We start from the raw sequence: 225,105 nt of genomic DNA on the forward strand, positions 1-225,105 counted from the left end.
AACGTCTCGATTCTGGGCCTGAGTTACGGCGCCTTCGCGCTCGGCTTCGGAATCTCCTTCTGGCAGGCGCTGATCGCCGGCGTGATCGGCATCGTCTTCTCCTTCCTGCTGTGCGGCTTCATCGCCGTGGCCGGAAAGCGCGGCTCCGCACCGACGATGGTGCTCAGCCGGGCCGCCTACGGGGTGCGCGGCAACAAGCTGCCCTCGGTGATCTCCTGGGTGCTCACCGTCGGCTGGGAGACCGTGCTGTGCGCGCTCGCCACCATGGCCACCGCCACCGTCTTCGGGCGGCTCGGCTGGGGCGGCGGCACCGGCACCAAGGTGGTCGCCCTGGTCCTCGTCGGTGCGCTGACCGTGGTCGGCGGAGTGATGGGCTTCGACCTGATCATGCGCCTGCAGACCCTGATCACCCTCGTCACCGGTGTGCTCACCGTCGTCTACGTCGCGCTGGTCGCCGACCACATCCACTGGAACACCGTCAGCGGCATCCCGGCGGGTTCCGCGCAGGAGTTCATCGGCGCGCTGGTGTTCATGATGACCGGCTTCGGACTGGGCTGGGTCAACGCGGCCGCCGACTACTCCCGCTATCTGCCACGCCGTTCCGCCGGCCGGGGCGTGATCGGCTGGACCACCTTCGGGGCGTCCCTGGCGCCGCTGCTCCTGCTGGTCTTCGGCCTGCTGCTGGCCGGCTCGTCCACCAAGCTGAACACGGCCGTCGCCGCCGACCCCATCGGCGCGCTCACCACCATCCTGCCCACCTGGTTCCTGGTCCCCTTCGCCGTGGTCGCCGTGCTCGGACTGGTCGGCGGCGCGGTCCTCGACATCTACTCCTCCGGCCTCGCCCTGCTCTCGGCGGGCATCCGGATCCCCCGCCATCTCGCCGCCTTCGTCGACGGCGTCCTGATGATCGCGGGCTCCGTCTACATCGTCTTCCTCGCCGACGACTTCCTCGGCCAGTTCATGGGCTTCCTCACCACACTGGGCGTCCCCATCGCCGCCTGGTGCGGCATCATGCTCGCCGACCTGCTGCTGCGCCGGCGCGACTACGACGAGGGCGACCTCTACCGGCCCACCGGCCGCTACGGCGACGTACCCCCCGTACCGCTGCTGCTGACCGTCGTCGCCACGGCCCTCGGCTGGGGCCTGGTCACCAACGCGGCCGCAAGCTGGCTCACCTGGCAGGGCTATCTGCTCGACCCCTTCGGTCTCGGCGGCAAGTCCGGCGCCTGGGCCTACGCCAACCTCGGCGTCCTCGCCGCGCTCGCCCTCGGCTTCCTCGGCACACTCGCCCTCGGCCGCGCCCGCGTCCACGCCCAGGAGGAACAGGAACCGAGCCCCACGGACGCGGGGGCCGCCGTATGACCGGCGGTCTGCTCGCCGTCATCGACATGCAACGCGTCTTCGCCGAACCGGGCAGCCCGTGGGCCGCGCCGCGCTACGCCGAGGCCGCGGCGGGAGTACGACGCCTGCTGCCGGCCTTCGGCGACCGGGTCACCTTCACCCGCTTCCTGGCCCCGGCGAAGCCCGAGGGCGCCTGGCGGGCCTATTACGACCGCTGGCCGTTCGCCCTCCAGCCACCGGACGCCCAACTCTGGTCCCTGACGGAGGACTTCGCCCCGCACGCCCACCACACCCTGGACGCCACGACCTTCGGCAAGTGGGGCCCGGACCTCGCCCGCCGCCTCGGCCCGGACAACCGCCTCGTCCTGGCCGGCGTCAGCACCGACTGCTGCGTCCTGTCCACCGCCCTCGCCGCGGCCGACGCGGGAGTCGAGGTCGTGGTGGTCACGGACGCGTGCGCCGGAGCGGACGACGCCGCACACGCGCGGGCACTGCAACTCATGGACTCCTACGGGCCGTTGATCCGACTGACCGCGGTCACCGAACTGCTCGCGGAGGCGGTGTGAGCCGCATGCCGACCGCCCCTGACCACCGCCGCATCGCCCTCCTCGGCGGAGGCTTCGGAACCGGGGCTCCGCTGGACGGCTGGGTCCTGGGCCACGCGCGTACCTCCCGGCCGCGCATCTGCTTCCTGCCCACCGCCAGCGGCGACGCCCCGGCGTACGTGGAGTGGTTCCTCGACGCGTTCGGCACGCGCCGGGACTGCGAGCTGTCCGTACTGCCCTTGTTCCAGCGGCAGTTGGACGACGACGCGCTGCGCACGCAGGTGCTCGCGCAGGACATCGTGTACGTCGGCGGGGGCAACACCGCGAACATGCTGGCCGTCTGGCGCGTGCACGGCGTGGACCGCCTGCTGCGGGAGGCCTACGAGCGGGGCACGCTCCTGCGCGGCACCAGTGCCGGTGCCACTGCTGGGCGGAGGCCTCCCACACCGACTCCTTCGGTCCCCTGACCCACCTCCGGGACGGACTGGGGCTGCTGTCCGGCTCGGTCTGCCCTCACTACGACAGCGAACCGGGCCGGCGCCCCTCCTACCGGGCGGCCGTGGCGGACGGCTCGCTGCCGGGCGGATGGGCGCTGGACGACGGGGTCGGGGCGCTGTTCCTGGACGGGGAACTGGCGGAAACGGTGTCGGTGACGCCCGGTGCTCATCTGTACCGGGTGGAGCAGGACGGGCGCGGAGGCGTGCACGAGCGGGTCGTCGGCGGGCGTTCGCTGGTGTGAGGGTTGACCGGAGCGGTCGGTGGATTCCCCGGTCGGCGGGGGAATGGCCCGCTCCGGATCGGGTACGCGACCCGGAGCCGTGCCCGGAGGCGATCTTGTTCCGGCCGTGCGGTACGACCGTCGCTACCAGGGGATCTGCCATGGAGACACCTGCCCACGAGAACAACCCCACACCGGCACGGCAGGCGCTCGACGCGCTGGCCGTGAACACCGACGACACGGCGGCGCTGGACACGCTGGCCGGCAGCGAGGTCCTCGTCCCGGTGCCGGACGACGCGAACCAGGACGACGCCACCGACCCCTCGGCCGTGGCGCTGCCCGTCCTGGAGCAGCCGGACGGCGACCCGGTGGTGCCCGTGTTCACCTCGGAGGTGGAGATGGCCGAGCTGCTGCCCTTCGTCTCCCGATACCGCCTGGTCCCGCTGGGCGCCCTCGCCTCCCAGTGGCCGGCCGACGAACTGTCCCTGACCATCGACGCGGGCTCCGAGCACCCGCTGACCCTCACCTCGGAAGGCGTACGCACCCTGCTCGCCCGGCCCTGAGCCCCGAGCCGCGAGAGCTCCCGCGCTCGCGCGCGGCCGGAGCGCGAACGGCACCGACCCCGTTCAGCCCGGACGCGTGCGGCCGCCGGGGCCGACGATACGGCTGGTGCGGCGTCGCCCAACGCTGGGCGACCGGCCGCAGAAGTGAGCGGATTGCGGCATGTGGCGGCCCACGCCCAAGGCCGCGTCGCCCGGTCGCGCTTGTGCGCCGCCGAAACTGATCGCCGGTCGCGGCAGCGGGCCACAATGGCCGCATGGAATGGATCTCCGGCGTGGCCGGCGGGCTGCTGCTGGCGGTCCTGGCCGGCAGCGTCCTGCGCACCCTCGTGGTGCCGCGCGGCCTGTACTCGATGCTGGTGTACCGGCTGTGGTGGCTGCTGCGCCGCCTGCTGCGGCTCGCCGCGCCCGGCGGGGGATACGACGCCATCGACCGCGCCCAGACCTGGCTCGCGCCCCTGATCCTGATCGGCATGCTCACCACCTGGCTGGGCGGTGCACTGCTCGCCTTCGGCCTGCTGCTGCACGCCCTGTCCGGGCTGTCCTGGGGCAGTTCCTTCCGTGAGGCCGGCTCCAGCCTGCTCACCCTCGGATTCGCCAGCGGCGACCGCCTGCGACTGTCCGCGCTCGACTTCGTCGCCGCGGCCACCGGACCCGTCCTGATCGCCCTGCAGATCGCCTACCTCCCGACGCTGTACGCCGCCTACAACCGCCGCGAGCTGGAGGTGACCCTCCTCCAGTCACGGGCCGGCGAGCCCGCCTGGGGTCCGGAGATCCTGGCCCGGCAGTGGCTGGTCGACACCGAGACCGCGCTGCCGGAGCTGTACCGGTCCTGGGAACGGCTGGCCTCCGACATCGGCGAGAGCCATTCCGCGTACCCGGTCCTGATGGCGTTCCGCTCGCCCCGCCCCTACCGGCACTGGCTGGTCGGCCTGATCGCCGTCATAGACGCGGCGGCCGTCCAGCTCGCGCTCACCCCGCGCACCGCCCCGCCGGCCGCCCGCCTCGTGCTGCGCGCCGGTTTCACCGCGCTGCGCGACATGGCCCGCGCCCAGCGCATCCCGTTCGACCCCGACCCCGCCCCGGACGCCCCCGTCCGGCTGACCTACGTGGAGTTCGAGGCCGCGGCGGCCATGCTGGAGGCGGCGGGTTTCCGCGCCGAACGCCCCATCGAGGAGGCCTGGCCGCACTTCCACGGCTGGCGCGTCAACTACGAGGCCATCGCCTACGAACTGTGCCGCCGCTGCGACGCCGTACCCGCGCTGTGGACCGGGCCGCGCGACTTCGACTCGACGCCCGTTCCGCCGCGCCGGCCCGCGGACCGCAGACCCGGCGAGGGACGTCCCGAGCTGCCTCCGGCGGGCTGAGCCGGGTGACGGCGTCAGAGGGCGACCGCTGCGCGGACGGGGCCTGAGGGCGGCCGGGGCTCAGCCCAGCGTGCGCTGAAGCGCCGCCCGTTGCAGCGGCAGAACCTCGGCGTGCAGGTCGCGGCCCTTGCGGGTGAGGGTGACGTACACGCCGCGCCGGTCCTCGACGCACACGGAGCGCTCCAGCAGGCCGTCCTTCTCCAGCCGGCCGATGAGCCGGGACAGCGCGCTCTGGCTGAGATGGACCCGGCCGACCAGGTTCTGCACCCGGCACTGGTCGCCCTCCCGGGGCGCCTCGGACGCGAGGAGGTCGAGCACCTCGAAATCGCTCGCGCCCAGACCGTGCGGGTGCAGCACCCGGTCGATCTCGCACATCGTGCGCGCGTGCACGGACAGGATGTCCCGCCACTTCTCCTCGAGCCCGGCCCCGGCCGTCTTCACTGCCATACCCGCACGGTAACACCGAATGAGCCATTCGTTGAGCGTGCAACCAATGCGGGTGCATGCGGCGCGGCGGTTCTCAGGCGGCCGGGTCCTCGAGCAGCCCGACCAGGTTGCCGTCCGTGTCCTTGAGCGAGGCGATCAGCCGGCCGTTGCCGACGTCCCGGACGTCCTGCACGATCTCCGCACCGGCGTCCACCAGGGCGGCCAGCCGGCCACGGATGTCGGTCACGTGCCAGTACGGCACCGGCCCGGTCAGGCCCTGAGCGTGACCGTTGGGGTCCAGGCCGACGTCCTGTCCGGCGTCCTTGAAACCGACGTAGTACGGCTCGTCCGCGTACGGCTCGACCTCCAGCAGGGCGCTGAAGAGGGCCTTCGCCCGGTTGATGTCCTTGACGGGGTAGATGATGGTCTTCAGGCCGGCAGTCATGACAGGCTCCTCCGTGTCCGGTTCTCCGACGGGATTTCGTCGGTGGTCTCACGCTAGGGCGGGGGAGCGGGACGTGGCTTCTCGGATCCTGACCGGTTGCGCCGACGGGTGCTCAGCGCTCCGCCACCAGCAGCCGGTAACCGACGTCGAGACTGTCCCTGGCGAGCAGATCCGCATGCCGGTCGTGCCAGCGACCGGAGGCCAGATCAGCGGCGAGTCGCGCCAGCCCGGGCGCCAGGACGTCCTCCCCGGTCTGGGCGAGCAGGGAGATGCCGGCCCGCACCCGCGGATCGAGGTAGGCGTGCGGACGACGCCAGAAGGCGGCGCCGAAACCGTCCGTGCAGTCGTACGGAACCGGCACGGGCTCCTGACGCGCCCCGCCCAGCCAGGCGGCCAGCCGGTCGACGGGAAGGGCCCGGGCGTCGTCGAGGACCGCGACCTCGGGAAGGTACTCGCGCACCAGCCAGAACCGCTCCCGGAAGACCTCCTGATCCCAGGTCAGCACCACGATCCGACGCCGGGCGACCCGGCACAGCTCGGCGACCCCGGCCGCCGGATCACTCCAGTGGTGGACGGTCAGCAGCGCCATCACCGCGTCAGCGGCACCGTCCCGCAACGGCAGACGCTCGGCGACCGCGCGCACGGCCGGCGCGGAACCGGGCGGCCGCCGGCCGGTCATCACCCGGCTCGGCTCCACCGCGAGCACCGTGCACGCCGGCTCGTAGGAGCCGGTACCGGCCCCCACGTTGACCACGTCCGTGGCGTCCCCGAGCGCGGCGTGGATCAGCGCGGCGATCCGCGGATCCGGCCGCCGGGTCAGGTGGTACGTCGTACCGAGCGAGTCGTAGAGGGCCATGGCCCTCAGTATGCGAAGCGACCGCACACCGAGGGCCCGCATGACGCGCTACGTCGAGTCCCGCTTCACCAACTCCGTCGGCAGGATCACCGCCGCCGGGTCCTCGCCGCCTATCTGGGCCAGCAGTACCCGCACCATCTCGTTGCTGATCCGGTCCCACGGCTGGCGGATCGTGGTGAGCGCGGGGCTGACCGCCGTCGCCGCGGGGGAGTCGTCGAAGCCGCCCACCGCCACGTCCTCGGGGACCCGGCGGCCCGCCCGCTGGAGCGCGGTGAGCACGCCCTGCGCCATCAGGTCGGAGGCCACGAAGACCGCGTCGATGTCCGCTGCCTGTGCCAGGAGCCGCTCCGCGCCCGCCTCACCGCTGGCCCGGCTGTAGTCCCCGGGCACGACGAGCTTCTCGTCGATCTCGATGCCCGCTTCGGAGAGGACCTCCTTGTAGCCCGCGAGGCGTTCCACACCGCCCGGTGTGTCCAGCGGACCGGTGACCACGCCGATACGGCGCCGCCCCTGCGACAGCAGATGGCGGACCATGTCCTTGGCGCCGTCCCGGTCGTCCGCCGCCACATAGCTCACCTTGGCGCCCAGACCCATGGGCTTGCCGCACGCGACCAGCGGTACGCCCGCCTCGCGCAGCTCCTCGGCGACCGGGTCGCCGGAGTGGCTGGAGACCAGCAGCACCCCGTCCACGTGACCCGCGGTGATGTACCGGGTGATGCGCCGGCGCTCGTCCTCGGTCCCCGCGAGCATCAGCAGCAGCGGGACGTCGTGCGAGGCCAGCGCCTGCGTACAGCCTCGCAGCAGGACGTTGAAGTTCGGGTCCTCGAAGAACCGCTCCTGCGGCTCGGTCAGCAGGAAGCCGATCGAGTCGGAGCGTCCGGTGATCAGGGAGCGGGCGTGCCGGTTGACGACGTAACCCGTCTTGCGGATGGCGGCGTTGACCGCCTCCTGCGCGGCGGGGCTGACGTAGTGCCCGCCGTTGAGCACGCGCGAGACCGTGCCGCGGGAGACCCCGGCCTCGCGTGCCACGTCGTGGATCGTCGGTGGTCTGCGCCGGCCCCCCGTGTTGCTCATGGTCATGACTTTACGGCCCCGGAGAGCAGATCGAGGCTCCAGAATCTCTGGATGACCAGGAAGAGCGCGATCAGCGGGATCACCGCCAGGAAGGCGCCCGTGATCACGAGCGTGTACAGCGCCGGCTGGTTGTTGCCCTGTTGGAGCAGCGTGAACAGGCCCAGTGTGATCGGGAACTTCTCGTCGTCGCTCAGCATGATGTACGGCAGCAGGAAGTTGTTCCACACGGCCACGAACTGGAACAGGAACACCGTCACCAGGCCGGGGATCATCATCGGCACAGCGATCCGTGTGAAGATCCGCCACTCGCTCGCCCCGTCCATCCGCCCGGCCTCGACCACGTCGGAGGGCACGGCCGCGGTCGCGTAGACGCGCGAGAGGTAGACGCCGTACGGGGAGAGGATCTGCGGCAGCAGCACGGACAGGTAGGAGTCCGTGATGTCGGCCTTGGCCATCAGCAGGTACTGCGGGATGGCGAGGATGATCGGGGGCATCAGCACGCCCGCGAGCAGCACGTTGAAGATCGCCTCGCGGCCCTTGAAACGGTAGGTCGCCAGGGCGTAGCCGCTGAAGGCCGAGACGCCCGTCGAGAGCAGGGCACCGAGACCGGCGTACAGGGCGGAGTTGCCCATCCACTTCCAGTAGACGCCGTCGCGGTAGGCGCTGAGGTCCTTGAGGTTCTCGGCGAAGCCGGAGCCGGGCAGGAAGGTGAACGTGGAGAACAGTTCGCTGCCTGACTTGGTGGACGCGATCACCACCCAGGCGACCGGCAGCAGGGTGTAGATCGCGCCGAGCAGCAGCGTGAGGGTCGGGATCAGGGCGATACGGCGGCGCAGCGGCGGGCCCTGGGCCGTACCTGGGGTGGTACCTGCGGCCGGGGCGGCCTTGCGGACGGCAAGAGAACTCACGGTGCTGCCTCCTGCTTGTTGCGGCGGTTCGCGGCCCGTAGGAACCCGAAGGACAGGACCAGCGTGGCGATGGCGATGAGTGTCGCCTCGGCCGCCGCCGAGTAGATGTCCCCCTTGCCGAAGGCGTCGACGTACACCTTCATCAGCGGACTCCAGGTCGTACTGACCGAGTTGGTGAGGGGCTTGAGGGTGGTCGGCTCGTTGAAGACCTGCAGCGTCGCGATGATCGAGAAGAAGAAGGTCAGCACCAGCGACGGCGCGACCATCGGGATCTTGATCTTCAGGGCGATCTGCAGCGGGCCGGCGCCGTCCAGCTTCGCCGCCTCGTAGACCTCGGCCGGGATGGACCTGAGCGAGGTGTAGATGACGATCATGTTGAAGCCGGTGCCGCCCCAGACCGCGATGTTGGACAGGGCCAGATACAGCGCCCCGCCGTTCAGCAGGTCGGGCTGCGGCAGGTTCAGCTTGTCGAGTATGTAGTAGAAGGGGCTGACGGACGGCAGGTACAGAAAGCCCCACAGCAGCGCGGCCACCACGCCGGGGATGGCGTACGGCAGGAAGATCGCGAGCCGGGTGAACGGGGCGAGGCGGACCCGCTCGGTGTCGAGCATCAGGGCGAACAGGAGGGCGAGGCCGAGCATCACCGGGACGACGATGCAGCCGTAGCCGAGGACGCGCAGCGCACCGTGGTAGAACTCGTTGTCGGTGAGGGCGTCCTTGTAGTTCTCCAGTCCGGCCCAGACCTCCTTGCGGGCGCCCACGCCCAGGCCGAGGCCTGAGACGTGCACCTTGCGGAAGCTGAGCCAGATCGCGTACCCGATGGGCAGCACGAAGAACAGGGCGAAGAGGGTGGCGGCGGGGAGGAGGAAGGCGTACGGGGCCCCCTTGACCCCGTACGACTTCCGGTGTGCGGGGCTGGTCACTGAGAAACCCCGAAGCCCTGCTTCTTCATGTCGGCGAGCGTGGTGCCCTGCACGGTGTTCAGGGCGGTCACGAAGTCCGACTTGTTCTTGGCGGCGGTGCCGAACGCGTCGTTGAAGGACGTGTAGGCGACGTTCACGTTCGGGCCCCAGGCGGAGGCCGCCGTGGCCTTCGCGATCTTGGCGGCCTGGGTGTAGAAGTCCGCCTGGTTGGGGAAGTAGGCCGGCGGGCTGGAGAAGGCGCCGCTGGTCTGGGCGGAGGTGGAGGCGGGGTAGATCCCGCCCACCTTGGCCATCGTGTCGACCGCGTCAGCGTTCGTGTTCAGCCAGGCCGCGAACTTCGCGGCCGCCGCCTGGTGCTTGGAGTCGGTGGTGACAGCCGTCGAGGAGCCGCCCCAGCTGCCGGTGACATCGTCGCCCTTGTTCCACTGGGGGAGCGGGGCCATGGCCCACTTGCCCTTGGTGTCCGGAGCGGCCGTGGTCAGCACGCCCGGCGCCCACACGGCGGAGACCCAGGCGATCTGCTTGCCGGTGTCGAGTGCCTTGTTCCAGGCCGGGGTGTACATCGGCTGGTTGTCGATGGCGCCCTCCTTGACCAGGCCGCCCCAGAACTTGGCGACCTTCTGGGTGGCCGCGTCGTTGATGCCGACCTTCCACATGTTGCCGGAGGCGGTCCACCACTTGGCGCCGGCCTGCTGGGCCAGGCCCGCGAAGAGGCCGGCGTCGTTGGCGGAGAACGTGGTCAGGTCGAGGTTCGGCGCCTTCTTCTTCAGCGCGCGGGCGGTCTGGGCGAACTCGTCCCAGGTGGTGGGGACCGTCAGGCCGTACTTCTTGAAGAGGTCCGCGCGGTAGTAGAACATCAGCGGGCCGATGTCCTGCGGCACCGCGTACACCGCGTCCGTGCCCAGCGTGACCTGCCCCCAGACGCCGTCGGCGAACTTGCTCTTGGTGTCGCCGATCTCCTTCGATATGTCGGCGACGGCGCCGTTGCTGACCAGCGTCGGCAGCGCCTGGTACTCGGCCTGCACCAGGTCGGGCCCGGTCTTCGCCTTGTGCGCGGTGAGGATCTTGGTCACCAGCGTGTCGCCGGACGCCTGCTTCTTGAAGGTGACCGTGATCTGGTCCTTCTTGCCCGGACCCTTGTTCCACAGGTCGACGACCTTGTCCATGCCGGGCGCCCAGCTCCAGAACGTCAGGTTGACCGGACCGGACTCGGCCTTGCTGTCGTTCGACGAGCCGCAGGCGGCGAGGGCGGTGGCGCCGAGGGCGACGGCGATGGTGGATGCCACGAGGCGAGTGCGCTTCGTGTTTGGCATGGATCTCTCCCCTGACCTGGGTCCCCGCCCGTCGCGGGGACCTGCCATGCAGAGACCGGCCGACAAGGTCCTCGTCCTGATGAGGCTCTGTCCCGGCGTCTGTGAGCGTTCACAGTAGAGAAACATCCCGGACACTTGTCAATGGTTGTTGCCGTGCGGTTATCTTGGGCTCACACCGACACCATCGTGTGTGCACGTTCCCAGGCGATCGATCAAACGGAGAGAACCCATGCCGGAGACCACCCCCACGGGCCTCACCAGGCTCGCCTTCGGTGGGGACTACAACCCCGAGCAGTGGCCGGAGAGCGTCTGGCGGGAGGACGTCCGGCTGATGCGGGAGGCCGGCGTCACCATGGTGAGCGTCGGGATCTTCTCCTGGGTGCTGCTCGAGCCCGCACCCGGGGAGTACGACTTCGGCTGGCTGGACCGGCTCCTGGACCTGCTCCACGAGAGCGGCATCCGCGTCGACCTGGGAACGCCCACCGTCTGCCCGCCCGCCTGGTTCTACCGGGCACACCCCGAGGCGCTGCCGGTGACGGCCGAGGGGGTGCGCTACGAGTTCGGCTCCCGCGCCGCGATCTGCCACAGCAACGCCGACTACCGGGCGGCGGCGAAGGGCATCACCACCAAACTCGCCGAGCGCTACGGCGCTCACCCCGCCCTCGCGATGTGGCACGTGCACAACGAGTACGGCGTCCCCGTCTCCGCCTGCTACTGCGACTCCTGCGCCGCCCACTTCCGCCGCTGGCTGGCGGCGACGTACCAGACCGCCGAGGCGGTCAACGAGGCCTGGGGCACGGCCTTCTGGGGCCAGAGGTACGCGGACTTCGACCAGATCAACCCGCCGCGGGCCACCCCGACGGCCGTCAACCCGACCCAGGCGCTGGACTACAAGCGTTTCGCCGACGCCACCATGCGCGAGAACTTCGTGATGGAGCGGGACGTCCTGCACCGCCTCTCGCCGGGCGTCCCGGTCACGACCAACTTCATGACGGCCCTGAGCCAGTGCGACTCGGTCGACTACTGGGCCTGGGGCCGTGAGGTCGACATCGTCACCAACGACCACTACCTGATCACCGACGGCCGCCGCACCCACGTCAACCTCGCGATGGCCGCCGACCTCACACGCTCGGTCGGGGGCGGCGCGCCCTGGCTGCTGCTGGAGCACTCCCCCTCGGGCATCAACTGGCAGCCCCGCAACCCCGCGAAGGCACCGGGGCAGATGGCCCGCAACTCCCTCGCCCACGTGGCGCGGGGCTCCGACGGCGCCATGTTCTTCCAGTGGCGGCAGTCCCGGCGCGGCGCCGAGAAGTTCCACTCGGCGATGCTGCCGCACGGCGGCACGGACACGCGGGTATGGCGCGAGGTGGTCGAACTCGGCGCGGCGGTCGACTCGCTGAGCACCCTCCGCGGCACCCGCACCGAGGCCGACGTGGCGATGGTCTGGGACTGGCAGTCCTGGTGGGCGCAGAACCTCGCCTGGCGGCCCAGCGAGGACCACGACCCGCGCGAGCGCGCCGACGCCTTCTACGAGGTGCTCTACGACCGCCACCTCACCGTCGACTTCGCCCACCCGGAAGCCGACTTGTCGAGTTATCCCCTTGTCGTCGTGCCCGCCCTGTACCTGATGACCCAAGCGGCCGGGAACAACCTCAGGGAGTACGTCGAGAACGGCGGCACCCTCGTCGTGTCGTACTTCTCCGGCATCGTCGACGAGCACGACGCCGTCCACGAGGGTGCCTACCCGGGCCCGCTGCGGGACGTCCTCGGGCTGACCGTCGAGGAGTTCTCGCCCCTGCTCCAGGGCGAGCGGGTGCACGTCACCGGCCCCGACGGCTCGGAACTCGCCGGCGACGTGTGGACGGAGTTCGTGGTGCCGCGCGGCGCCGACACCGTCTGGACGTACGCCGACGGGCTCGCCGCCGGCCACCCCGCCATCACCCGGCACCGGCTCGGCGAGGGCACCGCCTGGTACGTCTCCACCCGCCTCGGCGCCGAGGGCCTGGACGCGCTGCTCGGCTGGGCAGCCGAGGACGCGCGCATCGCCCCGCGCGCCGACCTGCCCCGCGACGTCGAAGTCGTGCGCCGCACCGGCGAGTCGGGCACCTACCTGTTCGCGATCAACCACACCGGCTCGGACGCCAAGGTGCCGTTGGACGGGCACGGCACCGAGCTGCTGACCGGTGAGCGCGCCGCGGGCCGCCTGGAGGTGCCCGCGGGGGCCGTTCGGGTCGTCCGACTCGACGGCTGAGTCGACTCCCCTCCGCCCGCGAGTGCCACGAGAGCCGTGGGCGGAGGGGCTCTCCCTCCGGGTGCCACCGGAAGGAACCCCATCGGGGAAACCCCCACTGGAGGGGACGCCCCATCCCCATCACGTCGAAGGGACGACGGACGACGATGTTCCATCCCAGACGCACACTACGGGCCCTGCTGCTGCCGCTCGTGGCCGGGCTCGCCCTCATCGCCCTGCCCGCCACCGCCGCGCACGCCGCGAGCACGCTGACCAACGGCGGCTTCGAGTCCGACGGCGCGGGCGTGGCCACCCCGGCCGGCTGGTCCGAGTACGGGGACACCGGCGCCTCGTACACCGAGTCCGGAGGCCACAGCGGCGGTTACCGCCTGTCCCACTACTCGTCCTCCGCCTACAAGGTGGAGACGTACCAGTACCTGTCGGGGCTGACCAACGGCAGCTACACGCTGACCGCCTGGGTCCGCTCCAGCGGCGGGCAGAACGCCGCCTACATAGCGCTGAAGAACTGCGGCAGTGCGGAGCAGCGCACGGACCTGCCGGTGTCCACCAGCAGCTGGGTCCGCATCGTCACGTCGGTCAAGGTGACCAACAACCAGTGCACCGTCAGCATCAACAGTGACGCGAACGCGGGCAACTGGATCAATGTTGACGACCTGACCTTCGCATCCGGATCGACCGGCCTGTCGATCAAGGGCGCCGACATCTCCTCCCTCGCCAAGAGCGAGGCCCTCGGCGGCGTCTACAGGACCAGCTCCGGCACCGCCGGCGACGCGGTCACCATCCTGAAGAACGCCGGCATGAACTACGCCCGCCTGAAGGTGTGGGTCAACCCGGCCGACGGATACAACAACAAGACCCGCGTCCTGGCCATGGCCAAGCGCGTCAAGGCCGCCGGCATGAAGCTGCTGATCGACTTCCACTACTCGGACACCTGGGCCGACCCCGGCAAGCAGACCAAGCCCGCCGCCTGGTCCGGCCACAGCTACAGCCAGCTGAAGACCGACGTCTACAACCACACCTACGACGTGCTGAACGCGCTCAAGGCGCAGGGCACCACGGCCGACATGGTGCAGATCGGCAACGAGATCAACGGCGGCATGCTGTGGTCCGAGGGCTCCACCGACAACTGGTCGCAGCTCGCCGGCCTGATCAACTCCGGCTACCGCGCGGTCAAGGCGGTCTCCACCGGCACGCAGGTCGCGCTGCACCTGGCCAACGCCGGTGACGACGCCACGGTCCGCTGGTGGTTCGACAACGCCAGGACCTACGGCATCAACTACGACGTGATCGGCCTGTCCTACTACGGCTACTGGCACGGCTCGCTCGCCGCCGCGCAGACCACCCTCGACGACGTGGTCTCCCGCTACGGCAAGCCGGTCTTCGTCGCCGAGACCGCCTACCCCTTCACCCTGGCCCAGGACGACTCGCTGGAGAACCAGATCGACACCAGCGGTGAACTGGTCACCGGCTACCCGGCCACCCAGGCGGGCCAGCTGGCGTGGATGAACGCGGTCGCCAACATCGTGGAGGCGGTCCCGAACAACAAGGGACTCGGCGTCTTCTACTGGGAGGCGACCTGGACGGCGGTCACCGGCAACGGCTGGGACCCGACCGACCCCACCTCCGGCAACGGCTGGGAGAACCAGGCGCTCTTCGACTACAACGACAGGGCCACATCGGCCATGAGCTGGTTCAGCCACCGCTGAACCGACGAGCCGAGGGCCCGGTCGCAGGGGAGCGGCCGGGCCCTCACCCTGTCCCGCTCAGTTCCTGCGGGGCAGGTACTCACCGTGCTCCTCCTCCTCGTCCTCCTCCTCGGGCTCGTCCGTGTACCCGAACCGCTCGCACACCAGCCGCCCCACCAGTGCGCCGCCGTACACGACGAAGCCGACCCCGACCAGCCAGGACTCCACGACCAGGATGGCGCCCATCGGGCCGTAGCTGACCGCGTTGGTGACCAGCAGCGGGGTGAACACCAGGTAGGAGAACCACCGCAGGCCCACCAGGCCCGCCATCGTGGCGACGGCGCCGGGAAGCAGATGGCGCCAGCGCACCTGGCGGTGGAGCAGGAAGTGCGGGCTCCACCAGAAGAACAGCAACCCGATGGCCACGCTGAGCACGATGCGCGGCGGTCCCTGCAGCACGTTCCGGGTCCGCACCTGCGCGTACACGTACATCATCAGCACGACCAGCCAGACCACCTGCTGCCAGAGCCGGTGCCAGGGGCCGGCGTACGGCTTCCAGATCCGCTCGTAGCCGCTCTGCACGCTGGAGGCGAAGGACAGGCCGAACAGCGCCAGCAGCGCCACGCTCCAGGCGCTGGTCGTGCTGATGACCCGCTTGGGCGGGCCGAAGACGCTGGTCAGCGCGTGGGCTGAGCGGCCGGACAGGTCCATGCCGTCCACCAGCCACAGCGCGAACCCGCCGTGCCCCAGTGGGTCGGCCGCCGCGACCACGATCAGCAGCGGAGCGAGCGTGACCAGGGCCAGGGTCGCGAACCCCATGGCCCGGTGCAGCAACTCCAGCTCCTTGCCCCGCCGGTGCAGTTCGGCAAGCCCCAGCTGATGCCACCAGGCGGCCGACCGTGACATGGGGACCACCCCTTCTGGTTTGCGGTACACCGTTAGGCGCATGGTCCGGTGGGGACACTGGGGGCGATGTCCAGAGTGGCCCCGAAACCCCGGAGGTAAACCTGAACGGGTGACGCGGTACCCGGTGTGCCGTCGTCCGCATGGCAGCGTGAACCGTCCGACCTCCTCGAGGAGCTTTCCATGGAGCGTGCCACCGAACTCGTCCCGCTGCGGTACGTCGCCATCGGCGGCCGGGGCCCCGAGGACGTCGTCGCCGACGCCCGCGGCCGGGTGCTGACCGGAGTGGAGGACGGCCGCATCCTGCGCGTCGACGGTCTCACCGGGCCCGGGCCGGCCCGCGTGGAGGTGCTCGCCGAGACCGGGGGCCGCCCTCTCGGCCTCGAACTCCTCCCCGACGACGTCCTGTTGGTGTGCGACGCCGAGCTGGGGCTGCTGCGGGTCGATCTGCGCGAGGGCATCGTCCGTATCCTCGCCGACTCGGTGGCGGGGGAGCGGCTGCGGTTCTGCAGCAACGTGGTGGCCCTGTCCGACGGCAGCGTCTGCTTCACCGTCTCCAGCCGCCGCTACCCGCTGCAGCAGTGGATCGGCGACATCGTCGAACACACCGGCACCGGCCGCCTGCTGCGCCTGGCGCCCGGCAGCGAGAGCCCCGAAGTGCTGCTGGAGGGGCTGCAGTTCGCCAACGGGCTGGCGCTGAGCGCCGACGAGTCCTTCCTGGTCGTCGCCGAGACCGGCGCCCGCCGCCTCACCCGCTACTGGCTCACCGGTGCGCGGGCCGGACACGGCGAGCCCTTCACCGAGAACCTGCCCGGCATGCCCGACAACATCTGGCGCGCCGCTCCCGACGGACCGATCTGGGTCTCCCTGGCCGGTCCCCGCGTCCCCCCGCTCGACCTGCTGCACCGCGCCGCCCCGGCCGTGCGCGGCGCCGCCGCCCGCGTCGCGGTGCACGCGCCCTACCGGCCCACCGGCGCCGTCGGCGTCCTCGCGGTCGACGACGAGGGCGGGATCGTGCACCATCTCGCCCGCCGCCGCTCCGGCTACCGCTTCGTCACCAGCGTCTGCGAGGCCGGCGGGCACCTCGTCCTGGGCAGCCTGTGGGAGCGGGGCCTGGCGGTGTGCGAGCGACCGGCCCCGAAATGACCTCGGCGCGGCCCGGGCGCTACCCTGTAGCCCGGCCGCGACCCCTCGCGGCGCGGCGGTGGGGCCCGCCGTACCCGAACCGCGGCTGGTGCCGCCAACGGTCCCTACTTGCGAAGGAGCGGCGCCCGCACGCCCGGGCCCCGGCGAGTAGGAGACGTACGACATGACAGCCCCGGAAGCCGAGAGCCTGCGCGCCCGCCCCCGCACCCAGCGACCGGCCGCCTGGCGTGCCCAGGTGCCCGTCGTCGCGGTGGTCGCGCTGGGCGGCGCGATCGGCGCCACCGGCCGGTACGCGCTGTCCCTGTGGTGGCCGACCCGGCCCGGCGGCTTCCCGTGGGCGACCTTCGTGACCAACGTCGTCGGCTGCGCCGTGATCGGTGTGTTCATGGTCGTCATCACCGACGTGTGGGCGGCGCACCGCCTGGTGCGCCCCTTCTTCGGCACCGGCGTGCTCGGCGGCTTCACCACCTTCTCGACCTACGCCGTCGACATCCAGAAACTGGTCGACGCCGGCCATCCCCGCACCGGACTGGCCTATCTCGCCGCGACCCTGCTCGCGGCCCTCACGGCGGTGTGGCTCGCGGTGGCCGCGGCCCGCCGCGTCCTGAAGTGGAGGCAGCCATGACGAGGCTGACCGGCAACGCCCTGCGCGTGACCGTCTTCATCGGCGAGAACGACACCTGGCACCACAAGCCCCTCTACTCCGAGATCGTGCACCGCGCCCACGCGGCCGGCCTCGCCGGAGCCAGCGTCTTCCGCGGCATCGAGGGCTTCGGCGCCTCCTCGCTGATCCACACCTCGCGGCTGCTGTCGATGAGCGAGGACCTGCCGGTCGCGATCGTCGTCGTGGACACCGAGGAGCGGATCCGCGCCTTCCTGCCACAGCTCGACGAACTCGTCGACGAGGGCCTGGTGATCCTCGACGACTGCGAGGTCATCCGGTACGTCGGCCGTGGGGATGATCCCGGCAAAACGGTCACGAAGGGTAAGAAGTAGTTGTGAACTGGCTGTTGGTCGTCGCGGGCGCCATGATCGGCGCCCCGCTGCGGTATCTGACCGACCGGGCGGTCCAGTCGCGGCACGACTCCGTCTTCCCCTGGGGCACCTTCCTGGTGAACGTCTCCGGTTGCCTGATCCTGGGCCTGCTGACGGGCGCGGTGGCCGAGGGGGCCGCCGGCGGCCATCTGCAGCTGCTGCTGGGAACGGGCCTGTGCGGGGCCCTGACGACGTACTCGACCTTCTCGTACGAGACCCTGCGGCTGACCGAGACCGGTGCGGAGCTCTACGCTGCCGCCAACGTCGTCGGCAGCGTGACGGCGGGCCTCGGCGCGGCATTTGCCGGGGTGGCGCTCGCCCGTGCCCTGTGGGGCGGGTGATGTGACCCCACGCGCGCGTAGTAAGACTGTCTACAGCACTGTCGACCAACCTCCTCAGAACTGGATTCCATGAGCGTCATCAACGTCGGTCAGGCCGCCGTCCTCGGAGTCGTGGAAGGGCTGACCGAGTTCCTTCCCGTCTCCTCCACCGGACATCTGAAGATCGCCGAGGGGCTCATGAGCATCCCCGTCGACGATGACGCCGTCGTCGGCTTCTCGGCCGTCATCCAGGTCGGCGCCATCGCGGCTGTGCTCCTGTACTTCTTCAAGGACATCGTGCGGATCTGCGCCGCCTGGGGTCGCGGGCTGGTCCACAAGGAGGAGCGCTACCACCACGACTACAAGTTCGCCTGGTGGGTCATCTACGCGACCATCCCGATCGTGATCGTGGGCCTGGCCGCCAAGCCGCTCATCGAGGGTCCGCTCGCCTCCCTGTGGGTGGTGGCCGCCTCGCTGATCGTCGGCAGCGGTGTGATGTGGGCGGCGGACCAGATGGGCCGGCACAAGCGCGGTGAGGACGACACCACCTTCAAGGACGCGATGCTGGTGGGCGGCTCGCAGATCCTCGCCCTGCTCTTCCCCGGCTTCTCCCGCTCCGGCGCCACCATGTCCACGGCCCTGATCCTGGACCTGGACCGGGTCGCCGCCACCCGGCTCTCCTTCTTCCTCGGCATCCCCGCCCTCACCGGCGCCGGCCTGTACGAACTCAAGGACGCTCTCGGCACGGGCGTGGGCGCGGCTCCTCTCGCCGTCGGCACGGGCGTCTCCTTCGTCGTCGCCTACGCCTCGATCGCCTGGCTGCTGAAGTACGTCGCCAAGCACTCCTTCAACGCCTTCGTGGTCTACCGGATCATCGTCGGCGTGCTGCTGCTCGGACTGCTGGCCACCGGCGGCCTGAGCAGCTGACCGGCGCGGGGCGCGGGGCCGTATTCAGGCCCCGCACCCCGTGAATCTCTCCTTTCACAGCACTTGACATCTCCCGTACGTCACCCGGAGGATCCCTCCCGTGAACCTGTCAGACAGCAAGACAGCCAGTCAGGGTCCGCGGCGCGTCAGCGCCATGGAAGCGGTCCTCGGGCATCTGCGTGCCGCCATCGAGAACGGCGACTACGCGGTGGGGGACAAGCTGCCCTCCGAGGCCGAGCTGTGCCGCACCCTCGAGGTGAGCCGGCCCGTGCTGCGCGAGGCCCTCAGGGCGCTGCAGACGATGGGCCTGACCGTCTCCAAGACCGGCAAGGGCACCTTCGTCGTCGCCGGCACCGTCGAGGACCCCACCTTCGGCGACTACGCGGCCAGCGACCTGCTGGAGGTGCGCCGGCACGTGGAGATCCCGGTGGCGGGCTACGCGGCCCAGCGCCGCACGCCCGAGGACCTGGACCATCTGACGCATCTGCTGGAGCGCATGGAGCGGGAGACCGACACCACCTCCTGGGTCGCCCTCGACACGCTGTTCCACCTCGCCGTCGCCCAGGCCGCCCAGAACCCGGTCTTCCGCCGGGTCATCGAGGAGATCCGCGACGCACTGGCGCGTCAGTCGGCCTTCCTCAACGAACTGGGCGGACGCCGCGAGCAGTCCAACCGCGAGCACCGGGCGATCGTCGAGGCGCTGATGGACGGTTCCGAACTCGACGCGGTGGACGCCATGGCGCACCACCTCGACCGCGTCGAGACGACCCTCACCGACATCGTGCGCCCCACGCGCACGGACCCATCCACGGAAGGCGGACCCGAGGCGTGAGCGAGCACCTCACAGAAGAGACGCGCACAGCGGCCGCACATGTCGACGCCGGAGACGCCGGCTACAGCAAGTCCCTGAAGTCCCGGCACGTCAACATGATCGCCATCGGCGGAGCCATCGGCACCGGTCTCTTCCTCGGCGCGGGCGGCCGCCTCGCCGACGCCGGCCCCTCCCTGTTCATCGCCTACGCGGTCTGCGGAGTCTTCGCCTTCCTCGTCGTACGCGCCCTCGGCGAACTCGTCCTGTACCGGCCCTCCTCCGGCGCCTTCGTCTCCTACGCCCGTGAGTTCCTCGGCGAGAAGGGCGCCTACACCGCGGGCTGGATGTACTTCCTGAACTGGGCGACCACCGGCATCGCCGACATCACCGCCGTGGCCACCTACACGCACTACTGGGGCATGTTCTCCGACATCCCCCAATGGTTGATCGCATTGATCGCCCTCGCCGTCGTGCTGACCGTCAACCTGATCTCGGTCAAGATCTTCGGTGAGCTGGAGTTCTGGTTCGCGATCGTCAAGGTCAGCGCGCTCGTGGTCTTCATGTGCATCGGCATCTTCCTGCTGGTAACCCAGCATCCCGTCGACGGCGCGCACCCCGGCCCGGCCCTGATCACCGACAACGGCGGTGTCTTCCCCAACGGCCTGCTGCCCATGCTGCTGATCATCCAGGGCGTCGTCTTCGCCTACGCCTCCGTCGAGCTGGTCGGCGTCGCGGCCGGTGAGACCGAGAACCCCGAGAAGATCATGCCGAAGGCGATCAACTCGATCATGTGGCGCGTCGGCCTGTTCTACGTCGGCTCGGTCGTCCTGCTGTCGATGCTGCTGCCCTGGAACAAGTACAGCGCCGCCGAGAGCCCCTTCGTGACCGTGCTCTCCCACATCGGCATCCCCGCGGCCGGCGGCGTGATGAACCTCGTCGTCCTCACCGCGGCCATGTCCTCGCTCAACTCCGGCCTGTACTCCACCGGCCGCATCCTGCGCTCCATGGCCATGTCCGGCTCCGCGCCGAAGTTCACCCGCGTGATGAGCCGCAGCCAGGTCCCGTACGGCGGCATCCTGCTCACCAGCGGTGTCTGTGTCCTGGGTGTCGGCCTCAACTTCGTCGTCCCGGCGGACGCCTTCGAGATCGTCCTGAACTTCGCGGCGATCGGCATCCTCTCCACCTGGGGCATGATCATGGTCTGTCACCTGCTCTTCTGGCGGAAGACCCAGAGGGGCGAGCTGACCCGCCCCGGCTACCGGCTGCCGGGCTCCCCCTGGACCGAGCTCGTGACGCTGGCCTTCCTCGCCTCCGTCCTGGTCCTCATGTACGCCGACGGAGGCGCCGGCCGCACCACCGTGCTGTGTCTGCCGCTGATCGTCGGAACGCTGGTCGGCGGATGGTTCGGCATCCGCGGCCGCGTCGGACGCACCTCCACCCGGAACACATCGACCGGAGCGGGCGCGTGACCCACGCGCCGCTCCCTGACAAGAGGCAGTGATGTTCAGCAGTTCCGTCGCGGACGCACCCCAGATCCGTGAGCCCCTCCACGCCCCCGTCGCCCACCTGATCCGCGGCGGGGTCGTCGAGGGCGTCCACTACGGTTCCGTCGTCGTCCTCGACGCCGACGGGAAGGTCGCCCTCCAACTCGGTGACATCGAGGCCGCCTTCTACCCCCGCTCGGCCCTCAAGCCCGTCCAGGCCGTCGCCATGGTCCGGGCCGGGCTGCCGCTCGACGGCGAACTGCTCTCCCTCACGGCGGCCAGCCACTCCGGCGAGGAACGCCACCTCGCCGGGACCCGGCGGATCCTCGAACTCGCCGGGCTCACCGAGGACCATCTGCGCAACGTCCCGGACATGCCGTTCGACCCGGCCGTGCGGGACGCCTGGGTCCGGGAGGGGCGTCAGCCCTCCCGGCTCGTCCAGAACTGCTCCGGCAAGCACGCGGCGATGCTCTACACGTGCGTGCTCAACGACTGGCCGCTCGAGGGGTACCTCGACCCGGCGCATCCGTTGCAGCAGGCGATCGCCGAGATCGTCGAGGACCTCACCGGGCAGCGGATCGCGCGGGTGACGGTCGACGGGTGCGGGGCTCCGCTCTTCTCCGTCTCCCTGCACGGGCTCGCGCGGGCCGCCGCGCGGATCACCACGGCGGCTCCCGGCACGCCGGAGGCGCGCGTCGCCGACGCGATGCGTTCTCATCCCGAGATGGCGTCGGGTGCCGGGCGGGATGTCGCCGCGCTGATGGCCGCCGTGCCGGGGCTGCTCGCCAAGGACGGCTTCGAGGGCGTTCAGGTCGCCGCGCTGCCGGACGGGCGGGCCGTGGCCGTGAAGATCGCGGACGGGGCGAACCGGGCGCGGGTGCCGGTGGCTGCCGCCGCGTTGGCGTGGGGCGGGGTTGATCCCGGGCTGCTCGTTCAGTTCCGTGGGGAGGAGCTTCTTGGTGGCGGCAAGGCGGTCGGGTGCGTGCGGCCCGTTCGTTCGCTGGAGCCGGTTGTCGTGCCGGCTTGCGCCTAAGGCTCTGCCAGGTTTCCAGAATCGCGGCTGCGGGCCGGGTGTGGCTGGTCGCGCCCGCGCGGCGGTAGCCGCACCTTGATACAGCCCCGCGCCCCTGAAAGGGGAGCTTCACCTCCGCACCTCAGAAAGAGGAACCGTACCCTCATGACCACCGTCGTCACCCGTAGCGAACACGATCTGCTCGGCGACCGTGACGTCCCGGCCGATGCCTACTGGGGCGTGCACACCCTGCGCGCCACCGAGAACTTCCCCATCACCGGGACTCCGATCTCCGCCTACCCGCATCTGATCGACGCGCTGGCCGCCGTCAAGGAAGCGGCCGCGCTCGCCAACGAGGAACTCGGGCTGCTCGCGCCGGAGAAGGCCGCCGCCATCGTGGAGGCCTGTCGGGAGATCCGGGACGGGAAGCTGCACGAGCAGTTCGTCGTCGACGTGATCCAGGGGGGTGCGGGGACCTCGACCAACATGAACGCCAACGAGGTCGTCGCCAACCGGGCGTTGGAGTTGCTGGGGCACGAGAGGGGGCAGTACCGGTACCTGCACCCCAACGAGGACGTCAACCTGGGGCAGTCGACCAATGACGTCTACCCGACCGCCGTCAAGATAGCGACGGTGTTCGCGGTACATGGACTGCTCAAGGCGATGGCTGTACTGCAGGACTCGTTGGCCCGCAAGGCCGTCGAGTTCCGCGATGTGCTCAAGATGGGCCGTACACAGTTGCAGGACGCGGTCCCGATGACGCTCGGTCAAGAGTTCTCCGCGTATGCCGTCATGATGGACGAGGACCGCCACCGTCTTGACGAGGCCGTCCAGTTGATCCATGAGATCAACCTCGGGGCCACGGCCATCGGCACCGGGCTCAACGCCCCGGCCGGGTACGCGGAGGCGGCCCGCCGTCACCTCGCGGCGATCACGGGGCTGCCGCTGGTCACGGCCGCCAACCTGGTCGAGGCGACCCAGGACTGCGGGGCGTTCGTCCAGATGTCCGGCGTGCTGAAGCGGATCGCCGTCAAGCTGTCGAAGAGCTGCAACGACCTGCGACTCCTGTCGTCGGGGCCGCGCGCGGGACTCGGGGAGATCAACCTGCCGCCGGTGCAGGCGGGTTCGAGCATCATGCCGGGCAAGGTCAACCCGGTGATCCCCGAGGTCGTCAACCAGGTCGCCTTCGAGGTGATCGGCAACGACGTCACCATCACCATGGCCGCCGAGGCCGGTCAGCTGCAGCTGAACGCCTTCGAGCCGGTCATCCTGCACTCCCTGTCGGAGTCCGTCACGCACCTGCAGAGCGCGTGCCTCACCCTCGCCGAGCGGTGCGTCGACGGCATCACCGCCAACACCGAGGCGCTGCGGGCGACCGTGGAGAACTCCATCGGGCTGGTGACCGCCCTGAACCCGCACATCGGGTACACGGCCGCCACCGACATCGCCAAGGAAGCCCTCGTCACCGGGCGCGGGGTGGCCGAACTCGTCCTGGAGAAGGGCCTGTTGCCGGCCGAGACGCTCGCCGGCCTGCTGCGGCCCGAGGTCGTCGCCGGCAGCGGCTCCCTCTCGGTCTGACCAACTCCCGACCAGCGGCGACGCGCCGGGACCGGCGCGGAGGCACAATAGTGATCATGACAACGACGTCGTCCTTCGCCTTCCAGCCGGTCCTGGAGCGCATCGCCGAGGAGATCGAACGCACTCCGGGCCGCGGCCGGCCCGCCGACTACATCCCGGCGCTCGCCGCCTGCGACCCGCGTCGCTTCGGCATGGCCGTCGCGGAGCTGGACGGGACGGTCTACGGCGTGGGGGACTGGCGCGAGCCGTTCTCCACGCAGTCCATCACCAAGGTCTTCACCCTCGCCCTCGACCTGGCCCGCGAGGGCGACGAACTGTGGGAGCACGTCGGCCGCGAGCCCTCCGGCAACCCCTTCAACTCCCTGGTCCAGCTGGAGTACGAGAACGGCATCCCGCGCAATCCCTTCATCAACGCGGGCGCGCTCGTCGTCACCGACCGCCTGCAGAGCCGTACCGGGGACGCGGCCGGCGAACTGCTCGGGTTCCTGCGCTCCGAGAGCGGCAACCCGACCCTCGACTTCGACAAGGACGTCGCCGCCTCCGAGGCCGCGCACGGCGACCGCAACGCCGCGCTCGCCCACTTCATGGCGTCCTACGGCAACATCGACAACCCGGTGCCGGTCCTGCTCGACCAGTACTTCCGGCAGTGCTCGATCAGGGCCTCGTGTGCCGACCTCGCCCTGGCCACCACCTTCCTGGCCCGCCACGGCGTCCGCGCCGACGGCACCCGGCTGCTCACCCGCAGCCAGGCCAAGCAGGTCAACGCCGTGATGCTGACCTGCGGGACGTACGACGCGGCCGGCGACTTCGCCTACCGCGTCGGCCTGCCCGGCAAGAGCGGTGTCGGCGGCGGCGTCATCGCGGTCGTCCCCGGCCGGTGCACGCTGTGCGTATGGAGCCCCGGCCTCGACGCGCGCGGCAACTCCGTGGCCGGTGTCGCCGCCCTCGACCGCTTCACCACCCTGACCGGCCTGTCGGTGTTCTGACCGCGCGCCCCACGTCCCCGGTCACCCAGGAACCCCGTCAGCAACGGCACCAGCACGGACGCACGCAGCGGGGCGTGATCATCGGTCTCGGGCGCCATCACACGCCGGTCACACACAGGTTCCCGGACCGCACACGGCGCGTCAGGTTCCGGCCACCCGGCGTTGACACGCTGACCGAGTGTTGGCCATGGCATTCCCCGTCGATCTTCGCCGCTGTCAGGTGCTGGGCCTGGCCGGCACCGCCTTCCTCGCGCTGGGCGGTGAGACGGCCGGCGCCCTTCCCGTCCAGGAACTGCTGGCCCCCGCCAACGTCCGCGCGGCGCTGGGGCTGGTCGGTGTCTACTTCGGTGTCGTCATCCTCATAGCGGCCTGGGTGCTGCTCGGCCGGCTGGTGCGCGGCGCCGAGCCGCCCGGCCCGCGCTCACTGCTGCTGGTGCTCGCCACCTGGTCGGCACCGCTGCTGATCGCGCCACCCCTGTTCAGCAGGGACGTCTACAGCTATCTCGCCCAGGGCGCCATGGTCGACGCCCACATCGACGTGTACGCCAACGGACCCGCCCAGCTCGGCGGCCCGCTGGCCGACCAGGTCGCGCCGCTGTGGCAGCACACCGGAGCGCCGTACGGCCCGGTGTTCCTCGCCGTCGCCTCCCACCTGTCCGACCTGACCCGGGGCCAGTTGCCCGCCGGTCTCGTCGGGATGCGGCTGGTGGCGCTGCTCGGGGTGGCGCTCATGGCCGCGGCGCTGCCCCGGCTCGCGCGGCACAGCGGAGCCGACCCGGCCGCCGCGCTCTGGCTCGGCGCCCTCAACCCGCTGGTCCTGCTCCATCTGGTCGCCGGCGCCCACAACGACGCGATCATGCTCGGACTGCTCGGCGTGGGCCTGGTGGCGGCGCTGGGACGGTGGCCGATCCTGGGAGCCGTACTCGTGACGCTCGCCGCGCTGGTCAAGGCGCCCGCGGCACTCGGTCTGGCCGCGGTGGTGGTCCTTCAGGTGCGCGCGGGGCGACGACCCGCGAAGGCCGTGCTGACGACCGGTGTCGCCGCCGCGGCCACCACGGTCGCGGCCACGGCCGTCGCCGGCACGGGGTACGGCTGGATAGGCGCCCTGGACACCCCCGTCTCCGCGCACAACTGGGCGCTGACCAGCCTCCTCGGCCGCGCCACCGGCGCCCTGCTGGAACACCTCGGCAGCGACCTCGCGCCGCTCGCCCTGCCCGCCTGGCACGTCCTCGGTCTCGCCGTCACCGTGCTGGCGACAGCGGCCATATGGTGGCGGCTGCGGCCCCGCCCGCTCTACGCGCTGGGCCTGAGCCTCGCCACGGTCGCCGCCTTCGGCCCGGCCATCCGACCCTGGTACGCCCTGTGGGGCCTGTTCCTGATAGCCGCCGCCGCGCCCACCACCTCGGTACGGCACCGGGTGGCGGCCGTCACGGGCGTACTGGCGCTCGCCACGCTGCCCAGCGGCGGCCCCGTGGACACCGGGCAACTGGTGCTGGCGGTCTCCGGGGGCGCGCTGGCCGTGGTGGTCCTCTGGCAGGCCCATCAGGCGGCCCAGGCACCCGTGCTGGGACACGCCGCATGACCCCGCCCCGCACCGACCGCGGCCGGCTGCTGCTGGTGCTCGCCGTAGCCGCCTCCGTCACGGCCTTCACCGCGACCGTGCCCCTGCTGCGCGACTGGTTCGACCTGCGGGTCTACTACGGCGCCGTCAACACCTGGATCCACCACGGCGGTCGGCTCTACGACTACCAGGTCCCCGGGACCACGTACGGCTTCACCTATCCGCCGTTCGCCGCCGTCGCCATGCTGCCCATGTCCCTCATCGGCCCGCACACGGCGATCGCCCTCGCCCTGCTGCTCAATCTGGCGGCCCTCGCGCTCATCGTGCACCTGCTGACCGAGGGGGCGTGGCGGCGCCACGGCTGGTACGGCTGCGCCCTGGGCGCCTGTGTTCTCGCGCTGTTCGAGCCCCTGCGCGACACCTTCAGCTTCGGGCAGGTCAATCTGCTGCTGCTGGCCCTCGTCCTCGTCGACGCCTGGCTGCTGCGCACCGGCCGGGACCGCTGCGCGGGCGTCGGGATCGGGCTGGCGGCCGCGATCAAACTGACCCCGGCCGTCTTCATCGGCCTGCTCCTGCTGGCCCGCCGCTGGCGCGCCGCCGCCCTCGCCACCGCCGTGACCTGCGCGGCGACCGGCCTCGCCGCCCTGGTGGCGCCGGACGCCTCGCGCTTCTACTGGACCGACGCCCTGTGGGACACCAACCGGGTGGGCCGTCTCGACTACGTCTCCAACCAGTCCCTGCAAGGCATCCTCGCCCGCCTCGGGGTGACCGACCGCCCCGTCTGGGCGGCGGCGGTGCTGCTGGTCCTCGGCGTCTGGGCGCTGCGCACCCGCCGCGCCCTCGCCGACGGCGACTGGGCGGCCGCGTTCGCCCTCACCGGCCTGACCGCCTGTCTGGTCAGCCCGATCACGTGGGTGCACCACCTGGTGTGGCTGCTGCCGTCCTTCGCCGTCCTGGTCCGCGCCGGGCACCCGCGGATCGCGGGCGCCCTTTACGCCGTGCTGTGCACCAGCGTGGTGTGGCTGTGGTTCCACGACGCGTCCGGCCTCGACGGTTTCCTCGGCAGCAACACCTACGCCTGGATCACCCTCGGCCTGCTGTTGTGGCTGCCGGTCGGTCAACTCGCGTCCACGGGAACCCCTTTGACGCGCAGCACCAACGCCACCGCTCCCGCGCCGAGCGCCGCAGCACCGGAGATGGCCCCCGTCTCGGCCCACCCCCGCCCGCGTTCCACGGGAGAGGCCGCGGGAACCGGGACGGGCCCGGGACGCGGCTTGACCCGCAGCCCGTCCAGCGACCCGACCGGCGCCACCCGCCCGGCCGCCCCGAACCCCCAGTCGAGCAGCTCCCGCGCCTCCTCGTAGACGGTGAACCCACCGCCCTTCTGCGGGTTCATCACCGTCACGACCAGCGCGCGCCCGCCCCGGCGGGCCGCGGCGACCAGGGTGTTGCCGGCATGCGTCGTGTATCCGTTCTTGATGCCGATCAGCCCGGGATAGCGCGCCACGCCGTCCGCGCCGCTCAGCAGCCGATTGGTGTTCCGGATCCCGTACGACGATCCGTCCCCGGCGGGGAAGAGCGCCTCGGCCGTGCCGCAGTACCGCGCGAAGTCCGCGTTGCGCAGCCCGGCCCGCCCGAACACCGCCAGGTCGTACGCCGACGACACCTGCCCCGGTGTGTCGTAGCCGTCCGGCGAGCGCACCTGGGTGTCCAGGGCGCCCAGGGCGCGTGCCTTGGCCTGCATCCGCTGGGCGGTCACCTGCCAGCCGCCGTTGAGCGCGGCCAGGACGTGCACGGCGTCGTTGCCGGAGTTCAGGAAGACGCCGCGCCACAGGTCGGCGACCTCGTAGGTGCGTCCCGGGGCGACACCGACCATGCTGCTGCCCGGCCCGATGCCCGCCAGGTCCTCCTCGCTCACCGTGTGCCGGACGCCGGCGGGCAGGGTCGGCAGCACGGTGAGGGCGAACAGGGTCTTCAGTGTGCTGGCGGGCGGCAGTCCGCGGTGCGCGTCGTGGGCGGCCAGCACCTCACCGGTGCCCGCGTCGGCCACCAGCCATGACAGCGCGGAGACGTCCGGGAGGCGGGGTACCCCGCGCGGGGCCCGGACCTGTGTGCCGGCCCGGTAGAGGAGCGAGGGCTGTGGCATCGCCGCCCGGGTTGCGCCGTTCGGCGTGGGCTGCGCGCCGGCGGCCACCGCGACGGGGCCGAACGCCAGGACACTCGCCGCGCAGAGCGCGCAGGCCGTGACGCCGGCCCGGGAAGAGAATCCGATGGTCATACTTATCAACGTAGGAATCGATCGTCCGGACGCGCCGATGACCGGGCCGGACGGGCTGCTTCAGCACCCGGATGCCGCAGCGGGTGTCCGTCTGCGGCTCGGCCTCGCGGCCGTCACGGATCACTCCGCGGGCAGCGTCGGCTGGACGCGGCGCAGGAAGGTGGCGTTGTCGGGGGTGGCCCGCAGGTGCTCCAGGAGGGTTTCCAGACCGCCCTGGGCGTCGCGGGTCTGCAAGGCGCGCCGCAGACCGCGGACGGTGGTCAACTCGGCCGGCGAGAGCAGGAGTTCCTCACGGCGGGTGCCCGAGGGGGTGATGTCGACGGCCGGGAAGACGCGGCGCGAGGCGAGTTCGCGGCTGAGGCGGACCTCCATGTTGCCGGTGCTCTTGAGCTCCTCGAAGAAGTAGTCGTCGGCCCGCGACCCGGTCTCCACCAGGGCGGTGGCCAGGATCGTGAGCGAGCCGCCCTCCTCGGCCAGCCGCGCGGCGCCGAAGAACCGCTTCGGCCCGAGCAGCGCGCCCGCGTCGACACCGCCGCTGAGGGTACGGCCGCCGGAGGAGGCCGCGTTGTTGTGCGCCCGGCACAGCCGGGTCAGGGAGTCGAGCAGGATGACGACGTCCTCGCCCGCCTCCACCAGCCGCTTGGCCCGCTCGATGACGAGTTCGGCGAGGGCGATGTGTTGCTTGGCCGCCCGGTCGAAGGTGGAGGCGTACACCTCGCCGTGCACCGAGCGGCGCATCTCGGTGACCTCCTCGGGGCGTTCGTCGAGCAGGACCACCATCAGGCGGCACTCGGGGTGGTTGCCGGCGACGGCGGCCGCGATCTGCTGGAGCAGCACGGTCTTGCCGGTCTTGGGCGGTGCCACGATCAGCCCGCGCTGGCCCTTGCCGACGGGCGTGAGCAGGTCGGTGATCCGGCCCGTGAGCCCGGACGCCGGGTGTTCCAGGCGCAGGCGCCGGTTGGGGTGGAGCGGGGTGAGGTCACGGAAGTGACGGCGGCCGCGCAGGTCGTCGGGCGTGCGCCCGTCGACCCGTACGACCTCGGTCAGGGCGCGCCGGCCGTCCCGTACGCCTTCGACGAGGTCGCCCTTGCGCAGGCCGTGACGGCGGATCAGCGCGGGGGAGACGGGCAGGTCGGAGGGCGAGGCGAGCAGCGTCTCGGCGCGCAGGTGCCCCTTGCCGCCCGCGTCGATGTCGAGGACACCGGTGACGATCTGGGCCTGGGGCTCCTGCCGGACCGGGGGGTGTTCGAGAGTGGTGGTCATGGTGGGGGTCCTTTCGAGGACGGATGGCATGAGACATGCGGAAGGAAGGGGTGGAAGCCGCGACGGGAAGGCGGACAGCGCCTTCGGCGGCGGGAACAGCGCCTCGGGTACGGCACGGCCGTACCGGTCACGAGGTGGTGCTGGAGAGCCGGTGCGCCGGCCGGGAGACGGCGGGCGGAGCGGCGAACTGAGAGGGAACCCGCACCGGCGCCCACGACAGGGGCGAACTCAGGTGCTGGCAGGAAAGTACCACAGGGGGTGCGGCCGTAAACCGGTCAGCGGGCGGCGAGCAGACCGTACAGGAGCGGAATCCGCGGCTCCGGCAGGCGCCACCAGCCGGACGCCGTACGGACCATCTGCGGCCAGCGGGGCCAGGGAAGCTCCTCGCTCTCCCTGAGGCGCCGGATGGTCAGTCCTGCCCCGGTCAACGCGTTCATGACCTCGCCTATTCCGTGCATCCACTCGTAACTGTCCGTGGCCTCCTCGACCGCCGGGCCGTCGGTGTAGGTGTGCGTCGCGTCCCGGTGCACGGCGCCCCCGCCGCCCAGGTAGTCGTGGCGCAGCAGCAGCTCGGGACCCTCGCCGGGGGCGGGCTTGGGGCCCAGCGCGTTGAGCAGGGGGTGGAACTCCACGACGTACAAGTGGCCGCCGGGGCGCAGGAGTCGGGCGACGACCCCGGCCCACCGCTCCAGGTCCGGGAGGTAGCACAGGGCGCCCTTGCCGGTGTACACGATGTCGAACTGCCGTCCGTCCAGGGCCTGTTCGGCGTCGTACACATTGGCCTGCACGTAGTCCACGGCCACGCTCGCCCGCGCCGCGACGCCCCGTGCGGCGGCCACCGACGCCGCCGAGAAGTCGAGGCCGACGGCGCGGGCGCCGCGCTGGGCGAAGGCGAGCGTCTCGGTGCCGAGGTGGCACTGGAGGTGCAGTACGTCGCGGCCGGACAGTTCGCCGAGATCGTCCCACTCGAAGGGGGCGAACCAGCGCGCCGGGTCGAGGTCCTGGTCGAGGCCGTAGAACCGGCTGGCGAGGTGGACGGGGGTGCGGGCGTCCCAGTTGGCCTGGTTGGCCCGCATGAACCGCGCGTGCTCGTCGGTGGTCATGCCGACATCCAACCGCAGCCGGGTCCCGGACGGCGGCCGACGCCCGCATACCAGCCATACGAACGCCCGATTGACCGGTTTCTTGTTCCGGTCAGTACCCCTCCCTACGCTGCCACCACCGCACTTCGGCGGGCACGGGACAAGGGACTTGGGAAATCATGGGGCGACTCGCCGGGAAAATCGCTTTCATCAGTGGAACGGGAGCCGGAATAGGCAGGGCGGCGGCTCTGGTATTCGCCGCTGAAGGCGCCAGTGTATTCGGCTGTGACATCGACGAGGACAGCGACGGGGAAACCGTGGAACTCGTCGAGAAGGCCGGCGGGGTCATGCGGTCCCTCGCGCCCGTGGACCTGTCCACCAAGGACGGCGCGAGGGAGTGGATCGACGCCGGGATCGAGGCCTTCGGCGCGATCGACATCCTCTACAACAACGCGTCCGCCCTGCGCAACGGCCCGTTCGAGACGATGCCGGCCGACGACTGGTACTTCACCATCAGGAACGAGCTGGACATCCCCTACTTCTGCACCCAGGCCGCCTGGCCGCACCTCGTCGCGCGCGGCGGCGGGGCGGTCCTCAACGTCGCCTCCGTGGCCGCCGTACGCGGCGCGCCGTTCCTGCCGATGGTGCCGCACGGGGCCGCCAAGGGCGGGGTGCTGGCAATGAGCAGGCACCTGTGCGCGGCCGGCGCCGCGCACCGCATCCGCGTCAACACCATCGCCCCCGGCATGACGCGCACCTCCGCCACCGCCCCCTTCCTCGACGACCCGAACGGGCCGAAGGCCCACTTGGAGGCGCGCATCCCGGTCGGGCGGGTCGGCGAACCGGAGGACATCGCGCGCGCCGCGGCCTTCCTCTGCTCCGACGAGGCCGCGTTCGTCAACGGCGCCAACCTCATGGTCGACGGCGGCGACAGCGCGATGGCGGGCTGAGCGGCCGTGCACGCCCGACTCGACCACGTCGGCGTCAACGTGCGCGACCTGGCCGCCCAGACCGCCTGGTACCGGAACGCCTTCGCACTGGAGGTCGTCTTCGAGTTCCATCTGGACGGCCCCGGCCTGAGCGGCGTCGTCCTGGCCCATCCGCACGGCTGGCGCATCGAACTGCTGGCCCGAGAGGGATCCGCGCCCGGCCTGCGGGCGCCGGACCCGATGACCGCCGCCCTCACCCAGGGGTACGGGCACTTCGCGGTCACCACCCCCGAACTCGACCCCGTCTACGCGGCCCTGGTGGCCGGCGGGGCGGGCGAGGTCATGAAACCCGGGCCCTCTCCCGAGCCCGGAATCCGCATGGCCTGGGTCAGCGACCCCGAGGGAAATCTCATCGAACTCATAGAGAAGAACGCAGAGTGAGGGCACGCGCGATGACCGAATCGATTTCGTTGAAAAAGCTCGACACGGGGACGCTGATAGCGTGCTGTCTCGCCGTGGCCGCGGCGCAGCTGTGCATCACCGTGCCCTCGCCGATCAACGGCAATATTCAGTCCGCATTCGGCGCCTCCGGCTCCCAGGTGGCCTGGGTGACGTCCGCCTTCATTCTCCCCACCGCCATTCTCGAGCTGAATTTCGGTGTGGTGGGCGATCTGTTCGGCCGTAAGCGGCTGCTGGTGCTCGGCGGGTTCGTCCTCGCTCTCGGTGAACTCCTCAACGCCACCTCCCAGAACATCACCATGCTCTGGATCGGCCAGGCCCTCGCCGGTGTGGGTGCCGCCGCGCTCTTCCCGAGCTCCCTCGCCGTGATCGCCGCCGCCACCCCGGGCGAGAAGGACCGCGCGAAGGCCGTCTCGACCTGGGCGCTGAGCATCTCCCTCGCCTCGGCGATCGGCCCGCTGTCCTCCGGTGTCCTGGCGACGGTCGCCGACTTCCGCTGGGCGTTCGTGCCGCCGGTCGTGCTCGGCCTGGCCGTCGGTGTCACCTGCTGGGTGCTGGTCACCGACTCCAGGGCGCCCGAGGGCCGCAGCCTGGACTGGCCGGGGCAGGTCTCCATCGCCATTGGCCTGACCGCACTGCTGTGGGGCATCATCGAGGGCGGCGACCGGGGCTGGGGGAGCGCGGCCATCGTCGGCTCCCTGTCGCTGGCCGCCGTCGCGCTCGTCGGCTTCGTCCTGGCGGAGAAGCGGTCCGCCTCCCCGATGTTCAACCTGGACCTGCTGCGGATCCCGTCCTTCGCCGCCGCGGCCGTCGTCGCCCTGGCGGGCATGTTCGGGTTCATCGGCACCGCCTACTGCGTCTCCATCCGGCTCGGCGCCGTGATGCACCTGAGTGCACTGCGGGCGGGCATGCCGTTCGTGATCCTCCAGTTGATCCCGCTGCTGCTCGCCCCCGTGCTGAGCAGGATGCTCACCCGCGTGGAGCCGCGCTGGCTGCTGATGGGCGGTCTGCTGCCGATGGCCGCGGGCCAGTTCTGGATCGCAGCCCTGCCCGTCACCACCACCTCCCTCGCCGCCTTCATCGGCCCGGTGCTGCTGCTGGGCGTCGGCTTCATCTGCGTGGTCTCCTCGCTCACCTCCGCCGCCGTCAACGCCGTGCCGATCACCATGACCGGCATGGCCAGCGGCGCCACCAGCCTGGTGCGCGAGTTCGGCCAGGCGCTCGGCCCCGCGGTGATCAGCACGGTCGCGATGAGTGCCGCGTCCTCGGTGCTGGTGGGCAAGCTCAGTGGCGCGGACGCCGGTATGGAGGCGGCCGCGGGTCCGCTGGCCGTCGTCAACGCAGGCAGCGACAGCGCCCGGGCCGCCGCGCAGAGCGCCCTCGGGCACGGCATGGCGGTCGGCGTGGTGATCTGCGGCTGCGCCTCCCTGCTGGGCGCACTGGTCACCCTGCTGCTGGTCCGCAAGAACACCGCCCGCTCGGCGGTGGGCGCGGCCGAACCGACGGCGCAGCCGGCGTCGGCGTAGGAAACGGAAGAGCGAGAGGCCGGGGCTCGGTGCCCCGGCCTCTTCGTGTGCGTGCGCGGACCGGTCAGGCGTTGGGGTCGAAGGGGATACCGGCGGGCATGGAGTGGGCCAGGGCGTACTGGAAGTCGCCGTCCTTGATCTTGATCGTGGCGGCGCCGAAGTCCGCGCTCAGCAGCTTGTCGCGCAAGCCTGCCGGATAGCCGTTCCAGCCGACCAGACGGGGGTAGAACCAGCCGCCGGTGGCGTTCTCCGGCGGTTCGTCGCCTGCGTTGGCGAAGCGGAAGCAGTGCGTGGAGACGCCGTCCTTGTGGTAGACGACCTTCGGGTGGGTGCCGTCGAAGCGCACCGCCGAGCGGGCCGCGATCTGGTAGCCGCTGTGCTGCGACACCGACAGGTACTGGACCTGGTTGTCGCTGATCCACACCACGACGTGCTCCCAGTCGTGCCGGTGGCCGATGGCCGCGGGACCGAGGGTGGCCTGGTCCTTCTCGAAGTAGCTGGCGTACACCACCGCGCACCAGCCGTGGTCGCACTTCTCGCGTGAGTAGGTGTTGGCGTTGGCCAGTTGGGCGTAGTCGTGGCAGTGGCCGTTGACGTCACCGCCGAGTTTCAGGCCGGGGTTGACGGTGCCGTCGGCGCCGATGGCGGCGGTGGCGTAGCAGCCGTCCTTGTCGTAGTCGTAGGCCGGGGAGAAGCTCTGTTCGAGGCCGTCGGCGTTCTGCGGCAGCAGCTGCAGGACGTCGGCCCGGGCGCCGGCCGGGATCGCGAGGAGGAGTGTCAGGGCGCCGAGGGCGCTGAGGAGGACCTTGGTGGGGGACACAGGTCCAGACCATGACAGTATGGCGTGTGCGCGTCAACACTTGAGGAAAGTCGTAAAGTTGGACTTCGACTGCGGGAGGTCGGCCTGGCATGAGGTGGACGGGCGCGCGCTACACGGACAAGCCGACGGTCGAGGTGCGGACCTGGATCGCCGCCCGGCCCGAGCGGGTGTGGGCGCTGGTCCGTGACATCGGGCTGATGCCGGGCATGAGCGACGAACTCCAGTCCGTGGAGTGGCTCGACGGCGCCGAGGAGCCCGCGGTCGGCGCCCGGATCCTCGGCCGCAACCGGCACGAGGCGCTCGGCGACTGGACCACCACCTCGTACGTCATCGAGTGCGAACCCTGCCGCGTCCTCGCCTGGGCGGTGCAGAACCCCGACCGTCCGTCGGCGGTCTGGCGCTTTCGTCTGCACCCCGGCGACGGCGGCACCGAGGTGTCGCAGTGGATGCAGATGGGGCCCGGCCGCTCCGGAGTGTCCGCGGCGATCGACCGCATGCCGGAGAAGGAACAGAAGATCGTGTTCGTACGGCTGCGGGAGCTGGAGCACGCCATGACCACCACCCTGCGCCACCTCAAGAACCGTGCGGAGAACGGCTGATGCGCACCGTGACCACGATCGAGGCCTCCGGCGGTCAACACTGGTCGGAACAGGCCGACTTCGTCGTGGAGGCGGAGAAACTCGGCCTGACGTCTGCTGGGTGGCCGAGGCCTGGGGCTCCGACGCGCCCTCCGCGCTCGGCTACTACGCCGCGCTGACCAAGCGGATGCTGCTGGGCTCCGGCGTCCTGCAACTCGCCACCCGCACCCCGGTGGCCGTCGCCCAGACCGCGATCACCCTGTCCAACCTCTCCGGCGGACGCTTCCTGCTCGGGCTCGGCGTCTCCGGCCCGCAGGTGATCGAGGGGCTGCACGGGGTGCCGTTCGCCCGTCCGCCGGCGCGTATGCGGGAGACCGTCGAGATCGTGCGCCGGGTCTTCGACGGCGGCAAACTCTCCTACAGGGGAAGCCTGTTCAGCATCCCGCTGCCCGGTGGCGAGGCCGTCCCGATGCGTCTGTCGACCCGGCCCGAACACCCCGTCCCCGTCTACCTCGCCGCCCTGTCGCCCGCCATGTTGCGGCTGACGGGTGAGGTCGCCGACGGCTGGCTCGGCATCAGCTTCGTGCCCGAGGGCGCGGCAGGGGCGTACTTCGCCCACCTCGACGAGGGACTGGCCCGCGCCGGGCGCACCCACGCCGACCTCGACATCTGCCAGGGCGCCGAGGCGGTTCGGTCGCCGCCCTCACCGGTGTGGGGGAGCGGGAGTCGGGGGTGGCCTCCGGCATCAACACCGCGGCCTTCCAGATCGGCGGGGCCTTCGGCGTCGCGGTGGTCACCTCCGTCGCCCTGTCCCATACGGGGGGATCCGGACTCGCGGGCTTGACAGCGGGCTACCGCGCCGGGTTCACGGCCTGTGCGCTGCTGGCGACGGCGGGCCTGGCCTGCGCCGCCGCCCTGCTCGGCGCGTCCCCTCGCCGGGAGTCCGTCCGGGCCGCGCCCGTCACGCGCCGTCGAGTGCGTTCGTGATCGCCTTCACGCCGCCGTGCGCCGTGTAGCCGCCGTCGACCGTGATCTCGGCGCCGTTGACGTAGGACGCCTCGTCGGACAGCAGGTAGACGACCAGCGGGGCCACCTCGTCGACCGTGCCGCCGCGCCCCTGGGGGGTCATCGAGACATGGGCGCGGACGAACACCGGGTTCGCGGACGTCATCAGCGGGGTCTCGATGTAGCCGGGGTGGACGACGTTGGTCCGGATGCCGCGCGGCGCCAGCTCCAGTGCCGCCACCTTCGACAGGCCCCGCAGCGCCCACTTGCTGGCGGTGTAGGCGACCGCGTGGTGGGCCGTGAGTGCGGCCACCGAGCCGACGTTGACGATGGAGGAACCGGCCGGCATCAGCGGGGACAGGGCCTGGATGCCGAGCAGGGCACCGGTGGTATTCACCGCGAACGCCCGGTTCCAGTCGGCGAGTTCGACCTCGCCGAGGCGCGCCCGCATGGGGATGCCCGCGTTGTTGACCAGGCCGTGCACGGTATCCGGACAGGCCGCGAGCGCCGCCCAGTCCTCGGGGGAGGAGACGTCCAGATGCCGGTAGGTCACGTCGAGGCCGTCGGCGCGCAGGGACGCGGCCAGCTTCTCGCCCGTCTCGTCCAGGACATCGGTCGCGATCACCGTCGCGCCCTCCCGGGCGGCGGCCGCCACCTCCGCGGCTCCCTGGCCCTGTGCGGCTCCGGTGACGACGACGGTACGGCCCGCCAGACGCGTACGGCTCACGGCTCCTCCATGGGTGCGGGGGTCTCGCCCCCACGCTAGGAAGCCGCGCTCAGCCCCGGAAACGCTGATTCGTCATGGCTGGCATCGGCCGCGGCGATCTCCTGCCCGAGCGACGCGCCGACCGTGCGCACCATCTCCCGCAGCCACCGGTGGGCCGGGTCGGTGTGGCGGTTGTGGTGCCAGTACATGGCCTCCACCAGCGGCACGTCGGGGAACGGCGTCGGTACGACGGCGCAGCGCGCGAAGCCCTCGTAGCGCCGGGCGAGCCGCTCGGGGACCAGGGCGACGAGGTCGGTGCCGCTGACGAGGAACGGCAGCACGCTGAAGCCGGGCGTGCTGACCTGCACCCTCGGTGTGATGCCGAGGGTCTCCAGCTGACGGCCCACCGGCGTGTGGCTCTTGCCGATCGCGCACGCGGCGTGCGGCATCTCCGCCAGGTCGCGCAGCGTGAGCCGCCCGTCCGCCACTCGCGGATTGTCCGGGTCGACGAGACACACGAACCGGTCGTGCATCACGGCTTCGCTCACCCCCGGCAGCTGGTAGCCGAGCGGCACGATCATCAGGTCGTGGCAGCGCAGGTGCGTCTCGTTCTCCAGCTGCCCGTCCACGATGGGGTGGAAGTCGAGCCGGACGCCGGGCGCCTCCTCGGCGATCACCCGCAGCAGCGGCTCCACGAGCACGGTCATCACGTAGTCGGACATCACCACCGAGAAGCGCTGCCGGCTGCGCCCCGGGTCGAAGTGCCGGGTGAGCGACAGGGCCTCCTCCGCCTTGTGCAGCGAGGCCTGGACGACCGGCAGCAGCCGCTCGGCCAGCGGTGTCAGCTCGTACTCCCGGCCGACCCTGATCAGCAGCTCGTCGTTGAAGTGCCGGCGCAGCCGGGCCAGCGAGCCGCTCATCGCGGACTGGCTGGTGGACAGGCGTACGCCGGCGTGGGTGACGTTCTTCTCCTCCAGGAGGGCTTCCAGCGCCACCAGAAGGTTCAGGTCGATCGCTCCGAGACCCATGTGTGTCTCCTTCCGGCCGCGTCGTTGAAGCTCGGTGACATCGGAGCGTAACGACGGGTTTCGCGCCGAGGAAGGGGCTCGGGGACAACTCACAGCGGTCCGATAGCAACCATCGGCTCCCCGGATGTCCGCAGGTCAGAGGAGGACGACGGATTCACGGGCGAGGGGTGCGGCCCCGTTTGCGGGCTCGGGGCAGATACACGTCCGTACGCCCCGGCACGATCCGGTTGGAGAGGCTGCCGAGCCGTTCCACGGCGAGCGTGACCTCGTCGCCCGGCGCGAGTGGTGGCGGGGTCCGCTCCCCGAGGCGGCCCCAGAACTCCGCCAGCGCGCCCCAGCCGCAGGTGCCCGAGCCCAGGACGTCCCCGGGGCGCACCCAGGCGTCCCGGCTGGCGTAGGCGACCATCTCCTCGAAGGTCCACGAGCAGTTGGCGAGCGTGTCGCGGCCGATCAGCTCGCCGTTGAGGGTGACCGTCATCTCCAGTTCGAGGAAACCGTCCGCGTCCCGCCGGTCCGCCACCTCGTCGGCGGTGACCAGGTAGGGGCCGAGCGTGTTGGCGAAGTCCTTGCCCTTGGAGAAGCCCAGGCCGAGGTTCTTCTCCGGTTTCTGCAGATCGCGCGCCGACCAGTCGTTGAAGACCAGGTAGCCGACGATGTGCTCACCCGCCTGCTCCGGAGTCAGGTCACGCCCGGCACGCCCGATCACCGCCCCCACCTCCAGCTCGAAGTCCAGCACCGAGCAGCCCGCCGGGACCGGTACGTCGTCGTGGGCCCCGTAGGCGGCGTGCGGGTTGGTGAAGTAGAAGTTGGGTGCCCGGTACCACTCCTCGGGGACGTGCTCCAGCCCGTCCAGGGATTTCGACACGCCCTCGATGTGCGCCTCGAAGCCGACGAAGTCCCGGATCGACGGCGGCTTCAGCGGCGGCAGCAGCCGCACCTGCTCGACCGTCACCTCGGAGCGCTCCTGGAGGGCTTCGACGCCGGCCGCGAGGAGCACGTCCTGTTCGATGAGCGTGAGCAGCGTGACGCCCTCGGGCAGCGGATGGATCGTCCCCTCCCGGACCACCCCGGCGCGTTCCTCGCCCCGGTACTCGTATGTCGCGAACCGCATGCCTCAGTGCTCCCAGTCGTTGGTGTTGGTGACGGCGTCCGTGCTCAGATAGCCCGCGAACAGACCCTTCGGATCGCGGGCGGCACGGATCTGACGCAGCCGCGCCCACTGTTCGTCGCCCATGAACCTCAGCTGACGCACGGTGAAGTCGGAGTCGCCCAGGTACTGCCCGGCGGTCACCGGCCGCATCGCCGCCATCGCCTCGTCCAGCCAGGCGCGCAGTTCCGCGTCCCGTTCCGGCCGGTCGTGGACGACGTAGGCGGCGCAGTAGATCTCGGACTGCAACGAGAAGGCCATGTCGGGGAGTTGGCGCAGGGGGGCCATGGAGAACCAGATGGTGAAGGTCTGCCGGGTGGGGTGCTCGGTGAACGCCTTGCGGATCGCCGGCACCACCTCCTCGGCCGGTCCGGTCAGCCAGGCGTTGTCGACGAGGTAGCGGTGGCCCTCGGGGTTGGCGGTGCGCTGTCCCGCCAACTGCTCGGCGATGGTGGTGGGTTGGGCCTCGATCCGGAACAGGGCCCGATCGGCGTAGGGGTTGGCGTGCAGCGGGGCCAGGGCCTCGGCGGCTTCCTCGGGGGTGTCGGTCATGGAGACGCCGGTGACCAGCAGGACCGGCTCGTCCCGGTCGGGCGGTGTCTGCGTCAGCGCGACGATCTCCACCAGGTCCGAGACGGTGTGGTGGATGCCGTGCAGCCAGGTCATGACCTCGTCGAAGAGGTCGAGGGGGTAGGCGTGCACGGTGTGCCCGATATGCCTCGGCAGCGGCCGGGTGCGCAGGTGGAAGCGGGTGACGACGCCGAAGAAGCCGGGTCCCGCGCCGCGTGCCGCCCAGAACAGGTCACTGTTCTGGCTCTCGTCCGCCCGCACCAGCTCGCCCTCGGCGGTGACGACGTCGATCGCCACGACGTTCTCCGCCGCCCAGCCCCACCCGCGCGCGTTCCAGCCCTGCCCGCCCTGGAGGAGGAAGCCGCCGATCCCGACCGAGGGACAGTGCCCGCCGTTGAAGAACCGGCCGAACTCACCGAGACAGGGGTTGAGTTCGTCGCCGCCCTTGACGCTGGGGGTCGCGGTGACGATTCCGGTCCGCGGGTCGTAGGCCATCTCCCGGAAGTCCCCGAGGTCGATCAGCAGGGCGTCGTGACGCACCGACCAGGCGGCCCAGCTGTGCCCGCCGGACCGGACCGCGACCTGCCAGCCGCGTTCCAGGGCGAGCCGTACACCCTCGACGACGTCCTGCTCGGTGCGTGCGTTGAGTACGGCGGCCGGTGAACGGTCCGCGGGGCGGCGGGCGTTGAAGACCCGACCGAAGCAGGCCTCCTCGAAGTCCGCGTCGCCGGGGAGGTGCAGAGTGCCGGAGAACCTGTTCACGCCGGCCTCACTTGACCGCGATGGGGTTGACCGGCGCGCCGACCGCGCCGGTGACCGGGAGGGGAGCGGCGACCAGCAGGAACTCGTAGACGCCGTCGGCCGCGCAGTCCTCGGCCAGCGGCTCCAGGTCCCACATCTCGCCCAGCGGCAGGCCCATGTTGGGGATGGCGATCTGGTGCAGCGGGGACATCGCCGGCTCGGCGAACTCGTAGGGCCGCACCTCGAGGCCCCAGGTGTCGGAGGCGATCGCCGCGATCTCCGTGCGGTGCAGCCAGTCCAGCGTGGTGAAGGACAGTCCGGGCGCGTCCCCGGCCGCGTAGGCGCCCCACTCGCCGAGCCGTCGCACCCGGCCGATCTGGCCGGTGCGCACCAGCACGAGGTCGCCGCGCCGGACGGTGGAGGTCGCGCCCTGCGTCTCGATGGTGACGCGCAGATGTTCTTCCAGGACGGGGAAGCCGTCGGGGAGTTCGCCGTGATCGTCGCCCACCGCCCGGCCCACGTCGAGGAGCACGCCCCGGCCGGTGAAGGCGTCCCGCATGTGCTCGATGCCGGTGACCGAGTCGCCGTCGCCGCTGACGATCGTGCACGGACGGCCGTTCCACGCCTGCTTGTTGTCGTAGATGTGGCCCAGCCCGTCCCACTGGGTGGAGGCCTGCAACGGCATCACGACGTGGTCGTCGGCGCCGCCGAAGCCGTGCGGGAAGCCCTGGGTGCCGGCCGCCGCGTCCGAGCCGGTGTCCTTCATGTAGTGGACGGGGTTGATCCGCCCGCGGAACCCGCGCTGCGGTCCGTCCTCGTTGAACTCCAGCGCGAGCGAGAAGGAACGCCCCCGCCGGACCAGGCCGGCCGCGTGGGCCCGGATCGCGTCGTCGATGAAGTTGAGCGTGCCCAGCACGTCGTCCTCGCCCCAGCGGCCCCAGTTGCGGTAGGCGGCACGGGCCTTGGCGAGTTCCTCCTCGATCGGGCCGAGGCGGATGCGAGAGGTCATCGCATGCGTCCTTTCAACAGCAGGTCGAGGGCGTTGCCCCCGGCGACGGCGGCACGGTCGGCCGGGGCCAGTCCGGCCGCGTCCAGGCGGTCCAGCGGGTCGGTGATGCCCATGTCGAAGGGGTGGTCGGTGCCGAGGACGACCCGGTCTGCGCCCACTTCCTCGACCAGGTGGCGCAGGGCCCGGGGGGTGTAGACGAGGGCGTCGAACCACATGCGCCGCAGATACGCGCTCGGCGGCTCGGCGCACCCGCGCGCGTCCGGCCGTACCCGCCAGGCGTGGTCGGAGCGGCCGATGTAGGTCGGCAGGTAGCCGCCGCCGTGCGCGGCGACCAGCTTCAGGCGCGGGTAGCGGTCCAGCACCCCGGTGAAGATCAGACGTGAGAGGGCGACCGTCGTCTCGACCGGCTGGCCCACCGTGTTGCCCAGGTAGTGCGTCGCGAGCCGTTCGCCGAGCGAGCAGCCCCAGGGATGGACGAAGACCACGGCACCCAACTCCTCGGCCTTTCGCCAGACTTCGTCGTGCGCCGGGTCGGCCAGCTCGCGCCCCTCGACGGTCGTGGAGACGCTGATGCCGTACAGGCCGTACTCGGTGACCGCCCGGTCCAACAGGGCCACCGCGAGATCGGGGTGCTGGAGCGGAACGGTTCCCAGTCCGTACAGCCGCTCGGGTGCGTGCGCGCAGTGCGCGGCCACGGCCTGGTTGACCGTACGGGTCAGACGTACGGCCAGGTCCGGGTCGGCCCAGTAGTGGTGCATCGGCATCGGGCCGACCACCTGGATGTCGACGCCCATCGCGTCGAGGTCGGTGAGGCGCTCGGCGACGTCGGTCAACTTGCCTGCCAGTCCGTGGAGTTGGGTACGGTTGACGGCCAGGGACGCGGGGGAGTGGGCACGCCGTTCCGCCGCCAGTTCGGCGGCGAGGCCCGGGGTGTTTGCGATCAGGGCGTCGGCGGCCGGGACGGCCAGATGGCCGTGGAAGTCGACGACCGGGGTGCTCATGCGGCCGCCGTCAGCGACTCGAGGGTCTCGGACATGATGCGGGCGGGATCGGCGCCGGGGGTGCCGGGGTGGATCTCCCACTCGGCGAGCTGGAGCGAGTTGCGCAGCACCATCCCGACCCGGGGCAGCCGACGGCACATGAAGTGGTCGAGGGCCCTCTCCAACGGTTCGTCCCCGGTGACCAGTTCGGCCAGCAGGACCGCGTCCTCCATGCACATCGCGGCGCCCTGGGCGATCAGCGGCGGACAGGCGTGCGCCGCGTCGCCGACGACCATCGCGCGGCCGCGGTGCCAGGGCTCGTCGACCAGCACCGCCTCGATCCAGCGGTAGTCGACCGCCGTGTCGTCGGGCAGCGCGGCGGTGACCTCGCCCCAGGTGCCGCCGTACCCCGCGCCGCGCTCGCGCAGCAGGGTGAGGGGGGCGCGCGGTCCGACCAGCGAGGTGTCGAGGTTCTCGTCGAGCAGGTAGGCGTAGCAGCGGTCGGCGGAGATCGGGCTGTAGCCGGCCTTGAAGCGGGGGCCGCCGTAGTAGACCTCGGCGCAGTCCATCTCGGCGGGGCGTTCGGCGACCACCCGGAAGATCGACATGCCGACCGGGCGCGGGCGGGCGGAGAGCCCGATCAGCCGACGCATCGCCGAGTTGATGCCGTCGGCGCCCACCATCAGGTCGTAGCGGCCCCTCGTGCCGTCGGTGAACGTGACGTCCACCCACCCGGCCGACTGGTCGAACCGCTCGACGCTCACCCCGAGCCGGACCTGGACCCCGTGCGCGTACACCGCGTCGCACAGCGCGTCCTGCAGGTCGGAGCGCAGGGCGCCCGCGGTGGAGGGCAGGTCGGGGCCGCCGGTGTGCGGGGTAAGCAGCTCCGTGATCAGCCCGCCGTCCGCGCGCCGCAGCCGCATCCGGTCGAACGGCACGGCCCGCTCCAGCACCCGCTCCAGCACGCCCACCGCGCGCAGTGCCTTGAGGGCGTTGCCCTGGAGGGTGATGCCGTGGCCCACGCCGAACCACTGGGGCGAGATCTCGACGAGGTCCACGTCGACCCCGCGCCGGGCCAACGCGAGGGACAGCACGCTTCCGGTGATGCCGCCGCCGACGACGAGCACCTTCTGTACGGGCATGGGCGATCCTTGCGAACGTAGAGGAAAGAGGGGGTCAGCCGGAGAAGCGCGCACCCAGCTCATGGAAGTGCCGCACGGCCGGCGGCTCGGTGAAGAACGGACCCACGAGAGCCCGCCAGCGCCGGAAGCGCTCGGACTCGCGGAAGCCGGCCGTGTGCGCCTCGACGGACTCCCAGCCGACCAGGAGCAGGCAGACCTCGGACTGTTCCGCGCACCGCAGCAGCTCCGCCCAGCGGAACCCGTCGGCCTCCGCCAGCACCTCGCGGGCCTTGCCGAAGACCTCCTGGAACCCCTCTTCCCGGCCGGCCTCGACGGTCAGCAGGGCATGCTCGACTACCACGGGTCTCTCCTTGGATGGTGGGTGCTTTGAGCCTGCGTGGACGGCCGACGCGGGGTCAACGGATCGAGGCATCGGCATGGGGGACGTCATGCATCCCGTACGGCGATGGCGGGGCCGGGGGCGGGCGCGGCCCGTGATGGCACGCATCGCCAACGGCGATTTCCGCCCCCTGCCCCCGGTGCCTAGCGTCGAAAGCGACCCCACCCGTACGAGGAGAGCCGCCCGTGCCCGATCCCCTGCCCCCTCACGCCGGACCGTTCGCGCTCGGCACCTTCCGCAGCAGTGCCGGCGCCTTTCCCGGCCTGGTCACCGGCGCCCGTGTGCGCGACCTGTCCGACCGGGCCGCGTCCGTGCGCGACCTGATCGACGACTGGGACACCTGGCTGCCCCGCCTGCACGACCTCGCCAGGTCGCCGGACGGCACCTGGCACGACCTCACCGGCCTGCGCGTCCATCCCCCTCTGGAGCCGGGCCAGATCCTGCAGAGCGGCGCCAACTACCGCAAGCACGTGGTGGATCTGGTCGCCGCCGAGAAGGAGAGCATGCACGGCGCCACCCCCGCCGAGGCCCGCGCGGACGCCGAGCGGATGATGGACGAGCGGATCAGCAACGGCGAGCCGTACGTCTTCCTCGGCTCGCCGCGCGCGATGTGCGGCGCCTACGACGACATCGTCCTGCCCGAGCAGGGCGAGCAGCACGACTGGGAGCTCGAACTCGCCCTCGTCATCGGCCGGACCGGCAAGAACATCCAGGTCGAGGAAGCGCTCCGGTACGTGGCGGCGTACACCGTCTGCAACGATCTCACCACCCGTGACCGCCTCTACCGGCCAGATCTGAAGGCCATCGGCACCGACTGGTTCACCGCCAAGAACGCCGACACGTTCCTGCCGACCGGCCCCTTCCTGGTTCCTGCGGACTTCGTCGGCGACCCGAACGACCTGCGGATCACCCTGCGCCACAACGGCGTCGTCCGGCAGGACGAGTCCACCAAGGACATGATTTTCGACATCCCGCGGCTCATCGCGTACGCCTCCACGACCAGCACGCTGCGCCCCGGCGACCTGCTGCTCACCGGCTCCCCGGCCGGCAACGGCGCGCACTGGGGCGTCTTCCTGAGGCCCGGCGACGTCGTGGAGGCCGAGATCACCGGCCTGGGCCACCAGCGCAACACCGTCAGGAGCCACGCATGAGCTTCCAGCCGATCACCCATCTGCGCCATGTCGACCTGGCCGTACCGGACTTCGAGCGACAGCGCGCCTTCTACTCCACCACCTGGGGTCTGACGGAGATCGCGAACGACAGCGGTGTGGCCTTCTTCGCCGCCGAGGGCAGCCCAGAGCAGTACGTCGTCCGCATCCGCGCCGACGAGCGCAAGCGGATGGACCTGGTGGCCTTCGGCGCCGTCTCCCCGGCGGCCGTCGACGAACTGGCGGTACGGATCGGCCGGGCGGGCGTCCGGCTCGTCCACGAACCCAGGGCGCTGGACACACCCGGCGGCGGCTACGGGCTGCGCTTCTTCGATCCGGACGGCCGGGTCGTCGAGGTCTCCGCGGACGTCGCCACCCGCGTCCACCGCAGGATCGAGGAGCGCGAGGCGATCCCCGTACGGCTCTCGCACTGCGTGGTCAACTCCCAGGACCCGGAAGGCCTTCGGGACTTCTACGTCGAGCAGCTCGGCTTCCGGCTCACCGACACCCTGTACTCCACGCACATGGGCGACCTCATGTACTTCCTGCGGTGCAGCCCGCTGCACCACTCCTTCGCCATCGCCCGCGGACCCCATGTCTCCCTGCACCACGCCTCGTTCGAGATGCGCGGAGTGGAGGAGTACATGCGCGGCACCGGCAGGGCACTGCGCGCCGGGACGCGGCTCACCTGGGGGCCGGGGCGGCATCTGGCCGGCGACAACACCTTCTCCTACTTCCACGACCCGCACGGCAACACCGTGGAGTACACCACCGAACTCGCCGTCCTCGAAGAGGACGTGTGGCACCCGGGCCGGCACGACGTCGACGACCCCGTCACCCAGGACCAGTGGGGCACCGCCGACCCGATGAGCGAGTCGGTCGCCAAGGAGCAGTTCAACGACCCCGACGTGCTCTTCGAAGCACCCCCCGTCTGACCGACCACCCGCAGAAAGGCCGCCGCCATGGCAGAGATCCTGAAACACGCCGTGCCCAGGGCCGAGGTGACCGCCTCCCTCGACCAGGTACGCACGACCGTCGCCGGCGTCATCGCGGACGTCCGCGAGCGCGGCGACGCGGCCGTGCGCGCGTACTCCGAGAAGTTCGACGACTGGAGCCCGGCCTCCTTCCGGCTGAGCGAGGAGGAGGTCGAGAAGATCGTCGCATCGGTGCCGCAGCAGGTCATCGACGACATCCGTTTCGTCCAGGAGCAGGTGCGCGCCTTCGCCCGCCACCAGCTGGACTCGCTGCGGGAGTTCGAGGTGGAGACCCTGCCGGGCGTGCGGCTCGGACAGAAGCACCTCCCCGTCCAGGCGGCCGGCGCCTACATCCCCGGCGGACGCTACCCGCTCACCGCCTCCGCCCACATGACCGTCGTCACCGCCAAGGTCGCGGGCGTGCCACGCGTGGTCGCCTGCACACCGCCCATCCACGGCGAGATCCCTGCCGCCACCGTCGCCGCCATGCACCTGGCCGGCGCCGACGAGATCTGGCTGCTCGGCGGCGTCCAGGCCGTGACCGCGATGGCCGTCGGCACCGACACCATGAAGCCGGTCAACCTGATCGCCGGGCCCGGCAACGCCTACGTCGCCGAGGCCAAGCGGCAGCTGTTCGGCGAGATCGGCATCGACCTGTTCGCAGGCCCAACCGAGATCCTCGTCCTGGCCGACGAGCACACCGACCCCTTCGTCTGCGCCGTCGACCTGCTCTCCCAGGCCGAACACGGCCCCGACTCACCCGCCGTCCTCGTCACCACCTCCCGAGAGGTGGCCGAGAGGACCGTCGCCGAGGTCGAGCGGCTTCTGCCGACCATGCCCACCCGCGACTTCGCCGAGCCCGCCTGGCGCGACCACGGCCAGGTCCACGTCGTCGACACGATCGACGAACTGTACGCGCTGGCCGACGAGTTCGCCTTCGAGCACGTCGAGGTGCTCACGGCAGAGCCGCGCGAAGCGCTGTCGCGCATGACCCAGTACGGAGCCCTGTTCCTCGGCGAGGGCACCTGCGTGTCCTTCGGCGACAAGGTCATCGGCACCAACCACGTCCTGCCGACCCGGGGCGCCGCCCGCTACACCGGCGGCCTGTGGGTGGGCAAGTACCTGAAGACCGTCACCTACCAGGAGGTCACCGACACCGACTCCCAGGCCCTGCTGGGCCGGCTGTGCGGACGCGCGGCCCGCGTCGAGCTGTTCGAGGGCCACGCCCGCTCCGGCGACGTACGCGCCGCGAACGCCGCCGGCGACGAGCTGCCGTGGAACACCGCGTGAGCCTGGCGGGGCGCACGGCGTTGGTCACCGGCGGGGGAGGCCCGCTGGGCCGGGCGTTCGCCCGGGCGCTCGCCGCTGAGGGAGCCCGGGTGATCCTCGTCGGACGCAATGAGCAGGCCCTCGCGGACGCGGCCGCCCTTGTCGTCAAGGAGGGCGGGGAGGCGCGTACGGCCGTGTGCGACGTCTCCGAGCCGGACCCGGTACGGCGGCTCGCCGCCGAACTCGCCGACGAGGACGTGTCGTTGCTCGTCAACAACGCCGGCATCGCCGGACCGGTGCGCCCGCTCGTCGACGTCGAACCGGACGAGTGGGACGAGGTGTTCGCCGTCAACGTGCGGGGCGTGTATCTGATGTGCCAGGCCTTCCTGCCCCCGATGACCGCCGCCGGGCGGGGCGACGTCGTCAACGTCGCCTCCGTCAGCGGCAAACGCCCCCTGCTCAACCGCACCCCCTACACCGCTTCCAAGATGGCCCTGCTCGGCCTCACCCGGACCCTGGCGGGCGAGGTCGGCCCGCACGGCGTCTCGGTCAACTCGCTTTCCCCCGGCCCGGTCCGGGGCCCCCGCATGGACCGCAACTTCCGCCTCACCGCAGAACTGACCGGCTGCACGGTCGAGGAGGCCGAACACGACTTCGCCTCCCGCGCGGCTCTCGGCCGGCTGGTCGAGGAGGACGAGGTGGCCCGGGCGCTCGTGGCGATGCTCGCGATGCCAGGACTGTGCGGCGCCGACATCGACCTGTCGGCGGGGATGATCGCCCCGGCGTAGACAACCGCACCGGCAGGGCGAGGCGGACGGCGTGACGGCCGCCCGCCTCGCCGTCGTGCGCGCCCGGCCCGCTCCCCTGTGGCAACTCTGTGTGATCGCCATGAAGTGCGCGGCCCGATCCGAGGCATCGGCTTCCGGCATGTGTGCGTGAAGCGCCTATTCCCTGTTCCGCAGGGCTGCTTCACTCCCTCGTGCGCACCTCCGGTGCCCTCGTCCGAGCCGTCGCCGCCGGGCGAGGAGACGACCTGTTGGTCACGTTGCGCAACGGCGCACCCTCACTCTGGGAAGGCAAGCAATGACGCTGATGACCCGACGCTCCCTCCTGATCGCCGGTACGGCCACGGCAGGAGCCCTGCTCGTCCCGACCACCTCCGCCACGGCCGCACCGCAGGCGACCGGCTCACGGATCACGGTCGGCCCGGGGGAGACGTACACGCTCTCCGCCACCACCCGGGTGAGCCGGCTGACCATCGCCGACGGCGGGAAGATCGTCGCACCCGACGGCCACAGCCTCTCCCTCACCGTCGACGGCGTCGAGACCGGCCAGCTCCTGACCGCCACCGGAGGCACCACGACCCTGATCCAGGCCGGCACCTACCAGGGCGATGTCGTCCTCACCGTCGCCGCCGCGAACGACGTGACGTACCAGACGCTCACCTTCCCCTTCCGCCAGGCCCTGTACGTCGACGCCGACGGTGTCGTGCGCGACAAGTCCGTGCTCGCGGCCGTGCGGGGCGGCAGGCTCACCGACGCCCTCGCCCGTGACATCTCGATCACCTCGACCGGAGAGTGCTTCGACGGCGTGTACGTCCAGGACGGCACCTACACCCTGGACCGCCCCGTCATCTCCCTCACCGGCAACGGCCGTTGCGACTTCGCCGGGTACGGCGCGGCGGTCGTCGGCGACGGCTCCGCCACCAAACTCGTCGTGGACGGGGCCCGCATCAGCAACAAGGGTGTCGTGCGCACCGGCGTGATCTCCGACGACGGCGCCAACGTCATCGTGAAGAACTCCTCCGTCCGCTGCCGCAACGGCGTCCTGCCCTCCGACTACCAGGCCACCGTCGAGACCCCGTACATGGAGTCGGTGCCGTGGATGCTCGGGCTCGACGGCAACGTCCGCGCCACCAACCTGATCGGCAGGAACAGCACCTCCACGTACATCAACTCGACCGTGTTCTCGGAGACGTGGGGAGCGCTGTCGGTCGAGGGCGGCAGCGGGCTCAAGCTGACGGCCGTCAACAGCCATGTCGGCAACACCGGCGCGTACGGCTACGGCACCTACGCCATCGGCGACGCCACCGTCCGTGTCCTGGGCTCCCGCTTCGACGTCGGCAGCTACGCCACGATCATCGCGGGACCGGCCGCGGTCGTGCACTACGGCGACAGCACCGCGGAGGCCGTCGCCGCGCTCAACACCGAGCTCGAACTCGGGCTCACCGCACGAGAGTTGGCGGACATCCCCGCCCGCAGCACGGTCGTGAACTCCGGCCACTTCGGCTACATGTTCTTCGGCGCCGGCACGCTCACCCTCGACGGCGGTACGGTCGTCAACTCCGAGCGGGCCACCTTCCTCAACAAGGGCCAGCAGACCACGATCAGCGTCGACGGCTCGAAGGGCGCCCGGCTCAACCCGCGCGACGGTGTCATCCTGCAGATGATCGAGCTGGACGACCCGGGCCCGGTCAACGTGAACGGCAAGATGATGAACGTCGGCGTCTACACCGAGCCCACCGGCGACCCCGTGAAGGACTCCTCGTTCGACACCACCGCCGTCCACTCCACCGACGGGGCGGCCACCTTCACCTCCATCGCGCTGAAGGGCGACTTCTACAACGGCATGCGCACGGGCAGGAACATGGTCCTGACCTTCGAGGACGCGACGGTGGAGGGCGTGATCTCCGCGACGAGGGCCAGGCACCGCGTCTCCAGCATCGACGCGTCCACCTTCTACGAGCTGGGCATCGTCACCAACACCCCGCAGGCGGCCGTCAACAACGGCGCCGTCGTCCGGCTCGAGGGCGGCTCCACCTGGACGGTCACCGGCACCTCGTACCTGACCGCGCTCACCATCGCCTCCGACGCGGCCGTGCGGGCGCCGCGCGGCAGGACGGTGACCCTGACCGTCGACGGGACGCGGAAGGCGCTCAATGCCGGCACGTCCTACACCGGCGCGCTCGTCCTGACCGTGGCGTGAGGTCAGGAGGCGGAGGCGGACCGCGCCTCCGCCTCCTTCACGATCTCCTCGAACCGGGCGCCCATCGCCGCCGCCAGCGCCTGGGCACCCGACAACGGCCGCACCATCACGGTGAGTTCGTCGATCAGGCCGTTGTCGTCCACGTGGATGAAGTCGCAGCCCGTCAGCTCCCGGTCGCCCACGCGCGCGGCGAAGACCAGGGCGTGGTCGCGGCCGTCGGTTCCGCCGATCTCGCGCTCGTAGCGGAAGTCCTCGAAGACCTGGGAGACCGCGCGCAGGATCGCCGCGGTGATCGCCTTGCCCGGGTACGGCTTGAACACCACCGGGCTGGTGAACACGACGTCCTCCGCCAGCAGCGCCTCGACGGCATCGAGATCGCCGGCCTCGACCGCCTCGCGGAACGCGCGCATCGGATCACCTCATAGTCAATTAGTTGAGTAGGTGAGAATGAGGGTAATCAGCTGCCGCGACCCTGTCCACTAGGCTGACGTGGGTGTTCAGCCCTGAAGGCCCCAGCCTGCGAGAACTCGCCGTCCAGGCCCTGTCCTCCGTGGAGCGGGGATACGACCTGCTCGCGCCGAAGTTCGACCACACCCCCTTCCGGACGCCCGACTCCGTCCTGGAGGCCGTCGCCTCGGCGCTGGCGCGGACGGGTCCCTTCGACGACGGGCTCGACCTGTGCTGCGGCACGGGCGCGGGCATCGACGTGCTGGCGCGGGCGTGCCGGCGCAGTGTCACGGGGGTCGACTTCAGCGCGGGGATGCTGGCGGTGGCGCGGGAGCGGATCCGGCCGGCCGGTTCGCGGGTGGGCTGGGTGCGTGCGGACGCCCGCGCGCTGCCGTTCCGGTCCGCCTTCGATCTCGTGGTCAGCTTCGGGGCGTTCGGGCACTTCCTGCCCGAGGAGGTGCCGGGGCTGTTCGCCGAGGTCCACTCGGTGCTGCGGCCGGGCGGGTGCTTCGCGTTCCCCGTCCTGGCCCCGCCCCGGCCCTCGTCGCCCGCGTACTGGATGCTGCTGGGTTTCGACGCGGTGATGCGGGTGCGCAACGCCGTGTGGCGTCCGCAGTTCGTCATGTACTACCGGGCTTTCCGACTGGCGGATGTACGGCGGGAGTTGGAGCACGCCGGATTCGTCGTCGAGTCGCAGGCGCTGGAGGAGTTCGGGCGGCGGGGTGACGGCGGTCCCCGGGTGCGGATGATCGTGGCCCGGCGTCCGCTGTCCTCGCTCAGCCCGCGGCCGGAAGCATGAACTCGTAGACCAGGGCGTCCTGTCGGGCGTCCACCAGCAGGTCCGTGATCTCCAGCGGCCGTGCGTACTGGTCGTGCACCCGCCGGGTCACCCGCACCGAGGGGGTGTCCGGCAGCGGGGTGATGGCGTCCCGGTGGTGCAGGGTCAGGCCGGCTTTGCGCATCCACTCGTAGGCGCGGTGCAGCTGGGCCGAGGCGGCGCCGCCGGCGCGGTCGCGGTAGCGGGCCAGTTCCTCGACCTCCGCCAGGGCGACCGCGGAGAACGACGTCACGGCCGTACGCCGGCCACGGCCGGCGGCGCCCGTGGACTCGTAGCGGTGCATCAGGGTCGGGTGGTGCGGGGCGAGGCCGAGGGCCTCGGCGTGCTCGGGCGGGGGCGCCTCCCAGGTGACCGTGGCCCGGTCCACGGCGCGCGGGTCCGCGGCCCGGGCGCCGACCGGGAAGGCGGGCGTTGACGGCGTCTCGACCGGCAGGCCCGGCAGTGTGGCGTGGCTGCCGCGCCGGTCGGTGCAGACCAGCCCGTCGCGGCGCAGCACCTCCAGCGCCTGCCGGACGGTCTCCCTGCTGACCTCGAAATGTACGGCCAACCGCCGTTCGCTCGGTAGCCGCTCGCCGGGTGGGATCGTGCCGTCGCGCAACTCCCCGAGCAGTCGGGTCGCTACGCGCCAGTACAGCGGCTGCTGATCGGTGACCGGATGGTCGGTGCGGGCCATGCCGCGCCTCCTGTTGGTGACTTGCCGTAGCCGTGCGGGCTCAGTGCGCCACCAGATCCAGCATTGGTCTAAACCGGCAGGGAAGGGTGGGCGGCCGGTTCGGCCGAAAGCGGCCCGCCCGCACCGGCGTTCACAAGGCGCCGTACAGGGCCTCGATCAGCGCCATCTTCCGTGGGTCGTCGGCGATCCGAGGCCCCATCCGGTTCATCACATAGCCGAGCGACACCCCCGCCTCGGGGTCCGCGAGTCCGCAGGAGCCGCCGAACCCGTCGTGTCCGAAAGCGCGCGGGTTGGGGCCGTAGGAGCCGTTGTCGCCGCTCAGCCACAGGCCGAGCCCGATCTCCGTCTCGGCGTCGAGACCGGCCCCCAGTACCAGGTCGCGGCAGCTGCCCTGCCCCTCGCGCACCCGCTCGGCCGCCTCGGGGGACAGGACGCGACGGCCGGCGTACGTCCCCCTGCCCGCGAAGATCCCGTACAGCGCGGCGACGGCCCGCGCCGTGCCGTGCCCGTTCGCGGCCGGGATCTCCGCGGCCCGCCACGCGGGCGAATTGGCCTCGTCCGCACCCACCACCGGGTTGGCCAGCGCCGCCAGTGCCGCGGGCGTCAACTGACTGAAGATCGCTGCCTGTTCGCTGCTCGACGCGGCCGGCGGATGCACCAGCTCGGCCGCCCTGCCCGCCTCCCGCTCCGGCAGCCCGATGGTGAAGTCGATGCCGAGCGGCCCGGTCACCTCGCGGGCGAGGAAGGCGCCGGGCAACTGCCCCGAGATCCGCCGGACCACCTCGCCGACCAGGAAGCCGTACGTGAACGCGTGGTACCCGGACACGGTCCCCGGCTCCCACCAGGGTTCCGTCGCCGCGAGCCGCGCGGCCGTGAACTCCCAGTCGTAGAGCTGCTCGACCGAGTGCGGCTCACGCAGCCCCGACAGTCCGGCCCGGTGCGAGAGCAGATGCCGTACGAGCACCTCCTCCTTGCCGGCCGCGGCGAACTCGGGCCAGTACTTGGCCACGGGTGCGTCCAGGTCGAGCAGGCCCCGGTCGGCGAGGATGTGCGCGCACAGCGCCGTCGGGCCCTTGGTGGTCGACCACACGTTGACCAGGGTGTCCCGCTCCCAGGGCCGGGTGCGGTCCGCGTCCGCCCAGCCACCCCACAGGTCCACCACGACCTCGCCGCCGACGCTCACGGCGACGGCGGCGCCCAGTTCGGCCCGTTCCCGGAAGTTCTCCTCGAACGCCGTCCGCACCGCCGCGAACCGCTCGTCGCAGTAACCGACCACACCTGGCTCACGCTCCGCCATGGGGTCCTCCGTCGTCCGCCGGAACCCCGGGCCGCACCGTCGCGACCCGGGCGTCCTGAACGTACCGACTGGTCGGACTGGAGGGAAGGTCACAGGAGGAACAGCTTGTCCTCCGGTTCCCGGTGACCGTCCGCGTCGTGCCAGTAGTCCCGGGTCTCGACCGCGAGGCCGTCGGCGTCGAACCGTACGAAAACGCAGCCCGCGAGGGTGGACGGCGCCCCGTCCTCCTCGCTCAGCACCCGGAATTCGGCCACCGCGATCCCGTCCTGGCCGACCACGGGCGGCGAGAACCGTACGTCCGTCACCCGCTCCCGCTCGAACGACCGGCGCAGATAGGCGGCCAGCTCGGCCCGCCCCCGGTGCGGCTCGCGGAACGGCATCGAGCGGTGGACGCAGTCCCCGGCGTACAGGTCGAGGAGCGCGTCCACGTCGTGCGCGGTCCAGCCGCGCTCCCAGACCCGTACGAACCGCTCGGCGGCCTCACGCGTGTCCATGGCCGGCTTCCTCAGGCATACGACCGCAGCCAGCGCAGCTTCGTCGCCTCCTGGTAAGGCCCGCCGCCCTCATGGTCGTTGAAGTCGTACACCTCGATCGCCTTGTCCTCGTGGCCCCAGGCGTTGAAGGCCGCGAAGACGGTCGAGGGCGGGCAGGTCTGGTCCTCCAGGGCCGCCGAGAACAGCGCCGGCGCGCGACCGCGGGCGGCGAAGTGGACGCCGTCGAAGTAGGACAGGGTGCGCAGAGCGTCCTCGGAGCGGCCGCGGTGCGTCTTGAGGAACAGGCCGATCTCCCGGTAGGGGTGACGGTCCGTCAGCGTCGCGGCACGCGGGTAGTCGCACAGGAACGGGACGTCCGGCGCCGCAGCCACCAGGTCGGGGACCAGACCGGCGACGGCGATGGTGATGCCGCCGCCCTGGCTCGCGCCGGTCACGACCGTGCGGGAGGCGTCGGTCAGCGGGTGGGAGCGGGCCGCCTCGACGGCACGGACCGCGTCGGTGAACACCCGGCGGTAGTAGTAGTTCTCCGGCGCGTCGATGCCGCGGGTCATGAAGCCCGGGTAGGCGGGCGCGCCGCCCACCGGGTCCGCGGTGCCGCCCCCGCCGCCCCAGGCGCTGCCCTGTCCGCGGGTGTCCATCACGAAGTGCGCCCGGCCGGTGGACGCCCACAGCAGATGCTCGTGCGGCAGGCCGCGTCCGCCGCCGTACCCGATGAACTCCACCACCAGCGGAACGGGTTCGGCCGCCCCGGCGGGCAGCGTCAGCCAGCCCTTCACCGGGTGCCCGCCGAACCCGGCGAACGTCACGTCATACACCTCGACCGTCGTCAGCCCGGTGTCGACCGGCTCGAAGCGGGCGTCCAGATCGTGCTCGCGGGCCTCCTGCAGGGTCTTGGACCAGAACGCGTCGAAGTCCTCGGGCTCGACGGACGCGCCGCGGTACTCGTGGAGTTCGTCGAGGGGGAGGTCGAACAGGGCCATGTAGGACCGCCTTCGCATAGGGACCGTGCGGATGATCAACACCGTACGTGGGCGATCGGACGGCTGGCCAGACCTTTCCCGGACTGCGCCCGCGCGATCACATCCGCACGGCGGCCGTCAGGGTCCGCCCGCCTGGCGGTGGGTCCACTGCGGCTCCGTGCGGGCCCATTCCCGCTCCCACTCGGTCAGCCGGTGCCCGATGGCCACACGCCGGACGACGGCGTTGCCGAGGACGATCACAGCGGCCGCGCCCCCCGCGGCGCAGACGCCCATGGTGACGGTGTGCTGCCAGATCTGCGTCCGCCCCGGCGGCGGACCCACCGGCCTGCCCAGGGCGTCGAACCACACGTCCACCGTGTCCCCGTGCCGGGTGCCCGCGGGAACGAGCGCCTCGGTGGTGTGCGGCCCGGTGACGGGGTCCGTCCAGCGCACCTTCACCGGGACCGAGTGCTCCCGGCCGCCCTGCACCGCGGGCGGCCGCTCGGGCGTCGCGCCGACGACCACCACACGCGTGCGATGCCGGTCGGCGCGCTCCGCCGATGCCGCCGCGGAGGCCTGGTCGTGCGCCCACCAGCCCGTGACGGCCCCCGCGAGCGGCGCGCCGACGAACAGCAGGAGCGCGACGACCAGCGTCGTCCACGCCTCCACCACGTCCGACCGGCGCCGCAGCGGATTGCGCCGCCAGCGCCAGCCACGCACCCGGGTCCGCATGTCGACCTCCTCGCCGTCACCGCAACCGGAGGGGCCATACATTCAGCCGTACCTGCTTGGTCCGTATTGTCCCTCCGGACCGAGTACGCGCGCGAGTGCCCATGGAAATCGGGTACCCAGCGCCTCGAAGATCGCTCACCGTGAACGGCTGTGACGACCTCGGTGTCCGGCCGTCAGCCGAAGCGTTCGATGCGGATCCGGTCCACGGGCTGGCCGGCCTCGACCAGCAGCCGCGAGGCGTGCTCGGCGAAGGCGTTCGAGCCGCACACATAGGCCTCCCACCCACCCTCGGGCGGCTCGGCCAGGAGCGGCGCCACATGTGCGGCGGCCATACGTCCCACCGCCACGCCCTCTGGCGCCTTGCGCGTGAACACGGGCGTCGTCTCGGCGCCCAACTCCCGCGCGTAAATGAGCTCCTCGGGGCTGCGCGCGGACACCAGCAGGCGCAGCGGCACATCGAGATCGCGCGCCCGGTGGTGCCGGACCATCGACATCAGCGGTACGACCCCGGAGCCCGCGCCGACCAGCAGGGCGGGCCGGTCGCCGGGCCAGGCGAAGAACCCGCTCACCGGACCGCGCACCTCCACCTCGTCGCCCGGCTCGGCCACCGTGTGGAACCAGCCGGAGACCTCGCCGCCCTCCACGTGGTCCAGGGTCAGCTCGATGTGCCCGCTGTCGTCCGGCGCGGAGGCGATCGAGTAGTGGCGCTGGGCCACATAGCCGTCCTCGGCGGTCAGCCGCAGCATCAGGTGCTGGCCCGGAAGGTGCCCCGGCCAGTGGGGCACCGCGAACCGGAACGTCGAGGCGTACGGCGTCTCACGGCGGACCTCGGTCAGGGTGGCCGTCTGCCAGACAGCGGCGGCCTGGTCGCCCACGGCGATACGGCCGGGCACGGCGAAGCGCGTCGGGGGAGTGAAGGAGGGAGAGGGGGCCGTCGCCGGAGACGGGGTCGCTGCGGGGGAAGGCGTCGCCGCCGTCATCTGCTCAGTCACCGGAGTACCGCTGCTCCTGCCACGGGTTGCCGCGCTCGTGGTAGCCGTTCCGCTCCCAGAAACCCGGCTCGTCGTGGTCGAGGAGCCGGATGCCCGCGATCCACTTGGCGCTCTTCCAGAAGTACAGATGCGGCACCAGCAGCCGCGCCGGCCCGCCGTGCTCGGGAGCCAGCGGCTCGCCCTCGTAGGTGAACGCGATCCAGGCCCGCCCGCCGGTCAGGTCCGCCAACGGCAGGTTCGCGGTGTACCCGGTGTGCGAGTAGGCGACGGCATGCGTGGCGGACGCCCGGGGCCGCACCACGTCGAGGAAGGCGTCCAGCGACACGCCCCCGAACCGGACCCCGAACTTCGACCAGCTCGTCACACAGTGGATGTCGCCCTCGTAGGCCGACGCCGGCAGCGCGTGCGCCGCGTCCCAGTCCCAGGTGCACGGCCGCTCGACCAGCCCGTCGACGCGGAACGTCCAGTCGGCCGGCGCCAGCTCGGGGGTGACCTCCGCGGACAGGACGGGCCAGGCGTCGCCCGTGTCGTACTGGCCGGGCGGGAGGCCCGGACGGTGGGCGCGGGCGCGCCCGGTGAAACCTCGGGTGACGTTCATACGGATCCAGCGGGACGGAGGTGATGGCCTACCCGGTCAACCGTACGTGCCGCCCGGACCCGCCCCGGCCCCGGGCCGCCCGTCGATCATTAAAGACGTATGAACACTCCCCCGCCCCGGGAATAGCGCCCCCCGCCCGCGCCTTGCCGCCTGATGCCGGAACCGGTGTCCCGTGCGACCGGTGACCACGCGGCAGCGAAGGAGAGTGGAACATGCCCAAGGCGTACGTCTACACGCGCTTCGGCGGACCGGAGACCGAGGCCCTCGTCGACCTGGACCGGCCGAGCCCCGGCCCCGGGCAGGTGCTTGTCGCGGTGCGTGCCGCGGGTGTGAACCCCGTCGACTGGAAACTGCGCACCGGCTACCGCCGCCCCGGGGAGAGCGGTGAGCCGGTGTTTCCGGTGGTGCTGGGCAACGAGGTCTCCGGTGTCGTCGTCGAGACCGGTGCCGACGTGACCGGGTTCGCAGTCGGGGACGAGGTGTTCGGGAACACCGCGACCGGCGGTTATGCCGAGTACACGCTGCTGCCCGCCGACGTCACGGCGCACCAGCCGGCCGGCCTCTCCTTCCGGGACGCGGCCACCCTCCCGGTCGCGGCGGCGACCGCGTACGACGGCGTCCACCAGCTCGGCCTGCCCGCCGGCGCGACCCTCCTGGTCACCGGCGCGGGCGGCGGGGTCGGCAGCGCGGCCGTGCAGATCGCCCGCGCCCTCGGCCTGCGGGTGGTGGGCGTCGCGAGCGAGACCAAGAAGGACTTCGTGGAGGCGCTGGGCGCGGTGCACGTCCCCTCGGGACCGGACCTTGCGGCGCGGGTGCGCGCGGCGGCGCCCGACGGTGTGGACGGCGTCTACGACCTGGTCGGCGAGGAGGTGCTCACCGAGGCGGCGACCCTGCTCGACGACCGGACGAAGCTGATCACCGCCGCCGCGCCACCCGCGACCGTCGAGGAACTCGGCGGCGCCCGGGTAGCCCGGGCCCGCAACGCGGCCGTCCTGGACGCGGTCGCCCAGCTGGTGCTCGACGGCGACCTGGACCCGCACGTGACCGGCGCCTACCCGCTGGAGCGGGCCGGCGAGGCGCTGCGCGCGGTCGAGGACGGCCACGCGCGCGGCAAGATCGTGATCGAGGTCGCCGCGTGAGCCACGTCCTGGACAACCCCGCCCTCGCCTCCCTGACCGGCCCGCACGCCCACTTCGCCGAGTGGCACGGGCGGGTGGTGCGCTACCCGGTCGACGTGACGCCCTGGCTGGCGCTGCCCGACGAGCCCGGCGCCGCTGACTGGGCCGACCTCGCGGCCCTCGCGGGCCCCGGCGCCGAGGTGCCGCTGCTCGGCTTCAGCGGCGCGGTGCCGGTGGGCTGGGAGGTCACCTTCCACATCGAGGGTGTGCAGCTGGTCGACGACGGCCTCGACGCCGCGCCCGAGCCGGAAGCCGTCCGCCTCGGTCCCGCCGATGTCCCCGAGATGCTCGACCTGGTCGAACGCACCCGGCCCGGTCCGTTCCTGCCCCGCACCGTCGAAATGGGCACCTACCTGGGCATACGGCGGGACGGCGCGCTGATAGCGATGGCGGGGGAGCGGCTGCACCCGCCGGGCTGGACCGAGATCAGCGCGGTCTGCACGGACCCCGCCTTCCGTGGCGAGGGCCTCGCGACCCGGCTGATCCGCGCCGTCGCCCACGGCATACGGGAACGCGGCGAGACGCCGTTCCTGCACACCGGCGCCGGCAACACGAACGCCCTCCGCCTCTACGAGTCCCTCGGCTTCCGACTGCGCCGCACCACCACGTTCGGCGCGGCCCGCGTACCCGAACACCTGGCGGACGCACAGGCCGTCACGGTCGCTTAGCGCCCGCCGGGACGGCGCGGCCGATCGCGCCGTCCCGGACGCGAACACCGGGGTCAGTCCGACGAGTTGGCGCCGTCCGGACGCACCCACGCGTTGTAGCGCACCAGACAGCTGGCGAACCGCTCCAGATCCTCCGCCGGCCAGTCCTCCAGCCGCTCGCGGAAGGCGGCCCGGCGGCTGTCGGTGACCTGCGCGAGGATCTCGCGGCCCGCGTGGGTCAGATGCAGCACCTGGACGCGGTGGTCGTCCGCGTCCAGGCGCCGCTCGATCAGCCGGGCCCGCTCCAGCGCGGCCACCTGGCGGCTGACCGTCGACTTGTCCAGGGCGTAGTGGGCCGCCAGATCCGTGGCCCGGCAACCGCCGCTCTCCTCCAGATGTCCCAGCAGCGTGTACGACACCAGGGACAGCTCGGGGTGCATCCGTCCCGCCGACGCCCGGGCGCGGCGGGCGAAGACCGTCATCTCGCGCTGAATCGTCTCCACGGCCTCGTCCGCGTCCACTCGGCTCCTCCTCCGTCGCGACCCCTCTAGTTGTACAGTACAACTCGAAGGGAGAGTTGTATAAGCCAACCATGTGGGGCTGTGCTCAAGTCCGGTAGTGTTTCCGTCCGGCCGCGGAACTTCCCGCCGCCGGAACGAGGAGGTGAGACCCATTAGCGCTGTGGCAGCCCGGGTGCTCCCTCCTCTGGTCGAAGCGGATCGCCGCCGATAGGTGACCGCGAGAGCGCCCTTCGTCCCACCGAAAGGCTCTCGGCTTCCATGCCCTCATCTCCCTCGTCGGTCGAATCCGTCGCCGCCGTCCTGCGCTCGGCGGGCTGCGTGTTCGCCGAGGACGAGGCCCGGTTGATCGTCTCCCAGGCCCGCAGTCCGCGGGAACTCACCGCCCTGGTCGACCGCCGCGCGGCCGGTCTCCCCCTCGAACTCGTCCTGGGCTGGGCGGAGTTCCGCGGCCTGCGCATCTTCGTCGAACCCGGCGTCTTCGTGCCCCGCCGCCGTACCGAGTTCCTCGTAGAGCAGGCCCTCGCCCAGGCGCCCGGGGCGTCCGTCGTGGTGGACCTGTGCTGCGGCTCGGGCGCCGTCGGCACCGCTCTGGCCACCGCGCTCGGCGACGCCGAACTGCACGCGGCCGACATCGACCCGGCCGCGGTGCGCTGCGCCCGCCGCAATGTCGCCGGCGTCGGCGGACACGTCCACGCGGGCGATCTGTTCGCCGCGCTGCCGGCCGGCCTGCGGGGCCGCGTCGACATCCTCGCGGCCAACGTGCCGTACGTCCCCACCGGCGAAGTGGGCCTGCTGCCCGCCGAGGCCCGCGACCACGAACCACTGGTGGCCCTCGACGGCGGCACGGACGGGCTCGACGTCCTGCGCCGGGTCGCGGCCGAGGCGCCGCACTGGCTGGCGCCGGGCGGCTGTCTGCTGGTCGAGACGAGCGAGGCGCAGGCGCCCGCGGCCGTCGAGGCGTTCACCGCGGCCGGACTGACGGCCCGTCTGGCGGTCTCGGAGGAGTGGTACGCCCAGGTGGTGATCGGCACCAGGCGGTAGCTGCCCGGCGGACGCCGAACTCGTCGAACCGAACTCGTCGAACCGAACTCTCAGCAGATATACACTCGGAGTATATCCCTGGTGTATGGTCCCCTCATGAGTGTTCCTCTCACCCTGTTGGGGCTGTTGGAGCGAGAGCCGAGCCACGGCTACGACCTCAAGCGCGACTACGACACCTTCTTCAACCGCGGCAAGCCGCTGCCCTACGGGCAGGTCTACACAACGCTCGGCCGGTTGGCGCGGGACGGGAAGGTCATCGCCGGCGAGGCGGAGCCCGGGGTCGGCCCCGAGCGCAAGCGTTACGTGATCACCGAGGCGGGGGCCACCGAGTTCGAGACCTGGCTCACCGAGCCGGTGGCCCCCGAGCCCAGTCTGCAGACCACGCTGTTCACCAAGGTCGTCCTGGCCCTGATGCTCGGCCGCGACGCCCAGCAGTACCTCGACACGCAGCGGGCCGCCCACCTGGAGCGGATGCACGAGCTGACGAAGCTGCGCCGCAACGGCCCGATCGTCGACGCCCTGCTCGCCGACCACGGCCTGTTCCATCTGGAGGCCGACCTGCGCTGGATCGAGCTGACCGCGGCCCGGATGGACACGCTGGCAGCGGCGGTGCGCGCATGAGCGCCCTGATCGAGGCCCGCGACCTCACCCTCTCCTTCGGCGAGACCCCCGCCCTGCGCGGCGCCAGTCTGGCCATCGAGGCCGGCGAGGTGTTCGCCGTGATGGGCCCGAGCGGCTCGGGCAAGTCCACCCTGCTGCACTGCCTGGCCGGCATCCTCACCCCCGACTCGGGCGAGGTGCACTTCGACGGACGCCGCATCGACACCCTGAACGAGGCCGAGCGCAGCGCCCTGCGCCTGAACAGCTTCGGCTTCGTCTTCCAGTTCGGCCAGCTCGTCCCCGAGTTGACCGCCGAGGAGAACGTCGCCCTGCCGCTGCTGTTCTCCGGCGTCCGCAGGGCGGCCGCGCTCGCCGAGGCACGGCCCTGGTTCGCCCGGCTGGGACTGGACGGCCTGGAGCGGCGCCGTTCCGGGGAGTTGTCGGGCGGTCAGGCGCAGCGCGTGGCGCTGGCCCGTGGCATGGTGACCCGGCCCAAGGTGCTCTTCGCCGACGAGCCGACCGGGGCGCTGGACTCGCTGACCGGCGAGCAGGTGATGGACCTGATGATGGACGCGGCCCACGAGGCGGGCACCACCGTCGTCCTGGTGACCCACGAGCCCCGGGTCGCCGCGCACGCCGACCGGGAGGCCATCGTGCGGGACGGCAGGGCCACCCTGCTCACGAGCGGACGGATCGCCTCGTGATCGCCTTCGCGCTCCGCCTCGCGGTCAGCGGCGGCCGGGAGGCCCTCGCCCGGCTGGCCATGATCGCCGCCGCGGTCGCCATCGGCGTCGGGCTGCTGCTGTCCACCTTCGCCAGCATGAACGCCGTCGAGCGGACGAACCAGCGGCAGGTGTGGCTCGACACCGGCGCCCCCGGCCGCACCGAGAGGGCGTCGGCGGACCCGCTGTGGTGGTGGCCGCACGGCGACCACTACGACGGCAAGTCCCTCACCGAGGTCGACGTCGCCGCGACCGGCCCGGACTCGCCGGTCCCGCCCGGCCTGACGCGCCTGCCGGTGCCGGGCGAGTACTACGCCTCACCCGCGCTGGCCAAGCTGATCCGCGACACTCCCGCCGACCAGTTGGGCGACCGTTTCCCCGGGCGGCTCATCGGCACGGTCGGCGACGCCGCCCTGGCCTCCCCGGACGCACGGATCGCCGTCATCGGCCGTACCCCCGCCCAGATCAAGGGCGCACCAGGGGCGAGGACGGTCACCAGCATCGCCGAGACCCGGCCGGTCACCTGTGACAACGAGTGCTGGGACAACGCCGTGCGCGGCGACGCGCTGACGCTCATCTCCTCCGTCGTGGCGGGGGCGCTGATCTTCCCGGTGCTGATCTTCATCGCCACCGCGACCCGGCTGTCCGCCGCCACACGTGAACAGCGCTACGCCGCGATGCGCCTGGTCGGCGCCACTCCCCGGCAGGTGTCACTGATATCGGCGGTGGAGTCCGCGCTGGCGGCGGCCGTAGGAACAGTGTTCGGCTTCGGGCTCTACGCCGCGCTGCGCCCGCTGGTCGCCACCATTCCGCTCACCGGGCAGCAGCGGTTCTTCCTCTCGGACCTGACCCTCCACGCACCCCAGGCCCTCGGCGTCGCCGTCGGCGTGCCGGTGGCGGCGGCGATCGCGGCGCTCCTGGCACTGCGCCGGGTCACCGTCTCCCCGCTCGGCGTGAGCCGCCGGGTGACCCCGCGCCCGCCGAGCGCCTGGCGGCTGGTCCCGCTGCTCGCGGGCCTGGCCGAACTGGCGTACTTCGTCTTCGTCGGTCGCCGCCCGGCGACCGGGAACGGCCAGACGGCGGCCTACCTCCCGGGCTTCCTGATCGTGATGCTGGGCCTGGTCATCGCCGGGCCGTGGCTGACCATGATCGTCGCCCGGGCGGCCGCCCGGCGCACCCGACGTCCGGCAGCGCTGATCGCGGTACGGCGGCTCGCCGACGACCCGAAGGCAGGCTTCCGCGCCGTCAGCGGCCTCGTCCTGGCCCTGTTCGTGACCACCGCGACCGTCAGCATCATCGGCACCATCAACGACTACCGCGGCACGCTGGGCGGCGACCGGCAGACCCGCACGGTGGTGGAGGTCGGCAGCGACGGCCAGCCGCCGCTGGGCGGGACCATGCCGGCCCGGCTGCTCACCGAGATGCGGGCGATGCCCGGCGTGCGGGGCGTGGCGGTCGTCCACGCCAACCCCGACGGCGTCGGCAAGGTGGTGCACCGCAGACTCCACCCGGGCGAGCCGCCCCCGCAGGCACCGGCGCTGGTGACCTGCTCGGACCTGGCGCAGACCCCCATGGTGGGCCGCTGCCCGACCGGTGCGAAGGTCACGGCCGTCGACTTCTTCGCGTTCGTCAGCCTGCAGTCGCAGTCGAACCTGCGGTGGCCCGCCGCCGGGATCAGCCCAGCGGCCGTCGCCAAGCTGCCCGTACAACTCGTCTACGTGGCCACCGACGGGTCGAAGGCCGCCATGGAACGGGTACGGACCGTGCTCACCACCGCCTACCCGCACCAACAGGCCCGCACGGTGGGCGACTGGGGCACCGACCTGCAGCAGGAACTGGCCGGTTGGCGGCAGCTGGCCGACGTGGTGCTGATGACCACCCTGCCGATCGCGGGCTGCAGCCTGGCGGTGAGCGTGGTCGCGGGTCTGTCGGACCGCCGCCGCCCCTTCGCGCTGCTGCGGCTCACCGGCGCCCCGCTGCGGTTGCTGCAGCGGGTGATCGGACTGGAGAGCACCCTGCCGCTGCTGGCCGTGGCCGCGATCTCCATCGGTGCGGCCTTCGCCGCCTCGGCCCTGTTCCTGAAATCGCAGATGCGCTACGACCTGGTGTCGCCGGGCGTGGCGTACTACGCGGTGGTCGCGGGCGGACTGGCCGTCGCCCTCGGGATCATCGCCTCCACCCTGCCCCTGCTCAGACGCATCACCGGCCCCGAAGCCGCCCGCAACGGCTGACGTGCCTCCGCCGCACCCACACGGCACGGGACCGGCCCGGTCCTGTCCGGCGACCGCTCCCTCAGGTCGTGGCCCCGTTGCCCGACGGGCTCGTCGACGGGGACGGCATCCGCCAGTCGCGGGGGCCGTGGCCGCCGAAGCCGCCGCGCCAGCCGCCCGGGTTCCGGTCGCCGGGGCCCTTGTCGACGAAGGTCCCCGACAGGACGCGGGTGGCGGTGCGGGTGCCGTCGTCCGCGCGGGTGCCGACCAGGACCGCGGTCTCGCCCTGCTTGAGGCCGTCGGTCCCGGAGCCCTTGGTGCCGTCGTGCAGGGTCGTGGTGTCCGAGTTCAGGGTCCATGTCCAGGAGGCGCCGTCCTCGCTCTTGACGGTGACCTGGTCGCCGGAGATCTTCTCGACGGTGCCGCGCTGCCAGACCCGGACCACCCACTTGCCGGTGTCCTGGTCCTTCACGGTGGCCTCGCCGTGCACGCCCATGCCGCCGAAGTCGAACCACCGGCCGCCGTGCCGCCCCTCGGGCCCGCTCGGGGACGGCGACGCGGAGCCGGACGCGGACGGGGTGGCGCCGCCGCCCGAGCTGCCGGAGGTCGTCGCGTAGGCGACGGTGCCGCCGAGGGCCAGCACGGCGACCGTGGCCGCCGCGATCACCGCGCGGGACCGGGCGGAGCGCCGCCGCCAGACCCTGTCCCAGGCCTCGCCCGACGCGGGCTCGGCCCCGCCCGGGCCCGTCATCACTTCCCAGTCCGGTGTCGTCTCGCCATGCCGGTCCGGCGGTCCTCCGGCAGTGGGTTCCTGATCCGTCACGGCTCGCTCCCATCGGCCACGGCACCGGGCATCCGTATGCCACACCTACCTGTGATTGTGCGATGGGCACGATAAGGATCAGGTAATCAACAGCTGTGAGAACGGGCGTACGGGTCAGCGCGGCTGCTGGACCCGGGCGATGAGCAGGGCCACGTCGTCGGAGTTGTCCGGCTGGTGCAGGGTGCGCAGCAGCATGTCGCAGACCTCCTCCAGCGGGCGGTCGGGGCCGTCGAGCAGTTCCAGGAGCGCGTCCAGGCGTTCGTCGAGGGGGTGCTGGCGGGTCTCGACGAGGCCGTCGGTGTAGAAGACCAGCCGGTCGCCGGGATCCAGGTCGACCGTGGTGGTGGAGAAGGCGACCCCGCCGACGCCCAGCGGCGCCCCGGTGGGCAGTTCCAGCAGCTCCGGGGGGTGCCCCGCACGCAGCCGGGCCGGCGGCAGGTGCCCGGCGTTGGCGATGCGGCACTGCCGCAGCTCGGGGTCGTGGACGGCGTACACGCAGGTGGCGATGGAGTGGTCCAGGCCCTCGGTGATCCGGTCGAGGTGCTCCAGGAGCCGGGCCGGGTCGAGGTCGAGGGAGGCGAGGGTGTTGGTCGCGGTGCGCAGCCGGCCCATGGTGGCCGCCGCGTTGATGCCGCTGCCGATCACGTCGCCGACGACGAGCGCGGTCTTGCCGCCCTCCAGCGGGATCACGTCGAACCAGTCGCCGCCGACCTCGCTGGTGGCGCCCGCGGGCTGGTAGCGGGAGGCGACCTCCAGGCCGCCGGTGACCGGCGGATGGCTGGGCAGCAGGCTGCGCTGCAGGGTGAGGGCGGTGTCACGGGCGTTCTGGTACCAGCGGGCGTTGTCGATCTGCACCGCCGCCCGCGCGGCCAGCTCACGGGCGAGCAGCAGGTCGTCCTCGCTGAACGGCAGCGGATTGCGGGTCCGCTTGAGGTCCAGGGCGCCGAGCACCTCGCCGCGCGCGATCAGCGGTACCGCCAGATAGGAGTGCACACCCGCCTCGGCGAGCTGCCGTGCCGCCTCCTCGGAGCAGGCGATGCGCGGCAGGTCGGCCTCCTCGACCTCGGCCACCATGACGGGCCGGGCCGTGCGCACGCACTCGGTGACCAGCCGGTCGGGGCCGTAGCGGGCCACCTGGCCCGGCGGGTCGGCGGCCGCCAGCGCCTCGGGGGTGTCGTACGCCCGCACGGCCAGGGCCCGTATCTCGGCCGGCTCCGTGGGACCCAGGGTGCTGCGTCTGCCCTGGGCCACCGCCTCCAGCAGGTCCACGGCCGCCACGTCGGCCAGCTCCGGCATCGCCACGTCCGCCAACTCCCAGGCGGTGCGGTCCAGTTCCAGCGTGGTGCCGATCCGGGCCGAGGCGTCCGCGATGAGTGTCAGGCGCCGCCGCGCGGCCTCCGCCTCCACCCGCGCCCGGTGCTCCTCGGTGGTGTCGAGGATCGACCCGGCCACTCCCAGGACGTGCCCGAACGCGTCCTCCAGCCGGTACAGCGAGATCGACCAGGCGCGCTCCTCGTCCGGCTCGGCCGGGGTACGGCCCACGGTCCGCTGGTCCACCAGCGGCTGCCCGGTCTCCAGCACCCGGCGCACCGCCGCCTCCAGCGCCTCGACCTCCAGGTTGGGCACGACCTCGCCGATACGGCGGCCGATGTGGTCCTCGGCGGGCACCCCGTTCAGCCGCTCCAGGGCCGGGTTGACGGAGACGTACCGCAGCTCGGTGTCCAGGACGGCCAGTCCGATGGGGGACTGCGCGATCATCCGCGTGGACAGCGCCACGTCCCGCTCCAGCTGCCGTACCGTCGACCGGTCGGCGCACAGGCCCAGCGCGAAGACGTCGCCCCCGTCGTCCAGCAGCCGCATGTTGCGGAACTCCACCAGACGGGTGCTGCCGTCCCTGCGCCGGACGGGGAAGGCGCCGGCCCAGCTCTGGCCGGTCACCATCACGTCGGCGAACAGCTTCACGACCAGGTCGAGGTGCTGCTCGTGGACCATGATCCGGGCCGCGTACTGGCCGAGGGCCTCCTTGGCCGGATAGCCGAACAGCTCCTCGGCCTGCGGGCTCCACAGCACGATGCGTCCTTCGGCGTTCAGGACCACCGAGGCCACGCCCAGGACGTCGAGCAGACTGCTCGGGCGTACCGACTCGTCGCCGTCGGTCACCGGAAACCCAGGTGCACTCATTCCACGCACCGCCCTCGTTCCTTGACGCGGCACGCCGTTCCCCCGTGCCGACTCCCCTGTTCTACCGCGCTCAACCGTGCCTGTGACGCCTGCGTCGCCCACCTCCACCATCCCTCGACACCGGCGGCGGCGTCCTCGCGGTGGTGACGACAGTACCGGCCACGGACCGTCGCCGGAGCGACGGCCCCCGTTACCGATCTGGTCTGTACATGACCATCTGGCGCCGCCAGACTGTCCGCCGAGCAGGCCCGCCCCCACCTCCACCGAGGAGCCCTCCCATGCCTCTGCGCGCCCGGCGACGTCGTCACGCGGCCCTGACCGCGGCCCTCGCCCTCGCCACCGCCGCCCTGCTGTCCGCCGCCCCGCCCGCCTCCGCCGCCGACACCTGGACCGAGGTCGGCTCCGACCGCGCCGACCCGCTGACCGAGAGCCAGGGCCTCACCTCCGTCGAGGTCCCGGTCGGCAGCCCCAACCGCTACACCGGCATCGGCACCATCCCCCTCGGCGTCTCCAGCCGGGGCTGGAACCACGTCGGCGACCCCGACGCCTCCTCCAACGGCTACTACGTCGAGCCCTACCAGGCCGACTCCGGCACCGCGAAGATGTACCGCGTCCAGGCGCCGGACGGCAGCTGGTCCGAGTACGTCCACACGCTGAGCCCCGGGGAGGCGCTGAACAACTCCTGGGACGCGATCTCCCCCGACGGTCAGTGGATGCTGTCGGGGGAGTACGGCACCATGACCCGCTTCCTGGTCTTCCCGACACCCGGCGTCAACGCGAGCACCTCGCCCACGGCGAACCTCCCGCAGGTCGCCACCGTCAACCTCGACCACGCCGTCCGTGACGTGCAGGGCTGCGACTTCTCCGGGCCCACGACCCTGCTGTGCTCCTCCGACGACCCCGCGGGCACGCTCTTCGGCATCACCAAGCCGCTGCTCCAGGTCGACCTGTCCGCCGCGCCGAACGGCACATCGGACGTCTCCGGCCATGTCACCGCCCTGCGCCGGCTGCCCCTGCGCAGCGGCTGCTCGGGCACCTTCGAGGCGGAGGGCATCGACTACGACCGCCGGGACGGCACCCTGCGCGTGATCGTCGTCTCGCCGGGCTTCTGCGTGCTGACGGACAGCAAGACCTACCGCTTCAGGAAGAGCTGAGCCGCTCGCTGGTACGGCCCGGGCAGTGGTGCTTTTCTGGGGATGTGACGCGGTTCGCCGGGGACCCGCCGGGCCGCGTCGCAGCCCATGAGAGGAGCGATCACGATGGACCGTGAGCGACTGCACGAGGAGCCGGTCTCCCTCGAGATCAGCGGATGCAGCAAGGAGGACGCGCGGATCGTCTTCGACACGCTGTGCGCGTGCTTCGAGTCCGACCGGGGCGCCGACGAGGTGCCGCAGCAGCTGCACGAGACACGGCCGATGGTGTGGCTCGGCACGTTCGAGGTGACGGACGCGCACGAGTGTCCCCTGCCGACTCGTCTGTCGTCCTCCGTCGAGCTGGACGCGCAGGGGGGTTACTGGGCGATCGAGCGGCTGCGGAGCACCTTGGAGCCGTTGTTCACGGTGCGGGACCTGTCGTCGGCCTCCGGGGACCAGGAGCGGGAGCTGCATGTGATCTTGGAGAGCCGCTGAGGTCCGGCCCCCCTCCTCGTTTGTGCAACTAGTTGCACAAACCCGGTGCGGTCCTCTACAACTGAGGGACCACACCGCGACGGAGGGGCGCCATGAGCCGTTACCCGCATCTGCTGAACCCGCTCGACCTGGGCTTCACCACGCTGCCCAACCGCGTCCTCATGGGCTCCATGCACGTCGGCCTGGAGGAGGCCGAGCGCGGCTTCGAGCGGATGGCGGAGTTCTACGCCGCCCGGGCACGCGGCGGCGTGGGCCTGATCGTCACCGGCGGTATCGCGCCCAACGAGGCCGGACGGCCGTACGCGGGCGGGGCGAAGCTGACCACCGACGCGGAGGCCGAGCAGCACGCGGTGATCACCGAGGCCGTGCACCGCGAGGGCGGCCGGATCGCGATGCAGATCCTTCACTTCGGGCGGTACGCCTACCACGATGACCTGGTGGCGCCGAGCCCGCTGCAGGCGCCGATCAGCCCCTTCGTGCCCCGGGAGCTGACCGACGCCGAGGTCGAGCAGACCGTCGAGGACTACGCCCGAGCCGCCCGGCTGGCCCGGCGGGCCGGGTACGACGGCGTCGAGATCATGGGCTCCGAGGGTTACCTCATCAACGAGTTCATCGCCGCACAGACCAACCACCGCACCGACCGCTGGGGCGGCTCCTGTGACAACCGCATGCGTTTCCCGGTCGAGATCGTCCGGCGGGTGCGCGAGGCCGTCGGCGAGGACTTCATCATCGTCTACCGGCTGTCCATGCTGGACCTGGTCCCCGGCGGCTCCACGCTCGACGAGGTGATCACGCTCGCCCAGGCCGTCGAGGCGGCCGGTGCGACGATCATCAACACCGGCATCGGCTGGCACGAGGCCCGTATCCCCACCATCGCCACCTCCGTGCCGCGCGGCGCCTACACCTGGGTCACCAAGCGGCTCATGGGCCGGGTGTCGATCCCGCTCGTCACCACCAACCGCATCAACACCCCGGAACTCGCCGAGGAGTTGCTCGCCGAGGGGTACGCGGACATGGTGTCGATGGCCCGACCGATGCTCGCCGACCCGGACTTCGTCGCCAAGGCCGCGGCCGGGACGCCCGAGGCCGTCAACACCTGCATCGGCTGCAACCAGGCCTGTCTCGACCACACCTTCAGCGGGAAGATCACCTCCTGCCTGGTCAACCCGCGCGCCTGCCACGAGACCGAGCTCGTGCTCTCGCCGACCCGTCTGACCAAGCGCGTCGCCGTCGTCGGGGCCGGCCCCGCCGGGCTCGCCTGCGCCGTGTCCGCGGCCGAACGCGGCCACACCATCACGCTGTTCGACGCCGCGAGCGAGATCGGCGGCCAGCTCAACGTGGCCCGCAAGGTCCCCGGCAAGCAGGAGTTCGACGAGACCCTGCGCTACTTCCGCCACCAGCTCGCCGCCCACGGTGTGGACGTACGCCTGAACACCCCTGTCGAAGCAGCTGACTTGGCGGACTACGACGAGGTGGTCGTCGCCACCGGCGTCACCCCGCGCACCCCGGACATCCCGGGTGTCGACCACCCGAGTGTCGTCGGCTACCTCGACGTCCTGCGCGGCGAGGCGCCCGTCGGCGAGCGTGTCGCCATCCTCGGCGCCGGCGGCATCGGCTTCGACGTCGCCGAGTTCCTGACCGACGGCGGCGACGCGGCGGGCGAGGACCCGGAGACGTACTTCCGTCAGTGGGGCGTCGACATGGACTACCGGGCGCCCGGTGGGCTCGCCGCACCGAAGCGCACCGCCCCGCCGCGGACCGTGCACCTGCTGCAGCGCAAGCCGTCGAAGGTCGGCGCGGGCCTCGGCAAGACCACCGGCTGGATCCACCGCACCGAGCTCAAGCACCGCGGAGTCACCATGGTCCCGGGCGTGCGCTACGACCGCATCGACGACGCCGGACTGCACATCACCGTCGGCGAGGAGTCCACCGTCCTGCCCGTCGACACCGTCGTGCTGTGCACCGGCCAGGAGCCGCGCCGCGACCTGTACGAGGAACTGGCCGCCGCCGGGCACGCCGCGCACCTGATCGGCGGCGCGGACGTGGCCGCTGAGCTGGACGCCAAGCGCGCGATCAAGCAGGGCACCGAGGTCGCGGCCGCCCTGTAGGGCGTCCCTAGGATGTGCCCATGTCCCTTCCGCACGCGATCCTCACCGCCCTGCTCGAGAAGCCGTCCTCGGGACTGGAGCTGACCCGCCGCTTCGACCGGTCGATCGGCTACTTCTGGTCGGCGACGCATCAGCAGATCTACCGCGAGCTGGGGAAGCTGGAGGCCGACGGTCACATCCGGGCGCTGCCCACCGAGCAGCCGGCCCGCGGGCAGAAGAAGAGCTACGAGGTCCTGCCCGCGGGCCGCGCCGAACTGGCCCGCTGGACCGCCGCCTCCCAGGACCCCCGGCCCCACCGCGACACGCTGCTGCTGCGGCTGCGCGCGTCGGCGGTGGTGGGGACCGAGGGCATCGAGGCCGACCTGCGCCGCCATCTCGACCTGCACCGGCGGCAGTTGGCGGAGTACGAGGAGATCGAGAAGCGCGACTTCCCGCCCGGCCGGGACCAACCCGAGGACAGGCTGCGCCACCTCGTCCTGCGGGCGGGCATCGAACTGGAGACCTTCTGGACCCGGTGGCTCACCGATGCGCTGGAGGAGTTCGGCGAACTGCCCGACTCCGGCCCGGCGTGAGCCCGCCCGCCGTCACAGCCGGTACGGCTTCGAGCGGCGGCGCAGGCACCAGCCGGTCGCGATGACGCCCGCCCCGACCAGCGCGCCGCCCACGCCCAGCGTGACCGGACCGTAGTCCCGGACGGCGCCGCCGAGACCGCCCATGACACCGCGGGACGGCGAGGAGGTGGCGGAGATGGTCGGCGTCGAGGGGGCCGTGACGATGATGGACTGCGTCCCCGCGGTGGTGTTGTCGAAGGAGCAGATCACGATGACGGTGTAGGTGCCGGGGCTCACGCCCTGCCACGCCGCCGACTGCCGGCTGGTCGTCCCGGCGAGCGCCACCTGGCGCCCCTGGGCGAAGCTCGACTGCCTGCTGTTGAGCAGCGAGGCCGTGCCCCACATGCCGCTGCTGCTGGTCTGGTTGCACACGGTGGTCGTCACCGAGACGGTCGAGCCGCTGGTGCTCACCGAGATGCCCGTCCCCACCGCCGAGGCGGACGGGGCGGCCAGGGCCAGGGGCAGCGCGGCGGCGGCTGCCACCGCCAGGCCGGAGCGGATCGGAAGCTGGGAGTTGCGCATCAGGACTGCCCTCCGGCGGCACGGTCGGCGGTACATCCCTGGTGCCGCCGAGGGTCGGGGAACACCCGTGCTGCCTCAGGGGCAGCCAATGCGCCCACGGCCCGCCGCGCATGCGGACGGCCCCCGCTCCGGTGACGGATTCCTTCGTCCGGCCCATCAGCCGGTCGTCACGGTCCGCTCCGGGGAGAACCCGCCCCAGGTGCCGTCGGGCAGCCGGGCCCTGATCCGCACCCGATGGCTCACCCCCGCCTGCCGGCCCACGTAGAAGGAGTACGACGCCCGTTCGCGCGGCGCGTTCCCGCCGTACACGAGTGAGGTCGCCGTCCGCCCGTCCAGCAGGATCCGGTACTCGCCGACCACGCCGTCCGTGCGCGGCGGGACCAGGAGAGGTCCAGGAAGTACGCCCCGTCGGCACGGTGGCCGGTCACACGGAAGCCGGCGGGCGCGGTGCCGCGGCCGTCGTCGCTGCCGGGGGTGGTGAGCCGGACGGCGGGGCCGGGCGGGGAGAGGTTGTCGGCCGCGTCGCGGGCGCGGACGGTGAAGACGTACCGGGCGCCCGGCCGCAGCCCGGTGACCACGGTCGCCGTCTGGTCCCCGCCGACACTGTGGATCTTCGCGGTCCCCTGATAGATGTCGTACGACAGCACGGCCGTGTCGTCCCTGGACGCGGACCAGGCCAGCTGCACCTCCCGGCCGCCGACCGCCCGGCCGCTGGTCCGGCCCGGGCGGGTCGGCGGAGTGTCGTCGGCCGGGACGGCGGCCGGAGTCGTCGCGCGGACCTCCCCGCTGGGCGGCCCGAGGCGGCCCTGTGTGTCGCGCGCCCGCACGGTGAAGACGTACATGGTGGACGGCCTGAGCCTGGTGACGTCCACCATGTGCTCGGCAGCGGGCACCTCCGCGGCCTTTGTGGTGCCGCGATACACCTCGTAGCCGCGCACCCGGGGCTGGGCGGACACCGCGTCCCACATCACGTGCACACTCCTGGAGCTGCCCGCCGCCGCGGTGACGCCCCCGGGAGCGCCCGGCGCCCGACCTTCGGCCCCGTCTCCGTCGCCGCCCCAGCCGCAGGAACAGACCAGGACCAGGCCCGCGACGGGCGCGAGGAGCCGGCGGGGGAGTACGGCGGCACGGGGCACGGCTTCGCCTCCCGAGGGACGTGACGGAATGGTCCGTACCAATATGGCGCTGTTGTTGCAGGTACATCAAGAGGGCGTCACAGCGCCACGGGTGGTGACCTGGGCCCGTGGCCGTTACGTATGCTGAAGGTCCTCGCGGCTGAACTCTCCTTGGGGGACGGTCAGTTCATGCCGGTGGCGCGGACCGCTGTCGTCGCTGATCCCGCGCCGGACGCGGGTGGCCGGGCGGCCGAAGCCGACGCGGGCTCAGCTGCCCGGCCCCTGCCCGGACTCCGGGGGCGTGCACCGGACGGCCCCTCAGCGGTAGCCGCACGAGCAAACGGGCAACACATTGGGCTGAGTGTTCGTCAGTGTTCCCCAGGAGAGGGTCCCCCATCGTGCGTGTCCAGTCGCTGACGCTGGCCGCGGCCTGCGCCGCCCTGCTCGCCCCGGCCGCGCTGCCCGCGGCCCAGCACCGCATCGCCGGGGAGCCGGTGGCCTGGCGGGAGGGCGAGGTCGGGGCCGCCGACCTGCTGGCCAAGGTGCGTGACTGCGCCCAGGTCTCGCGCGGCCGCTACCGCAGCGACGAGGGCGCCCGGGCCACCGTCCCGGTCTGCGCCACGCGCGACGCCGTCTTCTGGAAGGCCGACCTGGACATCGACTGCGACGGCCGGCCCGGGCCGCGCTGCAACCGCCGCACCGACCCGTTCTTCTCCGCCGCCACCGCCTTCCAGCAGTCCGACGGCCGCCAGCTGAGCGCGGAGAGCCTGCCGTACATCGTCGTGCCGGCCGTGAGCCGCGTCTGGAACCACGGGAGTCACGGGGTGCGCGGCGGTTCGGTCGCCGCCGTCGTCTACCGGGACCGGGTGCAGTACGCGGTCGTCGGCGACATCGGCCCCCGGGGGATCATCGGCGAGGCCTCCTACGCCACCGCCCGGGGGCTCGGCATCACCCCCGACCCGCGCGGCGGTGGCGCGGCCTCCGGCGTCACCTACATCGTCTTCAAGGACTCCCAGGTCAAGCCGATCGAGGACCACGCCGCCGCCGTCGCCACCGGACAGCGGCTGGCGCGGCTGTTCGTGCGGGGGAAGTGACCGGGCGTCAGACCGCCGACCAGCCGTCGTCCACGGGCAGCACCACACCGTTGATGTTGCTCGCCGCGTCCGAGGCGAGGAACACGATGGCGGCGGCCTGCTCCTCGGGCCGGGCGACGCGGCCGAGGTTGACGAAGTGCGGGCCGAGCGCGGCCGGGCCGTGCGCGGCCTGGTCGGCGTCCACCGCGATGTTGGTCGCGGTACCGCCCGGGGCGATGGCGTTCGCCCGGATGCCCTGCTTGCGGTACATCACCGCGAGCGACTTGGTGAGCCCCACCACCCCGTGCTTCGAGGCGGTGTAGGCCGCGCCTGCCGCGCTGCCGCGCAGGCCCGCCTCCGAGGCCGTGTTGACGACGGCGCCCCGGCCCGCCGCCAGCATGTGCGGCAGCACCGCCCGCGTCAGCAGGAACGGCGCGGTCAGGTTGATCCGGATCACCCGCTCCCACTCGGCGTCGCTCACGTCCGCCAGCGCCGACATACGGTCCATGATCCCGGCGTTGTTCACCAGGACGTCCACCCCGCCGAACCGCTCCACCGCCGTCTCCGCCACCCGGTCGACCACGGCCTGCTCGCTCAGGTCGCCCACCACGGCTACCGCGGTGCCGCCCGCCTGCACGATCTCCTTGACGGTGGCCCGCGCGCCCTCCTCGTTGAGGTCCGCGACCAGGACCCGGGACCCTTCCGCCGCGAAGGCCAGGGCGGTGGCGCGCCCGATGCCCGAGCCCGCACCGGTGACGATGACGCTTCTTCCGTCGAGTCCGCTGGCCATGGTGCTGCTCCTGTTCGTCGTGCGGGACGGGTCTCCCGGCGCTTCGAGGCTCACCATACGACTTAATGTCTGCGAGTGACATAAATTCGTGGTGGAGAATTCCCGAGGACCGATCACGGAGCCGGAGGAGCACATGACCGCAGCCCGCGGGCGTACGGGACGACCGCCCCTCACCGAGGAGCGCAAGGCGGAGATCCGGCTGGAGATCGCGCGGGCCGCGGTGGACCTGTTCGTCATCCAGGGCGTCACGGCCACCACCGGCGAGCAGATCGCCCGGGCCGTGGGTGTCTCCGCACGGACCGTGTGGCGCTATTTCCCCAGCAAGGAGGCCTGCGTACGGCCCCTGTTCACGGCCGGCATCGACCTGCTCGCCGCCCGTCTGCGGGAATGGCGGCCCGGCCGGCCGCTGGAGGAGATCTTCGCGCCCGAGAACACGACGGACCTCCAGCTCGTCGCGGGCCCGGACCGGGCCACCGTGGGGGCGCTGGTACGGCTGACCCGCACCGAGCCGGGACTGCGCGCGGTCTGGCTGCAGACGTACGACGAGGCCGAGCCGGTGTTCGCCGCCGCCCTCGCCGAGCGCGCCGGACTGCCGGCCGGTGATCTGCGGCCGGTCATCCAGGCGGCGATGTTCAACGCGGCCCTGCGGGCGGCGGTCGAGCACTACGCCTGGCACACCGCGGACACGGAGCCCGACCTCGCGACGGCGGAGGCCGAGCTCCTGGCCACGCTGCGCACGGCCCTCAAGACGGCGGCCGACGGCCTTACTTGAGACCCCGCCGGGCCAGGTCCAGGCGCATCCGCACGTAGTCGGCGCCCCCGGGCCCGGGCCGGTGATGCCCGTCCGGCCGCCAGCCATGCCGCGCGTAGAAGCCCTGGGCCCGGCCGTTGCGCTCCCAGGCCTCCAACACGCCGGTCGTCAGCGAGGCCTCACGCAGCAGGCGCACGAACTCGGCGTGCAGCAGGCCGCCGACGCCCTGTCCCCAGGAGCCCGGACGGACATGGATCTGGTAGAGCTGGCCCGCGGTCGCCGCGTCCACATCGGGTTCGTACGGAGGCCCGATCATCAGGATCCCCGCGAGCCCGCCCGCCCGTTCGGCGCAGACCACGGTCATGTCGTCGGACCGCACGGCCCGCAGCCAGCCTTCCCGCCGACGGGCGTACGCCTCGGGGGAGTCGAGCTCCGCCGTCGGCACTCCGCCCGCCGCGTAGTAGGCGGTACGGGCCTGGGTGTGCAGGTCGGTGATCGCCTCCACGTCGTCGGGGTTCGCGGTCCGTAAGAGAGTTGTGGAACTGGTCATGATCGGCTGTCGCTCAGGCCTTCCGGTAGGTGTACGCCTCCGCTGCCGCCGCCTCGACCGCGGCGAGGTCGGCCCCGGCCGCCGCCGTGACGACCGCGGCCACCGCGCCCTCCACGAACGGGGCGTCCACGAGGCGGGTGTTGGCGGGAAGTTCGTCGCCCTCGGCGAGCAGCGCCTTCACCGTGAGCACGGCACTGCCGAGATCGGTGAGCACGGCCACCCCGGCGCCCCGGTCCACGGAGGCGGCCGCCGCGGCGATCAGCTCCGCGCTCGTGCCGAGCCCGCCGCCCTCGGTGCCGCCCGCGGGGGCGACGGGCACCGACGTCCCGCCGCCCGCCAGCCCCTTCGCCAACTCGGCGACGGACGCGGCGACTTCCGCGCTGTGCGACACCAGCACGATGCCGACCGTCCTGTCGTCACTCACCGGCCGCCTCCGCGAGCCCCGCGATCAGCAGCGCCGACGAGGTGGCGCCGGGGTCCTGGTGGCCGACGCTGCGCTCGCCCAGATAGCTGGCCCGGCCCTTGCGGGCCTGCAGCGGCGTCGTCGCCAGCGCACCCTGCTCGGCCGCCGTCCGGGCCGCCGGGAAGCCGTCGCCGAGCGCGTCCACGGCCGGCACCAACGCGTCGATCATGGTCTTGTCGCCCGGTGCGGCACCCCCGAGCGTCATCACCGCGTCCACCCCGGCCCGCAGCGCCTCGGCCAGCTGCGCCTCGTCTACCTCGGCCGCATCGCCCAGCGCCTTGCCGGTGCGGCGCAGCAGCGTGCCGTACAGCGGCCCCGAGGCACCGCCGACGGTCGAGATCAACTGCCGTCCGGAGAGCGTCAGGACCGCACCGGGGGTCTGCGGTGCCTCCTTCTCCAGCGCCGCGATGACGGCCTTGAAGCCGCGCTGCAGATTGCTGCCGTGGTCGGCGTCCCCGATGGGCGAGTCGAGAGCCGTGAGCCGCTCCGCCTCGCGGTCGACGGACGCGGCGGTCGCCGTCATCCAACGGCGGAAGAACTCGGCGTCGAGCACTGGATCTCCTTGCGTGGTAGGTACGTTGACACCCGGCCCGCCGTGCTACATCCCCCAGCGCAGCCCGGGCGTCCTCACCGGCGCGTCCCAGAGGCGGAGCAGCTCCTCGTCGACCTGGCACAGGGTGACCGAGGCGCCCGCCATGTCGAGGGAGGTGACGTAGTTGCCGACCAGGGTGCGGGCGACGGCCACACCGCGTTGGGTGAGCACCCGCTGGACCTCGGCGTTGAACCCGTACAGCTCCAGCAGCGGGGTCGCGCCCATGCCGTTGACCAGGACGAGCACCGGATTGCGGGGGGTCATGTCGTCCAGGATCGCGCCCACCGCGAAGTCGGCGATCTCGCCGGACGTCATCATCGCGCGCCGCTCCCGGCCGGGCTCGCCGTGGATGCCGATGCCCAACTCCAGCTCGCCGGGCGGCAGATCGAAGGTGGGGCTGCCCTTGGCGGGGGTGGTGCAGGCGCTGAGGGCGACGCCGAAGCTGCGGGAGTTCTCGTTGACCTGCCGGCCGATCGCCTCCACCCGCTCCAGCGGCTGCCCCTCGTCCGCCGCGGCGCCGGCGATCTTCTCCACGAAGAGCGTCGCGCCGGTGCCGCGCCGGCCCGCCGTGTAGAGGCTGTCGGTGACCGCCACGTCGTCGTTGACCAGCACCTTGGCGACCTGGATGCCCTCGTCCTCGGCGAGTTCGGCCGCCATGTCGAAGTTCAGGACGTCACCGGTGTAGTTCTTCACGATGAACAGCACACCGGAGCCGCTGTCCACGGCCGCCGCGGCCCGCACCATCTGGTCCGGCACCGGGGAGGTGAACACCTCGCCCGGGCAGGCGGCCGACAGCATGCCGGGGCCCACGAAACCGCCGTGCAGCGGCTCGTGCCCCGAGCCGCCGCCGGAGATCAGGGCGACCTTTCCGGCCACGGGGGCGTCCCGCCGTACGATCACCCGGTTCTCCACGTCGACCGTCAGCTCGGGATGGGCCGCGGCCATGCCCCGCAACGCGTCGGCTACCACGGTTTCCGGAACATTGATCAACATCTTCATGGGTTCCTCCTGGTGAGACGCGCGTCCGGCTCCTGGGCCCGTACTTGCGGCCACTCTCGGAAGTATCCGCGTTCGGAGGGCGAAGGTCACGTGGACGGCGGGATCCCGCCGCGTCCCGAAGGCCCGGGCGGGGGTCTCGGTGGGGCGCGAGCCGGTCCCCACTGGTGGGAGCCGGGCGGGCCTTTCAGGGACCGTCGGTTTCGCCGGCTGAGGGCTCGGCGTCCTCCTCGGCCAGCGCCTTGATCGACCGCAGACGGCCCTCCCACTGCTCCGCCAGGGTGTCCAGCCAGCGGGTGGTGCGCCGCAGCGGCTGGAGGTCCGCGGTGTAACGGACCTCGCGTCCGGCCCGCCGCCCACGCACCAGTCCCGCGCGCTCCAGGACGGCCAGATGCTTGGCCACCGCCTGCCGTGTGACCGGGAGGGGCGCGGCGAGGGACGTGGAGGTCGCGTCGCCGTCGCGGACGAGGGCGGCGATGATCTGGCGGCGGACGGGGTCGGCCAGCGCCAGCAGGACGTCCTCGGGCGCGTGCACGCCGCCGTACGCTCCCGTCATGCCGCAGGTTGCTCGCACTGCTCGCGCAGCTGGTCGAGCTTGCCGGGCCAGTTCCGGCTGTTGGCGCGGTGGCGATCGGCGGCCTCGTCGGCGGGCAGGCCGAGCCGGGCGAATCCGCTCTCGACCATGGTCAGCCGGGTGGCTCCCGCACTCTCGTCCCAGGTGAGCGTGAAGGTGACGAGGGTGGCGTTGGCATCGGTCGGTTCCTCGCCCGCGGCGCCCTGGGACCAGCGCCAGGAGAAGGTGTGCGGCGGATCGACCGTCTGGATGCGGGCCGGGATCGTGCCGTGGACGCCGTGGTCGAAGAGCAGGAGGCCGTCGGGGCGCAGCTCGACCTTGACCGGGTCGCCGTTGCCGAACCAGCGGCCCAGGAAGGCGGGTTCGGTGAGAACCGTCCAGACCCGTTCCACGGGCGCGTCGATCAGGATGTCGCGTTCGATGACGTCGGGAAGCATCGCGACCTCGTCTCGTAGGGATGCGCTACCACCAGGTTGCACGTCGAGCGCGGTATGCGCAACCACTTGGTTGCGCATACGGGGAGACCGGTGGGACTGCGGAGCCGAGGGGGCGACAGCTCAGTCGGTCACGGCACGACGTCCTCCGGTCGGCCCCGTAACCAGGGCCGACCGGCCCAAGTGCGGACATACCCACCCGGACACCATGGGGTAGAGGGCCACCCGTGCGTCGTACGCGTTCGTCCGCACACGGGCGGCCGATCCGACGAGAGGGAGTGGCGGGCCATGACGGAAAAGGCATCTTCCCCGGCCGTCGAGGCACACGCGCCGGGTGATCTCGGGCGTCGGCTCGTCGCACGGCGTACGGAACTCGGCCTGAGCCGCGAGCAGGCCGCCGACCGGGCCGGTATGGCGCCGGGCTATCTGCGGTACGTCGAGGAGCACCCCGGTGCCGCGCCCGGCCCGGGCGTCCTGCTGCGGCTCGCGGAGGCGTTGGAGACCACCGTGCGGGACCTCACCGGCGGTGACACCGAGATGCCTCCGGGGTCCGGGCGGGCCGTTCGCGAACCCGAGTTCGTCGAGCTGAGCGCCACGGAGTGCCGGGCCCTGCTCGACACGCACGGTGTGGGACGGATCGCGGTGCCCACCGCATCCGGGCCCCTGGTCGTGCCGGTCAACTACAGCGTCGTCGACGGCGCGATCGTCTTCCGTACCGCACCGGGCACCACGCCCGCGCGGGCCTCCGGGCACCGGGTCGCCTTCGAGGTCGACCGGATCGACGACGCCTTCAGCAGCGGCTGGAGCGTGCTGGTGCGGGGGTACGCGGAGATCGTGACGGACCCCGCCGAGGCGGGCCGGCTCGCCGAGCTGGCCCACAGCACGCCCTGGGCGGGCGGACGGCGCGACCAGTGGGTGCGGGTGGACCCCCTCGCCGTCACCGGGCGCCGTATCGCGGTGTGATCCGGGACGTTCCGCGGCGGGACGGGGACCGATGGTCCCTCACCCCGAGGGCTCGCCCGGCGCAGGATGGACGGAACGCTCCAGCGATGTACCCAGGTGAGAGACGGACTGGCCCATGTATCCGAACGACGGTTTCCGCGAACTCGAACGGCCGGAGTGCCTGCGTCTGCTGGCGAAGGTGCCCGTCGGGCGCATCGTCCACACGCGGCAGGCCCTGCCGGCCGTGCTGCCCGTCAACTTCACCCTGGACGGCGACGGCGCGGTGCTGCTGCGCACCTCGGCGGCCTCGGAGCTGGCCCGCGCGGTCGACGGCGTGGTCGTGGCCTTCGAGGTCGACGAGGTCGACGCGGCCACCCACTCCGGCTGGAGCGTGGTCGTCACCGGTTCGGCGACGGTGGTGAAGGACCCCGCGGAGCACGAGCGCCTGACCCGGACCGGACCGCGATCCTGGGTGCCCTCACCCCGCGAGGTCTTCGTACGCATCGAGCCGGAACTCGTCACCGGCCGCGAACTGGTCGGCGGCCGCAGCCTGTACGGGGTACGACTGGCCCCCTGAGCGTTCCCGGACCCCGGCCGACCGTCCCGGGTCACGGCCGGCCGAACAGCCTGGTGGCACCGTCCCTTTCGGACGGTGCCACCAGGCTGTCGTGTGTCAGGCCGTGCCGTGTGTCAGGCCGTGGGGTCCGGCAGCCAGAGGTCGGGGCCGAAGACCTCGTACCGGATGCGCCGTGCCGGGACGCCGGCGCCGAGCAGCTGGGCGCGTGCGTCGCGCATGAAGGGCAGCGGACCGCGCAGGAACACCGTGGCGTCGTGGGGGAGTTCGATGTCGCTCAGGTCCATGAGCCCGGTACGGGAGCCGGGTTCCTCCGGCCCCGGCCGTTCGTACCAGAACTCGGCCCGTGCGCCCGGCAGTTGCGCGACCAGGTCACGGGTCTCGGTGCGCAGGGGGTGGTCGGCGGGGGAGCGGTCGGCGTGCAGGACGAGCACCGGGCGGGTGGCGCCGACGGATTCGAGGTGGGCCAGGATGCCCGCCATCGGGGTGCAGCCGATGTCTCGGCGGTACCGGGTTGTCCCGTCAGGCCTCTCCTCGCCGCGGACGTTCACAACTTGAGCGTGAACCAGGTGGTCTTGCCCTCGTCGGTGGGCCGTACCCCCCAGTCGTCGGCGAGCGCCCGGACCAGCAGCAGGCCCCGTCCGGACTCCTCGTCGTCGGCGGCCAGCCGGGGCTGGGGCAGGTGCGGACTGTGGTCGCTGACCTCGACGGTGAGGTCGGTGTCGGTGCGGCGCAGGTGCAGGCCGATGGGGCCGACGGCGTGCTGGACCGCGTTCGTGAGGGTCTCCGACAGCAACAGGACCGCGTCGTCCGTGGCCGTGGCGCAGTCCCAGGCCTCGAGGGCCTGGTGCAGGAAGGCACGCGCTTCGGGCACCGACGACGGTACGGCGGGCAGGTCGGCGCTGATGGAGGCCAGCGGGGCGGCGGGCAACTGGGCCAGCAGCAGGGTGACGTCGTCGTTGTGGCTGTCGGCGTCGGGCAGGAGGCTCGCCAGCACCCGGTCGGCCACGGCCTCCAGACCGGGGGCCTCGGCGAAGGACCGGCCCAGAACCGCGGTGAGTTCCTCGATCCGGCCCTCGATGTCGCTGCCAGGAGTCTCGATCAGTCCGTCGGTGTAGAGGACGAGGGTCGCGCCGGGCGGGATCGCCGTACTGGACTGCTGGTAGAGGACGCCGCCGACGCCGAGCGGGGCGTTGACGGGCGAGTCGAGGTTGCTGACACCCTCGCCGGGCAGGGCGACCAGGGTGGGCAGATGGCCGGCCGAGCACACGGTCACCGTCCCAGCGTCCGGGGCGATCACCAGATAGCAGCAGGTGACCAGTTGGTCGGGTACGTCGAGGTCGGCCACGCAGGTGTCCAGGGCCTGCATCAGCTGGCGCGGCTGCATGCCGGTCTTGGCGAGGGCGTGTGCGGCCGAGCGCAACTGGCCCATCACGGCGGCCGCTTCCAGGCCGCGGCCCATCACGTCGCCCATGAGCACACCCACCCGGTCGGCGCCCAGCGGGATCAGGTCGAACCAGTCGCCACCCACACCGGCGCCCTGGGTGGCGGGCCGGTAACGGCTCGCCGTGGCCAGGCCCGGGATGGCGGACGGGGCGCCCATGAGGCTGCGCTGCAGGGTCAGGGCGATGTGCCGCTGCTGCTCGTACAGCGCGGTGAGTTCGGCCTCCGCGCGCTTGCGGTCGCTGATGTCCCGCACGATGGCGCAGGCGCCCACGACCGTGCCGTCGGTGTCGCGGGTGGGCCACAGTGTGACGTCGACGTCCAGCAGGTCGCTGGTGTTGGTCATCCGCAGCGTTTCGAAGTGCTCGACCTTCTCGCCGTGCCGCAGCCGCTTCAGCAACGCGCTGACCTCGTCCCGCAGTTCCGGCGGGGCGAGCAGCGACACGTGGCGGCCGATGGCCTCCTCGGCGGTGTAGCCGTACAGACTCTGGGCGGCGGCGTTCCAGTAGGTGATGTATCCGTCGAGGGTCTTGGCCAGGATCGCGTCCTGCGAGGACTCGACGAGCGCGGCCAGTTCGTTGATGCGGGCCTCGGCGGCCTTGCGGTCGCTGACGTCCCGGACGGCCGCCGACACCAGAAGTCCGTCGGTCGTCTCCAGCGGACTGAGGCTGATCTCGACCGGGAACTCGGTGCCGTCCTTGCGCAGGCCGTGCAGGTCCAGTCCGGCGCCCATCGGGCGGACCTGGCGGTTGGCGGTGTAGCCGTGGCGGTGCCCGGTGTGCTGCTCGTGGAAGCGGTGCGGCATCAGCAACTCGACGGGACGGCCGAGCAGTTCCTCGCGCCGGTAGCCGAACAGGGCCTCGGTCTGGGCGTTGACCAGCCGGATGGTCCCGGTGTCGTCGACGATCACCATGGCGTCCGGGGCCGCCTCCAGAAGCCCCCTGAACCGCTCCTCGGCCGCCCCCGTCCCGCTCTCCCGGAGCTCCGCACCGCAGCGGCAGCCGTCCCATTCGGCCACTCCGGCGGCCGTGGCCGTACCGACTCCTGCGAACTCACTCATGCCAACCCCCAGTTCACCGCGCGCGGTGGGTCGGGCCATCCCAGCGCACCCGCCCCCGCCCCGCCACCGGATGTCGCCTACTGTCCGCGCGCTGACCGAAGCTGTCCGTCACCGCCTTCGGAAAACGCCGACACCGCCGCCTGCCGCCCGAACCTGCTGCGCAGGCAAGCCGCCGTGCGCGGGCGGCGGACGTGCGGGGGCCGGTGGCCCGTACGAGGGCCGGTCGGGCGTTGCCGGGGTCTGGTCGGCCCCGTGCGGTGTGCGGGCCGCCGCTCGACGCTGGGGACCGTCACGCAGATCCGGATGAGGGAGGGGTGTCATGAACGGTCACGGTCCGGTCGTGGTGGGAGTCGACGGTACGGCGGCGGGTCTGGCCGCCGTGGAGGCCGCGGCGTGGGAGGCCGACCGGCGCGGTGCGGCGCTTCAGCTCGCGCATGCGCTGACGTGGGCCTCGCCGCACGTCCCGGCCGGTGTGGCGCCCTGGGATCCGGACGGTGCCCGAGCCCGGGACCGGGTCAACCGGGCCTTCTCGGACGCCGAGGGCCGGGCCCGCCGGGTCGCGCCGCACCTCGTGATCACGCGTGAGGTCCTGGTCGGCGCGCCGGACACGGTTCTGGAGTCCGAGTCGCGCGCCGCGTCCCTCGCCGTGGTGGGGGCCCACCGGATCGAGGGCGCGCGCGGCCGTCTGCACGGCTCGGTCGTCGGCCGGCTGACCGCAAGGGCCGGGTGCCCGGTGCTGGTCGTCGGCGGCAGGCACACGCGGACCGGTCCCGTCGTCCTGGCGGCGGACGAGTCGGCCGCGGCCCGGGAAGCCGCGGAGTTCGCCTTCGCCGAGGCCTCCGAGCGCGGCACCGACCTGGTGGTGCTGCACGCGCGGCGCAGCGGTCGTACGACGGCCGACGCGCTGTCCGGACTGCGCGAGAGGTATCCGCACGTCACCGTGCGTACTCCTTCGGCCCGCGGCCGCCGTCACCGTGCCCTCGTCGAGGCGAGCGTCGACGCCCAGCTCGTCGTGGTCGGCGTGCGGCGCGGCGGTACGACGGCCGTACTGCGGGGCTCCGAAGGCCGGTCCGTCCTGCGCGACGCCCACTGTCCTGTCGCCCTGGTGCCCGCCGCCGACCGGTGACCGACGCGCGGACCGCGCGGCCCTCCCCTCCGCCGCGATGGAGTGAGACCGTTTAGGTGGGTCCCTTTAGGTGGGTCCGTCCCATTGCGCCCGTAAGGGGGTGTGACCGATGCGGAAGCTCCGCCGGGGGAAGGTCCTGGGATGGCGCTGGCGCCGAAACCCCCTGCGCCGGCCCAGCGACGTGGTCGAGGCGTGGATCGTGCTGGTCGCCTGGACCGTCGCGATCGCGGGGGCGGTCGTCGCGGGGGTGATCGGCTCGCAGATCGCGCATCGAGCGGTGGAGCACGACCGGGCGGGACGCCTGCCCGTGTCCGCCGTGCTGGTGAAGGCCGTGCCCGGCGGCCGGGACCTGGTCACCGGGTTCAAGTACGACCGGGTCCGGGCCACGGTCCGCTGGACCGACGCGAAGGGAATCACGCGCACGGGCGTGACGGACGTGAGGACCACCGTGAAACCGGGCAGCGCGTTGACCGCGTGGACGGACGGCCGCGGCCGGCTGGTGGCCGCGCCCATGAACACCGCCGAGGCGACGACCCGCGTGATCCTGGCCGGCACCGGAGCCGCCCTGACCGCCGGGCTGACGGTGCTGGGCGCCGGGTGCCTGGTACGGCTGCGGGTGCAGCGGCGTGCCACCGAGCAGTGGGGTGCCGAGTGGGAGCGGGTCGGCGGCCGGTGGGGACACACCACCGGCTGAATCCGCTGAGCCGGTGCACACCACCGGCTGAATCTGCTGAACCGGCTGAACGTCACGGGGGTCGCTTTCCGTACGGGCGGGACCGATGGCCCCTGACCGCCCCCGGCGCCCCGGCCCACGATGACACCGTCAGACCGCACCCACGGGAGGAGCAGTGTCATGACCGCCCAGCACGTGGCCGTCGGAGTCGACGGCTCACTCATCGCCGTACGAGCGCTCGATCTGGCCGCCGAGGAGGCGGTCCGGCGCGGTGCGACCCTGCGCGTCGTGTACGCCGTGTCCGACCGCGACGAAGCCGCGCCGATCCTCGCCGCGGCCGCCGAACGGATCCGCGACCGTCACCCCGGGCTGCCCTTCGAGACCGAGGCCGCCGAGGACGACCCGGTCCGCGCCCTGGCCCGCGAGAGCGCCGGAGCGGCCCTCACCGTCGTCGGCACCCGGGGTCTCGGCACGGTCGGCGGCACCCTGTTCGGCTCCGTCAGCCTGCGGCTGGCCGCGCACACGCACGGACCGCTGATGATCGTCCGCGGCGACCACCCCTGCGGCGACGACCGCGCGGTGCTGCTCGGGCTGGAGAGCGACGCCGACGCCGAAGCGGCCGCCCACGCCTTCGAGGCGGCGGAGCGGCGCGCGGTGCGGCTGCGTGTCCTGCACACCCCGGCGCACCGGCACACCGCCCCCGAACTGCCCTCGCCGATCCCCGCGACCAGCCCCGGCCAGCGCCGGCAGGCCCAGGAGGAGCGGGCGGAGGAGGCCGTGTCGCGGTTCGGCATCGCCCGGCTGCGGCAGGCACACCCGTCGGTCACCGTCGACACGGGGACGGTGCGCACCGGCCCGGCCCACGCCCTGCTGGACGCCACCCGCGAGTGCGCGGTCGTCGTCATCGGCCGCCATCGGCACCTCGGCCCCGTCGCGCACACCCTGCTGCACCGCTCGCACTGCCCCGTGGTGCTGGTCCCGGCCACCGATTGACCCTATTTCCTAGCCCGGATGGGTCGGTCGGCCCTGTCGGGTACCCGTCGGCCGGTGGAGGGTGAGGAAGTGCGGACCGGCATGCACCTCCGATCCGAATTCCGATCCGGAAGGAACCCCCAGATGTCCGTCGACACGCAGCAGGCGTCCGCTCGGCTCACCGACGACGAGCTGAGGACGCTGGACGCCCACTGGCGCGCCGCGAACTACCTGTCCGTCGGCCAGATCTATCTCATGGCCAATCCGCTGCTGACCGAACCGCTGCGCCCCGAGCACGTCAAGCCGCGGCTGCTGGGCCACTGGGGCACGTCCCCGGGCCTGAACCTGGTGCACACCCACCTCAACCGCGTCATCAAGGCCCGCGACCTGAACGCCCTGTGCATCTGGGGCCCCGGCCACGGCGGGCCCGCCGTACTGGCCAACGCCTGGCTGGAGGGCTCGTACTCCGAGACCTATCCGGACGTCTCGCGGGACGCGCGGGGCATGGGGCGGCTGTTCAAGCAGTTCTCGTTCCCGGGCGGGGTGCCCAGCCATGTCGCGCCCGAGACGCCGGGCTCGATCCACGAGGGCGGCGAGCTCGGCTACTCGCTCTCCCACGCCTACGGCGCCGCACTCGACAACCCCGACCTGGTCGTCGCCTGCGTCATCGGCGACGGCGAGGCGGAGACCGGTCCGCTGGCCGCCTCCTGGCACTCCGACAAGTTCCTCGACCCGGTCCACGACGGCGCCGTCCTGCCGATCCTGCACCTCAACGGCTACAAGATCGCCAACCCGACGGTGCTCGCCCGTCTCCCCGAGGCGGAACTCGACGAACTGCTGCGCGGCTACGGGCACGACCCGATCCACGTCACCGGCGACGACCCGGCCGCCGTGCACCAGGCCATGGCCGAGGCCATGGACACCGCGCTGGACCGCATCGCCGCCTTCCAGCGCGCCGCCCGCGAGGACGGCGAGACCGAGCGGCCCCGCTGGCCCGTGATCGTCCTGCGCACGCCGAAGGGCTGGACCGGCCCGGCGGAGGTCGACGGGCTGCCCGTGGAGGGCACCTGGCGTGCCCATCAGGTCCCGATGGCCGCCGTACGCGACAACGCCGACCACCTGCGGCAGTTGGAGCAGTGGCTGCGCTCCTACCGCCCGGAGGAACTCTTCGACGAGCACGGGGCGCCCGGCCCCGAGGTCCTGGCCTGCGTCCCCGACGGCCCCCGCCGCCTCGGGGCCACCCCGCACGCCAACGGCGGACTGCTGCTGCGCGAACTCCCGCTGCCCGAGCTGGAGAAGTACGCCGTGTCCGTCGACAAGCCGGGCGCGAGCATGCACGAACCCACCCGGGTGCTGGGCGAGTTGCTCGAAGACGTGATGCGATCCACTGCCGACCGCCGGGACTTCCGTCTCGTCGGCCCGGACGAGACCGCCTCCAACCGGCTCCAGGCCGTCTACGAGGCCAGCGGCAAGGCCTGGCAGGCCGGGACCCTGCCGGTCGACGAACACCTCGACCGGCACGGCCGGGTGATGGAGATCCTCTCCGAACATACCTGCCAGGGCTGGCTGGAGGGCTATCTGCTGACCGGCCGGCACGGGCTGTTCTCCTGCTACGAGGCGTTCGTGCACATCGTCGACTCCATGGTCAACCAGCACATCAAGTGGCTGCGCACCACCCGCCGGCTGCCCTGGCGCGCGCCCATCGCCTCCCTCAACTACCTGCTGACCTCGCACGTGTGGCGCCAGGACCACAACGGCTTCTCCCACCAGGACCCCGGCTTCGTCGACCACATCCTCAACAAGAGCCCCGAGGTCGTACGGGTCTATCTGCCGCCGGACGCCAACACCCTGCTCTCGGTGGCCGATCACGCGCTGCGCAGCAAGGACTACGTCAACGTGATCGTGGCCGGCAAGCAGCCCTGCTTCGACTGGCTGAGCATGGAGCAGGCCCGCGTCCACTGCGCCCGCGGCGCCGGGATCTGGGACTGGGCCGGCACCGAGAACGGCACCCGGGAGCCGGACGTGGTGCTCGCGTGCGCCGGTGACGTACCGACCCAGGAGGTACTGGCCGCCGCCCAGTTGCTTCGCCGACATCTGCCGGAGCTGGCGGTGCGCGTGGTCAACGTCGTCGACATCGCGCGGCTGCTGCCCACCGAGGAACACCCGCACGGGATGAGCGACTTCGAGTACGACGGCCTGTTCACCGCCGACAAGCCGGTCATCTTCGCGTACCACGGCTACCCGTGGCTGATCCACCGGCTCGCCTATCGCCGCACGGGTCACCGCAATCTGCATGTGCGCGGCTACAAGGAGATCGGCACCACGACCACCCCGTTCGACATGGTGGTCCGCAACGACCTCGACCGCTACCGCCTCGTCATGGACGTCATCGACCGCGTACCCGGCCTGGCGGTGCGCGCCGCGACGGTACGGCAGCGCATGGAGGACGCCCGACTGCGCCACCACGACTGGATCCGCGTCCACGGCACCGACCTGCCGGAGGTGGCGGACTGGGCCTGGGACGGCTGAGCCGCATCGCCCCGAGCCAGGTGCCCTGCCCGATGGGGGAGGGGCGCCTGGCTCAACTCTTCTGCGAAGCAGGGGAGTTCACCTGCGAGGGGCCGCGAGCGTCGGCAGCGTGCGTACAAGGCCGGACCGCGGCATGACGACGTAGGCGCTCATCAGCCGGCCTTGGTGACCAGTTCGATGACGGCGTCGGCCGCGGGGGCCGAAGAGGCCGGGTTCTGTCCGGTGATGAGCAGACCGTCCGTGAGGACGTAGGGGTGCCAGTCGTCGGTCTTGGAGTACAGGCCGCCGAGTTTGGTGAGTTCGTCCTCGACCAGGAAGGGGACGATGTCGGTGAGCTGGACGGCCTCCTCCTCGGAGTTGGCGAATCCGGTGACCTTCCTGCCCGCGACCAGCGGGGTGCCGTCCTCGTTCACGGTGTGCCGCAGCACGCCGGGTGCGTGGCACACCAGTCCCACGGGCTTGCCGGAACGCAACGTCGTTTCGATCAGCCGCGCGGAGACGGTGTCCTCGGCGAGGTCCCACAGCGGTCCGTGCCCGCCGGGGTAGAAGACCGTGTCGAAGTCGCCCGCCGAGACGGAGTCGAGGCGCACGGTGTTCGCCAGTGCCTCGGTCGCCTCCGCATCGGCCTCGAAGCGCCGGGTGTCGTCGGTCTGGAAGCCGGGCTCATTGCTCTTGGGGTCGAGCGGCGGCCGACCGCCCTTCGGTGAGGCGAGTGTGATCTCCCAGCCGGCCTCCTTGAAGCGGTAGTACGGCGCCGCCAGCTCTTCCAGCCAGAACCCGGTCTTGACGCCGGTGTCCCCCAGCTCGTCGTGCGAGGTGAGAACGATCAGAACCTTCATGACACACTCCTTGAACAGTAAATAGACCAGTCTACTAGTACGTGGAAAGCCGTGCCCCCATGGCCGGGGCGGCCATGGGACGCGGGTCTTCTACACGTGCAGAAGTCCCCGAGTCACCGTCGTGACGGTGTCGAGCGGGGCCAGGCTGCGATGGATCTTGGCCATGACGCTGGCGCCGAGCCACATGTCGTACAGGGCCTGTGCGACCTCGCGGGCCTCGCCGTCGACCGAGAGGGAGCCGTCCTCCAGGCCTTCGGTGATGGTCCGCTCGATGCGGTCGACAACGGCGCTCGTGCCTTCCTTGAGAGCCAGGCGCATCGACTCGGACAGGTCCGCCACCTCGGCGCCGAGTTTCACCGCCAGGCACTTGCCCTGGCACTCATCGAGGCTCTGCGTCTGACGCCACTGCTGCCAGTAGGTCATCAGCCGTTCGGCCGCCGACTGGCCGGAGCGGGCGAGGACGCGGTCCATGTCCGTGAGGTAGTCCGCGAAATAGCTCTTCAGGAGGGCTTCGCCGAAGGTGTCCTTCGAGGCGAAGTAGTGGTAGAAGGAGCCCTTCGGTACGCCGGCCTCCGCGAGCACCTCGTTGATGCCGACGGCCGAGTAGCCCTTGTGGGCCATGATCCGCTGGGCGGTGTCGAGGATGACCCGACGGGTGTCCTTGGCGCGCGTGGTGACCGGCATGAGGTGAACCGTAACACCCGAGTAGACCAGTCGTCTAGAGATCGCTCAGGAGGCTTCGGCGGTGATCAGGCGGATGCCGGTCACGAGGTCGGGGCGGATGCGGACCGCGTAGTCCATGGTCTGCTTCACCCAGGGGCGCAGCAGGGACTGGTAGCGGGCCAGCTCGTCGGGGTCGGTGACCAGATGGGCGTAACCGGTGGCCACCACGCTCCAGCCGAGATGCGTGGCCGGGTCGATGACGTCCGCCTCGTAGGCGACGACGACTCCCGGGTCGCCGGCGTGCCGGGTCTGCCGGGTCAGGGCGGCTCCCTCGTGTGTGCGGATGACGATGTCGCCGTCGACCAGGATGTGGTTGACGGGCCGGATCGTGGGCAGCGCGTGCTGGGTGAAGACGATCCTCCCGAAGGAGACGCCGCCCAGAAGGCGCATGGCTTCGGCGCTGTCGAGCTCGACGCTCTGACGGGGCCCGCCCGGGGGCGCCTCGGAGTGGTCAAGGGTCATGGCGGGTTCCGTACGTCCTGGGTGCGCGGCTGTGTTCGATCAGATCATTCGAGCCGAACCGGGGCCGTGCCGCTAGGGCCGGTCGGCCCTCATACGGTGCCCGCCGGACCCTTCGCCTCGACGGCGCCGAGGCCGGCGACGGGGTCCAGGTCGCCGACGGCGCCGAACCCGTCGTCGACACGGAGGGCGTTGACGACACCGACGACCCCGTCCACCTGCCAGGCCGCCCACACCGCGGATCCGATGTCGGTGCCGTCTGCCACCCGGCCCGCGAGGGTGACCATGCCGTCCCGGACGAGGACGCCGACCGCGTCCGGCGGCAGACCGAGGAGGCCGACGACGACCTCGTCGATCACCTCACGGCGGATCGTGCCGTCCGGACGCAGGAAGATCCGCAGCAGGTCACGGCGTGTGGCGATGCCGATCAGCCGGTCCTCCTCGTCCACCACGGGCAGCCGGTCGACACCGTGGCGCTCCATCGTCCGGGCCGCGTCCGGCACGGGCTGTTCGGGGTGCGCGGTGATCGCCGGGCTCGACATCAGCTCTCCGGCGGTGCCGGCCCGTACGGTGGTCCGCGCGCGCACGAGGTCGGTGCCGGAGACCACGCCGATCACCTTGTCGTCGTGGTCGACGACCGGCAGCCCGCTGATGCGGTGCCGGTCCAGCAGTCTGATCAGTTCCTTGAACGGTGTCGCCCGTCGGGCGTGGACGACCTCGTTGGTCATCACCTCACCGATGGTGCGTGGTCCCACGGCACCCACCTCCTCGCCGCGTGGGGCGACGGCCCCTCGCCGAGCGGCGAGGGACCGTGGTCCTCCTAGTCCTGCCGGTCCTGCCGGTCCTCCGCCGGGCCGCCGCGCCACGGCGGCGGTGCGGCCGTCCTGCGTGCCGTGCTGCCGCGGTGCGTGAGGCGCTCCACCTGGCCGCGCAGCCGGTCCTGGACCCGGTCGGCGAGTTCGTGGGCGCTCGCCTCGCGGGCGTGCACGACCACCACGACGCCGCCCACCCGAATCTCCCCGCCCGCGGACCACGGCCGTTCGTCGTGGTGCGCGCCGGCCCGGGAGATCCGCACCTCGCCGTCGACGGCCGGCAGTCCCGGCCGTTCGAGGGCCGCCCGCACCTTGGTCCGGACGTAGGCGAGGGCCTCCTCGCCCACGTCCCCCTCGGCGCGCACCCGCAACGACGTGACGGCGCCGCCGGCCCCGGTGTCCCTGGGAGTCATGTGCTCCACTCCTTTGATCGCTTGTCGACGCCTTCAGCCTCACCCGGGCGCCCCACCGGTCCCAGGGGCCGCCCGGCCCCCGACGCGGCCCGGGGGTCCCTCTCCGGCCGGGTGCGTGACGCGCCGGCATGGGGCCGACGAAGCGGGGGAGCCGCCCAATGAGGGCCGACCGGCCCTGGCCCCAGGGCCCTGAAAGGCGTTGGATCACGGACAGGAACCCTTCCCCGACGCGGGACACACGACGAGGAGCGTCTGATGGCGGACAGCCAGCGGCCCGGCCCCGAAGGGCCGATCCGGGTCTTCCTGCTGGACGACCACGAGGTGGTACGGCGCGGAGTGCACGACCTGCTGGACGACGAGCCGGACATCAGCGTCGTCGGCGAGGCCGCCACCGCCGAACAGGCCCTGGTGCGCGTCCCCGCCCTGCGTCCGCAGGTCGCCGTCCTCGACGTACGCCTGCCGGACGGCGACGGGGTGAGCGTGTGCCGGGAGCTGCGCTCAAGGCTGCCGGAGCTGGCCTGTCTGATGCTGACCTCGTTCGACGACGAGGAGGCGCTGCTGGACTCGATCATGGCCGGTGCCGCCGGTTATGTGCTCAAGCAGATCCAGGGCTCGGACCTGGTGTCCGCCGTGCGCACGGTGGCCTCCGGCCAGTCCCTGCTCGACCCCAGCGCCACGACCCGCCTGATGGCCCGGTTGCGCCAGGACCAGCAGAAGGAGGAGGAACCGGACACGCTGCCAGGGCTCACCGACCGGGAACGGCAGATCCTCGCCCTCATCGGCGAGGGCCTGACGAACCGTCAGATCGGCCGGCGCCTGTTCCTCGCGGAGAAGACGGTGAAGAACCACATCTCGCGGCTGCTGGCCAAACTCGGTGTGGAACGCCGTATCCAGGCCGCGGTGATCGCCACCCAGGCCCAGGACCGGCTCAGGCAGCAGGACCACTGACCGGTACGTCTCCCTGACGCCCCGGCGGGTACTCCGGGTGGATCCGGTGCGTCCCGGTGCCGTCGCGGTCGGCGAGGTCGGCCTGGGCCAGCAGCAGGCGGGCCAGGCGACGGGCCTCGCCGACGGTCAGCGCGGCCCACGTGCCCGGCTCGCCGCCCCCGACCGTGCCGACGTCCAGGGCGACCCGGGTGATGGGCCGGTCGGCCGGGGCGAGCGTCAGGCGGCGCACGGCGATCCGGCGGCCGCACGCGGTCACAAGAGGAGGATCCCCGGCTGCGCGCTGAGGGTCTCGTCCTGTCGTCGTCATCGGTCTCACGCCCTTCCTCGGCGGCTGAGGCATTCATACCCGGCGGGGTATAGGTGTCAGCGTTCGTCGAACCCGGATTGTTCCCCGCCCGGTTGGGCCGGTCGTCCCCCGGCTCGCCCCCGCCCGGCCCAAGCCGCCCCGCCCCTTCGGCGGGAGGCTGACAGCGAGACAGGACAGCGAGGACACATCGACCCGGGAGGGCGACGGGCATGAGCGTGCGCGTGGGCATCAACGGATTCGGCCGCATCGGACGCAACTACCTGCGGTGCGTGCTGCAACGCGCCGAGAGCGCCGCCGGCACCCCCGTCGAGGTCGTGGCGGTCAACGACATCACCTCGCCGGCGGCGCTGGCCCATCTGCTGGCGTACGACTCGACGTACGGCCGGCTGGGCCGCACCGTCGACCACGACGACCAGTCCCTGACCGTGCACGGGCACCGCGTCGCGGTGACCGCCGAGCGCGACCCGGCCGCCCTGGCCTGGGGCGACCTCGGCGTGGACGTCGTCATCGAGTCCACCGGCCGCTTCCGCACCCGCGAACAGGCCGGACTGCACCTGAAGGCGGGGGCCCGCAAGGTCCTGCTGTCCGTGCCGGGCAGGGACGTCGACGCCACCGTCGTGATGGGCGTCAACGAGGGCACCTACGACCCCGACAAGGACCACGTCGTCTCCAACGCCTCCTGCACCACCAACTGCGTGGCGCCGATGGTCAAGGTGCTCGACGAGCACTTCGGCATCGTCAAGGGCCTGATGACCACCATCCACGGCTACACCAACGACCAGGTGGTCCTCGACGGGCCGCACAAGGACCTGCGCCGCGGCCGCAGCGCCGCCGTCAACATCATCCCCACCAGCACCGGCGCCGCCCGCGCCGTGGGACTGGTCCTGCCCGAGCTGGCCGGGACACTGGACGGCATCGCCGTCCGGGTGCCCGTGGAGGACGGCTCGCTGACCGACCTGAGCGTCGTCCTGGACCGGCCGGTGACGGCCGACGAGATCAACGCCGCCTACCGGGAGGCCGCCGACGGACCGCTCAAGGGCGTCCTGCGGGTCTCCGACGCGCCGATCGTCTCCCGCGACGTGGTGGGCGACCCCGCCTCCTGCGTGCTCGACGCCCCGCTGACCCAGGCGCACGGCGAGCTGGTGAAGGTCTTCGGCTGGTACGACAACGAGTGGGGCTACACCAACCGGCTGCTGGACCTCACCGAGTACGTGGCCGCCCGGCTGCCGCGCGAGTGAGGCACGGCCGACGGCCGCCGCTGCGGGATCAACCTGCCCTGATCCCATGTCCCACGTCGCTCAGGACCGTTACCGTGGCACGTGACGGTATGTGGCCGACCGGTCGAGGGAATGTGGAGGATCACGGGTGGCAGGCTCGGAACACCCCGGGGAAGCCCGTGTGCGGCTGCCGCAGCTCAGGCTCGACGAGCTGCTGGAGGAGCTGCAGGCACGCCTCGACTCGGCCCGCGGCACCCGCGACCGGGTGCACAGCCTGCTGGAGGCGGTGCTCTCGGTCGGCCGGGAGCTGGACCTGGAGCAGGCGCTGCGCGGCATCGTGGAGGCGGCGGCCGCGCTGGTCGACGCCGAGTACGCGGCCCTCGGCGTGATCGGCCCGGACGGCAAGCGGCTGTCGGCCTTCCACACGGTCGGCGTCACCACAAAGCAGATCACCCGGATCGGCCCCTACCCGGAGGGCCACGGCATCCTCGGTGAACTCATCAAGCACCCCGAGCCGCTGCGCCTGTCGAAGATCTCCCAGCATCCGGCCTCGTACGGCTTCCCGCCGCACCACCCGCCGATGAACACCTTCGTCGGCGTCCCGATCCGGGTGCGCGACCAGGTCTTCGGCAATCTGTACCTCACAGAGAAGCGCGGCGGGGCGCAGTTCGACGAGGAGGACGAGTCGGTCCTGTCCACGCTCGCCGTCGCCGCGGGTGTCGCCATCGACAACGCCCGCTTGTACGAGGAGAGCCGGCTGCGCGAGCGCTGGCTGCGGGCGAACGCCGAGATCACCCACAGTCTGATGTCGGACGGTGAGGGCCCGGAGGTGCTGGGCCTGATCGCAGAGCGGGCCGGTGAGATCACCGGGTCGGCCCTGGCGGCCGTCGGCCTGCCCATGGAGGGCACCGACTCCCTCACCGTGGAGATCGCCGTCGGTCTGGAGGCCGACGCCCACCGGGGCCTCGTGCTGCCCATGGGCCGGAGCCTGATGGGTCTGGCCTTCTCCTGCGCCGCCCCGGTGACCAGCGAGGACGCCTCCCACGACGGGCGGATATCCCTGGATCCTCCCCGCTTCAAGGGACTCGGCCCCGCCGTGGCCGTACCCATCGGCACCGGCGCCGAGGGCCCCCGGGGTGTGCTCCTGCTGGCCCGCCAGACCGGTCGGCCGGTGTTCTCCGAGACGGAGATCGAGCCCCTGCGGGCCTTCGCCGCCCAGGCCGCCATCGCGATGGAGCTGGCCGAACACCGCCGGGACGCCGAGCAGATCGCGGTGCTCCAGGACCGCGACCGCATCGCCCGCGATCTGCACGACCTCGCCATCCAGCGGCTGTTCGCCACGGGTATGACCCTGCAGAGCGCGGGCCGCTTCATCGAGCACCCGGAGGCCGCGGAACGCGTCGTGCGCGCCGTGGACGACCTGGACGAGACCATCAAGATCATCAGGTCGACGATCTTCGGCCTGCGGGCCCGTGAGGGCGGCGCCGGGTCCGGGCTGCGCGCCCGCACCGTGCGGGTGGTCGGCGAGGCCGCGCCCGTACTGGGCTTCGCCCCCAGCGTCCGGATGGAGGGCCTGGTCGACACCGACGTGCCGCGGGAGATCGCCGACCATCTGATCGCCGTCCTCTCCGAGGCCCTGACCAACACCGCCCGGCACTCCGGTGCCGACCGCGTCGACGTCGTCCTGCAGACCGACGGGCGCGAGGTGCGTCTCACCGTGTCGGACAACGGCGGGGGCATTCCGGAAGAGGGCCGTCGCAGCGGCCTGAAGAACATGGCCGAGCGCGCCGAGCAGTTCGGCGGCCGGTTGGAGCTCAACCGTCCCGAGGGCGGCGGCGCCGAACTGGTGTGGCGGGTGCCGCTGGAAGGCTGATCCCCCGCATCCGGGCCATCGTGGTCCGGGCCCAGCGGCCGCCCGTTGTGACCGGGCGCCCCATCCCCGAGGGCCTGCCTCGCCGACGAGCCCAGGGCAACTCCGGATGCTCCGTGGACCGTTGCCGCACCGAGTTGCGCGGGCGCGGCCGTCCTGTCGGCCACCGAGCCCAAGGCGTTCGAGCAGGTTTTCCGTTCGGTCAACCGCGCGGCGGAACACGCCGACGGCTGGTCATGGTCGCGCTGCCCGCGGACAATGCTGCCATCGACGTCCCGATCTTCGAGACCGTGCTCGGCGGGATCTCCGTCATCGGCTCGATCGTCGGGACGCGGCAGGACCTGGCCGAGGTGTTCGCGCTGCACGCCGCGGGGCGCACCCAGGTCATCGCCGAGCCACGGCGCCTCGACCAGGTGAACGACTCCTTCGACGAGGTACTCGGCGGACGAGCCGAGGCGCGTCTCGTCTTCGAGTTCTGAGGCCCGGGCAACCCCCGGACCCCGGTAGAGAGGCAGCAGATCATGGCAAACGTCACCGTAGCTGCCATACGGGAGCGGGCACCCGGCGAACGCCGGGTGGCCCTCGTCCCCGAGGCCGTCACCCTTCTGCACCGCGCCGGGATCGACGTCCTGGTCGAGACCGGCGCCGGCTCCGGCGCCTGGTTCGCCGACGCCGACTACACCGATGCCGGCGCGACCGTCGTAGCGCCGGAAGAGCTGTATCTGCGCGCGGACGTCGTGCTGTGCGTCGGGCCGCCCGACCAGGAGACCGCCGGCGCTCTGCGTGCCGGGCAGACACTGATCGGTCTGCTGGAGCCGCTGCGGCAGCCCGCCCTGGTGCAGGACCTGTACCGGCGCGGGGTGCACACGGTCAGCCTCGACCTGTTGCCGCGTACCCTCAGCCGCGCCCAGTCCATGGACGCGCTGACCTCACAGGCGAACGTCGCCGGTTACAAGGCGGCGCTGCTCGCCGCCGACTCCTACGACCGCTTCTTCCCGATGCTGACCACCGCCGCGGGCACCATGCGCCCGGCGCAGGTCCTCGTCCTCGGTGCCGGAGTCGCGGGACTGCAGGCCATCGCCACGGCCCGCCGTCTCGGCGCCGTCGTCTCGGCGTACGACGTACGCCCCGCGTCACGAGGTGAGGTGGAGTCGCTGGGCGCCCGCTTCCTGGACGTCCAGGGTCCGCGAGGAGACAGCGGACAGGGCGGCTACGCAAGGGAGTTGACGGCGGAGGAGCAGGAGGCCCAGCGTGCGGCGCTGGACGCGCACATCGCCCGCTCCGACGTCGTCATCACCACCGCCCAGGTACCGGGCCGCCGGCCGCCGCTGCTGGTGAGCGCGGCCGTTCTGGAGCGGATGCAGTCCGGCGCGGTCGTCGTCGACCTCGGGGCGAGCGACCTGGGCGGCAACGTCGAGGGCTCCGAGCCCGACAAGACGCAGGTCCTGGACAACGGTGTCACCGTCATCGGCGCCGGACGGCTGCCGTCCGCGATGGCCACCGCCGCGTCCACCGCCTACGCCCGCAACCTCGTCGCCCTCCTGCGCCACCTGGTGCGGGACGGCGAACTCGTCCTCGATCCGGCGGACGAGATCACCGGCGCCCTGATGGGAGGCGGCCCGTCATGAACGGCCTCGATCTGCTCACCGCGATCACCGTGTTCGTGCTCAGCGTCCTCGTCGGCGTCGAGGTCATCAGCAAGGTGCCCGCCACCCTGCACACCCCGCTGATGTCCGGCTCCAACGCGGTCCACGGCATCGTCGTCATCGGCGCCATGCTGATCGCCGCCGAGTCGCACACCTGGCTCGGCTATGTCCTGTCCTTCGTGGCGATGGTGTTCGGCGCGATGAACGTCGTCGGCGGTTACGTCGTCACCGACCGGATGCTGGAGATGTTCAAGGCCAGGCCGGCCGCCGAGAAGACGGACCGGAACGAGAAGGCGGAGGTGTGAGCGTCATGGACACCGACTCCAACGCCGTCCATTACGTCTTCCTGGGCACGGCCGCCTGCTTCGTGCTCGGCCTGCACCTGATGAACCACCCGCGCACCGCCCGCCGGGGCAACACCATCTCCGCGAGCGCGATGGCCGTCGCGATCGCCGCCACCGTCTGGCTGGTGATCCACCAGAGCACGATCACCACCACCGGCTGGCTCGTCCTGGCCTCCGGCGGCCTGGTCGGCGCCGCTCTCGGGCTGTACGCGGCCCGCGAGGTCAAGATGACCGCCATGCCCCAACTGGTCAGCCTCTTCAACGCCGTCGGCGGTGGGGCGGCCGCGCTCATCGCGGTCAACGACCTGCTGCAGGCCGAGAACCCGGCCGGGCTCGGCGCACGCGTCTCCCTGCCGGGCGCCCTGGACATCGTCATCGGCGCGGTCACCTTCTCCGGCTCGCTGATCGCGGCCGCGAAGCTGCAGGGCGTCGTCTCCGGGGCGCCGGTCGTCTTTCCCGGGGCCCGGCTGCTGAACGTGCTGCTGCCGGCCGCCTTCGTGGCCGGCGCGGTCTGGCTGGTGCTGTCACCGGACTCCCGTACGGCGCTGTACGGGCTGGTGGCCGTGGCGCTGCTGTTCGGCGTGACCATGGTGCTGCCGATCGGCGGGGCCGACATGCCGGTCGTCATCGCCCTGCTGAACGCCTTCACCGGGTCCGCGGTCGCGATGGCCGGCTTCGTCCTGAACGAGACCGCGCTGATCATCGCGGGCATGCTCGTCAGCTCCTCGGGCGGCATCCTGACCAAGCTGATGGCCGACGCCATGAACCGCTCCATCGCCAACATCGTCGTCGGCGGCTTCGGCACCGGCGACGCCGCCCCGGCGGTGACGGCGGGCGGGGCGGCCCAGGTGCGGCCCGTCTCCGGCGACGACGTGGCGATCCAACTGGCCTACGCCAGGAAGGTCGTCTTCGTCCCCGGCTACGGCCTCGCCGCCGCCCAGGCCCAGCACGAACTCGGCGACCTGGCCAAGCTGCTGGCCGATCACGGCATCGACGTCAGCTACGCCGTCCACCCGGTCGCGGGCCGGATGCCGGGGCACATGAACGTGCTGCTGGCCGAGGCCAACGTGCCCTACACCCAGCTGAAGGAGATGGACGACGTCAACCCCGAGTTCCCGCAGGCCGACGTCGCCCTCGTGATCGGTGCCAACGACGTCACCAACCCGATCGCCCGCCGCCCCGGCAACGCGATCTCGGGCATGCCGATCCTGGACGTCGACAAGGCCAAGAGCGTGGTCGTCATCAAGCGCTCGATGGGCCACGGCTACGCGGGCATCGACAACGAGCTCTACACCGACCCCAAGACGGGGATGTTCTTCACCGACGCGAAGAAGGGACTGGCCGAACTGAAGGCGGCCGTGGGGGAGTTCGTCAGCTGACGCCCGGCACATGAGTGGGCCTCCGCCGATCTTGGGTTCTAACGGTCCTCGCAACACCCGCGATCTGTGGGAGTTGCGAGGACCGTGGGCGTTGAGCGTGATGATCTTGCCGGGGCCCAGCTTGGTGATCGCGTTGTCGGGGCAGACGCCGTAGCAGTTGTCGCACTCGAAGCAGTCGCCGCAGGACATGCAGCGGCGGGCCCCGAATGGCGGTGTTGCCGCCGCCGTACACCGCGACCCGCCGCCCGAGCGCCCCGCCCGACGGTGACGGAGGAACCCGTACCCCGGTGGGCTCCCTGACGGGGACCGATCGGCCCATGCGATCTCTCCGTCCTTGACCGAGCCTGGTAGGAGGCGGCGTCGCCCCGTGGCGACCGCCGCACCGGCCCGGCGCAGGAGGAGGCGCAGCCATGCCACCGCGACCACACCCCGCTCCGCCCGGAAACTCCCCGCCGTGTACCGGGGCGGACTGATGAGCCTGGCGCACGAGGTGCGCTACCCGGCGGACACCCGTCTGTTCGGTGAGGGCGGGCGCGCGGACCACTTCTGGATCATCGATACCGGCACCGTGGCCCTCGACATGCGGCTGCCCGGACGCCAGGCCGCCGTGGTCGAGACCCTGGGCGCCGGGGAACTCCTCGGCTGCTCCTGGCTGTACCGGCCGTACACCTGGCGGTTCGGCGCCCGGACGACCGGGCCCGTGTGCGCGCACGAGTCCGACGCCGAGCCTCCGGCGGATGTGCGAGGCCGATCCGGGCATGGGGCTCTCGATCGCCCTGTGGGTCGGCGAGTCGGTGGTGCGCCGGCTCGGTGCGGCCCGCACCCGCCTGCTCGACCTGTACGCCCCCTACGGCAGCGCAGCCCGGGGCTGAGCCGTGCGGTCCCGGGACATGACCACTCGGCCCGCGACGCTGCCTGGTCGGCCCCTGCTGACCGCGCCCCGGCCGTGAGACGTTCGAGTTGAGAGGCAAGGGGGTGTCGGCAGATGGCGCGCACGCGTTCCACCCGGGTGAAGAAGGTGCGGTTCTGGCGCTGGCGGCACAATCCGCTGCGCCGCCCCAGCGACACCGCCGAAGCATGGATCGTCCTGACCACGTGGATCCTCGCGATCGCCGGTGGCGTGTTCGCCGGCCAGGCCGCCGACGCGGCCATGCAGGACAGTCTCGCGGCGCGACGAGCGAGCCTGTCCAGCGTGTCGGCGGTGCTCACCGCGGACGCCGACAGGACGCCCCCCGTGACGACCGGAGACAGCAGTGACGGGGCGGTCTGGGCGAAGGTGCGCTGGACGGCCGCCGATGGCTCCACCCACACGGGCCTGACCAGGGTCGAGCCGAGCAGCAAGGCGGGATCCACGGTCAGCGTGTGGATCGACCACCGGGGCGAGCTGGTCTCCAGCCCGCCCGGCGCCACGGAGGCGCGTCTGCAGTCCGAACTGGCCGGTGTCCTCGTGGCGTTCGGCGCCGGTGGCACGGTCGTGGGCTGCGGCTGGGTGGTACGGCTCCGGCTCGACCGGCGCCGGCTGCGCGACTGGGAGACCGAGTGGGCCCAGGTCGACCCCCAGTGGCGCAAGAAGATGAACGGCTGACACCGCCGGCAGAGCCGCCTCTCACTGGAAGACGGCGTGGACCTCGCCCTCGGTGGCGGTGTGGGACAGCACGAGGATCTCGTCCCCCTCCCGCAGCTCCAGGTCCGGCGCGGGAGTCATCGGATCCCCGCCCCGGACCACGGCCGCCACCACGATGCCCGGCGGGACGGCCAGTTCCCCGAGGACGCTTCCGGCGGCGCGGGAGCGCGGACCGATCGTCGTCTCGATCACGTTCACCCCCGCCTTGCTCAGCCGCAGCAGCGCCACCGTGTCGCTGGCGCTGGTGGCCTCCTCGACGAGAGAGACCAGGGGCGCGGCGGCCGGTACGGCCGTGTCGACGCCCCAGTGCTGGGTGAAGAGCCAGGCGTTGTCGTCGTCGTTGACGCGGGCGATGACCCGGGGCACCTTGAACTGGCGCTTGGCGAGCAGGCTGACCACCAGATTGTCCTCGTCCTCGCCGGTGGTGGCGACGACCAGGTCGGCCGCGTGCGCGCCCGCGTCCTCCAGCACGCGCGGTTCGCACGCGTCACCGGTGCGCACCTCGGCGGGGAGCCCGTCCTGGAGCGCGGCGACCCGGTCGTCGTCCTGGTCCAGGAGCGTGACCTGGTTCCCGGTGCCGCCCAGCACCTGGGCGATCTGGGTGCCGAGGCGTCCGGCCCCGGCGATGATGACCTTCATGTGCCGAGCTCCTTGTCGAGGAAGCCGCGCAGCCGGCCCAGGGCGTCGGCCGCGACGGCGAACGTGACCAGGTCGTCCGCCTCCGCCGGGGTGTGCGGGGCGGGCAGGAACGACCGTCCGCCACGGGTCACCTCGACGACCCTGATCTCGCCGTCGACCTCCAGGTCGCCCATGGCGCGGCCGGTGAGGTAGGCGGGCAGCCGGGACCGCAGCAGCATGGTCTCCCCGTTGCCGAAGTCCAGCTCCGGGGTGAGATGGCGGTGCAGCAGCATCTGATGGAGCTGGTGCACGGTCCAGCGCACGCTGGCGATCGTCGGGATACCCAGGTCGCGGTAGATGTCCGCGCGCCGCGGATCGTAGATGCGGGCCAGCACGATCGGCACCTGGTACGTCTCCTTCGCCGTGCGGGCGCTGACGATGTTGGTGTTGTCGCCGGAGGTGACGGCGACGAACGCGTCGGCCAGTTCGATGCCGGCCGACTCCAGCAGCGCGCGGTTGAAGCCGTTGCCGTGCAGGACCCGGCCGGTGAAGCCCGCGGGCAGCAGCCGCCGGGTTCGCGGGTCGCGGTCGATGACGCGCACGTCGTGGCCCTCGTTGACCAGTTGGACGGCGAGCGCGGAACCGACCCGGCCGCAACCCACCACGATGACCCTCATCGCGCGGTCTCCTTTCCTGTCGGGGCTTGTGCCGGGACGCCTTTCGGGGCGGGGACGGCCCTGCGGCGCACCCACCACTTGCGGGCCTCCTCCGCGCCCAGCAGCAGCAAGCCGAAGGCGACGAGGACGGCCCAGTCGGCGGCGGCCAGGGGCGCCGTGTGGAACACGTCCTGCAGCAGGGGCACGTAACTGATCGCGGCCATCAGGCCGATGCCGAAGCAGCCGGCCGCGATCAGCCGTGGGTTGGAGAACAGCCCCACGCTGAAGACGCTCTGCCGGTCCGTCCGCACGGCCAGGGCGTTGAAGAACTGGCTCACCACGATCGCGGCCTGGGTGAGGGTGATCGCCTTGCGGTAGGCGGGGTCGGCACTGGTGAAGTCCGCGTAGGGGATGCCCGAGGCGTGGATCTGCCAGAAGAAGACCGTGCACACGCCGACGGACTGCACCGCGCCCAGGAACAGGAACCGGCGCACCAGTTCGGCGGAGAACAGCCGCTCGCGGCGGGAGCGGGGCGGACGGTCCATGGTGTCGGGTTCGGGCGGTTCCGCGCCCAGGGCAAGCGCGGGCAGCACGTCCGAGCCCAGGTCGATGGCGAGGATCTGCACGGCGGTGAGCGGGACCAGCGGGAAGCCGGCGAAGGCCGCGGCGAGGATCGGGGCCAGCTCGGCGATGTTGTGGCTGAAGAGATAGGCGAGGAACTTGCGGATGTTGCGGTAGACCGACCGCCCCAGTTCCACTGCCGCCGTGATCGAGGCGAACGAGTCGTCCAGCAGCACCATCTCGGAGGCCTCGCGGGCGACGTCGGTGCCGGTGGCACCCATGGAGACGCCGATGTCGGCGTGCTTGAGCGCGGGGGCGTCGTTGGCTCCGTCCCCGGTGACGGCCACCACCTCGCCGCGCGCCTGCAGCGCCGCCACCACGCGCATCTTGTGCTCGGGGCTGACCCGGCACAGCAGCAGCTGGCCCTCCTGAGCGAGCAGCGCGTCCAGCGCTGCCCCGTCCATGCTGTCCAGTCGGGCGCCGGTCACCACGGTGGGAGAGGGGTCGGTGACGATGCCGACGCGGCGGGCGATCGCCTCGGCGGTCAGCGGATGGTCCCCGGTCACCATGACGATCCGGATGCCGGCCCGACGGCAGGCCCGCACCGCCTCGGCGACCTCGGGCCTGGGCGGGTCGAGCATGCCGATCAGCCCCAGGAAGGTCAGACCGGTTTCGGCCTCCTCCGCAGTGCGCGGCGCCTCGCCGACCGGGCGGACGGCCACGCCCAGAACGCGCAGTCCTTTCCCGGCCATGGTGTCGTTGGCGCCGCCGACGGTGTCCCGCAGCTCCACGGTGAGGTCCCGTTCCGACCCGTCCACCCGCATCCGGGTGCACCGGGCGAGCAGCTCCTGCGGTGCGCCCTTGACGCACAGGACGTCACCCTCGGGGGGCCGGTGGACGGTGCTCATCAGCTTGCGGACCGGGTCGAAGGGGAACTCGCCGATCCGTGGTGCCGCATCCTTCTCCGCGCCAGGGTGCAGGCCGGCCTTGGCCGCCGCGACGAGGATCGCGCCCTCGGTGGTGTCGCCGAGCACCCGCCAGCCCTCGGAACCCGACGGCGGCACGAGCCGGGCGTCCGTGCACAGCACGGCACCGCGCAGCAGCTCGCTCAGCTCCTTCGCGCCGGACACCTCGCCCACCGGGGCGTACCCCACGCCGGACACCTCGTGCCACGCCCCACCGCTCCAGATCCGGGTGACCGTCATCTCGGCCTGGGTGAGGGTGCCGGTCTTGTCGGTGCACACGACGGTGGTCGAACCCAGCGCCTCCACCGCCAGCAGGCGCTTGACCAGCGCCTGGCGGCGGGCCATCCGCCGTACACCGATGGCCAGCGACACCGACAGGGTCGCGGGGAGCCCCTCGGGCACCATCGCGACCATCACCCCGAGCGCGAACACGAAGGCCGACACCAGCGGCTGGCCCGTCTGCAGACGCAGCGCGAACATGCCGGCGCCGATCACCACGGCCAGCGCCGCCACCCGCCGCGCCATGACGGCGACCTCGCGCTGCAGGGGGGTCTTCTGCCGCGGGGCCTGGTCGGTGAGCCGGAAGATCCTGCCGAACTCGGTGCGCGCGCCGGTGGCGTACACGACGGCCTTGCCGGAGCCGGAGACCACCGTGGTGCCCATGAAGACACAGTTGCGTGAATCCAGCGCGGTCTCCGAGGCGGTCGGTTCGCCGACCCGGGCGACGGCCGCGCTCTCCCCGGTCAGCGGCGCGTTGTTCACGGACAGGCCGTGGGCCTCAACCACCCGGCTGTCCGCCGACACCGCGTCCCCCGCCTCAAGGACGACGACGTCTCCGGGCACGAGCGCGCCGGACGGCAGCTCCAGACGCTCCCCGTCCCGCAGCACCCGGCAGGTGTGCGGCACCATGGCCTGCAAGGTCTCGGCGGTGCGCTCGGCCGAGTACTCCTGCACGAACCCGATCACCGCGTTGAGCACGACGACGCCCAGGATCGCGAAGGCCAGCTGCAGGTTCCCGACATCGCGCGGGTCCTGCAGGGCGTAGGCGAGGAACGTCAGCGCGGACGCCGCGATCAGGACGAGCGCGAACAGGTCGGTGAACTGCGCCAGGAAGCGCCGCCACACGCCTTTGCGGCGCGGACGCGGCAGCTCGTTGGGCCCGTAGCGCTCGCGCAGCCCGCTCGCCCCACCGTCGGACAGTCCGCGCGGTGAGGTGGCGAAGGCGGTGAACACCTCGTCGGGGCGCAGCCGTTGCACGGGCGGCGTCGGCTCGGCGGACGGCGTGATCGCCGGCCCCGCGGCGCGGTCGGCCGGAGCATGCGCGGCGAGATGACTCGGCACCGGACCCCCAGAAGGTGGGACGACTCTGCCCTCCACCCTTTGCCCCGGCAGCCGCAGCCGCCATGGGCCACCCGGACCCCATCACCGGGCGAACCCGCCCCTGTCCGGTCGACGTGGGGCATGACGAAACCCGCGAGGTGGGCTCCCTTCGCCTGCATGGTCAGGATCACGCGGTGGAGGTCGCCGTCTGGACCCTTCGCCCCTTCGGCCTCTCAGCCCGTCCGCCGACGGCGCCTGCCGACAGGGGCGGTGACTCCCTTGTCGGACGACCGCCGCGGACGCGCTCCCTCGCTCGCCCCGCAGGCTGCCTTCAGGTTATGAGGCCCTCGGCCTCCAACTCGATGCCGACCGAGGGCGGCCGGCGCAGGGTGTTGTGCACCGTACAGTGCGAGGCGACCGCCAGCAGGGCCGCGTGGCGCTGGGCGGAGAGCGCCGGTGGGGGAGTGATGACGACGCGCAGCGCATCGACGCGCGCGGGCGGATCGGCGGCCGTAGTGAACTCCGCGCGCACCCGCAGTCCGGCGCGGGGCAGCCCGTGCCGGAGAAGGTACCGGCCGGCGTAGAAGGCCACGCAGGTGGCCAGGGAGGCGGCGAACAACTCGACGGGGGTGGGGGCGACATCCGTGCCGCCGGCCGCGACGGGCTGGTCGACCAGCAGCCTGTGACCGCGCACGTCCACGTCGTACGCGTCGCCGTGGACGTGGGTGACCTCGAGCACGTGCACGTCAGGGGACGGCGTCTCCGGCGCCGTACCGGTGTCCGCTGCCGTGTGGGTCATGGCCTGGCCTCCTGGTCGGGGTCGACTTCTGTCGATGTGCGGTGCCGGACGGCGATTCAGACGGCGGTGAGGTGGTCCGCCACGTCGAGCACGTCCGGGATGTCCGCCACCGCATCGGTCAGCCGGGGGATGAGGTCGGTGGGCACCGGACCGGAGAGCGTGACGACGCCGTCGTGCACCTTTACGTCCACGCGCGTGGGGTCGATCCCCGACTGGTCCCGCAGGATGTGGGAGACGACCTCCTCACGGATCGCGGCGTCGTCCCGGACCAGGGCGTGCAGCAGTTCCCCACGGCTGACGACACCCACGAGCCGGCCCTTGTGGTCGGTCACGAACACCTGCCGGACGCGGGAACGGGCGGCGTCACGCGCGGCCTCGACGACCGGAGTCCTCGGATGCACGGTGAGGGCCGGCGCGGACATCAGCGTGGCGGCCGTGCCGCCCACGGTCCGCGGCCTGCGGCCGAGCAGTTTGCCGAGCGTGCCGGGCTTGTCGGAGGAGGCCTGTGTGGCGGCCCGGGCGAGCAGGTCGGACTCGGCGACCACGCCGACGACCCGGCCCGCCGCGTCCACCACGGGCACGGCGCCCAGCTGCTCGCGCGCCAGCATGCGCGCGATGTCCATGAACGGTGTGTCGAGGTCCACGCCGACCACCGTCCGCTGGGCGATATGGCTCACCTGGAGCTGCGTGGGGGAGGCCGGAGGCTCGGCGGTACGGCGGGTGCCGCTGCCCGCGGAGGGCTCGGCCGGTGCAGGTTCCGCCACGGCCTGCGCGTCGTGAGCCGCCATGGCATGCAGGTACCGCACCATCAGGTTCTGCCGGAACTCCTCGACCGGCTTCCGGGCGAGAGAGGGCACCGCGCGGCGGGCCTCCGCCGACGCCGCTCCGGCTTCCCGTGTCCTACGGTCGTCCAGCACGTACCGGCACCCTGCCCGCGGAAGAGGGCTACCCGGCGGGCCTCGCCTCGGCGATCGCCGCGTTCTACGAACGGGCCGGGGCGGTGACGGCCCTCGGCGGCCGTACCGGGTCCGTCACCGTGATCGGCGCGGTCTCCCCGCCCGGCGGGGACATGGCGGAACCGGTCACCGCGCACACCCAGCGGTTCGTACGCTGCCTGTGGACCCTGGACCGGGAACTCGCCTACGCCCGGCACTACCCGGCCGTCTCCTGGGCCGAGTCCTTCTCCCGCGACGCGGAGGCGCTGGACGCCCACCACGCGGCGACCGACGACCCCGAGCGGCCGGCACGTCGCGCCCGTGTCGCCGGACTGCTCGCCGAGGCCGACCGGCTGGCCGATCTGGTCGACCTGCTCGGCATCACCGCGCTGCCCGCCCGCGAACGCGTCAGCGTCCTGGGCGGTCGGCTGGTGCGCGAAGGGGTGCTGCAGCAGAGCGCCCTGTCCGACCGGGACGCCTACAGCGCGCCGGAGAAGACGGCGGCCCTGGCCGACGCGGTCGTGGCCGTCGTCGCCCGCTGCCATGAACTGGCGCAGGCGGGTGTGCCCGCGGCCCGTGTCGAGGAGGTCGACTTCTCGCCCGTGCTGCGCGCCCGGGAGGAGGCCGGACCGCACGACGCGGCGACCGTGGAGGCACTGCGCGAGACCATGCTCGCCCGGCTCGGGGAGGTGTCGTGAGCACAACGCCGGACTGGGGCCGCGTCGAGTACACCTCGGTGCGGGAGCTGAGCGGACCGCTCGCTGTCATCGACAAGGTCGAGGGCGTCGGCTGGGACGAGTTCGTCCTGTTCACCGTGGGGTCGGGCGAGCGGCGGCACGGTGTCGTGCTGGAGGTCGACCGCGGCACCGCCGTCGTGCAGGTTCTCGAGGACACCGCGGGAATGGACCCGGCGCGGGTCGGCGCCGTCTTCACCGGCTCCCCCCTGCGCGTCCCCGTGGGACCCGGCTGGCTGGGACGGGTGTGCAACGGGCGCGGCGAACCCCTGGACGGCGGACCGCCCGTCTTCGGCGCCGCCGCCTCGGCGGTGGCGGGTCGCCCCGTCAACCCGGTCCGCCGGGAGCCGCCCGCCGAGCCCGTGCTGACCGGCGTCAGCGCCGTCGACGCCCTCACCACCCTGGTGCGCGGACAGAAACTCCCGGTGTTCTCGGCCGCGGGGCTGCCGCACCTCGAACTGGCGACGCAGATCGCCGCCCAGTCGACGGCTGGCGGGCAGCCGTTCTGCGTGGTCTTCGCGGCCATGGGGGTCACCCACGCGGACGCGGACTTCGTGCGGGACGCCCTTGAGGAGCGCTCCGCCGCGGGCGAACTGGTCCTGCTGCTGAACACGGCCGACGACCCCGTGATCGAGCGCATCCTCACTCCGCGCATCGCCCTCACCGTCGCCGAGCACCTCGCCTTCGCCGAGGGCCGTCACGTCCTCGTCGTCATGACCGACATGACGAGCTACGCCGAGGCACTGCGCGAGATCTCCTCCGCCCGCGGTGAGATCCCGGCCCGCCGCGCCTATCCCGGCTATCTCTACAGCGACCTGGCCTCGCTGTACGAGCGCTGCGGCCGCGTCCGCGGTCTGCCGGGCTCCGTCACCGTGCTGCCGGTGCTCACCATGCCCGCCGGCGACATCACCCATCCCGTGCCGGATCTCACCGGGTACATCACGGAGGGGCAGATCGTCCTCTCCCGCCACCTGCACGCCCGGGGCGTCTACCCGCCGGTGGACGCGCTGTCCTCGCTGTCCCGGCTGATGCGCAAGGGCGCCGGTCCCGGCCGTACCCGTGAGGATCACCTCGACGTGGCCGCCCAGCTGCTGTCCGCCCTGGCTCGCGCACGTCAGGTCAGGGAGCTGGCCGATCTGGTCGGCGAGGGGTCGCTCGGCCCCGCCGACCGCTGCTACCTGGACTTCGACGAGGCGTTCGCGCGGGGCCTGGTGCATCAGGGACGCGACGAGCTGCGCACGCTGGACCAGACGCTGGAGCGGGCCTGGCAGGTGCTGCTCACCCTGCCGCGCAGTCAACTGGCCATGCTCCCGGGCCGGTTCCTCGATGCCCACGGTGCTCGGGAAGGCGGGTGACGTCATGGCCGAACCGCGGGTCCCATCCGGCCGGGCCGGCCGGCTGCGTCTGCGCCGGAGCCTGGAGGTCGCCCGGCGCGGGGCCGACCTGCTCGACCAGAAACTGCGCATCCTGCGTGACCGCCACGACGAACTGCTGCGCGCCGAGCGGATCGCCCGGGAACAGTGGCACGAGTGCCTGGCCCGGGCCGAGGACTGGCTCCGGCGCGGACTGCTGCTGGGCGGCGAGGAGGCGCTGGAGGCGATCCGTCCGACGCGTCCCGCGGAACTGGCGATCTCCTGGACGTCCACGATGGGCGTACGGCACCCCGGCGACGCGGTGTGCACGGTGCCGGCACGTGAGGAGGGCGAACCGGTGCCGTCGAACACCGCCCTCGTGCACTTCGAGGCGGCCTGTGCCGAGGCGGTGCGGGCGGCGGCGGACTACGCCGTGGCACGTGCCGCGTCCCGTGCCCTCGGCGACGAGGTCGTGCGCACTCGTCGCCGGGTGCGGTCCCTGCGCCGCCACTGGATCCCACGACTGGAGGAGGCCCTCGACGCCGTGGACCTCGCCCTGGAGCAGAGCGAGCACGAGGACGCGGTCCGCAGGCGCTGGGCGGCGGAAAGCCGCGAGCACCGCGGTTGACGGCTGCGGACCGCTCCGGCAGGACACTGCCCTTCCCACCGTGCCGCTACGCAGTCCGGCGCGGCGGTGTCGCGGTGGGCGGCAGCGCGAGGTGGGCGGTGAACCATTCACGGGCCAGGTCGGCGACCGAGGACAGGGTGCCGGGTTCCTCGAAGAGGTGCGTGGCGCCGGGGACGACGGCGATGTGGTGGTCGCAGTGCATCCAGTCGGCTGCCAGCCGGTTCAGGCTGAGCACCCGGGTGTCCAGCGACCCCACGATGAGGAGGGTGGGTGCCCGCACGTGGGCCAGTGCGGCGGGCGTGGCGAGGTCGGGGCGGCCGCCGCGGGAGACCACCGCACGGATGTCGAAATCCACCGCCGCGGCCTCGAGCGCGGCGGCCGCGCCGGTGCTGGCCCCGAAGTAGGCCACCGGCAGTCCGGTCTCACGTCGCAGCCACAGGGCCGCGGTGCCGAGCCGCCGGGCGAGCAGCACGATGTCGAAGACCTTGTGCCGGTCGTCTTCCTCGTCTTCCTTGAGCAGGTCCAGCAGGAGGGTGCCGAGGCCGGCGTGGTGGAGTACGTCGGCGACGTACCGGTTGCGTGGGCTGTGACGGCTGCTGCCGCTGCCGTGCGCGAACGCCACGACGGCCGGGGCCCCCTCGGGCATCGTGAGGCGTGCCGCCAGCCGGACCCGTCCCGCGGACACGTCGATGTCGCCGTCGGAGACCGGGTGGGTGGCCCGTACCAGCAGGTCGGCCACCTCCGTGTCGTCGACCTGGGGAAACGCGTCGTACCACGTGCCGACCGAACCGAAGAAGCGCGGGGACTGCAGACAGACCACCTCGTCGGCCGACTGCCGGAGGCGGCGCAGCGTCCGCTCGGGACCGACCGGCACGGCGAGCACCACGCGGCCCGCGCCCTGTCCGTGCACCACCCTGCACGCGGCTTCGGCGGTGGCGCCGGTGGCCAGTCCGTCGTCCACGACCACGACCGTCCGTCCGGTCACCGGTACGGGGGGACGCTCACGCCGGTAGAGACGCGAGCGCCGTTCCAGTTCGGCCCGTTCCGTCCGCTCGACCGTCCGCCGATCGTCCGGCCCCACCCCGGCCTGTCGGATCACGTCGTCGTTGAGCACGCGCACGCCGTCCTCCCCGAGGGCGCCGAAGGCCAGCTCCGGCTGCCAGGGCACGCCCAGCTTGCGCACCACCAGGACGTCCAGCGTGGCGTCCAGTTCTCGGGCCACCTCGAAGGCCACCGGCACCCCGCCCCGCGGCAGGCCCAGTACCAGGAGGTCCTGGCCGCGAAGGTGATCCAGCCGGCGGGCCAGTCGGCGCCCCGCATCCCTACGATCCTGGAAGCGCATGGGCCACCTCCTCCTGCGCACCGCCCGGCAGGACGGCGAGAGGGTCTCCCCTCGCTTTCCATCGTCTCGCCGCTCCGGCTCCGCGCACGGGGGCCACGTGCCCGCTGAGCGGGCCACCCGGGCCGTCCTGGGGGGCCGTTCGGCCCAAGGCAGGGCATCGACGGCCCAGCACGCTGGAGACACAGCCGGTGGAGGACCGGAACGACGACCGATCCCATGCGCGTCGACCGGCCCTCCGCCGAAGGAAGGTGACGTCATGATCACTGTGGTACCGCGACCGGAGGACCGGACCCGGTCACCGGCCCGGCCCGCGCTGCTGACCTTCCTGGGCGGTGTGGGAACGGTGACCGGCAGCAAGTTCCTCGTCGAGAGCGACCACGCGCGTTCTCGTCGACTGCGGGCTGTTCCAGGGACTCGCGGAGCTGCGCAGGCGCAACTGGCGCGAACTGCCCTGCGACGGGGCCGACATCGAGGCGGTCGTGGTCACCCACGCCCATCTCGACCACTGCGGCTATCTCCCGCGGCTCGTGCGCCACGGCTTCCGGGGCCGCATCGTGACGACGGAGTTCACCGCACGGCTGATGGAGATCGTGCTGCGCGACAGCGCCAAGCTGCAGAACGAGGCGGCGGGACACATCCTCGGCTCGTCCTGGGCCGCGCTCACCCTCGAGGACGGCGCCGTGCTCGCCGTCAGCGGCGACCTCGGCCGTCCCGGCCATCCGCTGCTGCGCCCGCCGGAACCCTTCTCCGGGGCGGACGTCCTGCTCATGGAGTCGACCTACGGAAACCGGCGTCACGAGGAGCAGGCGGGACGCGCGCACTTCGCCGACGTGGTCACCCGTACCCTTGCCCGAGGAGGCACCGTCGTCATTCCGTCGTTCGCCCTCGACCGTACCGAGGTCGTCCTGCACGAACTCACCCAACTCCGCAGGACGGGCCGCCTGCCGGCGGCCGTGCCCGTGTACGTCGACAGCCCGATGGCTCTGGCCGCGCTCGACGTCTACCGCGACGCTCTGGTCATGCGGGCGCCCGAACTGCGCCCGGAGGTGCTGGCCGAGGGCCCGGCGGCGCTGAGCCCCGAACCGTTCCGAGCCGTGCGGTCGCTGCAGGAGTCCGTCGAGCTCGGCCATGCGGGAGGACCGGCTGTCATCGTCTCGGCGTCCGGCATGGCCACCGGAGGGCGAGTGCTGCACCACCTGCGACGCGTGCTGCCGGATCCCCGCAACGCCGTCGTCGTGGTGGGCTTCGCCGCCGTCGGCACCCGGGCCCGTGACCTCGTGGACGGAGCGCGTGTGCTCAAGATGTTCGGCGAGTACGTGCCGGTGCGCTGCCAGGTCGCGGACGTACCGCACTTCTCGGCGCACGCGGACGCGGCACAGATTCTCGACTGGCTGCGCGGTGCTCCCGCCCCGCACGTCACCTATCTGGTGCACGGTGAACCGGAGGCATCAGCCGCGCTGCGCGAGCGCATCGACCGGACACTGGGCTGGACCGCCGTCGTGCCGCGCTCCGGAGAGCGGGTGCTGGTCCGCTGACGGCTCAGTAGGGCAGGGGGCGCCCCGACGGGGTGCGCAGGTCCTGCGGCTCGGGGCGGCGAGGGGTCGCGGGGCGACGGTCTGCTGGATTCTCTTCATGACCGTCGCCTCCTGCGGGGGTCGGGGATGTTCCGGTGCTCCGGAACCCCGGCACCGACCAGCCTCGTCCGCCGCCGGACGGGCGACCATGAGGCCACCGACCCTCCGTCATGGGCCGGGCCGACCTCGGCACCGGGGCCGGTCGGCCCATCCTGCGCTCGGCGGCTCCGCAGGAGCGGGACCAGGGCCGCTCGAGACCTTCGTTCGGGACTATCGGCTCATGTGGCGTGCTCCGCAAAGGAGTTGGCTGGAGATGTCAGGAACGACGTCCATCCGAGAGGGGGAGAGGACAGTGGGTACGAGTCTCACACCGGAGTTCTACGAACGGTTCGCCCTGCTGTTGTTCGCGGCGATGGGCGTGACCTTCGTCCTCACGCTGCTGTTCGACGCGCTCGCGCTGCGGCTGGCGCGGCGGCGCGGCCAGACCCCGCCGGCGCTGCCGCCGTCGGTTCCGCCGACGCGGATGCCCCACCCGCCCGTGGGCACGGACCACCGTACGCCCGTCGGCTGCTGAGACCCGTCGCGCGCTCAGCGCGTCAGGGTCTCGGCGATCCGGGCCGTCCAGCGGTCCACGGCGTCCCAGTCGCGGTAGTCGCCGAAGCGCCCGCCCACCAGGCGGAACATGATCCGTCCGGTCAGTGGCAGATGAGCCGGCGCGATCACGCCCGAGAACAGGGCGTGATCGCGCGGGAGCAGATCGCCGGGCAGGCTCTCCACGATCACGGGCGCCTCCCTGGGCGCCAGACGCCTCCAGGGCCCGCGCAGGGCGGCCGGCATCCCGACACTGAAGATCCACAGGGGCCGTACGCCCAGCAGGTCGAGGTTGTCGCGGACGAAGCCCTTGGCCGGCTCGAGCCAGGTCTGGCCGTGCACGGCGCTGCCCAGGACGAACGCGGCGTAGGCGTCGGCGTCCTCCACCGTCCGCAGATCCCTGGCCTCGACTCTCAGGCCGGCCTTTGCCAGCCCGGCCGCGACGCGGTCGGCCGTCTCGCGCGTCGATCCGTGGACGGTCGCGTATCCCACCAGGACGTCCATGGTCCCTCCTCGGCAAGCCAGGCTATGCGGCACCGGTGCGGACGGACTTCCCCATGGCCCTGAGCGATGCCTCGGACCGGTCGGGGGTGGGCACCGTCACCACGGGGACCGTGGCGTGACGCAGGCACTCACGGCCCACCGCGCCCACGCCCGGCAACTGTCGCTGCGGGTGGGAGCCGCGGCCCAGCGCCAGGAGCAGGGCCCCGCGTGCCTGCTGGAGCAGGACGCGGACCGGCGGCCCCTCGACCAGTACCGCGTGCACGGCCGGGGCGACGCGCGGCCCGAAGGTATCGCGCACCGCGGTGGCGAGGAGTTCGGCCGCTCGCTCCCGCTGCTCCGCGGCCGTGGGGAGCGCGGCGACGGGAGCGTAGGGCGCGAAGCCGGATGCGGCCGGCTCCCATGCGTGCACCACCACCAGTCGCGTACCCAGGGTTCGTGCCTGCTCCAGGGCCCAGCGCAGCGCGGCCAGGGACGCCTCGGAGCCGTCGACGCCCACCACGATTCCCTTGTCACTGATCCGTTCGGTCACGGTTTGCCTCCGCGGACGGCTGTCTTTCCTCCACCGTGCCGCGATCCGGGACCCGACGGCGTGGGCCCACCGGGACCGTGACGGTGCCGAGCGGCCCCCGTCCCGAGGTCGGGACGGGGGCCGCTCGGGACGGCGATCCTCGCCGGCGCTAAGTACCGGTAGTGCCGGTGGTCGTCACCAGGGCCTATGTAGTGCCGTTCCTCGATGACGGTCTCGTTGTCCCCGGGCCGCTGGTGGCCGGCCATGGTGGCCATGAACATCAGCAGACCCAGGATGCCGGTGGCCATCAGGATGAAGCCCACGACGACCGTGTCGTGGAACACCAGAAACGAGCCCCCCACCAGCAGCCCGACCAGCAGCAGGGGGGTCGGGAAGGTGCGCATGGTCGTCCTCCTCCTCACTTCACGGTGCCCTGCCTGGACACCGTGAGCTCACAACTTGCGCAGCCAGTCCTCAGAGACCCCGTGCGGAGCCCGTGCGGCGGGCTGGTGGCGGGTGTCGTCGTACCGGTAGGTGAGCCGGTCGACGACGGCGACGACACCGTCGAGGCGGCGCGTCATGGACAGTGCGACGGACTTCTCGCTGCGCCGCTCCAGGCGGCCCGTGAGGGTGACCACGCCGTCCCGCACGGTGACCCGGACGATGTGCGGGGTCAGCCAGAGCGCGTTGACGAAGACCTCCTGCTGTACTTCGCGCCGGATGGCGTCGTCGGAGCGCAGGAACACACGCAGCAGGTCGTGCCGGGTGACGATGCCGACGAGCCGGTCCTCCTCGTCCACCACGGGAAGCCGTTCGACGCCGTGCCGCACCATGACGCGGGCGGCCTCCGTGGTCGTCGCGTCGGCGTGCACGGTGACGGCGGGCTTCGACATCAGCTCGCCCGCGGTGCGCGCGCGGCTCTTCGCGCCGGCCCGGCGGACCCCGTGGCGCATCCTTCCCAGCCACCCGCCGGTGACCGAACCGGAGCGGGGCGGGGACTGGTGCAGCATGAGATCGGTCTCGGAGATCACCCCGACGACCCGGTCGTCGTCGTCGGTCACGGGCAGTCCGCTGATGCGGTGCCGCCCGAGCAGCCGGGCCACCTCCTTGAACGGGGTCTCCCGGTGCACCGCGACGACGTCCCCCACCATCAGGGCGCCCACCTTCACGGGCTTCATCGCTGGTCCTCCTTCCCTACCGCCGGCCGTCGGTCAGCGCAGCCGACGCAGATACGGGCCATGGGCCCGCCGCGGCTCGAGCCGCACGCGGACGTCCAGGACGCTCACGCCCTGCGGCCCGGACAGGACCGGATTGAGCTCGGCTCGCGCCAGTTGCGGCACGTCGCAGGCCATCCGGGACAGCCGGTGCAGCAGCTGCTCCAGGGCCTCGACGTCGGCGGTCGGGCTGCCGGCGTAGCCGAAGAGCAGCGGGGTGGTGCGCGGGGACGTGATGAGTTCGCGCACGTCGTGGTCGGTTAGCGGGGCCAGGCGCGCGGTCCGGTCGTCGAGCAGTTCGGTCGCCGTACCGCCGAGCCCGAAGGCCACGAGCGGGCCGAAGACCTCGTCCTGCTCGACGCCCGCGAACCATTCGGTGCCGCGCTCCGCCAGGGGCTGGATCACCACGCCGGTGAGCCGGTCGCCGAAACGGGCGACCAGGTCGCGGTGGGCGGCCCGCACCTGGGCGGCGTTGCGCAGATCGAGATGGACGGCGTGCTGCTCGCTCTTGTGCAGCAGCCCCGGCCAGTGGGCCTTCATGACGACCCGGCCGTCACCGCCCATCAGGCGTTGGGCGGCGGCGACCGCCTCGTCCTCGTCCCGCGCCCACGCCCAGGGGAGCTGCGGGACGCCGTAGCAGCCGAGCAGGGTGGCGGTGGCCCGCGGGTCCAGCCAGCCGCCTTCGGGGTTTTCGTCAAGGAAGGAGGCGACCAGGTCCCTGGCGCGCTGGGTCTCCACGTCCGCCAACACCGGAACGGAGAAAGGCGGTTGACTTAGCCAGCGGGACCGTGCGGCGGCATGGGCCAGGGCGCGGGCGGCGTCCTGGGCGTCGCAGTAGGAGGGGATCCTGCCCTCGCTGCGGGCGTCGAGCAGGTCCACGCGGGCTGCCTGGGCGGGGAGCACGGCGACGACCGGACGGGGGAGCGGGCCGGACGCCGTCGTCAGGGCGCGGACCAGGTCGTCCCCGGTCGCGGCCGCGACGGCGGTGGGCACCAGGCTCACCAGGACGGCGTCCACGGCCCCGTGTGCCGCGAGGCGCTCCACACAGGCGCGCAGTTGCTTCTCGCTCACCGCCGCCGTGGTGTCCACCGGGTTCGTCGCGGTGGCGCCCGCAGGCAGCAGGGCGAGGAGTTCGTCGATGAGGTTCGTGCCCAGCCGGGGCACGCTCAGGCCCATGTCCGCGCAGGCGTCGGCCGCCAGGACGCCCCCTCCCGCGGTGTTCGAGACCACGGCGACTTTCGTTCCGCTCGGCAGCGGCTGGGCGTGCAACAGGGCCGCCACGTCGAGAAGTTCGGCCATGGAGCGGGTGGCGGTGATGCCGGCCTGGGTGAACAGGGCCTGCCGGGTCATGGCCGGGGGCGCGGTGCGCCGCCCGGTCTCGGACCTGCCGGTGTCGACGGTGAGGACCGGTATGCGGGGGCTGACGCGGCGGGCGGTGCGGGAGAAGGCGCGCGGGTTGCCGAAGGACTCCAGGTGCAGCAGCGCCATTTCGGTACGGCCGTCGCTCTCCCACCACTGCAGCATGTCGTTGCCGCTGACGTCGTACTTGTCCCCCAGCGACGCGAACGAGGAGACGCCGATGCCCAGCCGGGACAGCCCGTCCAGCAACGCGATGCCCACCCCGCCCGACTGCACCGCCACACCGGCCGTACCGGGACTCGGGTGGTTCGCCGCGAAGGTCGCGTCCAGACGGACGGACTCCTCGGTGTTGGACAGGCCCAGGCACTCGGGACCGGCCAGCCGCATGTCGTAGCGGCGGCATGCCCCCGTCAGGCCGGCGGCCTGATGTCGGTCGAGCCCCGCGGAGACGACCAGCAGGGCTCGTACGCCCGCCTTCCCGCACTCCTCCGCCACCTGGGGGACGGCCGGCGCGGGTACGGCGATCACGGCGAGGTCGGGAACCTCGGGCAGCGCCGCCACGGACGGGTATGCGTGCACCCCGGAGACCGAGGAGACCTCCGGGTGCACGGCGAAGACCCGGCCCTGGTAGGACCCCCGGCTGATGTTGCGCAGGATCGCACGGCCCAGGGATCCGGGCTTGCGGCCGGCGCCGATCACCGCGACGGAGCGAGGCTGCAGCAGGGGGCGCAGGCTGACGACGTCGGCGGTGCCGGCGCGGGTGTCGACGGCGCTCAAGTAGCCCTCGTCCTCGGTGAGATGGACCGTCCAGGAGGTCTCGGGGCCGTCGTGGTGAGGCAGGACGTGCAGCCCGAGGTCGCGGAAGACCGTCCTCAGTTCGTGGTTGTCGGAGAGGGTGTCCGCCGTGAAGACGGTGACACCCGCCCTACGGGCGGCATCGGCGAGGTGTTCCACCAGCAGGGTGGCCACACCGCGGTGGTGCCAGCCCTCGGCCACGGCCAGGGAGATCTCGGCCGTGGTGCCGGGCGGTACGACCTCGTACTCGGCCAGGCCCACGAGCCGCTCCGCGTGCTCGGCGGCCAGAGCGCAGTAGCCCGGCCGTGCCGGCCCGGCGCCGGCCACCCGGTCGGCGGCCTGTGCGGCGGAGGCCCGGCCCACGGTGAAGAACCTCTGTCGCAGGTTCTCGGGCGACATCTCCTCGTACAGCCGCCGCACCGCGTCACGGTCACGGTAGTCGGCCCGCCTGATGCGGACGGTCCTGCCGTCGGTGAGCAGTGCGTGCACGGGTGCTTGCCGGACGTCGGTCATGGCACACCTTCCCTCCAGATATCACCCTCAGCGTCCGTCCGACTCCGGCGCCGTCCCAGGGGCTGACCGGGCCGGACGCCGGGCCGAGTGGCCCTCACCGGCGCGTGCGGGGGCGCATCCGCCCGAGGGCCCGCCCGATGGAGCGCCCGAGGGTCTCCTGCATGGGCCGAACGGCCCGGGCCGGGGCCGATCCACCCATCGTGGATCCCGGCCGACGGTGCGACCGTGAAGGTGGAGCCCCGTGCCGCACGTCGGTGTGGCCAGGAAGGCGGTGAGGAAGATGATGGAGCTGCCCCTTGTCGTAGGTGTCGACGGATCGGACGCGAGCCTGGCCGCCGTCGACTGGGCGGTGGACGAGGCCGCCCGGCACGGTCTGCCGCTGCGGCTCGTGTATGCCTCGCTGTGGGAGCGCTACGAGGGCGCGGTGCCGTCCACCAGCCTTGAGCGCCCCTCGGAGCAGGTGATGGCGGAGAACACCGTGGGCGTCGCGACCGAGCGGGCCCGGCGGCGCAACCCCGAGGTGAAGGTCTCGGCCGAGGTGGTCCCCGAGGACGCGGTCGAAGCGCTGCTGCGCGAGGGCAACAACGCCTCCGCCGTGGTGACCGGCTCGCGCGGACGCGGTGAGCTGCAGGGCCTGCTCCTCGGTTCCGTCGGCCTGACGGTGGCGTCCCGGGCGTACTGCCCGGTGATCGTGGTCCGGGGCGACAAGGCGGGGCTCGCCGGCACGCACGAGCGGATCGTGCTCGGGGCGGGAGATCCCGCGACCGGCGCCGAGGCCGTGCGGTTCGCCTTCCGGGAGGCCGAGGCGCGCGGCGGCGCGCTCGACGTGGTGCGCGCCTGGCGCTGCCCCGCGCTCGAGAGCGCCGACCACCCCCAGCTGGCCGGGGACCCGGCGCATCAGCACGAGCAGCAGGCGTCCGCCCTGATCGACACCCTGCTGCACGACGCGACGGCCGACCACCCGTCGGTCCGAGTGCGCCGCAACACGGTGGAGGGACCGGCCCGCACGGTGCTGCTGAACCGCTCCGCCGCCGCCGACCTGGTGATCATCGGAGCGCGCCGCAGGGCGGGCCACTTCGGATTCCAGCTCGGCCGGGTGGGCCACACCCTGCTGCACCACGCGGACTGCCCCGTGGCGATCGTGCCGCAACGCGTGTGAGCGCGCGGGTGCGGGGAGGCCTGAGGTGACGGACTGGATCTGGGAGTACGAGGGCTACGACCCCGCGGACGAACGGCTGCGGGAGTCCCTGTGCACCCTGGGCAACGGCTGCTTCGCCACCCGGGGTGCGCTGCCCGAGTGCTCCGCCGACGAGGTGCACTACCCGGGCACCTATGTCGCCGGCTGCTACAACCGGCTCCCCTCCGACGTGGCCGGACGCCGGGTCGAGAACGAGGACATGGTCAATGTGCCGAACTGGCTGCCGTTGCGGTTCCGGCTGCCCGGCGGACCTTGGCTGACGCCCGACACCGCGCCCGTGCTCGACCACCGGATGCGTCTGCACCTGGCCTCCGGGCTGTTGGAGCGCCAGACCCGGTACGGACTGGGCACCGGCCGCGAGTTGACGGTGCGTCAGCAGCGGCTTGTGCACATGGCAGTTGCCCATCTGGCGGCCCTGCGGACCGAGTTCACGGCAGAGGGCTTCTCCGGCGAGCTCGATGTCGAGGCGGTCCTCGACGGCGGTGTCGTCAACGCGGGCGTGCCGCGCTACCGCGACCTGGACGGCCGCCATCTCACCCATGTGCACACCGGGACCGCCGCCCCCGACACCGTCTGGCTGCGCTGCCGCACCCGTACCTCGGACATCCGGATCGGCATGGCGGCCCGGCTCACCGTCGACGCGCCCGTCACGACCCGGCACGAGGAACCCCGCGCCGTCCAGAGGGTCCGGCTGCGGCTGACGGCCGACCGTACGACCACCGTGGACAAGACGGTGGCCCTGCACACCTCACGCGACCCGGCCATCAGCGACCCGCTGTACGCGGCCGTCGATCGGGTCGGCCGGGCACCGGGCTTCGACGACCTGCTGGAGTCCCACCTGACCGCTTGGGACCAGCTCTGGCGGCGGGCCGAACTGGACGTCCCGGGGGAACCCGGCCGCATCCTGCGCCTGCACCTCTTCCACGTCCTGCAGACCCTGTCGCCGCACACCGCCGACCTCGACGTCGGAGTGCCGGCCCGCGGCCTGCACGGCGAGGCCTACCGGGGCCATGTCTTCTGGGACGAACTGTTCGTCCTTCCCTACCTCGACCTGCACTTCCCCGAGGTCGCCCGCGCGCTGCTGCGCTACCGCCACCGCCGCCTGGAACAGGCCTGCACCGCCGCCCGCGAGGCCGGCCGCAGGGGCGCGATGTATCCCTGGCAGAGCGGCAGCGACGGCCGCGATGAGACCCAGCAGCTGCATCTCAACCCACGCTCCGGCCGCTGGCTGCCCGACCACTCCCGGCTGCAGTACCACGTGGGTTCGGCGATCGCGTACAACGTCTGGCAGTACTGCCAGGCCAGCGGGGACACGGAGTTCCTGCACACCAAGGCCGCGGAGATGCTGCTGCAGATCGCGCGCTTCTGGGCCGATGCGGCCGTCTATGACGACCGCATCGAACGGCACCGGATCAAGGGCGTGATGGGCCCCGACGAGTACCACGACGCGTATCCCGGCGCCGCGTCACCCGGCCTCGACGACAACGCCTACACCAACGTCACCGCCGCCTGGGTGCTCACCCGGACCCTGGAGCTGATCGACTTGCTGCCCGAGCCCCGGCGCCGCGAACTCGCCGAACGCACCGGCCTGGACGGCGGTGAGCTGGAACTGTGGGAGGACGTCTCCCGCACCCTGTACGTGCCCTTCCACCAAGGCGTCATCAGCCAGTTCGAGGGCTACGGCGAGCTCGCCGAACTCGACTGGGACGGCTACCGCGAGCGCTACGGGGACATCCGCCGCCTGGACCGGATCCTGGAGGCGGAGGGGGACAGCGTCAACCGCTACCAGGCCTCCAAGCAGGCCGACGTCCTGATGCTCGGCTACCTCTTCTCACCGGACGAACTCCGGTCCCTGTTCCAGCGGTTGGGGCTGCGGCTGGACGCGGACATCTGGCAGCGCACGGTCGACCACTACCTGCGCCGCACCAGCCACGGCTCCACCCTCAGCGGCCTGGTCCACGGCTGGGTCCTGGCCCGCGCCCGGCGAGCCGAGGCGTGGAAGTACTGCCAGGAAGCGCTCCGGGGCGACATCGCCGACCTGCAGGGCGGCACCACCGGCGAGGGCGTCCATCTCGGTGCCATGGCCGGCACCCTCGACCTCGTCCAGCGCGGACTCACCGGCCTGGAGACCCGCGAGGGCGCGCTCTGGCTGGACCCGGTGCCGCTGCCGGAGCTGTCGTCGTACGGGTTCGCCCTGCGCTACCGGGGTCACTGGGGCGTCCGGCTGCGGCTCGCGCACGGGCGGCTGGAGATCGCCGTACCGGCGTCGGACGAGTCTCCCATCGATGTACGGCTGCCCGACCGCGTGGTCTGCCTGCGGCCGGGCGAGACCGGCCACCTGCTTCTCGCCGGGCGGGGCTGAGCCAGAGGCTTGGGACCATCGGCCCCCGGGGACAGCCCTGGCGGCCCCTGTCCGCGCCGGACCACGAACCCGAGGCTGGTCTCGTAGGAGCGGTCGAGCGAGGGAGGTGCGGGTCATGCCGGCACCGGTGACCGTGGGAGTGGACGGATCGGCCGAGAGCCTTGCCGCGGCGGCCTGGGCCGCCCGGGAGGCGGAACGCCGTGGCCGGGATCTGCGGCTGCTGCACGCCTGGGAATGGAGCCCGCCCCCGGGACAGGAGAGCACGGCAGGAGCCGTGCAGCGCCATCTGGCGCGGCGGGCACTGCGGCAGGCGGAGGAGTACGTCCGCGAGACCAGCCCCGCCATGCGCCTCACGGACGAGCAGGTCGAGGGGCCGGCGGTCGCCGCGCTGCTGCGGGCGGCCGGACGGGCGGATCTTCTGGTCCTCGGCTCGCGCGGACTCAGCGGGTTCACCGGCTTCCTGGTGGGATCGGTGGCGCTCGGCGTGGTCGCGAGGGCCACTCGGCCCGTGGTCCTCGTCCGGGCCGGGGAGCGGGCCGAGGACGAGCACATGCCCGCCTCGGACGGCAGTGTCTCCACCCGGACCCGCTACCGGGACGTGGTGCTGGGCGTCGACGCGGACGACCCGGCCGAGGCGGCGATCGGCTTCGCCTTCGAGGAGGCCCGGCTGCGCCACGCGCGGCTGCGGGTGGTCCACGCCCGTACGGCGCGCGCGGCGGTCGACGGCCCGTGGGACGCGGTCGACCGGGAGGGACTGCTCGCCGACGTGCTGCGGCCGTGGCGGGAGAAGTACCCCGACGTCCAGGTGGCGGAGACCGTCGTACCGGGCCGGGCCCAGGCCGTGCTGATCCGGGCCGCCCGCCCCGCGAGTCTCCTGGTCGTCGGCCACCGTGTCGCCGAGCGGCCCCTGGGGCCGTACGCCGGACCCGTCACGCACGCCCTGCTCCACCACGTCGGCTGCCCGGTCGCCGTGGTTCCGCACTACTGAGCGAGGTGACCCGCTGTGTACTGGTATCACCACGGCATGGATGGTTGGGGCTGGTTCACGATGTCGATCGGCACGCTCCTGTTCTGGGCCGTGCTGATCACCGTCGGCGTGCTCCTCTACCGCACCCTCGGCCGCGGTTCCGACCGCCCGCACACCCCTGCCGCGACCTCGCCGGAGCAGTTGCTCGCCGAGCGGTTCGCCCGCGGTGAGATCGACGAGGAGGAGTACCGGCGCCGGCTCGCCGTGCTGCGCACGGACGGCCCGAGCCTCACGAAACACTGAGGAGGTGCGCCCCATGGCGGCGCGACCACTCGACGACAGGACCGTCGCGGCATTGGTGTCCGCCGCGACGGCCGCGCCCTCCTTGCACAACGCGCAGCCCTGGCGCTTCCGACACGACTCGGCCACGCGCAGCATCGAGCTGCGGCCGGACCTCGGCCGGGCCATGCCCCGCACGGACCCCGACCACCGTGCCCTCCACCTCGGCTGCGGGGCGGCCCTGTTCAACCTGCGGGTCGCCGCGGCGCACCACGGCCTGCACCCGGAGACCGGGATCCTGCCCGATCCGTCCGACCCGTACCTGCTCGCTGCCGTCCACCTGACCGGCACCGACCGTCCCGACCGGGAACTGGCCCTGCTGTTCCCGGCGATCGCCCGCCGTCACACCAGCCGCCACCCCTTCGAGGAGAAGGTCCTGCCGGCCGACGTGCAGGAGGCGCTGCGGGAGGCGGCCGCACAGGAGGACGCGCAGCTGGTCTTCCCCGACCAGTGGCATGTCGAGGCGCTGCTCGACCACGTCCAGGACGCCGAAGGTCGCGACACGCTGGACCCCGAACGCCTGGAGGAGGTGCGGAGCTGGACCCGGGCCGGTGACGCGGGCGCCGACGGCGTTCCCGAGTCCGCATTCGGGCCGCGCAGCAGATCGGGCCGCGGACCCGTACGGGACTTCGCCGGGCGCGGCCGTCTGCCCGACCGCCCGGCCGTCGCCTTCGAGACGACGCCCAACCTGGCCCTGCTGGGCACCGCCCACGACCGTCCCGCCGACTGGCTGCACGCCGGACAGGCACTGGAACGCGTGCTGTTGCTGGCCACGCTGCACGAACTGGCCACGGCACTCACCTCCCAAGCCCTGGAACGCGCCGACCTGCGCGCACTGGCCCGCGACCCGAGGTCGGCGATGGGGTTCGTGCACATGGTGCTGCGCCTGGGGTACGGGCCCGCGGGCGTAGCGACACCGCGCCGCCCGGTCTCCGACGTGCTGGAGACAGTCTGAGCACAGGCCGACCGGCACCGCGCAACGGGACCATTGGGCCGCACCCGGGACCAGCGGCCGCTCACCCGGGCCGACGCCGCCGAGCAAGATCGAAGCAGAGGAAACCTCCGCAGCGTCAAGCCCGAGGAGCATCACCATGCCCAGCTCGACGAGGAGCGCGGCGAAACCCGCTCCCGGAGCCCGACTCGGTCTGCCGGCCGCGTCCGCTCTGGTCATCGGCAGCATCATCGGCACCGGCGTCTTCGCCCTGCCGTCGGCCCTCGCCCCCTACGGGCCCATCGCCCTGGTCGCGTTCGGCGCCGTCACCCTCGGCGCGCTCGCGCTGGCCCTGACGTTCGGCGCGCTGTCCGGCCGAGTCCCGGCGAGCGGCGGCCCGTACGTCTACGCCCGCGAGGCCTTCGGCGAGTTCACCGGGTTCCTGAACGCCTGGTCGTACTGGATCACCGCCTGGGCCGGGAACGCGGCGATCGTGGTGGCCTGGGTCGGATATGTGGAGGTGTTCGTCAACACCGGCCACCGGACCGGGATTTCGGTGGCCATCGCACTCGTCGGCCTGTGGATCCCGGCCGCGATCAACCTCAGCGGGGTGCGCAACACCGGCGCCTTCCAGGTCGTCACCACCGTGCTGAAGTTCGTGCCGCTCATCCTCATGGCCACCGTGGGGCTGCTGTTCGTCGATCCGCGCAACTTCGGCGCCTTCAACGCCAGTCACCAGCCCGCGCTCGGCGCGATCTCGGCCGCCGGTGCCATCGCGCTGTTTAGCTACCTGGGGCTGGAGGCCGCCTCGGTGGTCGCCGGCCGCGTCCGCGACCCCGAACGCAACGTGCCCCGCGCCACCGTCTACGGCACCCTCGTCTGCGCCGTCATCTACATCCTCGGCACCCTCGCCGTCTTCGGCACCGTCTCGCACGGCGAACTCGGCGCCTCCACCGCGCCGTTCACCGACGCCGCCAACAACATCGTCGGCGGCGGCTGGGCGGGCGACGCCGTCGCCGTGGCCGCGATCGTCTCGGGCATCGGCGCCCTCAACGGCTGGACCATGCTGTGCGCCGAGATGCCGTACGCCGCCGCCCGCGACGGCCTCTTCCCGCGGTCCTTCGCCAGGCTGCGCGGCACGAGCGGCGTGCCGGCCTTCGGCATCGTCGCCTCGACCGTCCTCGCCTCGCTGATCACTGTGTTCAGCTACACCCGCTTCGAGGACGTCTTCACCCGGATCGTGCTGCTCAGTGTCCTCACCGCTGTCATCCCCTACCTCTTCTCCGCGGCGGCCCAGCTGTACTGGCTGCTGACCCGCGGCCGGCGCGGCCTGAGTCCCCGGCGCCTGGCCCGCGACGTGACCGTCGCCGCGCTCGCCATGGCCTTCTCCTACTGGTCGATCCAGGGAAGCGGCTACCAGACCGTCTACTACGGCCTCTTCGTGCTGCTGCTCGGACTGCCGGTCTACGTCTGGCTCAAGCGGGACCACGGTGAGTACAGCGACGAGACACCTGCTCCTTCCGACATCCCGCGGGCGAGGGCGCCCGAGACACCGTCGCCGGTCAGCCGCATCCCGCGGCAACCGGGACGGCGCGGCCCGCGCCGGACCTTCCTCCGCCACCACGACTGATCCTTGAGGGACGGCATGTCATGACCCGCTTCCACGTCGACTCCGAGGTCGGCCCGCTGCGCCAGGTGATCCTGCACGGCCCCGGCCTCGAACTGTCCCGGCTGACCCCCCGCAACGTCGACGCCCTCCTCTTCGATGACGTCCTGTGGGCCAAGCGCGCCCGCGAGGAGCACGACGCCTTCGCCCAGGTGCTGCGCGACCACGGTGCCCGCGTCCACTACTTCGCCGACCTCCTGGCCCAGACCCTCGACCTCACTGAGGCCCGCGACTGGCTGCTGGACCGGGTCATCACCCCGGCCACCGTCGGCCCCGCCCTCCTCGACCCCGTGCGCGAGCTGTGCGCCGGGCTCGACGGGGAGACCCTGGCCGGCTACCTGATCGGCGGCCTGCTCAAGAGCGACCTGCGGCTGGCCGCCCCGCACAGCCTGGTCTGGAGTGCCCTGGACGCCGGGGACTTCGCCCTCGCTCCGCTGCCCAACCACCTCTTCCCGCGCGACAACTCCTGCTGGGTGTACGACCGGTTGTCGGTCAACCCGATGGCCAAGACCGCCCGCCGCCGCGAGAGCCTGCACGCCGAGGCCATCTACCGGTTCCACCCCCTGTTCGCCGACGCGGGGTTCGACCCGCTGCTGCAGGGACCCGTCGGCACCCTCGAGGGCGGCGACGTGCACGTCCTCGGCAACGGGGCCGTCATGGTCGGCATGGGGGAGCGCACCACGGCCCAGGCGGTGGAGAATCTGGCCGCCTCCCTGTTCGCCACCGGCACGGCACGCCGGCTGGTGGCCGTCCAACTCCCGGCCACCCGCGCCTACATGCACCTCGACACCGTGCTGACCATGGTCGACCACGACGCCTTCACGGTGTACCCGGGACTCGCCGACTCCCTGCGTTCCTGGACCCTCACCCCGAGTGCCGCACACGACACCGGCTTCGAGGTCCGTCCGAACTCCGACCTGGCGACCGCGCTCGCCGAGGCCCTCGACCTGGACAAGGTGCGGATGCTGTCCGCGCCCCAGGACATCCGGGGCGCCGAGCGCGAGCAGTGGGACGACGGGAACAACTTCCTCGCCCTCGCACCCGGCGTGATCGTCGGCTACGAGCGCAACGTCACCACCAACACCCACCTGCGCAAGCAGGGCATCGAGATCGTCACCATCGTCGGCGCCGAACTCGGCCGGGGCCGCGGCGGACCGCGCTGCATGAGCTGCCCCGTCGAGCGCGGCCCGGCCGTCTGACCGGCCAGGAGACCACCATGACCGTCGACCTGCGAGGCCGCTCGTACCTGAGCGAACTCGACTTCACCGCCCCCGAGATCCACCACCTGCTCGACCTGGCCGCCGACCTGAAGGCCGCCCGGCGCACCGGCACGGAACGGCCCCGCCTGACCGGCAGACACCTCGCGCTCGTCTTCGAGAAGACCTCCACCCGCACCCGCTGCGCCTTCGAGGTCGCCGCCGCCGACCAGGGCGCCGCCACCACCTACCTGGGTCCCGGCGACACCCACATCGGGGCCAAGGAGTCCATCGCCGACACCGCCCGAGTCCTCGGCCGGATGTTCGACGCCATCGAGTACCGCGGATCCGCCCACCACCTGGTCACCGAACTCGCCGCGCACGCAGGCGTCCCCGTCTACAACGGCCTCACCGACAGCGCACACCCCACCCAGAGCCTGTGCGACGTCCTCACCATGCGCGAGCACAGCCGAAAACCCCTGCGGGACATCGCCTACTGCTACCTCGGGGACGCCCGCAACAACATGGGCAACTCCCTGCTGTCGATGGGCGCGGTGCTGGGCATGGACGTACGCGTCGCCGCGCCCAGGGAGCTGTGGCCCGACCCCGCCCTGGTCGCCGCCTGCCGGGCGCGCGCCGAGGACAGCGGAGCCCGCGTCACCCTCACCGAGGACGTCGAGACCGCCGTACAGGGCGCCGACTTCCTGCACACCGACGTCTGGGTGTCGATGGGCGAGCCGGCCGAGCACTGGGGCGAGCGGATCGACCTGCTGCTGCCCTACCAGGTCAACGACAAGACCCTCGCGGCCACCGGCAACCCGGACGTGCGGTTCATGCACTGTCTCCCGGCCCTGCACGACCACGACACCCGCCTCGGCAGGGAAGTGCTGCGCAACTACGGCCTGGACGCGCTCGAAGTCACCGACGAGGTCTTCTCCTCACCCGCCTCGATCGTCTTCGCCCAGGCGGAGAACCGGCTCCACACCATCAAGGCCGTACTCGTGGCCACCCTGGAGGACTGACATCATGCGCATCGTCGTCGCCCTCGGGGGCAATGCCCTCCTGCACCGGGGCGAGCGTCCTGACGCCGCCGTCCAGCGCACCAACATCGACCGTGTGGCCACGGCGGTCGCCGCCCTCGCCATCGACCACGAGGTCGTCATCACCCACGGCAACGGTCCTCAGATCGGGCTGCTCGCCGTCGAGAGCGCCTCCGATCCCGCCCTGAGCGCCCCCTACCCGCTGGACCTCCTCGGCGCCCAGACACAGGGCATGATCGGCTCCCTGCTGCTGCGCACCCTGTACAACACCCTGCCGGGACACCGTGTCGCCGCTCTGGTCACCCACACCCTCGTCCGGGCCGACGACCCGGCCTTCCACCACCCCACCAAGTTCGTCGGCCAGGTCCACCCCCGGGAGACGGCCCAGCTTCTGGCCCGCCGGTGCGGCTGGCGGATCGCCCAGGACACCACCGGCTGGCGCCGCGTCGTCGCCTCGCCACTGCCCGAGCGGATCGTCGAGACCGACACGATCCACGAACTGCTCGCGGGCGGCACGCTCGTCATCTGCGCGGGCGGCGGGGGAGTCCCGGTCGTCGCCGACCCCGACAGCGGAGAGCTCACCGGGGTGGAGGCCGTCGTCGACAAGGACCTCACCGCCGCTCTCCTCGCCGAGGACCTCAAGGCCGACTTCCTGCTCGTCCTCACCGACGTCCCCAACGTCTACGAGGACTACGGCACCCCGCGCCAACGCGCCCTCCACGACGCCACCCCCGCCTCCCTGCGCCGCGGAACCTTCCCGGCCGGCTCGATGGGGCCCAAGACCGAGGCGGCGGCCCGTTTCGTCGAGCGCACGGGCGGACTGGCCGCGATCGGCTCCCTGGACGCCGCGTACGAGATGCTGCACGGCCGCGCCGGAACCCTCGTACGCCCGGACCTCCCGGTCGGCTGACATCGCTTACATCAGGGAGCCAGGGAGAAGTAGCTCTCCTCCTCCTGTGTGAAGTGCAGGCGCAGCACGGTGTTCAGGCCGTAGAGGCAGGCCCGCAGATCGTCCAGCTGCTCGGGGGACAGCGTGCCGTCGGGGCCCGCCAGGGCGAGGTGGGTGGCCACGCGCCGGGCGAGCCGGTCGATCTCGGCGTGTGCGCGGCTCATGGTGGCCGTCGCCTCCGGGCCGCCGAGCGTCGGAGCGATCGCGGGATACAGCTGGTGCTCCTCGGCGTACTCGTGCGGCAGCAGGCGCTCGGTCAGCAGCCGGTGCACCTCGGCCACCGCGGCGAGGCCGTCCGGTTTGGCACCGTCCGACAGCTGGTCGGCGGCGTCGCGTACGGCGTCGAGGACGTCCCGCAGGTCGTCGTGCTCCGCCGCGAAGCGGTGAATGAGCGCCTCCGTCGCGGGCGGCAGCACGGGCCGGCCGTGTCCGTCGTCGTGCAGTACCCGCAGCGCGTTGAGGATCACGGCGACGTCGATGACCTCCTGCAGCAGCGCGCCGACGGCCGGCGCGAGCAGCCCGAAGGCGGCCGCTACCATCGCGACCAGCGACAGCACCATGCCGCCGAGGGCGCTCTGCACGGCGATGCGCCGGGCGCGCACGGCGATGGCGACGGCGTCGGCCAGGCGGTCCACGCGGTCGGTGGTCAGGACGATGTCGGCGGCCTCGGAGGACGCCGTGGAGCCCCGGGCCCCCATGGCCACACCGATGTCGGCCGCCGCGAGGGCGGGGGCGTCGTTGACGCCGTCGCCCACCATCACCGTGACGGCGCGCTCGCGCTCGGCGCGCACCGCGGCGACCTTGCCGGCCGGTGCCAGACCGGCGCGCACGTCGTCCAGGCCCAGTACGGCGCCGACCTCACGCGCCGGCTCGGCACGGTCGCCGGTGAGCATCACCAGCCGTCGCATGCCGGCCGCGCGCAGTCGGCGCAGGGTGCGCGGGGCGTCGGGGCGGAGCGGGTCGCGCAGGAGTACGGCGCCGACGGGCTCGCCGTCCACGCGGAGCCAGGCCACCGCCGCCCCGTCGAGCAGCGCCCGGTTGTCCACCGACCGCGCCCACTGTGACAGTTCAGCGTTGTCCTCCCGCCGGCCGATCGTCATCCGGAGCCCGTTCACCGTGCCGGCCGCGCCCCGGCCGGGCTCCTCCGAGACGTCCGCCGGCGTGGACAACCGCAGTCCCCGCTCGTGGGCCGCGTCCACCACGGCCTGGGCCAGGACGTGCGGCGAGTACTGGTCGAGCGAGGCGGCCAGCCGCAGCACCTCGGCCTGCTGCATGCCGGGTGCGGCGACCACGTCGAGGACACGGGGGCGGCCGGCCGTGAGCGTGCCCGTCTTGTCCAGCAGCAGCGTCCGGGCCCGGCCCAGGTTCTCCAGCGCCCCGCCGTCCCGGATCACCGCGCCGAGCCGGGAGGCCCGGGACAGACCGGAGACCACGGCCACCGGCGCCGCCAGCAGCAGCGGACAGGGCGTGGCGACCACCAGGACCGCCACCGCGCGCACGGCGGAACCGCTCAGCAGCCACGCCGCCCCGGCGACCGCCAGCGACAGCGGCAGGAACCAGGCCGCGTACCGGTCGGCCAGGCGCACCACGGGAGCCGACTCCGCCCCGGCCTGCTGCGCCAGCCGTACGATCCCGGCGTACGTGCTGTCCCGCTCGGTGGCCGTGGCCCGCAGTTCGAAGGCTCCGCCCGCGTTGACCACACCGCTGTGGACCGTCTCGTTCCGGGCGCGACGCACGGTCAGCGGCTCGCCGGTGAGCGCGGACTCGTCGAGCACGGCCTCCGCACCGGCCACCCGGCCGTCCACGGGCACGACCTCGTCGGGCCCCACGACGAGCAGGTCACCGATGGCGACCTCGGCCGAGGGCACCGTGCGCGTGCCGTCCGGGGTCAGCAGCCGCGCGGTGCGCGGTGCCCGCTCCAGCAGGGAGCGCAGATCGCGGGAGGCCCGGCGCTGCGCCGTGGCTTCGAGGGTGCGGCCGGTCGCCAGCATCAGCGCGATCAGCGCTCCGGCCAGGTACTCGCCCACGGCCAAGGCGCCGCCGAGGGCCAGGACCGCGATCACGTCGACGCCCCCGTGACCGCGCCGCAGATCGGCGAGAACCCAGCCGACCGCCGGAAGCACGGCGGCGACGGTGCCCAACGCCCAGCACACGTCGGCGAGTTGGGAAGCGCCCGCGAGCCGGCTGACTCCGCCGGCGACGAGCGCGACGCCCGTCACGGCCAGCAGCAGTGGTTCGATCTTCGGCGACACGAACAGCGCCGCGCGCAGACGGCGCGACTGTTTCCGTGCAGTGACTCGGTCCATGGCGGTCCTCGCTCGGGCGTTCGGTACGGCTCAGTCGTGCGGGACTACGGCGACGGGGCATGCGACGTGGTGCAGGGCGGCGTGGGTGACGGGGCCGAGCTTCCACGCTCGCGCCGAGGGACGACGCCGGCGGCCCAGGACGGTCATCAGGGCGTGGGTGGACGCGGCGGGCAGCACCTGCGGCGCCGGGCCCCGGGCGACGTCGTACACGACCTCCGTGTCGGGGAACTTGCCGCGCCACGGTGCCACCGCGGCGGCGAGCCGTCCCTGTTCGTCCGTCTCGTATCCCTCGTCTGGCCGGCCGATGGGCGGGTGGCTCACCCAGGACGTCAGGGGCAACGCCCGCACCGCGCGCAGACGGGTTCCGCGCAGGTCGGCGGTGGTGAAGGCGAACTCCAGCAACGGGTCGACGGCGGGGCCGGCCTCGGGGACGCCCACGACGACCTCCTGCCGGTCGGCCGTGGCCGGCCGCCGCCCTCCCACCGGCAGGGCCGGGTCGTCCGCGCGCACGGTCACGGCGGGGCAGTGGGCTCGGCCCAGTACCTGCAGGCCGATGGAGCCGAGCAGGAAACCGGCCACCGAGCCGCGGCCGCGGGAGCCGAGCACCAGCATTGAGGCGCCGTCGCTCCGCTCCACGAGGGCCCGTGCGGCGGAGGCCGACACCAGTTCGGTGGCCAGGGTGAGATCGCTGTGCCGGTGCAGGAGTTCGGCCTCCATCCGCTGCAGCACCCTTGCGCCGTAGCCCTGCTTCTGCAGCGCCTCCTGGGCGACGGGCACGTCGAGCGGCCGGGTGGTCCAGGAGTGCAGCAGCAGGAGGGGCAGGTGCCGGTCGAGGGCTTCGTGCGCCGCCCACCATGCGGCCGTCACACTCGCGCTGGAGCCGTCGAATCCGACGACCACGGGTCCGGTCATCACGCACCTCCGATGCCGGCGCGGCGCGTGCCGCGCGTATGCCTCCCCATCTCCAGGCTGGTCGTCGAAGCGGTGCGGGACGAGGGCCGGACGGTGTGCGCTTGGGCCCGTACGGCCCACTGTGATCCGGTCGTCAGGAAGTCGCCGGAACAGGGGCGTCCTGCAGTGCCCGTCGCGCCGGGCGACGTGGTGACGGCGGGCCCTCGGGGCCGTATCCGAGCCGCAGGACCATCTGGGCGTGGGCGCGTCCCTCGTCCGGTGCCGATGGCAGCTGCTCGCGCAGGTCGGGCCATTCCACCGCCTGGTGCAGGAGGGAGGCGCGGACGCCGTGGGCGGTGGCGACCAGCAGGACCCGTTCCAGGGCCTGTCCGGCGCGCAGCCAGTCCGTACGCCGGTCGTGGGCGGTGGACAGCACGGCGAGCAACGGGCGCTTCTCGAAGGGGCGGGCGGGCAGCACGGACGGGTGGCGGTGGGCGCCGAAGTCCCGCATGGGGATGCGCTCGTGGTAGTCCTGCGGTCCGACGGCCGTCGGGGGAATCCCGAGGGCGGAGTGGTCCGGTTCGCGTATCCAGTGCCGGCTCTCGGTGGAGCGGTCCGCGTCCGCCGTGTTGCGCAGTTCGCCCTCTCGGGTCAGCCGCAGCACCTGGTCGACGTCGGCCGGTCCGGGGAGACCCAGCTGGGCCCCTTGGGCGTGTGCGGCCTCGGTCAGCTCGGTGAGCAGGGCGGTCGGCAGGGGCCGGTCCGAGAACGGGAAGCGGCTGCTGTGCCGGTGCCACACGGCCTCGTACAACTGCGGCGGAGCCGTGGAGCGGGCGGCCCCGGCCAGTCGTACGGTGGCCAGCAGGTCCGGCTCGCCGGGGTGGGGCAGCAGCCGGGTGACGGGCTCCCAGCCGAAGTGGGCGACCGCGAGCCGGAGGTTGAACACCGCGCAGCCCACGGAGACGTGCAGCGCGCGTCCCGCCGGGTCGGCGTGGCGCAGGGTGCGGTGGGCGGCCGCCCGGATCTCCAGCGTGACCGTGTCCGGATCGAGCCGGAACCGCCAGGGCTGGGTGTTGTGCACGGAAGGCGCGGCGACGGCCGCCGAGACGAGCTTCTCCAGGGTCGTGACGTCCAGAACCGTGGTGGTCATGGGGGCCTCCTCCCCGCCCTGCGGCGGCCGGCCGATGGTGACCCCACCCACGGTGGTCCAGGGCGGGCCGGCGGGGGAGGGGCCGTACGGCCTCGGGGCCCGCCGGACGGCCCTCGGCGCGTCAGCGGCGCACGGGGTGCTCGCCGGCCTCGGGCTGCTCCAGCTGGGAGGCGAGGACGGCGGCCTGCACCCGGCGTTGCACACCGAGCTTGGCCAGCAGCCGGGAGATATGGTTCTTGACGGTCTTCTCCGACAGATACAGCCGCTTGCCGATCTCGCGGTTGGTCAGTCCGTCCCCGATCAGGGCCAGGATCTCGCGCTCGCGCGGCGACAGGCTCGCCAGTTCGGGTGAGAGCTCCGGAGCCTCGGCGGGCTCGGTGCGCAGGGTGCGCATCAGGCGGGCCGTGGTCGCGGGGTCGAGCATCGACTGGCCCGAGGCGACCGTGCGGACGGCCGAGACCAGGTCGGAGCCGCGGATCTGCTTGAGCACATAGCCCGACGCGCCGGCCATGATCGCGTCCAGCAGCGCGTCCTCGTCGTCGAAGGACGTCAGCATCAGCACCGCCAGCTCCGGCATCCGGCTGCGCAGGTCGCGGCAGACCGAGATGCCGTCGCCGTCCGGCAGCCGCACGTCCAGGACGGCCACGTGCGGACGCACCGCGGGCGCGCGCACCAGCGCGTGCTCCACGTTCTCGGCGTCGCCCACCACGGAGATGTCCGGCTCGGCGTCCAGCAGGTCGGCCAGTCCGCGCCGGACGACCTCGTGGTCGTCGAGCAGGAAGACGCGGATCGGGTTCTCCGCCGTGAAGGCGCGTGCCTCGGTCATGTCGGCCTCTCGTTCCCCTGTGGGGCGGACTGCAGGCCACCCATGAGCCGATCATGACGCGCCGGGGCCGGTCGCACCAGGGCCGACCGGCCCTACTGCCGGACCAGCGGGCCCTGACGGGACGTCAGCGCGTGGCCGGGCGCGTCCGGGACGGCTCCGCGGCCGGGGTGTCCTCAGTGAGATCGAACCGCACGTCCACCACGCCCTCCACGGCCCGCACCAACCGTGCCGCGACAGGCACCAGGGACCGGTCCCTGACCCGCCCGGTGAGCAGGACGACGCCCTCGTGGACCTCGACCCACACCGCGGACGCCGGGGCCGGGAAGAGATGGGCCACGACCTCGCGCCGTACCTCCTCCGCGATCGACTCGTCCTCGCGCAGGAACACCTTCAGCAGGTCGGCCCGGCTGACGACACCCTCCAGCCGGCCGCCGGCGTCCACCACCGGCAGCCGCTTCACCCTGGCCCGGGCCATCGTCCGAGCGGCCTGCGCGAGGGTCGCGTCGGCCTCCACCGTGAGGGCGGGGGCGGTCATCAGCTCCTCGGCGGTGATCGAGCCCGCCTTGGCGAGGTCGGACAGCCGGCGCAGCTGTGTATAGCGGTCGGGGTCGCTGTCGCGGAACTCCTCCTTGGGGAGCAGGTCCGCCTCGGAGACGATCCCGACGACATGGCCGCCGTCGTCCACCACGGGCAGCGCGCTGACCCGGTGGTCCTGCATGGCCCGCACGACGTCCTTGAACGCGTCGCCGCGGCGGGCGGTGACCACGGAACGGGTCATCACGTCGCCGACGATGTGCGGCGTCCCGTGCGACGTGGCTTCCTCGGCGCCCGGTCGCGTGTTCGGCGTGGTCATCGCAGGCTCCCGCTGCCGTAGGGGGCGTACAGGTCCAGCAGGCGGGTACGGGCCGCGCGCAGCCGGTCCGCCACGACCTCGCCCACCCAGCGGGCGACGGTCTCGCCGAACGCCGGGTCCTGCTTGCACATCTCACGCACGGCCACGGCGTCGAACTCGAACGCCCGCACGGGCGTTGCCGCCTCCGCGCCGAGGTGCCAGGTGTGCGGGGTGAACAGCCAGGACCAGCCGACGAGGTCGTTGTGCCCGAGGGACTCGATGACGGCGGCCCGGCGGCCGGGCACATGCATGTCCAGCTCGACCGTGCCGGTGCGGACGATCCAGAAGCGGTCGGCGTGGCCGCCCTCGTGGAAGAGGCGGGTGCCCTCGGGGATCGACACCTCCCGGGCCACCCTCATCAGCCTCTCCCGGTGCTCGGCGGGCAGGGCCCGCGGCAGGCTGGTCGTGACGGGACCGTTCATGGCTGGCCTCCCGGGGTCGCGTACGGAACTGCCAGTTCCAGCGTGTGCGCCCGGCATGTGGGGGGCCATGGGCCACCCGGCCCCGGGACAGGGCCGGGTGGCTATGGTGTGTCGCTCCACTTCCGGTAGGCCGCTACGGCCGTCGGCAGCGTCGGGAAGATCAGGTTCTCGCCGACCGAGTCGACCAGGCCGTACGCGACCAGGTCGTGCAGCAGGTCCTGCTTCACGCGCGCCAGGGCGAACACCACGCCCCGCCGGGTCAGTTCGCGGCGCAGCTCGTCCACCGCGTCCAGGGCGGTGATGTCGACCTCCACATTGGCCTCGGTGTTGAGGACGAACCAGCGCACCGGATCGTGCTGTTCGTCCACGGCGGCCAGCGCGCGCCGCCGGAAGTCCTCGGCGTTGGCGAAGAAGAGAGGGGAGTCGTAGCGGTACACGAGCAGGCCCGGAACGGTGCGGGCGGTCGGGTAGTCGTCGATGTCGTGCATGCCGGCCAGCCCGGGCACCAGGCCCTCGACGGCGTCGTGCGGGCGGGCGACCCGGGTGAGCAGCTCGGCCACCGACAGGCCCACGGCGACGATCACTCCGTACAGGATGTCCAGCGCCAGCACACCGGCGAGGCAGCCGAGCGCCAGGAGCAGTTCACGGCGGCGGAATGAGGCCAGGCGGCGGAAGCCGGCCAGGTCGATCATGCGGGTGGCCGCGTAGACGACGAGCGCGCCGAGGACCGCCGACGGGGTGCGGCTGAGCAGGGGGCTCAGGAACAGCAGGACGGCGAGCACCAGGGCTCCGGCCACCAGCGAGTACACCTGGCTGCGCGCGCCCGCCGAGGTGGCGAGCGCGGTGCGGCTGGCGCTGCTGCTGACCGGGAATCCGTGCACGACGCTCGCGCCGAGGTTGGCCGCGCCCAGGGCGAGGAACTCCTGGTTGGCGTCCAGGACCGCCTCGTCGTCGTCATGCCCGGTGAAGGCGCGCGCGGTGAGGATGAAGTCGGTGTAGGCGACGAGCAGGACGCCCAGGGCGGGCAGGACCAGGTGCGGCACCTCGCCCAGATCGGGCAGGGCGAGGGAGGGCAGGCCCGCCGGGACGTCGCCGATGACCTTGATGCCGTACCGGTCGTCCAGGTCGAGGACGGTCACGGCCACCGTGCCCAGCACCACGACCAGCAGTGGCCCCGGCAGTGTGGGGAAGAAGTGGGACACCGTGAACAGCAACGCCAGCGTGGCCGCGGAGAACAGCACCGTGGCCAGGTGGGCCTGCCCCAAGTTCCCCAGGAACGACCACAGTTGGGCGAAGAAGAGTGAGCCCTTGATCGGTACGCCGGTCAGCTTGGTCAGCTGGTCGATCACCATGATCAGGGCCACGCCCGCCAGGTAGCCGATCAGCACCGGGCGGGAGAGCAGATCGGCGACGAAGCCCAGGCGCAGCAGACGGGCCGCCACACACAGCAGACCGACGGTCGCGGCGAGGGTCGCGGCCAGCACGGCGTACCGGTGTCCGTCGGAGCCCGCGAGCGGGGCGACCACGGTCGCCGTCATCAGGGCCGTCGTCGACTCGGGCCCCACCGACAGCAGCCGGGACGAGCCGAGCAGGGCGTAGAGGGCGATGGCGGGAAGGATCGCCCACAGCCCGGCGACCGGCGCCAGACCGGCCACGCCGGAGTACGCCATCACCTGTGGCACGAGATAGGCGGCGACCGTGGCTCCGGCCAGGAGATCGCCGCGCAGCCGGACGCGCCGGTAGCCGGCCAGCGCGGCGACGCCGGGCAGCAGGCGGCGCCAGGCCGGCGCGGGACGTCCTGTGCTCTGTGACACGGCACTCCTTCCGCACGGTGCGTACAGGATCCCCCGGCCGCCGCCCCCGTCGTGAACCGACCTGCCGCCCCGGACCAACAGGCCCGCCGGAAGGGGCCTTTCAGCCCAGCGGCCACCGCCTTTCGGCATCCCGCGCCGTCGGCCCGCCGAGAGCAGATTGAGCGGTGCAAGGAACCAGCCGGAAGCACCGACTCCCTGAAGGGATCACGATCATGGCAGTCCACGAGCACCCGCATCGGCATGCGGGAATGCGTCTCTCGTTGCGGTGGCGGACGGGGACGGCCGAGGCCACCGCCGCTTCCACGACAGCAGTGAGCGCGTACGTCCTTGCCGGGCTGCGTCTGCTGACGGGGTTCGTCTTCCTGTGGGCGTTCCTCGACAAGACCTTCGGCTTCGGCTACGCCACCGCGTCCGGCAAGGGCTGGATCGACGGCGGCTCGCCCACCAAGGGCTTCCTGAGCTCGGTGGCCGCCGGCCCGATGGAGTCCACGTTCCACAGCTGGGCCGGGGACACCTGGGCGGACTGGCTGTTCATGCTGGGTCTGGCGGGCATCGGCCTCGCGGTCATGTCCGGTGTCGCGCTGCGGCTCGCCGCGATCGCGGGCACGGCGATGATGGCCCTGATGTGGATCGCGGAGTGGCCGCCGGCGAAGCACCTCTCGGACGGATCGCCGAGCATGTCCACCAACCCGTTCGTCGACTACCACCTGATCTACGCGGTGGTGCTGATCGCCCTGGCGGCCCTGGGCGCGGGCGCGACCTGGGGACTGGGCCGGGCCTGGGCACGGTTGCCCTTCGTCAGCCGCAACGCCTGGCTGCAGTAACGGTGGGAGGCCCGGCGGGCCCCGTGACGGGGCCCACCGCGCCGTGCCCGTTGGGCCGGTCGGTCCCGGTGAGGGACGAGCGGCCCCTGCAGCGGCGAGCCGCCGTTCACGAGGCTGGAAGCAGATCACCCGATGAGGAGGCAGAACCATGGTCCGCAACGTTGTCGCAGGTCTGGACGGCTCGGCCGAGAGCCGCGCCGCGGTCGAGTGGGCGGCCCGCGAGGCGGAGCTGCGCGGTCTGCCACTGAAGATCGTGCACGCCTGGGAGCCCGTGCCCGAGCCGATCGCCCAGGCACCCCTCGTCGGCGGCGAGACCCTCCAGCACTGGAGCGAGAAGATCCCCCGCGAGACCGGAGAGGGCGTCCGACTGCGCCACCCCGGCCTCGACGTCGACACCGAACAGGTCGTCGGCACGCCCGCGGACGCCCTGACGGACGCGGCGAAGGACGCCGAACTGCTGGCCCTGGGCTCCCGTGGCCTCAGCGGCGTCGGCGGCTTCATGATCGGCTCCGTCGGTCTGGCCGTCGTCGCCCACGCCGAACGTCCGGTGATCCTGGTCCGGGCCGGCGAGCAGGCCGCCGACGAGCACGAGCCCGACCCGACGGGCATCCCGTCGGCCGCCACCCGCTACCGCCCCGTCGTCCTGGGCCTGGACGTCACCGGCCCCGACCCCTCGGTGATCGAGTTCGCCTTCGAGGAGGCCGCCCGGCGTGGCACCTCCCTGCGGGTCGTGCACGGCTGGAACCTGCCGCCGTACTACACCTACGGCCTGGCGGGCGACCCGGAGTTCCACGAGGAGATCGCCGGGCAGCAGACCCGTGCTCTCGCCGCGGTGCTGGTCCCCTGGCAGGCCAAGTACCCGGCCGTCGAGGTGAGCGCCGAGTCCCGTGCGGGCAGCGCCGCCAACCACCTCGTCGACGCATCCCACGAGGCATCCCTGGTCGTGGTCGGCCGCCGTATCCGGCGCAGCCCGGTGGGCGCGCACATCGGTCCCGTCACCCACGCCGTCCTGCACCACGCCACCGCCCCCGTCGCCGTCGTCTCGCACGGCTGACCCGTCCCCCCTTGAGGAGTTGACCCCATGAAGGCAGCCGTCGTACGAGCCTTCGGCGAGCCCCTGGTGATCGAGGAGCGCCCCGACCCGGAACCCGGCCCCGGCCAGGTCCGTATCCGCGTCGAGGCCTCCGGGCTGTGCCACACCGACATCCACGCGGCGCAGGGCGACTGGCCCGTCAAGCCCAACCCCCCGTTCGTCCCCGGCCACGAGGGCGTCGGTCTCGTCGAGAAGCTCGGCGAGGGCGTCACCCACCTCACGGTCGGCCAGCGGGTCGCCGTGCCCTGGCTGGGCAGGGCGTGCGGGCGCTGCGAGCACTGCCTGTCCGGCTGGGAGACGCTGTGCGAGCAGCAGATCAACACCGGGTACGGCTGCGACGGCGGATACGCCGAGAAGATGCTCGCCTGGGCCGACTTCGCCCAGCTGGTGCCGGACGGCATCACCCCCTTCGAGGCCGCCCCGCTGACCTGCGCCGGCGTCACCACCTACAAGGCGCTGAAGGTCGCCGACGTCAAGCCGGCCCAGCTGGTGGCGATCTCCGGCGTGGGCGGGCTCGGTCACCTCGCCGTGCAGTACGCGAAGATCGCCGGTGCCACCGTCGCCGCGATCGACGTCACCGACGACAAACTCGAACTGGCCGCCGAACTCGGCGCCGACCTGGTCATCGACGCCCGCGAGGAGAACGTGGGCGAGGTGCTCAAGAAGCACGGCGGAGCCCACGCTGCCATCGCGCTCGCCGTGAACGAATCGGCCTTCTCGGCCGTCAACTCCGGTCTGCGGCGCGGCGGGAAGCTCGTCATGGTCGCCCTGCCCGCGCACGGCACGGTGCAGGTCCCCATCTTCGACACCGTCCTCAACGGCACCAGCGTGATCGGCTCCATCGTCGGAACCCGGCAGGACCTCGCCGAGGTCTTCCAGCTGCACGCCGCCGGGCGTACGAAGGTCATCCACGAGACCCGCCCGCTGGCCGCCGTCAACGAGTCCATCGACGCCGTCCTGCAGGGCCAGGTCAAGGCACGCATCGTCTTCGACCTGGGCGCGGGGCGGTGACGACGATGGAACTGCCCCTGGTGGCGGGCGTGGACGGCTCCGAGCCCAGCCTGCGCGCCGTCGACTGGGCCGCCGACGAGGCCGCCCTGCGCGGGGTGCCGCTGCGGGTCGTGTACGCCTCACTGTGGGAACGGTACGAAGGCGCTTCCCTGGTCGGGGAGTTCGCCGTGGTGCGCGACGAAGGGCTCGCCGAGGCCATCGTCGAGGGTGCAGCCCGCCGGGCCCGCGACCGGCACCCGGACCTCAAGGTGAGCGCCGAGGTCGTCCCCGAGGAGCCGGAGTACGTACTGCCGAGGCTGAGCCGTGAGGCCACCGCCGTGGTGGTCGGCACCCGCGGCCGCAGCGGACTGGCCGAGGCGCTGCTGGGCTCGGTGAGCCTCTCCGTCGCCGCGCATGCGCACTGCCCGGTGATCGTGGTGCGCGGCAGCCACGACAACCAGGCCCGTCGGCCGGTCCGGGGCCGGGTCCTGCTCGGCGTGGGGGAGGACGGCGCGGCGGCCCTGCGCTTCGCCTCCGAGGAGGCACGGCTGCGCGCGGTGCCCCTGGAGGCCGTACGGGCCTGGCGGTGGCCCGCGCACGAGACCACCGACCATCCCCTGCCGGCCGGCGAGCCCGCCCGGCTGCACGAGGAGCAGGCCGTCGAGACGCTGGAAGCGGCGCTGCGGGACGCCCCCGCCGGCATCGACGTGCACCGCCGCACCGTCGAGGGGCCCGCCCGCAGGGTCCTGGCCGACCTCTCGCACCACGCCGACCTGCTGGTAGTGGGGAGCAGGCGGCCGCACGGACACCTCGGCCGCGTCGCCCACGCGGTGCTGCACCACTCCGCCTGCCCGGTGGCGGTCGTCCCTCAGGACGCGTGAGTCACAGGCTCGCCGCGTGGTCGGGAACGTAGTTCTGCAGATCGCGCGGCGGGCGCACATAGCCCGTCGACGCCGGCCGCTTCGGCAGGTCCAGGACCGGTGGCGGCACGTCGTGGTACGGCAGCGAGCCCAGCAGGTGGGCGATCATGTTCAGCCGGGCCCGGCGCTTGTCGTCGCTCTCCACGACGTACCAGGGCGCCTCGGAGATGTCGGTGTGCACCAGCATCTCGTCCTTCGCCCGGGAGTACGCCTCCCAGTGGGTGATCGACTCCAGGTCCATCGGGGAGAGCTTCCAGCGCCGCAGCGGATCCTCCAGCCGCTTGCGGAACCGCTCCTGCTGCTCGGTGTCGCTCACCGAGAACCAGTACTTGCGCAGCAGGATCCCGTCCTCCACCAGCATCCGCTCGAAGATCGGGCACTGCCGCAGGAAGAGCTGGTACTCCTCCTTCGTACAGAAGCCCATCACATGCTCGACCCCGGCCCGGTTGTACCAGGACCGGTCGAACAGCACGATCTCCCCGGCGGCCGGCAGATGCTCGACGTACCGCTGGAAGTACCACTGGGTCTGCTCGCGCTCGGTCGGCTTGGGCAGCGCCGCGATGCGCGCCACGCGCGGATTGAGGTGCTCGGCGACCCGCTTGATGGTGCCGCCCTTGCCCGCCGCGTCCCGACCCTCGAAGATCACGACCAGTCGGGCGCCCTCCGCGCGCACCCACTCCTGGAGCTTGACCAGCTCCGTCTGCAGGCGCAGCAGTTCCTGCTCGTACGTCTTGCGCGGCAGAGCCGTCGCCGTCTTCTTGCCGGCCATGCCGTCGCCCCTTCCGTCGCCTGCGTGCGGACACCGAGGGCCGACCGGCCCCCGGATCACCGCCGGTCAGTCCATGGGACCTCGCCCCGATCCGCTGGACGCTCGAAGTGTAAGGAAACCCGGAGGAGAACCGCGATGACCGACGACACGACCAGTGGGCCGCGGGTCCACGCCCTGCTGGCGGACGGCACCACCGTCCGCATCCGGCCCGTGGCGGCGGCCGACCACGACCAGCTCCAGGGACTGTACGAGGAGATGTCCCCGGAGAACCTGCGGCTGAGGTTCTTCGGCACGAGCCGCCGCTCCGCCGAAATGGCCGCCGACCGCGCCTGCGCACAGCGCCCCGGATACCGCGCGCTGCTGGCCGAGCGGTCCGGCCAGGTGATCGGGCTCGCCGAGTACGACACCGGAGGCGCCGGCACCGAGGCGGAGATCTCCATCGCGGTCGCCGACGGCCTGCACCACCGCGGCGTCGGCACCCTGCTCGTCGAACACCTCGTCTCGGCCGCCCGCGCGGCAGGCGTCACCGACTTCACCGCCGACGCGCTCAGCGAGAACCGCGAGGTGCTCGGCCTCTTCGCCGACCTCGGCCTGCGCACCGCCCGGCACTTCGAGGGCCCCGAGGTGCGCTGCACCATCGCGCTCGACGAGGACGACACCTACCTCACGGCCGTGGAGGAACGCGGCCGGGCCGCCGACGTCCGCAGCCTGCGACCCCTGCTGCGGCCCGAGGCGGTCGTGGTCGTCGGCGCCGGACGCAAGCCGGGCTCCGTCGGCCGGGCGGTCCTGCACCACCTCAAGGCCGGCGGCTTCACCCGCCGTCTGTTCGCGGTGAACCCCGCCGCGTCCTCGATCCTCGGCGTGCCCTCCTGTCCGTCGGTCGGCGCCCTGCCCAGGACCCCCGACCTCGCCGTCGTCGCCGTGCCCGCCGCCGCGGTGCCGGCCACCGCGGAGGAGTGCGGCAAGGCGGGCGTACGGGCCCTGCTCGTGGTGACCGCCGGGCTCGGCCCCGACCAGGCGCGGGCCCTGATGGCGGCCTGCCGCGACCACGGCATGCGCCTGGTCGGACCCAACTGTCTGGGCCTGTCCAACACCGAACCGGACCTGCGCCTGGACGCCACCTTCGCCGCGAACCACCCGAGCCCGGGTACGGCCGGTGTGGCGGTGCAGTCGGGCGGGGTGGGCATCGCGTTGCTGGACGGGCTGTCCCGGCTGGGCATCGGCGTCTCCTCGTTCGCGTCGCTGGGGGACAAGTACGACGTCAGCGGCAACGACATGCTGCAGTGGTGGGAGAGCGACGGCCGTACCGAAATGGCGCTGCTGCACCTGGAGTCCTTCGGCAACCCGCGCGCCTTCTCCCGCACCGCCCGCCGTGTCAGCCGTCGCATGCCGGTCCTGACCGTCGACGCCGGCCGCACCGACGCGGGCCGCCGTGCCGCCGCGTCCCACACCACGGCCGCCGCCACCCGCACCATGACCCGGGGCGCCCTCTTCACCCAGGCCGGCATCACCGCCACCCGCTCGGTCGGCGAACTCCTGGAAACCGCGGCCCTGTTGCACTCCCAGCCGCTGCCGAGCGGAGCGCGGGTCGCCGTCGTCACCAACGCGGGGGGCGCCGGTGTCCTCGCCGCCGACGCCTGCGCCGAGGCCGGGCTCACCCTGCCGACGCCCACTCCCGAACTGATCGACGACCTGCTCGCCGTACTGCCCGAGGGTGCCGCCGTCGGCAACCCGGTCGATGCCACCGCCGCCGTCTCCGAGGACCAACTCGCCGAAGCCGTCGACCGGTTGACGCGGCACGGCGGCATCGACGCCGTCCTCGTCGCCCTGGTCCCCACGGCCGTGGCCGCCGCCACCGGCGACGACCTCGTACGCGCCGTGACCCGCATGGCCGGACCACGCCCGAAGCCCGTCGTGGCGATACGGCTGGAACAGGCGCTGCCCGTCGAACTGCTGCCGGCGACCGACGGCTCCACCGTCCCCTCGTACGCCGAACCCCAGGCCGCGGCCCGGGCGTTGGCCCACGCGGCCCACCGCGCCGCCTGGCTCGCCCGCCCGGCCGGCACGGTGCCCGACCTCGACGGCGTGGACACCGAGCGGGCCCACGCGATCGTGGAGACCTACCTCGACACCCACCTCGACGGAGGCTGGCTCGAGCCGCGCGCCTGCGCCGAACTCCTCGACTGCTACGGCGTCCCCCAGCTGCCGTGGGCCTGGGCGGAGATCGAGGAGGACGCCGTCCTGGCCGCAGAGCGGCTGCGGGGCGCCGACGGCCGGGTGGTGATGAAGGGGCACTGGCCGGGGCTGCTGCACAAGAGCGCCCAGCACGCCGTCCACCTCGACCTGCGGGGCGAGCACCAGGTGCGCGCCGCCTTCCGGGACCTTCAGACCCGGTTCGCCGGGCTGCTCACCGGGGTGGTCCTGCAGCCGCTCGCCGACCGGGGCACCGAACTGTTCGCGGGCGTGGTCCAGGACCAGGTCTTCGGCCCGCTCGTGCTCTTCGGGCTCGGCGGTACCGCCACCGAGGTGCTCGCCGACCACGCCGCCCGCCTCGCCCCGCTCACCGACCACGACGTGCACGACCTGATCACGACCCCGCGCTGCGCGCCCCTGCTGTTCGGCGCCCAGGGCGACGGGCCCGTCGATCTCCAGGGCCTCGAACAACTCCTGCTGCGGCTCTCCCGCATGGCGAGCGACCTGCCGCAGCTCGCCGAGGCCGACTTCAACCCCGTTCTCGCGACACCGGGCGGGGTCACCGTGCTCGATGCGCGCGTGCGCCTGCTGCCCGGCAGGCCCCAGGACCCGTATCTGCGCCGACTCCGCTGAGGAGGGAACCCCATGAAGCACAACAAGGTCGGCTCCGTGATGAGCACGGAAGTCGTCCGCGCCGAGTACGGCACCCCGTTCAAGGAGGTGGCGCGCCGGCTCGGTGAGCACCGCATCAGCGGACTGCCGGTGGTCGACGAGGACGACAAGGTCATCGGTGTCATCTCCGAGACCGATCTGATGGCCCGCCAGGCGGACGCCCCCGACCCCTTCGAGCCGAAGAGGCGCTTCCGGTTCGCCGCGCTCACGGCGAGCGGCAGGCGGCAGACGGCGAAGGCGCAGGCACGCACCGCCGGGCAGCTGATGTCCGAACCGCCGGTCACGGTGCACGCCGACAACACCATCGTGGAGGCCGCCCGCACCATGGCCGAACACGGCGTGGAGCGGCTGCCCGTCCTCGACGGGGCGGACCGGCTCGTCGGCATCGTCACCCGCCGCGACCTGCTGAAGGTCTTCCTGCGGCCCGACGCGGAGATCCGCACCGAGGTCGTCGACGAGGTACTGGTACGCGCGCTGTGGCTGCCGCCGCGCAGCATCGACGTCGCCGTGACCGAGGGCGTGGTCACGCTCGCCGGGCACATGGAACGCAAGAGCGAGACGGAGATCGCGATCTCGATGACCCGTCAGATCGACGGGGTGGTCGCGGTCGTCGACAAGCTCAGCTTCCGGCTGGACGACTCCCACATCCATCCGGACGAACAGGCCCTGCACGGCGTGGCCGACGACTGGCTGCGCCGCAACTGACAGGAGGCGAGACACCATGACCGACAAGGTGCTGGTCGCCTACGGGACGACGAACGGATCCACCGCCGAGATCGCCGAGGCCGTGGCCGACGTCCTGCGCAAGGACGGCCTCACGGTCGAGACCGCCCCGGCGGCAACGGTCACCGACGTGACGACGTACGACGCCGTGGTGGTCGGCGGCGGGCTGTACGCCGGACGCTGGCACAAGGACGCCCGGCGCTTCGTCCGCCGGCACCGCCGGGCCCTCGCCGAACGGCCCCTGTGGCTGTTCAGCAGCGGCCCACTGGACGCCTCGGCCTCCGAACGGGACATCCCGCCCGTGCCCGGCGTACGGCGCACCATGGCCCGGCTCGACGCCCGGGGACACGTCACCTTCGGCGGCTGCCTCCGGGAGGGCGCGAAGGGACGCATCGCACGCATGATCGTCCGCAACGGAAAGGGCGGCGACTTCCGCGACTTCACCGCCATCGAGACCTGGGCGGCGTCCGTCGCCGACGAACTGGCGGGGGCGCCCCCGAGGAAGAACTGAACACCTGAGCAAGACCCTCCACGAGGAGGCGCATCATGAACATGATTCGCCAGGTTCCTGAGCTCACGGCCGAGGCGGTGCTGTACCTGGCCGCCGGAGTCCTGGCCGTCTTCTGCCTCGGGCCGGCCGCCTTCTGATCGGCCTGCCCCTGATCCCCCTGCTGATCCCGGCCGTCGTGGCGCTGGTCCTGCCGGCCCGGCGCCTGCACCGGGGACACCAGGGACCCGCGATGTAGCTTCCGGCACGATCACACGGAACGACCCCGGCGCACCGTGCGCCGGGGTCGTTCCGTGTCGCGGTCGCGAGCCGGAGTCAGCGGTTCATGGTCAGCGGCACGGTGTCGACCGTCACGGGCCGGCCGTCCTTCGGTGACATTTCCCGTGCCGGTTTCCGTACCCGTTCCCGTTCCCGGGGAGGGAGTGGTGGACGAACCGGCGCCGTTCGGGCCGGTCGTCGTGGTGCCGCCGCACCCCGCGAGGGCGAGGAGCGGCACGGTCAGCGCGGCCGACAGCACGAGGGCGCGGTGTCCGGACGCGTGGGACGCACGCGGGGGTTGGCTCTTCATGGCACTCTCCTCCGACACTTCCAGCGAATCGCGCGCACCGGAACGCCCTCCAGAGCTGTCCGGCCCTGGTCGCGGACCGAACGGCACGCCGGACGAGGGCCGTCCGGCAGGGGAAGGCGGACGCGGGACCCATCCCCGCGGTGCCCCGTGCCGAGGAGGCTGAAGACGCACGGTTCACGAAGGGCGGTATCGATCATGTCCGTCACCCACGAGAAGCCGGGACGCGCGGCCCTGCACCTGGCCCGCGCCGCCGCCTCCGCGCCCTCCCCGCACAACAGGCAACCCTGGTTCTTCGTCGAGGAGGGCCACGACCACGGCTTCGAGCTGCATGCCGACCGTGGCCGGCGGATGGCGCGGATGGATCCCGGTGGGCGCGAGATGGTCATCGCCTGCGGGGCCGCCCTGTTCAATGTGCGCGTCGCCCTACGCCACCTGGGCTTCCGGCCCGTCGTCGATGTCCTCCCGGACCCCGGGGACCCGGACTACCTGGCCCGCGTCGGATTCGGTGCGCACGCGCCGGCCACCGACGAGGAGGAGCTGTTGGCCGGGGCGATGTTCCACCGGCACACCCACCGGGGCCCGTTCGGCGCCGAGCTGGTGTCCGGGGAGCTGCTCCAGGCACTGGGCGAACAGGCGGGCGTGGAGGGCGCGTTCCTCCAAGTCATCGACAGCTCCGAGAAGTTGGAGACGCTGGCGGACCTCGTGCGCGGCGCGGAGCAGGCCGACCGTGCCGACTTCCGGCACACCGTGGAGCTGGGCCGGTGCGTCGGATCGGCCGGCGTGCCCGTCGAGGCCTGCCGCCCGCACCCCGACCTCACCCTGCTGGCGGCCCGCGACTACCTCGGCCTGTCCCGCCGCTCCACGGTCCCGGCCCGCCGACAGGGCATCGGCACGGGAACCGTCGCCGTCCTCTCCACGCCCTACGACAACCGGGCCGACTGGCTGCTGGCCGGGCAGGCACTGCAACGCGTCCTGCTGTACGCGGCGCACCACGGCGTGATGGCCGGCTTCCACACCCAGCCCCTGGAACGCCCGGCGCTGCGCGGCGAGTTGCGCAGGAACGTCGCCGCGGGCCGCTACCCGCAGATGGTGCTGCGTCTCGGTCGCCCCCACATCGTCCGGTCCACCTCACGCCGCCCGCCGACCGAGGTGCTGAAGCGCGCGCCGGCCGCGGTACGGCACTGACGGAAAGAGACACCTCATCAGCCGAAGAACACCTCGAACTCGTCGTAAAGCGAGGGATCCACCACCTTGATCCTGCCCCGGGTGTCGTCGAGGGGGATGCGGACGATGTCGGTGCCGCGCAGGGCGACCATCGTGCCGAAGGCGCCGTCCTTGACCGCGTCCACGGCGTGCAGTCCGAAGCGCGTGGCCAGCCAGCGGTCGAAGGGGCTCGGCGTGCCGCCGCGCTGGACGTGTCCGAGGACGGTGGTGCGCGCCTCGGTGCCCGTGCGCCGTTCGACCTCCTGGGCCAGCCACTCGCCGATGCCGGACAGCCGTACATGGCCGTACTCGTCCAGCGAGCGGTCCTTGAGGATCATCTGGCCCTCCTTGGGGACGGCTCCCTCGGCGGCGACGACGATCGGGGCGTAATGGATCTTGAAGCGGTTCTTCACCCACGCGCAGACCTGGTCGACGTCGAAGGGCCGCTCCGGGACGAGGATCACGTTGGCGCCGCCCGCGACGCCGGCGTGCAGGGCGATCCAGCCGGAGTGACGGCCCATCACCTCCACCACCAGGGTGCGCATGTGCGACTCGGCGGTGGTGTGCAGCCGGTCGATGGCCTCGGTGGCGATGCCGACGGCGGTGTCGAAGCCGAAGGTGTAGTCGGTGCCGGCCACGTCGTTGTCGATGGTCTTGGGCACGCCGACCAGCCTGACCCCCTGCCGGCTCAGCTCCATGGCCGCTCCGAGGGTGTCCTCGCCGCCGATCACGATCAGCGCGTCGACCTCGTTGGCGGCCAGGGTGTCCTGGATGCGGCGCACACCGTCCTCGTGCTTGAGGGGGTTGGTGCGGGAGGAACCGAGGATGGTTCCGCCCCGCGGCAGGATCCCCCGCACAGCGGAGATGTCCAGCGGCACCACCGTGCCCCGGAGCGCGCCGAGCCAGCCGTCGCGCAGGCCGACGAACTCGAAGCCGTACTCCTGGACGCCCTTGCGGACGACACTGCGGATCACGGCGTTCAGACCGGGGCAGTCACCGCCGCCGGTCAGCACTCCGATCTTCATGGCTTCCTCCGAGAGCCGGGAGCCAGGTGTCTCTTCCCCCATCATGAGCGCCCCCGCTGCCGGGGGCGACTTCCGTGGAGCCCGCCGCCGAGGACGTCGGTCGGCACCCCCTCGAGTGCCCCCCCGGCCCTCGCCGAGGGGCCTGAAGGCCCCTGTGCGGGCGGTGCCGGTCCGGACAGCATGGACGTACGGCCCGCTCCCACGTCCTCGCAGGCCGCGGCACACCCTGTCACGCACACGTCCGGAGGTGAGGGGCCAGATGTCCGTTCACAACGAGCTGGCGCACGCACAGCACGCTCTCGACGATCTCGTCCGGTCGGTGGGCCGGCTGCGGAGCCGCCTGGGGGAGGGTCCGGACCTTCGCCGGGTGCGAGCGGACGCCGATCACCTCCGGGAGGACCTGGACCTGTTGCGGCAGAGCACGGCGGCCGCGGTGTCGGCTGAGGCCCCCGGGCAGCCCGAGGTCGTGTTCGTTCCTTCCGCGCCGTACGACCTCTCGATGTGGGTCGGCTGCGAGGACGAGGGCATCGGATCGCGCCACGGGCCCGAACGGCGTCCGGGAGGCCGGACGGGCCGGCTGTCGCGCCGGGCTCTGTACGAGAAGCCTTGAAGCCGTTTATAAGAAACAGCGGGTACGTTGCGAGGATGCGCTGCGCTCGGCAGGCAGCGCGGGGGGAAGGGTGCCGGCGGCCCGCCCTCGCCCCTCTCGTCCGCGACCAGCCGCACGGTGCCGGAGGACGACATGTCCGCGACCAAACACCGGTTCACGGTCCTGTCCGTGCTGCCCTTCGCCATGATGGCCGCGGTCGCCCTGCTCGACGTCGCCACGGGCCCGTCCATGCACTTCCTGCCGCTGGTGTCGCTCGGACCGGCCTTCGCCCCCCTGGTGGGCGGCTGGAGACGCACCGCCTGCGTCGGCGCGATCGCCCTGCTGCTGTGCCTCACCCTGGCCTGGTACGACAACCTGACCGACGTGCGACGCGCCTCCATGACGCTCGCCTCCGTCCTGGGCGTCACCGTCGCGGGACTGGTGGCGGTGTCCATGCGCCGTAAACGCGAGGCGGAGCTGGACAACGTCCGCTCGATCGCGGAGGCGGCCCAGCGGGTGCTGCTCAAGCCGGTGCCGAGGCTTGCCGGACGGTTGCGGGCGGCCGTCTCCTACACCTCCGCCGTGGCGGAGGCCCGCATCGGCGGTGACCTGTACGAAGTCGTCGCCGCGCCGGAGGGCGTCCGGGTCATCGTGGGGGACGTCCAGGGCAAGGGACTGGAGGCGGTGGAGACCGCGGCCGTGGTCCTGGGGGCCTTCCGCGAGGCGGCGCTGGACGAGGCGGACCTGGAGCAGGTCGGGCACCGGCTCGAGCGGTCGGTGGCCCGGCAACTGGACGGCGAGAAGTTCGTGACCGCCATCCTCGCCGAGGTGAGCGACCATCAGGTCACCTTCCTCAACTTCGGCCACCCGGCCCCCATGGTGATCCGCGCCGACGGCACCACGGATCTCCCGCAGCCCCCTGCCTACGCGCTGCCACTCGGCCTGGGCGAACACGAGGGCGCCAAGCCCGAGCCGTTCGTCACCGACTTCCGCCCCGGCGACCAACTGCTGCTCTACACCGACGGCATCATCGAGGCCCGCGACGCCGACCGCCGCTTCTACCCGCTCACCGAACGCGCCCATCTGCTCAAGGAACCGGATCCCGAGGCCGCGCTGGAGACCCTGCGCCAGGACCTGCTCCACCATGTCAACGGCCCGCTCCAGGACGACGCCGCGATGCTGTTGTTGCGCTACCGGTGACGCTCGATCGGGGAGCAGCCCCATGTGGTGACAGGTTCTGGTCAAAGATGCTTCAAGCGTGGGGCACTGCCTCGCGCTCGGTGATCGGGTCTCCCCGACGGCTTTTCGATGTCCGTTTGGGAGGACCTGGTGCCAGCACCGACCCGTAGAAGACGGTGGCTCACGATCTGTGCCATCACCGCATCCGCCGGCCTCGTCGCGATACCCGCGAGCGCCGCGCCCGGCGGGAACAGCAGCCCCTTCGGGGTCCGCGCGCTCAAACAACTGGCCGCCGAACGCGACCAGTCGGCGGGTGTCATGAGCCCGAAGGCGAAGGCGGAGGACGGCGACCCCGACGGCGGCAACGAGGCGGACGAGATCGCCGAGGGCGCGGACCAGTACGCCGAGGCCCGCACCTCGCCGGGCATCGTCGCACCCGGCGCGTACGGCGCCGCCTGGGGCAGCCTGACCAAGCTGCCGAGTACCGGCGGCAGTTGGCGCGACATCACCGACCTGCCCTACAACTCCGACGACTCCCGCTACCGGGACATCGACTCCAACTCCAGTGGCGGCTCGGGCAATGTCACCGGCCGGATGGCCGCTGTGGCGGCCGACGACGACGGATACGTGTACGCGGGCAGCGCCGGCGGCGGCGTGTGGCGCTCCCAGCGGGGCGGCGGGCACTGGAAGTCCATCAGCGACAAGCTGCCCTCGCAGTCGACCGGCGCGCTCGCGCTGGACGGGGCCGGCCGGCTGTGGCTGGGCACCGGCGAGGCGAACACCAACGCGGACGCCTACCTCGGCAGCGGCGTGTACGTGCTGTCCGACCCGCACCACGGCACCTTCTCCACCCGCAGCCGGGTCGGCGGTGACGAACTGGAGTCCACGACCGTCCGCCAACTCCGCTTCGGAGCGGGCAAGGTGTGGGCGGCGACCAGCGAGGGCGTGTGGAGCCACTCCACCAAGACGCTGAAGGGCGCCTGGAAGCTGGAGTTCGCGCCGAACCCCGACTATCTGCCGGGCGGTTCGAAGGCGCACGACGACTCGGCCGCGTACAAGAACATCACCAACGACATCGCCTTCGACCCGAAGAACCCCTCGAAGGTGATCCTCGCCGTCGGCTGGCGCAGCGGCGACGACTACAACGGCTTCTACACCAAGAACGCCAAGGGCGCCTGGACGCGGATCACCAGCGGCTTCGGCGACCTGCCGACCGACGCGGACAACGTCGGCACGGTCACCTTCGCCCGCGCCGCCGACGGCTCGCGCTACTACGCCATCGACGAGTCGCCCGAGCAGATGGCGACCAACCCGGACAGCGGCCTTCAGGGCATCTACAGCGCCGCCTCCCCGTTCGGGCCGTGGACCAAGGTCGCCGACTACAAGCAGCTGGCCGCCGACGGCTCGGCGCTGACCTCCAGCGGCTACATGCCGGGCGTGCAGGCCTGGTACAACCAGTTCCTGACCGTCGACCCGGCGAACCCGAAGCACGTGTACGCGGGGCTTGAGGAGGTCTACGAGTCCAAGGACGGCGGCGCCACCTGGTCGACCGTCGGACCGTACTGGAACTTCGGCTTCTCCTGCTGGAGCATCGACCCGGCCAAGCAGACCGGTGACTGCAACCAGACCACCCACTCCGACCAGCACGGCGTCGCCATCGGCCGCTACCACGGCAAGAGCTTCGTGTACGTCGGCAACGACGGCGGCGTCTACAAGCGCCCCGTCAACGGCTCGCAGGACGCCTCCGGTCACGCCACCGACTGGACCTCCCTCAACGACGGCACCATCGACACCCTGCAGTACTACTCGGTCGGCGTCGGCAAGGACCTCGACCACGGCGGCGTCTCCGTCACCGGCGGCCTCCAGGACAACGGCCAGTCCGTCCTGCGCAGCAACGACACCGTGATGGGCTCCAACTTCGGCGGCGACGGCGGCGACACGCTCACCGACCCGGCCAACGGGTGCAACATCGCGGAGGAGTACGTCTACCTGTCCATCCAGGTGACCCAGAACTGCGCGGTCAACGACGGCAGTTGGGTGACCGACCCGAGCAAGGCGACCTCCTACAACGTCGCCCCCGCCGACAACGCCACCAGCGAGGCCCGCTTCATCGCCCCGCTCGCCACGGACGCCAAGGACAGCGACACCTGGATCGCGGGCGGCCGGCACGTCTGGGTGCAGACCCACGGCTACGCCATCCGCAGCGGCTCCGAGTGGAAGAGCGTGTACGACCTCGGCGCCGGACGCACCGCGACCGCCGTCGCCGCCTCGGGCGGCAAGGTGTACGCGGCCTGGTGCGGCCCCTGCAACGAGCAGGGCTTCGCCCGCGGCATCTCCGTCGGCAACGCGGACGGCAGCGGCTGGCACGACATCACCCTGCCGGTGAACGGCACGGTCCCCAACCGCTACCTGAGCGGCTTCGCGATCGACCCGAAGAACGCCGACCACGTCTTCCTCGCGGTCAACGGCTTCTCCCGGCACTGGACCGAGGGCCCCGGCGCCGGTGTCGGCCACGTCTTCGAGTCCACCGACGGCGGCACCACCTGGAAGGACGTCTCCGCCAACCTCCCCGACGTGCCGACCAACTCGGCGCTCGTCCTGCCGAACGGCGGCCTGGCCGTCGCCACCGACCTGGGCGTCGTCTACCGAGCCCCGGGCCACACCAGGTGGCAGCGCGTCGGCTCGCTCCCGGCCGTCGCCGTGCTCCAGCTGAAGCTGAGCCCCGACGGGCGCACCCTGTACGCGGCCACCCACGGCCGCGGCATCTACACCATCAGGGTCCGCGACTGCGACTGACCGTCGCCGGACAGCGGCACAGGGCGGTGATCCCGGTCCACGGGGTCACCGCCCTCGCGCGGGAGAGCGCGGTGCCGGCGCCCCGATGCCGAGCAGCCGGACCCGCGGCGCGCCCTGCGTCCGGCCGGGGCACCGGCCATCTGCTGGAACTCCACGCCCTTCGACGTTCGTGCGTCCGGGCCCGGCAAACGGTCAGCGATGCTCCGCAGGCGAGCCGCTACCGACCTCACTTGGGCGGCAGGTGCGCCGCGAACGTGTGGCCCTCGTCGATCCACTCGTCGAGCGCCTCGTCCTCCGCCACGGCGGAGCCCGCGACCACGACCCACCCACGCATCGGGCGGCCCGTCATGTCGAAGATCCGAGCTCCCGGCCGGGCGAGGGCGTCGTCCGTGGCGTCCGGGCCGACGCGGACCAGGAGGTCGTCGCCGCTCACGCCGACGGCCATGTTGCCCCGGTGAAGGAACGCGATGCCCCCGAACATCCGCTTCTCGGTGATGTCGGGATCCTCGCCGAGCCGCTCGCGGATGCGCTCGGCCAGCCCTTCGTCGTATGCCATCACGTGTCGCCTTCCGGGCCGGTGAGTCGGTGTTCGAGGGCGCGCAGGTCCTTGGTGAGACTGGATCGGACCTGGTGGGACATCAACGGTGCCGCCAGGCGGAGGAGGCCGCCGGGGCCGCCACGCACCCGGATGCCGGCCAGGGTGCCGCGTGCGTGGGCCTCGAAGGTGTAGGTGACGTGCATGGGCATGGGGGCGGCCGTGGCGATCATGTCGAGCAGCCGTGGTGGCTCGTGGGCGGCCACCCGAAGGACGTAGTCGATGCGCCGGCCGAGGAAGTACGCCGTACGGGTCACCTCGGCACCCACTCCGAACCCGCCGTCGGCCGCCTCCCGGGTCAGCTCGGCCCGGCGGATGCCCTGGGTCCACTCACTGTCGTGACGCCAGTCCATCGCGTACGCCGCCACCCGCTCTGGCGCCAGCGGAATCACGCGCCGCACCGTCACGTCGATCGCCACGAGGCCAGGATCCCAGCCCGCGTCCCGGCGCGCGCGACATCGGTCGGAATGATGACGGATGCGGGATAAAGCGCGACAAACGGCGATCCCCGCGAGAAGCTGCGGCTGGGGCGCCCCGTCCTGGGGGCGAACCGTCGCCTCATCCCCTAGGAGCCGCCGTGAGCGCCACCGACGACAGCTACCGCTTCGACGACCTCACCGCCCTGTTCGTCAACTGCACTCTGAAGCCCTCGCCGCAGCAGAGTCACACGCAGGGGCTGATCGACAAGAGCGCGGAGATCATGATGTCGCGCGGGGTCACGACGTCCGAGTTCCGGGCTGTGGACCATGACATCGCCACCGGCGTCTACCCGGACATGACCGAGCACGGTTTCGCGACGGACGAGTGGCCGGCCCTGTACGAGCAGGTGATGGCCGCCGACATCCTGGTGATCGCCGGGCCGATCTGGCTGGGGGACAACAGCTCGGTCACCAAGAAGATCATCGAGCGCCTGTACGGTTGCTCCGGTCTGCTCAATTCCGAGGGCCAGTACGCCTATTACGGCCGTGTCGGCGGCTGTCTGATCACCGGCAACGAGGACGGCGTCAAGCACTGCGCCATGAACGTCCTCTACAGCCTCCAGCACCTCGGCTACACCATCCCGCCGCAGGCCGACGCCGGCTGGATCGGCCCGGCCGGACCCGGACCGTCGTACCTCGACCCCGGCTCGGGCGGTCCGGAGAACGACTTCACCAACCGCAACACCGCCTTCATGACCTGGAACCTGATGCACCTGGCCGCCATGCTCAAGCGCGCCAAGGGCATCCCGGCCCACGGCAACCAGCGCTCCGAGTGGGACGCCGGCTGCCGCCTCGACGCCCCGAACCCCGACTACCGCTGAGTCCTCTCACTCGATCGGGAGCGGTCGATTCCTTTTCGTGTCGGCCGGGATCTACATGGTGGAAGGCGCGGCCCGCAGGAGGGGTCGGCCTCCGTCGTGTATGCCGAGAAGGAAAGGCTGATCGCCGTGAGCATTCCCACCACCATGCGGGCGCTGCAGCAGACGTCCCTCGACGGCCCGCAGGACATGCGCCTGATCAGTGGCGCAGCGGTGCCCCACCCCGGACGGGGCGAGGTCCTGATCCGCGTCGCCGCCGCCGGGGTGAACTACGCCGACATCTCGAAGGCCCACGGCATGTTCGCGGGCGGTCCTCAGCCACCGTACCTGGCGGGGTTCGAGGCGGCCGGTGAAGTCGTTGCGACGGGCGAGGGGGTGACCGGCCTGCAACCGGGGGCCCGCGTCGTCGGTGTCGGGACCGGCGCCTTCGCCGAGTACATGGTGCTGGACGCGGCTGCGGCGGTGCCGGTGCCCTCGGGCTGGACGGAGCAGCAGGCGCTGGGGCTGGTCGTGAACTGGCCCACCGCGCTGGCCGCGCTCAAGCCGCTGGGCGGCATCACCGCCGGGCATGTCGTGCTGATCCATGCCGCGGCGGGTGGGACCGGCCAGGCTGCGACGAGGATGGCCAAGCACTACGGTGCGACAGTCATCGCCACCGCCTCGCCGGGCAAGCACGAGGCGGTGCGGGCAGCGGGAGCCGACCACGTGCTGGACTCTCTCGGCGGTCACCTCGCCGCCGACGTGATGGCGCTGACGGGCGGACTGGGTGTCGATCTGGTTCTGGAGTCGGCCGGCGGCGCCACCTTCGCCCACAGCCTGGCCGCGGCCAAGCGGGTCACCGGCCGTGTGGTCGTCTACGGCATGGCGGGCGGCGAAGCGGCGATCACCAACTGGGAGCTGGTGTACCAGCACCAGGTCCATCTCATCGGCCTCAACATCGGCGTCTTGATTCAGGCCGCCCCGCAGATGTTCGGCGAGCTGATGGGCGAGCTGTCCGCCCTGATCGCGGCGGGCGTGCTCGAACCGAGCCGGCCCACCGTCTACGAACTGGCCGACGGACCGAGGGCACTCATGGAACTGGAAGCCAGGTCCACCATCGGCAAACTGGCCCTGCTGGCCTGAGCCATGGCATCGGATCAAGAGCGGTTCACTGCCGAGGCCGAGGGGTTCCGCCGGGAGCTGTTGGCACACTGCTACCGCATGGCCGGCTCTGCGCACGACGCCGAGGACCTCGTACAGGAGACCTATCTGCGGGCATGGCGGTCCTACGCCGGGTTCGAGGGCCGGGCGTCGATGCGGTCCTGGCTCTACAAGATCGCCACCAACGTCTGCCTGAAGGCGTTGCAGCCCCGCTCGATCCGACTGCTGCCCTCAGGTCTGGCAGGACCGTACGACGGCCCCGACCGCCCGCCGCATCCGGCCGCGGCGGACGAGGTCGCATGGCTGGAGCCGCTGCCGGACGCATGGATCGCTCCGCCCGCCGACGATCCGGCCGCGGTGGTGGTCGAACGCGAGTCGCTACGGCTGGCGCTCATCGCCAGCCTGCAGCACCTGCCCGCCCGCCAACGCGCGATCCTCATCCTGCGTGAGGTGCTGGCGTTCTCCGCGGCCGAGACCGCGGAGATCCTCGACACCACCACGGCGGCGGTCAAGAGCGGTCTGCAGCGTGCCCGCGCGCGGCTGGACGAACTGCGGCCGGAGTCATCGGGGGAACTGCTCGAACCGACCGACCACCGCGCACGCGCACTGCTCGACGCCTACATCGCCGCCTTCGAACGCTCCGACGCCGGCCTGCTGGAACAGGTGCTGCGCAAGGACGCCACGCTGGAGGCGACGCCGTTCCGTGACTGGCAGGCGGGCCGGGCGAGCTGCGTCCACATGCTCGGCACGTACGTGCTGGGAACTCCTGGCGACTGGCAGATGATCGCCACGACGGCCAACGGCCAACCCGCCGCCGTCGTGTACCGCCGGGACGCGGAAGGCGCGCCGAGGGCCGACGGGGTCGTGGTGCTCAGTCCCACCGCCACCGGTGTCTCCCGCGTGATCAAGTTCCACGATCCCGCGCTGGTCGCGGCGTTCGGCCTCCCGGACGTACGGGGCCACTGACCGCCGCCGGAGACAGCTTGATCCGCCGCCGCTCAGGCCGAGAGCAGCCCGCGGCCGAGCCAGTCGGCGGAGTCGCGGGCGCCGGGGAGCGCGAAGAAGTAGCCGCCGCCGGTGGGGGAGATGTAGTCGACGAGGGGTTCGTCGATGAGGCGGGTCTGGGTGGCCTCGAACTGCCGCCTCACGTCCTGCTGGTAGCAGCAGAACACCAGGCCCATGTCGAGGTTGCCGACGTCGTCGATCCCCCGGTCGTAGTTGTAACCGCGGCGCAGGATACGGGTGTTGTCGGTCTTCGCGGTGCGCGGGTTGGCCAGCCGGATGTGCGCGTCCAGCGGAATCGCGGTGCCGTGCGGGTCCTTGGCGTAGTTCGGGATGTCCGTCTCCACGGCGCCGTCGAGCGGGGCGCCGGTGTCCTTGCGGCGGCCGAACATCTTCTCCTGCTCGGTGAGGGAGACCCGGTCCCAGAACTCCACCAGCATGCGGATGATCCGGATCACCTGGTAGCTGCCGCCCTTCGCCCAGGCGGGCTCGCCGTCGCCGTCCCCGACCCAGATCAGCCGGCTGGTCTCGCGGGCCGAGGTGACGTCGGGGTTGGCGATGCCGTCCTTGAAGCCGAGCAGGTTGCGCTGGGCCCCGGTGGGCCGGGGTGTGTTCTGGAAGCCGTCGATGCGCCACTTGATCTGCATGGCGCCGCGGGTGTGCCTGGCGATGTCGCGCAGCGCGTGCAGGACGGTGTCCTGACGGTTGGCGCAGATCTGCAGGGACAGGTCGCCGTGGCACTCGGCCGGCTTGAGGTTGTCGTTGGGGAAGGTCCGCATCGCCGTCAGCCGGGTCGGCCGGGCCTTCGCGAGGCCGTAGCGGTCGTCGAAGAGGGAGGCGCCGACGCCGACGGTGACGGTGAGCCCGTCGGCGGGCACGGTCGGGCCGAGGATGCCGTTGTCGGAGGGCGGGGCGCCCACGCCGAGGTCGGCGGGGGTTCCGCCGGAGGTGAGGAAGCGGGCGCGGGCGGTGATCGTCCTGAGCAGCTCGGCCAGTTCGGTCCGGTTGTCGGCGATGACGTCGAAGGAGACGAAGGTGGCGGCCGCGGGGGCCGGCGTGACGATGCCGGCCTGGTGGACGCCGTGGAAGGGAACCTTGGCGGCGGCGTCGGGTGTCTGCGTGGCGGCCTGTGCGGTGCCGCCGCCGCTCTCCGCGAGCGCGAGACCGCCGCCCGCCAGGACCGCGCCGGCGGCTCCGGCTCCCAGAGCCGTCTTCACGAAGGAGCGGCGGCCGGCACCGGCGGGGCAGCCGCCCTGCGGGACGGGGGATTCGGCGGACGGCATGGGGGCGTTCCCTTCCCTGCGTTCGGGCTCGTGTGGTGCGTGGTTCATCAGGCGGACTTCCGGATCTCCAGCAGGTCGGGGACCGGGGAGAGGTCCTCCAGGAGCTGGCCGGTGGCTCCGTCGAGACGGGCGCGGGTGGTCTGGTCGAGCTGCTCGACGGGGGTCCAGGAGGCGCCGTGACGGGCGGCGTCGAGCAGCGCCTGGAGCCGTGCGATGTCCGCGTCGACCGTCGGCAGCAGGTGCGGGGAGCGGGTGGTCAGCAGCGGCCTGAGCACGGTGAGCAGCTCGCGGGTGCCCGCCAGGTTGGCGTCGGCGGTGGCGAGGTTGGTGCCGCTGCCCTCGTCGGTGTCGCCGGTCAGCTCGAACTGCAGGGTGTTCTCCAGGATCTCGTGGGCGCGCAGCGGCAGGTCGCCCGGGTCGAACTCCTGGTGCGGGAACGCCTTGCGCAACCCGGCGGCGTCGACGGCCAGCTGCTCGGCGGGGCCGGTGAGCGACGTCGCCGACTCGCCGTGCCACAGGCCGTACTCGACGCGGAGGAAACCGGTGAAGTCCTTGTCGTGGACGCCACCCGGCAGCCCGTCGGCCCGGCCGTCGATCTTCTGGTCGAAGTCCTGGAAGGTGCCGTAGGCGGCGCCGAGCGACGCGTAGGTGCGGTGCGCGGTGAGCCAGTCGGTCCGGGCCTTGCCGAGACGGCCGCCCTTGACGTCGGCCGCGAGCGCGCGGGTCTGGGCGACGAGCGTGGCGAGGCCCTGGCCGACGTACGCCTTGTACTGGGCGAGCGGGCCGGCGAGGTCCTGCGCGGAGACGGGTACGACCGCCTTCGCCGATCCCGAGCCGGTGACGCGGACGGCCCGGGAGGTGACCGCGGCGCCGCCGGTGGGCACGCACCGCCAGGCGTAGGTGCCGCCGCCCACCGTGGCGACCAGGGCGCGGGTCGTGCCCGGGGCCAGGCCCTCGATCTCGCCGTAGACCGCGTTGGTGGCCGGATCGACCAGGTACACCTCGGAGGTCTTGTCACCGGTGTTGTGCATCTGGAAGGTCTGCCGGCCGGGCTTGGGCGCCGAGAACCCCTTGCCGCACTCCTTCTCGGAGACGGCCACGGTCTGCGCCGCGGCGGGCTTGGGCCGGCCGAGGGCGACGGCGAGGCCCGCGATCACGGCCGGCACGGTGACGACGGCGACCGGCACCACCCAGCCGGGACGGTGCCGGGCGGGCCGCGGGGCGTCCTGTGCCAGGACGGTCCGCTCGCGGGCCGGCTTGGGTGCCGCCGCCCGCACACCGCGCACGAACAGCGTCATGACGACGGCGAGGTAACCGCCGTACCCGGCCACCTGGAGCCAGGTCATGGTCGGCGTCAGGTTGAACACGCCCTGCACGAGGGTGCTGTACCAGGAACCCGCGTCGACGCTGCCGCTCAGGTCGAAGGCGAACGCGGTCTTCCCCGGCAGGACGCCGCCCTCCTGCAGATCGCGCAGGCCGTAGCCGAGGACGCCGGCCGCGATGACGATCAGCACGGCGCCGGTCGCGGTGAAGAACTTCGTCAGGTTGATCCTCAGCACCCGCCGGTACAGGCCCCAGCACAGACCGGCGGCCAGTACGAGGCCGATCGCGGCGCCGGTCAGCGGGCCGGCGGACTCGCCCGCGGCCTGGGCGGTGGTCCACAGGAACAGGGCGGTCTCCAAGCCCTCCCGGCCCACGGCGAGGAACGAGGTGACGACGAGGACCCCCGCGCCCATGCCGAGCGCCCCCGTCACCTTCTCCTTGATCGCGCCGGACAGGCCGCGGGCCGAGCGGCGCATCCAGAACACCATCGCGGTGACGAACGCGACCGCGATCACGCTGAGCGTGCCGCCGAAGGCTTCCTGAGCGGTGGCCGACAGGGACGCGGCGGTGAAGGTGAGGACCGCGCCGAAGCTCATCGCGAGCGCGATCGCCGCGAGCACGCCCGTCCACACCTGCGGCAGCCGGGAGCGGGCGTCGGCCCGCACCAGGGTGGCGACCAGGATGGAGACGATGAGTCCGGCTTCCAGCCCTTCCCGCAATCCGATCAGGAAGCTCGGAAACGCGTCATCCCACATGCGGCTCTCCCTGGCCCGCCTCCGCCACTGATCACGTTCATTAGCGTAGGCATACCTAACTAGACGCGGACCATCATGACCACAGGTCTGCAGTCAAAAGGTCATGGGAAAGTAATTCCGGGGCAAAACCCTGGACCGGTTTTTCCCGGGGGCTCGGCGACCAGGTGACCGATGATGTGAGCATGAGGATTCCCGACCGACGGATCGAACTGTTCACCGGCACCGGCAGCGAGGACCGCTTCGGCGGCCCTGCGACGGGTGACGAGCGGGCCATGATCGTGACCATGCTCGACGCCCAGCGCGCCACGCTGAGACTCAAGTGCTCAGGCCTGGGGCCGGAGTTGGCGCAGCGCTCGGTGTCACCGTCCTCGCTCTCCCTGCTCGGTCTGGTACGGCATCTCGCCGACGTGGAACGCCGTTGGTTCCGGGCCGTACTCGCCGGCCACGACGTCGAACTGCGGTTCTCGTCGGCGGTCGTCCCGGAGGGCGACTTCGACGGCGCGGACCCCGCCTCCGTCGCGGAGTCCTGGGCGGCCTGGCACGACGAAGTCGCCTTCGCGGAGGCGTTCGTCACCGCGGCACCGCACCTCGACGTCGAGGGTCACGACGCCTGGCGCGGCACGGTCTCCCTGCGCTGGGTGCTCCTGCACATGATCGAGGAGTACGCCCGGCACAACGGACACGCCGACCTGATCCGCGAACGGATCGACGGAGCGGTCGGGGTGTGACCGTCCCCGAGGCGCCTCAGCGGGCCGGACCCATCAGCCGTACACCTGGCTCACGTTCGGGCGGGGCGCCGGGCGGTGATGGGCGGCGGGGCCCTCGGCGAAGCCGCGCAGGAGGTTCTCCGTGGTCCGGGTGACGAAGGCGCGGGTGCGGGCGTCCATGCCGTGGTCGCGGCCGCCGTCGGCGGTGCCGGCCAGCAGCGCCTCGACCCAGCGCATGGTGCCGGTGGCGAAGACCCCCGCGCCGCCGCCGACGCTGTAGTACGCCGAGTCGCTGTGGCTGGGGCTGCCCTGGCACAACAGCGGTGAGTGGGCGGTTATCTCGAGGGGCTCGGGGACGGGATGTCCGGGGGTGACGCGGTCGTACTCGACGCCGACCAGATGGTCGAAGCCGTCGCCGGGGCGCACGCCGGTCCCCTCGTACAGCCAGTGGTCCGCGGCCCGGACCACGTACGGCGCGTCGGTCGGATAGCCCTCGTAGAGCACGCCCGTGAGCGAGGACTCGGGGTCGGGGGCGGGAGGCGCGCGGAAGTCGGTGGTGACGAGGGCGGGTCGGGACCGGAGGTAAGGGTCGGCGTCGTAGGCCGACTTGTAGCAGACCACGGTACGTTCCGGCGCCGACCCGTCCGCCTCCAGGCGCACCCGGCGGAAGCAGGTGTTGGCGCCGAGGAAGGCGATGTTGGTGCCGGCGTCGCGCGCCTCGGTGACGTACAGGCGCTGCTGGGGCGTCCAGTACTCGTCGTGTCCGAGGCAGACGGCGGCTCTCGCGCCGTGCAGGACGCTGGGATCGCGGTGGACGTCCGCGCCGGTGGTGTAGGCGAGCGGGATGCCGAGCCGTTCGGCCAGCACCACCAGCGGCCGCTCGTACACCAGGAACTTCTCGGCGCCGACGGAGTCGTAGGGCCGGTCGAAACTGACGGCGAGGGAGCGCGTGAGGTAGGAGCCGTCGGCCCCGTTGTAGAGGCTGTAGCCGCCCCACCGGTTGTACGCCTGCCACGTGGCCGGCGCGTGCATGAGGACGGTACGTCCCCGGCCCTGGACCGAGCGCACGATCAGCGGGACGTAGTGCTGATGGCCGGTGTCGGCCTCCAGCCGCAGCAGATACGCCCCCTCCGGCCAGCCCTCGGTGGTGAAGGTCACCGTGGGCTGCCAGTCGGCGCGGACGGTGCGGGTGTCGGGCAGGAACCGCGGGGCCGGCTGGACGCGGCCCGGCACCCGCCCCGAGGACCAGACCCGCCGGGCCTGTGCGCCGCCGTACCAGCCGACGCGGAAGGCGGAGACCTGGAACCCCGACGCGGTGGTCGACACATACAGTCCGCATTCCTCCCCGGGAGCCACGCTCACCCGGTCGGCATAGCCGGTCACGGCGTCCGGCGGTCCCTGGGAGCGAATCCGCCAGTCGGAGGTGCCGGGCAGGTCGCGCTCGGCGGGCGGGCCATGGTTCGCGGCACTGTCGGTACGGCGGTGGGGACGACCGCTCCTCGACGCGGGAACGCATGCCGCGGCGGCCGCCGAGCCCGCCCCGACCCCGGCGCACACCTGCAGGAACCGCCTGCGTCCCAAGGAGGCCTCCGGACCGTCCGGGACGCGCGCTCCCCGCTCCTCAGGACCCACACCGCCTCCCGCACCTCGTCGGGCCTCAGCGTCCTTCCGTGGCCCAGAGTTCCACAGGGGAGGGAATCGACACAGCCCCCGCGGCGTCAGCAGATCCGGGGAAGCTGCTCACCCAGCGGCATGTCCACGATGCGACGGGCGCCCACCAGGGTGCGCAGGGTCACCCGGCCGCCCTGGCCCTCGTCCAGGACCTCCCCGATCCGCACCGCCTGCGCGCCTTCCGGCAGTGAGCGCAGACAGGTCAGGGCCTCCTCGGCGGCGGATGCGTCGACGAAGGCCACCATGCAGCCCTCGTTGGCGACGACCAGGGGATCGAGGCCCAGCAGATCGCAGGCCGAGGCCACCGCCTCCGGCACCGGGACGGCGCTCTCCTCGATCTCGACGGCTACGGACGAGTCCCGGGCGATCTCGTTGAGGGCCGCGGCCAGGCCGCCCCGGGTGGGGTCGCGCAGGACGTGGACGGCGGCGCCGAGCGGGGCCAGGGTCTCGACGAGGCGGTGCAGTGGACGGGTGTCGGAGGCGATGTCCCCCTCGAAGCCCAGCCCCTCCCGGGTGCTCAGCACGGTCGTGCCGTGCAGCCCGATCGGCCCGGACAGCAGGACCGCGTCGCCGGAGCGGGCCGACGCGGCGGACGGGGACAGGGCCGGGTGGCGCTGTCCGACGCCGGTGGTGTTGACGAACAGGCGGTCGGCGGCGCCCCGCCCCACCACCTTGGTGTCGCCCGTCACGACCGGCACCCCGGCCTCCTGCGCCGCCTTGCCCAACGAGTCCATCACGGCCCGCAGTTCGGCCAGTTCCAGGCCCTCCTCGATGATCAGTGACACGGACAGCGCGAGCGGCCGGGCGCCCCGCATGGCCAGGTCGTTGACCGTCCCGTGGACGGCGAGGGACCCGATGTCGCCGCCCGGGAAGAACAGCGGGCTGACGACGAAGCTGTCCGTGCTCATGACCAGCTCCGGGCGGCCCGGCAGCAGGGCCGCGTCCTCCAGCGGTCCCGGCGCGACGCCCAGCGCGGGCAGCACCAGCCGGTCCAGCAGCTCACCGGTGAGGCGGCCGCCGGCGCCGTGGCCGAGCAGCACGACCTCGTCCTCGTGGTTCGGCGTGGGGCATTGGACGGTCATGGCGTGCTCCTCACGGCGACGACGTCGGATGCGGCGGTGCGTCCGGCCGCGTGGAAGGCGGCACACGTGCCCTCGGACGACACCATGGGCGCGCCGAGGGGATGACGGGGCGTGCAGCGGGTGCCGTAGGCCGCGCAGTCGGTCGGCAGCCGGGCACCGGTGAGGATCGCGCCGGCGATGCAGTCGGCGTCCTCCACCGGACACAGCCCGCTCACCGCGAAGCGGCGGGCGGCGTCGAACGCGGCGTAGGCGTCGGCGAGTTCGAGGCCGCTGTCGGGCAGCGCCCCGATGCCGCGCCAGGCCCGGTCGGTGACCTGGAAGACCTCACGGACCGCGTCCTGCGCCGCGGTGTTGCCCGAGCGGCGCACCGCCCGCACGTACTGGTTCTCGACCTCGAAGCGGCCGGACTCCAACTGCCGTACCGCCATGAGGATGCCCTCCAGCAGGTCCAGCGGTTCGAAGCCGGTGACCACGATCGGCACCCGGTAGCGGGCGGCGATCGGCTCGTACTCCCGCCAGCCCATCACCGCGCACACATGCCCGGCCGCCAGGAACGCCTGCACCTCGCACTCCGGGTCGTCCAGCAGCGCGGTCATCGCGGGCGGCACCAGGACATGGCTGACGAGGAGGGAGAAGTTCCTCAGCCCGAGGCGGGCCGCGTGCAGGACGGCCATGGCGTTGGCGGGGGCCGTCGTCTCGAACCCGACGGCCAGGAACACCACTTCACGGTCGGGGTGGGCGGCGGCGAGGCGGACGGCGTCCATCGGGGCGTACACCACGCGGACGTCGGCGCCGCGCGCCCGCAGCGACAGGAGGTCGGTGTTCGTGCCGGGCACCCGCAGCATGTCGCCGAAGCTGGTGAAGATCACGCCGGGCCGGGCGGCGATGGCCATCGCCCGGTCCAGGGTCTCCAGCGGGGTCACGCAGACCGGGCAGCCGGGACCGTGGATCATCCGCATGCCTGCAGGCAGCAGTTCGTCGATGCCCTGGCGGACCAGGGTGTGGGTCTGGCCGCCGCACACCTCCATGATCCGCCAGGGGCGGGTGGCGGCCTGGTCCAGCTCGTCGAGCAGACGCCTGGCGAGGATGGGGTCGCGGTATTCGTCGAGGTACTTCATCGGTGGGTCAGGTCCAGCCGGATGTCGACGACGCCCTCGACCGCGCGGACCGCGCGCGCCACCACGGGCACCAGCGTCCGGTCGGGCAGGGCGCCGCCCAGCGTGACCACGCCTTCGGCGACGGAGACGGTCAGGGCGCCGGTGGTGACGGGGAGCTGGGACAGGATGACGTGCCGGATCTCCTCGGCGATCTCCTCGTCGTCCCGCAGGAAGACCTTGAGCAGGTCGCTGCGGCTGACCACGCCCTGCAGGATGCCCACGGAGTCGACCACGGGCAGCCGCTTGACGTGCCGGCGTGCCATGATCCGGGCGGCCTCGGCGAGCGAGGCGTCCGCATGCACGGTCACCACGGGCGTGCTCATCAACTCGCCCGCGGTCACGGCGCCGGCCTTGGTCCGCTCGGCCGGGTCGCCCTCCTCGGTGTCCCGGAACTCCTCCTTGGCCAGCAGGTCGGCCTCCGAGACCACGCCGACGACCCGGCCCTCGCCCTCGAGGACGGGCAGGGCGCTGACCTTCCACTGGTCGATCAGCTCGACGACCTCCTTGAAGGGCGCGTCACGGCCGACGGCGATGACGGTCTGGGTCATCACATCGCTCACGGTGAACGGGGATTCAGGCATCGCAGCCTCCCGAGGTCTCGTCCGGGATCGCTCCCGAGGTGCGGACGATCTTGAGGTCGAGGAAGTGGGTGGAGCACGAGATGCACGGGTCGTGGTTGCGGATCGCCCGCTCGCACAGGGCCGTCAACGCGTCGTCGTCCGGATCGTGTTCACCGATCGCCCGCTGGGCCAGGCGGAGCAGGTCGTCCTCGATCGCGCCCTGGTTCTGCGCGGTGGGCGGCACCATCAGCGCGCTCGTGACCGTGCCGTCGGCGGTGAGTTCGTAGCGGTGGTAGAGCATGCCCCGCGGAGCTTCGGTGGCGCCGTGACCGACCCCCGCGACCGGCGGAACGTCGACGTACGGCCGGGCGGGCGGCTCGTACCCGTCGATGATCCGCAGCGCCTCCTCGACGGCGTACAGCGTCTCCACCGACCGCACCAGGATGGACCGGTACGGGTTGCGGCACACGGCGCCCTCGCGCGGATCGCCGAGCCCCGCCTCGATCGCCGCCTCGATCGCTGCCGGCGACAGCTTCCGGCCGCCGATCGCGAACCGGGCCAGCGATCCGGTCAGATGCAGCCGGCCGTCGAGCCGCGAGTGCAGTGCGGTCGAGTGCGGCACATGCATCTCCCGCACCCGGTCGGTGAACCCGGCCACCGGGAAGGACTCGGTGGTGCCGTCGGCGATCAGCACGGTCGGGGTGCCGCTCTCGATGGCGTACGTGTCGGGGGCGGCCAGCGCGAGCAGGTCGGCGGAGGTGTGGGCGAAGGGGAACTCGAAGCCGGCGACCCAGCGCACGGTGTCCCAGGCGTCGTCCAGGGCCCGCTTCAACTCCTCGCGCAGCGGCCGCAGTTCCTCGCGAGAGGGTGCCCGGTGGAAGCCGCCGAGGCGGACGTTGACGGGGTGCACCGCCCGCCCGCCGAGCAGCTCCATCAGCGAGTTGCCCGCCTTCTTCAGCCGCAGCCCCCGCTCGACCTCGGCCCGGTGGGTGCGGGCCAGGTCGATCGCGCTCGGGCGGCCCAGGAAGTCCGGGGCGTGCAGCAGGTAGATGTGCAGGGCCTGGCTCTCGATCCACTCCCCGCAGTACAGCAGCCGCCGCAGATCGCGGATCACCGGATCGACCGTCACCCCGCACGCGTCCTCGATCGCCGCGCAGGCGCTCATCTGGTACGCCACCGGGCAGATCCCGCACACCCGGGCCGTGATGTCGGGCGGCTCGGTGTAGGAGCGCCCGCGCAGGAACGCCTCGAAGAACCGCGGCGGTTCGTAGATCTCCAGCCGGGCCGCGGTGACCGTGCCGTCGTGGACGTGCAGGCTCAGCGCGCCCTCGCCCTCGACCCGGGAGAGCGAGCCGACGTGCAGCACACGGGATCCGCAGTGGGTCACGACGTCAGCTCCTTGTCGAAGGCGGCCGCGTTGTAGGTGTGCAGGAAGCGGACGACGGCGTCGTCGTCCATCCCGTCGCGGCGCAGCACCGGAATGAGGGCGGGCAGGTTGACCGACCCGGACGGGCCGAAGCAGCCGAAGCAGCCGCGCCGGTACGCCGGACACAGCGCCCCGCACCCGGCGTGCGTGACCGGGCCCAGGCAGGGCTTGCCCTCGGCGACCGTGACGCAGACCGTGCCGCGCCGCTTGCACTCGAAGCACACGCTGTGGTTCGGCACGTCCGGCTTCCGCCCGGCGAGGAAGGCGGTGATCACCTCGATGAGCTGCCGCTTGTCCACGGGACAGCCGCGCAGCTCGAAGTCGACGTCCACATGGGCCGAGACAGGGGTGGAGGTGGCGAGCGTGGAGATGTACTCGGGGTGGGCGTAGACCACGCGCCGGAACTCGTCCACGTCCGCGAAGTTCCGCAGGGCCTGGATGCCGCCGGCCGTCGCGCACGCCCCGATCGTCACCAGGTGACGGGAATTGGCGCGGATCGCGCGGATGCGTTCGGCGTCCTGGGCCGTCGTGATCGAGCCCTCGACGAGGGACAGGTCGTAGGGTCCGGGCAGGACGGTGCTGGTGGCCTCGAGGAAGTGGGCGATCTCCACCGTGCCCGCCAGCGCGAGGAGTTCGTCCTCGCAGTCGAGCAGGGTGAGCTGGCAGCCGTCGCAGGAGGCCAGTTTGAACACGGCGAGCTTGGGCGCGCTCATCTCACAACTCCCTTACCGACAGCAGCGGTTGGGCCTGCTCCCAGCCGACGACCGGTCCATCCCGGCAGACCAGCAGCGGGCCGAGCTGGCAGTGCCCGCAGTGCCCGGTCGCGCAGCGCATGTTCCGTTCCAGCGAGACCCGGATGCGCTCCGGTGGCACCCCGCGCTGTGCGAGATCCCGGGCGGTGGCGCGGATCATCGGCTCGGGACCGCACACGAACGCCCAGGTGCGGTCCGGGTCGAAGGGCGCCCGGCCGAGCAGCTGGGTGACGACCCCGACGTCCCCGTGCCAGCCGGTGTCGGGCCAGTCCACGGTCACCCCCGTGTACGCCGTGGCCCACTGCTCCAGTTCCTCGCGGGAGATGAGGTCGGCCGGGGTCCGCGCGCCGACGAGCACGCTGACCCGTCCGTACGCCTCGGGTTCGGCGAGCGCGCCCAGGATCAGCGGGCGCAGCGGCGCCAGGCCGATGCCGCCGGCCACCACCAACACGTCCTGTCCACGGGCCGGTTCGAGCTCCCAGCTCGTTCCGTACGGGCCCCGCAGGCCGACCACGTCACCCACGCGCGTCGCGCACAGCCCGTCGGAGACCGCGCCCACACTGCGGATCGTGTGCGCCAGCCCGCCCGTACCCTGCACGGAACTCACCGACAGCGGAATCTCCCCGCGTCCGAAGCAGTGCACCATCGCGAACTGCCCCGGCGCGAACTCCGCCAGCGCCTCGCCGACCGGCTCCAGCCGCAGCGTGACCGTCTCCGCGGTGTCCCTGCGCCGGTCGACCACGAGATGGGGGACGGGTACGGCGGTCATCCGGCACCGCCGCTCAGGAAGGCGGCCGGGGAGCCGTAGAGGTCGACGAGCCGGGCCCGCGCCGCGTTCAGCCGGTGGGAGAGCACCCGCCCCACCCAGCGGCCGACCGCCCGCCCGAACTCGGCGTCGTCGTCGCACATCAGACGCACGGCGACCGCGTCGAACTCGTACGCCCGCACCCGTGTCGTCGTGACCGCGCCCAGCTGCCAGACGTACGGCTCGAACAGCCAGGACCAGCCCACGAGATCACCCGTGCCGAGGGTCTCGATCACCGGTGTGCGACGGCCGGGGACATGCATGTCGAGGGCGACCGTGCCGTCGCGGACGATCCAGAACCGGTCGGCGTGCCCGCCTTCCTCGAAGAGCCGGGTGTCCGGTTTCAGGTCGACCTCGCGCGCGATGCGCAGCAGCCGTTCCCGGTGCTCGACGGGCATCGCGTGTTCCAGGCGCAGGGTGATCGAGGGGGTCATCGCTCCGTCTCCGATTCGGTGTGCAGCGCGGCGACTTCCTCGGTGATGTCGATGCCGGCCGGGCACCAGGCGATGCACCGGCCGCAGCCGACACAGCCCGAGGTGCCGAACTGGTCGTGCCAGGTGGAGAGTTTGTGGGTGAGCCACTGCCGGTAGCGGGCCTTGCCCGAGGAACGGACCGGGCCCTCGTGGAGGTAGGAGAAGTCCAGGTCGAAGCAGGAGTCCCAGCGCTGCCAGCGTTCGGTGTGGTCGCCGGTGAGGTCGGTGACCTCCTCGGTGGTCACACAGAAGCAGGTGGGACACACCATCGTGCAGTTGCCGCAGGTCAGACAGCGCGCGGCGACGTCGTCCCAGCGCTCGGCGTCCAGACTCGCGCCCATCAGCGCGCGCAGGTCGACGGGCGGCAGCGAGCGCCCCATGCGGTCGCGCGCCGCGTCGACCGAGGCCCGGGCCGTGGTCTCGGTGGCCGGGTCGGCGCCGCGGTGCGGCACCGCCTCCAGCAGCCGGGCGCCCTCCTCGCTGCCGACGCGCACCAGGAAGCGGTGCCCGTCGCCGTCCACCACCTCGGTCAGCGCCAGGTCGTAGCCCGGATCGGCGGCGGGGCCGCCCCCGGTGGACACGCAGAAGCAGGTCGCGCCGGGCTCCACACAGTCGACGGAGATGAGCAGCGCCCGCCGCCGGCGTGCCCCGTACCCGGAGTCCTCGTACCGTCCACCGGTCAGCACCCGGTCCTGGATGGCCACGGCCCGCAGGTCACAGGGCCGCACGCCGAGAAAGGCGTAGTCGGGGGCGGCGGGCTCCTCGGGGGTGAAGGACACGTGCCCCTCCGGCGTCCGGTCGGCACTCCACAGCCGTTCCCGTGCCGGATGCAGGAAGGTCTTCCAGGACTGGGGCCCCGCGCTGTGCGCGAAGGCGGCCCCGTCCTCGCGTCGCACCAGCCGGTACCGTCCGGCCTCCAGCTCCACGCCCCAGCCGAAGGGCAGCGCGTCGGCCGAGGCCAGCTCCGCCAGCACGATCGCCCCGTCCCGCACGGTGGGTCCCACGACGGTGCGCCCCTGCCCGACCAGAGCCGTGACCAAGGCGTCCAGCCCGTCCCGGTCGAGCACGGCAGGCGCTGTGGTGACGCTCATACGGTCCTCCTCGTCAGGGCTGATCGTGCTCGTCCACCCTCAGCTTCCGGCGCGTCCCGCGGCGGGCGCATGGGCCGACCGGCCCTGGGAGCGGAGTCGACCGGATCTCATGACGGAGGGGCGGGCGGCCGGGGCAGGGGTTCACCCAGCTCGCCCTCAACCGCCCCCGCCATGGCCCGCAGCACCTCGAGGGTCCGCTCGGCCTCCGCCTCGTCGACCAGGGTGATCGCGAAGCCCACGTGCACGATGACGTACGACCCGACGTCCGCCTCGGGCGTGCAGCTCAGGCAGACCTCCCGCCGTATCCCCCCGAAGTCGACGGTCGCCATGCGCAGACCCGCGTCGTAGTGGACCTCCGTCACCCGTCCCGGAATGCCAAGACACATCCCCGCTCACTCCTCCCCGGCCAGCCGCGCCGCCGCGACCGCCGCCTGCCCGTAGCTGACACCGCCGTCACCGACGGGAACCTGACCGCCGACGAACACCCGCAGCCCCTGCGCGTGCAGCCGCCGCCGCACCTCGGTCAGCAGCCGCCAGTTGACGAAGCAGCCCCCGCCGAGACACACCGTGCGCGGCGCGCCCTCGGCGACGGCCCGTGCGGCGAGATCCGCCGTGACGATCGCGACCGTCGCGTGGAAGGCCGCCGCGAGCCGGGCCACCGACTCGCCGCCGAGCTGCCGTGTCAGCAGATCGACGAGCGTCGGCGTCGGGTCGTACACCCACAGTCCCTGCGAGCGCACGATCCGGTGGCCGAGCGGCACGGCGTGCTCGTCGCCCGCCGCCGTCTCCAGCAGGACGGCCGCCTCGCCCTCGTAACTCACCCGGTCGGCGAGCCCGAGCAGCGCGGCGACCGTGTCGAAGAGCCGTCCGGCGCTGGAGGCGCGCGGGCAGTTGACGTCCCGGGCCACCATGGCCCGCACGGTGGCCACCTCGCGCGGATCGAGCCGCTCGGTGAAGTGCCGGGTGAGCCAGGGGTACGGCCGCGGGGAGCCCAGCGTCTCGCTGCCGAACAGCCGCCCGAGCGCCGCCCGGGAGGGATGCCGTACGGCCGCGTCCCCGCCCGGCAGGGGCGCCGAGGCGAACCGGCCCACCCGGCGGTAGCCGCTCAAGGTGGCGAGGAGGATCTCACCGCCCCACAGCGTGCCGTCGTCGCCGAGCCCCAGTCCGTCGTAGGCGATCCCGAGGAACGCTCCCCGCACCCCGTGCTCGGCGGCGCAGGCGGCCACATGCGCGTGGTGGTGCTGCACCGGCATCCGCCCTACCGGCTGGGCCTCGGCCCACTGCGTGGACAGATAGCCGGGATGCAGGTCGTGGGCGACGACACGGGGCTCGATGCCGGTCAGCCGGCGCAGTTGGTCGTACGACGCCAGGAACGCCTCGTGGGTCGACAGGTCGGCCAGATCGCCGGTGTGCGGGCCGAGGTGGGCGTGGCCGTCGGCGGCCAGGGTGAAGGTGTGCTTGAGCTGGGCACCGGCCCCGGCGACCGGCTCGCGGACGGTCATCGGCAGCGGGGCGGGGGCCAGTCCGCGGGCCCGCCGGACGGTGACGCGGGTGCGGCCGGTGAACTGCACGACCGAGTCGTCGTAGCGGGAGCGGATCTCCCGGTCGTGGGTGAGGAACCCGTCCGCGACGCCCGCCAGGGCGCCGCGGGCCGCGGTGTCGTCCACGGCGATCGGCTCGTCGCTGAGGTTGCCGCTGGTCACCACCAGGGGCCGGGCCAGTTCGTCCAGCAGGAGGTGGTGCAGTCCGGTGGTGGGCAGGAACAGGCCGACGCGCGTGAGACCGGGGTGCACCTCGCGGGCCAGCGGGTCCGGGCCGTGCCCCCGGGTCCGGGCCAGCAGCACCACGGGGCGTTCCGGTGAGGTCAGGGTCTGCTCCTCCGTGGAACCGATGCGGGCCAGCCGGGACGCGGTCCGCAGGTCGGGCACCATCACGGCGAACGGTTTCGTCGGACGGTGCTTGCGCCGCCGCAGGTCCCGCACCGCCCGCGAGTCGCCCGCGTCGCACAGCAGTTGATAACCGCCGAGTCCCTTGAGCGCGACGATCCCGCCTTCCTCGACGGTCTTCACGGCGGCCCGCAGGGCCTCCTCGCCGCGCAGTTCCTCCCAGGCGAGCCGCGGCCCGCATTCGGGGCAGGCGATGGGCTCGGCGTGGAAGCGGCGGTCGGCCGGGTCGGCGTACTCGGCGGCGCAGGCGGCGCACAGCGGGAAGCGGCGCATGGTGGTGCGGACACGGTCGTAGGGGAGGTCCTCGATGATCGTGGCGCGCGGGCCGCAGTCCGTGCAGTTGATGAACGGGTAGCGGTGCCGCCGGTCGCGCGGGTCGCGCAGTTCACGCAGACAGGCGTCGCAGATCGCCGCGTCCGGCGGGACTTCGCGGACCACCGCAGCGGCGTCGGCGGGCACGCTGTGCCGCACCCGGAATCCGGGGCCGACGTCGACCGGCGGGGCCTCGGTCAGGCGGATCCGGCGCACCCGGGCCAGCGCGGGGGCGTCCGCCCGCAGCCGCGCCACGAACTCCTCGACGGCCCGTGGCGGCCCGGCGACCTCGCCCTCCACATGGCCGTTGACGTTGGCCACCCAGCCGTCCAGGCCCAGCGAGGAAGCGGTGCGGTACACGAACGGGCGGAAGCCGACACCCTGGACGATCCCCTCGACATGGAAGCGCCGTACCGTCATGACCGCCTCCGGGCCACGACGTCCGCGCGGCGCGCGATCTCGCCCTCGACGGCCTCGGCCAACGGGTCCACGGCCGCCTCGACGGCGGGGGAGAGGCCGGTACCGAAGTCACCGTCGGCGCCCTCCACCGCGTACACCACGAGCCGCTCCGGCAGCAGGTCAAGGACCCGGGCCAGCTCCACCGCCTCGCCGAGCCCCAGCCCGTGCGAGCTGGTGGCGGACGCCGGGACCGGTACGCCGGCGTCCAGTTCCAGGCGATGTACGCGGCCGGGAGTGCCGGGATGGGCGTGGGCCGCGTCCACGACCACGGCGAGGGCCGCGCCCTCCCACAGGCCGATCAGTCGGCCGGGATCACCGTCGCAGGTGGCCACCACGGTGTCCGGCGGCAGCGGCCGGTCCTCGGTGCGCCGGTGCAGCCGGGCGATCACGGCCCAGCCGACGCCGTCGTCGCGCCGGAACTCGTTGCCGACACCGATGACCGCGATCCGCGTACGGGTCCTCATGGTCCTCACCGTGGGCCGCCGGAGCCGAAGGACACATGGGCCGAACGGCCCGACCGGCGGGGCCGGTCCTCCCCGCGAGCGGCGGGGCGGCCAGGATGTAACGCCGCGCCGTGCTGCGGCCAAGAACGGGTGCAAGGACGACCGACCCCTTTGGAGGAACGGGTGCACACACCCGAGCGCGGTGGCCGACGGCGACCCGCACCGCCCAGAAGCGACCCCGCCGGATTCTCGGCGTTCTACGAGGAGAACTTCGAGGCGGTGCTCTCGTTCGTGACCCGCCGCACCGCCGACCCCCACCTGGCGGCCGACCTCACGGCCGACGTGTTCGTCGCCGCCCTGGAGGCCGCCGACCGCTACGACGCCCGGCAGGGAGCCCCGATCGCCTGGCTGTACGGCATCGCGCGCAACGTGATGTCCTCCCACGGCCGCGGCTCCGTCCGTGAACTGAGGGCGGTGGCCCGGCTGACCGGACGGCGGCTGCTGGAGAGCGAGGACATCGCGGCCCTGGAGGAGCGCATCGACGCCGAGCGGGCCGTGCGGGAGCTCGCCGAACGGCACAGCGCCCTCAGCGAACCGCTGCGGGCGGTGCTCGACCTCGTGGCCGTCGACGGGCTGACACCCCGCGAGGCGGCCCAGGTCCTGGGCCTCAGCCAGGCCACCATACGGGTCCGACTGCACCGGGCCCGCCGCGCACTGCGTACCGCGGAGGGCGTCACCGAGCAGGACGCCGATCGCTCCCGACTGCCCGACCCCGCCCTGGAGAACGCGTCATGACCACTCGTACGCCCGTCGGCTTCCAGCAGCGCCTCGGCGACCGGCTCACCGCCCTCGCCGCGGAACGGACCGTCGCCCCCTTCCCCGTACGGCGCCGGACCTGGGTGGCCCGTCACCGGCTGCCGCTCGCCCTCGCGGGGGTCGCCGCGGCAGGCGCCACCCTCGTCACCGTGGCCGTCGACCGGCCCGCCACCCCGACCCGGGCCACCCGGGAGCAGCAGCCGCAGAGGATCACCACCGTCGCGTACACCCTGCAGCGCGAGGCCGGCGGCCGGGTCAGGCTCGCCATCAGCGGACCGGACGGCAGACTGCTGGACACCGCCCGGCTGCAGCGCGACCTCAACCGCCTCGGCGTCCCGGCCGTCGTCTACGCCGGGGACCCCGCGTGCACAGCGGCGCCGACCAGCTCCGGGGACGACGCGCCCTCGTCCACCTGGCGCATCGAACTGGCCAAGGGCGGAAAGCCGGTCCTCTCCGTCCGCCCCGACAGGATCGCCGCCGGACAGCACCTGCTGGTCGCCTTCCCGCTGCTGCGCACCGACCCCGACCGCGCCGCGTACGTCATCACGGCCGGCCGGACCGACGGCACCCCGCCCGCCTGCGTCCCCGCCTGGCCCAGAGGCTCGAGCCGCTAACCCGGTACCACGGCGACCGGGCACCGCACCTCCGTCAGCACGTCCAGCGCGGTGTCGCCGGTGCGGCGGCCGATCACCACCAGCCCGGAGGCGCCGGCCGCGTGGACCAGTGCCTCGGCCGGACCGAGCAGGACGACATCCTCCAGGACCTCGACGTCGGGGTACTTGCCCCGCCACGGCCGCAGAGCGTCGGACAGGACCTGGACCTCCTGGTCCTCCCAGGTGGCACGGTCCTCCTCCAGCACCGGCAGCGGCGACCGCTCGGCCGCCCGCGCGGGCAGCTCCCAGGAGTGCACCACATGCAGCAGCACCCCGCGCAGACGGGCCTCCTCGAAGGCGAACCCGAGCACGCCGCTCGCCGGGTTGCGGGCGTCGAGACCGACCGTCACGGTTTCGGGGAGGCGGTACGGCGTCCACGCGACGACCATGACGGGAGCCGTCCGGATCGCGGGGAGCCGGAATCCTCGGACCAGGCCGAGCACGATCAACTCCGCGTCGGCGTAGGCCCCGTCATCGGTCGGCGGGCCCTGCTCCACGCGCAGGGGCAGCGCCCGCAACGCGGCCTCCCGTTCGGCCCAGACGGCCGCGGCCCGGCCCTGGGGCGAGTCGTCGACACAGGCGATGATCATTCGTTCCATGACATGCCGCCTTCCGGGCCGGGGTCTCCACTGTGCCCGGAAGGCGGCCCGCGGTGCAGGGCCGAACGGACCCGGGCACAGCCCTGGCGGCCCATACCCGCCGGTAGGCGCGGGGCCGACGCTGGCAGCGAGGAGCAGACCGAGCGCAGGAGGTGCACAGCATGCTGCCGCCCGTCATCGCCGCCGTCGACGGATCCGCCGAGAGTCTGGCCGCCGCGGACTGGGCCGCCCGTGAGGCGGTCCGCCGTGAGCGGCCGTTGCGTCTGGTGCACGTCTGGAACTGGCACCCGCGCCAGGACGAGGGCGAACCCGCCACGGCTGCCCAGCGCCACCTGGCGCGGCGCGCGCTGCGTCAGGCCGAGGAGCGCGTCCGCCGTACCTGCCCGGGTGTCCGCGTCGAGGACGAGCAGATGGAGGGGCCCGCGACCGCCGCGCTGCTGAAGGCGGCCGAGCGGGCCGACCTCCTCGTGCTGGGCTCACGCGGACCGAGTGGCTTCACCGGCTTCCTGGTCGGTTCCGTCGCGCTGGGCGTGGTCGCCCGGGCCGCCTGCCCCGTCGTCCTCGTCCGGGCGGATGAGGAGACGCCCGACGAGCGGTTTCCGGACGGCACCGGTGGTGTCAGGGACGTGGTCCTCGGCATCGATCCCACCGCACCTTGCGACGAGGTGATCGAGTTCGCCTTCGAGGCGGCCCGCTCGCGCGGCGCGCGCCTGCGGGCCGTGCACGCCTGGCAGCCGCCGTCCCCGATCGGACTCGGCGCCGGTGACATCGGCCTCCTGACCGGTCCCGAGCGGGCCGAGGAATGGCTCGGCTTCCTGAGCGCCGTGCTGCAGGTGTGGCGGGAGAAGTATCCCGGCGTCGAGGTCACCGAGACGGTCACCGAGGACCGGGCCCGGTCCGCGCTGCTGCGGGCCGCCTCCGGGGCGGGCCTGCTCGTCGTCGGCCGCCGCGTCACCGGCCGGCCCGCGGGCCCGCGCACCGGCCCCGTCACCCACGCCGTCATCCACCACGTCGGCTGCCCCGTGGCCGTCGTACCCCATGACTGAGAGGCCGTCATGAGCAAGCCGACGAAGTACGTGTACACGTTCGCCGAGGGCGACCGGGACATGGCCGCCCTGCTCGGCGGCAAGGGCGCCGGACTCGCCGAGATGACCCGGATCGGGCTGCCCGTCCCGCCCGGATTCACGGTGACCACCGACGCCTGCAAGGTCTGTCTGGCCACCGGCGAGGAGCCGCCCGAACTCGGCATCGAGGCCGCCCGGGCGCTGGCCGGCCTGGAGCGGGCCATGGGCCGCACCCTCGGCGCGCCCGACGACCCGCTGCTGGTGTCCGTGCGCTCGGGCGCCCGTTTCTCCATGCCCGGCATGATGGAGACCATCCTCGACATCGGCCTCAACGACCGCTCGGTGACCGGGCTCGCCAAGGCGTCCGGACAGGACAGGTTCGCCTGGGACTCCTACCGGCGGCTCATCCAGATGTTCGGGCACACCGTGATGGGCGTGGACGGCGACCTGTTCGAGCAGGCCATCGCCGCGCGCACGGCCCACGACGAGGACCTCCACACCGCCGAACTCGCCCGGCTCACCGAGGAGTTCAAGGCGATCATCCGCAAGGAGACCGGCGAGGACTTCCCGCAGGACCCGGCCGAGCAGCTCTCCCGTGCCATCCGCGCCGTCTTCGACTCCTGGAACACCGAGCGCGCCCGTGTCTACCGCCACCGCGAGCACATCCCCGAGGACCTGGGCACCGCCGTCAACGTCCAGGCGATGGTCTTCGGCAACCTGGGCCACGACTCCGGCACCGGAGTCACCTTCACCCGCGACCCGGCCACCGGCGAACGCGGCATGTACGGCGACTACCTGCCCGACGCCCAGGGCGAGGACGTAGTCGCCGGCGTGCGCGACGCGCTGCCGCTGAGCGAGCTCAAGACGCTCGACCCGCGCTCCTACGTCGAACTCGGCGACCATCTGCGCACCCTGGAGGGCCACTACCGCGACCTGTGCGACGTGGAGTTCACCGTGGAGCGCGGCAAGCTGTGGATCCTGCAGACCCGGGTCGGCAAGCGCACCGCCGAGGCCGCCTTCCGTATCGCCCACGACCTGCGCGAGGAAGGGACGATCACCGACGACGAGGCCCTGGTCCGGGTCGACGGCGCCGAACTGACCCGGCTGATGTTCCCCCGCTTCGACGTGCAGACGGCCGACCGGCCCCTCGCCCACGGCGTGCCCGCCTCACCCGGCGCCGCGGTGGGAGCCGTCGTCTTCGACTCCGCCGAGGCGGTACGCCGAGCCGCCACCGGCGAACGCGTGGTGCTGGTGCGCCGCGAGACCACGCCCGACGACCTGCCCGGCATGATCGCCGCCCAGGCCGTGCTGACCAGCCGGGGCGGCAAGACCAGCCACGCCGCCGTGGTCGCCCGCGGCATGGGCAAGGTGTGCGTGTGCGGCGCCGAGGCCCTCGCCGTCGACCCGGCCGCTCGCCGGTTCACGACGGAGGCGGGCGTCGTCGTCCGCGAGGGCGACACGGTCTCCGTCGACGGCACCGCGGGCACCGTCCACCTCGGCGAACTGCCCCTCACCGCGTCGGATGTCGGCCGCGCCCTGGAGTCCGGCACCGCCACCGGCCCGCTCACCGAAGCCGTGCTCGGCGCCCTGGCCCACGCCGATGCCGTACGGCGCCTGGAGGTGCGGGCCAACGCCGACACGCCCGAGGACGCCGTCCGCGCCCGTGCGCTCGGCGCGCAGGGCATCGGGCTGTGCCGCACCGAGCACATGTTCCTCGGCGAGCGCCGGGCGCTGGTGGAGGCGATGATCCTGGCCCGCGACGACACCGACCGCGAGCAGGCGCTGGCCGCCCTGCTGCCGCTGCAGCGGGAGGACTTCACCGGCATCCTCGCCGCGATGGACGCGCTGCCCGTGACGATCCGGCTGATCGATCCGCCGCTGCACGAGTTCCTGCCCGACCGCACCGAGCTGGCCGTCCGGATCGCCCGCGCCGGGGAACCCGACCCGCACGACGTCCGACTGCTCGCCGCCGTCGTGCGCATGCACGAGCAGAACCCGATGCTGGGCCTGCGCGGTGTGCGTCTGGGCCTGGCCGTGCCCGGCCTGATGGCGATGCAGGTCAGGGCGATCGCGGAGGCGGTGGTACGGCGGCTGCGGGACGGCGGCACACCCCGCGCGGAGATCATGATCCCGCTCGTCGGCACGGTCGAGGAGCTGCGGCTGGCCCGCGCCGAGACGGAACGAGTCCTCGCCGAGGTCATGAAGGAGACCGGCGTCGAACTCGACTGCCCGATCGGCACGATGATCGAGCTGCCGCGTGCCGCGCTCATCGCCGACCGCATCGCCACGGCCGCCGACTTCTTCTCCTTCGGCACCAACGACCTCACCCAGACAACCTGGGGTCTGTCCCGGGACGACGCGGAGGCGTCCTTCTTCCCGCTCTACCTGGACAAGGGGGTCTTCGAGGTCTCGCCGTTCGACTCGATCGACCAGGAGGGCGTCGGACGGCTCGTGGAACTGGCCGTCGAGGCCGGCCGCACGGTCAACGCCCGGCTGGAGACGGGCGTGTGCGGAGAGCACGGCGGCGACCCCGCCTCGATCCACTTCTTCCACCGGGTGGGACTGGACTACGTCTCCTGCTCTCCCTTCCGGATCCCGGCCGCCCGCCTGGAGGCCGGACGTGCGGCTCTGACGGAGACCACCGGGGCGAGTGACAGCAGGTGAGAGACCCCGGGGGCGGTGAGTGACTTCACCGCCCCCGGGTACCCGGCGGCGCATGGCGGTGGACAGGAGGACGGCGCGGCCGCGCCAGGCGCCGGTGCGGCCGCGCACGCGCTCGTCGCTCGGGCGGGCGCTGCTGCGCTGGGCGACCACGACCGACCACAAGGTGATCGGCCATCTCTACATCACGACCGCGTTCTCGTTCTTTCTCTTCGCAGGCGTCCTCGCCCTGCTGATGCGGGCGGAACTCGCCCGCCCCGGGCTGCAGATCGTCAGCCAGGAGCAGTACAACCAGCTGTTCACCATCCACGGCACGGTGATGATGCTGCTGTTCGCGACGCCCATGTTCGCCGGGTTCGCGAACGCGGTGATGCCGCTGCAGATCGGCGCCCCGGACGTCGCGTTCCCGCGACTCAACGCCCTGTCGTACTGGCTGTATCTGTTCGGCGGGCTGATGGTCGTCTCCGGGTTCCTGGTGCCCGGTGGAGCGGCGGCCTTCGGCTGGTTCGCCTACGCGCCTCTCAACGACTCCGTGCACAGCCCCGGCGCCGGCGGCGACCTGTGGGTGATGGGGCTGATCGTGACCGGTGTCAGCACCACGCTCGGCGCGGTCAACTTCATCACCACCATCCTGTGTCTGCGCGCCCCCGGCATGACCATGTTCCGGATGCCGATCTTCACCTGGAACGTGCTGTTCACGTCGATCCTGGTGCTGCCCGCGTTCCCCGTGCTGACCGCCGCGCTGTTCGCGCTGGAGGCGGACCGCAAGTTCGGGGCGCAGGTCTTCGAGGCGGCCGACGGCGGGGCCCTGCTGTGGCAGCACCTGTTCTGGTTCTTCGGCCATCCCGAGGTCTACATCGTCGCGCTGCCGTTCTTCGGGATCGTCTCCGAGATCATCCCGGTGTTCAGCCGTAAACCGATCTTCGGCTACGTCACCCTCGTCGGCGCGACCATCGCCATCACCATGCTCTCCGCGGTGGTGTGGGCCCACCACATGTTCGCCACCGGCGCGGTGCTGCTGCCGTTCTTCTCGCTGATGTCGTTCCTGATCGCGGTGCCGACGGGGGTGAAGTTCTTCAACTGGATCGGCACGATGATCAAGGGATCGCTGTCCTTCGAGACACCCATGCTCTGGTCCTGCGGCTTCATGGTGACCTTCCTGCTCGGCGGCATGAGCGGTGTGCTGATCGCCTCGCCGCCGCTGGACTTCCACCTGACCGACAGCTACTTCATCGTGGCCCATCTGCACTACGTCCTGTTCGGGACCGTGGTCTTCGCGATGTTCGCCGGCTTCTACTTCTGGTGGCCCAAGCTCACCGGCAAGATGCTCGACGAACGTCTCGGGAAGATCCACTTCTGGACGCTGTTCGTCGGCTTCCAGACCACCTTCCTCGTCCAGCACTGGCTCGGCGAGGAGGGCATGCCCCGCCGTTACGCCGACTACCTGCCCGCCGACGGCTTCACCCTGCTCAACACCGTCAGCTCCATCGGCGCCTTCCTGCTGGGCCTGTCCACCCTGCCGTTCCTCTACAACGTCTGGAAGACCGCCCGGTACGGCGAGAAGGTCGAGACCGACGACCCCTGGGGCTACGGCCGTTCCCTGGAGTGGGCCACCTCCTGCCCGCCCCCGCGCCACAACTTCACCGCCCTGCCCCGGATCCGCTCCGAGTCGCCGGCCTTCGACCTGCACCACCCGGAGGTGGCGGAGCAGGTGGCGGCGGGACAGCAGGAGACGAAACAGGAGAGCTGATGCGCACCGAGTCCCGACTCTTCGCCGGCGTCGCCCTCTTCTTCGCCGTCACCGCCGTCGGCTACTGGTGGCGCTCCCGCGAGCCCGCCGGTACGGCCGCCCTGGGGATCGCCTTCCTGATGGCCGCGCTCGTCGCGTTCTTCCTGCACGTGCAGTACCGCAGGCGCGGTCTGCGCGCGCAGGACCGGCCGGACGCCGAGATCATCGACACGGCGGGCCCACTGGAGTTCTTCTCCCCGTTCAGCCCCTGGCCCATCGTCGTCGCGCTCGGCGCGGTCCTGCTCGCCCTCGGCGTCGTCTTCGGACTGTGGCTGGTGCTGCTGGGGTTCGGCGTCCTCGGGCTCGGTGTCTTCGGAATGGTCTTCCAGTACGTCGACCGTCCGGACCCCGGCGCCGAGCCCTCGGGCCCGGACGCCCGGCCCGGTCAGCCCTCCAACTCGCGGTCCCGCTGAGCGAGTTCGCCGTCGCCCGACCCGCGCTCGGGGACCTCGCCGTTGCCCGGCTCCTGGACCCGGTCGCCGTAGTACCAGGAACTCAGCGTGGCCCGTAGTCGCTCCAACTGCGGGCTCTGCCCGTCGGGTTCGGCCGGCGGCGGCTCGGGCAGCCGGCGCGCGCGGAGCACGTACTGTTGCTCCTCGTCGAGCGGCTCATGGGCCTCGACGTAGCCGCCGGTGATCGTCTGGCGCACCGCGCCGGTCTCCTCGCCCTCGTGCAGCTTCTTAAGCTCGGACTCCTGCAGGGCCAGGCACACCCGCCTGGTGACCATCAGCGCCAGCGGCGGCAGCACCACCACGGCGATGCGGAAGACCCAGGTCAGCGTGTTCAGGGAGATCTTGAAGGTGTGCGCGATGATGTCGTTGCCGCCGGCCAGGAGCAGGACGCCGTAGAAGCAGATGCCGGCGACACCGAGACCGGTGCGGGCGGGGTTGTCGCGGGGCCGGTCGCACAGATGGTGTTCCCGGTCGTCACCGGTCACCCAGCGTTCCAGGAACGGGTAGGCGTACAGCACCGCGAACAGGGCGAGCGGCAGCACCACGGCGGGCAGCAGGACGTTCCACATCACGGTGTGCCCGGCGACCGCCGTCTCCCAGGGCGGCACCAGACGCAGCGAGCCCTCCAGGAAGCCGACGTACCAGTCCGGTTGGGAACCGGTCGACACCATGTCCGGCCGGTAGGGGCCGTACACCCAGACCGGGTTGATCTGCGCGAGCCCGGCGAGGACCGTCAGCAGTCCGAAGACCATGAAGAACAGGCCGCCCGAACTCGCCGTGAACTGGGGGACCATGGGCTTGCCGACGGCGTTGCGGTTGGTGCGGCCCGGGCCCGCCCACTGGGTGTGCTTGAGATAGACCACCAGCATCAGGTGGACGGCGACCAGCGCCAGCAGCAGTCCGGGGATCAGCAGGATGTGGAGCGAGTACAGCCGCGGGATCAGCTCGTGGCCCGGGTACTCGCCGCCGAAGACGAACATGCTGATGTACGTCCCGACGACCGGGATCGACAGCATGATGCCCTGCGCGATCCGCAGGCCCGTCCCCGACAGCAGGTCGTCCGGCAGGGAGTAGCCGGCGAAGCCCTCGGCCAGCGCCAGCACGAACAGGGTCACGCCGATCAGCCAGTTGACCTCGCGGGGGCGGCGGAAGGCGCCGGTGAAGAAGATCCGCAGCAGGTGCACGCCGATCGCGGCGAGGAAGACCAGCGCCGCCCAGTGGTGCAGCTGGCGGATCAGCAGGCCGCCGCGCACGTCGAAGCTGATGTGCAGCGTCGACTGGTACGCCTCCGTCATCCGGATCCCGTCCAGGGGCCGGTAGGAGCCGTTGTAGACGATCTCCGTCATCGAGGGGTGGAAGAAGAGGGTCAGCCAGACGCCCGTCAGCAGCAGGACGACGAAGCTGTAGAGGGCGATCTCGCCCAGGAAGAACGACCAGTGGTCCGGGAAGGCCTTCCGCAGCAGCTTGCCGCCGTCGTACACCGGGAGCCGGGCGTCCAGCGCGTCGGCGGCGCGCTCCGCCGCGGGGGGCCGGGTCCGGGCCGTACTCTTCCTGCTCAGCACGGCCCACGAGTGCCCGGGCCCCCGGGACGGAAACGCCGGGAAGACCGGCGGGCCCGGATCCTAGGTGCGGTCGCCCTTCGGCTTGCCCCGTTGGTCGGGGGTGCCGTGCGGGGGCGGGCTGAAGGGCTGCGGCGAGGTCGCGGGCGAGACCGGCGAGCCGGAGCGGCCGCCGCTGTGCTCGGGACGCGGGGCGCCCGGGTTCCCCGAGGTCGGCTCGGCGCCCGCGTGCAGCTGGCCCAGGCGGGCCGACAACAGCTCGGTCACCGGCAGCCGGTCGGCGTGCGAGCGCTCGAACGCCAGCAGCTCCTCCACCTCGTCGGCGGACAGTGACCGCACACGGCTCTCCAGACCGCCGATCGGCAGATGGTCGTAGTCGGGCAGGGGCAGGGTGTCGCGGGCGGGGTCGGTCATGGCTCTCGCTTCCTCCCTCGGGCGTGCGGAGGGGGGTGCCGGTCCTCCCTCGGGCGTGCGGGGTGCCGGTCCTCCCTCGGGGTGCGGGGGTGTCCGGGTCAGCCGCCGCCGGGGCCGCCGCTGCCGAACGAACCGCTGCTGCCCTCGCTCCAGCGCGGCCGCTCCTTCGAGGGGGCCGTCCGGGACGGGGAGTTGCCGTGGTTCGGCAGCTCGTGCGGGGTCAGCCGGCGGTCGCCGCGGGGCACCTCGTCGGGCTCACAGTTCTCCAGCACCTCACGCACCGGACCCTCGTCCGGCACCCGGGGCTGCTCGTGCGGCTTCGGCGGCGCGGGCTCGCGGCGCCGGACGCGGGCACCCAGGACGAAGGCGCCGATCAGCACCAGCACGATCACCACTCCGGCCGCGATCAGGCCCATGGCGGCGGCACTGCTCGCGGCGATGTCCATCGATGCGTTGGTCATGGCACGCGGGTACCCCCGACCTCCGCCATGAACCGACTCACCTGCGAAAGCGGCCCCGGCCCGGTGTTTGACGCCGAGGGCACCGGCTACCCGCACGGTGTGACAACGACGACGACGCAAGAGGAGCTCTTCCGGTTCCTGGAGGACCGCTTCGCCTGCGCGCAGGCGTGCACCGAGTGCGCACGCTCGTGTGCCCTGCGCGCCAGCCTGGTGGACCCGGACGGGACGGAACAGCAGGAACTCGTACGGCGCAAGGGCATCATGTGCGCCGAGGTGTGCGACGCGACCTGCCGTGTGCTGTCGGAGCAGAACCGGCTCGACGAGGCCGGCATGCGCATCCAGGTGGAATGGTGCCGCACGGTGTGCCTGGAGTGCGCGCATGTCTTCGACAGGTACCCGGGCGCCGAGGACGGTGCGAAGGCGTGCCGGGAGTGCGCGCAGGCCTGCACGGACTTCCTCGACACCCTGAACTGACCCACCGCACGGCGGCTCGACGCTGGGCGCTCCGGCACCGGCCCGGGCGCCGCACCGGCGCGGAAGACGACCGGGCCGTCGGAGGCGATGGCGGCGCGCAGCAGTCCGTGGGCGTCGGCGACGGTGGCCGGCGTGACGGCATGGAGCCCCGGGGCCGCATGTGGACCCACCTCGCCGGCAGGCGCTCCGGCACCGGCCCGGTTCTCGGCATTCCCAATTTCTGGAACACGTTCTACGGTGTGCGCCGTCAGGACCGGACTGGGAGGCCTGGAGGCGCCGTGCACCTCGAATACACGCCCGAGCAGCAGCGGCTGCGCACCGAACTGCGCTCGTACTTCGCCGAGCTGGTGCCCGACAACGCCTACGCCCGGCACGGCGACCCGGCCGCTCAGAAGCGCTTCTACCGCGAGACCATCCGCCGCCTCGGCTCGGACGGCTGGCTCGGGGTGGGCTGGCCCGAGGAGTACGGCGGGCGCGGGCTCACGGCGATGGAGCAGTTCATCTTCTTCGACGAGGCCGCCCAGGCGGGCGTCCCCCTGCCGCTGATGGCGCTGAACACGGTCGGCCCGACGATCATGCAGTTCGGCACGGACGAGCAGAAGGCCTACTTCCTGCCCAAGGTCCTCTCCGGCGAGATCGACTTCGCCATCGGCTACAGCGAGCCCGACGCGGGCACGGACCTCGCCTCGCTGAAGACGCGCGCCGTACGGGACGATGGGGGCACCTCCCGCTCGAGCGAAGCCGAGAGTGGGGGAGAGTACGTGGTCAACGGGCAGAAGATCTGGACCACCAACGGCGACACCGCGGACTGGGTGTGGCTGGCCACCCGCACCGACCCGGACGCCCCGCCGCACAAGGGCATCACCATGCTGCTGGTGCCGACCACCGACCCCGGCTACTCCTGCACCGTCATCACCACCCTCGCCTCGCACGACACCACCGCCAGCTACTACGAGAACATCCGTGTCCCCGTCACCCGCCGGGTCGGCGCCGAGAACCAGGGCTGGCGGCTGATCACCAACCAGCTCAACCACGAGCGCGTCACCCTCGCCGCCCACGGCACCATGGCCATCCGCGCCCTGCACGACGTGCAGCGCTGGGCCATGGAGACCAAGCTCGCCGACGGCCGCCGCGTCGTCGACCTGCCCTGGGTGCGCCGCCGCCTGGCCCAGACGCACACCAGGCTGGACGCGATGAAGCTCCTCAACTGGCAGATGGTGGGCGCCGTCCAGAACGGCACCCTCACCCCGCAGGACGCCTCCGCGGTCAAGGTCTACGGCTCCGAGGCCCGCCGCGACGCCTACGCCTGGCTGATGGAGATCGTCGGCGCGGCCGGAGAGCTCAAGGAGGGCTCGGTGGGCGCGGTCCTGCACGGCGAACTGGAGCGCGGCTACCGCTCGGCGGTCATCTTCACCTTCGGCGGCGGCAACAACGAGATCCAGCGGGAGATCATCTCCTGGATCGGTCTGGGGATGCCGCGCGTACGGCGTTAGCCTGCGCTCATGGGCGATCCCGGGCTGTTCACCCCGAACTCCGTGACCTGGCAGATGCACGGCGACCCCATGATGTGGGTCGCCGGCATCCGCGCGCTGTACCTCCAGGCCCTGCACCCGCGCGCGGTGCGCGGCGTCATGCAGAACTCCGACTTCCGCAGGGACGCCTGGGGCCGGCTGATGCGGACGGCCGACTTCGTCGGTACGACGACCTACGGCACCACCGAGGCCGCCGAACGCGCGGGCGCCCGCGTCCGCAGGATCCACAGCATGCTGTCCGCCACCGACCCGGACACCGGTGAGCGGTACGGCGTCGACGAACCAGAGCTGCTGCTCTGGGTGCACTGCGCCGAGATCGACTCGTATCTGCAGGTCCTGCGCCGCTCCGGGTTCCGCCTCACCGACGCCGAGGCCGACCGCTACATCGCCGAACACCGGGAGAGTGCCCGCCTGGTGGGCCTCGACCCCGACGCCGTACCGGCCGACCAGCGGAAGATGAACGCCTACTTCGAGAGGGTGCGACCCGAGCTCGCCGTCGGACCCGAGGCACGCGCGGTGGACGACTTCCTGCTCCGCCCGCCGACGCACCCCCTGCTCGTCCCGGCGCGCGAGGTGCTGTGGCGGCGCGTGGCACACCTGGCGTACGCCGCCCTGCCGCCGTACGCCCACGAGTTGTACGGCAGACCGGCCCCGAAACCCGCCGCCGTCACTCGGCGACTGCGTGCCACGGGCACCCTGCTGCGCCGCGTTCCCGCACGTGTGCGCTGGCAACTCCCGCCCAAACACATCCTGCGCGCCATGGCACGCCTCGGCCCGGGCGCGCGCCCCGCACCGTACAAACTCGGACGACAGCTGGCCATACTGGACGAGCCAGGGGAGGGCGGGACGAACCGTACGGGGGGCGATCGCGCGAGATGGGGGACAGCAGGCTGATCCACGGCCGCTACCGGCTGCTCGACCTGATCGGGCGGGGCGGTATGGGCGAGGTGTGGCGGGCCCGGGACGAGTCGCTGGGCCGGCACGTCGCCGTGAAGTGCCTGAGGCCCCTCGGCCCCCACCACGACCAGGCCTTCACCCGGGTCCTGCGGGAACGCTTCCGCCGTGAGGCCCGCGTGGCCGCCGCGCTGCAACACCGCGGGGTGACGGTCGTGCACGACTTCGGCGAGGACGACGGCGTCCTCTATCTCGTCATGGAGCTGCTGGAGGGCCGCAACCTCAGCCAGCTCCTGGACGACAACGAGCACCACCCGCTGCCGGTGGCCGACGTCGTGGACATCGCCGACCAGGTCTCCGCCGCCCTCGCCTACACCCACCGGCAGGGCATCGTGCACCGCGATCTGAAGCCCGCCAACATCATGCGGCTCACCGACGGCACGGTGAAGATCTGCGACTTCGGCATCGCCCGCCTCGGCCACGACATCGGCTTCACCTCCCGGCTCACCGGCACCGGCATCGCGATGGGCACCCCGCACTACATGTCCCCGGAGCAGATCGGCGGCTCGGAGGTCGACCAGCGCAGCGACCTGTACTCGCTGGGCTGCGTGCTCTACGAGATCGCCACCGGCGCCCCGCCCTTCGACCTCGACGACGCCTGGGCCATTCTCGTCGGCCACCGCGACACCCCGCCCCGCCCGCCGCGCACCCAGCGCCCCGAACTGCCCGAGTACCTCGAGAAGGTCATCCTCGACCTGCTGGCCAAGCGGCCCGAGCAACGCCCGCACGACGCCCGCGAGTTGGGCCGGCGCATCAGCATGGGCCGCACGACACCGGCGTACGTGCCCACCGTGGTGACCCCGCAGCCGGTGCTCCGGCCGCCGGAGCAGGCCCCCTCCCGCGAGCCCCGGCTGCCGTCCTGGACGCGCGGGATGACCACCGGCCACAAGGCCACCGGAGCCGGGCTGAGCACCACCCCGCCGGACGCCGGGGCCGGGCTGACCGGCGAGTGGATCGCCCGGCCGGCTCACGGCCACGCGGAGGAGCCGGCGCCCGAGGGGCCCTCCGCCCCCTCCCCGCAGACGCTCGCCGCCCTGGCCGGACGGCACAACGCCGGACTGAGCCTCGGCAGACTCGGCCGCTGGGCGGAGGCCGGCGAGGTGCACCGGGCGGTCGCCGCCGAACGCGCCCGGCTGCTCGGCCCCGACCACGCCGACACCCTCGCCAGCCGCTACGAGGTCGCCTTCACCCTCAGCCGCACGGGCCGCGCCGCCGAGGCGCTGCAGGAGTACAAGCACGTGGCCGCCGCGAGAACCCGCGCTTTGGGCGCCGACCACCCCGACACCCTCGCCGCCCGCCAGGAAATGGCGTACGTGCTGGGCCAGTTGGGCCGCCACTTCGACGCCCACGAGGTGTACAAGTCGGTGCTCGCCGCCCGGGAGCGGGGGATGGGCGCGGACCACCCCGACACCCTGCGCTGCCGGCACAACCTCGCCTTCAACCTCAGCAGACTCGGGCGCCTGGAGGACTCGTACCGCATGGCCCGCGAGGTGGCCGCCGCCCGCGCCCGCGTGCTCGGCCCCGACCACCCCGACACCCTGGTCACCCGCTACGAGGTCGCCTACGCGCTCGGCCAGCTGGGCCGCTGGCCGGAAGCCCTGCAGACCTACCGCGAGGTCGCCGAGGCCCGCGCCCGGGCCCTCGGCCCCGACCACGCCGACACCCTCGCCGCCCGCTACGAGGTCGGCATCAGCCTGGGCCGCCTCGGCCGCAGCGCGGAGGCGCTCACCCTCTACCGCGAGCTGATCGACGACCGCACCCGCGTCCAGGGCCCCACCCACCCCGAGACCCTGCGCGCCCGCCACGGCCTCGGCGTCAACCTCGGCCGGCTCGGCCGCTGGGAGGAGGCCCTCGCCGAGTCCCGCGACGTCTGCGCGATCCGCGAGCGCGTCCTCGGTCCCGAACACCCCGACACCCTGGTCAGCCGCCGCGAGGTCGCCGTCGGTCTCGGCTGGCTGGGCCGGTGGGCCGACGCCCTGACCGAGTACCGCCGGGTGGCCGCCGCCCGCGAGCGCGTCCTGGGCCCCGACCACCCCGACACCCTCGCCAGCCGCAACGACGAGGCCCACTGCCTGGAACAGCTCGGCCGGGGCGCCGAGGCCGGCGAGCTGTACCGCCGGGTGGCGGTCCTGCGCCAGCAGCGGTCCTCCCGCGGACGCTGAACGCTCCGGGGTCCGTATCGCCGTACACCCCTGGCCGCTGACGATCATCGCGTGTTACCAAGAAGCATGCCTGCACACGAGGGACCCGCGACGCACCGTACCTATGACGCCGTGATCGTCGGCGGAGGGCACAACGGCCTGGTCGCCGCCGCCTACCTGGCCCGGGCCGGACGCTCCGTGCTGGTCCTGGAGCGGCTGGAGCACGCCGGGGGAGCCGCGGTGTCCACCCGTCCGTTCGCCGGGGTCGACGCCCGGCTGTCGCGCTACTCGTACCTGGTCAGCCTGCTGCCGAAGAAGATCGTCCGGGACCTGGGCCTGGACTTCCGGGTCCGCGCCCGCACCATCTCCTCGTACACACCCGTGGAGCGGGACGGAAAGGCCACCGGACTCCTGGTGGGCGGCGGGGAGCGGCGCACCCGCGAGGCCTTCGCCCGGCTGACCGGCTCCGAGCGGGAGTACGAGGCCTGGCAGCGCTTCTACGGCATGACCGGCCGCGTCGCCGAGCGGGTCTTCCCCACGCTCACCGAGCCCCTGCCGGACCAGGAGGAGCTGCGCCGCCGCGTCGACGACGAGGAAGCCTGGCGGACCCTGTTCGAGGAACCGATCGGCGTGGCGATCGAGGACCGCTTCGCCGACGACCTGGTGCGGGGCGTGGTCCTCACCGACGCCCTGATCGGCACCTTCGCCGACGCCCACGACCCGTCCCTGGCACAGAACCGCTGCTTCCTCTACCACGTCATCGGCGGCGGCACGGGCGCGTGGGACGTGCCGGTCGGCGGCATGGGCGCGTTGACCGACGCCCTGGCCGGCGCCGCACGCGACGCGGGTGCCGTCCTCGCCACCGGGCACGAGGCGGTACGGATCGACACGGACGGCCGAACCGCCGAGATCACCTACCGCACGGCCGACGGCGAGGGCACCGTCGCCGCCCGGCACGTCCTGGTGGGCGCCTCCCCGCAGGCCCTCGCCGAGCTGACCGGTGACGCGCCGCCCGCTCCCGCCGAGGGCGCGCAGCTCAAGGTCAACATGCTGCTCAAGCGACTGCCGAAGCTGCGGGACGAGTCGGTGGACCCCCGCGAGGCGTTCTCCGGCACCTTCCACATCGCCGAGGGTTACCGGCAGCTCGCCACCGCCCACGCCCAGGCCGCCGCGGGCCGGCTTCCTCTCGCGCCGCCCTCCGAGATCTACTGTCACTCGCTCACCGACCCCACGATCCTCGGCCCCGACCTGGTCGAGCAGGGCTACCAGACCCTCACCCTGTTCGGCCTGCACACCCCGGCCCGGCTCTTCGACCGGGACAACGACGCCGTACGCGAGGAACTCCTCAAGTCGACCCTCGCCCAGCTCGACGCCCACCTCGCCGAACCCCTCGCCGACTGCCTCGCCACCGACGCCGACGGCCGCCCCTGCATCGAGGCGAAGACCCCGCTGGACCTGGAGCGCGACCTGCGGCTGCCCGGCGGGAACATCTTCCACCGGGAGCTGTCCTGGCCCTACTCCGGTACGGACAGCGGCCGTTGGGGCGTGGAGACGGGGCATGCGAACGTGCTGCTGTGCGGGGCCGGCGCGGTGCGCGGCGGGGGAGTGAGCGGGGTGCCGGGGCACAACGCGGCGATGGCGGTGCTGGAGGCGACCGGCGAGTGACCGGCTCGGCACGGGACTTCTACGACTCGCTCGCCGCCGACTACCACCGCGTCTTCCCGGACTGGGAGGCGAGCATGGTCCGCCAGGCGGCCGTGCTGGACGCCATGATCCGCCGCGAACTCGGGCCGGGACCGCACCGGTTGCTGGACTGCGCCTGCGGCATCGGCACCCAGGCGATCGGCCTGGCCCGCGCCGGGCACCGGGTGGTCGGCAGCGACCTGAGCCCGGTGGCCGCCGCTCGCGCCGCCACCGAGGCCGAATCCCGCGGGACGGCCCTTGCGACCGTGGCGGCGGACATGCGTCAACTCCCTTTCCGGACGGCCGCCTTCGATGTCGTCGTCTGTGCCGACAACTCCCTCGCCCACCTGCTGACCGCCCACGACGTGAGAGCGGCACTCGGCGCCATGCGGCGCGTCCTGACGGACGACGGCCTGCTCCTGCTCACCCTCCGCGACTACGACGAGCTGCGCCGCACCCGCCCCTCCTCCTCGCCGCCCCAGGTCTCCCACGGGCCGGACGGCCGGTCGATCACCTTCCAGCTGTGGCACTGGCACGAGGACGGCGAGCGCTACGACCAGGAGTACTTCCAGCTCATACCCGACGGACCGGGCTGGCAGGTCCGGGTACGGCACACCACTTCCCGGGCGGCGACCCGGGACGAGGTGGCGGACGCGGCGGCCCGGGCCGGCTTCACGGACGTCACCTGGCACATGCCCGGGACCAGCGGCTACTACCAGCCCGTCCTGACGGCGCGCGCGGCGACAGGACGAGGCGCCCACCTGCCGTGACCACCGCGTCTCGCCCGCGGCGGGTGAGGCGGCGGGCCGGTCCATCGGCTCCGATGGGAGGGGCGGAACCTGCGCCCGGGGGCCGACTTCGGCGAGGTGGACATCATGCGACACTGGCGCGCTCTGATCGTTCTGGGGACGGCCCAGTTCCTGATGGTGCTGGACACCTCCGTCATGAACGTCTCCATCAGCCAGCTGGTCAAGGACTTCGACACCGAGGTCACCGCCATCCAGGCGGTCATCACGCTGTACGCCCTCGTCATGGCCGCGTTCATGATCATCGGTGGTCGGCTCGGGGACATGTGGGGCCGCCGCCGCGTGTTCCTGCTCGGCATGACCGTCTACGGCACCGGATCCCTCGTCACCGCGCTGGCCCCCACCCTCTGGGTCCTCGCCGTGGGCTGGTCGGTGATCGAGGGGCTCGGCGCCGCCATGGTGCTGCCCGCCATGGCGGCCCTGGTCGCGGAGTCCTACCGGGGACGCGAGCGGGCCGTCGCCTACGGGGTTGTGGGCGGGCTCGCCGGCGCGGGGATCGCGGTCGGCCCGCTGCTGGGCGGCTGGGTGACGACGTACCTGACCTGGCGGCTGGTCTTCGCCGGGGAGGTGGTGGTCGTCGTCGCCGTCCTGCTGTTCCGCAAGGCGATCGCGGAGGTCCCGCGGAGCGGGCCGCGCCCGCACATGGACGTCTTCGGCGCCGTGCTCTCGGCGGCCGGCCTCGGTCTGGGCGTGCTCGGCGTGCTGCAGAGCGGCTCCTGGGGCTGGGTGCAGCCCCGCAATCCGCCCTTCACCGTGTTCGGCTTCGCGCCCACGCTGTTCGTCGTGGGCGCCGGCGTGGGAGTCCTGGCCGTGTTCGTGCGCTGGGAGCACCGCAGGGACGCCCGCGCGGCCGACCCCCTGGTCCATCTGGTGCTGCTGCGCCGGCCGGCCCTGCGGTCCGGGCTGCTGACGCTGCTCAGCCAGAACCTCATCCTGCTGGGCCTGTTCTTCGCCATCCCGCTGTATCTGCAGGTCGTGCAGGGCTTCGACGCGTTCCAGACCGGGCTGCGCCTGCTGCCGGTCTCCGTCACCATGCTCGCGGCCTCGACGGTCGCCTCCCGGCTGGGGCGTGTCATCGGTCCACGCCGGGTGGTCCGGCTGGCGCTGCTGACCCTGACCGGGGCGATCATCTGGCTGCTGGCCACCATCGACCCGGTCATCGACGACGCCCAGTTCGCCGGCGCCATGGCCGTGCTGGGCATCGGCATGGGGCTGCTCGCCTCCCAGCTGGGCAACGTCGTGCAGTCCAGCGCCGGTGAGGAGGAGCGCAGCGAGGCCGGCGGGCTGCAGTTCACGGCCCAGAACCTGGGCTCGGCGCTGGGCACCGCGCTCATCGGCTCGCTGCTCGTCGGCGCGCTGGCCCACGCCTTCACCACCCAGGTGGAGAACAACCCGCGGCTTTCGGAGCAGGCCCGTCACGAGACGAGCGTGGCCCTCGAGTCCGGCATCAGCTTCGTCTCCACCGACCAGGTGCACGCGGCGGCCGAACGCGCCGGACTGCCGCCCAGCGAGGTCGACGCGCTCACGGACTCGTACGCCTCCGCCCAGCTCGACGGGCTGAAGGCGGCGATCCTCGCCGCCGGCGGCATCACCCTCGCGAGCTTCCTGGTCACCCCGGGCCTGCCGGGAGCCCCGGCCGCGCGGGCCCGGCAGCCGAAGGCAGGGGCGGCGGCCCCGGCCGTCGGCGGCGCGAGCTGAGGAGGAGACGAACGCCATGTCCCGCACCGACCGGATCACGCCGGGGGCCCGGAGTACGGAGCACCGGGCCGCCTCCGACTACACGGGCGGCGTCTACGGCTCCATGCTCGCCGCGTCCGTGGTGGTCGGGGCGGCCACGCTGGACTCGTTCCCGCGCCTGGAGCTGGTGCTGCTGCTGTTGCTGACCGGCCTGGTCTTCTGGATCGGGCATGTGCACGCGCAGCTGTTCGGCGCCCGGCTGGCCCGGCAGGCGCTGGATCGCCGGGTCGTCCTGCGGGTCTGCCGGGAGGAGTGGCCGATCGTCAAGGCCGCGGTGCCGCCGGCCGCGGCGGTGGCGGTCAGCCCCCTGCTGGGCCTGGACCTCCAGGGCGCGCTCTGGCTGGCGCTCTGTGTCGCCGTCGCGGGTCAGATCGGCTGGTCGATGGCGGCGGCCCGGCGCGCCGGCGCCGGCTGGCCACTGGTGGCCGTGACCGCCGTGGTCAACCTGGTGCTCGGTCTGCTGATCATCCTGCTCAAGATCCTTCTGACGCACTGAACGCCCGCGCTGCGCGTGGTCGAGACGCGTGGTCGAGATGTGCCAGGTGCCCGAGTGACCGGCCTGGCGTCAGAGCGTCTCCGCGGTGAGCCTGCCGGAGTCCACGGCGACCCGGAGTGCCGCGTAGTCCCGCTCGTTCTGGTCGGCGTAGGCCTGCCCGAACCGCACCAGCGCGCGGTCGAACCCGTCGCCGGAGCCCAGGTAGGCGCCGATCGCGACGGGATCTCCGGAGCGGGCGTGGGCCCGGGCCAGCGAGGCCCCGCACACCTGGGCGAACAGGTTCAGCATGTCCGGGTCCATGGTCTCGGGCCGGGCGATGCCCTTCCAGTCCCGCAGCTGCCGCACGTAGAAGTCCCGTTCCCGGCCGTCGAGGCCGACCACGTGGGTGTAGCCGAGGAAGATGTCGCTGGTCGTCTGGATGAGGCGCTGTCCGGTCACCACCCGGCGGCCCTGGTTGTCGAACCCCTCGCCGCCCGCGTGGGCCGCGAGCACCGACTCCTGCGCCTCCTTGGCCTGCAGCAGCAGGGGATCGTCGTCGTCGCGGCCGAGCAGCAGCAGGATCCAGCAGCGGGTGCCGACGCTGCCGACGCCCACCACCTTGCGGGCCATGTCGACCAGCCGGTAGTGACGCAGGAGATGGCGGCGCTCCGAGGACAGCGTGGGCGCGTAGTCCTCCACCAGGGTGTGCAGCTCCTTCTCCCGTCCCTCCTCGCCCGGGTCGGCCCGCAGGTCCGCGAGCGGGGTGATCAGCGGCGGGTCCGGGGTGATGCGCCGGCCCTCGGCGGTGGCACGGGTGAGCTTGGCGAAGGCCTGCATATGGGTGCGGGTACGCGCCTGCTCCGCCGCCTGCGCGGTACGGCGGCGCTCCTTCTTGTCCATCGAGGAGGCCATCAGCCCGCGAAGCATGTCCACGTCGTCCTGGGCGTACCAGATGTCGAGGGTGCGCATGCCGGCGAACTGCCGCATCCGCTCCCGGTAGGCGCACACACAGACCTTGACGGCACTGTCCTGTTCCGCCGTCGCGAAGCCGTTGGCGCGGGCCGCGATCACGAAGCTGGCCGCGAGGCGCTTGACGTCCCACTCGAAGGGACCGGGAAACGTCTCGTCGAAGTCGTTGATGTCGAACACCAGGTGCCGTTCCGGAGAGGCCAGCATCCGGAAGTTCAGCAGATGGGCGTCCCCGCACAGCTGCACGCGCAGGCCGCTGTGGGGCAGCGCGCCCAGGTCGGTCGCCATGATGGCGGCGGCGCCCCGGTAGAAACGGAACGGCGACTCGAGCATCCGGCCGTAGCGGATCGGCACCAACTCGGGCACCCGCGTGGCGGACTGACGCTCTATCACGGCGATCGGGTCCGGCCGCTCCGGTCCCGGCTCGAACCGCCCGTGGCTCGACCGCGGGAGACGGCCGCGCTCGCCCTTGCCGTAGGAGACCCTGTCCGGCACCGACAGGGTGGACGTGAACGGGCTGTGTGCGGACATGGCGACACCTCCGGCAACGGGTCCTCACCCCACCTCACCGCCGCACCCGCACACGGGGATCACCCGTGAGGGGTGACCCGGCGACCGCGGGCGGGCGGGACGCTGGCCGGGTGGGAGTCCCGTGCGCACGGTCCCGACGGCGGCCCGTCGCGGTCCCCCGATCACGCCAGGAGGCGCCATGACCGTGTCGCGTGGCCCGGCACCCCGTACCGGACCGGAGTACCCGCCCGGCGACCCGGCGCGGCCCGCGCCGCCCGGCGACCCGGCGGACGTCCTCGCGGGTCTCGGCGGTTCGTGGACCTGGATCCTCGGTACGGCGGTCGCCACGCTGGTGCCGGGCATCCTCGTCCTGGTCTGGCCGGACGAGACACTGCACGTCCTCGCGGTGCTGATCGGGCTGTACCTGCTGGTGGTCGGCGTGTTCCGGTTCGTCGCGGCCTTCTCCCGCCGTGAGCACGGCGAACGACTGCCCGCCCTGCTGGTGGCGGTGCTGTTCGTCCTGGCCGGCGTGCTGTGCCTGCGCCACCCGCTGCAGACCGTCGCCACGCTGTCCCTGATCGTCGGGGCGGTCTGGCTGGTCGGCGGCATCCTGACGGCGTACACCGCGCTGGCCGCCCGGGACCTCCCGCACCGCGGCTTCGTCCTGGGCGCCGCGGCGCTCGCCTGCGTCGCCGGAATCCTGGTGCTGGCCACGCCCACCGCCTCGGCCCGCGCCCTGACCCGGCTGCTCGGGGTGTGGCTGGTCCTGCTGGGCGCCGCCGAACTCGCCCTCGCCCTGGCCTGGCGCACCGCGCTGCGCCGGGCCGCGGCGGCCGCCCCCGGACTCACCCGCCCGGGGTGATGCCCCGCGGGGTTGCCGTGCGCACGCTGAGAAGGCAGAGACAGGCGGCCGGGCGGCCGCCCGGGACGGAGGAGAGCCATGAACGCGCCGACGTACCTCGCGTACGACTATCCGCTGCTGAGCGTCTTCTGGTCCATGCTGTGGTTCTTCCTGTGGATCATGTGGTTCGTCCTGCTCTTCCGGATCGTCGTCGACATCTTCCGCGACCACGAGATGAGCGGCTGGGGCAAGGCGGGCTGGCTGGCGTTCGTCATCCTCCTGCCCTTCCTGGGTGTCTTCGTCTACGTGATCGCCCGCGGCAAGAACATGGGGCGCCGGGAGATCGCACAGGCGCGCGCACAGCAGGAGGCCTTCGACAGCTACGTACGGGAGACGGCCAAGAGCGGCGGCGGCCGCACCAGCAGCGTCGACGATCTCGCCAAGCTGTCCGAGATGCGCTCCCGCGGCGACATCACCGACGACGACTACCGCCGGGCCAAGGAACTGGTCCTCAGCGGCTCGGGCGCCTCCGGCCGCGCGGGTGGCGTCGGCTCCTCCGCCGACCACCTCTGAGGCACACCGGACGACAGGAATCGAGGCAGCGCCATGACCGCCACTCACCCGGCACACGCACACGCGACCAGGCAGGCCTGGGCCGGCGGGCTGATGACCTTCGGGGCCGTGATGCTCATGATCGCCGGACTGCTGGACGTCTTCCGGGGCATCATGGCGATCGCCTCGGACGACATCTTCGTCAACACCCGCAACTACGTCTTCCAGTTCGACCTCACCGGCTGGGGCTGGATCCACCTGATCCTGGGCGCGGTCGGCGTGCTCGTCAGCTTCGGGCTGTTCCAGGCCATGACCTGGGCCCGTGTCGCCGGGGTGGGCATCGCAGCGCTCATCATCATCGCCAACTTCCTCTCGCTGCCGTACTACCCGGTGTGGTCGGTCGTGATGATCGCGATGTCGGGGTTCATCATCTGGGCCCTGTGCGTGGTCCGGCGGGACGACGAGATCTTCGACCCGTTCGAGCGCCCCGGGCACGACATCTGACGACCCGTCGTAAGTCGTACCGGCGCCGGCCCGCCCGCATGGGTCCGGCGCCGGAGAAAATCTGATGGCGCGTCAGAAAAGGTCTTCCGTCGGCCGGAGGACTGCGGCATCCTGCGCCCATGCAGACGGAGCTGAGCAACACACTGGGAGTCGAGCACGCCATATTCGGCTTCACGCCGTTCCCCGCCGTCGCCGCGGCCATCAGCCGGGCCGGCGGTTTCGGTGTGCTCGGCGCGGTCCGCTACACCGCCCCCGACGAGCTCAAACGCGACCTGGACTGGATCGAGGCCCACGTCGACGGCAAGCCCTACGGCCTCGACGTCGTCATGCCCGCCAAGAAGGTCGAAGGGGTCACGGAGGCCGACGTCGAGGCGATGATCCCCGAGGGGCACCGGCAGTTCGTCAAGGACACCCTCGCCAAGTACGGCGTGCCGGAGCTGGCCGAGGGGGAGGCGTCCGGGTGGCGCATCACCGGGTGGATGGAGCAGGTCGCCCGCACCCAGCTCGACGTCGCCTTCGACTATCCGATACGGCTGCTCGCCAACGCCCTCGGCTCCCCGCCCCCCGACGTCGTCGCTCGCGCCCACGAGCACGACGTCCTCGTCGCCGCCCTCGCGGGCAGCGCCCGGCACGCGGTCAAGCACAAGGAGGGCGGCATCGACATCGTCGTCGCCCAGGGCTACGAGGCAGGCGGCCACACCGGCGAGATCGCCTCCATGGTGCTCACCCCGGAGGTCGTCGAGGCCGTCGACCCACTGCCCGTGCTGGCCGCCGGCGGCATCGGCAGCGGACAGCAGGCCGCCGCCGCGCTCGCCCTCGGCGCCCAGGGCGTATGGCTCGGCTCCCTCTGGCTGACCTGTACCGAGGCCGACCTCTCCGCACCCGCGGTGACGAGGAAACTGCTCGCCGCCGGCTCCGGTGACACCGTCCGCTCCCGCGCCCTGACCGGCAAACCGGCCCGGCAGCTGCGCACCGAGTGGACCGACGCCTGGGACGACCCCAACGGCCCCGGCACCCTCCCCATGCCCCTGCAGGGCCTGCTCGTCGCCGAGGCCCTCACCCGCATCCAGAAGTACGAGGTCACGCCCCTGCTCGGCACGCCCGTCGGGCAGATCGTCGGCCGGATGACCAGCGAACGCAGCGTCCAGGCCGTCTTCGACGACCTCACCCGCGGCTTCGAGGAAGCCGTCGACCGCGTCAACCGCATCGCCGGAAGGAGCGGCAAGTGACCAGCACGCCCCCCGCCGGATTCTGGGCCCAGGCCACCCACGACCCCGACCGCACGGTCCTGATCGCACCCGACGGCGAGGAGTGGACCGCCGGACGCCTGCACGCCGCCACCAACCGCCTCGTCCACGGCCTGCGCGCCGCCGGCCTCGAGCGCGGGGACGCCTTCGCGGTCGTCCTGCCGAACGGCCCCGAGTTCTTCACCGCCTACCTGGCCGCCAGCCAGGCGGGCCTCTACCTCGTCCCGATCAACCACCACTTCGTCGGCCCGGAGATCGGCTGGATCGTCGCCGACTCGGGCGCCAAGGTCCTCATCTCCCACGAGCGCTTCGCCGCTCCCGCCCGCCACGCCGCCGACGAGGCCGGCCTCCCGACGACGCACCGCTACGCCGTCGGCACGGTCGAGGGCTTCCGCCCCTACGCCGAACTCCTCGACGGACAGCCGGACTCTGCGCCCTCCGACCGCGAGCTCGGCTGGGTCATGAACTACACCTCGGGCACCACCGGCCGCCCCCGCGGCATCCGCCGCCCGCTGCCCGGCAAGCGCCCCGAGGAGGCGTATCTCGGCGGCTTCCTCGGCATCTTCGGCGTCAAACCGTTCGACGACAACGTCCACCTGGTCTGCTCGCCGCTCTACCACACGGCCGTACTGCAGTTCGCGGGCGCGTCCCTGCACATCGGGCACCGTCTCGTCCTGATGGACAAGTGGACACCCGAGGAGATGCTCCGCCTGATCGACGCCCACCAGTGCACCCACACGCACATGGTCCCGACCCAGTTCCACCGCCTGCTCGCCCTGCCCGAGCCGGTCAGGCGGTCCTACGACGTCTCGTCCATGCGGCACGCCATCCACGGCGCGGCCCCCTGCCCGGACCACGTCAAACGGGCCATGATCGACTGGTGGGGCGACTCGGTCGAGGAGTACTACGCGGCCAGCGAGGGCGGCGGCGCCTTCGCCACCGCCGAGGACTGGCTGAAGAAGCCCGGCACGGTCGGCAAGGCCTGGCCGATCAGCGAACTCGCCGTCTTCGACGACGACGGCAACCGGCTGCCGCCCGGCGAACTCGGCACCGTCTACATGAAGATGAACACCGGCGGCTTCGCCTACCACAAGGACGAGGCCAAGACGAAGAAGAACCGCATCGGCGACTTCTTCACCGTCGGCGACCTCGGCTACCTCGACGAGGACGGCTACCTCTTCCTGCGCGACCGCAAGATCGACATGATCATCTCCGGTGGCGTCAACATCTACCCCGCCGAGATCGAGTCCGCCCTGCTCGCCCACCCTGCCGTCGCCGACGCCGCCGTCTTCGGGATCCCGCACGACGACTGGGGCGAGGAGGTCAAGGCGGTCGTCGAACCGGCCCCGGGCCATGACCCCGGACCGGACCTCGCCGCCGACCTCCTCGCCCACTGCGCCGGACAACTCGCCGGCTACAAACGCCCCAAGAGCGTCGACTTCATCGCCGAGATGCCCCGCGACCCCAACGGCAAGCTCTACAAACGCCGGTTGCGCGACCCGTACTGGGAGGGCCGCACCCGCCCGGTGTGAACGTCCGTCAGGAGTACGACGGCAGGGTGCGGGCCACCGGGGCAGCGACCGCCGTCGAAGCCGACGGCCTGGAGGTGACTCGATCCGAACGGCACCTCCGTGTACCCGCCGTTCGCCGCGTCCCAGGCCGGCTCGAGCACGTTGAACACGCCGAGCCGCCCCGAGCCGCCCGGAACCGGGATGCGTTCGCCGCCCCGGACGACTGCGCGCCGGCCGGTAGCGGATGACGGCGGACAGCCGTGGTGCGAGGGCCGTCGCTGTCCGTGCTGCCCGGACTGTTCGTGCTGTTGTGGCGCGGCGGCCGGGAGTGCGGTCGCGGCGGTGAGTAACGCGAGGGTCCCGACGACCAGTCGTCTCGTACGGGTGCGCAAGGTGCCTCCCAACGTTGTTGGGGGAAGGAGCTGTTGAGCGTGCCTGCGGGCTGGTGCGCTGGTGTCGTTCGGCCGGGTGCTTGACCTCCTTGAGTGGCGGGCCGAGGATCATGAGTCATGACGCAGGGACACGGCAGCACGGTTGACGGGGTGCTGCGGCGCAGCGCCCGACGCACCCCCGCGCGGGTCGCGGTGGAGTACGGCGAGCGGTCATGGACGTACGGCGAACTCGACGAGGCCGTCTCCCGCGCGGCGAGCGTCCTGCTCGGCCTGGGGCTGGAGCGCGGCGACCGGGTCGGCGCCTACGGCCACAACTCCGACGCCTACCTGATCGCCTTCCTCGCCTGCGCCCGCGCCGGCCTCGTCCACGTCCCGGTCAACCAGAACCTGACGGGCGACGACCTCGGCTACATCGTCGGCCAGTCCGGCAGCTCCCTGGTCCTCACCGACCCCGACCTCGCGGACCGGCTCGCGGACGGCGTCCGGACCCTGCGGCTGCGCGACGCCGACGACTCCCTGCTCGCCCGGCTCGCGACCGCGCCCGCGTACGACGGCCCAGAGCCGCGCACCGAGGACCTGGTGCAGCTGCTGTACACCTCCGGTACGACCGCACTGCCCAAGGGCGCGATGATGACGCACCGCGCGCTGGTCCACGAGTACCTGAGCGCCATCACCGCCCTGGACCTGTCCGCCGGTGACCGCCCCGTGCACTCCCTGCCGCTCTACCACTCGGCGCAGATGCATGTGTTCCTGCTGCCGTACATTGCCGTCGGCGCGACCAACATCATCCTCGACGCACCCGACGGCGACCGCTTGTTCGACCTGGTCGAAGCGGGCCGCGTGGACAGCCTGTTCGCGCCGCCGACGGTCTGGATCGGCCTGTCCAACCGCCCCGACTTCGCCACCCGGGACCTGAGCGGCCTCCGCAAGGCCTACTACGGCGCGTCCATCATGCCGGTGCCCGTCCTGGAGCGGCTGCGCGAACGGCTGCCCGAGCTCGGTTTCTACAACTGCTTCGGCCAGAGCGAGATCGGCCCCCTGGCCACTGTCCTCGCCCCCGACGAGCACAAGGGCCGCATGGACTCCTGCGGCCGGCCCGTGCTCTTCGTCGACGCCCGCGTGGTCGACGAGGACGGCAAGGACGTCCCCGACGGCACCCCCGGTGAAATCGTCTACCGCTCCCCGCAGTTGTGCGAGGGCTACTGGGACAAGCCGGAGGAGACCGCGGAGGCCTTCCGGGACGGCTGGTTCCACTCCGGCGACCTCGCGGTGCGCGACCCGCACGGCTACTACACGATCGTCGACCGGGTGAAGGACGTCATCAACTCCGGTGGCGTCCTGGTCGCTTCACGCCAGGTCGAGGACGCCCTCTACACCCATGAGGCGGTCGCCGAGGTCGCCGTGATCGGCCTGCCCGACGAGCGGTGGGTCGAGGCCGTCACGGCGGTCGTCGTACCGCGCGGCGAGGTCACCGAGGAGGAGCTCATCGCCCACACCCGCGAGCAGTTGTCGCACTTCAAGGCCCCGAAGCGGGTGGTGTTCGTGGACGAACTGCCGCGCAACGCCAGCGGGAAGATCCTGAAACGGGAGCTGCGGGACCGCCTCGGCACCTGACGCGGCGCGGCCCGCGCACGTGATGCGATGCACAGGAAAGACCCGTTTCGTACCCGGTACCCCGCCGGTAGCATGGCTCCTGTTTACGGCAGGAGGGCACAAACCAGGCATGCGTTGCTGCTTCCCCGCTCCTCTCGCCGCCCTCGCCGGAGTCCCCGGCCCCTGTGAGGTGCTGCGTTCCGGAGCACTGCTCGCCCCGGCGCTGCTGCGCGCCGTCTCCGCCGCCCGCACCCGACTGCCGCACCACCAGCCGATCGCCGCCGTCCATCTGGAACTGGTCACCCTGATCGAGGACCGCGCGATCATCACCTGGTACACCGGCCTGGCGGGCACCGACGACGGCTTCGGGCACATGCTGCCGGCCCTCACGGAGGGCGAGGTCGTCTACGGCACCCATCCCGGCCGGCTCAACCGGGTCGCCGGCGAGGACCGGCCCACGGCCCACCATCACGTGGAACTCACCGGGCTGGAGCCCGGGCAGACGTACTACTACCAGGCCCGCTCCCGGGGCGTGGCCGCCCGGCCCACCGCGCTGCACCTGATCCGCGGCAACGCCGCCGGAACCTCCCTGCACGGCCTCGGCTCGCACGGCGGCCCGTACTCCTTCACCACGCCCCTGCCCCCGCCCGGCCGGCATCTGATCTCCCTCGCGCTCTGCAACGACCTGCACCTCGGCGAGACCACCGCCGGGCTCGTGGGCGGCATCCCCTTCATGCGCGGAATCTCGCAGCAACCGGGGCTCACGCCCTACCCGGAGCTCATGACCCGCGCCCTGGTGCAGGAGGCCCGCAGACGCGGGGCCGACGTGCTGCTGGCCGCGGGCGACATCTCGGCCGGCGGCTCGGCCGCCGACCTGGCGCGGGCCCGAGGCATCCTGGACGGCTTCGGGACGCACGGACGGGACTACTTCGTCGTCCGGGGCAATCACGACCGGCCCTCGGCGGTCGAGGAGTCCGACGGCGACACCTTCCGCCGCGGCTTCGGCCGGCCCGACGAGCCCGGGTACTTCGAGCGCGACCTGGGCGGACTGCGCGTCATCGGGCTCGACACATACGAGAAGCGCGGCAACGGCGCCGACTCCGGCGGTCTCGGCGCCGAGCAACTGGCCTGGTTCCGCAGCCGGTTGCGGGAGCAGCGGGAGCAGCCGACCGTCGTCTTCGGCCACCATCCGCTGACCGTACGGGACTCGCTCTTCCCCGTCAGCGCCGGCCAGCGCCTGGGCCGCCGTCAGGCCCGGGCCATCCTGGACGCCTACGCCGCCACCCCGGGCGTCTTCCTGCACCACGCCGGCCATACCCACCGCAACAAGCGCACCGTGCTGCCGCAGGCGCCGCACGTGGCCCTGCAGGAGGTCGGCGCCGCCAAGGAGTACCCCGGCGGCTTCAGCCTGCTGCGCATCCACACCGGCGGCTACGCCCTCAACTTCTTCAAGGCGCGCGGCACCGAGGCCCTGGAGTGGGGCGAGCGCAGCCGGCGGATGGCCGGGGGCCTGTGGCCCCACCACGCGCTCGGCCGCTCCGTCAGCGACCGCAACAGCGTGGTCTACCGAGACCTGTCCGGTATCACCCGGCCCGCTCTGGCGTCCTCGCCCGCGACCGGCTCGCCGGGTTGACAGCACCCTCCGCCGTCCCGGCGAGCGCATCGCCGGGCTGACAGGGACATCGGTCGTGCGTGGCGCGCGGGCGCGGGTTGGCAGGGGCTCTGCCGTGCCTGGAGAGCGGGCGCTGGCCGACAGAAGCCTCTGTCGGCCGGGCGTGCGGGACGCGGGCGGATAGGGACTCTCGTCCCTCGGTCTCGTGCGTCGCGGGCTGACGGGGATTCCGGTCCCTCGGGCACGTGTGCCACGGGCTGACAGGGACCCCGTCCCCCGGTCACGTGCGTCGCAGGTCCACGATTCGGCGGATCTTGCCCACCGACCGTTCCAGTGACTCCGGTTCGACGATCTCGACGGCCACCGAGACACCGATGTTGTCCTTCACGGCCGCCGCGATGGCCCGCGCGGCCGCGTCGCGGACCCCCGGTGCGGCATCCGGGCGGGCCTCGGCCCGTACCGTGAGCGCGTCCATACGTCCCTCTCGGGTCAGCCGCAGCTGGAAGTGGGGCGCCACGCCCGGCGTGCGCAGCACGATCTCCTCGATCTGCGTCGGGAAGAGGTTCACCCCGCGCAGGATCACCATGTCGTCACTGCGCCCGGTGACCTTCTCCATCCGCCGGAACACCCGCGCGGTCCCCGGCAGCAGCCGGGTCAGATCGCGCGTGCGGTACCGCACGACCGGCATCGCCTCCTTGGTCAGCGAGGTGAGGACCAGCTCGCCCTCCTCGCCGTCCGGCAGCACCTCACCGGTGATCGGGTCGACGATCTCCGGATAGAAGTGGTCCTCCCAGATGTGCAGCCCGTCCTTGGTCTCCACGCACTCCTGAGCGACACCCGGGCCGATCACCTCCGACAGTCCGTATATGTCCACGGCGTCGATCGCGAACCGCTCCTCGATCTCCCGCCGCATCTCCTCGGTCCACGGCTCGGCGCCGAACACGCCCACCCGCAGCGAGGTGGAGCGCGGATCGACGCCCTGCCGCTCGAACTCGTCGAGCAGCGTCAGCATGTACGACGGCGTCACCATGATGATCCGCGGTGCGAGGTCCTGGATCAGCTGCACCTGACGGGCCGTCATACCGCCGGACGCGGGGACGACCGTACAGCCGAGCCGCTCGGCGCCGTAGTGCGCGCCCAGCCCGCCGGTGAACAGGCCGTATCCGTATGCAACATGGACCGTGTCGCCGGCCCGGCCGCCCGCGGCGCGGATCGAGCGGGCCACCACGTCGGCCCACAGGGAGAGGTCGTTGTCCGTGTAGCCGACGATCGTCGGGCGGCCGGTGGTGCCGCTGGAGGCGTGGATGCGGCGGATGCGGTCCCGGGGCACGGCGAACATGCCGTACGGGTAGTTCTCGCGCAGGTCGGCCTTCGCGGTGAACGGGAAGCGGGCCAGGTCGGCCAGGGACCGGCAGTCGTCCGGGCGGACGCCGGCCTTGTCGAAGGACTCCCGGTAGAAGGGCACGTGCTCGTAGGCGTGCCGCAGTGAGGCCCGCAGCCGCTCCAGCTGCAGCGCCCGCAGCGCTTCGGCGTCCAGCCGTTCCCCCGCGTCCAGCAGCTCGGTCGCATCCGCCATGGGGACTTCTCCCTAACCAACCGCATCAATCCGGACTACCGATCATTCGGTCGAGGTGTTCGGGATCAGTAATTCAGGCCGTCCCGGTGCAGGCAAGAGGTCCGGCCGCATTTTCTGGAACTCCGTTGCGGAGTCGTTCCGCCGCCGGTGAAGATCGGCACATGCCGACCCTCACCGCCATCGACGGGACCGAGCTCGCCTACCACCTGCGGGGCGAGGGCGCCCCGCTCGTCGTCCTGCCCGGCGGCCCGATGCAGGCCTCCGCGTACCTGGGTGACCTGGGCGGTCTCTCCGCGCGCCGCCGTCTGGTCCTGCTCGACCTGCGCGGCACGGGCGACTCCGCCACGCCCGCCGATCCGGGCTCGTACCGCTGCGACCGGCTCGTGGCCGACGTGGAGGCCCTGCGCGCGCATCTGGGACTCGACCGGATGGACGTCCTCGCCCACTCGGCGGGCGGCAGCCTCGCGATGCTGTACGCGGCCCGGTACCCGGAGCGGGTCGCGCGGCTGGTGCTGGTGACCGCCGTCCCGTGGGCGCTGAGCAGGTCGGCGACCGCCGAACAGCGGCTGGCGGCGGCGCGGCTGAGGCGCGGCGAGCCGTGGTTCCCGGAGGCGTTCGCGGCCCTCGATCGGTGGCTGGCGGGGCAGTCCGACTACGACCCCGCCTGCGCGCCCTTCTTCTACGGCCGCTGGGACGACACGGCCCGCCGGCACATCCGGGCGGCGACGAGCAGTACAACGACGAGGCCTCCGAGGTGTACGGCTCCGACGGCGCCTACGACCCGCCCGCCACCCGTGCCGCACTCGCCCGCGTCACCGCCCCGGTCCTCGTCCTCGCCGGAGAACTCGACGGCGGCCCCCGCCCCGAACTGGCCCGCGCCGCCGCCGACGCGTTCCCCGACGCCGACTTCAGCGTCCAGCCGGGCGCGGGGCACTACCCGTGGTTGGACGACCCCGAATGGTTCGCCGACCGGGTCGTGCGTTTCCTGGACGGGCGGGGAGCGCCCATGCCGCCGTCCGCCGAGCCGGAGGCGGACTCCCTGACTCGGTGACGTCGGTGGCGCTCCGCTGCGGCAGGTCCTCGCAGACGATGCCGTCGTGGTGCGTCACCCGCCGTTCGGGCCGTATGCCGTCATGAAGCGGTCGCGGAACTTGTCCATGGTCCACTCGGGGGCGTTGGGCGCGGGCTTGAGGCCGTCCGTCCAGCCCCAGTTCGCGACGCGGTCGAGCACCTTGGGGTCGCGGGCGACGATGGTGACCGGGACGTCCCTGTTGGCGGTGCCCCGGGTGACCGTCGGGACGGGCTGGTGGTCGCCGAGGAAGACGAGGACCGTGTTGTCGTCGCCGTAGCGCTGCATCCACTCGGTCAGGCTGTCCAGGGAGTACTGGATCGCCTTCCGGTACTCGGTCCGCACGCGCGACGCGCTCTTCCAGACCTCCGTGGGGTTCGTGCCCTCCTTCTTGATCTTGTAGAAGATCTTGCCGTCCCCGAGGTCCTTCCAGTCGATCATGTGGGCGATGGGCGACCAGGGGTTGTGGCTGGAGGCCAGGATGATCTCCGCCATGATCGGGTCGCGGTTCTTCTTGCCGTGCTCCAGCTTCTGGAACGCCTCCAGGCTGAACTGGTCCGGCACCGGCGTCCAGCTGAAGTACGGCCCCTGGTAGCCGAGGTGCGTGGAGTCGTAGATGTGGTCGAGGCCGAAGTACTTGCCCTCCGGCCAGGACTTGCGCACACCCGGCACGATGCCCACCGTGCGCCAGGCGCCGGTCTTCTGGAAGTAGCGGGTCAGGGTCGCGCGGTCGCTGGTGGTCAGCGTCCGGTACCGCTCCTGGTTCTTGATCCACAGCCCGGACAGGAACGTCGAGTGCGCGAGCCAGCTGCCGGCGCCCGTGACCGGCGACCGCAGCCAGCCGCTGCGGGAGGCGAAGCCGGCGGCCTTGAGCCTGGCGTCGCCCTGCTTGAGGGTCGCGTCGATCTCCGGTGCCATCGCCGGATCGTCGATGGCAACCCGCCCGTAGCTCTCGATGAAGGTGAACATCACGTCCTTGCCCCGCAGCCCGGTCAGCAGCTGGTCGGACGGCGTGTTGGCGTACTTGTCGACATGGAGCTGCTTCTCGAAGACCTTGGCGTCTCCCAGTCCCGTCCGGACCCACTGCACACGGTTGGTGAGGAACTGGGCGTAGCCCTTGGTGGCGAAGGGGACACTGCCGAACTCCACGCTCAAGGTGAAACAGGTGATCCACACGGTGCCGAGGACGAGCGTGGTGCCGACGGCCCTGGAGCGGTGCCGGCCCATCGTTTCCGACAGCCGCAGCACCGCGAGCGCGCTCAGCACGAGCACGGCGATGAACAGGACGATCACGCCGATGATCGCGAGCACCTCGCCGGAGCGGCCGAAGGAGTCCTTCACCCAGTCCGCGCCGTCGCTGAGCAGGGTCCAGTCGAAGACCAGGTCGAAGGGCCGGGCGAGGGTCTGGTAGAAGCCCATGTCGATGAACTTCAGCACGGTGGTCAGACCGAGGAACGCGCCCGCTACGACGGCCCCGACGCGCCGTGCCTTCGCGGGCAGGGCGAGCAGCACGATCGCGAGGAGGATCGGCTCGACGGGGAGGCGGAGGACCGACTGGAGGGTGATCCGGTCGAGCCTGTCCGGCACGAGATCCGCGACGACCACGAACACCCCGGCCAACACGGTCGTGCCCACCCGCACGACAGCCGCGGCCCGGGGGAACCGCCGCCGCCACCCGAACCAGCCGGGACGGGTGCCGGGAGAGGAGGCGGCGACGTCCGGGGCGGGGGCGTCCGTCGTCTCGGTGCCAGGTTCGTCGTCGGCCGCGGTGGCGACTTGATCCGGAGCCACGGAGACGGGTCCGTCGCCGGGTTCGGCGTGGGGTTCATCGGCGGTCACGGCGGCCGATGCGGCGGTCGTCCCGGTGGCGAGGTCATCGGCCGTCGCGACGTCCGGCTCGGCGGGTGTGGCGCCGGTGGACTTCTCGGCTGTGCGGGCGGCGGCGGGTTCGTCGCCGGCGGAACTCGCCTGCGGGACGTCGGCCTCGCGGGACGGCGTCTTTACGTGCTCTGCCTCTCCGGCAATATCCGCCGCCGTGGAATCCGACCCCGGTTCGACGTCCTCGGCCTCCGCCTCATCGTCTGCTGTCGGCGTGGGTGCTTCGTCCGTCGTGTCGGGCACCCGCTCGTCCCTCGGCCGTAGGTCGGCTACGGCGCCCGGTTCCGGGTCGGTCGCCGTCGGGGCGGTCGAGGCCTCCTCCGCCGGGTCCGGTGCCGTGGGATCGGCAGTCGGCAGTTGGCGAGGGGGCGTGAGGTGCGACACCCGAGGGTCCTTCCATGCGGAGCGCGGTGATGACACGGCGGACCGGACCTGCAGACCAGGGCCACCAACCTCGCGTACGGCCCCACGTAACCCCGCGTTCAAACGCCCGGGTCAACCGCGCGCAAAGACTACGCCCGCCCCCGAAGACCTCGCCGCCCTGCCCCCGCGTCCTCCCCGCGATCCGGCCACCGCGCGCCGCCCGCTCCCGCACCTTCCCATCCACCCCTCACCGCGCGCTGCGCTGCCCCCGCCCCCTACCGATCCGCCGCCACGGCAACCTCCTTGGCCCACCGGTAGTCCGCCTTGCCGCTCGGTGAGCGGCGTATCGTCTCCGTGATCACCAGCTGGCGGGGGATCTTGTAGCCGGCGAGGTGGGTGCGGCAGTGGGACTGGATGTCCTCCAGGGACGGCCGCGAGGCGCCCTCGCGCAGCTGGACCACCGCCGCCACATGGTTGCCCCACTGCGGGTCCGGCACACCGGCCACCAGCGCGTCGTACACGTCCGGGTGGGACTTAAGCGCCTGTTCGACCTCCTCCGGGTACACCTTCTCGCCCCCGGTGTTGATGCACTGCGAGCCACGGCCCAGGACGGTGACCACGCCCTCCTCGTCCACCGTGGCCATGTCGCCGAGCAGCACCCAGCGCCGGCCGTCCTTCTCGAAGAAGGTCTCGGCGGTCTTCCGGGGGTCGTTGTAGTAGCCGAGCGGCACATGGCCGCACTGGGCGACCCGGCCCACCTCACCCACCGCGACCGCCTCGTGCGTGGCCGGATCGACGACCTGCGTACGGGCGTTGACACGGATGCGGAAGCTCTGCCCGGCCCCGGAGTCCGCCGTCGCCGTGCCGTTGAAGCCGGACTCGGAGGAGCCGTAGTTGTTGAGCAGCATGGCGCCCGGCAGCAGCTCCTGGAACTGCCTCCGTACCGTCTCCGACATGACCGCGCCGGACGAGGAGACGCTGAACACCGAGGAGCAGTCCGTGCCCTTCATCGGCCCCTTCAGCGCGTCGATCAGCGGCCGCAGCATCGCGTCGCCGACCAGGGACATGCTGGTGACCTTCTCCTTCTCGACGGTCCGCAGCACCTCCTCGGGCACGAACTTGCGGTGGATCACGACCCGTTGGCCGAAGTTGAAGCCGATGAAGGAGGTGAGCGTGGAGGTGCCGTGCATCAGCGGGGGAGTGGGGAAGAACGTGATCCCGCTGCCCCCGGCGGCCACCCGCTCCGCCAGCTCCTCCGGCTTCTTCACCGGTTCACCGGTCGGCGCGCCCCCGCCCAGTCCCGAGAAGAACAGGTCCTCCTGACGCCACATCACCCCCTTGGGCATGCCGGTCGTGCCGCCCGTGTAGATGATGAACTGGTCGTCCCCCGACCGCGCCGGAAAACCGCGCTCGGCCGAACTCCCCGCCTCCGCCTCGGAGAAGGACAGCACGGAGGCCGTGTCGGGCGCGTCCCCGACCCGGACGAGATGCCGCAGCTTCGGGCACTGCGGCAGCGCGGCCGCCACCCGGTCGCCGAACTCCGCGTCGAAGACGAGGGCGACGAGGTCGGCGTCCCGGTAGAGGTACACCAATTCCTCTTCGACATAGCGGTAGTTGACGTTGACCGGCACGACCCGGGCCTTGAGGCAGCCCAGCACCGTCTGCAGGTACTCGACCCCGTTGTAGAGGTGCAGGCCCAGATGCTCGCCCGGCCGGATCCCCGCGTCGATCAGATGGTGGCCGATCCTGTTCGCCGCCGCGTCCAGCTCCGCGTACGTCAGCCGGCGCTCCGCGCCCGTGCCGGGGTGGTCGATGTACACCAGGGCCTCGCGGTCCGGCACCGCGTCGACGACCGACTCGAACAGGTCCGCAAGGTTGTACTCCACCGCTCCTCCTGACCCCGGCAGCCATGACGGAGAAAGGCGCATCCGTCGGTTCGCCGGTCATCAGAGCAAAGGGCGCGGCAACTGTGAAGGGTTCGCGCGAAGAAATCTGACTGACTGTCAGAAAACCCTTGAAGTGCCTCCCCGGCTACTGCAACCTGTTCTCGTTCCAGGAGAGGGGAGTTGGCCATGGGTGGGACGGAACACCTCACCGTGCGGCGCGAAGGCGCCACACTGGTGCTCACGCTCAACAGGCCCGAAGCCAAGAACGCGCTCTCGCTGCCGATGCTGGTCGGGCTGTACGACGGCTGGGTGGAGGGCGACGAGGACGAGGCGGTGCGCTCGATCGTGCTCACCGGCGCCGGCGGCTCGTTCTGCGCCGGCATGGACCTCAAGGCCCTCGCGGGCCGGGGCCAGGACGGCGAGCACTACCGGGACCGCCTCAAGGCCGACCCGGACCTGCACTGGAAGGCACTGCTGCGCCATCACCGCCCCCGCAAACCGGTGATCGCCGCCGTCGAGGGGTACTGCGTGGCGGGCGGCACCGAGATCCTCCAGGGCACCGACATCCGGGTCGCGGGCGAGTCGGCGACCTTCGGGCTCTACGAGGTCAAACGCGGCCTGTTCCCGATCGGCGGGTCCACCGTCCGGCTGCAGCGGCAGATCCCGCGCACCCACGCCCTGGAGATGCTGCTCACCGGCCGCCCCTACACCGCCCGCGAGGCCGCCGACATCGGGCTGATCGGCCATGTCGTACCGGACGGCACCGCGCTCGGCAGAGCGCTGGAGATCGCCGAACAGGTCAACGCCTGCGGGCCGTTGGCGGTCGAGGCGATCAAGGCCTCCGTCTACGAGACGGCCGAGATGACGGAGACCGACGGCCTGGCCTCCGAACTCAAGCGCGGCTGGCCGATCTTCGACACGGCCGACGCCAAGGAAGGCGCCCGCGCCTTCGCGGAGAAGCGGCAGCCCGTCTACAAACGCGCCTGACCCCCACCGAAGGAGACCGGGCATGCCCGAAGTCCTCAAAGCCCCCCTCGCCGTCGAGTTCCCCTTCACCCGCTCCCTCGGCCCGGTGCAGAGCGCCTTCCTGACCGGTCTGCGGGAGCGTGTCGTGCTGGGGGTGAGGACGAAGGGCGGCCGCACCCTCGTCCCGCCCGTCGAGTACGACCCGGTCACCGCCGAGGAGATCCGCGATCTCGTCGAGGTCGCCCCCACCGGCACCGTCACCACCTGGGCCTGGAACCACGAACCCCGTCGCGGCCAGCCCCTCGACACGCCCTTCGCCTGGGTCCTGGTCCGCCTCGACGGCGCCGACACCGCTCTCCTGCACGCCCTCGACGCCCCCGGCCCCGACGCCGTGCACACGGGGATGCGGGTCCGCGTCCGCTGGGCCGAGGAGCGCTCCGGTGCCATCACCGACATCGCCTGCTTCGAGCCGTACGAGGGCGAGCCGGATCAACCGACCGGCCACAGCGGCGAGTTCGCGGACGCGATCAGCGGCATCGTCGCCTTCGCCCGCCTCGACTACACCTACTCCCCGGGGCGCGCGCAGTCCGAGTACATCCACGCTCTCTCCGAGCGGCGCACGGTCGGTGAGCGCTGCCCCTCCTGCCGCAAGGTGTACGTGCCGCCGAGGGGCGCCTGCCCCACCTGCGGCGTCGCCACCGCCGAGCACGTCGAGGTGGGTCCCCGCGGCACGGTCACCACGTTCTGCATCGTCAACATCAAGGCCAAGAACCTCGCCATCGAAGTGCCCTACGTCTACGCCCACATCGCCCTCGACGGCGCCGACCTCGCCCTGCACGGCCGTATCGGCGGCATCCCCTACGACCAGGTGCGCATGGGACTGCGCGTCGAGGCGGTGTGGACGGAGGGCGCCCGCTACCCCGACCACTACCGGCCCACCGGCGAGCCCGACGCGGAGTACGACACCTACAAGGAGCTGCTGTGACCCGGGACATCGCGGTCGTCGCCTTCGCCCAGACCGACCACCGGCGCACCACCGACGAGCTCTCCGAGGTGGAGATGCTCATGCCCGTGCTGCACGAGGTCCTGGACGCGACCGGCCTGAAGACCGCCGACATCGGCTTCACCTGCTCCGGCTCCAGCGACTACCTCGCCGGCCGCGCCTTCTCCTTCACCCTCGCCCTAGACGGGGTCGGCGCCTGGCCGCCGATCTCCGAGTCGCACGTCGAGATGGACGGCGCCTGGGCGCTGTACGAGGCGTGGACCAAGCTGCTGACGGGCGACGCCGACACCGCGCTCGTCTACTCGTACGGCAAGTCCTCGCCCGGCTCCGTCCGTGACGTCCTGACCCGGCAGCTGGACCCGTACTACGTGGCCCCCCTGTGGCCGGACTCGGTCGCCCTGGCCGCCCTGCAGGCGCGGGCCCTCATCGACGCGGGCGACACCGACGAGCCGGCCCTCGCGGCCGTCGCCTCCCGCAGCCGACAGGAAGCCGCCGCCAACTCCCACGCGCAGCTGCGGGGTTCGGTGCCCCAGGGGGACTATCTCGTACGGCCCCTGCGCACCGGCGACTGCCCGCCGATCGGCGACGGCGCCGCCGCCGTCGTCCTCGCGGCGGGGGAGCGGGCCCGGGAACTGTGCGAGCGGCCCGCGTGGATCCGGGGCATCGACCACCGCATCGAGGCGCACAGCCTGGGCGTGCGCGACCTGACCGACTCGCCGTCCGCGCGGCTGGCCGCCGAGAAGGCGGGCGCCTTCGAACGGCCCGTCGACACAGCCGAGTTGCACGCCCCGTTCACCTCGCAGGAGGTCGTGCTGCGCAAGGCGCTGCGGCTCGACGACAGCGTGCGCGTCAACCCGTCCGGGGGCGCCCTCGCGGCCAACCCGATGATGGCCGCCGGACTGATCCGCATCGGTGAGGCCGCTGCCGGCATCCACCGGGGCGAGTCCGACCGGGCGCTGGCCCACGCCACTTCCGGCCCCTGTCTGCAACAGAACCTGGTCGCCGTACTCGAAGGGGATCCGCGATGAGCAAGGAGCCCGTGGCCGTCGTAGGGATCGGCCAGACCAAGCACGTGGCGGCGCGCCGGGACGTGTCGATCGCGGGGCTCGTCCGCGAGGCCGCCGGGCGGGCGCTCGAGGACGCCGAGCTGACCTGGGCCGACGTCGACGCCGTCGTCATCGGCAAGGCGCCCGACTTCTTCGAGGGCGTCATGATGCCCGAGCTGTACCTCGCCGACGCCCTCGGCGCGGTCGGCAAACCCATGCTGCGGGTGCACACCGCGGGCAGCGTCGGCGGATCGACCGCCCTCGTCGCCGCCAACCTGGTCGCGGCCCGCGTCCACGGCACGGTGCTGACGCTCGCCTTCGAAAAGCAGTCCGAGTCGAACGCCATGTGGGGCCTGTCCCTGCCGATCCCCTTCCAGCAGCCGCTGCTGGCCGGGGCGGGCGGCTTCTTCGCCCCGCACGTGCGCGCGTACATGCGGCGCAGCGGCGCCCCCGACACCGTCGGCTCCCTGGTGGCGTACAAGGACCGGCGCAACGCGCTGAAGAACCCCTACGCCCATCTGCACGAGCACGACATCACCCTGGAGAAGGTCCAGGCCTCGCCCATGCTGTGGGACCCGATCCGGTACTCGGAGACCTGTCCGTCCTCCGACGGCGCCTGCGCGATGGTGCTGACCGACCGGGCGGGGGCCGCGCGGGCGCCCCGGCCGCCCGCCTGGATGCTGGGCGGGGCCATGCGCAGCGAACCGACCCTCTTCGCCGGCAAGGACTTCGTCTCGCCCCAGGCCGGCAAGGACTGTGCCGCCGACGTCTACCGGCAGGCCGGCGTCGCCGACCCGCGCCGGGACATCGACGCGGTCGAGATGTACGTGCCGTTCTCCTGGTACGAGCCGATGTGGCTGGAGAACCTCGGTTTCGCCGACGAGGGCGAGGGGTGGAAGCTCACCGAGTCCGGGGTCACCGAGCTGGACGGCGATCTTCCGGTCAACATGTCGGGCGGGGTCCTGTCGACCAATCCGATCGGGGCGTCGGGCATGATCCGCTTCGCCGAGGCGGCGCTCCAGGCGCGCGGGCAGGCCGGAGAACACCAGGTGGACGGGGCCAGGCGGGTGCTCGGGCACGCGTACGGCGGCGGATCGCAGTTCTTCTCGATGTGGCTGGTGGGCTCCGAACCCCCCGAGTCCTGAAAGGTTCCCCAAAGGTCCTCCTCATGTGGCCTGTCGGCGGTCGGACCCGATCGCTAGGCTGACCGCGGACGACGAAATCGGGAGGAGCACGGACGTGGCCGAGAGCACCATCCAGCAGCACCCGTTCGCGGGCTGGGACAAGCCGGAGCTGGACCTCAGCAACGCCGACTGGCACTCGAGCAGCCGTGGCCTGGGGGATGTCCAGATCGCCTTTGTCGAGGGATTCATCGCGATGCGCAACAGCGGCCGCCCGGAGAGCCCTTCCCTGATCTTCACCCCGGCGGAGTGGGGTGCGTTCGTGTCGGGGGCGAGGGAGGGCGAGTTCGACCTCACCTGAACCGCGGAGACCCGGACCGCCGAGACGGACCCGAACCGCGGAAGCCCGAACCTCTGGAGATGGGCCCGGGTGAACCGTCGGAGGTGCGTTTCGCCGGTTTTTCCGGACACGCGACCGTGAGCACGTCCCCGGGACCGCCGCCTGCGCGAGGCTGGCCCCGGGGGGGCGGTCGTACTCCGGAGGTGAGGAACCCATGAGCACCCTGCCGGTCATCGCGGCGGTCGACGGTTCGGACGACAGCCTGCGCGCCCTGGACTGGGCCCTCGACACCGCCCGCAGACGCGGGGCGCCCCTGCGGGTGGTCCATGTGCGGCAGTACGCCGTCTGGGCACAGCCCGACGTCCTGGTCGCGGGGCCACCGGACCCGGAGGCCGACTCGGTGCTGGACCAGGTCCGCGGGCATGTCGCGGCGATGCCCGAGCGGCCGGACATCGAGTACGTGGGTCTGGAGGGCGCGCCCACCGCACTGCTGCCCGAACTGGGCTCCACCGCACAGCTGTTGGTGCTCGGCTCCCGGGGCCGCGGCGGCTTCGCCAGTCTTCTGCTGGGCTCCAACGGCATGGCCGCCGCACGGGACGCCGAGTGCCCCGTGGTGGTGATCCCCCGGCCCGGCCGCGACGGGGGTACCACCCACGCCTTTCGGGCCGTGGGGGAGCAGGGCGACGCGCCCGCCGAGCCCGGCCACCGAGTCGTCGTCGGGCTGCAGGTCGACAGCCCCGACGAGGCCACCCTGGACTTCGCCTTCACCGAGGCCGCGCTGCGCGACGCCCCCCTGCAGGTGATCGCCGCCTACGCCTGGCCGGCGCAGTCCTGGGCCGCCCCCTCGGAACTCATGCCGCTGATGGTCGACCAGGACGCCGTCGAACGCGACACCTGGACCCTCGCCGAGGGCTTCCTCGCCCCGCACCGCGAGAACCACCCCGACGTCCGTGCCGAGGCGTACGCGATGGCGGGCGACGCTGCGGGCCTGCTGGTCGACGCCTCCCGCGACGCCGATCTGGTCGTGGTCGGCCGCCACCGCCGGCGTCTGCTGGCCCCGGCCCGCATGCTGGGCTCGGTCACCCACGCGGTCCTGCTGCACGCGGTCAGCCCCATCGCGGTCGTGCCGCCGACGCCGGCGGAGGAGTGACGGCCCTCCCCGGTGGTCACACCTCGACGAGCCTCTCGAAGAAGAACTCGTGCTTGAGGAACGACGTCTCGTGCTCCGCCCCCGGATACGGCGGGACGAGCTGGGCCGCCTGGAACAGCCGCCAGCCGTCCTCCAGGGCGGCCACACCCGTCTTGTACGGCGGTTCGTCGCTGTCGCCCGTCGTGGGCCGGGTGCCGCCCGTGCCGTCGTAGCGGGCCCAGCCGACGACGTCGGAGTCGAGGGTGGAGGTGCCCAGGTACAGCACGAGGACCTGCTGTCGGGTGGTCACACCGTGCTCCTTCGCGTGGCGGGCCGGTTGGAGATCCGGGTGGCCCAGTGGTCGATGTCGAATCCGGGGTCGCCGGTCAGCGAGCGCCACAGCCGGACCCGGTTGTGGATCTCCAGGCGGCCGGTGGCGGGTTCGTACCAGGGAAAGACCCGCCGCAGTTCCTCGGAGACGGCCGGGTCGTCCAGGTCGGCCGTGTCCCACAGCCGCACCTGCGGCACGGTCGGGTTGAAGCGGATCTTGTACATGTGGCGGACGGTGTCGCTGTCGTTGCGCCGGCCGCCGTGCCAGATGCCGTGGTGCAGCAGGGCGACCGTGCCGGCCGGACAGGTCAGCCGGGTCTGGCCGAGGAGGTTCTGGTAGCGGCCGGTGTCGCTCTCGTTGGTACGGCGCAGATGGCTGCCCGGGACGATGAGCGTGCCGCCCATGTCCGCGGTGGCCTCCTGCGGGTAGTACATGAGCTGCACGTCGAACGCGTCGGTGCGCAGGTCGATCAGGGCGTCCGCGTGCAGCGGCTGGGCGCTGCCCTGGTGCGGCTCGCGGGTGTGCACGAAGTGGTGGTCGACGGTCGGGTCCGGCCCCACCAGGCTCTCCAACGCGCCCGCGACAGCGGGCAGTTCGACGAGCCGGCGGGCGAAGGAGCCCTCGGGGAACGCCTTCGCCACCTCGGAGCCGTACGGCACGGAGGGCAGACCGGTGTCGAAGACGCCGAGGGCCTCGGCGTTCATCTCCGGGGGCACGACCGCGTCGAGGCGCAGGAAACCGTGGGCCACGAACCGGGCCACCTGGGCGGAGTTCAGCAGCTGTCGTGTGGTTGGCATACGTCAACCGTAGAAAGCTCCGGGCCGCCCGTCGTGGGCTGTAATCGGCGAGCACTGGTAAATTTCCACCATGCCTCAGTATGTGGACCTGACCCTCGACCTGCCGCCGCAGGTCGTCAACGCGGGCGTCGGCGTCCACGGATCGGCGGGCCCGCACGAGGTCTTCCGCCTCCCGCGCCTGTGGCAGCTGCATCTGTACGGCTACTCGGGCGTCCTGGAGTTCGGCGGCACCCGGCATCCCATCCGCCCCGGCCACATCAGCCTCGTACCGCCCGACACGGAGGTCCACTTCCACTACGACGCGCCCCGCTGCGAACACCTGTACGCCCACTTCCGGCTCCCCGGCGAGGGCGAGCGGCGCCGGGTGCCGGCGATGCAGGACGCGGGCGCGGAGACGGCCGTGCTCAGCGGGCTGCTGCGGCAGACGGTCGCCGCCGGCCCCCAGTCCCCGGCGCGTGCCTCGGCGGAACTGTGGACCGTGCTGTGGCGTACGACGGCCCTGGCCGACGCGGCCGAGCACCGCCCGGGCGTCCGGCACCCCGCGCTGCGCACCGCCATGGCCCACATCGAGGAGCATCTGGCCGGCCCCCTGACGATCCCGGACATCGCGCGGGCCGCCGGGGTCTCGCACACCCATCTGACCCGACTGTTCCGCGAGGGCACCGGCCACACGGTCGTCGCCTACATCCGGCGCCGCCGTATGGAGCGCGCCCGCCACCTGCTGATCGCCTCGACCCTCGCGATCCCCGCGATCGCGGCCACGGTCGGCATCCCCGACCTGCAGGCCTTCAACAAGACCTGCCACAGGGAACTGGGCGCCTCACCCCGCACGGTACGGGCGACCGCGGGGAGCTGAGGCCCGCCGGATCGAGCGGGCGAGAAGCCGGATCGAGCGGGCAAGAAAGCGGCGGAGAGGACCACCCGCTTCTCGCGGATCCTGATCGCGCGGTGCCGCGGCGTCGGCCGCTCGTCTCTCGCGCCTGTTCCGGTCCTTTCCGCCACCCCCATACAACCTCCGCGCGCACCGCGACCAGAAGGGCCGAAGGGCCCGGCCTTCGGCCCCCTCGGCCTCTTCGGGGCCGGTGGGCCCCAAGGGCGGCCCGAACGGCTCCTCCTGCCAGGGATGCGCAGGGGGTTCAGTCTGGTAGTGAGGCCCTCACGACTTCGGCGCCGGGGCCGAAGGAGTTGATTGCCATGACAACGCTCGCCGGAGTGCCCGACCGTCCGGTCCGGGTGGACGCCGTGCTCGACGCGCCACTGTCGCGGTGGCTGTGGCTGGTGAAGTGGATCCTGATCATCCCGCACTACGTGGTGCTGTTCTTCCTGTGGATCGCCTTCACCGTCGTCAGCGTGATCGCGTTCTTCAGCATCCTGTTCACCGAGCGCTACCCGCGCGCTCTGTTCGACTTCAATCTGGGGGTGCTGCGCTGGTCCTGGCGGGTCGGGTACTACTCGTACGGCGCCCTGGGCACCGACCGCTATCCGCCGTTCAGCCTGGGCGAGGAGCCCGGCTATCCGGCGCGGCTGGAGATCGCCTATCCCGAGCGGCTCTCCAGGGGACTGGTGCTGGTGAAGTGGTGGCTGCTGGCCATCCCCCACTACATCGTCATCGGGTTCTTCCTCGGCGGCTGGCGCGTCGGCTGGTGGGAGGGCGGGCTCGTCGCCGTACTGGCCCTGATCGCCGCGGTGATCCTGACCTTCACCGAGAAGTACCCCAAGGGCCTGTTCGACTTCATCCTCGGCCTGAATCGCTGGATCCTGCGGGTCGCCGCCTATGTCGCCCTCATGACGGACGCCTATCCCCCCTTCCGCCTGGACCTGGGCGGCACGGAGCCGGGCGGTATGGAGATCGAGGACGTGACATGACGGGTCAGGCATCGGTGTGCAGGGCCAGGCGGGGGCATGCCGCGACGGCCCGGCGGGCGTGGCCGCGCAGGCGCTCGGGAACCGTGCGGTCCCTGACGATCGGGTAGCCCCATTCGTCGAGCCCGATGAGTTCGGGGAGCAGTTCGGCGCACAGGCCCTCGCCGGTGCAGGCGATGCGGTCCACGCGCAGGGTCCGGGTGCGGTTCATCGCCAGGTCTCCGGTGGTGTGGCGGGCGGTACGGCCAGGCGGGGCGGCCGGTGGGCGGCGGGGCAGGCGCCGTCGTCGAGGTGCCGGGTGACGTCGTCGGCGAAGGCGTCCAGGGCCGAGGCGGCGAGACGAGCGGCACCGTCGGGGTGACGGCAGGCGCCCCGGTCCGGCAGCAGGGCCGTACGACGGCGCAGTCGGTCGAGGAGGACGCGGTCCGCCCGGCCGGCGGCCAGGGCTGCGAAGTCCGCGGCGACGGCGGGCAGTCCGAAGTGGCAGGGGCCGCACTGGCGGGCGCTGTGGGCGGCCAGGTAGGCCAGGATCCGAGCCGTCTCGGCGAGCCCGCAGGCGGAGTGGGGGAGCGCGACGAGCACGCCGGCTCCGGGCGAGGCACCGAGCGGAGCCAGGTCCCGTCGGGAGAGGGGCGTGTGCAGGCGGGCCGCCCCCAGCCAGGCTCCGGCGAAACCGCCTGTGAGAACCGCCTGCAGAGGCTCTGTCGGTCCTCCGGCGAGGTCGAGGACCGTGGTGAGCGGGGTGCCGAGCGGGACCTCCAGGACGCCGGGGACACCGACGGCGCCGGAGACGGTCAGGAGTGCCGTGCCGGGTTCCTCGGTGGTCCCGGCCTGCCGGAACCAGGCCGGTCCGTAGCGTGCGACGAGGGCGACATGCGCGAGCGTCTCGGCGTTGTGCAGGAGGGTGGGACGCCGGTCGATCCCGCGTTCCTCGATGCGCGGCGGACCGCCCCGGGGCCGGGCGGGCCCTCCGTCGAGCCAGCGCACCAACGACGTCGACTCGCTGGAGACGTACGTGTGCGGAAGGCCGTGCAGACGCAGTCGTACGGCGTCGACGCGCGCACGGCGACGCTCCGCCAGGGCCGCACTCAGCTGCTGGTACTGCGCGCTGCGGGTACGGGGCAGGCACACATGGACGGTGTCGGCGCCGACGGCCAGCGCGGCCAGTACCGCGCCGCCGAGGACGAGATGGGGAGCCACGGCGAGCAGGAACTCGTCCTTGCGGCTGGCCGGTTCGCTCTCCATCGCGTTGACGACGACCACGGCGCGACGGCGACCGTCGGCCACCGTCCGCAGTTTGCGGGCCGTGGGGAAGCCGGCTCCGCCGCGTCCCGTGAGCCCGGCCGTCTCCAGGGCGTCCGGCAGCGGCATCGCCGCGCGCGTGCCGATGGTCCGGGAGACGGGCGAGGGGCCGTAGTGCCGGAGGTGATCGGAGAGGGAGGCCGGACGCCCGGTCGCGTACCAGCCCGCCAGCAGCCGAGGCGCGTCGGGCGCGGGCGGCAGACGGAAGCCCGTGATGGTCGCGGAGGTCACCGGCCACCTCCGAGAAGCATCGCCGTGGCGGCGGCGCGCTGGGACCAGCCGGGCTGCAGGGGGCCGGTGGCGAGGAACGCGCCGAGCACCAGCGGGACGGCGGTCGCGGTCAACGCGGCCACCAGCCGTCCGACGACCCGCCCCGGCCCCGCCTTGGCCAGGCGCCACCACACGGACGCCATCACGGCGGCCAGACACCCGGCGTACAGCCACAGCTGGGGTGAGAGACGGGTGTCGGTGCCCGTTCCCGCGCCGTGGAAGAGGGCGAAGGGCCAGGCCGCGTACGCCAGCCAGTGCACGGCCTTCCAGCGGCGCACCCCCAGACGACGGCGCGCGGCGCTGGTGACGAGCACGGCCAGCAGCAGATCGAGCGCGACCGTGCCGAGCCCCAGCCAGAGCGGTCGGTAGGAGGCGGCGAACGGCAGCACGGTGACGGCCCAGCCGAGGTGCACGAACGGATCGAGCACCGCGGTGATCACGTGCACGACGAGGAAGACCAGGGTGAGCAGGGACAGATTGCGGTGCAGCAGACCGATCTCGAACCGGCCGACGCTCCGTGGCGCCGCGCGCCCGCCGGAGGCGATCCCGAGCACCACGGTCGCCGTGAGCAGGACCAGCGCCAGGGTGCCGCCCGCACGGCTCGCGTACCACAGGGGGCTGCCGGCCAGGGTCAGGGCCGTCATCGCGCACCTCCGTCGAGGGGCCAGCCGCCGAGTCGTACGACCGTGCCGTCGAGGTGCACCAGACGGGCGGGGAGGCCGGTGCCGCGCAGCCAGTCGGGGGCACGTACCCCCAGCACGATCGCCGCGGTGGCGGCGGTGTTGGCGTCCACGCAGTCGGCGGCGGCGACGGTGGCGGTGCGCCAGACGGGGGCGGCCGGTTCACCGGTGGCCGGGTCCACGATGTGGTGCAGGGTGCGCCCGGCGCGCCGCCAGGTGCGCACACGGATGCCGGAGGTCGCCAGCGCGCCGCCGCTCACCGTGACGGCGGGCCCGTCGACGCGGGGCCGGGCGTGATCGTCGGCCAGGGCGACCCGCCAGCCGCCCTCGGGCGCGGGCCCGGCCGTCGCGAGGTCGCCGCCCAGGTTGACCAGGACCCCGCAGCCGGTGACCGCGGCGGCGCGTCGGGCGGCGCGGTCGGAGGTCAGGGCCTTGGCGGTGGCACCGAGGTCCAGGCGTGTGTGCGGGGGCAGGAGCAGGCGGCGTGTTCGGGAGTTCCAGACGATGCGCCGCCAGCCGGTTGCGGGGCGGGCGACCGGCAGCGGGCGGGCGTCGTCGGGGCGCAGGGAGACGAACGTACGGTCGTATCCGAGGGCGATCACGGCGTCCCCGGCGGTCGGGTCCACCGCCCCGTCGGTGAGGCGGGCGGCGCGCAGGGCGGCTTCGAGGGCCTCGGCGAAGCGTTCGCCGACCGTCGTGGGGGTGCCCGCGGCCAGGTTGACGCGGGTGAGTTCGGAGTCGGGCCGGAAGCGGCTGCACGTGACATCGACGTCGGCCAGTTCCTGGCGCAGGACCGCTTCGGCCGCGGACAGGGCGCGCGGGTCGGTCACGAGCAGGGTGGCCGTGGTGCCGAGGGCGGGGAAGGAGAACTGGGCGGGGGAGGGTGCGGGGGCGCTCGTGCTCATGACGCCCCCGTGGTGGTGTGCGGCTGCTGCTGGGTGGCGGCCGGCGGCTGGGCGGGAGGCTGCGGGGCAGGGGCGGCGCCGTCGTCGCCGCCTTCGTCGTCCCCCTCGCCGTGCTGTGTGCTCGTTGTGGCGGAGGGCGTCCGCGGCTGCGACGCGGGCGAGGTGGTGGGCGCCGAGGCGGCGGAATGGCCCGGCAGCAGATGGGTGTAGACGCCGCCGAGGGCCGCCGCCGCGGCCACGGCGGCGACGGTGATCCATCGGGTCAGCCGGTTGATCCTGCGCAGACCGTGGTCACGTGCTCGGGGCGAACCGGGTGCGTGGTTCTGACGGAAGTCGTCGGGCGGGGAGACCATGGCGGCGGCTCCTGGGGCATCGGCGGCCGTGAGCGGCCGCGTTCACCTCCAGGCTCGGGTGCGGGCTCCCGGGAACTCGCTCACGTCTTCTTCAGAACCGGTAAAGATCTCGGCTCCGGCCGCCCCGCGCCCCGCTCGGACCACAGCGGTAGTTCCAGTACGACGGTCAGCCCGCCGCCCGGGGTGTCCTCCAGCGCCGCCGTTCCGCCGTTGGCGGTGACCAGCCGGTGGACGATGGCGAGCCCCAGCCCGGTGCCCCGGGCCTCGGGATTGCCGAACCGGCGGAACGCGACCGCCTTCGCCTCGGCCGGCATCCCCGGCCCGTCGTCCCGCACCCGAACCCGCACCCACGGTCCCACCGCGGCGTGGTCCAGCGTCACACTCCCGCCCGCGGGCAGGGCGTCCACCGCGTTCGCGATCAGATTGTCCAGGATCTGCTCCAGGTGACCGGCGCCCAGCGCGGCGGTGAGAGCGGGCCCCGGGGCGCGGGTCAGACGCACACCACGTTCCTCGGCCACCGGCGACCAGGCGGCGACCCGCTCGGCCAGCGCCTCCTCGACCCGTACGGCGCCCGGACGAGGCGTGGCCTGCTCGGCGCGGGCCACCGCCAGCAGTCCGTCGACCAGCCGCGAGAGCCGGGCGATCTCCTCCTGCGCTCCGGCCAGTTCCTCGGCGGTGTCGCCCCGCGCCCCGGCGGCGAGGACGTCGAGCCGCAGCCGCAGGGCGGCCAGCGGGGTCCGCAGCTGATGGGAGACGTCGGCGATCACGGCCCGATGACCGTGCACCAGCGTCTCCGTACGGGCGGCCATGGTGTTGAAGGTGGCGGCCAGTCGCCGCACTTCCGGTGGACCGCCGCCGACGTCGGCCCGTTCGTCGAGGGCGCCCTCGCCCAGCCGCCGCGCGCTTGCGTCCAGCGTCGACAGGGGACGGCCGACCCAGCGCGCCAGGTGGACGGACAGCAGCACGGACGCGCCCAGGCCGGCGGCGCCGATCGCCGCAGACCAGCCCCACACGGCCGTGATCCTGGAGTCGAGCGATGCCGCGGACCGGGCCAGGACGACCGCGCCGACCGGCCGGCGCACCTCGCCGACCGGTTCCGCCGTCAGAAGCCGTCCCTCGTTCTCCGGCGGCTCCGGCTCGTGCCCGCCCAGCACCCGGGCGACCAGCTCCGAGGCCTCCGCACCCCGGGCCGCCGTACACGGGGTGGCGGCCACCAGGCGCGCGGCGGAGTCGTACACGGCGGCGCAGTCGCCCGCCCGGGCCGCGGCGTCCAGCTCCCGGCGCATGGCGGTCGCCGGTTTGTGGTCGGAGAGATGCTCCTCGGCCGCCGCCGCGATCACCCGCGTGGACGCCCGCTGGTCGTCCCGGAAGGCGACCCGATCGCGGGCCGTCAGCAGCACCCCCAGGGGGACGACCGCGAGGACCAGCAGCACGGAGGTCAGGATCAGCAGCGTCCAGGCGATGCGGCGGGTCATGGCGGTTCCCCGGGAGCGCCGAGCCGGAAACCGTGTCCGTAAACGGTCTCGACCAGCCCTGGCACGCCGAGCTTTCTGCGCAGCGCAGCGATGTGCACGTCCAGCACCTTGGTCGGGCCGTACCAGTGCGCGTCCCAGGCCCGCTCGAGGATCTGCTGACGGCTCACCACCCGTCCCGGGTCGGCGGCCAGGCACTCCAGGATGCCGAACTCCTTCGGCGTCAGGGCGATCGCGCGGCCGTCCACCGAGACCTGCCGGGTGCGCAGGTCCAGCGCGAGCGGCCCGTGGCGTACGACCTCGGGGCCGGCCGGACGCCTGCGGCGCAGCACGGCCCGGATCCGGGCCAGCAGCTCGGCCAGCCCGAACGGTTTGACCAGGTAATCGTCGGCCCCCTCGTCCAGGGCCACCACCCGGTCCGCCTCCTCCCCGCGCGCGGTCACCGCGATGATCGCGGCGTCGGACCGGGCACGCAGCATCCGGCAGACCTCCACACCGTCGATGTCGGGCAGCCCCAGATCCAGCAGCACGACGTCGGGGGTGGGCGACGACAGGGCGGCGCGGCCGGTGCCGACGCCGTCGACGGTGTAGCCGGCCTGCCGCAGTCCGCGCACCAGGGACTCCGCGATGCCGCGGTCGTCCTCGACGACCAGCACCCGCGTCTCGCTGTCCGCACCATTGCCGTCGGCGTTCATGCCGGCAACCGCCTCCATCGGGACCGCTCGCTCGCCTCTCCTCCAGCGTGGGGTGGACTCGATCGCCACGGCAGGGGCCGTTCGTCCCTCTCGGCGCGCAGACGCCGGTACGGCGGGGGACGGGGGAGCCCCTGAGGGTGCCGTGGCCGGTGCCTGCGCCTCCTTCGATGATCACTCCGGGGACCGTGCGTCCGTAGGGACGGGAGGCCTCACATGGAGGCCCTTGAGTCCCTTGCGCCGCACGTTTTGCGTGTGCCCTGGTCTATGCGCGGCGCCCGGGTCGTGGCATGCCCTCGTCGCCGGCGAGGGCATGCATCCGCGCCCGATAGGTGACGGCGTCGATCCGGCCGTTCAACCGGCGCCGGACGAGCCGCCGTTCCGCCCGCTCGCGGCGCCGCCGGGACGGGTGTCGCGCGTCCGGTGCCAGTAGTCGGGCGGTGTCGTACAACATGCCCGCGAGGATGAGCAGTTGAAGCGTCGCAGTGACGAGGACCATGGCACGCCCCTACCGCGGCCGGGAACCGGCGTCCTCCGGAAAGCGCACGTGGATCGGCGTCG

At 72.3% G+C, this 225,105-nt stretch carries 211 protein-coding genes and 9 pseudogenes (1 of these 220 only partly in view); 116 read left to right on the plus strand and 104 right to left on the minus strand.

Annotation, left to right across the window (positions count from 1 at the left end; translation table 11 throughout):
* From MKW14_RS08305 to MKW14_RS08325, 5 genes and pseudogenes are all read left to right on the plus strand, one after another.
* A partial coding sequence (locus tag MKW14_RS08305; RefSeq protein WP_240860489.1) for a purine-cytosine permease family protein occupies positions 1 to 1,362 on the plus strand: 1,362 nt, incomplete at its 5' end.
* Entirely contained in the window at positions 1,359 to 1,907 is a 549-nt protein-coding gene (locus tag MKW14_RS08310) for a cysteine hydrolase family protein (RefSeq protein ID WP_240860491.1), read from the plus strand. The genes MKW14_RS08305 and MKW14_RS08310, both read left to right, overlap by 4 nt.
* 5 nt (positions 1,908 to 1,912) lie before the next feature.
* Positions 1,913 to 2,625, plus strand: a pseudogene (locus tag MKW14_RS08315) (Type 1 glutamine amidotransferase-like domain-containing protein).
* Positions 2,626 to 2,765: 140 nt separating this feature from the next.
* Positions 2,766 to 3,167: an SseB family protein gene (locus MKW14_RS08320; protein ID WP_133045168.1), complete on the plus strand. Its 402-nt coding sequence runs from the start codon at positions 2,766 to 2,768 to the stop codon at positions 3,165 to 3,167.
* 254 nt (positions 3,168 to 3,421) lie between these two features.
* Positions 3,422 to 4,531, plus strand: coding sequence for a hypothetical protein (locus MKW14_RS08325; RefSeq protein ID WP_240860493.1), 1,110 nt, complete (start codon positions 3,422 to 3,424; stop codon positions 4,529 to 4,531).
* Positions 4,532 to 4,591: 60 nt separating this feature from the next.
* Here MKW14_RS08325 and MKW14_RS08330 read toward each other — a convergent pair whose 3' ends face one another.
* The 7 genes from MKW14_RS08330 to MKW14_RS08360 all read right to left on the minus strand — a co-directional run bounded on the left by MKW14_RS08330 (position 4,592) and on the right by MKW14_RS08360 (position 10,476).
* The gene (locus tag MKW14_RS08330; protein ID WP_240860495.1) at positions 4,592 to 4,978 is read right to left on the minus strand and encodes a MarR family winged helix-turn-helix transcriptional regulator; all 387 of its coding nucleotides are present in this window, start codon (positions 4,976 to 4,978) and stop codon (positions 4,592 to 4,594) included.
* A gap of 73 nt (positions 4,979 to 5,051) precedes the next feature.
* The gene (locus tag MKW14_RS08335) at positions 5,052 to 5,402 is read right to left on the minus strand and encodes a VOC family protein (protein WP_240860496.1); all 351 of its coding nucleotides are present in this window, start codon (positions 5,400 to 5,402) and stop codon (positions 5,052 to 5,054) included.
* A 112-nt stretch (positions 5,403 to 5,514) separates the two neighbouring features.
* Positions 5,515 to 6,258, minus strand: a complete 744-nt coding sequence (locus MKW14_RS08340; RefSeq protein WP_240860498.1) for a class I SAM-dependent methyltransferase — start codon at positions 6,256 to 6,258, stop codon at positions 5,515 to 5,517.
* Between the two features lie 48 nt (positions 6,259 to 6,306).
* Positions 6,307 to 7,338: a LacI family DNA-binding transcriptional regulator gene (locus MKW14_RS08345; RefSeq protein WP_240860500.1), complete on the minus strand. Its 1,032-nt coding sequence runs from the start codon at positions 7,336 to 7,338 to the stop codon at positions 6,307 to 6,309.
* Positions 7,335 to 8,240: a carbohydrate ABC transporter permease gene (locus MKW14_RS08350; protein WP_240860502.1), complete on the minus strand. Its 906-nt coding sequence runs from the start codon at positions 8,238 to 8,240 to the stop codon at positions 7,335 to 7,337. The genes MKW14_RS08345 and MKW14_RS08350 overlap by 4 nt, the downstream gene beginning before the upstream one ends.
* Positions 8,237 to 9,163 (minus strand): carbohydrate ABC transporter permease, encoded by a 927-nt coding sequence (locus tag MKW14_RS08355; RefSeq protein WP_240860503.1) that lies wholly within the window; start codon positions 9,161 to 9,163, stop codon positions 8,237 to 8,239. Before MKW14_RS08355 ends, MKW14_RS08350 begins: the two co-directional genes overlap by 4 nt.
* Positions 9,160 to 10,476, minus strand: coding sequence for an ABC transporter substrate-binding protein (locus MKW14_RS08360; protein WP_240860506.1), 1,317 nt, complete (start codon positions 10,474 to 10,476; stop codon positions 9,160 to 9,162). The genes MKW14_RS08355 and MKW14_RS08360 overlap by 4 nt, the downstream gene beginning before the upstream one ends.
* Before the next feature lie 229 nt (positions 10,477 to 10,705).
* Between MKW14_RS08360 and MKW14_RS08365 the strand changes: the two genes are divergently transcribed.
* Together MKW14_RS08365 and MKW14_RS08370 are read left to right on the plus strand one after the other, a co-directional pair.
* Positions 10,706 to 12,727 carry a beta-galactosidase gene (locus MKW14_RS08365; protein WP_240860508.1) on the plus strand — a complete coding sequence of 674 codons (2,022 nt, stop codon included), beginning with the start codon at positions 10,706 to 10,708 and terminating at the stop codon, positions 12,725 to 12,727.
* A gap of 146 nt (positions 12,728 to 12,873) precedes the next feature.
* Positions 12,874 to 14,433, plus strand: a complete 1,560-nt coding sequence (locus MKW14_RS08370) for a glycosyl hydrolase 53 family protein (RefSeq protein WP_240860510.1) — start codon at positions 12,874 to 12,876, stop codon at positions 14,431 to 14,433.
* Positions 14,434 to 14,490: 57 nt separating this feature from the next.
* Here the strand turns inward: MKW14_RS08370 and MKW14_RS08375 are convergent, their stop codons facing one another.
* A complete protein-coding gene (locus MKW14_RS08375; RefSeq protein ID WP_240860512.1) occupies positions 14,491 to 15,318 on the minus strand; it encodes a YhjD/YihY/BrkB family envelope integrity protein in 828 nt (275 codons plus the stop codon).
* A 180-nt stretch (positions 15,319 to 15,498) separates the two neighbouring features.
* On the opposite strand from MKW14_RS08375, the gene MKW14_RS08380 reads away from it, so the two are divergent.
* From MKW14_RS08380 to MKW14_RS08435, 12 genes are all read left to right on the plus strand, one after another.
* Positions 15,499 to 16,461 carry an SMP-30/gluconolactonase/LRE family protein gene (locus tag MKW14_RS08380; RefSeq protein ID WP_240860514.1) on the plus strand — a complete coding sequence of 321 codons (963 nt, stop codon included), beginning with the start codon at positions 15,499 to 15,501 and terminating at the stop codon, positions 16,459 to 16,461.
* 163 nt (positions 16,462 to 16,624) lie between these two features.
* Positions 16,625 to 17,086 carry a fluoride efflux transporter CrcB gene (gene crcB, locus MKW14_RS08385; RefSeq protein WP_240860522.1) on the plus strand — a complete coding sequence of 154 codons (462 nt, stop codon included), beginning with the start codon at positions 16,625 to 16,627 and terminating at the stop codon, positions 17,084 to 17,086.
* Positions 17,083 to 17,457, plus strand: a complete 375-nt coding sequence (locus MKW14_RS08390) for a DUF190 domain-containing protein (RefSeq protein ID WP_240860523.1) — start codon at positions 17,083 to 17,085, stop codon at positions 17,455 to 17,457. Before crcB (MKW14_RS08385) ends, MKW14_RS08390 begins: the two co-directional genes overlap by 4 nt.
* Positions 17,458 to 17,459: 2 nt before the next feature.
* A complete protein-coding gene (crcB, locus tag MKW14_RS08395; protein ID WP_240860525.1) occupies positions 17,460 to 17,837 on the plus strand; it encodes a fluoride efflux transporter CrcB in 378 nt (125 codons plus the stop codon).
* A gap of 69 nt (positions 17,838 to 17,906) precedes the next feature.
* The gene (locus MKW14_RS08400) at positions 17,907 to 18,743 is read left to right on the plus strand and encodes an undecaprenyl-diphosphate phosphatase (protein WP_240860527.1); all 837 of its coding nucleotides are present in this window, start codon (positions 17,907 to 17,909) and stop codon (positions 18,741 to 18,743) included.
* A 154-nt stretch (positions 18,744 to 18,897) separates the two neighbouring features.
* Entirely contained in the window at positions 18,898 to 19,575 is a 678-nt protein-coding gene (locus MKW14_RS08405; RefSeq protein ID WP_240861287.1) for a FadR/GntR family transcriptional regulator, read from the plus strand.
* Positions 19,572 to 21,023 carry an amino acid permease gene (locus tag MKW14_RS08410; RefSeq protein WP_240860535.1) on the plus strand — a complete coding sequence of 484 codons (1,452 nt, stop codon included), beginning with the start codon at positions 19,572 to 19,574 and terminating at the stop codon, positions 21,021 to 21,023. The genes MKW14_RS08405 and MKW14_RS08410 overlap by 4 nt, the downstream gene beginning before the upstream one ends.
* Before the next feature lie 31 nt (positions 21,024 to 21,054).
* The gene (locus tag MKW14_RS08415) at positions 21,055 to 22,071 is read left to right on the plus strand and encodes an asparaginase (protein ID WP_240860545.1); all 1,017 of its coding nucleotides are present in this window, start codon (positions 21,055 to 21,057) and stop codon (positions 22,069 to 22,071) included.
* A gap of 144 nt (positions 22,072 to 22,215) precedes the next feature.
* The gene (aspA, locus tag MKW14_RS08420; RefSeq protein ID WP_240860547.1) at positions 22,216 to 23,628 is read left to right on the plus strand and encodes an aspartate ammonia-lyase; all 1,413 of its coding nucleotides are present in this window, start codon (positions 22,216 to 22,218) and stop codon (positions 23,626 to 23,628) included.
* Between the two features lie 56 nt (positions 23,629 to 23,684).
* Complete coding sequence (locus MKW14_RS08425) at positions 23,685 to 24,614, plus strand: glutaminase (protein WP_240860555.1); 930 nt, start codon at positions 23,685 to 23,687, stop codon at positions 24,612 to 24,614.
* A 187-nt stretch (positions 24,615 to 24,801) separates the two neighbouring features.
* Entirely contained in the window at positions 24,802 to 26,196 is a 1,395-nt protein-coding gene (gene mptB / locus MKW14_RS08430) for a polyprenol phosphomannose-dependent alpha 1,6 mannosyltransferase MptB (RefSeq protein WP_240860557.1), read from the plus strand.
* Complete coding sequence (locus MKW14_RS08435) at positions 26,193 to 27,539, plus strand: glycosyltransferase 87 family protein (RefSeq protein WP_240860565.1); 1,347 nt, start codon at positions 26,193 to 26,195, stop codon at positions 27,537 to 27,539. Before mptB ends, MKW14_RS08435 begins: the two co-directional genes overlap by 4 nt.
* 35 nt (positions 27,540 to 27,574) lie before the next feature.
* Here the strand turns inward: MKW14_RS08435 and MKW14_RS08440 are convergent.
* The 3 genes and pseudogenes from MKW14_RS08440 to MKW14_RS08450 form a co-directional block, all read right to left on the minus strand.
* Positions 27,575 to 28,453, minus strand: a pseudogene (locus tag MKW14_RS08440) (D-alanyl-D-alanine carboxypeptidase family protein); the annotation flags it as partial.
* Between the two features lie 120 nt (positions 28,454 to 28,573).
* Positions 28,574 to 29,716, minus strand: coding sequence for a transcription termination factor Rho (rho, locus tag MKW14_RS08445; RefSeq protein WP_240860567.1), 1,143 nt, complete (start codon positions 29,714 to 29,716; stop codon positions 28,574 to 28,576).
* 275 nt (positions 29,717 to 29,991) lie between these two features.
* Entirely contained in the window at positions 29,992 to 30,819 is an 828-nt protein-coding gene (locus MKW14_RS08450) for a class I SAM-dependent methyltransferase (protein WP_240860569.1), read from the minus strand.
* Between the two features lie 158 nt (positions 30,820 to 30,977).
* On the opposite strand from MKW14_RS08450, the gene MKW14_RS08455 reads away from it, so the two are divergent.
* Genes MKW14_RS08455 through MKW14_RS08465 form a run of 3 tightly spaced genes read left to right on the plus strand, consistent with a single transcriptional unit; the run spans position 30,978 to position 33,712 of the window.
* Positions 30,978 to 31,748 carry an SDR family NAD(P)-dependent oxidoreductase gene (locus MKW14_RS08455; protein ID WP_240860571.1) on the plus strand — a complete coding sequence of 257 codons (771 nt, stop codon included), beginning with the start codon at positions 30,978 to 30,980 and terminating at the stop codon, positions 31,746 to 31,748.
* Between the two features lie 6 nt (positions 31,749 to 31,754).
* Entirely contained in the window at positions 31,755 to 32,168 is a 414-nt protein-coding gene (locus MKW14_RS08460; protein ID WP_240860573.1) for a VOC family protein, read from the plus strand.
* Between the two features lie 11 nt (positions 32,169 to 32,179).
* Positions 32,180 to 33,712 carry an MFS transporter gene (locus MKW14_RS08465; RefSeq protein ID WP_240860575.1) on the plus strand — a complete coding sequence of 511 codons (1,533 nt, stop codon included), beginning with the start codon at positions 32,180 to 32,182 and terminating at the stop codon, positions 33,710 to 33,712.
* Between the two features lie 64 nt (positions 33,713 to 33,776).
* On the opposite strand, the gene MKW14_RS08470 is transcribed toward MKW14_RS08465, so the two are convergent.
* Positions 33,777 to 34,532, minus strand: a complete 756-nt coding sequence (locus MKW14_RS08470) for an NPP1 family protein (protein ID WP_240860582.1) — start codon at positions 34,530 to 34,532, stop codon at positions 33,777 to 33,779.
* An 89-nt stretch (positions 34,533 to 34,621) separates the two neighbouring features.
* Here MKW14_RS08470 and MKW14_RS08475 point away from each other — a divergent pair, with 89 nt between their 5' ends.
* Together MKW14_RS08475 and MKW14_RS08480 are read left to right on the plus strand one after the other, a co-directional pair.
* On the plus strand, positions 34,622 to 35,131 hold the full coding sequence (locus MKW14_RS08475) for an SRPBCC family protein (protein WP_240860584.1): 510 nt from the start codon (positions 34,622 to 34,624) through the stop codon (positions 35,129 to 35,131).
* A pseudogene (locus MKW14_RS08480) lies at positions 35,131 to 35,795 on the plus strand (LLM class flavin-dependent oxidoreductase); the annotation flags it as partial. The gene MKW14_RS08475 and the pseudogene MKW14_RS08480, both read left to right, overlap by 1 nt.
* Before the next feature lie 276 nt (positions 35,796 to 36,071).
* Here MKW14_RS08480 and MKW14_RS08485 read toward each other — a convergent pair.
* The 8 genes from MKW14_RS08485 to MKW14_RS08520 form a co-directional block, all read right to left on the minus strand.
* Positions 36,072 to 36,842 (minus strand): SDR family NAD(P)-dependent oxidoreductase, encoded by a 771-nt coding sequence (locus tag MKW14_RS08485; protein ID WP_240860586.1) that lies wholly within the window; start codon positions 36,840 to 36,842, stop codon positions 36,072 to 36,074.
* Between the two features lie 35 nt (positions 36,843 to 36,877).
* Complete coding sequence (locus MKW14_RS08490; RefSeq protein ID WP_240860588.1) at positions 36,878 to 37,849, minus strand: LysR family transcriptional regulator; 972 nt, start codon at positions 37,847 to 37,849, stop codon at positions 36,878 to 36,880.
* A 154-nt stretch (positions 37,850 to 38,003) separates the two neighbouring features.
* Entirely contained in the window at positions 38,004 to 38,960 is a 957-nt protein-coding gene (locus MKW14_RS08495; protein WP_240860590.1) for a fumarylacetoacetate hydrolase family protein, read from the minus strand.
* Between the two features lie 3 nt (positions 38,961 to 38,963).
* The gene (locus MKW14_RS08500; RefSeq protein ID WP_240860592.1) at positions 38,964 to 40,328 is read right to left on the minus strand and encodes an FAD-binding oxidoreductase; all 1,365 of its coding nucleotides are present in this window, start codon (positions 40,326 to 40,328) and stop codon (positions 38,964 to 38,966) included.
* A gap of 7 nt (positions 40,329 to 40,335) precedes the next feature.
* Positions 40,336 to 41,316 (minus strand): cyclase family protein, encoded by a 981-nt coding sequence (locus tag MKW14_RS08505; RefSeq protein ID WP_240860600.1) that lies wholly within the window; start codon positions 41,314 to 41,316, stop codon positions 40,336 to 40,338.
* On the minus strand, positions 41,313 to 42,317 hold the full coding sequence (locus MKW14_RS08510; protein WP_240860602.1) for an amidohydrolase family protein: 1,005 nt from the start codon (positions 42,315 to 42,317) through the stop codon (positions 41,313 to 41,315). Before MKW14_RS08510 ends, MKW14_RS08505 begins: the two co-directional genes overlap by 4 nt.
* A complete protein-coding gene (locus MKW14_RS08515) occupies positions 42,314 to 43,438 on the minus strand; it encodes an FAD-dependent monooxygenase (RefSeq protein ID WP_240860604.1) in 1,125 nt (374 codons plus the stop codon). Before MKW14_RS08515 ends, MKW14_RS08510 begins: the two co-directional genes overlap by 4 nt.
* Positions 43,439 to 43,472: 34 nt before the next feature.
* Entirely contained in the window at positions 43,473 to 43,778 is a 306-nt protein-coding gene (locus MKW14_RS08520; protein ID WP_240860606.1) for an antibiotic biosynthesis monooxygenase family protein, read from the minus strand.
* A 224-nt stretch (positions 43,779 to 44,002) separates the two neighbouring features.
* Between MKW14_RS08520 and MKW14_RS08525 the strand changes: the two genes are divergently transcribed.
* From MKW14_RS08525 to MKW14_RS08545, 5 genes are all read left to right on the plus strand, one after another.
* Positions 44,003 to 44,968, plus strand: a complete 966-nt coding sequence (locus MKW14_RS08525; RefSeq protein WP_240860609.1) for a fumarylacetoacetate hydrolase family protein — start codon at positions 44,003 to 44,005, stop codon at positions 44,966 to 44,968.
* The gene (locus MKW14_RS08530; RefSeq protein ID WP_240860611.1) at positions 44,965 to 45,900 is read left to right on the plus strand and encodes a VOC family protein; all 936 of its coding nucleotides are present in this window, start codon (positions 44,965 to 44,967) and stop codon (positions 45,898 to 45,900) included. The genes MKW14_RS08525 and MKW14_RS08530 overlap by 4 nt, the downstream gene beginning before the upstream one ends.
* Positions 45,901 to 45,927: 27 nt before the next feature.
* Positions 45,928 to 47,229, plus strand: a complete 1,302-nt coding sequence (gene hisD, locus MKW14_RS08535) for a histidinol dehydrogenase (RefSeq protein ID WP_240860612.1) — start codon at positions 45,928 to 45,930, stop codon at positions 47,227 to 47,229.
* Positions 47,226 to 47,996: an SDR family NAD(P)-dependent oxidoreductase gene (locus tag MKW14_RS08540; protein ID WP_240860614.1), complete on the plus strand. Its 771-nt coding sequence runs from the start codon at positions 47,226 to 47,228 to the stop codon at positions 47,994 to 47,996. The genes hisD and MKW14_RS08540 overlap by 4 nt, the downstream gene beginning before the upstream one ends.
* A gap of 304 nt (positions 47,997 to 48,300) precedes the next feature.
* Positions 48,301 to 50,193, plus strand: a complete 1,893-nt coding sequence (locus MKW14_RS08545; RefSeq protein WP_240860616.1) for a hypothetical protein — start codon at positions 48,301 to 48,303, stop codon at positions 50,191 to 50,193.
* 2 nt (positions 50,194 to 50,195) lie between these two features.
* On the opposite strand, the gene MKW14_RS08550 is transcribed toward MKW14_RS08545, so the two are convergent.
* The gene (locus tag MKW14_RS08550) at positions 50,196 to 50,603 is read right to left on the minus strand and encodes a nuclear transport factor 2 family protein (RefSeq protein WP_240860618.1); all 408 of its coding nucleotides are present in this window, start codon (positions 50,601 to 50,603) and stop codon (positions 50,196 to 50,198) included.
* A gap of 83 nt (positions 50,604 to 50,686) precedes the next feature.
* Between MKW14_RS08550 and MKW14_RS08555 the strand changes: the two genes are divergently transcribed.
* The gene (locus MKW14_RS08555) at positions 50,687 to 51,439 is read left to right on the plus strand and encodes a class I SAM-dependent methyltransferase (protein WP_240860620.1); all 753 of its coding nucleotides are present in this window, start codon (positions 50,687 to 50,689) and stop codon (positions 51,437 to 51,439) included.
* On the opposite strand, the gene MKW14_RS08560 is transcribed toward MKW14_RS08555, so the two are convergent.
* From MKW14_RS08560 to MKW14_RS08590, 7 genes are all read right to left on the minus strand, one after another.
* Positions 51,417 to 52,151 carry a GntR family transcriptional regulator gene (locus tag MKW14_RS08560; protein ID WP_240860622.1) on the minus strand — a complete coding sequence of 245 codons (735 nt, stop codon included), beginning with the start codon at positions 52,149 to 52,151 and terminating at the stop codon, positions 51,417 to 51,419. The genes MKW14_RS08555 and MKW14_RS08560 overlap by 23 nt on opposite strands.
* Positions 52,152 to 52,281: 130 nt before the next feature.
* Positions 52,282 to 53,448 (minus strand): serine hydrolase domain-containing protein, encoded by a 1,167-nt coding sequence (locus tag MKW14_RS08565; protein WP_240860624.1) that lies wholly within the window; start codon positions 53,446 to 53,448, stop codon positions 52,282 to 52,284.
* Between the two features lie 89 nt (positions 53,449 to 53,537).
* Complete coding sequence (locus MKW14_RS08570) at positions 53,538 to 53,942, minus strand: nuclear transport factor 2 family protein (RefSeq protein WP_240860626.1); 405 nt, start codon at positions 53,940 to 53,942, stop codon at positions 53,538 to 53,540.
* Positions 53,943 to 53,953: 11 nt separating this feature from the next.
* On the minus strand, positions 53,954 to 54,922 hold the full coding sequence (locus MKW14_RS08575) for an acetylxylan esterase (protein WP_240860633.1): 969 nt from the start codon (positions 54,920 to 54,922) through the stop codon (positions 53,954 to 53,956).
* A gap of 117 nt (positions 54,923 to 55,039) precedes the next feature.
* A complete protein-coding gene (locus MKW14_RS08580; protein ID WP_240860636.1) occupies positions 55,040 to 55,633 on the minus strand; it encodes an Rv1733c family protein in 594 nt (197 codons plus the stop codon).
* 173 nt (positions 55,634 to 55,806) lie between these two features.
* Positions 55,807 to 56,613: a ferredoxin reductase gene (locus MKW14_RS08585; RefSeq protein WP_240861289.1), complete on the minus strand. Its 807-nt coding sequence runs from the start codon at positions 56,611 to 56,613 to the stop codon at positions 55,807 to 55,809.
* Between the two features lie 4 nt (positions 56,614 to 56,617).
* Positions 56,618 to 57,223 carry a sulfite oxidase-like oxidoreductase gene (locus MKW14_RS08590; RefSeq protein WP_240860638.1) on the minus strand — a complete coding sequence of 202 codons (606 nt, stop codon included), beginning with the start codon at positions 57,221 to 57,223 and terminating at the stop codon, positions 56,618 to 56,620.
* Between the two features lie 212 nt (positions 57,224 to 57,435).
* Between MKW14_RS08590 and MKW14_RS08595 the strand changes: the two genes are divergently transcribed.
* Both MKW14_RS08595 and MKW14_RS08600 read left to right on the plus strand, forming a co-directional pair.
* Complete coding sequence (locus MKW14_RS08595; RefSeq protein ID WP_240860641.1) at positions 57,436 to 58,362, plus strand: NADP-dependent oxidoreductase; 927 nt, start codon at positions 57,436 to 57,438, stop codon at positions 58,360 to 58,362.
* Entirely contained in the window at positions 58,359 to 59,069 is a 711-nt protein-coding gene (locus MKW14_RS08600; RefSeq protein ID WP_240860642.1) for a GNAT family N-acetyltransferase, read from the plus strand. The genes MKW14_RS08595 and MKW14_RS08600 overlap by 4 nt, the downstream gene beginning before the upstream one ends.
* Positions 59,070 to 59,122: 53 nt before the next feature.
* Here MKW14_RS08600 and MKW14_RS08605 read toward each other — a convergent pair whose 3' ends face one another.
* Entirely contained in the window at positions 59,123 to 59,530 is a 408-nt protein-coding gene (locus MKW14_RS08605) for a MarR family winged helix-turn-helix transcriptional regulator (RefSeq protein WP_276619023.1), read from the minus strand.
* Positions 59,531 to 59,827: 297 nt separating this feature from the next.
* Here MKW14_RS08605 and MKW14_RS08610 point away from each other — a divergent pair, with 297 nt between their 5' ends.
* From MKW14_RS08610 to MKW14_RS08625, 4 genes are all read left to right on the plus strand, one after another.
* Positions 59,828 to 60,610, plus strand: a complete 783-nt coding sequence (locus MKW14_RS08610) for a putative protein N(5)-glutamine methyltransferase (protein WP_240860651.1) — start codon at positions 59,828 to 59,830, stop codon at positions 60,608 to 60,610.
* Positions 60,611 to 60,706: 96 nt separating this feature from the next.
* The gene (locus MKW14_RS08615) at positions 60,707 to 61,231 is read left to right on the plus strand and encodes a PadR family transcriptional regulator (protein WP_240860653.1); all 525 of its coding nucleotides are present in this window, start codon (positions 60,707 to 60,709) and stop codon (positions 61,229 to 61,231) included.
* Positions 61,228 to 61,914 (plus strand): ABC transporter ATP-binding protein, encoded by a 687-nt coding sequence (locus MKW14_RS08620; RefSeq protein ID WP_240860654.1) that lies wholly within the window; start codon positions 61,228 to 61,230, stop codon positions 61,912 to 61,914. The genes MKW14_RS08615 and MKW14_RS08620 overlap by 4 nt, the downstream gene beginning before the upstream one ends.
* Complete coding sequence (locus MKW14_RS08625) at positions 61,911 to 64,163, plus strand: FtsX-like permease family protein (protein ID WP_240860662.1); 2,253 nt, start codon at positions 61,911 to 61,913, stop codon at positions 64,161 to 64,163. Before MKW14_RS08620 ends, MKW14_RS08625 begins: the two co-directional genes overlap by 4 nt.
* A 61-nt stretch (positions 64,164 to 64,224) precedes the next feature.
* Here the strand turns inward: MKW14_RS08625 and MKW14_RS08630 are convergent, their stop codons facing one another.
* Entirely contained in the window at positions 64,225 to 64,965 is a 741-nt protein-coding gene (locus tag MKW14_RS08630) for a hypothetical protein (RefSeq protein WP_240860664.1), read from the minus strand.
* A gap of 114 nt (positions 64,966 to 65,079) precedes the next feature.
* On the minus strand, positions 65,080 to 67,146 hold the full coding sequence (locus MKW14_RS08635; protein WP_240860666.1) for a SpoIIE family protein phosphatase: 2,067 nt from the start codon (positions 67,144 to 67,146) through the stop codon (positions 65,080 to 65,082).
* A gap of 278 nt (positions 67,147 to 67,424) precedes the next feature.
* On the opposite strand from MKW14_RS08635, the gene MKW14_RS08640 reads away from it, so the two are divergent.
* The 4 genes from MKW14_RS08640 (at position 67,425) to MKW14_RS08655 (ending at position 71,454) form a co-directional block, all read left to right on the plus strand.
* Positions 67,425 to 68,300: a hypothetical protein gene (locus MKW14_RS08640; protein ID WP_240860669.1), complete on the plus strand. Its 876-nt coding sequence runs from the start codon at positions 67,425 to 67,427 to the stop codon at positions 68,298 to 68,300.
* 105 nt (positions 68,301 to 68,405) lie between these two features.
* Positions 68,406 to 68,774, plus strand: coding sequence for a hypothetical protein (locus tag MKW14_RS08645; RefSeq protein ID WP_240860671.1), 369 nt, complete (start codon positions 68,406 to 68,408; stop codon positions 68,772 to 68,774).
* Positions 68,775 to 68,866: 92 nt separating this feature from the next.
* Positions 68,867 to 70,882: an oxidoreductase gene (locus tag MKW14_RS08650; protein ID WP_240860679.1), complete on the plus strand. Its 2,016-nt coding sequence runs from the start codon at positions 68,867 to 68,869 to the stop codon at positions 70,880 to 70,882.
* A gap of 20 nt (positions 70,883 to 70,902) precedes the next feature.
* The gene (locus tag MKW14_RS08655) at positions 70,903 to 71,454 is read left to right on the plus strand and encodes a PadR family transcriptional regulator (protein ID WP_240860680.1); all 552 of its coding nucleotides are present in this window, start codon (positions 70,903 to 70,905) and stop codon (positions 71,452 to 71,454) included.
* A 12-nt stretch (positions 71,455 to 71,466) separates the two neighbouring features.
* On the opposite strand, the gene MKW14_RS08660 is transcribed toward MKW14_RS08655, so the two are convergent.
* A complete protein-coding gene (locus MKW14_RS08660) occupies positions 71,467 to 72,015 on the minus strand; it encodes a hypothetical protein (RefSeq protein WP_240860682.1) in 549 nt (182 codons plus the stop codon).
* A gap of 156 nt (positions 72,016 to 72,171) precedes the next feature.
* Positions 72,172 to 73,151: pseudogene (locus tag MKW14_RS08665) on the minus strand (fibronectin type III domain-containing protein).
* 377 nt (positions 73,152 to 73,528) lie between these two features.
* Here MKW14_RS08665 and MKW14_RS08670 point away from each other — a divergent pair.
* Positions 73,529 to 74,224, plus strand: coding sequence for a glycoside hydrolase family 75 protein (locus tag MKW14_RS08670; RefSeq protein WP_240860685.1), 696 nt, complete (start codon positions 73,529 to 73,531; stop codon positions 74,222 to 74,224).
* Positions 74,225 to 74,231: 7 nt separating this feature from the next.
* Here MKW14_RS08670 and MKW14_RS08675 read toward each other — a convergent pair whose 3' ends face one another.
* Entirely contained in the window at positions 74,232 to 74,993 is a 762-nt protein-coding gene (locus tag MKW14_RS08675) for an SDR family NAD(P)-dependent oxidoreductase (RefSeq protein WP_240860687.1), read from the minus strand.
* 133 nt (positions 74,994 to 75,126) lie between these two features.
* Here MKW14_RS08675 and MKW14_RS08680 point away from each other — a divergent pair, with 133 nt between their 5' ends.
* Positions 75,127 to 75,765, plus strand: coding sequence for a TetR/AcrR family transcriptional regulator (locus MKW14_RS08680; protein WP_240860689.1), 639 nt, complete (start codon positions 75,127 to 75,129; stop codon positions 75,763 to 75,765).
* Here MKW14_RS08680 and MKW14_RS08685 read toward each other — a convergent pair.
* The 6 genes from MKW14_RS08685 to MKW14_RS08710 form a co-directional block, all read right to left on the minus strand.
* Positions 75,758 to 76,294 carry a GNAT family N-acetyltransferase gene (locus MKW14_RS08685; protein ID WP_240860690.1) on the minus strand — a complete coding sequence of 179 codons (537 nt, stop codon included), beginning with the start codon at positions 76,292 to 76,294 and terminating at the stop codon, positions 75,758 to 75,760. The genes MKW14_RS08680 and MKW14_RS08685 overlap by 8 nt on opposite strands.
* Positions 76,295 to 76,307: 13 nt before the next feature.
* The gene (locus tag MKW14_RS08690; protein WP_240860692.1) at positions 76,308 to 76,718 is read right to left on the minus strand and encodes a PTS-dependent dihydroxyacetone kinase phosphotransferase subunit DhaM; all 411 of its coding nucleotides are present in this window, start codon (positions 76,716 to 76,718) and stop codon (positions 76,308 to 76,310) included.
* Positions 76,711 to 77,310 carry a dihydroxyacetone kinase subunit DhaL gene (gene dhaL / locus MKW14_RS08695; RefSeq protein ID WP_240860700.1) on the minus strand — a complete coding sequence of 200 codons (600 nt, stop codon included), beginning with the start codon at positions 77,308 to 77,310 and terminating at the stop codon, positions 76,711 to 76,713. The genes MKW14_RS08690 and dhaL overlap by 8 nt, the downstream gene beginning before the upstream one ends.
* A gap of 45 nt (positions 77,311 to 77,355) precedes the next feature.
* Positions 77,356 to 78,348: a dihydroxyacetone kinase subunit DhaK gene (gene dhaK, locus MKW14_RS08700; protein ID WP_240860702.1), complete on the minus strand. Its 993-nt coding sequence runs from the start codon at positions 78,346 to 78,348 to the stop codon at positions 77,356 to 77,358.
* Positions 78,349 to 78,532: 184 nt separating this feature from the next.
* Complete coding sequence (locus tag MKW14_RS08705) at positions 78,533 to 78,901, minus strand: ArsR/SmtB family transcription factor (RefSeq protein WP_240860708.1); 369 nt, start codon at positions 78,899 to 78,901, stop codon at positions 78,533 to 78,535.
* Positions 78,898 to 79,356 (minus strand): SRPBCC domain-containing protein, encoded by a 459-nt coding sequence (locus tag MKW14_RS08710; protein ID WP_240860710.1) that lies wholly within the window; start codon positions 79,354 to 79,356, stop codon positions 78,898 to 78,900. The genes MKW14_RS08705 and MKW14_RS08710 overlap by 4 nt, the downstream gene beginning before the upstream one ends.
* Before the next feature lie 285 nt (positions 79,357 to 79,641).
* Between MKW14_RS08710 and MKW14_RS08715 the strand changes: the two genes are divergently transcribed.
* Entirely contained in the window at positions 79,642 to 80,316 is a 675-nt protein-coding gene (locus tag MKW14_RS08715) for a helix-turn-helix domain-containing protein (protein ID WP_240860712.1), read from the plus strand.
* A 115-nt stretch (positions 80,317 to 80,431) separates the two neighbouring features.
* Entirely contained in the window at positions 80,432 to 80,872 is a 441-nt protein-coding gene (locus MKW14_RS08720) for a pyridoxamine 5'-phosphate oxidase family protein (protein WP_240860714.1), read from the plus strand.
* Positions 80,873 to 80,985: 113 nt separating this feature from the next.
* Here the strand turns inward: MKW14_RS08720 and MKW14_RS08725 are convergent, their stop codons facing one another.
* A complete protein-coding gene (locus MKW14_RS08725; RefSeq protein WP_308314588.1) occupies positions 80,986 to 81,351 on the minus strand; it encodes a ferredoxin reductase domain-containing protein in 366 nt (121 codons plus the stop codon).
* 65 nt (positions 81,352 to 81,416) lie between these two features.
* Positions 81,417 to 83,372 (minus strand): PAS domain S-box protein, encoded by a 1,956-nt coding sequence (locus MKW14_RS08730; protein WP_240860716.1) that lies wholly within the window; start codon positions 83,370 to 83,372, stop codon positions 81,417 to 81,419.
* A 319-nt stretch (positions 83,373 to 83,691) separates the two neighbouring features.
* Between MKW14_RS08730 and MKW14_RS08735 the strand changes: the two genes are divergently transcribed.
* The 4 genes from MKW14_RS08735 (at position 83,692) to MKW14_RS08750 (ending at position 88,672) form a co-directional block, all read left to right on the plus strand.
* Entirely contained in the window at positions 83,692 to 84,498 is an 807-nt protein-coding gene (locus tag MKW14_RS08735) for a universal stress protein (RefSeq protein ID WP_240860718.1), read from the plus strand.
* A 109-nt stretch (positions 84,499 to 84,607) separates the two neighbouring features.
* On the plus strand, positions 84,608 to 85,192 hold the full coding sequence (locus MKW14_RS08740) for an Rv1733c family protein (RefSeq protein ID WP_240860719.1): 585 nt from the start codon (positions 84,608 to 84,610) through the stop codon (positions 85,190 to 85,192).
* Between the two features lie 159 nt (positions 85,193 to 85,351).
* The gene (locus MKW14_RS08745) at positions 85,352 to 86,164 is read left to right on the plus strand and encodes a universal stress protein (protein WP_240860721.1); all 813 of its coding nucleotides are present in this window, start codon (positions 85,352 to 85,354) and stop codon (positions 86,162 to 86,164) included.
* A 123-nt stretch (positions 86,165 to 86,287) separates the two neighbouring features.
* Positions 86,288 to 88,672, plus strand: a complete 2,385-nt coding sequence (locus MKW14_RS08750; protein WP_240860722.1) for a phosphoketolase family protein — start codon at positions 86,288 to 86,290, stop codon at positions 88,670 to 88,672.
* A gap of 152 nt (positions 88,673 to 88,824) precedes the next feature.
* Here MKW14_RS08750 and MKW14_RS08755 read toward each other — a convergent pair whose 3' ends face one another.
* From MKW14_RS08755 to MKW14_RS08775, 5 genes are all read right to left on the minus strand, one after another.
* Positions 88,825 to 89,511 carry a type 1 glutamine amidotransferase domain-containing protein gene (locus tag MKW14_RS08755; RefSeq protein WP_240860724.1) on the minus strand — a complete coding sequence of 229 codons (687 nt, stop codon included), beginning with the start codon at positions 89,509 to 89,511 and terminating at the stop codon, positions 88,825 to 88,827.
* Positions 89,512 to 89,601: 90 nt separating this feature from the next.
* Positions 89,602 to 90,195 carry a TetR/AcrR family transcriptional regulator gene (locus MKW14_RS08760; RefSeq protein WP_240860731.1) on the minus strand — a complete coding sequence of 198 codons (594 nt, stop codon included), beginning with the start codon at positions 90,193 to 90,195 and terminating at the stop codon, positions 89,602 to 89,604.
* 45 nt (positions 90,196 to 90,240) lie between these two features.
* Entirely contained in the window at positions 90,241 to 90,696 is a 456-nt protein-coding gene (locus tag MKW14_RS08765; protein WP_240860734.1) for a pyridoxamine 5'-phosphate oxidase family protein, read from the minus strand.
* Positions 90,697 to 90,785: 89 nt separating this feature from the next.
* Complete coding sequence (locus MKW14_RS08770) at positions 90,786 to 91,421, minus strand: CBS domain-containing protein (protein ID WP_276619036.1); 636 nt, start codon at positions 91,419 to 91,421, stop codon at positions 90,786 to 90,788.
* 92 nt (positions 91,422 to 91,513) lie between these two features.
* Complete coding sequence (locus tag MKW14_RS08775; protein ID WP_240860748.1) at positions 91,514 to 91,918, minus strand: hypothetical protein; 405 nt, start codon at positions 91,916 to 91,918, stop codon at positions 91,514 to 91,516.
* Positions 91,919 to 92,173: 255 nt separating this feature from the next.
* Between MKW14_RS08775 and MKW14_RS08780 the strand changes: the two genes are divergently transcribed.
* Complete coding sequence (locus tag MKW14_RS08780) at positions 92,174 to 92,866, plus strand: response regulator (RefSeq protein WP_240860749.1); 693 nt, start codon at positions 92,174 to 92,176, stop codon at positions 92,864 to 92,866.
* Here MKW14_RS08780 and MKW14_RS08785 read toward each other — a convergent pair.
* Positions 92,847 to 93,122, minus strand: coding sequence for a hypothetical protein (locus MKW14_RS08785; protein WP_240860751.1), 276 nt, complete (start codon positions 93,120 to 93,122; stop codon positions 92,847 to 92,849). The genes MKW14_RS08780 and MKW14_RS08785 overlap by 20 nt on opposite strands.
* Before the next feature lie 260 nt (positions 93,123 to 93,382).
* Between MKW14_RS08785 and gap the strand changes: the two genes are divergently transcribed.
* The 8 genes and pseudogenes from gap to MKW14_RS08825 all read left to right on the plus strand — a co-directional run bounded on the left by gap (position 93,383) and on the right by MKW14_RS08825 (position 101,214).
* Positions 93,383 to 94,411: a type I glyceraldehyde-3-phosphate dehydrogenase gene (gene gap / locus MKW14_RS08790; RefSeq protein WP_240860752.1), complete on the plus strand. Its 1,029-nt coding sequence runs from the start codon at positions 93,383 to 93,385 to the stop codon at positions 94,409 to 94,411.
* A 127-nt stretch (positions 94,412 to 94,538) separates the two neighbouring features.
* The gene (locus MKW14_RS08795; RefSeq protein ID WP_240860754.1) at positions 94,539 to 96,263 is read left to right on the plus strand and encodes a GAF domain-containing sensor histidine kinase; all 1,725 of its coding nucleotides are present in this window, start codon (positions 94,539 to 94,541) and stop codon (positions 96,261 to 96,263) included.
* A gap of 197 nt (positions 96,264 to 96,460) precedes the next feature.
* A pseudogene (locus MKW14_RS08800) lies at positions 96,461 to 96,739 on the plus strand (zinc-dependent alcohol dehydrogenase); the annotation flags it as partial.
* Positions 96,740 to 96,781: 42 nt separating this feature from the next.
* The gene (locus MKW14_RS08805) at positions 96,782 to 97,888 is read left to right on the plus strand and encodes an NAD(P) transhydrogenase subunit alpha (protein ID WP_240860756.1); all 1,107 of its coding nucleotides are present in this window, start codon (positions 96,782 to 96,784) and stop codon (positions 97,886 to 97,888) included.
* Positions 97,885 to 98,211 carry an NAD(P) transhydrogenase subunit alpha part 2 gene (locus MKW14_RS08810; protein WP_240860758.1) on the plus strand — a complete coding sequence of 109 codons (327 nt, stop codon included), beginning with the start codon at positions 97,885 to 97,887 and terminating at the stop codon, positions 98,209 to 98,211. The genes MKW14_RS08805 and MKW14_RS08810 overlap by 4 nt, the downstream gene beginning before the upstream one ends.
* Before the next feature lie 5 nt (positions 98,212 to 98,216).
* Complete coding sequence (locus MKW14_RS08815; protein ID WP_240860760.1) at positions 98,217 to 99,629, plus strand: NAD(P)(+) transhydrogenase (Re/Si-specific) subunit beta; 1,413 nt, start codon at positions 98,217 to 98,219, stop codon at positions 99,627 to 99,629.
* Between the two features lie 472 nt (positions 99,630 to 100,101).
* A pseudogene (locus MKW14_RS08820) lies at positions 100,102 to 100,501 on the plus strand (cyclic nucleotide-binding domain-containing protein).
* 113 nt (positions 100,502 to 100,614) lie between these two features.
* Positions 100,615 to 101,214 carry an Rv1733c family protein gene (locus tag MKW14_RS08825; protein WP_240860761.1) on the plus strand — a complete coding sequence of 200 codons (600 nt, stop codon included), beginning with the start codon at positions 100,615 to 100,617 and terminating at the stop codon, positions 101,212 to 101,214.
* Positions 101,215 to 101,235: 21 nt separating this feature from the next.
* Here MKW14_RS08825 and MKW14_RS08830 read toward each other — a convergent pair whose 3' ends face one another.
* The 5 genes from MKW14_RS08830 to MKW14_RS08855 form a co-directional block, all read right to left on the minus strand.
* Positions 101,236 to 101,892: a potassium channel family protein gene (locus tag MKW14_RS08830; RefSeq protein WP_240860763.1), complete on the minus strand. Its 657-nt coding sequence runs from the start codon at positions 101,890 to 101,892 to the stop codon at positions 101,236 to 101,238.
* Positions 101,889 to 102,548 (minus strand): potassium channel family protein, encoded by a 660-nt coding sequence (locus MKW14_RS08835; RefSeq protein ID WP_240860766.1) that lies wholly within the window; start codon positions 102,546 to 102,548, stop codon positions 101,889 to 101,891. The genes MKW14_RS08830 and MKW14_RS08835 overlap by 4 nt, the downstream gene beginning before the upstream one ends.
* Entirely contained in the window at positions 102,545 to 105,394 is a 2,850-nt protein-coding gene (locus tag MKW14_RS08840) for a cation-translocating P-type ATPase (protein ID WP_240860767.1), read from the minus strand. Before MKW14_RS08840 ends, MKW14_RS08835 begins: the two co-directional genes overlap by 4 nt.
* A gap of 310 nt (positions 105,395 to 105,704) precedes the next feature.
* Positions 105,705 to 106,172, minus strand: a complete 468-nt coding sequence (locus tag MKW14_RS40855; RefSeq protein WP_276618938.1) for an OsmC family protein — start codon at positions 106,170 to 106,172, stop codon at positions 105,705 to 105,707.
* A 56-nt stretch (positions 106,173 to 106,228) separates the two neighbouring features.
* Positions 106,229 to 107,089, minus strand: a complete 861-nt coding sequence (locus MKW14_RS08855; protein WP_240860774.1) for a CBS domain-containing protein — start codon at positions 107,087 to 107,089, stop codon at positions 106,229 to 106,231.
* Here MKW14_RS08855 and MKW14_RS08860 point away from each other — a divergent pair.
* From MKW14_RS08860 to MKW14_RS08870, 3 genes are read left to right on the plus strand one after another with little or no spacing between them, the layout of a single operon-like run.
* Positions 107,068 to 107,805: an ATP synthase beta subunit C-terminal domain-containing protein gene (locus MKW14_RS08860; RefSeq protein WP_240860776.1), complete on the plus strand. Its 738-nt coding sequence runs from the start codon at positions 107,068 to 107,070 to the stop codon at positions 107,803 to 107,805. The genes MKW14_RS08855 and MKW14_RS08860 overlap by 22 nt on opposite strands.
* Positions 107,802 to 109,196 (plus strand): V-type ATP synthase subunit B, encoded by a 1,395-nt coding sequence (locus MKW14_RS08865; protein ID WP_240860782.1) that lies wholly within the window; start codon positions 107,802 to 107,804, stop codon positions 109,194 to 109,196. The genes MKW14_RS08860 and MKW14_RS08865 overlap by 4 nt, the downstream gene beginning before the upstream one ends.
* 4 nt (positions 109,197 to 109,200) lie before the next feature.
* Positions 109,201 to 109,821, plus strand: coding sequence for a V-type ATP synthase subunit D (locus MKW14_RS08870; protein ID WP_240860784.1), 621 nt, complete (start codon positions 109,201 to 109,203; stop codon positions 109,819 to 109,821).
* Between the two features lie 46 nt (positions 109,822 to 109,867).
* Here the strand turns inward: MKW14_RS08870 and MKW14_RS08875 are convergent, their stop codons facing one another.
* A complete protein-coding gene (locus tag MKW14_RS08875) occupies positions 109,868 to 111,163 on the minus strand; it encodes a phosphoribosyltransferase family protein (RefSeq protein WP_240860786.1) in 1,296 nt (431 codons plus the stop codon).
* A 422-nt stretch (positions 111,164 to 111,585) separates the two neighbouring features.
* On the opposite strand from MKW14_RS08875, the gene MKW14_RS08880 reads away from it, so the two are divergent.
* Positions 111,586 to 112,698 (plus strand): MBL fold metallo-hydrolase RNA specificity domain-containing protein, encoded by a 1,113-nt coding sequence (locus tag MKW14_RS08880; RefSeq protein WP_240861294.1) that lies wholly within the window; start codon positions 111,586 to 111,588, stop codon positions 112,696 to 112,698.
* 391 nt (positions 112,699 to 113,089) lie between these two features.
* Complete coding sequence (locus tag MKW14_RS08885; protein ID WP_240860788.1) at positions 113,090 to 113,311, plus strand: hypothetical protein; 222 nt, start codon at positions 113,090 to 113,092, stop codon at positions 113,309 to 113,311.
* Positions 113,312 to 113,325: 14 nt separating this feature from the next.
* Here the strand turns inward: MKW14_RS08885 and MKW14_RS08890 are convergent, their stop codons facing one another.
* Genes MKW14_RS08890 through MKW14_RS08910 form a run of 5 tightly spaced genes read right to left on the minus strand, consistent with a single transcriptional unit; the run spans position 113,326 to position 118,221 of the window.
* On the minus strand, positions 113,326 to 113,832 hold the full coding sequence (locus tag MKW14_RS08890) for a flavodoxin domain-containing protein (RefSeq protein WP_240860790.1): 507 nt from the start codon (positions 113,830 to 113,832) through the stop codon (positions 113,326 to 113,328).
* Between the two features lie 22 nt (positions 113,833 to 113,854).
* On the minus strand, positions 113,855 to 114,361 hold the full coding sequence (locus MKW14_RS08895) for a universal stress protein (protein ID WP_240860792.1): 507 nt from the start codon (positions 114,359 to 114,361) through the stop codon (positions 113,855 to 113,857).
* Positions 114,358 to 114,744, minus strand: a complete 387-nt coding sequence (locus tag MKW14_RS08900; RefSeq protein ID WP_240860794.1) for a hypothetical protein — start codon at positions 114,742 to 114,744, stop codon at positions 114,358 to 114,360. Before MKW14_RS08900 ends, MKW14_RS08895 begins: the two co-directional genes overlap by 4 nt.
* 48 nt (positions 114,745 to 114,792) lie before the next feature.
* Positions 114,793 to 115,518, minus strand: coding sequence for a CBS domain-containing protein (locus tag MKW14_RS08905; protein WP_240860796.1), 726 nt, complete (start codon positions 115,516 to 115,518; stop codon positions 114,793 to 114,795).
* A 33-nt stretch (positions 115,519 to 115,551) separates the two neighbouring features.
* Positions 115,552 to 118,221 (minus strand): bifunctional acetate--CoA ligase family protein/GNAT family N-acetyltransferase, encoded by a 2,670-nt coding sequence (locus MKW14_RS08910; protein ID WP_240860798.1) that lies wholly within the window; start codon positions 118,219 to 118,221, stop codon positions 115,552 to 115,554.
* Positions 118,222 to 118,504: 283 nt separating this feature from the next.
* Here MKW14_RS08910 and MKW14_RS08915 point away from each other — a divergent pair, with 283 nt between their 5' ends.
* The 9 genes from MKW14_RS08915 (at position 118,505) to MKW14_RS08955 (ending at position 128,830) form a co-directional block, all read left to right on the plus strand.
* Positions 118,505 to 119,380, plus strand: coding sequence for a universal stress protein (locus MKW14_RS08915; RefSeq protein WP_240861297.1), 876 nt, complete (start codon positions 118,505 to 118,507; stop codon positions 119,378 to 119,380).
* A 25-nt stretch (positions 119,381 to 119,405) separates the two neighbouring features.
* Positions 119,406 to 121,781 carry a glycoside hydrolase family 65 protein gene (locus MKW14_RS08920; RefSeq protein ID WP_240860800.1) on the plus strand — a complete coding sequence of 792 codons (2,376 nt, stop codon included), beginning with the start codon at positions 119,406 to 119,408 and terminating at the stop codon, positions 121,779 to 121,781.
* A 115-nt stretch (positions 121,782 to 121,896) separates the two neighbouring features.
* Positions 121,897 to 122,769: a universal stress protein gene (locus MKW14_RS08925; protein ID WP_240860802.1), complete on the plus strand. Its 873-nt coding sequence runs from the start codon at positions 121,897 to 121,899 to the stop codon at positions 122,767 to 122,769.
* A 36-nt stretch (positions 122,770 to 122,805) separates the two neighbouring features.
* A complete protein-coding gene (locus MKW14_RS08930) occupies positions 122,806 to 123,051 on the plus strand; it encodes an SHOCT domain-containing protein (protein WP_240860804.1) in 246 nt (81 codons plus the stop codon).
* A gap of 13 nt (positions 123,052 to 123,064) precedes the next feature.
* On the plus strand, positions 123,065 to 124,042 hold the full coding sequence (locus MKW14_RS08935) for an Acg family FMN-binding oxidoreductase (protein WP_240860806.1): 978 nt from the start codon (positions 123,065 to 123,067) through the stop codon (positions 124,040 to 124,042).
* 136 nt (positions 124,043 to 124,178) lie between these two features.
* Positions 124,179 to 125,648 carry an APC family permease gene (locus MKW14_RS08940; protein WP_240860809.1) on the plus strand — a complete coding sequence of 490 codons (1,470 nt, stop codon included), beginning with the start codon at positions 124,179 to 124,181 and terminating at the stop codon, positions 125,646 to 125,648.
* A 20-nt stretch (positions 125,649 to 125,668) separates the two neighbouring features.
* On the plus strand, positions 125,669 to 126,883 hold the full coding sequence (locus tag MKW14_RS08945; protein ID WP_240860811.1) for an arginine deiminase: 1,215 nt from the start codon (positions 125,669 to 125,671) through the stop codon (positions 126,881 to 126,883).
* Between the two features lie 17 nt (positions 126,884 to 126,900).
* Positions 126,901 to 127,902 carry an ornithine carbamoyltransferase gene (gene argF, locus MKW14_RS08950; RefSeq protein ID WP_240860812.1) on the plus strand — a complete coding sequence of 334 codons (1,002 nt, stop codon included), beginning with the start codon at positions 126,901 to 126,903 and terminating at the stop codon, positions 127,900 to 127,902.
* Positions 127,903 to 127,906: 4 nt separating this feature from the next.
* The gene (locus tag MKW14_RS08955) at positions 127,907 to 128,830 is read left to right on the plus strand and encodes a carbamate kinase (RefSeq protein WP_240860814.1); all 924 of its coding nucleotides are present in this window, start codon (positions 127,907 to 127,909) and stop codon (positions 128,828 to 128,830) included.
* An 11-nt stretch (positions 128,831 to 128,841) separates the two neighbouring features.
* On the opposite strand, the gene MKW14_RS08960 is transcribed toward MKW14_RS08955, so the two are convergent.
* The 7 genes from MKW14_RS08960 to MKW14_RS08990 form a co-directional block, all read right to left on the minus strand.
* The gene (locus MKW14_RS08960) at positions 128,842 to 131,175 is read right to left on the minus strand and encodes a heavy metal translocating P-type ATPase (protein WP_240860816.1); all 2,334 of its coding nucleotides are present in this window, start codon (positions 131,173 to 131,175) and stop codon (positions 128,842 to 128,844) included.
* A gap of 30 nt (positions 131,176 to 131,205) precedes the next feature.
* Positions 131,206 to 132,087 carry a universal stress protein gene (locus MKW14_RS08965; protein WP_240860819.1) on the minus strand — a complete coding sequence of 294 codons (882 nt, stop codon included), beginning with the start codon at positions 132,085 to 132,087 and terminating at the stop codon, positions 131,206 to 131,208.
* Between the two features lie 133 nt (positions 132,088 to 132,220).
* Positions 132,221 to 133,216: an Acg family FMN-binding oxidoreductase gene (locus tag MKW14_RS08970; RefSeq protein ID WP_240860821.1), complete on the minus strand. Its 996-nt coding sequence runs from the start codon at positions 133,214 to 133,216 to the stop codon at positions 132,221 to 132,223.
* A gap of 121 nt (positions 133,217 to 133,337) precedes the next feature.
* A complete protein-coding gene (locus MKW14_RS08975; RefSeq protein WP_240860823.1) occupies positions 133,338 to 134,042 on the minus strand; it encodes a response regulator in 705 nt (234 codons plus the stop codon).
* A 124-nt stretch (positions 134,043 to 134,166) separates the two neighbouring features.
* Positions 134,167 to 134,895 carry a CBS domain-containing protein gene (locus tag MKW14_RS08980; protein WP_240860825.1) on the minus strand — a complete coding sequence of 243 codons (729 nt, stop codon included), beginning with the start codon at positions 134,893 to 134,895 and terminating at the stop codon, positions 134,167 to 134,169.
* On the minus strand, positions 134,892 to 135,356 hold the full coding sequence (locus MKW14_RS08985; protein ID WP_240860827.1) for a cyclic nucleotide-binding domain-containing protein: 465 nt from the start codon (positions 135,354 to 135,356) through the stop codon (positions 134,892 to 134,894). The genes MKW14_RS08980 and MKW14_RS08985 overlap by 4 nt, the downstream gene beginning before the upstream one ends.
* Before the next feature lie 101 nt (positions 135,357 to 135,457).
* A complete protein-coding gene (locus MKW14_RS08990; RefSeq protein ID WP_240860829.1) occupies positions 135,458 to 137,170 on the minus strand; it encodes a SulP family inorganic anion transporter in 1,713 nt (570 codons plus the stop codon).
* A gap of 212 nt (positions 137,171 to 137,382) precedes the next feature.
* Here MKW14_RS08990 and MKW14_RS08995 point away from each other — a divergent pair, with 212 nt between their 5' ends.
* The 4 genes from MKW14_RS08995 (at position 137,383) to MKW14_RS09010 (ending at position 140,958) form a co-directional block, all read left to right on the plus strand.
* Entirely contained in the window at positions 137,383 to 137,994 is a 612-nt protein-coding gene (locus tag MKW14_RS08995; protein WP_240860831.1) for a hypothetical protein, read from the plus strand.
* Between the two features lie 148 nt (positions 137,995 to 138,142).
* Complete coding sequence (locus MKW14_RS09000; protein WP_240860833.1) at positions 138,143 to 139,048, plus strand: universal stress protein; 906 nt, start codon at positions 138,143 to 138,145, stop codon at positions 139,046 to 139,048.
* Between the two features lie 27 nt (positions 139,049 to 139,075).
* Positions 139,076 to 140,098, plus strand: a complete 1,023-nt coding sequence (gene adhP, locus MKW14_RS09005) for an alcohol dehydrogenase AdhP (protein WP_240860839.1) — start codon at positions 139,076 to 139,078, stop codon at positions 140,096 to 140,098.
* Between the two features lie 5 nt (positions 140,099 to 140,103).
* Positions 140,104 to 140,958: a universal stress protein gene (locus tag MKW14_RS09010; RefSeq protein WP_240860841.1), complete on the plus strand. Its 855-nt coding sequence runs from the start codon at positions 140,104 to 140,106 to the stop codon at positions 140,956 to 140,958.
* A 1-nt stretch (position 140,959) separates the two neighbouring features.
* On the opposite strand, the gene ppk2 is transcribed toward MKW14_RS09010, so the two are convergent.
* A complete protein-coding gene (gene ppk2, locus MKW14_RS09015) occupies positions 140,960 to 141,766 on the minus strand; it encodes a polyphosphate kinase 2 (protein ID WP_240860843.1) in 807 nt (268 codons plus the stop codon).
* Positions 141,767 to 141,901: 135 nt separating this feature from the next.
* Between ppk2 and MKW14_RS09020 the strand changes: the two genes are divergently transcribed.
* The 4 genes from MKW14_RS09020 to MKW14_RS09035 all read left to right on the plus strand — a co-directional run bounded on the left by MKW14_RS09020 (position 141,902) and on the right by MKW14_RS09035 (position 147,615).
* A complete protein-coding gene (locus MKW14_RS09020; RefSeq protein WP_240860845.1) occupies positions 141,902 to 144,592 on the plus strand; it encodes a bifunctional acetate--CoA ligase family protein/GNAT family N-acetyltransferase in 2,691 nt (896 codons plus the stop codon).
* A gap of 12 nt (positions 144,593 to 144,604) precedes the next feature.
* A complete protein-coding gene (locus MKW14_RS09025) occupies positions 144,605 to 145,336 on the plus strand; it encodes a CBS domain-containing protein (protein WP_240860850.1) in 732 nt (243 codons plus the stop codon).
* 16 nt (positions 145,337 to 145,352) lie between these two features.
* Positions 145,353 to 145,865: a flavodoxin domain-containing protein gene (locus MKW14_RS09030; protein ID WP_240860855.1), complete on the plus strand. Its 513-nt coding sequence runs from the start codon at positions 145,353 to 145,355 to the stop codon at positions 145,863 to 145,865.
* Between the two features lie 760 nt (positions 145,866 to 146,625).
* Positions 146,626 to 147,615, plus strand: a complete 990-nt coding sequence (locus MKW14_RS09035) for an Acg family FMN-binding oxidoreductase (protein ID WP_240860857.1) — start codon at positions 146,626 to 146,628, stop codon at positions 147,613 to 147,615.
* Between the two features lie 17 nt (positions 147,616 to 147,632).
* On the opposite strand, the gene MKW14_RS09040 is transcribed toward MKW14_RS09035, so the two are convergent.
* Positions 147,633 to 148,658, minus strand: a complete 1,026-nt coding sequence (locus tag MKW14_RS09040; RefSeq protein WP_240860859.1) for a 6-phosphofructokinase — start codon at positions 148,656 to 148,658, stop codon at positions 147,633 to 147,635.
* A 259-nt stretch (positions 148,659 to 148,917) separates the two neighbouring features.
* On the opposite strand from MKW14_RS09040, the gene MKW14_RS09045 reads away from it, so the two are divergent.
* The 3 genes from MKW14_RS09045 to MKW14_RS09055 all read left to right on the plus strand — a co-directional run bounded on the left by MKW14_RS09045 (position 148,918) and on the right by MKW14_RS09055 (position 153,222).
* Complete coding sequence (locus MKW14_RS09045; RefSeq protein WP_240860861.1) at positions 148,918 to 149,268, plus strand: Rv0250c family protein; 351 nt, start codon at positions 148,918 to 148,920, stop codon at positions 149,266 to 149,268.
* 132 nt (positions 149,269 to 149,400) lie between these two features.
* Positions 149,401 to 150,447 carry a PP2C family protein-serine/threonine phosphatase gene (locus tag MKW14_RS09050; RefSeq protein WP_240860862.1) on the plus strand — a complete coding sequence of 349 codons (1,047 nt, stop codon included), beginning with the start codon at positions 149,401 to 149,403 and terminating at the stop codon, positions 150,445 to 150,447.
* A gap of 129 nt (positions 150,448 to 150,576) precedes the next feature.
* Positions 150,577 to 153,222, plus strand: a complete 2,646-nt coding sequence (locus MKW14_RS09055; protein ID WP_240860865.1) for a beta propeller repeat protein — start codon at positions 150,577 to 150,579, stop codon at positions 153,220 to 153,222.
* Positions 153,223 to 153,448: 226 nt separating this feature from the next.
* On the opposite strand, the gene MKW14_RS09060 is transcribed toward MKW14_RS09055, so the two are convergent.
* A complete protein-coding gene (locus tag MKW14_RS09060) occupies positions 153,449 to 153,778 on the minus strand; it encodes a TfoX/Sxy family protein (protein WP_240860866.1) in 330 nt (109 codons plus the stop codon).
* Positions 153,778 to 154,236: an SRPBCC family protein gene (locus MKW14_RS09065; protein WP_240860868.1), complete on the minus strand. Its 459-nt coding sequence runs from the start codon at positions 154,234 to 154,236 to the stop codon at positions 153,778 to 153,780. The genes MKW14_RS09060 and MKW14_RS09065 overlap by 1 nt, the downstream gene beginning before the upstream one ends.
* A 158-nt stretch (positions 154,237 to 154,394) precedes the next feature.
* Here MKW14_RS09065 and MKW14_RS09070 point away from each other — a divergent pair, with 158 nt between their 5' ends.
* The 3 genes from MKW14_RS09070 to MKW14_RS09080 all read left to right on the plus strand — a co-directional run bounded on the left by MKW14_RS09070 (position 154,395) and on the right by MKW14_RS09080 (position 157,220).
* Complete coding sequence (locus MKW14_RS09070; RefSeq protein WP_240860869.1) at positions 154,395 to 155,117, plus strand: flavodoxin family protein; 723 nt, start codon at positions 154,395 to 154,397, stop codon at positions 155,115 to 155,117.
* Between the two features lie 126 nt (positions 155,118 to 155,243).
* Complete coding sequence (locus MKW14_RS09075) at positions 155,244 to 156,236, plus strand: zinc-binding dehydrogenase (protein ID WP_240860871.1); 993 nt, start codon at positions 155,244 to 155,246, stop codon at positions 156,234 to 156,236.
* Positions 156,237 to 156,239: 3 nt separating this feature from the next.
* Positions 156,240 to 157,220, plus strand: a complete 981-nt coding sequence (locus tag MKW14_RS09080) for a sigma-70 family RNA polymerase sigma factor (RefSeq protein ID WP_240860873.1) — start codon at positions 156,240 to 156,242, stop codon at positions 157,218 to 157,220.
* Between the two features lie 32 nt (positions 157,221 to 157,252).
* On the opposite strand, the gene efeB is transcribed toward MKW14_RS09080, so the two are convergent.
* Complete coding sequence (gene efeB, locus MKW14_RS09085) at positions 157,253 to 158,539, minus strand: iron uptake transporter deferrochelatase/peroxidase subunit (RefSeq protein WP_240860880.1); 1,287 nt, start codon at positions 158,537 to 158,539, stop codon at positions 157,253 to 157,255.
* Positions 158,540 to 158,586: 47 nt separating this feature from the next.
* Positions 158,587 to 160,617: an iron uptake transporter permease EfeU gene (gene efeU, locus MKW14_RS09090; RefSeq protein WP_240860894.1), complete on the minus strand. Its 2,031-nt coding sequence runs from the start codon at positions 160,615 to 160,617 to the stop codon at positions 158,587 to 158,589.
* Between the two features lie 182 nt (positions 160,618 to 160,799).
* On the opposite strand from efeU, the gene MKW14_RS09095 reads away from it, so the two are divergent.
* Positions 160,800 to 161,345, plus strand: a complete 546-nt coding sequence (locus MKW14_RS09095) for a DinB family protein (protein WP_240860896.1) — start codon at positions 160,800 to 160,802, stop codon at positions 161,343 to 161,345.
* Between the two features lie 33 nt (positions 161,346 to 161,378).
* On the opposite strand, the gene MKW14_RS09100 is transcribed toward MKW14_RS09095, so the two are convergent.
* The 12 genes from MKW14_RS09100 to MKW14_RS09155 all read right to left on the minus strand — a co-directional run bounded on the left by MKW14_RS09100 (position 161,379) and on the right by MKW14_RS09155 (position 173,522).
* Positions 161,379 to 162,905, minus strand: a complete 1,527-nt coding sequence (locus MKW14_RS09100; RefSeq protein WP_240860897.1) for a N,N-dimethylformamidase beta subunit family domain-containing protein — start codon at positions 162,903 to 162,905, stop codon at positions 161,379 to 161,381.
* Between the two features lie 137 nt (positions 162,906 to 163,042).
* Positions 163,043 to 164,077, minus strand: a complete 1,035-nt coding sequence (gene hypE, locus MKW14_RS09105) for a hydrogenase expression/formation protein HypE (protein WP_240860899.1) — start codon at positions 164,075 to 164,077, stop codon at positions 163,043 to 163,045.
* Complete coding sequence (hypD, locus tag MKW14_RS09110) at positions 164,074 to 165,195, minus strand: hydrogenase formation protein HypD (protein ID WP_240860901.1); 1,122 nt, start codon at positions 165,193 to 165,195, stop codon at positions 164,074 to 164,076. The genes hypE and hypD overlap by 4 nt, the downstream gene beginning before the upstream one ends.
* Positions 165,192 to 165,815: a CBS domain-containing protein gene (locus tag MKW14_RS09115; RefSeq protein ID WP_240860903.1), complete on the minus strand. Its 624-nt coding sequence runs from the start codon at positions 165,813 to 165,815 to the stop codon at positions 165,192 to 165,194. The genes hypD and MKW14_RS09115 overlap by 4 nt, the downstream gene beginning before the upstream one ends.
* A complete protein-coding gene (locus MKW14_RS09120) occupies positions 165,808 to 167,181 on the minus strand; it encodes a Ni/Fe hydrogenase subunit alpha (protein WP_240860905.1) in 1,374 nt (457 codons plus the stop codon). The genes MKW14_RS09115 and MKW14_RS09120 overlap by 8 nt, the downstream gene beginning before the upstream one ends.
* A complete protein-coding gene (locus MKW14_RS09125) occupies positions 167,178 to 167,933 on the minus strand; it encodes an NADH-quinone oxidoreductase subunit B family protein (protein ID WP_240860907.1) in 756 nt (251 codons plus the stop codon). The genes MKW14_RS09120 and MKW14_RS09125 overlap by 4 nt, the downstream gene beginning before the upstream one ends.
* A gap of 1 nt (position 167,934) precedes the next feature.
* The gene (locus tag MKW14_RS09130; protein WP_240860908.1) at positions 167,935 to 168,741 is read right to left on the minus strand and encodes an FAD/NAD(P)-binding protein; all 807 of its coding nucleotides are present in this window, start codon (positions 168,739 to 168,741) and stop codon (positions 167,935 to 167,937) included.
* The gene (locus MKW14_RS09135; RefSeq protein ID WP_240860910.1) at positions 168,738 to 169,211 is read right to left on the minus strand and encodes a Crp/Fnr family transcriptional regulator; all 474 of its coding nucleotides are present in this window, start codon (positions 169,209 to 169,211) and stop codon (positions 168,738 to 168,740) included. Before MKW14_RS09135 ends, MKW14_RS09130 begins: the two co-directional genes overlap by 4 nt.
* Positions 169,208 to 170,341 (minus strand): 4Fe-4S dicluster domain-containing protein, encoded by a 1,134-nt coding sequence (locus MKW14_RS09140; protein WP_240860912.1) that lies wholly within the window; start codon positions 170,339 to 170,341, stop codon positions 169,208 to 169,210. Before MKW14_RS09140 ends, MKW14_RS09135 begins: the two co-directional genes overlap by 4 nt.
* A 107-nt stretch (positions 170,342 to 170,448) precedes the next feature.
* The gene (locus tag MKW14_RS09145) at positions 170,449 to 170,727 is read right to left on the minus strand and encodes a HypC/HybG/HupF family hydrogenase formation chaperone (protein WP_240860914.1); all 279 of its coding nucleotides are present in this window, start codon (positions 170,725 to 170,727) and stop codon (positions 170,449 to 170,451) included.
* Positions 170,728 to 170,733: 6 nt separating this feature from the next.
* Positions 170,734 to 173,019: a carbamoyltransferase HypF gene (gene hypF / locus MKW14_RS09150; protein ID WP_240860916.1), complete on the minus strand. Its 2,286-nt coding sequence runs from the start codon at positions 173,017 to 173,019 to the stop codon at positions 170,734 to 170,736.
* Positions 173,016 to 173,522: a hydrogenase maturation protease gene (locus MKW14_RS09155; protein ID WP_240860918.1), complete on the minus strand. Its 507-nt coding sequence runs from the start codon at positions 173,520 to 173,522 to the stop codon at positions 173,016 to 173,018. The genes hypF and MKW14_RS09155 overlap by 4 nt, the downstream gene beginning before the upstream one ends.
* 162 nt (positions 173,523 to 173,684) lie before the next feature.
* On the opposite strand from MKW14_RS09155, the gene MKW14_RS09160 reads away from it, so the two are divergent.
* A complete protein-coding gene (locus MKW14_RS09160; RefSeq protein WP_240860920.1) occupies positions 173,685 to 174,296 on the plus strand; it encodes an RNA polymerase sigma factor in 612 nt (203 codons plus the stop codon).
* Positions 174,293 to 174,931, plus strand: coding sequence for a hypothetical protein (locus tag MKW14_RS09165; RefSeq protein ID WP_240860923.1), 639 nt, complete (start codon positions 174,293 to 174,295; stop codon positions 174,929 to 174,931). The genes MKW14_RS09160 and MKW14_RS09165 overlap by 4 nt, the downstream gene beginning before the upstream one ends.
* On the opposite strand, the gene MKW14_RS09170 is transcribed toward MKW14_RS09165, so the two are convergent.
* Positions 174,928 to 175,569, minus strand: coding sequence for a universal stress protein (locus MKW14_RS09170; RefSeq protein ID WP_240860925.1), 642 nt, complete (start codon positions 175,567 to 175,569; stop codon positions 174,928 to 174,930). The two genes, MKW14_RS09165 and MKW14_RS09170, sit on opposite strands and share 4 nt — an antisense overlap.
* A gap of 161 nt (positions 175,570 to 175,730) precedes the next feature.
* On the opposite strand from MKW14_RS09170, the gene MKW14_RS09175 reads away from it, so the two are divergent.
* The 4 genes from MKW14_RS09175 to ctaF are packed head-to-tail and all read left to right on the plus strand — an operon-like array spanning position 175,731 to position 181,496.
* Entirely contained in the window at positions 175,731 to 176,615 is an 885-nt protein-coding gene (locus MKW14_RS09175; protein ID WP_240860927.1) for a universal stress protein, read from the plus strand.
* 9 nt (positions 176,616 to 176,624) lie between these two features.
* Positions 176,625 to 179,297 (plus strand): pyruvate, phosphate dikinase, encoded by a 2,673-nt coding sequence (gene ppdK, locus MKW14_RS09180; RefSeq protein WP_240860929.1) that lies wholly within the window; start codon positions 176,625 to 176,627, stop codon positions 179,295 to 179,297.
* A 52-nt stretch (positions 179,298 to 179,349) separates the two neighbouring features.
* Positions 179,350 to 181,044 carry an aa3-type cytochrome oxidase subunit I gene (ctaD, locus tag MKW14_RS09185; RefSeq protein ID WP_240860931.1) on the plus strand — a complete coding sequence of 565 codons (1,695 nt, stop codon included), beginning with the start codon at positions 179,350 to 179,352 and terminating at the stop codon, positions 181,042 to 181,044.
* Entirely contained in the window at positions 181,044 to 181,496 is a 453-nt protein-coding gene (ctaF, locus tag MKW14_RS09190) for an aa3-type cytochrome oxidase subunit IV (RefSeq protein ID WP_240860933.1), read from the plus strand. The genes ctaD and ctaF overlap by 1 nt, the downstream gene beginning before the upstream one ends.
* On the opposite strand, the gene qcrB is transcribed toward ctaF, so the two are convergent.
* From qcrB to MKW14_RS09205, 3 genes are all read right to left on the minus strand, one after another.
* A complete protein-coding gene (gene qcrB, locus MKW14_RS09195) occupies positions 181,469 to 183,097 on the minus strand; it encodes a cytochrome bc1 complex cytochrome b subunit (RefSeq protein WP_240860935.1) in 1,629 nt (542 codons plus the stop codon). The two genes, ctaF and qcrB, sit on opposite strands and share 28 nt — an antisense overlap.
* Before the next feature lie 60 nt (positions 183,098 to 183,157).
* Positions 183,158 to 183,508, minus strand: coding sequence for a DUF8129 domain-containing protein (locus tag MKW14_RS09200; RefSeq protein WP_240860937.1), 351 nt, complete (start codon positions 183,506 to 183,508; stop codon positions 183,158 to 183,160).
* Positions 183,509 to 183,606: 98 nt separating this feature from the next.
* Positions 183,607 to 183,969: a DUF6479 family protein gene (locus MKW14_RS09205; protein ID WP_240860939.1), complete on the minus strand. Its 363-nt coding sequence runs from the start codon at positions 183,967 to 183,969 to the stop codon at positions 183,607 to 183,609.
* A gap of 99 nt (positions 183,970 to 184,068) precedes the next feature.
* Here MKW14_RS09205 and MKW14_RS09210 point away from each other — a divergent pair, with 99 nt between their 5' ends.
* The 8 genes from MKW14_RS09210 (at position 184,069) to MKW14_RS09245 (ending at position 193,792) form a co-directional block, all read left to right on the plus strand.
* Positions 184,069 to 184,443: a four-helix bundle copper-binding protein gene (locus MKW14_RS09210; RefSeq protein ID WP_240860942.1), complete on the plus strand. Its 375-nt coding sequence runs from the start codon at positions 184,069 to 184,071 to the stop codon at positions 184,441 to 184,443.
* A 278-nt stretch (positions 184,444 to 184,721) separates the two neighbouring features.
* A complete protein-coding gene (locus MKW14_RS09215; protein ID WP_240860944.1) occupies positions 184,722 to 185,936 on the plus strand; it encodes an acyl-CoA dehydrogenase family protein in 1,215 nt (404 codons plus the stop codon).
* A gap of 9 nt (positions 185,937 to 185,945) precedes the next feature.
* Entirely contained in the window at positions 185,946 to 186,869 is a 924-nt protein-coding gene (locus tag MKW14_RS09220; protein ID WP_240860945.1) for an oxygenase MpaB family protein, read from the plus strand.
* Positions 186,851 to 189,091 carry a serine/threonine-protein kinase gene (locus tag MKW14_RS09225; RefSeq protein ID WP_240860947.1) on the plus strand — a complete coding sequence of 747 codons (2,241 nt, stop codon included), beginning with the start codon at positions 186,851 to 186,853 and terminating at the stop codon, positions 189,089 to 189,091. The genes MKW14_RS09220 and MKW14_RS09225 overlap by 19 nt, the downstream gene beginning before the upstream one ends.
* A 66-nt stretch (positions 189,092 to 189,157) precedes the next feature.
* Positions 189,158 to 190,735 (plus strand): phytoene desaturase family protein, encoded by a 1,578-nt coding sequence (locus MKW14_RS09230; RefSeq protein ID WP_240860949.1) that lies wholly within the window; start codon positions 189,158 to 189,160, stop codon positions 190,733 to 190,735.
* The gene (locus MKW14_RS09235) at positions 190,732 to 191,523 is read left to right on the plus strand and encodes a class I SAM-dependent methyltransferase (RefSeq protein WP_240860952.1); all 792 of its coding nucleotides are present in this window, start codon (positions 190,732 to 190,734) and stop codon (positions 191,521 to 191,523) included. The genes MKW14_RS09230 and MKW14_RS09235 overlap by 4 nt, the downstream gene beginning before the upstream one ends.
* A 105-nt stretch (positions 191,524 to 191,628) precedes the next feature.
* The gene (locus MKW14_RS09240; RefSeq protein WP_240860954.1) at positions 191,629 to 193,257 is read left to right on the plus strand and encodes an MFS transporter; all 1,629 of its coding nucleotides are present in this window, start codon (positions 191,629 to 191,631) and stop codon (positions 193,255 to 193,257) included.
* 16 nt (positions 193,258 to 193,273) lie between these two features.
* Positions 193,274 to 193,792 carry a hypothetical protein gene (locus tag MKW14_RS09245; protein ID WP_240860956.1) on the plus strand — a complete coding sequence of 173 codons (519 nt, stop codon included), beginning with the start codon at positions 193,274 to 193,276 and terminating at the stop codon, positions 193,790 to 193,792.
* Positions 193,793 to 193,861: 69 nt separating this feature from the next.
* Here MKW14_RS09245 and MKW14_RS09250 read toward each other — a convergent pair whose 3' ends face one another.
* Positions 193,862 to 195,271: a DUF2252 domain-containing protein gene (locus MKW14_RS09250; RefSeq protein WP_240860958.1), complete on the minus strand. Its 1,410-nt coding sequence runs from the start codon at positions 195,269 to 195,271 to the stop codon at positions 193,862 to 193,864.
* Between the two features lie 178 nt (positions 195,272 to 195,449).
* Between MKW14_RS09250 and MKW14_RS09255 the strand changes: the two genes are divergently transcribed.
* From MKW14_RS09255 to MKW14_RS09275, 5 genes are all read left to right on the plus strand, one after another.
* Positions 195,450 to 196,112, plus strand: a complete 663-nt coding sequence (locus MKW14_RS09255; protein ID WP_240860960.1) for an HdeD family acid-resistance protein — start codon at positions 195,450 to 195,452, stop codon at positions 196,110 to 196,112.
* Positions 196,113 to 196,190: 78 nt separating this feature from the next.
* Positions 196,191 to 196,664, plus strand: a complete 474-nt coding sequence (locus MKW14_RS09260) for a PLD nuclease N-terminal domain-containing protein (RefSeq protein ID WP_240860962.1) — start codon at positions 196,191 to 196,193, stop codon at positions 196,662 to 196,664.
* Positions 196,665 to 196,697: 33 nt separating this feature from the next.
* Positions 196,698 to 197,147, plus strand: coding sequence for a DUF7144 family membrane protein (locus tag MKW14_RS09265; RefSeq protein ID WP_240860965.1), 450 nt, complete (start codon positions 196,698 to 196,700; stop codon positions 197,145 to 197,147).
* A 119-nt stretch (positions 197,148 to 197,266) separates the two neighbouring features.
* The gene (locus MKW14_RS09270; protein ID WP_240860967.1) at positions 197,267 to 198,376 is read left to right on the plus strand and encodes an NAD(P)H-dependent flavin oxidoreductase; all 1,110 of its coding nucleotides are present in this window, start codon (positions 197,267 to 197,269) and stop codon (positions 198,374 to 198,376) included.
* A complete protein-coding gene (locus MKW14_RS09275) occupies positions 198,373 to 199,926 on the plus strand; it encodes an acyl-CoA synthetase (RefSeq protein ID WP_240860969.1) in 1,554 nt (517 codons plus the stop codon). The genes MKW14_RS09270 and MKW14_RS09275 overlap by 4 nt, the downstream gene beginning before the upstream one ends.
* A gap of 10 nt (positions 199,927 to 199,936) precedes the next feature.
* Here the strand turns inward: MKW14_RS09275 and MKW14_RS41775 are convergent.
* Positions 199,937 to 200,129 (minus strand): annotated as a pseudogene (locus MKW14_RS41775) (hypothetical protein); the annotation flags it as partial.
* A 285-nt stretch (positions 200,130 to 200,414) separates the two neighbouring features.
* On the opposite strand from MKW14_RS41775, the gene MKW14_RS09280 reads away from it, so the two are divergent.
* Positions 200,415 to 201,911 (plus strand): acyl-CoA synthetase, encoded by a 1,497-nt coding sequence (locus tag MKW14_RS09280; protein ID WP_240860971.1) that lies wholly within the window; start codon positions 200,415 to 200,417, stop codon positions 201,909 to 201,911.
* A 109-nt stretch (positions 201,912 to 202,020) separates the two neighbouring features.
* Positions 202,021 to 203,523, plus strand: coding sequence for a purple acid phosphatase family protein (locus MKW14_RS09285; protein ID WP_240860973.1), 1,503 nt, complete (start codon positions 202,021 to 202,023; stop codon positions 203,521 to 203,523).
* A gap of 259 nt (positions 203,524 to 203,782) precedes the next feature.
* Here the strand turns inward: MKW14_RS09285 and paaK are convergent, their stop codons facing one another.
* Entirely contained in the window at positions 203,783 to 205,078 is a 1,296-nt protein-coding gene (gene paaK, locus MKW14_RS09290) for a phenylacetate--CoA ligase PaaK (RefSeq protein ID WP_240860974.1), read from the minus strand.
* 161 nt (positions 205,079 to 205,239) lie between these two features.
* On the opposite strand from paaK, the pseudogene MKW14_RS09295 reads away from it, so the two are divergent.
* Positions 205,240 to 206,129, plus strand: a pseudogene (locus MKW14_RS09295) (alpha/beta fold hydrolase).
* Between the two features lie 54 nt (positions 206,130 to 206,183).
* On the opposite strand, the gene MKW14_RS09300 reads toward MKW14_RS09295, so the two are convergent.
* Together MKW14_RS09300 and MKW14_RS09310 are read right to left on the minus strand one after the other, a co-directional pair.
* Positions 206,184 to 207,938 (minus strand): alkaline phosphatase family protein, encoded by a 1,755-nt coding sequence (locus MKW14_RS09300; protein WP_374116549.1) that lies wholly within the window; start codon positions 207,936 to 207,938, stop codon positions 206,184 to 206,186.
* A gap of 725 nt (positions 207,939 to 208,663) precedes the next feature.
* A complete protein-coding gene (locus tag MKW14_RS09310) occupies positions 208,664 to 210,274 on the minus strand; it encodes an acyl-CoA synthetase (protein WP_240860978.1) in 1,611 nt (536 codons plus the stop codon).
* Between the two features lie 186 nt (positions 210,275 to 210,460).
* On the opposite strand from MKW14_RS09310, the gene MKW14_RS09315 reads away from it, so the two are divergent.
* From MKW14_RS09315 to MKW14_RS09340, 6 genes are all read left to right on the plus strand, one after another.
* On the plus strand, positions 210,461 to 211,261 hold the full coding sequence (locus MKW14_RS09315) for a crotonase/enoyl-CoA hydratase family protein (protein WP_240860980.1): 801 nt from the start codon (positions 210,461 to 210,463) through the stop codon (positions 211,259 to 211,261).
* A 22-nt stretch (positions 211,262 to 211,283) separates the two neighbouring features.
* On the plus strand, positions 211,284 to 212,225 hold the full coding sequence (locus MKW14_RS09320) for a Zn-ribbon domain-containing OB-fold protein (protein WP_240860983.1): 942 nt from the start codon (positions 211,284 to 211,286) through the stop codon (positions 212,223 to 212,225).
* Positions 212,222 to 213,271, plus strand: a complete 1,050-nt coding sequence (locus tag MKW14_RS09325; RefSeq protein WP_240860986.1) for a thiolase family protein — start codon at positions 212,222 to 212,224, stop codon at positions 213,269 to 213,271. The genes MKW14_RS09320 and MKW14_RS09325 overlap by 4 nt, the downstream gene beginning before the upstream one ends.
* Positions 213,268 to 214,434, plus strand: a complete 1,167-nt coding sequence (locus tag MKW14_RS09330) for a thiolase family protein (protein WP_240860988.1) — start codon at positions 213,268 to 213,270, stop codon at positions 214,432 to 214,434. Before MKW14_RS09325 ends, MKW14_RS09330 begins: the two co-directional genes overlap by 4 nt.
* Before the next feature lie 94 nt (positions 214,435 to 214,528).
* On the plus strand, positions 214,529 to 214,771 hold the full coding sequence (locus MKW14_RS09335) for a DUF397 domain-containing protein (protein ID WP_133048453.1): 243 nt from the start codon (positions 214,529 to 214,531) through the stop codon (positions 214,769 to 214,771).
* A 193-nt stretch (positions 214,772 to 214,964) separates the two neighbouring features.
* Positions 214,965 to 215,900 (plus strand): universal stress protein, encoded by a 936-nt coding sequence (locus tag MKW14_RS09340; protein WP_240860990.1) that lies wholly within the window; start codon positions 214,965 to 214,967, stop codon positions 215,898 to 215,900.
* A gap of 16 nt (positions 215,901 to 215,916) precedes the next feature.
* On the opposite strand, the gene MKW14_RS09345 is transcribed toward MKW14_RS09340, so the two are convergent.
* Together MKW14_RS09345 and MKW14_RS09350 are read right to left on the minus strand one after the other, a co-directional pair.
* Positions 215,917 to 216,189 (minus strand): hypothetical protein, encoded by a 273-nt coding sequence (locus tag MKW14_RS09345; protein ID WP_240860991.1) that lies wholly within the window; start codon positions 216,187 to 216,189, stop codon positions 215,917 to 215,919.
* The gene (locus MKW14_RS09350) at positions 216,186 to 217,007 is read right to left on the minus strand and encodes a phytanoyl-CoA dioxygenase family protein (protein ID WP_240860993.1); all 822 of its coding nucleotides are present in this window, start codon (positions 217,005 to 217,007) and stop codon (positions 216,186 to 216,188) included. The genes MKW14_RS09345 and MKW14_RS09350 overlap by 4 nt, the downstream gene beginning before the upstream one ends.
* Positions 217,008 to 217,077: 70 nt before the next feature.
* Here MKW14_RS09350 and MKW14_RS09355 point away from each other — a divergent pair, with 70 nt between their 5' ends.
* Positions 217,078 to 217,863, plus strand: a complete 786-nt coding sequence (locus MKW14_RS09355) for an AraC family transcriptional regulator (protein WP_240860995.1) — start codon at positions 217,078 to 217,080, stop codon at positions 217,861 to 217,863.
* A gap of 338 nt (positions 217,864 to 218,201) precedes the next feature.
* Positions 218,202 to 218,873: a DUF4389 domain-containing protein gene (locus MKW14_RS09360; protein WP_240860998.1), complete on the plus strand. Its 672-nt coding sequence runs from the start codon at positions 218,202 to 218,204 to the stop codon at positions 218,871 to 218,873.
* A gap of 4 nt (positions 218,874 to 218,877) precedes the next feature.
* Here MKW14_RS09360 and MKW14_RS09365 read toward each other — a convergent pair whose 3' ends face one another.
* From MKW14_RS09365 to MKW14_RS09410, 9 genes and pseudogenes are all read right to left on the minus strand, one after another.
* Positions 218,878 to 219,081 carry a ferredoxin gene (locus MKW14_RS09365; protein WP_240861000.1) on the minus strand — a complete coding sequence of 68 codons (204 nt, stop codon included), beginning with the start codon at positions 219,079 to 219,081 and terminating at the stop codon, positions 218,878 to 218,880.
* A complete protein-coding gene (locus tag MKW14_RS09370; protein ID WP_240861001.1) occupies positions 219,078 to 220,403 on the minus strand; it encodes an NADH-ubiquinone oxidoreductase-F iron-sulfur binding region domain-containing protein in 1,326 nt (441 codons plus the stop codon). The genes MKW14_RS09365 and MKW14_RS09370 overlap by 4 nt, the downstream gene beginning before the upstream one ends.
* Positions 220,400 to 221,086, minus strand: coding sequence for a ferric reductase-like transmembrane domain-containing protein (locus MKW14_RS09375; protein ID WP_240861003.1), 687 nt, complete (start codon positions 221,084 to 221,086; stop codon positions 220,400 to 220,402). The genes MKW14_RS09370 and MKW14_RS09375 overlap by 4 nt, the downstream gene beginning before the upstream one ends.
* On the minus strand, positions 221,083 to 222,027 hold the full coding sequence (locus MKW14_RS09380; RefSeq protein ID WP_240861005.1) for an FAD:protein FMN transferase: 945 nt from the start codon (positions 222,025 to 222,027) through the stop codon (positions 221,083 to 221,085). The genes MKW14_RS09375 and MKW14_RS09380 overlap by 4 nt, the downstream gene beginning before the upstream one ends.
* A complete protein-coding gene (locus MKW14_RS09385; RefSeq protein ID WP_240861007.1) occupies positions 222,024 to 222,380 on the minus strand; it encodes a hypothetical protein in 357 nt (118 codons plus the stop codon). Before MKW14_RS09385 ends, MKW14_RS09380 begins: the two co-directional genes overlap by 4 nt.
* Positions 222,381 to 222,460: 80 nt before the next feature.
* Positions 222,461 to 223,855 carry a sensor histidine kinase gene (locus MKW14_RS09390; protein ID WP_240861009.1) on the minus strand — a complete coding sequence of 465 codons (1,395 nt, stop codon included), beginning with the start codon at positions 223,853 to 223,855 and terminating at the stop codon, positions 222,461 to 222,463.
* On the minus strand, positions 223,852 to 224,547 hold the full coding sequence (locus MKW14_RS09395; protein WP_240861012.1) for a response regulator transcription factor: 696 nt from the start codon (positions 224,545 to 224,547) through the stop codon (positions 223,852 to 223,854). The genes MKW14_RS09390 and MKW14_RS09395 overlap by 4 nt, the downstream gene beginning before the upstream one ends.
* A 262-nt stretch (positions 224,548 to 224,809) precedes the next feature.
* Complete coding sequence (locus tag MKW14_RS09400; RefSeq protein WP_240861014.1) at positions 224,810 to 225,043, minus strand: hypothetical protein; 234 nt, start codon at positions 225,041 to 225,043, stop codon at positions 224,810 to 224,812.
* 9 nt (positions 225,044 to 225,052) lie between these two features.
* Positions 225,053 to 225,105: pseudogene (locus MKW14_RS09410) on the minus strand (ABC transporter ATP-binding protein); it runs 1,110 nt beyond the window's last position.

Source organism: Streptomyces gilvus (assembly GCF_022513565.1).
Taxonomy (GTDB): domain Bacteria; phylum Actinomycetota; class Actinomycetes; order Streptomycetales; family Streptomycetaceae; genus Streptomyces; species Streptomyces gilvus.

Coding starts and splice junctions, on each gene's coding strand:
- MKW14_RS08310 (WP_240860491.1), top strand. CDS start 1,359: ATGACCGGCGGTCTGCTCGCCGTCATCGACATGCAACGCGTCTTCGCC.
- MKW14_RS08320 (WP_133045168.1), top strand. CDS start 2,766: ATGGAGACACCTGCCCACGAGAACAACCCCACACCGGCACGGCAGGCG.
- MKW14_RS08325 (WP_240860493.1), top strand. CDS start 3,422: ATGGAATGGATCTCCGGCGTGGCCGGCGGGCTGCTGCTGGCGGTCCTG.
- MKW14_RS08330 (WP_240860495.1), bottom strand. CDS start 4,978: ATGGCAGTGAAGACGGCCGGGGCCGGGCTCGAGGAGAAGTGGCGGGAC.
- MKW14_RS08335 (WP_240860496.1), bottom strand. CDS start 5,402: ATGACTGCCGGCCTGAAGACCATCATCTACCCCGTCAAGGACATCAAC.
- MKW14_RS08340 (WP_240860498.1), bottom strand. CDS start 6,258: ATGGCCCTCTACGACTCGCTCGGTACGACGTACCACCTGACCCGGCGG.
- MKW14_RS08345 (WP_240860500.1), bottom strand. CDS start 7,338: ATGACCATGAGCAACACGGGGGGCCGGCGCAGACCACCGACGATCCAC.
- MKW14_RS08360 (WP_240860506.1), bottom strand. CDS start 10,476: ATGCCAAACACGAAGCGCACTCGCCTCGTGGCATCCACCATCGCCGTC.
- MKW14_RS08365 (WP_240860508.1), top strand. CDS start 10,706: ATGCCGGAGACCACCCCCACGGGCCTCACCAGGCTCGCCTTCGGTGGG.
- MKW14_RS08370 (WP_240860510.1), top strand. CDS start 12,874: ATGTTCCATCCCAGACGCACACTACGGGCCCTGCTGCTGCCGCTCGTG.
- MKW14_RS08375 (WP_240860512.1), bottom strand. CDS start 15,318: ATGTCACGGTCGGCCGCCTGGTGGCATCAGCTGGGGCTTGCCGAACTG.
- MKW14_RS08380 (WP_240860514.1), top strand. CDS start 15,499: ATGGAGCGTGCCACCGAACTCGTCCCGCTGCGGTACGTCGCCATCGGC.
- crcB (WP_240860522.1), top strand. CDS start 16,625: ATGACAGCCCCGGAAGCCGAGAGCCTGCGCGCCCGCCCCCGCACCCAG.
- MKW14_RS08390 (WP_240860523.1), top strand. CDS start 17,083: ATGACGAGGCTGACCGGCAACGCCCTGCGCGTGACCGTCTTCATCGGC.
- MKW14_RS08400 (WP_240860527.1), top strand. CDS start 17,907: ATGAGCGTCATCAACGTCGGTCAGGCCGCCGTCCTCGGAGTCGTGGAA.
- MKW14_RS08405 (WP_240861287.1), top strand. CDS start 18,898: ATGGAAGCGGTCCTCGGGCATCTGCGTGCCGCCATCGAGAACGGCGAC.
- MKW14_RS08415 (WP_240860545.1), top strand. CDS start 21,055: ATGTTCAGCAGTTCCGTCGCGGACGCACCCCAGATCCGTGAGCCCCTC.
- aspA (WP_240860547.1), top strand. CDS start 22,216: ATGACCACCGTCGTCACCCGTAGCGAACACGATCTGCTCGGCGACCGT.
- MKW14_RS08425 (WP_240860555.1), top strand. CDS start 23,685: ATGACAACGACGTCGTCCTTCGCCTTCCAGCCGGTCCTGGAGCGCATC.
- mptB (WP_240860557.1), top strand. CDS start 24,802: ATGGCATTCCCCGTCGATCTTCGCCGCTGTCAGGTGCTGGGCCTGGCC.
- MKW14_RS08435 (WP_240860565.1), top strand. CDS start 26,193: ATGACCCCGCCCCGCACCGACCGCGGCCGGCTGCTGCTGGTGCTCGCC.
- rho (WP_240860567.1), bottom strand. CDS start 29,716: ATGACCACCACTCTCGAACACCCCCCGGTCCGGCAGGAGCCCCAGGCC.
- MKW14_RS08450 (WP_240860569.1), bottom strand. CDS start 30,819: ATGACCACCGACGAGCACGCGCGGTTCATGCGGGCCAACCAGGCCAAC.
- MKW14_RS08455 (WP_240860571.1), top strand. CDS start 30,978: ATGGGGCGACTCGCCGGGAAAATCGCTTTCATCAGTGGAACGGGAGCC.
- MKW14_RS08465 (WP_240860575.1), top strand. CDS start 32,180: ATGACCGAATCGATTTCGTTGAAAAAGCTCGACACGGGGACGCTGATA.
- MKW14_RS08475 (WP_240860584.1), top strand. CDS start 34,622: ATGAGGTGGACGGGCGCGCGCTACACGGACAAGCCGACGGTCGAGGTG.
- MKW14_RS08490 (WP_240860588.1), bottom strand. CDS start 37,849: ATGGGTCTCGGAGCGATCGACCTGAACCTTCTGGTGGCGCTGGAAGCC.
- MKW14_RS08495 (WP_240860590.1), bottom strand. CDS start 38,960: ATGCGGTTCGCGACATACGAGTACCGGGGCGAGGAACGCGCCGGGGTG.
- MKW14_RS08505 (WP_240860600.1), bottom strand. CDS start 41,316: ATGACCTCTCGCATCCGCCTCGGCCCGATCGAGGAGGAACTCGCCAAG.
- MKW14_RS08510 (WP_240860602.1), bottom strand. CDS start 42,317: ATGAGCACCCCGGTCGTCGACTTCCACGGCCATCTGGCCGTCCCGGCC.
- MKW14_RS08515 (WP_240860604.1), bottom strand. CDS start 43,438: ATGCCCGTACAGAAGGTGCTCGTCGTCGGCGGCGGCATCACCGGAAGC.
- MKW14_RS08530 (WP_240860611.1), top strand. CDS start 44,965: ATGAGCTTCCAGCCGATCACCCATCTGCGCCATGTCGACCTGGCCGTA.
- hisD (WP_240860612.1), top strand. CDS start 45,928: ATGGCAGAGATCCTGAAACACGCCGTGCCCAGGGCCGAGGTGACCGCC.
- MKW14_RS08545 (WP_240860616.1), top strand. CDS start 48,301: ATGACCCGACGCTCCCTCCTGATCGCCGGTACGGCCACGGCAGGAGCC.
- MKW14_RS08550 (WP_240860618.1), bottom strand. CDS start 50,603: ATGCGCGCGTTCCGCGAGGCGGTCGAGGCCGGCGATCTCGATGCCGTC.
- MKW14_RS08560 (WP_240860622.1), bottom strand. CDS start 52,151: ATGGCCCGCACCGACCATCCGGTCACCGATCAGCAGCCGCTGTACTGG.
- MKW14_RS08565 (WP_240860624.1), bottom strand. CDS start 53,448: ATGGCGGAGCGTGAGCCAGGTGTGGTCGGTTACTGCGACGAGCGGTTC.
- MKW14_RS08570 (WP_240860626.1), bottom strand. CDS start 53,942: ATGGACACGCGTGAGGCCGCCGAGCGGTTCGTACGGGTCTGGGAGCGC.
- MKW14_RS08575 (WP_240860633.1), bottom strand. CDS start 54,922: ATGGCCCTGTTCGACCTCCCCCTCGACGAACTCCACGAGTACCGCGGC.
- MKW14_RS08580 (WP_240860636.1), bottom strand. CDS start 55,633: ATGCGGACCCGGGTGCGTGGCTGGCGCTGGCGGCGCAATCCGCTGCGG.
- MKW14_RS08585 (WP_240861289.1), bottom strand. CDS start 56,613: ATGACGGCGGCGACGCCTTCCCCCGCAGCGACCCCGTCTCCGGCGACG.
- MKW14_RS08590 (WP_240860638.1), bottom strand. CDS start 57,223: ATGAACGTCACCCGAGGTTTCACCGGGCGCGCCCGCGCCCACCGTCCG.
- MKW14_RS08595 (WP_240860641.1), top strand. CDS start 57,436: ATGCCCAAGGCGTACGTCTACACGCGCTTCGGCGGACCGGAGACCGAG.
- MKW14_RS08605 (WP_276619023.1), bottom strand. CDS start 59,530: ATGACGGTCTTCGCCCGCCGCGCCCGGGCGTCGGCGGGACGGATGCAC.
- MKW14_RS08610 (WP_240860651.1), top strand. CDS start 59,828: ATGCCCTCATCTCCCTCGTCGGTCGAATCCGTCGCCGCCGTCCTGCGC.
- MKW14_RS08615 (WP_240860653.1), top strand. CDS start 60,707: ATGAGTGTTCCTCTCACCCTGTTGGGGCTGTTGGAGCGAGAGCCGAGC.
- MKW14_RS08620 (WP_240860654.1), top strand. CDS start 61,228: ATGAGCGCCCTGATCGAGGCCCGCGACCTCACCCTCTCCTTCGGCGAG.
- MKW14_RS08635 (WP_240860666.1), bottom strand. CDS start 67,146: ATGAGTGCACCTGGGTTTCCGGTGACCGACGGCGACGAGTCGGTACGC.
- MKW14_RS08640 (WP_240860669.1), top strand. CDS start 67,425: ATGCCTCTGCGCGCCCGGCGACGTCGTCACGCGGCCCTGACCGCGGCC.
- MKW14_RS08645 (WP_240860671.1), top strand. CDS start 68,406: ATGGACCGTGAGCGACTGCACGAGGAGCCGGTCTCCCTCGAGATCAGC.
- MKW14_RS08650 (WP_240860679.1), top strand. CDS start 68,867: ATGAGCCGTTACCCGCATCTGCTGAACCCGCTCGACCTGGGCTTCACC.
- MKW14_RS08655 (WP_240860680.1), top strand. CDS start 70,903: ATGTCCCTTCCGCACGCGATCCTCACCGCCCTGCTCGAGAAGCCGTCC.
- MKW14_RS08660 (WP_240860682.1), bottom strand. CDS start 72,015: ATGCGCAACTCCCAGCTTCCGATCCGCTCCGGCCTGGCGGTGGCAGCC.
- MKW14_RS08675 (WP_240860687.1), bottom strand. CDS start 74,993: ATGGCCAGCGGACTCGACGGAAGAAGCGTCATCGTCACCGGTGCGGGC.
- MKW14_RS08680 (WP_240860689.1), top strand. CDS start 75,127: ATGACCGCAGCCCGCGGGCGTACGGGACGACCGCCCCTCACCGAGGAG.
- MKW14_RS08685 (WP_240860690.1), bottom strand. CDS start 76,294: ATGACCAGTTCCACAACTCTCTTACGGACCGCGAACCCCGACGACGTG.
- dhaK (WP_240860702.1), bottom strand. CDS start 78,348: ATGAAGATGTTGATCAATGTTCCGGAAACCGTGGTAGCCGACGCGTTG.
- MKW14_RS08705 (WP_240860708.1), bottom strand. CDS start 78,901: ATGACGGGAGCGTACGGCGGCGTGCACGCGCCCGAGGACGTCCTGCTG.
- MKW14_RS08710 (WP_240860710.1), bottom strand. CDS start 79,356: ATGCTTCCCGACGTCATCGAACGCGACATCCTGATCGACGCGCCCGTG.
- MKW14_RS08715 (WP_240860712.1), top strand. CDS start 79,642: ATGACGGAAAAGGCATCTTCCCCGGCCGTCGAGGCACACGCGCCGGGT.
- MKW14_RS08720 (WP_240860714.1), top strand. CDS start 80,432: ATGTATCCGAACGACGGTTTCCGCGAACTCGAACGGCCGGAGTGCCTG.
- MKW14_RS08725 (WP_308314588.1), bottom strand. CDS start 81,351: ATGGCGGGCATCCTGGCCCACCTCGAATCCGTCGGCGCCACCCGCCCG.
- MKW14_RS08730 (WP_240860716.1), bottom strand. CDS start 83,372: ATGAGTGAGTTCGCAGGAGTCGGTACGGCCACGGCCGCCGGAGTGGCC.
- MKW14_RS08735 (WP_240860718.1), top strand. CDS start 83,692: ATGAACGGTCACGGTCCGGTCGTGGTGGGAGTCGACGGTACGGCGGCG.
- MKW14_RS08740 (WP_240860719.1), top strand. CDS start 84,608: ATGCGGAAGCTCCGCCGGGGGAAGGTCCTGGGATGGCGCTGGCGCCGA.
- MKW14_RS08745 (WP_240860721.1), top strand. CDS start 85,352: ATGACCGCCCAGCACGTGGCCGTCGGAGTCGACGGCTCACTCATCGCC.
- MKW14_RS08750 (WP_240860722.1), top strand. CDS start 86,288: ATGTCCGTCGACACGCAGCAGGCGTCCGCTCGGCTCACCGACGACGAG.
- MKW14_RS08755 (WP_240860724.1), bottom strand. CDS start 89,511: ATGAAGGTTCTGATCGTTCTCACCTCGCACGACGAGCTGGGGGACACC.
- MKW14_RS08760 (WP_240860731.1), bottom strand. CDS start 90,195: ATGCCGGTCACCACGCGCGCCAAGGACACCCGTCGGGTCATCCTCGAC.
- MKW14_RS08765 (WP_240860734.1), bottom strand. CDS start 90,696: ATGACCCTTGACCACTCCGAGGCGCCCCCGGGCGGGCCCCGTCAGAGC.
- MKW14_RS08770 (WP_276619036.1), bottom strand. CDS start 91,421: ATGACCAACGAGGTCGTCCACGCCCGACGGGCGACACCGTTCAAGGAA.
- MKW14_RS08775 (WP_240860748.1), bottom strand. CDS start 91,918: ATGACTCCCAGGGACACCGGGGCCGGCGGCGCCGTCACGTCGTTGCGG.
- MKW14_RS08780 (WP_240860749.1), top strand. CDS start 92,174: ATGGCGGACAGCCAGCGGCCCGGCCCCGAAGGGCCGATCCGGGTCTTC.
- gap (WP_240860752.1), top strand. CDS start 93,383: ATGAGCGTGCGCGTGGGCATCAACGGATTCGGCCGCATCGGACGCAAC.
- MKW14_RS08805 (WP_240860756.1), top strand. CDS start 96,782: ATGGCAAACGTCACCGTAGCTGCCATACGGGAGCGGGCACCCGGCGAA.
- MKW14_RS08810 (WP_240860758.1), top strand. CDS start 97,885: ATGAACGGCCTCGATCTGCTCACCGCGATCACCGTGTTCGTGCTCAGC.
- MKW14_RS08815 (WP_240860760.1), top strand. CDS start 98,217: ATGGACACCGACTCCAACGCCGTCCATTACGTCTTCCTGGGCACGGCC.
- MKW14_RS08825 (WP_240860761.1), top strand. CDS start 100,615: ATGGCGCGCACGCGTTCCACCCGGGTGAAGAAGGTGCGGTTCTGGCGC.
- MKW14_RS08830 (WP_240860763.1), bottom strand. CDS start 101,892: ATGAAGGTCATCATCGCCGGGGCCGGACGCCTCGGCACCCAGATCGCC.
- MKW14_RS08835 (WP_240860766.1), bottom strand. CDS start 102,548: ATGAGGGTCATCGTGGTGGGTTGCGGCCGGGTCGGTTCCGCGCTCGCC.
- MKW14_RS40855 (WP_276618938.1), bottom strand. CDS start 106,172: ATGACCCACACGGCAGCGGACACCGGTACGGCGCCGGAGACGCCGTCC.
- MKW14_RS08870 (WP_240860784.1), top strand. CDS start 109,201: ATGGCCGAACCGCGGGTCCCATCCGGCCGGGCCGGCCGGCTGCGTCTG.
- MKW14_RS08875 (WP_240860786.1), bottom strand. CDS start 111,163: ATGCGCTTCCAGGATCGTAGGGATGCGGGGCGCCGACTGGCCCGCCGG.
- MKW14_RS08890 (WP_240860790.1), bottom strand. CDS start 113,832: ATGGACGTCCTGGTGGGATACGCGACCGTCCACGGATCGACGCGCGAG.
- MKW14_RS08900 (WP_240860794.1), bottom strand. CDS start 114,744: ATGCGCACCTTCCCGACCCCCCTGCTGCTGGTCGGGCTGCTGGTGGGG.
- MKW14_RS08905 (WP_240860796.1), bottom strand. CDS start 115,518: ATGAAGCCCGTGAAGGTGGGCGCCCTGATGGTGGGGGACGTCGTCGCG.
- MKW14_RS08910 (WP_240860798.1), bottom strand. CDS start 118,221: ATGACCGACGTCCGGCAAGCACCCGTGCACGCACTGCTCACCGACGGC.
- MKW14_RS08915 (WP_240861297.1), top strand. CDS start 118,505: ATGGAGCTGCCCCTTGTCGTAGGTGTCGACGGATCGGACGCGAGCCTG.
- MKW14_RS08925 (WP_240860802.1), top strand. CDS start 121,897: ATGCCGGCACCGGTGACCGTGGGAGTGGACGGATCGGCCGAGAGCCTT.
- MKW14_RS08930 (WP_240860804.1), top strand. CDS start 122,806: ATGGATGGTTGGGGCTGGTTCACGATGTCGATCGGCACGCTCCTGTTC.
- MKW14_RS08935 (WP_240860806.1), top strand. CDS start 123,065: ATGGCGGCGCGACCACTCGACGACAGGACCGTCGCGGCATTGGTGTCC.
- MKW14_RS08940 (WP_240860809.1), top strand. CDS start 124,179: ATGCCCAGCTCGACGAGGAGCGCGGCGAAACCCGCTCCCGGAGCCCGA.
- MKW14_RS08945 (WP_240860811.1), top strand. CDS start 125,669: ATGACCCGCTTCCACGTCGACTCCGAGGTCGGCCCGCTGCGCCAGGTG.
- argF (WP_240860812.1), top strand. CDS start 126,901: ATGACCGTCGACCTGCGAGGCCGCTCGTACCTGAGCGAACTCGACTTC.
- MKW14_RS08955 (WP_240860814.1), top strand. CDS start 127,907: ATGCGCATCGTCGTCGCCCTCGGGGGCAATGCCCTCCTGCACCGGGGC.
- MKW14_RS08960 (WP_240860816.1), bottom strand. CDS start 131,175: ATGGACCGAGTCACTGCACGGAAACAGTCGCGCCGTCTGCGCGCGGCG.
- MKW14_RS08965 (WP_240860819.1), bottom strand. CDS start 132,087: ATGACCGGACCCGTGGTCGTCGGATTCGACGGCTCCAGCGCGAGTGTG.
- MKW14_RS08970 (WP_240860821.1), bottom strand. CDS start 133,216: ATGACCACCACGGTTCTGGACGTCACGACCCTGGAGAAGCTCGTCTCG.
- MKW14_RS08975 (WP_240860823.1), bottom strand. CDS start 134,042: ATGACCGAGGCACGCGCCTTCACGGCGGAGAACCCGATCCGCGTCTTC.
- MKW14_RS08980 (WP_240860825.1), bottom strand. CDS start 134,895: ATGACCACGCCGAACACGCGACCGGGCGCCGAGGAAGCCACGTCGCAC.
- MKW14_RS08985 (WP_240860827.1), bottom strand. CDS start 135,356: ATGAACGGTCCCGTCACGACCAGCCTGCCGCGGGCCCTGCCCGCCGAG.
- MKW14_RS08995 (WP_240860831.1), top strand. CDS start 137,383: ATGGCAGTCCACGAGCACCCGCATCGGCATGCGGGAATGCGTCTCTCG.
- MKW14_RS09000 (WP_240860833.1), top strand. CDS start 138,143: ATGGTCCGCAACGTTGTCGCAGGTCTGGACGGCTCGGCCGAGAGCCGC.
- adhP (WP_240860839.1), top strand. CDS start 139,076: ATGAAGGCAGCCGTCGTACGAGCCTTCGGCGAGCCCCTGGTGATCGAG.
- MKW14_RS09010 (WP_240860841.1), top strand. CDS start 140,104: ATGGAACTGCCCCTGGTGGCGGGCGTGGACGGCTCCGAGCCCAGCCTG.
- ppk2 (WP_240860843.1), bottom strand. CDS start 141,766: ATGGCCGGCAAGAAGACGGCGACGGCTCTGCCGCGCAAGACGTACGAG.
- MKW14_RS09020 (WP_240860845.1), top strand. CDS start 141,902: ATGACCGACGACACGACCAGTGGGCCGCGGGTCCACGCCCTGCTGGCG.
- MKW14_RS09025 (WP_240860850.1), top strand. CDS start 144,605: ATGAAGCACAACAAGGTCGGCTCCGTGATGAGCACGGAAGTCGTCCGC.
- MKW14_RS09030 (WP_240860855.1), top strand. CDS start 145,353: ATGACCGACAAGGTGCTGGTCGCCTACGGGACGACGAACGGATCCACC.
- MKW14_RS09035 (WP_240860857.1), top strand. CDS start 146,626: ATGTCCGTCACCCACGAGAAGCCGGGACGCGCGGCCCTGCACCTGGCC.
- MKW14_RS09040 (WP_240860859.1), bottom strand. CDS start 148,658: ATGAAGATCGGAGTGCTGACCGGCGGCGGTGACTGCCCCGGTCTGAAC.
- MKW14_RS09045 (WP_240860861.1), top strand. CDS start 148,918: ATGTCCGTTCACAACGAGCTGGCGCACGCACAGCACGCTCTCGACGAT.
- MKW14_RS09050 (WP_240860862.1), top strand. CDS start 149,401: ATGTCCGCGACCAAACACCGGTTCACGGTCCTGTCCGTGCTGCCCTTC.
- MKW14_RS09060 (WP_240860866.1), bottom strand. CDS start 153,778: ATGGCATACGACGAAGGGCTGGCCGAGCGCATCCGCGAGCGGCTCGGC.
- MKW14_RS09080 (WP_240860873.1), top strand. CDS start 156,240: ATGGCATCGGATCAAGAGCGGTTCACTGCCGAGGCCGAGGGGTTCCGC.
- efeB (WP_240860880.1), bottom strand. CDS start 158,539: ATGCCGTCCGCCGAATCCCCCGTCCCGCAGGGCGGCTGCCCCGCCGGT.
- efeU (WP_240860894.1), bottom strand. CDS start 160,617: ATGTGGGATGACGCGTTTCCGAGCTTCCTGATCGGATTGCGGGAAGGG.
- MKW14_RS09095 (WP_240860896.1), top strand. CDS start 160,800: ATGAGGATTCCCGACCGACGGATCGAACTGTTCACCGGCACCGGCAGC.
- hypE (WP_240860899.1), bottom strand. CDS start 164,077: ATGACCGTCCAATGCCCCACGCCGAACCACGAGGACGAGGTCGTGCTG.
- hypD (WP_240860901.1), bottom strand. CDS start 165,195: ATGAAGTACCTCGACGAATACCGCGACCCCATCCTCGCCAGGCGTCTG.
- MKW14_RS09115 (WP_240860903.1), bottom strand. CDS start 165,815: ATGCCTGAATCCCCGTTCACCGTGAGCGATGTGATGACCCAGACCGTC.
- MKW14_RS09125 (WP_240860907.1), bottom strand. CDS start 167,933: ATGAGCGCGCCCAAGCTCGCCGTGTTCAAACTGGCCTCCTGCGACGGC.
- MKW14_RS09130 (WP_240860908.1), bottom strand. CDS start 168,741: ATGACCGCCGTACCCGTCCCCCATCTCGTGGTCGACCGGCGCAGGGAC.
- MKW14_RS09135 (WP_240860910.1), bottom strand. CDS start 169,211: ATGACCCCCTCGATCACCCTGCGCCTGGAACACGCGATGCCCGTCGAG.
- MKW14_RS09140 (WP_240860912.1), bottom strand. CDS start 170,341: ATGAGCGTCACCACAGCGCCTGCCGTGCTCGACCGGGACGGGCTGGAC.
- MKW14_RS09145 (WP_240860914.1), bottom strand. CDS start 170,727: ATGTGTCTTGGCATTCCGGGACGGGTGACGGAGGTCCACTACGACGCG.
- hypF (WP_240860916.1), bottom strand. CDS start 173,019: ATGACGGTACGGCGCTTCCATGTCGAGGGGATCGTCCAGGGTGTCGGC.
- MKW14_RS09155 (WP_240860918.1), bottom strand. CDS start 173,522: ATGAGGACCCGTACGCGGATCGCGGTCATCGGTGTCGGCAACGAGTTC.
- MKW14_RS09165 (WP_240860923.1), top strand. CDS start 174,293: ATGACCACTCGTACGCCCGTCGGCTTCCAGCAGCGCCTCGGCGACCGG.
- MKW14_RS09170 (WP_240860925.1), bottom strand. CDS start 175,569: ATGGAACGAATGATCATCGCCTGTGTCGACGACTCGCCCCAGGGCCGG.
- MKW14_RS09175 (WP_240860927.1), top strand. CDS start 175,731: ATGCTGCCGCCCGTCATCGCCGCCGTCGACGGATCCGCCGAGAGTCTG.
- ppdK (WP_240860929.1), top strand. CDS start 176,625: ATGAGCAAGCCGACGAAGTACGTGTACACGTTCGCCGAGGGCGACCGG.
- ctaD (WP_240860931.1), top strand. CDS start 179,350: ATGGCGGTGGACAGGAGGACGGCGCGGCCGCGCCAGGCGCCGGTGCGG.
- ctaF (WP_240860933.1), top strand. CDS start 181,044: ATGCGCACCGAGTCCCGACTCTTCGCCGGCGTCGCCCTCTTCTTCGCC.
- MKW14_RS09200 (WP_240860937.1), bottom strand. CDS start 183,508: ATGACCGACCCCGCCCGCGACACCCTGCCCCTGCCCGACTACGACCAT.
- MKW14_RS09205 (WP_240860939.1), bottom strand. CDS start 183,969: ATGACCAACGCATCGATGGACATCGCCGCGAGCAGTGCCGCCGCCATG.
- MKW14_RS09220 (WP_240860945.1), top strand. CDS start 185,946: ATGGGCGATCCCGGGCTGTTCACCCCGAACTCCGTGACCTGGCAGATG.
- MKW14_RS09225 (WP_240860947.1), top strand. CDS start 186,851: ATGGGGGACAGCAGGCTGATCCACGGCCGCTACCGGCTGCTCGACCTG.
- MKW14_RS09230 (WP_240860949.1), top strand. CDS start 189,158: ATGCCTGCACACGAGGGACCCGCGACGCACCGTACCTATGACGCCGTG.
- MKW14_RS09240 (WP_240860954.1), top strand. CDS start 191,629: ATGCGACACTGGCGCGCTCTGATCGTTCTGGGGACGGCCCAGTTCCTG.
- MKW14_RS09245 (WP_240860956.1), top strand. CDS start 193,274: ATGTCCCGCACCGACCGGATCACGCCGGGGGCCCGGAGTACGGAGCAC.
- MKW14_RS09250 (WP_240860958.1), bottom strand. CDS start 195,271: ATGTCCGCACACAGCCCGTTCACGTCCACCCTGTCGGTGCCGGACAGG.
- MKW14_RS09255 (WP_240860960.1), top strand. CDS start 195,450: ATGACCGTGTCGCGTGGCCCGGCACCCCGTACCGGACCGGAGTACCCG.
- MKW14_RS09260 (WP_240860962.1), top strand. CDS start 196,191: ATGAACGCGCCGACGTACCTCGCGTACGACTATCCGCTGCTGAGCGTC.
- MKW14_RS09265 (WP_240860965.1), top strand. CDS start 196,698: ATGACCGCCACTCACCCGGCACACGCACACGCGACCAGGCAGGCCTGG.
- MKW14_RS09270 (WP_240860967.1), top strand. CDS start 197,267: ATGCAGACGGAGCTGAGCAACACACTGGGAGTCGAGCACGCCATATTC.
- MKW14_RS09280 (WP_240860971.1), top strand. CDS start 200,415: ATGACGCAGGGACACGGCAGCACGGTTGACGGGGTGCTGCGGCGCAGC.
- MKW14_RS09285 (WP_240860973.1), top strand. CDS start 202,021: ATGCGTTGCTGCTTCCCCGCTCCTCTCGCCGCCCTCGCCGGAGTCCCC.
- paaK (WP_240860974.1), bottom strand. CDS start 205,078: ATGGCGGATGCGACCGAGCTGCTGGACGCGGGGGAACGGCTGGACGCC.
- MKW14_RS09315 (WP_240860980.1), top strand. CDS start 210,461: ATGGGTGGGACGGAACACCTCACCGTGCGGCGCGAAGGCGCCACACTG.
- MKW14_RS09320 (WP_240860983.1), top strand. CDS start 211,284: ATGCCCGAAGTCCTCAAAGCCCCCCTCGCCGTCGAGTTCCCCTTCACC.
- MKW14_RS09330 (WP_240860988.1), top strand. CDS start 213,268: ATGAGCAAGGAGCCCGTGGCCGTCGTAGGGATCGGCCAGACCAAGCAC.
- MKW14_RS09340 (WP_240860990.1), top strand. CDS start 214,965: ATGAGCACCCTGCCGGTCATCGCGGCGGTCGACGGTTCGGACGACAGC.
- MKW14_RS09350 (WP_240860993.1), bottom strand. CDS start 217,007: ATGCCAACCACACGACAGCTGCTGAACTCCGCCCAGGTGGCCCGGTTC.
- MKW14_RS09355 (WP_240860995.1), top strand. CDS start 217,078: ATGCCTCAGTATGTGGACCTGACCCTCGACCTGCCGCCGCAGGTCGTC.
- MKW14_RS09360 (WP_240860998.1), top strand. CDS start 218,202: ATGACAACGCTCGCCGGAGTGCCCGACCGTCCGGTCCGGGTGGACGCC.
- MKW14_RS09365 (WP_240861000.1), bottom strand. CDS start 219,081: ATGAACCGCACCCGGACCCTGCGCGTGGACCGCATCGCCTGCACCGGC.
- MKW14_RS09375 (WP_240861003.1), bottom strand. CDS start 221,086: ATGACGGCCCTGACCCTGGCCGGCAGCCCCCTGTGGTACGCGAGCCGT.
- MKW14_RS09380 (WP_240861005.1), bottom strand. CDS start 222,027: ATGAGCACGAGCGCCCCCGCACCCTCCCCCGCCCAGTTCTCCTTCCCC.
- MKW14_RS09385 (WP_240861007.1), bottom strand. CDS start 222,380: ATGGTCTCCCCGCCCGACGACTTCCGTCAGAACCACGCACCCGGTTCG.
- MKW14_RS09390 (WP_240861009.1), bottom strand. CDS start 223,855: ATGACCCGCCGCATCGCCTGGACGCTGCTGATCCTGACCTCCGTGCTG.
- MKW14_RS09395 (WP_240861012.1), bottom strand. CDS start 224,547: ATGAACGCCGACGGCAATGGTGCGGACAGCGAGACGCGGGTGCTGGTC.
- MKW14_RS09400 (WP_240861014.1), bottom strand. CDS start 225,043: ATGGTCCTCGTCACTGCGACGCTTCAACTGCTCATCCTCGCGGGCATG.